208 protein-coding genes, 2 tRNA genes, 1 other RNA gene and 3 pseudogenes (2 of these 214 only partly in view) are annotated in these 230,686 nt (G+C 53.6%); 111 read left to right on the plus strand and 103 right to left on the minus strand.

Features of this window, described 5'->3' with window-relative positions:
* From AAIG39_RS03760 to bcsR, 8 genes are all read right to left on the minus strand, one after another.
* Window positions 1-1,229 carry the 5' portion of a dicarboxylate/amino acid:cation symporter gene (locus tag AAIG39_RS03760; protein ID WP_090083776.1) on the minus strand. Its footprint begins 58 nt before the window's first position, so 1,229 of the gene's 1,287 nt are visible here — the first part of the coding sequence; the start codon lies at window positions 1,227-1,229; its stop codon lies off the left edge, out of view.
* 157 nt (window positions 1,230-1,386) lie between these two features.
* On the minus strand, window positions 1,387-3,393 hold the full coding sequence (gene hmsP / locus AAIG39_RS03765) for a biofilm formation regulator HmsP (protein WP_343193221.1): 2,007 nt from the start codon (window positions 3,391-3,393) through the stop codon (window positions 1,387-1,389).
* 216 nt (window positions 3,394-3,609) lie between these two features.
* Window positions 3,610-7,101: a cellulose synthase complex outer membrane protein BcsC gene (gene bcsC, locus AAIG39_RS03770; RefSeq protein ID WP_343193222.1), complete on the minus strand. Its 3,492-nt coding sequence runs from the start codon at window positions 7,099-7,101 to the stop codon at window positions 3,610-3,612.
* Window positions 7,083-8,189 (minus strand): cellulose synthase complex periplasmic endoglucanase BcsZ, encoded by a 1,107-nt coding sequence (gene bcsZ / locus AAIG39_RS03775; protein ID WP_343193323.1) that lies wholly within the window; start codon window positions 8,187-8,189, stop codon window positions 7,083-7,085. Before bcsZ ends, bcsC begins: the two co-directional genes overlap by 19 nt.
* 6 nt (window positions 8,190-8,195) lie before the next feature.
* The gene (bcsB, locus tag AAIG39_RS03780) at window positions 8,196-10,607 is read right to left on the minus strand and encodes a cellulose biosynthesis cyclic di-GMP-binding regulatory protein BcsB (protein ID WP_343193223.1); all 2,412 of its coding nucleotides are present in this window, start codon (window positions 10,605-10,607) and stop codon (window positions 8,196-8,198) included.
* Window positions 10,608-10,632: 25 nt separating this feature from the next.
* Entirely contained in the window at window positions 10,633-13,230 is a 2,598-nt protein-coding gene (gene bcsA, locus AAIG39_RS03785; protein WP_343193224.1) for a UDP-forming cellulose synthase catalytic subunit, read from the minus strand.
* Complete coding sequence (gene bcsQ / locus AAIG39_RS03790) at window positions 13,227-13,991, minus strand: cellulose biosynthesis protein BcsQ (RefSeq protein WP_343193225.1); 765 nt, start codon at window positions 13,989-13,991, stop codon at window positions 13,227-13,229. The genes bcsA (AAIG39_RS03785) and bcsQ (AAIG39_RS03790) overlap by 4 nt, the downstream gene beginning before the upstream one ends.
* A gap of 11 nt (window positions 13,992-14,002) precedes the next feature.
* Entirely contained in the window at window positions 14,003-14,191 is a 189-nt protein-coding gene (bcsR, locus tag AAIG39_RS03795; protein WP_090083764.1) for a cellulose biosynthesis protein BcsR, read from the minus strand.
* Window positions 14,192-14,362: 171 nt separating this feature from the next.
* On the opposite strand from bcsR, the gene bcsE reads away from it, so the two are divergent.
* Genes bcsE through bcsG form a run of 3 tightly spaced genes read left to right on the plus strand, consistent with a single transcriptional unit; the run spans window position 14,363 to window position 17,788 of the window.
* The gene (gene bcsE, locus AAIG39_RS03800) at window positions 14,363-15,922 is read left to right on the plus strand and encodes a cellulose biosynthesis c-di-GMP-binding protein BcsE (RefSeq protein WP_343193226.1); all 1,560 of its coding nucleotides are present in this window, start codon (window positions 14,363-14,365) and stop codon (window positions 15,920-15,922) included.
* The gene (gene bcsF, locus AAIG39_RS03805; protein ID WP_090083761.1) at window positions 15,919-16,116 is read left to right on the plus strand and encodes a cellulose biosynthesis protein BcsF; all 198 of its coding nucleotides are present in this window, start codon (window positions 15,919-15,921) and stop codon (window positions 16,114-16,116) included. The genes bcsE and bcsF overlap by 4 nt, the downstream gene beginning before the upstream one ends.
* Window positions 16,109-17,788 carry a cellulose biosynthesis protein BcsG gene (bcsG, locus tag AAIG39_RS03810; protein WP_343193227.1) on the plus strand — a complete coding sequence of 560 codons (1,680 nt, stop codon included), beginning with the start codon at window positions 16,109-16,111 and terminating at the stop codon, window positions 17,786-17,788. Before bcsF ends, bcsG begins: the two co-directional genes overlap by 8 nt.
* A gap of 665 nt (window positions 17,789-18,453) precedes the next feature.
* On the opposite strand, the gene AAIG39_RS03815 is transcribed toward bcsG, so the two are convergent.
* The 7 genes from AAIG39_RS03815 to bcsO are packed head-to-tail and all read right to left on the minus strand — an operon-like array spanning window position 18,454 to window position 29,774.
* On the minus strand, window positions 18,454-19,452 hold the full coding sequence (locus AAIG39_RS03815; protein ID WP_090083758.1) for a family 8 glycosyl hydrolase: 999 nt from the start codon (window positions 19,450-19,452) through the stop codon (window positions 18,454-18,456).
* Between the two features lie 8 nt (window positions 19,453-19,460).
* Entirely contained in the window at window positions 19,461-19,940 is a 480-nt protein-coding gene (gene bcsD, locus AAIG39_RS03820; protein ID WP_090083757.1) for a cellulose biosynthesis protein BcsD, read from the minus strand.
* A complete protein-coding gene (locus AAIG39_RS03825; RefSeq protein ID WP_343193228.1) occupies window positions 19,940-23,923 on the minus strand; it encodes a cellulose biosynthesis protein BcsC in 3,984 nt (1,327 codons plus the stop codon). The genes bcsD and AAIG39_RS03825 overlap by 1 nt, the downstream gene beginning before the upstream one ends.
* Before the next feature lie 13 nt (window positions 23,924-23,936).
* Entirely contained in the window at window positions 23,937-26,237 is a 2,301-nt protein-coding gene (bcsB, locus tag AAIG39_RS03830; protein ID WP_343193229.1) for a cellulose biosynthesis cyclic di-GMP-binding regulatory protein BcsB, read from the minus strand.
* Window positions 26,234-28,348: a UDP-forming cellulose synthase catalytic subunit gene (gene bcsA, locus AAIG39_RS03835; RefSeq protein ID WP_343193230.1), complete on the minus strand. Its 2,115-nt coding sequence runs from the start codon at window positions 28,346-28,348 to the stop codon at window positions 26,234-26,236. Before bcsA (AAIG39_RS03835) ends, bcsB (AAIG39_RS03830) begins: the two co-directional genes overlap by 4 nt.
* Before the next feature lie 17 nt (window positions 28,349-28,365).
* Entirely contained in the window at window positions 28,366-29,169 is an 804-nt protein-coding gene (gene bcsQ / locus AAIG39_RS03840; protein ID WP_090083750.1) for a cellulose biosynthesis protein BcsQ, read from the minus strand.
* Window positions 29,160-29,774: a cellulose biosynthesis protein BcsO gene (bcsO, locus tag AAIG39_RS03845; protein WP_343193231.1), complete on the minus strand. Its 615-nt coding sequence runs from the start codon at window positions 29,772-29,774 to the stop codon at window positions 29,160-29,162. Before bcsO ends, bcsQ (AAIG39_RS03840) begins: the two co-directional genes overlap by 10 nt.
* A gap of 560 nt (window positions 29,775-30,334) precedes the next feature.
* On the opposite strand from bcsO, the gene AAIG39_RS03850 reads away from it, so the two are divergent.
* The gene (locus AAIG39_RS03850; protein WP_249569495.1) at window positions 30,335-31,246 is read left to right on the plus strand and encodes a LysR substrate-binding domain-containing protein; all 912 of its coding nucleotides are present in this window, start codon (window positions 30,335-30,337) and stop codon (window positions 31,244-31,246) included.
* Here the strand turns inward: AAIG39_RS03850 and AAIG39_RS03855 are convergent.
* The gene (locus AAIG39_RS03855; RefSeq protein WP_343193232.1) at window positions 31,238-32,056 is read right to left on the minus strand and encodes an oxamate carbamoyltransferase subunit AllH family protein; all 819 of its coding nucleotides are present in this window, start codon (window positions 32,054-32,056) and stop codon (window positions 31,238-31,240) included. The genes AAIG39_RS03850 and AAIG39_RS03855 overlap by 9 nt on opposite strands.
* Before the next feature lie 239 nt (window positions 32,057-32,295).
* Between AAIG39_RS03855 and AAIG39_RS03860 the strand changes: the two genes are divergently transcribed.
* The 6 genes from AAIG39_RS03860 (at window position 32,296) to AAIG39_RS03885 (ending at window position 38,966) form a co-directional block, all read left to right on the plus strand.
* Window positions 32,296-32,958: a cysteine hydrolase family protein gene (locus AAIG39_RS03860; RefSeq protein WP_090083744.1), complete on the plus strand. Its 663-nt coding sequence runs from the start codon at window positions 32,296-32,298 to the stop codon at window positions 32,956-32,958.
* Between the two features lie 67 nt (window positions 32,959-33,025).
* Entirely contained in the window at window positions 33,026-34,573 is a 1,548-nt protein-coding gene (gene fdrA, locus AAIG39_RS03865) for an acyl-CoA synthetase FdrA (RefSeq protein ID WP_343193233.1), read from the plus strand.
* A 3-nt stretch (window positions 34,574-34,576) separates the two neighbouring features.
* Entirely contained in the window at window positions 34,577-35,977 is a 1,401-nt protein-coding gene (locus AAIG39_RS03870) for a YlbE family protein (protein WP_343193234.1), read from the plus strand.
* Window positions 35,970-36,923: a carbamate kinase gene (locus AAIG39_RS03875; RefSeq protein ID WP_343193235.1), complete on the plus strand. Its 954-nt coding sequence runs from the start codon at window positions 35,970-35,972 to the stop codon at window positions 36,921-36,923. Before AAIG39_RS03870 ends, AAIG39_RS03875 begins: the two co-directional genes overlap by 8 nt.
* Before the next feature lie 29 nt (window positions 36,924-36,952).
* Window positions 36,953-37,348, plus strand: coding sequence for an allophanate hydrolase-related protein (locus AAIG39_RS03880; RefSeq protein ID WP_090083737.1), 396 nt, complete (start codon window positions 36,953-36,955; stop codon window positions 37,346-37,348).
* Window positions 37,349-37,367: 19 nt separating this feature from the next.
* Window positions 37,368-38,966 carry a regulator gene (locus AAIG39_RS03885; RefSeq protein WP_090083735.1) on the plus strand — a complete coding sequence of 533 codons (1,599 nt, stop codon included), beginning with the start codon at window positions 37,368-37,370 and terminating at the stop codon, window positions 38,964-38,966.
* 127 nt (window positions 38,967-39,093) lie between these two features.
* Here AAIG39_RS03885 and dppF read toward each other — a convergent pair whose 3' ends face one another.
* The 11 genes from dppF to AAIG39_RS03940 all read right to left on the minus strand — a co-directional run bounded on the left by dppF (window position 39,094) and on the right by AAIG39_RS03940 (window position 50,440).
* Window positions 39,094-40,104, minus strand: coding sequence for a dipeptide ABC transporter ATP-binding subunit DppF (dppF, locus tag AAIG39_RS03890; RefSeq protein ID WP_090083734.1), 1,011 nt, complete (start codon window positions 40,102-40,104; stop codon window positions 39,094-39,096).
* Window positions 40,101-41,084: a dipeptide ABC transporter ATP-binding protein gene (gene dppD / locus AAIG39_RS03895; protein WP_090083732.1), complete on the minus strand. Its 984-nt coding sequence runs from the start codon at window positions 41,082-41,084 to the stop codon at window positions 40,101-40,103. The genes dppF and dppD overlap by 4 nt, the downstream gene beginning before the upstream one ends.
* Window positions 41,085-41,094: 10 nt before the next feature.
* The gene (gene dppC, locus AAIG39_RS03900) at window positions 41,095-41,997 is read right to left on the minus strand and encodes a dipeptide ABC transporter permease DppC (protein WP_090083731.1); all 903 of its coding nucleotides are present in this window, start codon (window positions 41,995-41,997) and stop codon (window positions 41,095-41,097) included.
* A 9-nt stretch (window positions 41,998-42,006) separates the two neighbouring features.
* Window positions 42,007-43,026: a dipeptide ABC transporter permease DppB gene (gene dppB / locus AAIG39_RS03905; protein WP_343193236.1), complete on the minus strand. Its 1,020-nt coding sequence runs from the start codon at window positions 43,024-43,026 to the stop codon at window positions 42,007-42,009.
* A 168-nt stretch (window positions 43,027-43,194) separates the two neighbouring features.
* Window positions 43,195-44,802 carry a dipeptide ABC transporter periplasmic-binding protein DppA gene (gene dppA, locus AAIG39_RS03910; protein WP_090083728.1) on the minus strand — a complete coding sequence of 536 codons (1,608 nt, stop codon included), beginning with the start codon at window positions 44,800-44,802 and terminating at the stop codon, window positions 43,195-43,197.
* A 714-nt stretch (window positions 44,803-45,516) separates the two neighbouring features.
* Window positions 45,517-45,650: non-coding RNA, RtT sRNA (locus AAIG39_RS03915), on the minus strand.
* 32 nt (window positions 45,651-45,682) lie between these two features.
* Window positions 45,683-45,759: transfer RNA gene (locus AAIG39_RS03920), tRNA-Pro, on the minus strand.
* A 90-nt stretch (window positions 45,760-45,849) separates the two neighbouring features.
* The gene (gene eptB / locus AAIG39_RS03925; RefSeq protein ID WP_249569499.1) at window positions 45,850-47,532 is read right to left on the minus strand and encodes a kdo(2)-lipid A phosphoethanolamine 7''-transferase; all 1,683 of its coding nucleotides are present in this window, start codon (window positions 47,530-47,532) and stop codon (window positions 45,850-45,852) included.
* 214 nt (window positions 47,533-47,746) lie between these two features.
* Window positions 47,747-48,178 (minus strand): organic hydroperoxide resistance protein, encoded by a 432-nt coding sequence (locus tag AAIG39_RS03930; protein WP_090083725.1) that lies wholly within the window; start codon window positions 48,176-48,178, stop codon window positions 47,747-47,749.
* Between the two features lie 126 nt (window positions 48,179-48,304).
* The gene (locus AAIG39_RS03935) at window positions 48,305-49,507 is read right to left on the minus strand and encodes an L-lactate MFS transporter (RefSeq protein WP_090083724.1); all 1,203 of its coding nucleotides are present in this window, start codon (window positions 49,505-49,507) and stop codon (window positions 48,305-48,307) included.
* Window positions 49,508-49,750: 243 nt separating this feature from the next.
* The gene (locus AAIG39_RS03940; protein WP_343193237.1) at window positions 49,751-50,440 is read right to left on the minus strand and encodes an autotransporter domain-containing protein; all 690 of its coding nucleotides are present in this window, start codon (window positions 50,438-50,440) and stop codon (window positions 49,751-49,753) included.
* A gap of 158 nt (window positions 50,441-50,598) precedes the next feature.
* Here AAIG39_RS03940 and tag point away from each other — a divergent pair, with 158 nt between their 5' ends.
* Together tag and AAIG39_RS03950 are read left to right on the plus strand one after the other, a co-directional pair.
* Window positions 50,599-51,180 carry a DNA-3-methyladenine glycosylase I gene (gene tag / locus AAIG39_RS03945; protein ID WP_090083721.1) on the plus strand — a complete coding sequence of 194 codons (582 nt, stop codon included), beginning with the start codon at window positions 50,599-50,601 and terminating at the stop codon, window positions 51,178-51,180.
* Window positions 51,158-51,604 carry an N-acetyltransferase gene (locus tag AAIG39_RS03950; RefSeq protein ID WP_343193238.1) on the plus strand — a complete coding sequence of 149 codons (447 nt, stop codon included), beginning with the start codon at window positions 51,158-51,160 and terminating at the stop codon, window positions 51,602-51,604. The genes tag and AAIG39_RS03950 overlap by 23 nt, the downstream gene beginning before the upstream one ends.
* On the opposite strand, the gene AAIG39_RS03955 is transcribed toward AAIG39_RS03950, so the two are convergent.
* On the minus strand, window positions 51,567-53,897 hold the full coding sequence (locus AAIG39_RS03955; protein WP_249569503.1) for a molybdopterin guanine dinucleotide-containing S/N-oxide reductase: 2,331 nt from the start codon (window positions 53,895-53,897) through the stop codon (window positions 51,567-51,569). The two genes, AAIG39_RS03950 and AAIG39_RS03955, sit on opposite strands and share 38 nt — an antisense overlap.
* Window positions 53,898-54,111: 214 nt before the next feature.
* On the opposite strand from AAIG39_RS03955, the gene AAIG39_RS03960 reads away from it, so the two are divergent.
* From AAIG39_RS03960 to ghrB, 5 genes are all read left to right on the plus strand, one after another.
* Window positions 54,112-55,128: a LacI family DNA-binding transcriptional regulator gene (locus AAIG39_RS03960; protein ID WP_090083715.1), complete on the plus strand. Its 1,017-nt coding sequence runs from the start codon at window positions 54,112-54,114 to the stop codon at window positions 55,126-55,128.
* Window positions 55,129-55,240: 112 nt separating this feature from the next.
* Window positions 55,241-55,990: a sugar phosphate isomerase/epimerase family protein gene (locus tag AAIG39_RS03965; protein ID WP_343193239.1), complete on the plus strand. Its 750-nt coding sequence runs from the start codon at window positions 55,241-55,243 to the stop codon at window positions 55,988-55,990.
* A gap of 4 nt (window positions 55,991-55,994) precedes the next feature.
* Complete coding sequence (locus AAIG39_RS03970) at window positions 55,995-56,933, plus strand: sugar kinase (protein WP_343193240.1); 939 nt, start codon at window positions 55,995-55,997, stop codon at window positions 56,931-56,933.
* Window positions 56,934-57,095: 162 nt separating this feature from the next.
* Entirely contained in the window at window positions 57,096-58,376 is a 1,281-nt protein-coding gene (locus AAIG39_RS03975; RefSeq protein WP_090083711.1) for an MFS transporter, read from the plus strand.
* Between the two features lie 20 nt (window positions 58,377-58,396).
* Window positions 58,397-59,371, plus strand: a complete 975-nt coding sequence (gene ghrB, locus AAIG39_RS03980; protein WP_343193241.1) for a glyoxylate/hydroxypyruvate reductase GhrB — start codon at window positions 58,397-58,399, stop codon at window positions 59,369-59,371.
* A gap of 68 nt (window positions 59,372-59,439) precedes the next feature.
* Here the strand turns inward: ghrB and AAIG39_RS03985 are convergent, their stop codons facing one another.
* Window positions 59,440-60,150 (minus strand): DUF3053 domain-containing protein, encoded by a 711-nt coding sequence (locus AAIG39_RS03985; protein WP_249569507.1) that lies wholly within the window; start codon window positions 60,148-60,150, stop codon window positions 59,440-59,442.
* Window positions 60,151-60,516: 366 nt separating this feature from the next.
* Between AAIG39_RS03985 and AAIG39_RS03990 the strand changes: the two genes are divergently transcribed.
* Entirely contained in the window at window positions 60,517-60,810 is a 294-nt protein-coding gene (locus tag AAIG39_RS03990; RefSeq protein ID WP_090083706.1) for an HTH-type transcriptional regulator, read from the plus strand.
* Window positions 60,811-60,854: 44 nt separating this feature from the next.
* On the opposite strand, the gene AAIG39_RS03995 is transcribed toward AAIG39_RS03990, so the two are convergent.
* The 4 genes from AAIG39_RS03995 to AAIG39_RS04010 all read right to left on the minus strand — a co-directional run bounded on the left by AAIG39_RS03995 (window position 60,855) and on the right by AAIG39_RS04010 (window position 66,258).
* A complete protein-coding gene (locus AAIG39_RS03995; RefSeq protein WP_343193242.1) occupies window positions 60,855-62,474 on the minus strand; it encodes an ABC-F family ATP-binding cassette domain-containing protein in 1,620 nt (539 codons plus the stop codon).
* Between the two features lie 382 nt (window positions 62,475-62,856).
* Window positions 62,857-64,926 (minus strand): glycine--tRNA ligase subunit beta, encoded by a 2,070-nt coding sequence (glyS, locus tag AAIG39_RS04000; RefSeq protein WP_343193243.1) that lies wholly within the window; start codon window positions 64,924-64,926, stop codon window positions 62,857-62,859.
* 9 nt (window positions 64,927-64,935) lie between these two features.
* Entirely contained in the window at window positions 64,936-65,847 is a 912-nt protein-coding gene (gene glyQ, locus AAIG39_RS04005; protein ID WP_004126458.1) for a glycine--tRNA ligase subunit alpha, read from the minus strand.
* A gap of 105 nt (window positions 65,848-65,952) precedes the next feature.
* Window positions 65,953-66,258 (minus strand): YsaB family lipoprotein, encoded by a 306-nt coding sequence (locus AAIG39_RS04010; RefSeq protein WP_249569511.1) that lies wholly within the window; start codon window positions 66,256-66,258, stop codon window positions 65,953-65,955.
* A 175-nt stretch (window positions 66,259-66,433) separates the two neighbouring features.
* Between AAIG39_RS04010 and AAIG39_RS04015 the strand changes: the two genes are divergently transcribed.
* The gene (locus AAIG39_RS04015) at window positions 66,434-67,429 is read left to right on the plus strand and encodes an acyltransferase (protein WP_343193244.1); all 996 of its coding nucleotides are present in this window, start codon (window positions 66,434-66,436) and stop codon (window positions 67,427-67,429) included.
* A 35-nt stretch (window positions 67,430-67,464) separates the two neighbouring features.
* Here AAIG39_RS04015 and yiaA read toward each other — a convergent pair whose 3' ends face one another.
* From yiaA to xylA, 5 genes are all read right to left on the minus strand, one after another.
* Window positions 67,465-67,896: an inner membrane protein YiaA gene (gene yiaA / locus AAIG39_RS04020; RefSeq protein ID WP_090083698.1), complete on the minus strand. Its 432-nt coding sequence runs from the start codon at window positions 67,894-67,896 to the stop codon at window positions 67,465-67,467.
* Window positions 67,897-67,991: 95 nt separating this feature from the next.
* Window positions 67,992-68,912, minus strand: coding sequence for a GlxA family transcriptional regulator (locus AAIG39_RS04025; protein WP_343193245.1), 921 nt, complete (start codon window positions 68,910-68,912; stop codon window positions 67,992-67,994).
* Entirely contained in the window at window positions 68,909-69,448 is a 540-nt protein-coding gene (locus AAIG39_RS04030; protein ID WP_090083695.1) for a cysteine hydrolase family protein, read from the minus strand. The genes AAIG39_RS04025 and AAIG39_RS04030 overlap by 4 nt, the downstream gene beginning before the upstream one ends.
* 133 nt (window positions 69,449-69,581) lie before the next feature.
* Window positions 69,582-71,036, minus strand: coding sequence for a xylulokinase (gene xylB, locus AAIG39_RS04035; RefSeq protein ID WP_343193246.1), 1,455 nt, complete (start codon window positions 71,034-71,036; stop codon window positions 69,582-69,584).
* An 86-nt stretch (window positions 71,037-71,122) separates the two neighbouring features.
* On the minus strand, window positions 71,123-72,445 hold the full coding sequence (xylA, locus tag AAIG39_RS04040; protein WP_090084082.1) for a xylose isomerase: 1,323 nt from the start codon (window positions 72,443-72,445) through the stop codon (window positions 71,123-71,125).
* Between the two features lie 360 nt (window positions 72,446-72,805).
* On the opposite strand from xylA, the gene xylF reads away from it, so the two are divergent.
* From xylF to xylR, 4 genes are all read left to right on the plus strand, one after another.
* On the plus strand, window positions 72,806-73,798 hold the full coding sequence (xylF, locus tag AAIG39_RS04045; protein WP_090083691.1) for a D-xylose ABC transporter substrate-binding protein: 993 nt from the start codon (window positions 72,806-72,808) through the stop codon (window positions 73,796-73,798).
* 83 nt (window positions 73,799-73,881) lie between these two features.
* Window positions 73,882-75,423, plus strand: coding sequence for a xylose ABC transporter ATP-binding protein (locus AAIG39_RS04050; RefSeq protein WP_090083689.1), 1,542 nt, complete (start codon window positions 73,882-73,884; stop codon window positions 75,421-75,423).
* Entirely contained in the window at window positions 75,401-76,582 is a 1,182-nt protein-coding gene (gene xylH, locus AAIG39_RS04055; protein WP_090083687.1) for a xylose ABC transporter permease XylH, read from the plus strand. The genes AAIG39_RS04050 and xylH overlap by 23 nt, the downstream gene beginning before the upstream one ends.
* 93 nt (window positions 76,583-76,675) lie before the next feature.
* Window positions 76,676-77,854 (plus strand): D-xylose utilization transcriptional activator XylR, encoded by a 1,179-nt coding sequence (gene xylR, locus AAIG39_RS04060; RefSeq protein ID WP_343193247.1) that lies wholly within the window; start codon window positions 76,676-76,678, stop codon window positions 77,852-77,854.
* A gap of 51 nt (window positions 77,855-77,905) precedes the next feature.
* Here xylR and AAIG39_RS04065 read toward each other — a convergent pair whose 3' ends face one another.
* Window positions 77,906-78,733 (minus strand): protein bax, encoded by an 828-nt coding sequence (locus tag AAIG39_RS04065; protein ID WP_090083683.1) that lies wholly within the window; start codon window positions 78,731-78,733, stop codon window positions 77,906-77,908.
* Between the two features lie 317 nt (window positions 78,734-79,050).
* On the opposite strand from AAIG39_RS04065, the gene AAIG39_RS04070 reads away from it, so the two are divergent.
* Together AAIG39_RS04070 and avtA are read left to right on the plus strand one after the other, a co-directional pair.
* A complete protein-coding gene (locus tag AAIG39_RS04070) occupies window positions 79,051-81,081 on the plus strand; it encodes an alpha-amylase (protein ID WP_090083680.1) in 2,031 nt (676 codons plus the stop codon).
* A 230-nt stretch (window positions 81,082-81,311) separates the two neighbouring features.
* Window positions 81,312-82,565, plus strand: a complete 1,254-nt coding sequence (gene avtA, locus AAIG39_RS04075; protein ID WP_090083677.1) for a valine--pyruvate transaminase — start codon at window positions 81,312-81,314, stop codon at window positions 82,563-82,565.
* 67 nt (window positions 82,566-82,632) lie between these two features.
* Here avtA and AAIG39_RS04080 read toward each other — a convergent pair whose 3' ends face one another.
* On the minus strand, window positions 82,633-83,106 hold the full coding sequence (locus AAIG39_RS04080; RefSeq protein ID WP_090083674.1) for a 4Fe-4S dicluster domain-containing protein: 474 nt from the start codon (window positions 83,104-83,106) through the stop codon (window positions 82,633-82,635).
* Between the two features lie 123 nt (window positions 83,107-83,229).
* Window positions 83,230-84,045, minus strand: coding sequence for an IclR family transcriptional regulator YiaJ (gene yiaJ, locus AAIG39_RS04085; protein WP_090083672.1), 816 nt, complete (start codon window positions 84,043-84,045; stop codon window positions 83,230-83,232).
* Between the two features lie 222 nt (window positions 84,046-84,267).
* Between yiaJ and AAIG39_RS04090 the strand changes: the two genes are divergently transcribed.
* The 12 genes from AAIG39_RS04090 to araD all read left to right on the plus strand — a co-directional run bounded on the left by AAIG39_RS04090 (window position 84,268) and on the right by araD (window position 96,577).
* Window positions 84,268-85,788, plus strand: a complete 1,521-nt coding sequence (locus tag AAIG39_RS04090; protein WP_090083669.1) for a sugar ABC transporter ATP-binding protein — start codon at window positions 84,268-84,270, stop codon at window positions 85,786-85,788.
* Between the two features lie 17 nt (window positions 85,789-85,805).
* Complete coding sequence (locus AAIG39_RS04095) at window positions 85,806-86,876, plus strand: ABC transporter permease (RefSeq protein WP_090083666.1); 1,071 nt, start codon at window positions 85,806-85,808, stop codon at window positions 86,874-86,876.
* Between the two features lie 21 nt (window positions 86,877-86,897).
* Entirely contained in the window at window positions 86,898-88,007 is a 1,110-nt protein-coding gene (locus tag AAIG39_RS04100; RefSeq protein WP_090083664.1) for an ABC transporter substrate-binding protein, read from the plus strand.
* A gap of 1 nt (window position 88,008) precedes the next feature.
* Window positions 88,009-88,872 (plus strand): SMP-30/gluconolactonase/LRE family protein, encoded by an 864-nt coding sequence (locus AAIG39_RS04105; protein ID WP_090083661.1) that lies wholly within the window; start codon window positions 88,009-88,011, stop codon window positions 88,870-88,872.
* A 111-nt stretch (window positions 88,873-88,983) separates the two neighbouring features.
* The gene (gene yiaK / locus AAIG39_RS04110) at window positions 88,984-89,982 is read left to right on the plus strand and encodes a 3-dehydro-L-gulonate 2-dehydrogenase (RefSeq protein ID WP_090083658.1); all 999 of its coding nucleotides are present in this window, start codon (window positions 88,984-88,986) and stop codon (window positions 89,980-89,982) included.
* An 11-nt stretch (window positions 89,983-89,993) separates the two neighbouring features.
* Window positions 89,994-90,461, plus strand: a complete 468-nt coding sequence (locus AAIG39_RS04115; RefSeq protein ID WP_249569519.1) for a NanQ anomerase/TabA/YiaL family protein — start codon at window positions 89,994-89,996, stop codon at window positions 90,459-90,461.
* Between the two features lie 45 nt (window positions 90,462-90,506).
* Window positions 90,507-91,442, plus strand: a complete 936-nt coding sequence (locus AAIG39_RS04120; RefSeq protein ID WP_343193248.1) for a DUF4862 family protein — start codon at window positions 90,507-90,509, stop codon at window positions 91,440-91,442.
* A 53-nt stretch (window positions 91,443-91,495) separates the two neighbouring features.
* Window positions 91,496-92,815 (plus strand): MFS transporter, encoded by a 1,320-nt coding sequence (locus AAIG39_RS04125; protein ID WP_343193249.1) that lies wholly within the window; start codon window positions 91,496-91,498, stop codon window positions 92,813-92,815.
* Window positions 92,816-92,869: 54 nt separating this feature from the next.
* Window positions 92,870-94,375: an FGGY-family carbohydrate kinase gene (locus AAIG39_RS04130; protein WP_343193250.1), complete on the plus strand. Its 1,506-nt coding sequence runs from the start codon at window positions 92,870-92,872 to the stop codon at window positions 94,373-94,375.
* Window positions 94,372-95,025, plus strand: a complete 654-nt coding sequence (ulaD, locus tag AAIG39_RS04135; protein WP_090083649.1) for a 3-keto-L-gulonate-6-phosphate decarboxylase UlaD — start codon at window positions 94,372-94,374, stop codon at window positions 95,023-95,025. The genes AAIG39_RS04130 and ulaD overlap by 4 nt, the downstream gene beginning before the upstream one ends.
* A 2-nt stretch (window positions 95,026-95,027) precedes the next feature.
* A complete protein-coding gene (locus tag AAIG39_RS04140) occupies window positions 95,028-95,888 on the plus strand; it encodes an L-ribulose-5-phosphate 3-epimerase (RefSeq protein ID WP_249569523.1) in 861 nt (286 codons plus the stop codon).
* On the plus strand, window positions 95,882-96,577 hold the full coding sequence (gene araD, locus AAIG39_RS04145; protein WP_090083647.1) for an L-ribulose-5-phosphate 4-epimerase: 696 nt from the start codon (window positions 95,882-95,884) through the stop codon (window positions 96,575-96,577). Before AAIG39_RS04140 ends, araD begins: the two co-directional genes overlap by 7 nt.
* Before the next feature lie 91 nt (window positions 96,578-96,668).
* Here araD and AAIG39_RS04150 read toward each other — a convergent pair whose 3' ends face one another.
* Window positions 96,669-97,487, minus strand: coding sequence for an AraC family transcriptional regulator (locus AAIG39_RS04150; RefSeq protein ID WP_343193251.1), 819 nt, complete (start codon window positions 97,485-97,487; stop codon window positions 96,669-96,671).
* Between the two features lie 250 nt (window positions 97,488-97,737).
* Between AAIG39_RS04150 and AAIG39_RS04155 the strand changes: the two genes are divergently transcribed.
* Both AAIG39_RS04155 and AAIG39_RS04160 read left to right on the plus strand, forming a co-directional pair.
* The gene (locus AAIG39_RS04155) at window positions 97,738-99,138 is read left to right on the plus strand and encodes an MFS transporter (RefSeq protein ID WP_090083645.1); all 1,401 of its coding nucleotides are present in this window, start codon (window positions 97,738-97,740) and stop codon (window positions 99,136-99,138) included.
* Entirely contained in the window at window positions 99,125-101,098 is a 1,974-nt protein-coding gene (locus tag AAIG39_RS04160; protein ID WP_090083643.1) for a glycoside hydrolase family 127 protein, read from the plus strand. The genes AAIG39_RS04155 and AAIG39_RS04160 overlap by 14 nt, the downstream gene beginning before the upstream one ends.
* 360 nt (window positions 101,099-101,458) lie before the next feature.
* Here AAIG39_RS04160 and dbpA read toward each other — a convergent pair whose 3' ends face one another.
* The 5 genes from dbpA to AAIG39_RS04185 all read right to left on the minus strand — a co-directional run bounded on the left by dbpA (window position 101,459) and on the right by AAIG39_RS04185 (window position 107,131).
* The gene (gene dbpA / locus AAIG39_RS04165) at window positions 101,459-102,832 is read right to left on the minus strand and encodes an ATP-dependent RNA helicase DbpA (RefSeq protein WP_343193252.1); all 1,374 of its coding nucleotides are present in this window, start codon (window positions 102,830-102,832) and stop codon (window positions 101,459-101,461) included.
* An 80-nt stretch (window positions 102,833-102,912) separates the two neighbouring features.
* A complete protein-coding gene (locus tag AAIG39_RS04170) occupies window positions 102,913-103,044 on the minus strand; it encodes a hypothetical protein (RefSeq protein WP_249569527.1) in 132 nt (43 codons plus the stop codon).
* A gap of 152 nt (window positions 103,045-103,196) precedes the next feature.
* Entirely contained in the window at window positions 103,197-105,041 is a 1,845-nt protein-coding gene (selB, locus tag AAIG39_RS04175; RefSeq protein WP_343193253.1) for a selenocysteine-specific translation elongation factor, read from the minus strand.
* Complete coding sequence (selA, locus tag AAIG39_RS04180) at window positions 105,038-106,426, minus strand: L-seryl-tRNA(Sec) selenium transferase (protein ID WP_343193254.1); 1,389 nt, start codon at window positions 106,424-106,426, stop codon at window positions 105,038-105,040. The genes selB and selA overlap by 4 nt, the downstream gene beginning before the upstream one ends.
* Window positions 106,427-106,522: 96 nt before the next feature.
* Window positions 106,523-107,131 (minus strand): glutathione S-transferase, encoded by a 609-nt coding sequence (locus tag AAIG39_RS04185; protein WP_249569530.1) that lies wholly within the window; start codon window positions 107,129-107,131, stop codon window positions 106,523-106,525.
* A 538-nt stretch (window positions 107,132-107,669) separates the two neighbouring features.
* On the opposite strand from AAIG39_RS04185, the gene AAIG39_RS04190 reads away from it, so the two are divergent.
* The 3 genes from AAIG39_RS04190 (at window position 107,670) to mtlR (ending at window position 111,453) form a co-directional block, all read left to right on the plus strand.
* Window positions 107,670-109,580: a PTS mannitol transporter subunit IICBA gene (locus AAIG39_RS04190; RefSeq protein WP_090083636.1), complete on the plus strand. Its 1,911-nt coding sequence runs from the start codon at window positions 107,670-107,672 to the stop codon at window positions 109,578-109,580.
* A 137-nt stretch (window positions 109,581-109,717) separates the two neighbouring features.
* Entirely contained in the window at window positions 109,718-110,866 is a 1,149-nt protein-coding gene (mtlD, locus tag AAIG39_RS04195) for a mannitol-1-phosphate 5-dehydrogenase (RefSeq protein WP_249569531.1), read from the plus strand.
* Window positions 110,866-111,453 (plus strand): mannitol operon repressor MtlR, encoded by a 588-nt coding sequence (gene mtlR / locus AAIG39_RS04200; RefSeq protein ID WP_090083633.1) that lies wholly within the window; start codon window positions 110,866-110,868, stop codon window positions 111,451-111,453. Before mtlD ends, mtlR begins: the two co-directional genes overlap by 1 nt.
* Before the next feature lie 11 nt (window positions 111,454-111,464).
* Here the strand turns inward: mtlR and AAIG39_RS04205 are convergent, their stop codons facing one another.
* Window positions 111,465-111,692 (minus strand): hypothetical protein, encoded by a 228-nt coding sequence (locus AAIG39_RS04205; RefSeq protein ID WP_090083631.1) that lies wholly within the window; start codon window positions 111,690-111,692, stop codon window positions 111,465-111,467.
* Between the two features lie 137 nt (window positions 111,693-111,829).
* On the opposite strand from AAIG39_RS04205, the gene AAIG39_RS04210 reads away from it, so the two are divergent.
* From AAIG39_RS04210 to trmL, 4 genes are all read left to right on the plus strand, one after another.
* Window positions 111,830-112,192, plus strand: a complete 363-nt coding sequence (locus AAIG39_RS04210) for a YibL family ribosome-associated protein (protein WP_090083629.1) — start codon at window positions 111,830-111,832, stop codon at window positions 112,190-112,192.
* A gap of 217 nt (window positions 112,193-112,409) precedes the next feature.
* The gene (gene lldR / locus AAIG39_RS04215) at window positions 112,410-113,204 is read left to right on the plus strand and encodes a transcriptional regulator LldR (RefSeq protein ID WP_343193255.1); all 795 of its coding nucleotides are present in this window, start codon (window positions 112,410-112,412) and stop codon (window positions 113,202-113,204) included.
* Entirely contained in the window at window positions 113,182-114,369 is a 1,188-nt protein-coding gene (gene lldD, locus AAIG39_RS04220; RefSeq protein ID WP_249569533.1) for an FMN-dependent L-lactate dehydrogenase LldD, read from the plus strand. The genes lldR and lldD overlap by 23 nt, the downstream gene beginning before the upstream one ends.
* A gap of 97 nt (window positions 114,370-114,466) precedes the next feature.
* Window positions 114,467-114,940 carry a tRNA (uridine(34)/cytosine(34)/5-carboxymethylaminomethyluridine(34)-2'-O)-methyltransferase TrmL gene (trmL, locus tag AAIG39_RS04225; protein ID WP_090083625.1) on the plus strand — a complete coding sequence of 158 codons (474 nt, stop codon included), beginning with the start codon at window positions 114,467-114,469 and terminating at the stop codon, window positions 114,938-114,940.
* Window positions 114,941-115,072: 132 nt separating this feature from the next.
* Here trmL and cysE read toward each other — a convergent pair whose 3' ends face one another.
* From cysE to AAIG39_RS04250, 5 genes are all read right to left on the minus strand, one after another.
* Entirely contained in the window at window positions 115,073-115,894 is an 822-nt protein-coding gene (gene cysE / locus AAIG39_RS04230) for a serine O-acetyltransferase (protein WP_047372612.1), read from the minus strand.
* A gap of 180 nt (window positions 115,895-116,074) precedes the next feature.
* The gene (gpsA, locus tag AAIG39_RS04235; RefSeq protein WP_090083623.1) at window positions 116,075-117,094 is read right to left on the minus strand and encodes an NAD(P)H-dependent glycerol-3-phosphate dehydrogenase; all 1,020 of its coding nucleotides are present in this window, start codon (window positions 117,092-117,094) and stop codon (window positions 116,075-116,077) included.
* Window positions 117,094-117,561, minus strand: coding sequence for a protein-export chaperone SecB (gene secB / locus AAIG39_RS04240; RefSeq protein WP_090083622.1), 468 nt, complete (start codon window positions 117,559-117,561; stop codon window positions 117,094-117,096). Before secB ends, gpsA begins: the two co-directional genes overlap by 1 nt.
* Before the next feature lie 96 nt (window positions 117,562-117,657).
* Window positions 117,658-117,909: a glutaredoxin 3 gene (gene grxC / locus AAIG39_RS04245; protein ID WP_343193256.1), complete on the minus strand. Its 252-nt coding sequence runs from the start codon at window positions 117,907-117,909 to the stop codon at window positions 117,658-117,660.
* 17 nt (window positions 117,910-117,926) lie between these two features.
* On the minus strand, window positions 117,927-118,358 hold the full coding sequence (locus tag AAIG39_RS04250) for a rhodanese-like domain-containing protein (protein WP_090084078.1): 432 nt from the start codon (window positions 118,356-118,358) through the stop codon (window positions 117,927-117,929).
* Window positions 118,359-118,603: 245 nt separating this feature from the next.
* Here AAIG39_RS04250 and gpmM point away from each other — a divergent pair, with 245 nt between their 5' ends.
* Genes gpmM through AAIG39_RS04265 form a run of 3 tightly spaced genes read left to right on the plus strand, consistent with a single transcriptional unit; the run spans window position 118,604 to window position 122,359 of the window.
* The gene (gene gpmM / locus AAIG39_RS04255; protein ID WP_249569534.1) at window positions 118,604-120,148 is read left to right on the plus strand and encodes a 2,3-bisphosphoglycerate-independent phosphoglycerate mutase; all 1,545 of its coding nucleotides are present in this window, start codon (window positions 118,604-118,606) and stop codon (window positions 120,146-120,148) included.
* Between the two features lie 9 nt (window positions 120,149-120,157).
* Window positions 120,158-121,423 carry a murein hydrolase activator EnvC gene (envC, locus tag AAIG39_RS04260; protein ID WP_343193257.1) on the plus strand — a complete coding sequence of 422 codons (1,266 nt, stop codon included), beginning with the start codon at window positions 120,158-120,160 and terminating at the stop codon, window positions 121,421-121,423.
* Between the two features lie 3 nt (window positions 121,424-121,426).
* Window positions 121,427-122,359: a divergent polysaccharide deacetylase family protein gene (locus AAIG39_RS04265; RefSeq protein ID WP_090083619.1), complete on the plus strand. Its 933-nt coding sequence runs from the start codon at window positions 121,427-121,429 to the stop codon at window positions 122,357-122,359.
* On the opposite strand, the gene AAIG39_RS04270 is transcribed toward AAIG39_RS04265, so the two are convergent.
* The 3 genes from AAIG39_RS04270 to kbl form a co-directional block, all read right to left on the minus strand.
* On the minus strand, window positions 122,356-123,162 hold the full coding sequence (locus AAIG39_RS04270; RefSeq protein ID WP_090083617.1) for a glycosyltransferase family 2 protein: 807 nt from the start codon (window positions 123,160-123,162) through the stop codon (window positions 122,356-122,358). The genes AAIG39_RS04265 and AAIG39_RS04270 overlap by 4 nt on opposite strands.
* A 148-nt stretch (window positions 123,163-123,310) precedes the next feature.
* Window positions 123,311-124,336, minus strand: coding sequence for an L-threonine 3-dehydrogenase (tdh, locus tag AAIG39_RS04275; RefSeq protein ID WP_090083616.1), 1,026 nt, complete (start codon window positions 124,334-124,336; stop codon window positions 123,311-123,313).
* Window positions 124,337-124,345: 9 nt separating this feature from the next.
* Window positions 124,346-125,542, minus strand: a complete 1,197-nt coding sequence (kbl, locus tag AAIG39_RS04280) for a glycine C-acetyltransferase (RefSeq protein WP_090083614.1) — start codon at window positions 125,540-125,542, stop codon at window positions 124,346-124,348.
* Between the two features lie 216 nt (window positions 125,543-125,758).
* Here kbl and rfaD point away from each other — a divergent pair, with 216 nt between their 5' ends.
* The 5 genes from rfaD to AAIG39_RS04305 are packed head-to-tail and all read left to right on the plus strand — an operon-like array spanning window position 125,759 to window position 130,779.
* A complete protein-coding gene (gene rfaD, locus AAIG39_RS04285; RefSeq protein ID WP_090083613.1) occupies window positions 125,759-126,691 on the plus strand; it encodes an ADP-glyceromanno-heptose 6-epimerase in 933 nt (310 codons plus the stop codon).
* Between the two features lie 2 nt (window positions 126,692-126,693).
* Window positions 126,694-127,740: an ADP-heptose--LPS heptosyltransferase RfaF gene (rfaF, locus tag AAIG39_RS04290; RefSeq protein WP_343193258.1), complete on the plus strand. Its 1,047-nt coding sequence runs from the start codon at window positions 126,694-126,696 to the stop codon at window positions 127,738-127,740.
* Between the two features lie 3 nt (window positions 127,741-127,743).
* A complete protein-coding gene (gene rfaC, locus AAIG39_RS04295; RefSeq protein ID WP_249569539.1) occupies window positions 127,744-128,712 on the plus strand; it encodes a lipopolysaccharide heptosyltransferase RfaC in 969 nt (322 codons plus the stop codon).
* Window positions 128,712-129,620 (plus strand): sugar glycosyltransferase, encoded by a 909-nt coding sequence (locus AAIG39_RS04300; RefSeq protein ID WP_249569554.1) that lies wholly within the window; start codon window positions 128,712-128,714, stop codon window positions 129,618-129,620. Before rfaC ends, AAIG39_RS04300 begins: the two co-directional genes overlap by 1 nt.
* Window positions 129,598-130,779: an O-antigen ligase family protein gene (locus AAIG39_RS04305; RefSeq protein ID WP_090083606.1), complete on the plus strand. Its 1,182-nt coding sequence runs from the start codon at window positions 129,598-129,600 to the stop codon at window positions 130,777-130,779. Before AAIG39_RS04300 ends, AAIG39_RS04305 begins: the two co-directional genes overlap by 23 nt.
* A 36-nt stretch (window positions 130,780-130,815) precedes the next feature.
* On the opposite strand, the gene AAIG39_RS04310 is transcribed toward AAIG39_RS04305, so the two are convergent.
* Window positions 130,816-131,901, minus strand: coding sequence for a glycosyltransferase family 9 protein (locus AAIG39_RS04310; protein ID WP_343193259.1), 1,086 nt, complete (start codon window positions 131,899-131,901; stop codon window positions 130,816-130,818).
* A 23-nt stretch (window positions 131,902-131,924) separates the two neighbouring features.
* Window positions 131,925-132,887 carry a polysaccharide deacetylase family protein gene (locus AAIG39_RS04315; RefSeq protein ID WP_090083602.1) on the minus strand — a complete coding sequence of 321 codons (963 nt, stop codon included), beginning with the start codon at window positions 132,885-132,887 and terminating at the stop codon, window positions 131,925-131,927.
* 110 nt (window positions 132,888-132,997) lie between these two features.
* Between AAIG39_RS04315 and rfaQ the strand changes: the two genes are divergently transcribed.
* The 7 genes from rfaQ to coaD all read left to right on the plus strand — a co-directional run bounded on the left by rfaQ (window position 132,998) and on the right by coaD (window position 139,955).
* Window positions 132,998-134,074 (plus strand): putative lipopolysaccharide heptosyltransferase III, encoded by a 1,077-nt coding sequence (gene rfaQ, locus AAIG39_RS04320; RefSeq protein WP_343193260.1) that lies wholly within the window; start codon window positions 132,998-133,000, stop codon window positions 134,072-134,074.
* Window positions 134,071-135,198, plus strand: a complete 1,128-nt coding sequence (locus tag AAIG39_RS04325) for a glycosyltransferase family 4 protein (protein WP_343193261.1) — start codon at window positions 134,071-134,073, stop codon at window positions 135,196-135,198. The genes rfaQ and AAIG39_RS04325 overlap by 4 nt, the downstream gene beginning before the upstream one ends.
* A 2-nt stretch (window positions 135,199-135,200) precedes the next feature.
* Window positions 135,201-136,295 carry a glycosyltransferase gene (locus AAIG39_RS04330; RefSeq protein ID WP_343193324.1) on the plus strand — a complete coding sequence of 365 codons (1,095 nt, stop codon included), beginning with the start codon at window positions 135,201-135,203 and terminating at the stop codon, window positions 136,293-136,295.
* A 27-nt stretch (window positions 136,296-136,322) separates the two neighbouring features.
* Window positions 136,323-137,312 carry a glycosyltransferase gene (locus AAIG39_RS04335; protein WP_249569543.1) on the plus strand — a complete coding sequence of 330 codons (990 nt, stop codon included), beginning with the start codon at window positions 136,323-136,325 and terminating at the stop codon, window positions 137,310-137,312.
* Between the two features lie 115 nt (window positions 137,313-137,427).
* Window positions 137,428-138,702, plus strand: a complete 1,275-nt coding sequence (waaA, locus tag AAIG39_RS04340) for a lipid IV(A) 3-deoxy-D-manno-octulosonic acid transferase (protein WP_090083596.1) — start codon at window positions 137,428-137,430, stop codon at window positions 138,700-138,702.
* On the plus strand, window positions 138,702-139,472 hold the full coding sequence (locus AAIG39_RS04345; protein WP_343193262.1) for a glycosyltransferase family 2 protein: 771 nt from the start codon (window positions 138,702-138,704) through the stop codon (window positions 139,470-139,472). The genes waaA and AAIG39_RS04345 overlap by 1 nt, the downstream gene beginning before the upstream one ends.
* Before the next feature lie 3 nt (window positions 139,473-139,475).
* Window positions 139,476-139,955 carry a pantetheine-phosphate adenylyltransferase gene (coaD, locus tag AAIG39_RS04350; RefSeq protein WP_090083593.1) on the plus strand — a complete coding sequence of 160 codons (480 nt, stop codon included), beginning with the start codon at window positions 139,476-139,478 and terminating at the stop codon, window positions 139,953-139,955.
* Between the two features lie 57 nt (window positions 139,956-140,012).
* On the opposite strand, the gene mutM is transcribed toward coaD, so the two are convergent.
* From mutM to radC, 4 genes are all read right to left on the minus strand, one after another.
* Entirely contained in the window at window positions 140,013-140,822 is an 810-nt protein-coding gene (mutM, locus tag AAIG39_RS04355; RefSeq protein ID WP_343193263.1) for a bifunctional DNA-formamidopyrimidine glycosylase/DNA-(apurinic or apyrimidinic site) lyase, read from the minus strand.
* 195 nt (window positions 140,823-141,017) lie between these two features.
* The gene (gene rpmG / locus AAIG39_RS04360; protein WP_003024094.1) at window positions 141,018-141,185 is read right to left on the minus strand and encodes a 50S ribosomal protein L33; all 168 of its coding nucleotides are present in this window, start codon (window positions 141,183-141,185) and stop codon (window positions 141,018-141,020) included.
* Between the two features lie 20 nt (window positions 141,186-141,205).
* Window positions 141,206-141,442: a 50S ribosomal protein L28 gene (gene rpmB, locus AAIG39_RS04365; protein ID WP_002436699.1), complete on the minus strand. Its 237-nt coding sequence runs from the start codon at window positions 141,440-141,442 to the stop codon at window positions 141,206-141,208.
* Window positions 141,443-141,657: 215 nt separating this feature from the next.
* Window positions 141,658-142,320 carry a RadC family protein gene (gene radC, locus AAIG39_RS04370; RefSeq protein ID WP_249569556.1) on the minus strand — a complete coding sequence of 221 codons (663 nt, stop codon included), beginning with the start codon at window positions 142,318-142,320 and terminating at the stop codon, window positions 141,658-141,660.
* Window positions 142,321-142,498: 178 nt separating this feature from the next.
* Here radC and coaBC point away from each other — a divergent pair, with 178 nt between their 5' ends.
* The 3 genes from coaBC (at window position 142,499) to slmA (ending at window position 144,862) form a co-directional block, all read left to right on the plus strand.
* Window positions 142,499-143,710 (plus strand): bifunctional phosphopantothenoylcysteine decarboxylase/phosphopantothenate--cysteine ligase CoaBC, encoded by a 1,212-nt coding sequence (gene coaBC / locus AAIG39_RS04375; RefSeq protein ID WP_343193325.1) that lies wholly within the window; start codon window positions 142,499-142,501, stop codon window positions 143,708-143,710.
* The gene (dut, locus tag AAIG39_RS04380; protein ID WP_039080113.1) at window positions 143,688-144,146 is read left to right on the plus strand and encodes a dUTP diphosphatase; all 459 of its coding nucleotides are present in this window, start codon (window positions 143,688-143,690) and stop codon (window positions 144,144-144,146) included. Before coaBC ends, dut begins: the two co-directional genes overlap by 23 nt.
* A 119-nt stretch (window positions 144,147-144,265) precedes the next feature.
* On the plus strand, window positions 144,266-144,862 hold the full coding sequence (slmA, locus tag AAIG39_RS04385) for a nucleoid occlusion factor SlmA (RefSeq protein WP_090083587.1): 597 nt from the start codon (window positions 144,266-144,268) through the stop codon (window positions 144,860-144,862).
* Window positions 144,863-144,951: 89 nt separating this feature from the next.
* Here the strand turns inward: slmA and pyrE are convergent, their stop codons facing one another.
* A complete protein-coding gene (gene pyrE / locus AAIG39_RS04390) occupies window positions 144,952-145,593 on the minus strand; it encodes an orotate phosphoribosyltransferase (RefSeq protein ID WP_090083585.1) in 642 nt (213 codons plus the stop codon).
* A gap of 212 nt (window positions 145,594-145,805) precedes the next feature.
* Window positions 145,806-146,522 carry a ribonuclease PH gene (rph, locus tag AAIG39_RS04395; protein ID WP_090083584.1) on the minus strand — a complete coding sequence of 239 codons (717 nt, stop codon included), beginning with the start codon at window positions 146,520-146,522 and terminating at the stop codon, window positions 145,806-145,808.
* A gap of 124 nt (window positions 146,523-146,646) precedes the next feature.
* Here rph and AAIG39_RS04400 point away from each other — a divergent pair, with 124 nt between their 5' ends.
* The 3 genes from AAIG39_RS04400 to AAIG39_RS04410 all read left to right on the plus strand — a co-directional run bounded on the left by AAIG39_RS04400 (window position 146,647) and on the right by AAIG39_RS04410 (window position 149,219).
* Window positions 146,647-147,510 carry a YicC/YloC family endoribonuclease gene (locus AAIG39_RS04400; protein ID WP_249569547.1) on the plus strand — a complete coding sequence of 288 codons (864 nt, stop codon included), beginning with the start codon at window positions 146,647-146,649 and terminating at the stop codon, window positions 147,508-147,510.
* Between the two features lie 135 nt (window positions 147,511-147,645).
* The gene (locus AAIG39_RS04405) at window positions 147,646-148,902 is read left to right on the plus strand and encodes a glycoside hydrolase family 28 protein (RefSeq protein WP_425503247.1); all 1,257 of its coding nucleotides are present in this window, start codon (window positions 147,646-147,648) and stop codon (window positions 148,900-148,902) included.
* Window positions 148,903-148,934: 32 nt separating this feature from the next.
* Window positions 148,935-149,219, plus strand: a complete 285-nt coding sequence (locus AAIG39_RS04410; protein ID WP_090084071.1) for a hypothetical protein — start codon at window positions 148,935-148,937, stop codon at window positions 149,217-149,219.
* Window positions 149,220-149,377: 158 nt separating this feature from the next.
* Here the strand turns inward: AAIG39_RS04410 and ligB are convergent, their stop codons facing one another.
* A complete protein-coding gene (gene ligB / locus AAIG39_RS04415) occupies window positions 149,378-151,054 on the minus strand; it encodes an NAD-dependent DNA ligase LigB (protein WP_343193265.1) in 1,677 nt (558 codons plus the stop codon).
* A gap of 256 nt (window positions 151,055-151,310) precedes the next feature.
* On the opposite strand from ligB, the gene gmk reads away from it, so the two are divergent.
* The 5 genes from gmk (at window position 151,311) to recG (ending at window position 157,342) form a co-directional block, all read left to right on the plus strand.
* The gene (gene gmk / locus AAIG39_RS04420) at window positions 151,311-151,934 is read left to right on the plus strand and encodes a guanylate kinase (protein WP_090083578.1); all 624 of its coding nucleotides are present in this window, start codon (window positions 151,311-151,313) and stop codon (window positions 151,932-151,934) included.
* 53 nt (window positions 151,935-151,987) lie between these two features.
* On the plus strand, window positions 151,988-152,263 hold the full coding sequence (gene rpoZ, locus AAIG39_RS04425) for a DNA-directed RNA polymerase subunit omega (protein ID WP_000135058.1): 276 nt from the start codon (window positions 151,988-151,990) through the stop codon (window positions 152,261-152,263).
* A gap of 18 nt (window positions 152,264-152,281) precedes the next feature.
* On the plus strand, window positions 152,282-154,414 hold the full coding sequence (spoT, locus tag AAIG39_RS04430; RefSeq protein WP_090083577.1) for a bifunctional GTP diphosphokinase/guanosine-3',5'-bis pyrophosphate 3'-pyrophosphohydrolase: 2,133 nt from the start codon (window positions 152,282-152,284) through the stop codon (window positions 154,412-154,414).
* A 151-nt stretch (window positions 154,415-154,565) separates the two neighbouring features.
* A complete protein-coding gene (trmH, locus tag AAIG39_RS04435) occupies window positions 154,566-155,255 on the plus strand; it encodes a tRNA (guanosine(18)-2'-O)-methyltransferase TrmH (protein WP_090083575.1) in 690 nt (229 codons plus the stop codon).
* A gap of 5 nt (window positions 155,256-155,260) precedes the next feature.
* Entirely contained in the window at window positions 155,261-157,342 is a 2,082-nt protein-coding gene (recG, locus tag AAIG39_RS04440) for an ATP-dependent DNA helicase RecG (RefSeq protein ID WP_343193266.1), read from the plus strand.
* On the opposite strand, the gene AAIG39_RS04445 is transcribed toward recG, so the two are convergent.
* Entirely contained in the window at window positions 157,343-158,020 is a 678-nt protein-coding gene (locus AAIG39_RS04445; protein ID WP_249573111.1) for a hypothetical protein, read from the minus strand.
* Window positions 158,021-158,246: 226 nt separating this feature from the next.
* On the opposite strand from AAIG39_RS04445, the gene AAIG39_RS04450 reads away from it, so the two are divergent.
* Together AAIG39_RS04450 and AAIG39_RS04455 are read left to right on the plus strand one after the other, a co-directional pair.
* Complete coding sequence (locus AAIG39_RS04450; RefSeq protein WP_249573110.1) at window positions 158,247-159,632, plus strand: uracil-xanthine permease family protein; 1,386 nt, start codon at window positions 158,247-158,249, stop codon at window positions 159,630-159,632.
* Window positions 159,633-159,752: 120 nt separating this feature from the next.
* Window positions 159,753-161,489: an AsmA family protein gene (locus AAIG39_RS04455; RefSeq protein WP_090083568.1), complete on the plus strand. Its 1,737-nt coding sequence runs from the start codon at window positions 159,753-159,755 to the stop codon at window positions 161,487-161,489.
* 55 nt (window positions 161,490-161,544) lie between these two features.
* On the opposite strand, the gene AAIG39_RS04460 is transcribed toward AAIG39_RS04455, so the two are convergent.
* The 8 genes from AAIG39_RS04460 to AAIG39_RS04495 form a co-directional block, all read right to left on the minus strand.
* A complete protein-coding gene (locus AAIG39_RS04460; RefSeq protein WP_343193267.1) occupies window positions 161,545-162,231 on the minus strand; it encodes a D-lyxose/D-mannose family sugar isomerase in 687 nt (228 codons plus the stop codon).
* Window positions 162,228-163,145: an ROK family protein gene (locus AAIG39_RS04465; RefSeq protein ID WP_343193268.1), complete on the minus strand. Its 918-nt coding sequence runs from the start codon at window positions 163,143-163,145 to the stop codon at window positions 162,228-162,230. Before AAIG39_RS04465 ends, AAIG39_RS04460 begins: the two co-directional genes overlap by 4 nt.
* Window positions 163,146-163,193: 48 nt before the next feature.
* A complete protein-coding gene (locus AAIG39_RS04470; protein WP_249573106.1) occupies window positions 163,194-164,054 on the minus strand; it encodes a ketose-bisphosphate aldolase in 861 nt (286 codons plus the stop codon).
* Between the two features lie 79 nt (window positions 164,055-164,133).
* Complete coding sequence (locus AAIG39_RS04475; RefSeq protein WP_343193269.1) at window positions 164,134-164,985, minus strand: class II fructose-bisphosphate aldolase; 852 nt, start codon at window positions 164,983-164,985, stop codon at window positions 164,134-164,136.
* Window positions 164,986-164,996: 11 nt separating this feature from the next.
* A complete protein-coding gene (locus AAIG39_RS04480) occupies window positions 164,997-166,088 on the minus strand; it encodes a PTS fructose transporter subunit IIC (protein WP_090083562.1) in 1,092 nt (363 codons plus the stop codon).
* A gap of 18 nt (window positions 166,089-166,106) precedes the next feature.
* Window positions 166,107-166,421 (minus strand): PTS fructose transporter subunit IIB, encoded by a 315-nt coding sequence (locus tag AAIG39_RS04485; protein WP_090083561.1) that lies wholly within the window; start codon window positions 166,419-166,421, stop codon window positions 166,107-166,109.
* Window positions 166,422-166,440: 19 nt separating this feature from the next.
* Entirely contained in the window at window positions 166,441-166,911 is a 471-nt protein-coding gene (locus AAIG39_RS04490) for a PTS sugar transporter subunit IIA (RefSeq protein WP_090083560.1), read from the minus strand.
* Between the two features lie 25 nt (window positions 166,912-166,936).
* Entirely contained in the window at window positions 166,937-168,490 is a 1,554-nt protein-coding gene (locus AAIG39_RS04495; protein ID WP_343193270.1) for a BglG family transcription antiterminator, read from the minus strand.
* A gap of 775 nt (window positions 168,491-169,265) precedes the next feature.
* On the opposite strand from AAIG39_RS04495, the gene AAIG39_RS04500 reads away from it, so the two are divergent.
* A tRNA-Sec gene (locus tag AAIG39_RS04500) sits at window positions 169,266-169,360 on the plus strand.
* Between the two features lie 162 nt (window positions 169,361-169,522).
* Entirely contained in the window at window positions 169,523-170,719 is a 1,197-nt protein-coding gene (locus tag AAIG39_RS04505) for a tyrosine-type recombinase/integrase (RefSeq protein WP_343193271.1), read from the plus strand.
* Here AAIG39_RS04505 and AAIG39_RS04510 read toward each other — a convergent pair.
* From AAIG39_RS04510 to AAIG39_RS04530, 5 genes are all read right to left on the minus strand, one after another.
* On the minus strand, window positions 170,680-171,498 hold the full coding sequence (locus AAIG39_RS04510) for a hypothetical protein (protein ID WP_343193272.1): 819 nt from the start codon (window positions 171,496-171,498) through the stop codon (window positions 170,680-170,682). The two genes, AAIG39_RS04505 and AAIG39_RS04510, sit on opposite strands and share 40 nt — an antisense overlap.
* The gene (locus AAIG39_RS04515) at window positions 171,498-172,343 is read right to left on the minus strand and encodes a pentapeptide repeat-containing protein (protein WP_343193273.1); all 846 of its coding nucleotides are present in this window, start codon (window positions 172,341-172,343) and stop codon (window positions 171,498-171,500) included. The genes AAIG39_RS04510 and AAIG39_RS04515 overlap by 1 nt, the downstream gene beginning before the upstream one ends.
* 485 nt (window positions 172,344-172,828) lie before the next feature.
* Window positions 172,829-173,404 carry a phage polarity suppression protein gene (locus AAIG39_RS04520; protein ID WP_343193274.1) on the minus strand — a complete coding sequence of 192 codons (576 nt, stop codon included), beginning with the start codon at window positions 173,402-173,404 and terminating at the stop codon, window positions 172,829-172,831.
* 45 nt (window positions 173,405-173,449) lie between these two features.
* Window positions 173,450-173,650 (minus strand): ogr/Delta-like zinc finger family protein, encoded by a 201-nt coding sequence (locus AAIG39_RS04525; RefSeq protein WP_096980945.1) that lies wholly within the window; start codon window positions 173,648-173,650, stop codon window positions 173,450-173,452.
* 3 nt (window positions 173,651-173,653) lie between these two features.
* Window positions 173,654-174,403 carry a capsid protein gene (locus AAIG39_RS04530; RefSeq protein WP_343193326.1) on the minus strand — a complete coding sequence of 250 codons (750 nt, stop codon included), beginning with the start codon at window positions 174,401-174,403 and terminating at the stop codon, window positions 173,654-173,656.
* A 560-nt stretch (window positions 174,404-174,963) separates the two neighbouring features.
* Between AAIG39_RS04530 and AAIG39_RS04535 the strand changes: the two genes are divergently transcribed.
* From AAIG39_RS04535 to AAIG39_RS04620, 18 genes and pseudogenes are all read left to right on the plus strand, one after another.
* Window positions 174,964-175,230 carry a helix-turn-helix transcriptional regulator gene (locus AAIG39_RS04535; protein WP_343193275.1) on the plus strand — a complete coding sequence of 89 codons (267 nt, stop codon included), beginning with the start codon at window positions 174,964-174,966 and terminating at the stop codon, window positions 175,228-175,230.
* Entirely contained in the window at window positions 175,227-175,445 is a 219-nt protein-coding gene (locus AAIG39_RS04540; protein WP_343193276.1) for a hypothetical protein, read from the plus strand. The genes AAIG39_RS04535 and AAIG39_RS04540 overlap by 4 nt, the downstream gene beginning before the upstream one ends.
* Window positions 175,446-175,454: 9 nt before the next feature.
* A complete protein-coding gene (locus AAIG39_RS04545) occupies window positions 175,455-175,997 on the plus strand; it encodes a host cell division inhibitor Icd-like protein (protein WP_343193277.1) in 543 nt (180 codons plus the stop codon).
* Window positions 175,994-176,227: a hypothetical protein gene (locus AAIG39_RS04550; protein ID WP_334749487.1), complete on the plus strand. Its 234-nt coding sequence runs from the start codon at window positions 175,994-175,996 to the stop codon at window positions 176,225-176,227. The genes AAIG39_RS04545 and AAIG39_RS04550 overlap by 4 nt, the downstream gene beginning before the upstream one ends.
* Window positions 176,224-176,544 carry a DUF5375 domain-containing protein gene (locus AAIG39_RS04555; protein ID WP_343193278.1) on the plus strand — a complete coding sequence of 107 codons (321 nt, stop codon included), beginning with the start codon at window positions 176,224-176,226 and terminating at the stop codon, window positions 176,542-176,544. The genes AAIG39_RS04550 and AAIG39_RS04555 overlap by 4 nt, the downstream gene beginning before the upstream one ends.
* Window positions 176,545-176,555: 11 nt before the next feature.
* Window positions 176,556-178,058: pseudogene (locus tag AAIG39_RS04560) on the plus strand (primase-helicase zinc-binding domain-containing protein); the annotation flags it as partial.
* Window positions 178,059-178,521: 463 nt separating this feature from the next.
* Window positions 178,522-178,707: a hypothetical protein gene (locus AAIG39_RS04565; protein ID WP_343193279.1), complete on the plus strand. Its 186-nt coding sequence runs from the start codon at window positions 178,522-178,524 to the stop codon at window positions 178,705-178,707.
* A 10-nt stretch (window positions 178,708-178,717) separates the two neighbouring features.
* Window positions 178,718-180,310, plus strand: a complete 1,593-nt coding sequence (locus AAIG39_RS04570; protein ID WP_343193280.1) for an anti-phage dCTP deaminase — start codon at window positions 178,718-178,720, stop codon at window positions 180,308-180,310.
* Window positions 180,311-181,205: 895 nt separating this feature from the next.
* Window positions 181,206-181,415, plus strand: a complete 210-nt coding sequence (locus AAIG39_RS04575) for a YdgH/BhsA/McbA family protein (RefSeq protein ID WP_039080088.1) — start codon at window positions 181,206-181,208, stop codon at window positions 181,413-181,415.
* A 300-nt stretch (window positions 181,416-181,715) separates the two neighbouring features.
* A complete protein-coding gene (locus AAIG39_RS04580) occupies window positions 181,716-182,051 on the plus strand; it encodes a hypothetical protein (protein ID WP_343193281.1) in 336 nt (111 codons plus the stop codon).
* A gap of 237 nt (window positions 182,052-182,288) precedes the next feature.
* Window positions 182,289-182,498, plus strand: coding sequence for a YdgH/BhsA/McbA family protein (locus tag AAIG39_RS04585; RefSeq protein WP_343193282.1), 210 nt, complete (start codon window positions 182,289-182,291; stop codon window positions 182,496-182,498).
* A gap of 389 nt (window positions 182,499-182,887) precedes the next feature.
* Complete coding sequence (locus AAIG39_RS04590; protein WP_343193283.1) at window positions 182,888-184,795, plus strand: flagellin N-terminal helical domain-containing protein; 1,908 nt, start codon at window positions 182,888-182,890, stop codon at window positions 184,793-184,795.
* A 340-nt stretch (window positions 184,796-185,135) separates the two neighbouring features.
* A complete protein-coding gene (locus AAIG39_RS04595; RefSeq protein WP_343193284.1) occupies window positions 185,136-185,852 on the plus strand; it encodes a fimbrial biogenesis chaperone in 717 nt (238 codons plus the stop codon).
* Window positions 185,853-185,876: 24 nt separating this feature from the next.
* Complete coding sequence (locus tag AAIG39_RS04600) at window positions 185,877-186,863, plus strand: fimbrial protein (RefSeq protein WP_343193285.1); 987 nt, start codon at window positions 185,877-185,879, stop codon at window positions 186,861-186,863.
* Window positions 186,864-187,070: 207 nt separating this feature from the next.
* Window positions 187,071-187,859, plus strand: a complete 789-nt coding sequence (locus AAIG39_RS04605) for an IclR family transcriptional regulator (RefSeq protein ID WP_090088161.1) — start codon at window positions 187,071-187,073, stop codon at window positions 187,857-187,859.
* Between the two features lie 4 nt (window positions 187,860-187,863).
* A complete protein-coding gene (locus AAIG39_RS04610) occupies window positions 187,864-188,769 on the plus strand; it encodes a dihydrodipicolinate synthase family protein (RefSeq protein ID WP_090088159.1) in 906 nt (301 codons plus the stop codon).
* A gap of 10 nt (window positions 188,770-188,779) precedes the next feature.
* The gene (locus tag AAIG39_RS04615; RefSeq protein ID WP_343193286.1) at window positions 188,780-190,747 is read left to right on the plus strand and encodes a YjhG/YagF family D-xylonate dehydratase; all 1,968 of its coding nucleotides are present in this window, start codon (window positions 188,780-188,782) and stop codon (window positions 190,745-190,747) included.
* Between the two features lie 95 nt (window positions 190,748-190,842).
* Window positions 190,843-192,192 carry a GntP family permease gene (locus tag AAIG39_RS04620; protein ID WP_090088155.1) on the plus strand — a complete coding sequence of 450 codons (1,350 nt, stop codon included), beginning with the start codon at window positions 190,843-190,845 and terminating at the stop codon, window positions 192,190-192,192.
* A 309-nt stretch (window positions 192,193-192,501) separates the two neighbouring features.
* On the opposite strand, the gene AAIG39_RS04625 is transcribed toward AAIG39_RS04620, so the two are convergent.
* From AAIG39_RS04625 to AAIG39_RS04645, 4 genes and pseudogenes are all read right to left on the minus strand, one after another.
* Window positions 192,502-193,275, minus strand: a complete 774-nt coding sequence (locus AAIG39_RS04625; RefSeq protein ID WP_090088153.1) for an amino acid ABC transporter substrate-binding protein — start codon at window positions 193,273-193,275, stop codon at window positions 192,502-192,504.
* 34 nt (window positions 193,276-193,309) lie between these two features.
* Window positions 193,310-194,077 (minus strand): annotated as a pseudogene (locus AAIG39_RS04630) (amino acid ABC transporter ATP-binding protein).
* Complete coding sequence (locus AAIG39_RS04635; protein WP_343193287.1) at window positions 194,055-194,753, minus strand: amino acid ABC transporter permease; 699 nt, start codon at window positions 194,751-194,753, stop codon at window positions 194,055-194,057. The pseudogene AAIG39_RS04630 and the gene AAIG39_RS04635 overlap by 23 nt, the downstream one beginning before the upstream one ends.
* 439 nt (window positions 194,754-195,192) lie before the next feature.
* On the minus strand, window positions 195,193-195,942 hold the full coding sequence (locus tag AAIG39_RS04645; protein ID WP_090088147.1) for an SDR family NAD(P)-dependent oxidoreductase: 750 nt from the start codon (window positions 195,940-195,942) through the stop codon (window positions 195,193-195,195).
* Between the two features lie 117 nt (window positions 195,943-196,059).
* On the opposite strand from AAIG39_RS04645, the gene AAIG39_RS04650 reads away from it, so the two are divergent.
* Together AAIG39_RS04650 and AAIG39_RS04655 are read left to right on the plus strand one after the other, a co-directional pair.
* Window positions 196,060-196,959 carry a LysR family transcriptional regulator gene (locus AAIG39_RS04650; protein WP_090088145.1) on the plus strand — a complete coding sequence of 300 codons (900 nt, stop codon included), beginning with the start codon at window positions 196,060-196,062 and terminating at the stop codon, window positions 196,957-196,959.
* A 184-nt stretch (window positions 196,960-197,143) separates the two neighbouring features.
* Window positions 197,144-197,539 carry a (R)-mandelonitrile lyase gene (locus tag AAIG39_RS04655; RefSeq protein WP_090088144.1) on the plus strand — a complete coding sequence of 132 codons (396 nt, stop codon included), beginning with the start codon at window positions 197,144-197,146 and terminating at the stop codon, window positions 197,537-197,539.
* Here AAIG39_RS04655 and AAIG39_RS04660 read toward each other — a convergent pair.
* The 3 genes from AAIG39_RS04660 to AAIG39_RS04670 form a co-directional block, all read right to left on the minus strand.
* Window positions 197,496-198,416, minus strand: a complete 921-nt coding sequence (locus AAIG39_RS04660) for a helix-turn-helix transcriptional regulator (protein ID WP_343193288.1) — start codon at window positions 198,414-198,416, stop codon at window positions 197,496-197,498. The two genes, AAIG39_RS04655 and AAIG39_RS04660, sit on opposite strands and share 44 nt — an antisense overlap.
* A gap of 217 nt (window positions 198,417-198,633) precedes the next feature.
* Complete coding sequence (locus tag AAIG39_RS04665; protein ID WP_343193289.1) at window positions 198,634-199,587, minus strand: aldo/keto reductase; 954 nt, start codon at window positions 199,585-199,587, stop codon at window positions 198,634-198,636.
* A 256-nt stretch (window positions 199,588-199,843) separates the two neighbouring features.
* Window positions 199,844-200,779 (minus strand): LysR family transcriptional regulator, encoded by a 936-nt coding sequence (locus AAIG39_RS04670; RefSeq protein WP_090088138.1) that lies wholly within the window; start codon window positions 200,777-200,779, stop codon window positions 199,844-199,846.
* A 206-nt stretch (window positions 200,780-200,985) separates the two neighbouring features.
* On the opposite strand from AAIG39_RS04670, the gene nfsB reads away from it, so the two are divergent.
* Both nfsB and AAIG39_RS04680 read left to right on the plus strand, forming a co-directional pair.
* Window positions 200,986-201,639 carry an oxygen-insensitive NAD(P)H nitroreductase gene (gene nfsB / locus AAIG39_RS04675; RefSeq protein ID WP_090088136.1) on the plus strand — a complete coding sequence of 218 codons (654 nt, stop codon included), beginning with the start codon at window positions 200,986-200,988 and terminating at the stop codon, window positions 201,637-201,639.
* 269 nt (window positions 201,640-201,908) lie between these two features.
* Window positions 201,909-202,451, plus strand: coding sequence for an RNA 2'-phosphotransferase (locus AAIG39_RS04680; protein ID WP_343193290.1), 543 nt, complete (start codon window positions 201,909-201,911; stop codon window positions 202,449-202,451).
* A 43-nt stretch (window positions 202,452-202,494) separates the two neighbouring features.
* On the opposite strand, the gene AAIG39_RS04685 is transcribed toward AAIG39_RS04680, so the two are convergent.
* Window positions 202,495-203,448, minus strand: coding sequence for a LacI family DNA-binding transcriptional regulator (locus AAIG39_RS04685; RefSeq protein WP_090088126.1), 954 nt, complete (start codon window positions 203,446-203,448; stop codon window positions 202,495-202,497).
* A gap of 294 nt (window positions 203,449-203,742) precedes the next feature.
* On the opposite strand from AAIG39_RS04685, the gene AAIG39_RS04690 reads away from it, so the two are divergent.
* From AAIG39_RS04690 to AAIG39_RS04715, 6 genes are all read left to right on the plus strand, one after another.
* Window positions 203,743-204,057 carry a PTS sugar transporter subunit IIB gene (locus tag AAIG39_RS04690; protein WP_090088122.1) on the plus strand — a complete coding sequence of 105 codons (315 nt, stop codon included), beginning with the start codon at window positions 203,743-203,745 and terminating at the stop codon, window positions 204,055-204,057.
* A gap of 11 nt (window positions 204,058-204,068) precedes the next feature.
* A complete protein-coding gene (locus AAIG39_RS04695; RefSeq protein WP_090088120.1) occupies window positions 204,069-205,397 on the plus strand; it encodes a PTS sugar transporter subunit IIC in 1,329 nt (442 codons plus the stop codon).
* A gap of 14 nt (window positions 205,398-205,411) precedes the next feature.
* The gene (locus tag AAIG39_RS04700) at window positions 205,412-206,800 is read left to right on the plus strand and encodes a glycoside hydrolase family 1 protein (protein ID WP_090088118.1); all 1,389 of its coding nucleotides are present in this window, start codon (window positions 205,412-205,414) and stop codon (window positions 206,798-206,800) included.
* Between the two features lie 6 nt (window positions 206,801-206,806).
* A complete protein-coding gene (locus tag AAIG39_RS04705; RefSeq protein WP_090088116.1) occupies window positions 206,807-207,109 on the plus strand; it encodes a PTS lactose/cellobiose transporter subunit IIA in 303 nt (100 codons plus the stop codon).
* Window positions 207,110-207,374: 265 nt separating this feature from the next.
* A complete protein-coding gene (locus AAIG39_RS04710) occupies window positions 207,375-208,754 on the plus strand; it encodes a carbohydrate porin (RefSeq protein ID WP_039080059.1) in 1,380 nt (459 codons plus the stop codon).
* A 106-nt stretch (window positions 208,755-208,860) separates the two neighbouring features.
* Window positions 208,861-209,766 (plus strand): EamA family transporter, encoded by a 906-nt coding sequence (locus tag AAIG39_RS04715; protein WP_343193291.1) that lies wholly within the window; start codon window positions 208,861-208,863, stop codon window positions 209,764-209,766.
* 67 nt (window positions 209,767-209,833) lie between these two features.
* On the opposite strand, the gene nepI is transcribed toward AAIG39_RS04715, so the two are convergent.
* From nepI to rbsK, 5 genes are all read right to left on the minus strand, one after another.
* Entirely contained in the window at window positions 209,834-211,015 is a 1,182-nt protein-coding gene (gene nepI / locus AAIG39_RS04720) for a purine ribonucleoside efflux pump NepI (RefSeq protein ID WP_249572119.1), read from the minus strand.
* Window positions 211,016-211,122: 107 nt separating this feature from the next.
* The gene (locus tag AAIG39_RS04725; protein WP_343193292.1) at window positions 211,123-211,575 is read right to left on the minus strand and encodes a DUF1198 domain-containing protein; all 453 of its coding nucleotides are present in this window, start codon (window positions 211,573-211,575) and stop codon (window positions 211,123-211,125) included.
* 169 nt (window positions 211,576-211,744) lie between these two features.
* On the minus strand, window positions 211,745-212,758 hold the full coding sequence (locus AAIG39_RS04730; protein WP_090088111.1) for an aldose 1-epimerase family protein: 1,014 nt from the start codon (window positions 212,756-212,758) through the stop codon (window positions 211,745-211,747).
* An 11-nt stretch (window positions 212,759-212,769) separates the two neighbouring features.
* Window positions 212,770-214,086, minus strand: a complete 1,317-nt coding sequence (gene fucP / locus AAIG39_RS04735; RefSeq protein ID WP_090088109.1) for an L-fucose:H+ symporter permease — start codon at window positions 214,084-214,086, stop codon at window positions 212,770-212,772.
* Window positions 214,087-214,176: 90 nt separating this feature from the next.
* Window positions 214,177-215,097, minus strand: a complete 921-nt coding sequence (gene rbsK / locus AAIG39_RS04740) for a ribokinase (protein ID WP_090088107.1) — start codon at window positions 215,095-215,097, stop codon at window positions 214,177-214,179.
* A 253-nt stretch (window positions 215,098-215,350) separates the two neighbouring features.
* Between rbsK and AAIG39_RS04745 the strand changes: the two genes are divergently transcribed.
* The gene (locus tag AAIG39_RS04745) at window positions 215,351-216,145 is read left to right on the plus strand and encodes a DeoR family transcriptional regulator (RefSeq protein ID WP_249572120.1); all 795 of its coding nucleotides are present in this window, start codon (window positions 215,351-215,353) and stop codon (window positions 216,143-216,145) included.
* A gap of 17 nt (window positions 216,146-216,162) precedes the next feature.
* Here the strand turns inward: AAIG39_RS04745 and ilvN are convergent, their stop codons facing one another.
* The 3 genes from ilvN to ivbL form a co-directional block, all read right to left on the minus strand.
* Window positions 216,163-216,453, minus strand: a complete 291-nt coding sequence (gene ilvN / locus AAIG39_RS04750; protein ID WP_090088103.1) for an acetolactate synthase small subunit — start codon at window positions 216,451-216,453, stop codon at window positions 216,163-216,165.
* A gap of 3 nt (window positions 216,454-216,456) precedes the next feature.
* Entirely contained in the window at window positions 216,457-218,142 is a 1,686-nt protein-coding gene (ilvB, locus tag AAIG39_RS04755) for an acetolactate synthase large subunit (RefSeq protein ID WP_343193293.1), read from the minus strand.
* Window positions 218,143-218,245: 103 nt separating this feature from the next.
* The gene (gene ivbL, locus AAIG39_RS04760; RefSeq protein ID WP_103281084.1) at window positions 218,246-218,344 is read right to left on the minus strand and encodes an ilvB operon leader peptide IvbL; all 99 of its coding nucleotides are present in this window, start codon (window positions 218,342-218,344) and stop codon (window positions 218,246-218,248) included.
* Between the two features lie 524 nt (window positions 218,345-218,868).
* On the opposite strand from ivbL, the gene tisB reads away from it, so the two are divergent.
* The 3 genes from tisB (at window position 218,869) to emrD (ending at window position 221,352) form a co-directional block, all read left to right on the plus strand.
* Complete coding sequence (gene tisB, locus AAIG39_RS04765; protein WP_343193294.1) at window positions 218,869-218,958, plus strand: type I toxin-antitoxin system toxin TisB; 90 nt, start codon at window positions 218,869-218,871, stop codon at window positions 218,956-218,958.
* A gap of 143 nt (window positions 218,959-219,101) precedes the next feature.
* The gene (locus AAIG39_RS04770; protein ID WP_249572122.1) at window positions 219,102-219,935 is read left to right on the plus strand and encodes an EamA family transporter; all 834 of its coding nucleotides are present in this window, start codon (window positions 219,102-219,104) and stop codon (window positions 219,933-219,935) included.
* Window positions 219,936-220,110: 175 nt separating this feature from the next.
* Window positions 220,111-221,352: a multidrug efflux MFS transporter EmrD gene (emrD, locus tag AAIG39_RS04775; protein ID WP_090088096.1), complete on the plus strand. Its 1,242-nt coding sequence runs from the start codon at window positions 220,111-220,113 to the stop codon at window positions 221,350-221,352.
* Here emrD and AAIG39_RS04780 read toward each other — a convergent pair.
* A pseudogene (locus tag AAIG39_RS04780) lies at window positions 221,234-222,292 on the minus strand (cellulase family glycosylhydrolase); the annotation flags it as partial. The gene emrD and the pseudogene AAIG39_RS04780 sit on opposite strands and share 119 nt — an antisense overlap.
* Window positions 222,293-222,505: 213 nt before the next feature.
* Between AAIG39_RS04780 and dsdA the strand changes: the two are divergent.
* Window positions 222,506-223,840, plus strand: coding sequence for a D-serine ammonia-lyase (gene dsdA, locus AAIG39_RS04785; protein WP_343193295.1), 1,335 nt, complete (start codon window positions 222,506-222,508; stop codon window positions 223,838-223,840).
* 12 nt (window positions 223,841-223,852) lie between these two features.
* Here the strand turns inward: dsdA and AAIG39_RS04790 are convergent, their stop codons facing one another.
* Window positions 223,853-224,203 (minus strand): DUF202 domain-containing protein, encoded by a 351-nt coding sequence (locus AAIG39_RS04790; protein WP_090088092.1) that lies wholly within the window; start codon window positions 224,201-224,203, stop codon window positions 223,853-223,855.
* Window positions 224,193-224,540 (minus strand): YidH family protein, encoded by a 348-nt coding sequence (locus AAIG39_RS04795; protein WP_090088091.1) that lies wholly within the window; start codon window positions 224,538-224,540, stop codon window positions 224,193-224,195. The genes AAIG39_RS04790 and AAIG39_RS04795 overlap by 11 nt, the downstream gene beginning before the upstream one ends.
* 90 nt (window positions 224,541-224,630) lie before the next feature.
* Between AAIG39_RS04795 and AAIG39_RS04800 the strand changes: the two genes are divergently transcribed.
* Window positions 224,631-225,077: a hypothetical protein gene (locus tag AAIG39_RS04800; RefSeq protein ID WP_090088089.1), complete on the plus strand. Its 447-nt coding sequence runs from the start codon at window positions 224,631-224,633 to the stop codon at window positions 225,075-225,077.
* A 4-nt stretch (window positions 225,078-225,081) separates the two neighbouring features.
* On the opposite strand, the gene AAIG39_RS04805 is transcribed toward AAIG39_RS04800, so the two are convergent.
* The 3 genes from AAIG39_RS04805 to ibpA all read right to left on the minus strand — a co-directional run bounded on the left by AAIG39_RS04805 (window position 225,082) and on the right by ibpA (window position 227,894).
* The gene (locus AAIG39_RS04805) at window positions 225,082-226,743 is read right to left on the minus strand and encodes a putative transporter (protein WP_090088087.1); all 1,662 of its coding nucleotides are present in this window, start codon (window positions 226,741-226,743) and stop codon (window positions 225,082-225,084) included.
* Window positions 226,744-226,964: 221 nt separating this feature from the next.
* Window positions 226,965-227,393, minus strand: a complete 429-nt coding sequence (gene ibpB / locus AAIG39_RS04810) for a small heat shock chaperone IbpB (RefSeq protein ID WP_090088085.1) — start codon at window positions 227,391-227,393, stop codon at window positions 226,965-226,967.
* Window positions 227,394-227,480: 87 nt separating this feature from the next.
* Window positions 227,481-227,894: a small heat shock chaperone IbpA gene (gene ibpA / locus AAIG39_RS04815; protein ID WP_047372478.1), complete on the minus strand. Its 414-nt coding sequence runs from the start codon at window positions 227,892-227,894 to the stop codon at window positions 227,481-227,483.
* A gap of 307 nt (window positions 227,895-228,201) precedes the next feature.
* On the opposite strand from ibpA, the gene AAIG39_RS04820 reads away from it, so the two are divergent.
* The gene (locus AAIG39_RS04820; protein WP_090088083.1) at window positions 228,202-228,534 is read left to right on the plus strand and encodes a YceK/YidQ family lipoprotein; all 333 of its coding nucleotides are present in this window, start codon (window positions 228,202-228,204) and stop codon (window positions 228,532-228,534) included.
* 2 nt (window positions 228,535-228,536) lie between these two features.
* Here the strand turns inward: AAIG39_RS04820 and AAIG39_RS04825 are convergent, their stop codons facing one another.
* Both AAIG39_RS04825 and AAIG39_RS04830 read right to left on the minus strand, forming a co-directional pair.
* Window positions 228,537-229,763 (minus strand): YidR family protein, encoded by a 1,227-nt coding sequence (locus AAIG39_RS04825; protein WP_343193296.1) that lies wholly within the window; start codon window positions 229,761-229,763, stop codon window positions 228,537-228,539.
* 55 nt (window positions 229,764-229,818) lie between these two features.
* On the minus strand, window positions 229,819-230,686 hold the 3' portion of the coding sequence (locus AAIG39_RS04830) for an MFS transporter (protein ID WP_343193297.1). The gene runs 470 nt beyond the window's last position; 868 of the gene's 1,338 nt are visible here — the last part of the coding sequence; the start codon falls outside the window, past its right edge — the gene reads right to left on this strand; its stop codon occupies window positions 229,819-229,821.

Consider the following 230,686-nt stretch of genomic DNA (forward strand, 5'->3'; position numbering starts at 1 on the left):
AGCTTTTTCTGATCGAGTTCTTTTACCCATTTCGCCACGACTACGGTCGCCACGCCATTACCGACAAGGTTGGTGAGCGCACGCGCTTCTGACATAAAGCGGTCGATACCCAGGATCAGCGCCAGGCCTGCCACCGGTAAATGCCCCACCGCAGAAATGGTCGCCGCCAGAACGATAAAGCCGCTCCCGGTCACTCCCGCGGCACCTTTTGATGAGAGCAACAGGACCACCAGCAGCGTTATCTGATGGAAAATATCCATATGGCTGTTGGTGGCCTGGGCGATAAAGACGGCTGCCATCGTCAGGTAAATAGAGGTTCCGTCGAGGTTAAACGAGTAGCCGGTAGGGATAACCAGCCCTACAACGGATTTTCGGCAGCCGAGGCGCTCCATTTTCTCAAGCATACGTGGCAGCGCGGACTCTGAAGAGGAGGTTCCCAGTACAATCAGCAGCTCTTCGCGGATATAACGGATAAATTTGAAAATATTGAAACCCGTCGCGCGGGCAATCGAACCCAGCACCACCACCACGAACAGAATACAGGTGATATAAAAGCAGATAATAAGCTGCCCCAACTGGATCAGCGTGCCAACCCCATACTTACCGATGGTAAAGGCCATTGCGCCAAACGCACCAATTGGCGCAAGACGCATAATGAAGTTGATGATGCCGAAGATGACCTGCGAGAAACTTTCAATCACATTGAAAATCAGCTGGCCCTTGTTGCCCAGCCGGTGCAGCGCGAAACCAAACAGCACGGCAAACAGCAGCACCTGTAAAATATTGCCGCTGGCAAACGCGCCAATAACGCTGCCCGGGATAACGTCCATGAGGAAGGCGACGATACCCTGCTCTTTGGCCTGTTCCGCATACACCGCGACCGCTTTGGCATCCAGTGTTGACGGATCAACGTTCATCCCCGCGCCGGGCTGCACAACGTTGACGATAATCAGGCCGATAATCAGCGCCAGGGTACTGACCACTTCAAAATAGAGCAACGCCACCGCACCGGTGCGACCGACCGCCTTCATGCTTTCCATACCGGCGATACCTGTCACCACCGTACAGAAGATGACAGGGGCGATGATCATTTTAATCAGCTTAACGAAGGCATCACCAAGCGGTTTCATCTGCGCGCCCAGTTCAGGGTAGAAATGGCCGAGCAAAATACCGATAGCGATTGCCGTCAGTACCTGGAAATACAGACTTTTAAACAGAGAGGTTTTCATAGGGTGTCCTTGAGGTATAAACCACAGGCTTTTTAGGGGTTTCTCGCGCCTGCGGGTTAAAAATAACACCCAGAAAACATGACAGAAATATACTCACATCAAATTTGAAACAATGATGTTAAAAAATTAGAGCTGACTCGTACAAGCCAGCAACATTTCAACTATTTTCAGCATTGTCTGAGGTCGAAAAATAACGCGCTTCAAATGCTTCCGGCGTCATGGCGCGATCAAATAAAAACCCCTGTACGATTTCCACACCCGCCTTTTGCAGCCATTCGCGCTGGGCTTCGGTTTCTACCCCTTCTGCGATAATGCTTAAACCCAGGCTTCGCGCCATGTGGATAATCGACGCCACCATGCTGCTATCCTCGGGCAGCCCTTCAACGAAAATTTTGTCGATTTTAAGTACATCAACCGGCAATGACTTCATGTGGTGTAATTGACGTAACCCGGCGTACCCCATGCCGAAATCGTCCAGCGCGATGCGCACGCCCGCATTACGCAGCGGACGCAATATCGTCACCGCCGCCTGTGGGTCATCAATGCGGCGACTCTCAGTCACTTCAAGAATCAAGGTGTTGGGTTTAATTCGGTAGCGGTTGAGCAGTTCCAGCATGTCCGGCACCATATTGTGATGCATCAGCTGCAACGCCGAGAGATTCACCGACAGCGGCATCATCAGCCCGCGCTCTTGCCAGGCAGACAGCAGACGGCACGACTCTTCCAGCACCCAGTACCCCACGGTCACCATCAGCCCGCACGACTCTATACGTTCGATTAGCCCTTCCGGCAGTTCCCATCTGCCTTCCGGCTGCTCCATACGCAGCAATACTTCGGCGCTGACCACCGTATTCGTGGCGAGGTCTACCTGCGGCTGAAGCCAGATGGCGAATTTATGGTGGTCAAGCGCAGTCAGGATATTGCTCTCTTCCGTAAGCCGTTTTTGCGCTTCTTCCATCTGCTGCGGATCGAAGAACTGAATCTGATTTTTCCCTTTGCGTCGCGATGTGAACGCCGCCGAAACCGCACGTCGGTAAAGCTGTTCTGCCGTCTGATCGCTATGGAACATCGCCACACCGATGCTGGCGCTCGGGCGCAACTGAATACCGTGAATGGGCACGCGCTCATTGATAACAGTGAGTACTTGCTGACCTAATGTAATGGCGTGCCACGGCTCTTTCACCCCGTGAGCGATAATGGCGAAGTCATACGCGCTAACCTGGGCGAGCACCATCCGCGGCGAAATGACGGATTTCAGCTTCTCTACCAGGGTCAGCAGCAGCATCTCGCGCTGTGACTCTTTCAATACACCCGCCGTATCCTGCAATGTTTCACAGGCAATAAACATCAGCGCGGTGGTCTTCTGCCGTGCCACAACCTGATCCAGCAGCGCCATCAGGAAGGCTTTGTTTGGCAGCTCCGATACCGGGAAGAGAGTCGACTGGGTGTTCAGCTCATCATGCTGTCGCAACAGGTTTTGTTGATTACGGTTATAGCTGCGCACCAGGTTGCCGATTTCATCATCCTGGTGATGACGAGGCAACGCCAGCTGGTGCCCAATCTGGTCCTGCTGTGGCACATCGCTCAGCTCACGGGCGATTTTCCGCAACGGATGGACGATCAAGCGGTTGATACACCAGGTGATCGCCACGGTCATGATCAGCGTTAAAAGTAAGTAAGCAGTCACCAACGTTGAAAGCGTACTCATCACAAATTTATAGACGCGATAAGAATCCGCTTCGAGCACCAGATAGGCAATCGGCTGTGGGTTGGCCGGGCGCTGCAGGGAATAAATGGGCAAGGAAATCTGGATTGGCAGCTCGAATACCCGCGCGATCATCATCGGCACCGGGCGCTCGGGAATAAAACGCAGGCGCAACGCCTGAAACTGGTTTGGCAGCACCACATCCGCCCGGATAACCACCCCGGCAGGTTTAATTTGTTTAAGGACCGACTCTGCCTCAGGAAAATCAGCCTTTAGTATGGCTTCGGACAGCGGTTCACGTACCGAACGGGCAATACTCTCCAGTTGCGTAGCCGTGTTGTAGCGATTCTGCTGAACAAAATGAAACAGCAAAATGACGCAAAAAATGAAAATAAACACCATCGCCACGGAAAAAACCGCAGTCATCTGTTTAATCGTTAAAGAACGGCTGACACGCAAAATCACTCTCCAGAGATACACAAGCGCAGGGCAATAAAATATTACTCCGCCGCCAGAGTATACCCTATCGTAACAGTTTGAGATAAAGAGGCAGCAAGATTGCCTCAGCGACAACGCTGTGAGGGAAAAGCGTCAGCAATACGCAGAATAATAAGCATAATTTTCATGTGGCGGGCCTTATTACCCGCCACGCTTTCCCCAGGAATTATCCTCATTTTACCAGTCGGCGTAGGGTGTCAGAGTTTGCGGCGGCATATCCATATCGCCCTGCCATCCGGCGGCAGAATAACGGATAAAGAGCATTCCCTGGCTTGGCGTGTAATCTTTCGCCTGCTGAATATTCACCCCCAGGCCAACGGACCAGTTCGGGTTAATACGCCGTTCAATTAAAGCCTGTGCGGTATAACCCACGCCGCTGGATGAACTTCCCTCCTCCAGCGCGGTTCTGGCGTCGGTACGATAACCCGCCGGGATCAGATTCAGTAACGGATAGCTTCGCTCCGTTTTCTTACGCGAATGTGACCACGAGGCAGACCCGCCAAGCTCCCAGGACCAGTTTTCCGTACGCTGACGCCAGGTCACGGGCACAGAAAATGACAAATATTCTTGCGGGCTGTAATAGCCCCCTTGTCCCAGGGTGTAGTGGCTCAGGTCTTTGTCGTAGTGCCAAATCATATTATTCAGACCAATGGTCAAACGGCGGTTATTGTCGTTAATAAGCTTGTAGTAATACCCCGCCATCCAGCGCACTCGCCAGTTGTCAGCCACATTCTTCCCGGTCAACTGATCGGCGCCCAACGAGGCCCAGACACCGTGCGCCTCGCCACGGTCATAGCTCATGCTGGCGGTTGCGCCGTTCGCACGCACGCCGCCCCAGGTGGTACCGGGATGATCGCCATTGCCGTTATCTTTTTGTCCGCCAAACGCCAGTAAGGAACTGGATATTGGACGACGATGGACGTTCAGCGTGTAGCCAATCACACCGATATCATTGCTGTAGCTCAGGCCGCCGACGATATCCACCACGTTAAAGCCAATTGGCGTGGTGCCAATATCCATATCCCAGGTCTTGTTACGCCAGCCTACCGCAACGCTTACGCCATTAGCCGTCTGGCTACGATCCCCCCCCTCGCAGGCCACTTCATTACAGGTTCCCCAGTGCGGCGAATATGTTCCATCATCTTTAAGCGAGAATTTTCCGGCATCCATATTCACCATGTCGGTACGGAAGAACATCCTGCCGTCAGCCAGCGGCGCATCGGCCTGCAGCATAGTGGTATGGGCTTTCAAATCAGAGTAGCCGCCCGTACCGCTCGATCCCCAGTAGTTATGCTCCAGCGTGACATTAACATCCTGCTGGCGATACAGATCGGCGGCATCACTGCGCACGCCGCGTTTCAGCCAGTCATCATTCTCATTGTTCCGGGTTTTATAGGTGAATTCGTCATTGCTGGTGGGGCGGGTTGGCGTTATCCCGGATGCCACCATCGCGTCTTTATAGCTTTCCAGCGCGGCCTGCGGCTGCCCCTCCTGTACCTGGAAACGCGCCGCATCACGCAGCACCAGCGCGCTTTCCATGGAAGGCGGCAGCCCCTTCGCCTGCGGCACAATTTCGCTGAATGTTTCACGGGCAGCGTCATTATCCCCCACCGCCGCCTGGACCATCGCTACCCGGCGTTGGGTATTGATCGTCCGTGGCGCAGTCGGGGTTGCAGCAGGTAATTTCGCCAGCTGTTCGCGGGAGGCCATGCGGTTGCCCTCGGCAGCATAAATTTCTGCCAGCCCCAGTACCGCATCTTCATTGTTCGGCTCGCGATGCAACACGCGCTGATACGTCGATATCGCCGTGGGGTTATCGCCCCGCTGCTGCGCCCAGTCGGCCAGCGTCAAATCGATACGCGTCGACGCAGGCTGTTGTTGAAGAAAAGCCATCGCCTCTGGTTCATGCCCCGCATCGCGCAACTGGTTAGCCCGCGCCAGTACCTGATTGGCCTCCAGCCTGTCGGAGAGTTCCTGAATATTGCTGTTCCACTTGTCGCGCGGCAGCGTGTTGAGGTGCGCCAGCGCCGCGCTCTCCTGGTTATTACCGGAAAGATAGAGACCGTAAGCATAAACCTGCTCAGGATCAGCAGGTTTACTGCGCGCCAGTGCGCGCATCTGCGCGTCAGCTTCAATCTGTTGGCCGGCGGAGCGCAAATCGCTTGCCAGACGGTAAGTGACCCACACGCTCCCCGGGTCCAGTGCCAGTCGTCGTTTTTGCAGCACGGCGGCCTGCGCCCAGTTGCCCTGGTTCTCCAGACGCTCCGCCTCTTGCGCGAGCCGATCGTTGGCCAGGCTGCGTTCAATATCATTAATGCTGCGACGTTGGCTGGCGTTAAGTGACTCAATAAAGGCATCGGCTTTTTCCGCTGACTGCGCACGGTAGATATTCGCCAGGCCACGTACCGCGTTGCTGTTGCCGCTGTCCATACGCAGCGCCTGGTAATAGAAACGCTCTGCGGCGGCGGTATCTTTGCGAGCCATGGCCGCATCACCCAGCCCCAGTACCGCGTAGCTATCGGTATTATCAATTGCACGCGCTTGTTGGTAGAGGCGTTCCGCCTGGGCCGGATTTTTCGCCGCCAGTTGTGCATCGCCTTGTTGAATCAGCAGCCAGTAACGGTTCACCTTAAGCAGGCTGTCCCACTTGCTACGATTATCGCTGTTGGGATCGAGCGCAATGGCCCGCTCAAACTGCGCCACCGCCCGGGCGCGATCGCCCTTCTGGGAATAGGCCTGCCCCAGCGCCCCGATGGCTTCGCTGTCCTGATGATTTTTGCTTACTGCATCCTGCAACGCGCCAATCGCCGTACCGCCCTTTCCCGCTTCCACTGCAGCCAGCCCGCTGGCACGCTCCCGAAATGCCGGATCGGCCAACTGTTTCTGTTGTGCGTCAAGCTGCTGGCGCGCCGTGACAACCGTATCGCCTTCACTGAACACACTCAGGAAACGCTTGAGCGCCGCCACGCTTTTTTCGCTGACGGGCATACCTTGAATCTGCTGATACCAGAGGGTTGCTGCGGTATCGCGCCCGGTGTTGTTTTTCGCCATTTGCTCAAGAACGGTAAAGGCTTCTTCGTTGCGTCCGTCGGCGATCAACAACCGTGCCAGCGTACTTTGCAAATCTGCATTTCCCGGATTACTGGCATTAAGGGCTTTCAGTTGCGTGATGGCTTCGTTATGTCGCGCCGGTACTTTCGCCACCTGGACCCAGTATTCCGCCGCCAGATCGCCAACTGGCACACTGCCGTCAAATATCTTCTCATAGCCAGCAACGGCCTCCTGCGGATGCCCCGTGGCGGCCTGCAAGCGCGCTTCCTGTAAGGCCTGTCGTCCCTGGGGCGTTGAGAGCGCCATGGTGATACGCGACGCTTTGGTCGCGCTGGCGTTTGGTGCAAGAGAATTCAGCCGCTCCATCTGCTTTTGCGCACCGGCATTATCTCCCTGACGCAGCAGATAGCGCAGGCGTGCGGCAATCACATCCGGGTCATCAGGGGCCATTAATTCAAGGCGATATAACGACTGGCGTACCAAATCTTCGCGTTGGGTGGTTTCGCCCAGGCGTACCTGTTCCAGCAGTTGTTGTTGCACGCCCGGCGCCGCCTGCGCGAAAGGCATCACTGAGATGCCGAGCGTGAAAGACAATAAACTTAATATGAACTTGCGCATTGCTGGCCCCAGTCAGGTTGTAACTCACCACGAGGGGTGAAGCGAAAACGGTGCTCGTCCCAACCTTGTCCAAAAAGAGTCAGAACATAACTGTAATACGCGTCTTTGCCGGGAAAGTTATCCGCCACCCGCTGACGCTGCACCGCCTGGGCATCACGATCTTGTAAAAACGGCAACAGTACCGCCGAGAAACCCACAGGGCCATTACCCTGTCCCTTGCCGGTCGCCACGTTGATTTTTTCTGGCGGCACGCCCTGTTTCGCCGTCATTATTTCCATGGGTTTGAGGCGCGCCAGCATACGCGCCTTTTGCGGATCGCTGTCGTGCATCATGCCTGCCCATGCATAAACACGGATCGCATCATAACTGCCGGTAAGCGACTTATCGGATTTAAGCTGCCAGCCCTTATTTTTCTGATAACGTACCCAGTCAGGCGAGAACCCCTTCGGTGCGGTTTCCATAATTAAGCGCAGGTTGGTCTCCCGCAGCGTTGTCCAGGGCGCGCCATAACGGGTGAAATACTGGGCCAGTTGAGGCGGCAGATAGCCGGGATTGAAGCGCCAGACATCGTTATCCGCAAAACCTACTTTGCCCGGAAGCAGCATGGAGCCGAGGCCGGGGACGGTGATAACCTCTTCTTTGGCAATGCGTGAGAGCAGTGCTTTTCCGAGCGCGGTATAATCAGGCATGTCCCACAGCCGCCCGGCTTCCAGCAGAGACCAGGCAATCCAGATATCGCCATCCGATGCGGAATTGGTATCCAGTACCGTCCATTCTGTTTCGTTTTTCCGCCCCCACAGCCATGCAGGCAGCCGTGCGCCTAAATCCCCCTGCGCCAGATTATTCTGCGTCCAGTTCAGCAGCGTTTTAAATGCATCGCGATCGTTCGCCGCAAGGGCAAAGAACAGGGCATAGCTTTGCCCCTCAGAGGTGGTTATCTGGCGGGCATCGCTCGGGTCGATGACCCGCCCGCCATCGCTAATATAGCTCTGTTTAAAGCGCTCCCATGCAGGCCAGCTACAGGCGGCGCTCACCTGCGCCGCCGCCAGCATAAGCGCCGCCATGATCGTCCAGCGTAGCGCTTTCATCACCGCTTACTCGTGATCCGGGTCGAGACGACGACGGCTGATAATACGCAGCAGACGCCACAGCACCCACGCCAGCAATACCACGCTCACCGCGGCCAGAATCGCCAGCAGCACCGGATGGTTCGCCAGCGCGTACCAGATACGTTCATACCAGGGTAAATGCCCCACGTAGTAAATATCACCGACACGCAGACCGCTCACCCCCGACTCACGAATCACCGACACGGAGCCGAAAATCGCGGCACGTTTACCGCTGTCATTCATCGCGCCATTTAACAACTCATAGCCGCGCGGGCTGTCTGCCAGCAGCGCAACCACACTGCGCTGATCGTTATAAGGCGACTGGAAGCCAATAATGGCTGCCATCGGGCCGCTGGACGATACCGAGGTCTGCGAATCGGCCTGACGATCGACATCATCTGGCGTAACGCCAGGGAACGGTGTCTGACGCATTGGCGTTTTCACCCAGCTTTGCGCCGCGTGAACCAGCAGATCGATACGTTTGTCGTCTTTCAGTTTTTCCGGGAGAGCGCCAATGATCATGATGTCGGCATCTTTACCCTGAATCTGCGTACCGTCATTGGTCAATGTCACGTTGATAGCCGGGAAGCCCGTTTGCGCGCCCACGGTAGCCAGAGAGTCCAGCAGCGTGTTCATTTGCCCTTCTGTGGGGTCTGGCGGCACCACAACAATGGTTTCAGACAGATCGGCCATTCGGGTAAACGGGAAGCCAGCATTAGCAAAGGCGCGCAGATCCGGCATCGCGAGGAAATGGTAATACTTCGAGAAGTCGATGGTGGAATCGTCGCCAATAACCACACGGTTCTGCACCGGCTGGAACGTGACGCAGTTGTCGATAGTGCCACCCGGCACAGGATTCATATACTGGAAGTCAAAGCGCAGTTGGTTCACCGCCCCCAGTTTCAGCGCCGGAATAGAAACATCGGTTTTGCCATCCAGCAGCCCCTGTAATATCGGCAGGCGCAGCAGCAGTCGGTTGGTATCCTGATTGCTGATCAGACTGAAATATTGCAGAAACTGATTGTTCAGGCTGATATCCATGCGCGAACTGTCTTTGGTTGGCGGTGCGGTATAGCGATAGTTCAGGTGCATATCGATACCGTTGCTGCGCAACAGGTAGAGATCCGGCGGCAGGTTCAACGCGACGTTGATCGACGCTGGCTGCAATCCCGTGGACTGCAACTGCTCTTCATAGCTTTTCAGTTCACCAAATGTTACCGCGCGATCGGTGCGTATCCAGTTCGGCGCGTCATAGGGTTTGCGCGCCAGCAGTGGTTTCACTTCATCAACGGTGACACTGCTGCCACGGAACAGCACGTTACCCTGGGCGATACCTTTTGCCGCCTGTAACAGGTCTTTGTCATCGCGCCCGAATACCACCAGCAGTTTTACATAAGGGTTGTTCGGGTGACTCATCATGGTGATGGTCGGGGCGTTCACAGGCGGTGCATCACGCAGAAAATCCGGACGCTTATCATTGGTCGCGAAAATAATCGCGTTACGATCCGGCAGACCGTTGTACATGACCGGGAAGTTATGCCCCCGCCAGCCAGAACGTGAACCAAACCAGGAGGCAATGACCGCCGCCGCCTGCTGTTCAACCAGATCCGGCGCACCGGCGAAGACCATCGGCAGCGTTAACGGACGGGTGTCACGTGGATCGAAGAACGGGATCGGGAAGTGGGACAGATCGTTTTGTACGGCCAGCGTCTGGTAAGAAAGTTCCAGCGAACTACTGCGACCAATATCCATCCACAGCGTAGTGCTGGCCGGGTTTTCGCAGACATCGCGATAGTGGCCGACAAACTCCAGCCGCACGCGGTTGAAGTCGGTAATGTAAAGCGGGTCGATGGGCACCTGAGCAAACGTCTTTTTCCCCAGTTGTTCTTTAGTGACCGGCAGCACGCCCATCAGTTCGTCATTCAGGTAGACCTTCAGCTGCGACTGTACCGGCAGCAGTGAGGGGGACGGGGTATATTCGAGATTCAACAGCGCTTTCGACACCACTTCATCGCTGCGTGTACCGAACTCAATGCCATTGTTCGGGTTGATACCGCGCAGCACCATACTGCCCGGCGGCGGCGCAATCTCCGCAAATGTCAGCCTGACCTCACGCGACGGCGCATTTGCCAGCGTCACGCCCGGCGTTACCTGCCCCGTGGCCTGGCTTCCGGCCGGGTGGGCTGGTTGCGTTTGCCCCTCTGTTGGGGTAGTGGGTACCAGCGTTTCCGATTGTGCCGGCGCTGGCGTCACGACCGGCTGGGTTGCAGGCGCGACGGCAGGCACGGTGGGGGCCGCTTGCGCCGTCGGATTAGCGGGTGCCGCATACGTCATCAGGGAGGGAATAGCGCCCATCCCCACAGCCACTGCACAAATCCAGGAAAGTTTTCTTTTCATCGTGTTTTCATCATTGTTGAGCCAATCACGTCACGGGGTGCTGTATTACCGCTTCCCGTTCCGGGCGACGCGGTATAAACGACACAATCCAGGCAACCACTGCGGTTAGCGACCGGAAAATCATTTTCACAGACGGTGGAGCAAATTCCGCGAGATGGCGATAACCACGGAAGCCCAGTTTTAAAATGTCCATTAAGCTTTCCAGTGGCTTATCTTCCGGGAAGCTGTCCTGCCACAACGCCCATGTATCCGCACGGGCAAACGTACACTGCACAAAATCAATATGCTGTTTCGTGGACAACGGCATGAGTTGCAGCCCCACCTCACTTCCGGAAACGCGCACGACTACTGTCGGGAAGACATACTCTTGTTGGCCGCGTTTTAATAACAGGCTGACTTTTTGCCCTTCCAGTACCTGCGACTGGCCGTTGATTTTGATCCCCAGGCCACCGTCGGAGAAATCATGCACGGTACAGGAGAACAGGTGACCATCTTCGCGGGCGATAGCGGCAGGCATGGAGATTTCCACACGGTGCGCGCGACGAACCTGCTTGCTTTCCACCGATACCGCCACCGCGCCACCGAGGATAATCAGGTTGTAGAACACCCAGGCGATACTGACGAACACCGTCAGAATCTCGTTTTGCGGGCCATAGAAGTAACGCCAGATGCCCACCAGCACGCCGACAATGTTCAGCAAAACAAGGAAGATATAGGGTCTGGAGATAACCCAGTCGACATACTCTTCTTCGACCAGCCCCCCTTTTGCCGTGACGTTGAACTTGCCTTTATGCGGGTTAAATAACGCCACCAGCGTCGGCGGCGCGATGTACCACGCCAGCACGGTTTCGTAGATTTCGCTCCAGAACGAATGGCGGTATTTACCCTGAATTTTGGAGTTGGTCAGGCTGGCGTGAATCATGTGCGGCAGAACAAAGAGCGCAATCATGATAGCGGGCGCATAGATGATGTAGGCATGCAGCAACAGAAACGCCAGCGGCGCGGTGAGAAACACCAGCCGTGGGATACCAGAGAGGAAGTGCAGCATGGCATTGACGTAACACAGGCGTTGCGCCAGTTTCAGCCCTTTGCCGAATAGCGGATTATCGAGACGGAAAATCTGAATCATCCCACGCGCCCAGCGGATACGTTGACCGATGTGCGCCGACAGACTCTCCGTTGCCAGACCGGCTGCCTGGGGAATACGCATATAGGCAGAGGTATGCCCCCTGCGATGCAGGCGCAGCGAAGTATGGGCGTCCTCAGTGACCGTTTCCACCGCAATACCGCCAATCTCATCCAGTGGACCACGACGAATGACCGCACAAGAGCCGCAGAAGAAGGTGGCATCCCACATATCGTTGCCATCCTGAACCAGCCCGTAGAACAAAGTGCCTTCGTTTGGTGTTTTACGGAAACGGCCCAGGTTGCGCTCAAATGGGTCCGGCGAGAAGAAGTGGTGCGGCGTCTGCATCATCGCCAGATCTTTCTCTTTGATAAACCAGCCCATGGTCATTTGCAGGAAAGAGCGCGTTGGCACGTGGTCGCAGTCAAAAATCGAGACAAATTCGCCTCTGGCATATTTCAACGCGTTGTTGATGTTCCCGGCTTTCGCGTGCTCATGGGTGGTACGGGCAATGTATTCCACCCCCACGGTCTGGGCAAACTGACGAAACTCTTCTCTGCCACCGTCATCGAGGATCCAGATTTTGAGTTTGTCTTTCGGCCAGTCGATACCCAACGCCGCATAGATGGTATTTTTCACCACATTCAAATCTTCGTTATAAGTAGGCACAAAGATATCGACCGACGGCCACAGGGCCATGTCTTTGGGTAGCGGTACTGGCTGGCGATTAAGCGGCCAGATAACCTGGAAGTAGCCGAGGATCAGCACAATCCACGCATAGGTTTCAGCGAACAGCAAGACGATGCCGCAGACCAGGCTTACGGGGTCATCCCAGTTCAGGGTCGAGGTATAGCGCCACCAGATGTAGCGGCAGGAGACGGTGAGCGAAAGCACTATCAGCATCAACGCCGAGAAACGCCCCGGAATGCGCCGCACCAGCAGGGCCACGCCCCAAAGCAACACCAGGAAGATTAACTGCGACAACGGGTTAAACGGCTGGGTAATACAGACGAGGGCCAGAATCAACGAAAAGGTGATGATGATACCCAGAATGAAACGTCGCGCTCCCCGGCTGAGGTGTCCCAGCTCTTTATGGTTATCCAGATGGCTGGTCTGGTCAGAAACGCGGGTGGGCAGAGAATCCAGCCAGTTATGGTAACGTTCGCGCAGCTTATGCGCACGTCCTGGTTTCGCCGCCTTCGCAGCCACATGCCGGGGCAGTGTCGCCAGCAGCCAGAGAACCTGCAACAGGTAACGCGCCGGGTCAAGCGGACGCGGTTTGTCCGGATTAATATGTGGAAAAAACGCCTGATGTTGCTCACGCACCCGCTGCCAGTGCTCATTTTCCAGGGGCAGAAACAGCCATGCCAGTGCCGCCCAGAAACAGCCGCATGCCGCACTGAACCCCGACGCCTTATTCCGGCGATAAAAGCGGTAACGCTCGCTTAAGCGGGCATATACCGGGGGGATCAGAAACCAGGCGGCCAGACGACTCATTCAGACACCCTCGCGTGTTGTTCCTCTGGCGTGGGCGCGCCCGAGCAGTGCAGCAAACACCAGTTCGCCAGCGTCAGGATCTCTTCCGCCGCCAGTGAGTCACTCCGGTATTCCCCTAACGGTTGCTTTGCTGCCAGACATTCCACCATCGCTTCATCGCGGTGGATGAGAACAGGCATCAGGTTGCGCTGGCTCTGAAGCCACACCTGATAAAGGTCATCCTGCAACTGGCTGCCAATACGTAAATCATTAATCAGGATATGCGCGCCTGTCGGCAGTCGCTGCTGATGCAGGCGCACGTGGCAGTTGGTATCCGGTTTCACCACCGCCAGCGTATGGTCGCAATATTCAAGAAACTGGCGCGCCAGCGGCGAATAGCCGTGCGGTAAATCAAGCAGCACCCATTGGTAGCGCTGCTGTGTTTTCAGCGCCTGTAATACTGTCGTTAACTGGCCCGGCGGCTCATACAAGAGGTGCAGCTTTTCCCATTCGGCATCCTTGAGGCGGCCAAAGGGCAGAATATCGATACTGGAGGTATAACGCAGGCCCGCATCGCGCCAGTCTTTGCCGTCCAGAATCGCGCGCGCCCAGCCGTCGGCGTGGTCGAAATCAACATTAAATGACAGACGCAGGAGATTATCGGGGCAGGCATCAATAACAAGTACCGATTCCCCTAAAAGTTGTAACGCCCAGCCGAGCGCCGCAGTAATCGATGTGGTGCCCACACCACCGCGAACCCCTTGTAACCCCAATACAGCCATCCACGGCTTCCTTATTGTTGACGAGCAAGCTCTGCCAGCAGAGGCCAACGTTTAATAGCCGCTGCCAACTGTTCTCGTTGGGAAATATCGGCATAATCTATTTCGGGCAGTGAAAATACCTTACTGAGTGCTAAAAAATCATTTTGAAACGTATAACCCAGGGTCGAATCCGTCTGAGTTGTAGGCTCATTGTTATGCATTCAGACACGGTCCTTATAAACAGGAAATGATTGCGTACATGCTTAGCAAGGTATTTGCGACGAAATTCGTTTACATGCTAAATCTGATGTTCTTTAATTTCAATGTTAGGTTTATTTCTATACTTTCGCTAGTAAACTGAGATACAGATAAATTACCTGTAGAGGGACACCGTGGACCCCATATTTTCTCTCGGCATCCAGTCGTTATGGGACGAATTGCGTCACATGCCTGCCGGCGGCGTCTGGTGGATTAACGCCGATCGCGAAGAAGATGCAATAAGCCTTGTTAATCAAACAATTGCATCGCAATCCGAAAATGCAAAAGTCGCGGTTGCGGGTATGGGATATGATTTGCGAAACATCCTTCAGTTAGAACCCGATCACGGCCCCCAAAAAATATATCTTTTTTCCATGCCAAATCATGAAAAAGGTCTATACTTTTTCTCTCGCGATATACTTTGCACTATTGAACCCGAAAATTATTTACTCATTCTGCTGTGTGCAAATAACGCATGGAAAAATATCCCGGCGGCGAATTTGCACCGCTGGCTAATACAAAATCATGAGTGGACGAAATATCATAAGTGCACATTGCTGGTAATAAACCCTGCAAACAATAGCGACAGGCAATCATCAGTGCTGATAGGGAAATACCGTTCATTGTTTGGTTTAGCGAGTTTACGTTATGCCAGTGGAACACATCTTTATGATGTTGCCTGGTGGTGTAACGACAGAGGCGTGAGCGCCCAGCAACAACTTATTCTTGAGCAGCAAGATGGCCGCTGGCAGTTAGCGAAACAAGAAGAGGCCTCCGTCCAGCCGCGCAGTGATGAAAAACGGGTGCTCAGTAATGTCGATGTGCTGGAAGGGGCGCCTGCGCTTTCGGAACACTGGACACTTTTCGAAACCAACGAAGCAATGTTTAACGAGGCGCGAACCAGCCAGGCCGCGACCCTCATTTTCGCCCTGCGTCAGAATAACCAAATCGAAACCATTGCCCGACAGATTCATACCCTGCGCCGTCAGCGCGGTAGTGCTCTGAAAATCATCGTCCGTGAAACCAGAGCCAGCCTGCGCGCCACCGATGAACGTTTGCTGTTAAGGTGTGGCGCAAATATGGTCATCTCGTGGAACGCCCCGCTCTCCCGCTGCCTGACGCTTATCGAAAGCGTGCAGGGGCAACAGTTTAAACGCCTTGTGCCGGAAGATATCTCTACGCTGCTCTCCATGACCTTGCCGCTCAAACTGCGCGGATTCCAGACATGGAGCACGTTCTGCGAAGCCGTGGGCAACATGGTAAATAACACCCTGTTGCCCCCCGACGGCAAAGGCGTTCTGGTGGCGCTGCGCCCGGTGCCCGGTATTCGCGTAGAACAAGCGCTAACGCTCTGCCGTCCGAACCGTGTCGGGGATATTGTCACCATCGGCGATAACCGCCTGTTGATGTTTTTGTCGTTCTGTCGTGTGAACGATCTCGACACCGCCCTTAACCATATTTTCCCGTTACCCACAGCCGATATTTTCTCTAATCGCATGGTCTGGTTTGAAGACAACCAGATTGCGGCCGAGCTGGTGCTGTTGCGGGAAGTGGGGCCGGATAAGTGGGGCGCTCCGCTGACCGGTACGAGTGATGAGAAGAAAATCATTAACGCCGAGCATGACGGACAGACCTGGCGACGTATCCCGGAACCACTGCGGCTGTTAAGTGAAGACAGGGGGAGCGCATCATGATGTCCATCGCCGATATTATTGAACTCGTTATACTTTGTGCGCTGATTTTCTTCCCGCTGGGCTATCTGGCGCGCCACTGGCAGTACCGTATTCGTCTTGTTGCAAGAATAATGTTTATTAAACCTCGCTACGTTAAACCGGCCGGAGTATTGCGTCGGGAATCGTTCGTCAAGGCAGACCGAAAACATGACTAATCAAACGCTGACGCCTTCCAGACCCTCGACGCTGTGGCAACACTGGCGCGGTTTATCCGGGTGGAATTTCTATTTTTTGGTGAAATTTGGTTTGCTGTGGGCAGGCTACCTTAATTTTCATCCGTTGCTTAACCTGGTGTTTATGGCCTTTCTGCTGATGCCCTTACCAGGTCTGGGCCTGCACCGTCTGCGCCACTGGATTGCTATCCCGATTGGTTTCGGCCTGTTCTGGCATGATACCTGGCTACCGGGTATCGATAGCATCATTAGTCAGGGCTCGCAGGTAGCGGGCTTTAGCGCTGATTACCTGCTCGATCTGGTGACGCGTTTTATTAACTGGCAGATGATTGGCGCCCTGTTCGTATTGCTGGTCGCCTGGCTGTTCCTGGCGCAGTGGGTTCGCGTAACGGTATTTGTCGTCGCCATAATGATCTGGCTGAATGCTATGACGCTCGTCGGACCGGCGTTCACCCTGTGGCCGCAAAACACCCACCAAAATACCATTGCCACAACAGGCGGAACGGTAGCGCCGACGGTGGCAAATACCGCGACAACGCCCGTGGTGGGCGATATTCCGGCGCAAACCGCACCGCCAACCTCTGAGAACCTGAATGCCTGGCTTGCCAGTTTTTATGCTTCCGAAGAGAAACGTCAGACACCGTTCCCGACGCAACTGCCGGCAGATGCGCAGCCTTTTGATTTACTGGTGATCAACATCTGTTCACTCTCATGGTCCGATATTGACGCAGCGGGCCTGGCATCGCACCCACTGTGGTCGCATTTCGATATTGTTTTTAAACAGTTTAATTCGGCCACCGCATACAGCGGCCCGGCGGCCATTCGCCTGCTACGCGCAAGCTGCGGCCAGACCTCGCATAAAAATCTGTATCAGACAGCCGGAGCTCAGTGCTACCTGTTTGATAACCTGGCCAAACTGGGCTTCACCCAACAGTTGATGATGGATCACAACGGCGTGTTCGGTGATTTCCTCAAAGAGATCCGCGATAACGGCGGCGTACAGGTGCCATTAATGAATCAGGCAGGCCTGCCGCCGGTCCTGTTGTCATTTGATGGCTCCCCGGTCTATGACGATACCGCCGTGTTGAACCGCTGGATGGAGAACGAGGCGACCAATAATGGCCAGCGTACCGCGACCTTCTATAACCTGCTGCCGCTACACGACGGTAACCATTTCCCCGGCGTGCGCCAGACTGCGGATTATAAAATTCGCGCACAGAAACTGTTTGATGAGCTGGATACCTTCTTTACGCAACTGGAGAAATCCGGGCGTAAAGTGATGGTGGTGATGGTGCCGGAACATGGCGCCGCACTACAGGGCGATAAGATGCAGGTTTCCGGTCTGCGTGATATTCCAAGCCCATCGATTACCCACGTACCAACGGCAGTCAAGTTCTTTGGCATGAAGGCTCCGCATGAAGGGCCTGCAATTGAGATAAACCAGCCGAGTAGCTTCCTGGCAGTGTCAGAGCTGGTTACGCGCGTACTGGATGGCAAGATCTTCACCGAAGACCATGTGAACTGGGATCAGTTGACCAGTAGCCTGCCACAGACCGCGCCCGTTTCAGAAAATGCCAACGCCGTGGTGATCCAGTACCAGAACAAGCCGTATGTTCGTCTGAATGGCGGCGACTGGGTGCCTTATCCGAAGTAGGTGCTTTGCCCCCTCGCCGAAGCAAGGGGGCAAGTCGTAGCCCGAATAAGTCGCCTGCGCCGCCATCCGGGAGGGGTGGCAATCAGCGACCAGCCGAGAGGGCTTGCACCCTCACCTCAGCCCTCTCCCTGAGAGCTGAGGAATCCCTGGTAATCTTACGTTTTACAGCGATAACGCCGCTTAATAAGAATAAAACCGTGACAGCGATGACAGGGTCCGGCTGAAAATCGATGAGGCGTTGGCGGCTGACCGGGGCCGCCCGCAGGGAAGCGGGCGGAGGGGATAGCCTGCAAGGACGCAGGCTGGTCTCCGACCCGAAAGTCAGACGACATAAGACGAATGCACCGCGCCAGCGGCGATTTTCCTGGCCGGGAGCCCGGGTCGCCAGGGTGGTGGCGGTGAGCCACCCTGGCACGTTCACGGGCTCTGTCGCGACAGTAAAGCAAGGAACATAAGGTGAACGGAATGACCATCAGAGCCGCATTTTCCCCCTCACCCTGGCCCTCTCCCTCAGGGAGAGGGGACCGTTCGTGCTCGCATTTTTGTGGGGATTCCCCAGCCCTCAGGGAGAGGGAGTAAATCGTGCCCACCGACGCCAGGCGAGAGGGTTTTCACACTCACCCTCAAGGGAGAGGGTGAGGAGACATCACAGGAAAAGCGGAAAATTACTGTTGCTGCTGCGCCAGCCAGACCAACATTTTCAGACTGGCAGAATAGTAATCATCCTGCGCGCTGATTTGCGGCTCGCCGGAGGTTTGGCCCATCGTCAAATCACGCACCGCCAGCAAACCGCCATTCATATTGTACGGGGCGGTATCGTTGGTTGTGACGTTCACCCAGGCAGGGGTGCGGCTACGATCATAACCCTGCCACCAGTTGCGCCACGGCGTCAGCAGCGAACTTTGCGGGTTCCACCATGAGATATACAACGGAATACGGATGGCGTCGAAACTCATGCGCGGGGGCCACTCTTTGGCGGGGCTCAGTTTGCCATCCGCTGACAGTGATACCCAGTCGGTAGGCAAATGTGACTGACCCCAGCCCATTTTGCCAAGCAGCGTCGTGCCATCACGAATCAGATCATTCCAGACCACCAGATGACTGCGGTTGGCAAATGCTTTCCATGCCGGGAAGATAAAATAGGATGGATTCAGATTCACATAGCTGTTGAGATTGAACCCCTTCGCGCCCGGCAACATCACCCGATAACCCGCAAAGTTGATCACCGTATGTTTAATCATCGCCTGGGTAATGGCATCCGATGCGGTCGCATAGCTGTTATCATTCCAGCGCTGACTGGCTTTTAACAACGCCCATGCAATTAACGCATCGCCATCCGTTGCGTCGTTCTTATCAGCAATCGGATCCGGCTCAACCGGGTTAAAACGCCAGTAGAACAGGCCGTTGTCCTTGTTCCTTAGTGTCTTATCTGTCCATCCCCAGATGCGGTCAAACGCCGCCTTATCGTTACTGGCCACCGCCATCAGCATGGCGAACCCCTGGCCTTCCGTGTGAGAGACGTTTTTATTGCCGGTATCAACGATACGGCCATCCGTCATCAAAAAGCGCGCTTTGTACGTTTCCCAGGCTTGTCCCGCCTGTGAAAACGAGGAAAAGAGCACACTCATCATCATCACCATCATGGCGAAAACGCGTTTAAACATACTCAGACTCATTGTGGGTTAGCGTAGCGGAACACAACGTCCGATACGGAGTAAAGCCGTTCGCGGCTAAAAGCGAGATGCGATTTTCCGCCCTGTCCCTGCAACCAACGGGAATAAAGTCCTTCCAGTATGGCGCAAAATGCGTAACACCAACGCGTCTGGCTGTTCTCATCCCGGGAAATCGGTAGCCCCTGATGGCGGAACGACAATCCCTCTTCGCTGGCCTGAATATCAATATAGCCCCAATTAAACTCCGCAAGCAGCCTGTTGATGTTGGCTTCAAGCTCGCCGATGGTTTCCGAGGCTGGCAGGGGAAAACGTTCCGCCAGCGATTCTCCCATCTGGCGCAAGAAGGGCTGGCTTTCCGCCTCACCCACGTTTCTCACCATGCCATCAACCATTACCGACAGCAGGTCGAACCAACCGGCTGGCGTTTGCTGACGTTGAAAATAAGACAGCAGTAAAGGATTAGCCGTACTCGACGTCATTATTTATCTCCCAACATATAGCGGAACCAGATCCCGGCAGTACTTTCGTTGTAGTCGCCAAAGGTGTCGTAACCGACCCTGCCGCCGACGGTCATGCTCTTATTCAGGTTGTAATCAATCCCTGCCCGGAAGGTATAGCCAATCCCGTTTTGCGATTTGCTGCCGTACTGTGCTTCTTTGGTAAAGCCCAAATTAGCCAGTTGCTGCAGCATGCTCTGTGCTTCGGGATCGTTCGGAAAATAGTCGCTCTTATCCTGGGTGTAAGACTGGTAACCCACCGATCCGCCCAGGCTCAGCTTCCAGTTATCGATTTTTTGCGAGAAATCGACGGGTAACGATACGCTGACATAGTTCTGCGGGCTAAAGTAGCCCCCCTGCCCATAGGTAAAGTAGCTAAGGTTTTTCGAGAAATTCATCCAGCTAACGCTTAACCCCGTCTGCAACTGACGAAAATCATCATGCCACGGACGCAGATACACGCCGGCATCGGCGTTGGCGCTGGTGTTGCTCGCCACATTTTCGCCAATGTAGCTATAGCCACCGCCTCCCACGAAGAAGCCTGCGTCACCGTCGTCGTAGCTCAGTTGTACGCTACCGCCGTTTTTAGTCACCTGGCCCCAGGTTTTGCCTGAGTAGGCGTCTTTCAAACCAACATACGAGAGCAAACTATCAGTCACGGCGCGGCGCTCGCCGGTGAAGATCAATGAGAGGTAGTTAGATAACTTAGGTGACCATTTCACCCCACCGACCAGTGTATTCAGATCCTGGCCCAGCGGCGTGCTGCCAATATCCAGGCGATAGCTATCACCGCTAAGCGCCATATTAAGCTCAACGCCGTTCCCATTTTGCGAATCGGTGGAGCCCTGAATCGCATCATCCAGGTTGTGCATATATTGCGACTGGCTGAGTGCACGCAGTGTGCCGGAATTATACAAAGCCGCCAGTTGCGCTAATCCGCTGCTTTTAAAGGGCGTCAATGCAGCATTCAATTCACTAAGCGATACCGGGCTGATAGTTCCGGTTTCACCTTCATAGGCATCAATAACAGTACTGCTAATATTACTTACCGCATTCGCCAGCGGGTTCGTCCCATAACGGCGCCAGGCATCACCAGAAGCACTTCCGGCACTCAGGGTAATCGGCGTGGCGGTAAATTCGAAACGCGACTCACCAAACGGCGAACTTGACCAGGTCAGCGGCGTTTTGGCTTCAGTCAGTTTACTGGTGCCCGACTCGCCGTCGCGGCCACGGATATCGACCTCACCCTGCAACCACATCCCTTTCTTCTCATCGATCTCCTGCATCATGTTATCAACCTGACGCAGGGTGCGGCTTTGCGCGGTCTCGACGGGCAAATCGGTACGGGTTGTGCCCGGCAAACTGGTTCCTGGCTCATGGGCCACTTGCGCGACCTGCCATGGCAGGATAGTGCCGTACAACGCCTGCGGCGAACTTGATTGCGGTACCGTTTTACTGGTGGTGGTAAACGGATTATCAGCCAACAGTACGCCGCCAATCGTCGGTGTCGCAGCACTGTTAGAAGACTCCAGCCCCACCAGTTTGCCGCGCGCGCTACGTAAGTAGGTCATCGCCTGTTGATGGTTGCCTTTTGCCTCTTCCAGACGCGCCAGCAACAGCATACGTTCCGGTGAGCTATCGCTACGCAGACCGCTGGCAAGGGTGGTAGCCTTCTGCACGTTATTCTCAGCCAGCGCAACGTCGATAGCACCAACACGTGCCGCCTGATCCTCGGTATCACGGGTCATCAGGTAGTCGTACAGCACGCCCGCTTCTTTGTTCATTTTGCCTGTCTGGTACAGACGGCCCATGGCGAACATCAAATCGGTGTTCTGCGGGTCGCTTTGCAGCGCACGGATCAGCTTGTCATAAGCAGCGGCGTAATTGCCCTCTTCACGCAGTTTGTCCGCTTCGTTAATCACATAGCCATTGCGGATACCTGCAAGCTGAGCAGGCGTACTACGCGCCTGTAGCTCCGGGTTCGACATCAGGGTTTGCGCTTCCTGAGTGAGCCCTGCCTGATTAAGTACCGCTATCTGATCGGCATAATCCCCGGCGTTGCCTTCTACGCCATCTTTCAGACTGTTGCGCACCAGCGATACGGCGGTGGTGATATCACCCGAACGGGCGAGCATCCGCGCCAGTTTCCCCGCATCGACCGGGCTTTTCGGCGGCTGGCTGGCCAGCGCTTTCAGGGTATTGGACGCCGCGGTCATATTCCCTTGCGCGAGGTAACGTTCTGCCGTCGCCATTTGCAGGTTGTAATTCACACTCTCCGCCAGATCGCGCATCTGGCTATTACGGCTGGACGGAGGAATACGCGCCAGCAGAGAGCTGGCCTGCTGCCAGGCACCGCTTTCACTGGCATATAGCGCAGCGGCGTACAGTGAGTTGCTGTTGGCGCCGTCGCGCCCGGCCGGGATCATTACCGTTGCCGCTTCACCTTCCTGTCCGGATTTTTGCAGCAGACGGGCAAGGTCAAGACGCAGCCACGGATCATCCGGCACGCGTGCAACCCCCTGACGCAGCACCGAAATCGCCTGGTCAGTGTTACCTGCCTGGACCAACTGCTGTGCCTGACGACGAATCGGATCGCCAGGCGCGCCTGCCACCACGCGCGGCTGCAGTTTTTCCTGCAGGCTGGCGGGTAAAGTACGCAACATCGCCTGAGCTTCCTCAGTTTTATTCTGGTCGCGCAGAACGTAATATAGGTTTTCTCGCGCCGGGGCGTTCTGCGGCTGCTCGTTGAGGATACCTCGCAGGGCCTGTTCAGCCTGCGCAAAATCTTTGTTCTGACGCAGTACGGCGGCACGGAACAGTTTCCCTGCCGTGCCACGCTCCCCACTCTCTTGTGCCAGCGGAGATGAAAGCGCCAGCGCCTGGCTGATATTGCCCTCTTTCAGTGCCTGCTGTGCCTGGGCGAGCTGGCCGTAAAACGCCGCGTCCGCAGCCTGATTTTTACGCTCCTCAGAGGCATCGCCGCCCTGACTGGCTGCCCGGCTCAGGTACTGTGCCGCCGCTTTGTAATCACCGCTACGCTGGGCGATATAGCCCATCCCGGCGAGAGCGTCGGCATCATTGGGGTTGGTTTGCAGTACCTGCTCAAATTTACTTTTTGCCGCACTGTTATCGCCGCTGTTCAGCGCGGTATAGCCTTCACCTTTCGCCGCGCCGCCGACATTTTTACGGTAATAGTTCTGAACCTCCGTATCCTGCGGATGGCGCTGTAACCAGGTGTCGTAGAAGCGTTCATCGCCCGCCTGCGGGCCTAACCACAGCAACGCCTGACGCAACCCATCGTCGGCCTCTTTACTGCCGCTGGCCATCGGTTCGAGCAACAAAATGCCGTCGCGACGCGTCTCTTCACGCCAGGTCAGGATTTTGCCGAGGGCAATACGCGCAGCGGTATCCTGCGGGTTATGCATCACGAAATTTTTCAGTTGCGCTACGGCCTGCGGATAAAGAGCTTTGTCTCCCGCCATTGTCTGATAGTACTCAGGGGCAAGGCTGGGTGGCGGAGTATCGCCATTAAACATACTGCGCCAGGTCGCCAGCGCCGCCGGTACGTTGCCGCTGCGCGCCTGCTGGCGGGCAAGGCTTAATTGCCCTTGCGGAACCTGCGTCAGCTGTTTGGCATTATCCAGCGCCTGCAACCCCGGATCATCAGGGGAAACCTGCGCCAGACGCGTACGCCACTGGGACGAGGTTTGCAGATCGCCATTTTGCTGCGCCCATAACGCCATCAGATACATTGCCTGGGTGTTATTGGCATCCACCATCAACACTTTGCGCAGCGACTCCATCGCCAGGTCATCGTGGGACTTCTCATGCCAGTAATTCGCCTGATCAAACAAGGCTTTGAGCGCGGCATCATTCGCGGCAGCATGTGCCAGCCCTGGTATACCGAAAGTGAGAACGCTGGACAGGCACAGCGTCGTCAAACGGCGGGCGGTTTTTATCATCATTCTTGTCACCCTCTTATTTGCGGTTGTCCAGATCCAGACGTCGTTTCGCGCGATTTCTCAGCAGGACATAACTTGCTGAACCAACGATGCAGCCAAATAGCAGTCCCAAAATCGCCAGCAGCGCCGAGTGCTGATTCGCATACCAAATCACCCGCATCTGCACTGGCATCTCGCCACTCGGGAACTGCTCACCCACGCGGAAACTACGCACGCCGTTCTCATTAGTGATCACCGCTGCATCGCCGCGGATCCCGGCGTTAATCTTCGCCGAGGCGAGGTCGCCGTGCAGGCGTGAGAGCTGGTCGTCATTGCTGCCGATAGCCAGCACCACCAGACGGTCGTTATTCCACGGTGAAGGGAAGCTGACAAACCCTCGCCAGGCTTCGTTGGAGGAGAAGTAGCGGTCAGCTTCCAGTCCGTCTGATGCCCAGTCCCCCGTTATCCAGCGTTTGATACGCTCCCAGGTTGTCGGCTCGCGTACGCCCAACGTACTGTCATGCATCACGAACGGCGAGCTATTGAGGATCGCGCGGTTAAAGTCATGCTGATCCAGGCCCGTGACCGCCAGCACATCGCGGTCGTTCAGGAGTTCTGCCCCCGCCCCGCCAGTGGGTACGCCGAGCACCACCCGGTTGTGACCCAGCGCTGTTCCCGTCGCGTTACCGGAACGGGCCGCCATATCCAAAAGGGTGGCAATCTGCGTTTCAGTCGGGTTTTGCGGCAGCATCAGCACCGTTTCCGAATAATCGGCAAGCCGGGTGAACGGGAAGGAAGCGCCCACAAAATAGGAGAGGTTCGGCAACAGCGCGAAGTGTCGCGTGTGGCTGAGATCAATCCACGAGTCATCTTCAATACGGCTCTTGATGTTATTGTTCAGCAGCACGCTACATGGCGCGTTCGCCTTTGGCTGAATGTTGAAGTACAGAGAGAGCTGGTTGTCACCGTAAATCATGTACGGCTCCAGCGGCATATCAAACTTCTCCTGACGCGCATCGCCGCCAAGTTTATGCCACAACGTTTCCAGCGCCCCCTGCTTATTCACCGGCAGGTTATGCAGGAAGGTATCGTTCATGGTCATGCTGAGCCACGAACGGTCTTCATCAATCCAGCTTTCCGTCGGGAAACGGTAACCAATATGCAGAGGAATCGTTTCGCCATCCCACAGGAACAGATCGGGTGCTGCACGGAATGCCACGCGCAACGGATCGTGCCACAGACCCGTGGTGGTCAGGCTCTGATCCTTACGGATCAGTTCTGAAAGTTTTACCGGACGATCGGTGGAGATCCAGCGAGGCGCATCATAAGGCTTACTCATCGGGATCGTTTGGCTGGTGACATCCACCGACGGCGTCTGAAAGGCGAAATTTCCCCGGGTCAAACGCCATGCCGCCGCGCGCAGGCTGGCATCATCTTTACCCACCACCAACAGCAGCTTATAAACCGGGTTAGCCGGGTTATCGACCACTTTCAGCAACGACTGCTCGGTATCTGGTAGCGTCAGGCCACCAATTTGCTCACCCGGATGACCAATCAGGATGCCGTTCTTTTCCGGCAAACGGTCATGATAGGCGGCAAACGACACGCCACGGTAGTCCGCCTGGATACCCATCCATGATGAGATCAGCGCACTGGCGCTTAAGGCATCGGGGCTCAGTTTCGCCGGGAAGGCCATGGCGATCGCCGCCGGGGTCATTTGCATGCTGTCAAAGAACGGGCGCGGGAAGTGGCTTAAATCGGCGCCAATGTCCAGTTGCTGCCCTTCCAGCTCGAAATGGGAATCCGCCAGGATGGTGACGCGATATTTATCGCTCAGGTCGCGCTGGCACTGCATGGCATCGCCATCATTGATTTTAAAGCTCAGGTTGTTACTCGATACCATCAACGCCGACGGGATATCCAGCTGATAACGCGCAGTATCGCTGTCGGTCACCGTAAGCGGTACTGTCCCCAGCGGCTGACCATTGAGCATCAGTTGCATGGTGGCATTTTTCGCCACCATCGCGGGCGATATTTTAAGGTTCAGTTCAAGCCGCGCCGTCGTGATTACCTGGTCCACAGGGAGGGTAAAGGACGCGCCGCCCTGGAGCTGGCCCCCCGTCAGGGAAATCCCTTCCGGAAAACCCATCTGTGCGAGACTAATGCTGTTAACCACCGAGGGAATAAATACCGGTGCTCCGGGCGGTGGCACAGGCACGGGTGCCGTATCCGCCGGCTCGTTTAATTTCAGTAGCGACTCGATGGAGGTATCTTCGGCATGCAGCGGCATCATAAAGAGTGAGCCGACCAGCACAGCCAGTGTTGTCAGACGTTTCATGCGTTGCCCTCCTCCTGAGAAGCGGCCTGATCCTGTCCGGCGCGCAAACGGCGCTTTTCACGACGGTCTTTCCAGGTGAGCCAGAAGAGGTCGAACACACAACGCATAATGGTACCCAACGAACGGAACGGGTTGTCCTGAGGTTTCGGCGGGTGAATCCAGGCGTCCGCACGGGAGAGCACCACGCGCACCAGTTCGCGACGGCGGGCCAGCGGGATATCTTCAAACATCAGACGAATCGACTCTTCATCCGTGGCGATGGTTTTCACCGGAATGAGGATCGCGCCGGATTGCAGCAGCAATTCAGTCTCTTCAATCTCATCATCCAGATGACGATCATCCGGCGCCACAATGCGGCAGCCGCCCATCGACAGGTCAGCGGTATGGCTGCGAGTCACCACGCCGCTGGCATGGTGGAGCAGCACCGGGATTTCAGCATCGATGCGAATGGTTTTACGTGTCTGCCGGGTTTCTCGCGCAACGGCAATCGCGGCCAACAAAAAGATCAGACTATACAATCCCCAACCGACGTTAAGGGCGATAACGCGCGGATCCACGCCGAAGTAGTCATGGGCACAGGCGCGAACGATACCGGCAATCACCCCGGCCGCCAGCAGCAGGGCGATAATCAGATGCGGGCGCACCACGCTAAAATCAAAGTACCCCACGTCCAGCAGCGCGCCTTTGTCGGTCACGTTGAACTTGCCGCGTTTCGGGAAAATCATCGTCACCACGGTCGGCAGTGCAATGTGGAAGGCCAGTACCAGGTCGTAGATCTCCCCCCAGAAGCTATAGCGATACCGCCCGTTCATACGCGAGTTAACGTAAATCGCGAGGAACAGATGCGGGAGCGCATAGGCGAACACCAGACTCGCGGAGGAGTGAATGATGTTGAGGTTAAACAGCAGATAGGCCAGCGGCGCGGTCACAAACGCAATACGCGGCAACGCGAACTGGTAGTAAAGCATGGCGCTCAGGTAGCACAGGCGCTGTTGGATGGTCAGGCCCCGACCTAAAAGCGGGTTATCCAGACGGAAAATCTGCGTCATACCACGCGCCCAGCGGGTACGCTGGATAACGTGCAGCACCAGACGCTCAGTCGCCAGGCCAGCAGCCAGCGGGATATCCAGGAACGCAGATCCCCAGCCACGGCGCTGCAACTTGAGCGCGGTGTGGGCATCTTCGGTAACAGTCTCTACGGCAAAACCGCCAATCTCTTCCAGCGCGCTACGGCGAATCACCGCACAGGAGCCGCAAAAGAACGTGGCGTTCCAGTTGTCGTTACCCTGCTGAATTGGCCCGTAGAACAGCGTCCCTTCGTTAGGGATGTTACGGCCAACGGAGAGGTTACGTTCGAACGGGTCCGGCGAATAAAAATAGTGGGGTGTCTGCACCAGCGCCAGTTTCGGATCTTTCAGGAAGCCGCCAACCGTCGCCTGCAGAAAGATGCGTGTGGCAACGTGGTCGCAGTCGAACACAGTAATCAACTCACCCTGCGTCAGTTTCATGGCGTGGTTGAGGTTACCGGCTTTGGCGTGATTATTGTCGTTACGCGTGATGTACCCAACACCAACATCTGCGGCAAACACCGCAAACTCGCGGCGCTTGCCGTCATCCAGCAGATAGATGTTCATTTTATCACGAGGATAATCAATGCATTGTGCCGCCAGCACTGTATCGCGCACCACATCTAGTGGCTCGTTATAGGTAGGAATATAGACGTCTACCGTCGGCCACTTGCTCATATCATCCGGCAGTGGAACGATCTCACGTTTTAACGGCCAGACCGTCTGCAGGTAGCTCAGCAGCAGCATGATCCAGACGTAGACCTCTGCCAGAAACAGACCCATCCCAAGAATGGTTTCAATTTCGGAATTAAAATGCAGGGTTTGCGTCAGGCGGAAATACATATAACGCGTCGATAATAAAATCGACATAACCACCATAATGACCGACACGCTGCGTTTTTTGCTGAAACCCATCAAAAACAGCACACCGATACTGAGCAGACCAAAAATATACTGTTTCTGGCTGTCCATAGGCGTAATGATGACCAGCAGCGCAACAGGTAGCATTGCCAGTACCAGCAAAACATAAAGGAACTTTTTCATAGGTTGCCCTGCGCGAATTAGAAACCAGACATTTTCGGTTTACTGTGAACCGTGCCGTCTCCGATTTTTACGCCTAAGATTCCGGCGACTCTTTTTGCAATGAGTTCGATATCGAATGCAGCGGCGGATGCAGGACTAAAGTCGAAAACCGATTGCTGCGAGGCATTCGCTTCTATGACGCTCTCATCACGATGAATAACGCCCAGGAGCTGATTACCTAGTTTCTGTTCCATAAATGCGGTGACATCCCGGCTGACCTGACGGCGGTTGTCGCTCTGGTTGAGCACAAAATAATGGCCCGCTTTTCGATTGAGGACATCCCCGGTCAGACGGTGATTTTCAACATGAGGCAACAGTGAGAGAGAGGCCGTATCCGCCTGCATGATGACCAGATGCAGGTCTGCCAGACGCGACATAGCTTTTAATGCAGCAGACGGGCCGGGAGGAAAATCGGCCACAATGATCAGGCCCGGATAATTCAGCAACGTGTTCAGGCCACGAATCAGAAAATGTTCGTCGTTCGTCAGACGCTCTTCAAAAAACAGGCGTTGCTCTTCGCTGGCTTCACCATAAGGCAACACAAAGATATTCCCGCCTGCGGTCAAAACAAACTGGCTCCAGTCCGAGGATTCTGCCGCTTTGGCGACGAAACCGCGCTCGTCAGACAGAGGGACGCCAAAATGCAAGCGCAGCGCGTTCTGCACGTCAAAATCCAGCGCCAGGACCTTGCTGCCAGATCGCGCAAGGGCATAAGCCAGATTAGCCGTAAGCGTCGTTTTCCCAACACCACCCTTCGGTGAACAAACACAAATCAACGGCATGCAGCGATCCTTTCTAGCAAAGATTGTAAAGGTTGGTTTTTTTCTACGGTGGGTTTTGGTTCTGTCGCTTTCGTTGCAAACAGCCGGGAGTAATCAGTAGAGACTGTCGCAGACGAGGCTGGGGGGGTCGTTGCCGGGGGTAAAACCGGGTCAGGCGCCTGTCGGACCACAGGCGCAACGGGTGCCTCCGATTGTGATGCAAGCTGTCCGGCAATATCACGGAAAATAGACGGTGCGGTCACCGCCGGTACTTCTGCGTCAACAGGAGGAAGCACGCTTTCAATGCTGCTTTCGGTGCTGTCGGTACTTACGGCACTTTCGATATTTTCGGTGCTATCGATACTTTCAGTGCGTTCGACGATCTCATGGCGCTCAGCGCTCGCAAAGACGTCCGGCGCAATAGCCTGCGGCTGCGGTAGCGAGACATGGCCACCCATCGCCAGTTTAGACGCCTCAGACGCAGGAGCGAGCTGATTCATGATCGCCCAACTTCCATGGTCAGGAGAGAGGTTCTGCGCCGAAAGATCCTTAAATTCGTATTTTTGGTTGCGGGTCTTATCCTTAAACCTCTGCAAATCATCATAATGATTCATGGCTATACTCATGATTTACAAAAAACTATATACCCACCACCTGCATAACCTGAGCGATCAGTTATTGGCAGATTCGTTTTATAATTAGGCTGTTCGCCTGTCATGTGGGTACGTAGGTGCTTTGGCTATTAACGATGCGCCTTATTATCGCGTGGTTAAATTACACCAGTGCTAACACGCTGTTTATTTCAAGCAAATATATAAAGTTCAGCTGTACACATGCTATCTTTTTTTTCTCTAAAAATCATTAAAGTAGTTAATAGCGATTCGCCGCATTGAACAACAATACAAGAATCATCCTAATGTGAATGACTAACATAAAAACCTAAATAATAGATATTATACAGGATTTTACGCCAGTATGAATAGTGATCATTTTAATTATTAGTAACCTACAGAAATATTTAGAAATAAATATTTGATTTAGAACCAGGATAAAAAACGACAACTCACCAGTACTGTGAGAATTAGCGCAACAAGCCTGTTTTTAGCAGAGGCCGGATGAGCAAGCCGGTCTGGAGGCATGTAATGCGTTAAATAATAATAGCGCGCTATCCGGCAAGGGAGACGGCATGTTGATTAGTGCACAAGCATTGAATGTGATTATCACCATTGCACGCTGTGGTAGTTTCGCTGCAGCCGCAGAGGAACTGCATAAAGTACCGACAGCGCTCAGCTATACGGTTCATAAGCTGGAAAGCGAATTGGGACTTAAGTTATTCAAACGCCTCGGGAAACAGCTGGAATTAACAGAGGCTGGCCATTATTTCATTAGTAAGGGGCAGATTATCCTGTCTCAACTGGACGATCTGCAGTTTGCCACCCAGCGTATTGCCGCCGGGGTAGAGACACGCCTCAATATCACCCTTAATAATATCGTCAGCCTGCGGCCGATTTACACGCTGCTGTCAGAAAGTGAATTGCTTTTCCCGCAAACCGAGATTCATATCGCGATTGATGTGCATGATGGTGTCTGGGATGCCTTACTGGAAAAACGGGCTGATATTGCTATTGCCGCGCCGAACCAGGTCGCATTACCCGGAGAAATATGCTGCCTGGAGATAGGCACGGCCGAATGGCTATTTGCCATCGCGCCCGATCATCCTCTTACCGCCATTCATCGTCCACTGCGTGCCGACGACCTGCGTCGTTATCCCGCAGTTTGCATCCCGGATACCTCGGTAAAACTTGAACCCAAAGTCGCCTGGCAACTACGGGGACAAAAAGCGGTGGTCGTGCCTGATTACCACGCAAAAATCACTATGCATCTCAAAGGGCTGGGCATTGGTTTTCTGCCGCGCCATATCTGCCAGCACTATATTGATGATGGCCGACTCGTACACCTGCAGGTTGAAGAGAGTAAGCAACCGACGCCGCTGTTTCTGGCCTGGCAAAGCAGGCCGCCGCGCCCCTGTTTTAACTGGTGGTTGCAGCAGTTAAAACAACCGGACGTGCAGAAAGCGTTATTTACAGCATTAAGCTAACGCATGCGCTGCCGTGAGAATACCGGCCAGCATATCGTGACCAGAAGAGTGCCCATAAGTGGCGACACGGACAATCGCCTGAGGCCATGTTTCGCTGGCGCCTGTCGCCAGCGCCAGCAACAGGGCGCTGTAACGGCTATCACAGCCCTGCTCCAGCATGGCGCGACTGATATCGGTCGTACGGTCAAGTAAGGGGGGCAACGCCGCGTTTAATGCCGCTGCGTGCGCAAAGCGCCAGTGATTCAATACCAGTGACACGCCCAGCAGGAAATCATCCCCGGCGGGGGTGAGCCCCTCCCCCCGACCAATAAAGCGAATAAGCAGTGCATCCAGCTCCCCTTCGCCGGTGCGCAGCCAGTGAACCAGAGATGCCTGTGCGTCTATTAACGTATCGTCCGTTAGCAGCGCCAGGCGAATACCTTTTTTCGGCTGATAGCTAAAAAAGGCCGCGATCTCTGCCGCCAGACGCGCCAGCGTTTGTGCTTCGCCACAGGGGTCGAGCCGCGTGGAAACAGGCCTGGCTGAGCGCAGTTCGATACTCGCTTTTGTACCATACAGGCAGGTCTCATCGCGCCAGCGCAACCTTTCCCCCACGGTAAAAAGAGGGCGTAAATCAGCACAGTCAGTCACTATACCCGCCGGGGCTAAAGGCATGTCACGCGCCTGCACCACCCATAACCTCCCTTGCGGCGTTTGTATGTTACAGGCACGCTGAAAAACCGAATGCACCCGAAGCCAGGAAACCGCCGGGAACCATGGTAATAACACATCGCAAAGTTGTGTCGCCACAACGTCCCGTCCTGAGCTCATTATCACTCCAGTTAATAGGTGCGAGGTCACAAATCCGCTATCTTGTTTTGGGTCATTTTTTTATTCCAGTCCGACGCTTGTACGCCTAAAGCCTCGCCAGTACACGACTTACGCATTATGGCGTTTTCGCGTACAGATATGCCTCATATTTTTTGAGGTTCAGGCAGAAAACCTTTTTGCGCAAACGGCGTTATCACTCCGTACACTCCAGTTAAAGGCGAATCAACAAGGGGACGTTTATGCGCTCGATTAAAGCCCAACCTTTTGACTTTCAGTTCGATCCCGCCACCACCGCACTTGTGGTTATTGATATGCAGCGCGACTTTGTTGAACGCGGTGGTTTTGGCGAAGCCCTTGGCAATGACGTCTCCCTCGTTCGCCGTGCTATCGAACCCTGTGCCGCATTGTTGAAAAGCGCTCGCGAAGCGGGTCTGCTGATTATTCATACCCGGGAAGGGCACCGTGATGACCTCAGCGATTGCCTGCCCGCCAAACGCACCCGTGGTGGCAAAACCTTTATTGGCGAGCCAGGACCGATGGGCCGCATTCTGGTGCGGGGCCAGCCGGGCCACGACATTATTCCAGAACTCGCGCCACAGCCCGGCGAGCCGGTGATTGATAAACCGGGTAAAGGGGCGTTTTACGCCACTGACCTGCATCTGATTCTGCAATCTCAGCGCATCTCCTCTCTCATTATCTGCGGCGTCACCACCGAAGTGTGTGTGCAGAGTACCGCCCGTGAAGCCAACGATCGCGGCTATGAATTAGTGATACCAGAAGATTGCTGTGCCTCCTACTTTCCGGAATTTCATCAGGCGGCGCTGGCGATGATCAAAGCCCAGGGCGCCATTGTCGGCTGGGTGAGCCATTCAACGGAGGTCATTGCGGCACTGCGCCCATGATGCTCCGGTACACCGATACAACGTAGTAAGCAGCAAAGCGAGTACCGTTTTTGCCCGAGGATAAAAGATGACACTGCACTATCAATGTTTTCCGAACCTGTATAAGGACTCCGTTTCCCTTATGCAGATCTCCGCCAAACTCAACGCGCTGGATGGGGTAGAACAGGCATCTGTCGCCATGGCGACCCCGGCTAACATTGAACGCATGCGTGATGCAGGCCTGGACATTGTCATCGACGCACGTCCTAACGATCTGTTAATTGCGCTGAACGCCAGCGAAGCCGCTGCGCAAGCGGCGCTGGAACTTGCGGCTTCATTACTGCGCCCGGCCGCAGTAGAACCCGTCTCCGGTACGACACAACGTATACCTGTCAGCATCGCAATGGGTCTGCATGATGCGCTGGAGGCCAATTTTGCCCTGATTTCTGTGCCAGGCCGCTATGCTGCTGCCGAAGCGCTTAAGGCGTTGAGTAACGGTCTGCACGTGATGATATTCAGCGATAACGTCCCGGAAGAGCAAGAAGCCGCCATCAAGCGTTACGCCAGTCAAAACCAGCTGTTAGTCATGGGACCCGATTGCGGCACGGCCATTATCAACGGTCTACCGCTGGGCTTTGCCAACGTGGTACGCCGCGGCACCATTGGCCTGGTGGCGGCATCCGGGACAGGATTACAAGAGGTCAGCTGCCATATTCACCATCTTGGCGCTGGCGTGTCGCAGGCCATCGGCACGGGCGGACGGGATCTGCACGAGGCAATCGGCGGTCTGAGCATGATTCAGGGAATAACCCTGTTAGCAGAAGACCCTGAAACACAACTTATTGTTCTCATTTCTAAACCACCAGCACCAGGGATTATGCAAAAAGTACTGGCCTGCGCACGCCAGTGTGAAAAACCCGTCGTCGTCCATTTCCTTGGCGCCGACGAGCACAGTTTGCAATATGAAGGCGTCCTGCCCGCACTCAGTCTGCGTCACGCAGCGGAGATTGCGGTAGCCACGTTAGAGGGCAAAAAGGCGCCCAAAGAGACCAACACCAGGGAATCTCTCCTTACCAAAGCCCGGGACAGCATCGGGGCAATGGCGGCACAACAAAAAGACATTCGCGGCGTTTTCGCCGGTGGCACATTCTGTTACGAAGCACAACTGGCCCTGCTGGCGGCGGGGCTGTCATGTGAATCCAACGTCCCTGTCCGTGGGGCCACGGAATTACGCAGCCGCCAGCAGGGTACCGGACATAGTCTGGTTGATATGGGGGATGATGAATTCACCCAGGGCCGACCGCATCCCATGATTGACCCCGAACTGCGCAATGCACGCCTGTTATCGGAAGGTCGCGATCCTGCCACGGCCGTCCTGCTGTTTGACATTGTACTGGGCTACGGCGCCAGCGCAGATCCTTGCGCCACATTGCTGCCCGTGCTCGACACTTTGCAGCAAGAAGCCGCACAAGCACAGCGGCATCTTCTGCTGATTGCTCACGTTTGCGGGACCGAAGACGATCCTCAGAATCGTCAGCAGCAAATTGAACGTCTGGAACAGGCTGGCGTTCTGGTGGCAAACAGCAATATCGAGGCCGCGCGGCTGGCGGCTTTTGTAGCCCTTCAACGGAAATAGATTATGACGACGTTATTTCAACAACCGCTCAGCGTGCTCAACCTGGGCCTGGAGAGTTTCGCCAATAATCTGCGTGATGCAGGCGGGGACGTTTTGCATCTGCAATGGCAGCCCGCAGCATTCGGTGACGAAGAGGCTAACTGGATGCTGGCGAAATTAATGGCGGATACCCGCGTGGATGCGGCAAACGACATCGCGTTGCAGCGCTACCTGGATGCGCAACCGGTGCTGATCGGCATCAGTACAGCGCAGGAAGCGATTCCGGCGCTGGCAGCAGAACGCAAAATTCTGCATGCAGGCCCGCCCATCGCCTGGGCAGATATGTGTGGCCCCATGCAGGGGGCGATCGCCGGTGCGATTGTGCTCGAGAGCTGGGCCGACAACGTTGAGCAGGCCATGCTAATGGCGGCAAAGGGCGAGGTCGCGCTGGAACCCTGCCATCACCACCACGCCACCGGGCCAATGGCGGGGATTATCAGCCCCTCTATGCCTGTATGGATAGTAGAGAATAAAACGCATGGCAACCGGGCTTACTGTAATTTCAACGAAGGGCTGGGGAAAGTGCTGCGCTTTGGCGCCAACCACGAGGATGTCCTGACCCGTCTGCGCTGGATGGCCGATGTGCTGGCTCCTGTGCTCAAGCAGGCACTCGCCATGAGTGGCGATATAGAACTTAAGCCAATGATTGCCCAGGCGCTACATATGGGTGATGAATGCCATAACCGCAACGTCGCGGCCAGCGGGTTGTTCTTTCGCCGCCTTGCCTCCCATCTGGCGCGTCTTGAAAAGGGGCCGGAAGTGCTGGAGTTTATCGCGGCCAACGATCACTTTTTCCTGAATCTTTCCATGGCGGCCTGTAAATCGATGCTTGATGCCGCCAGTGATGTCCCGCACAGCTCAATGGTCACGGTGATGGCACGCAACGGCGTCAACTTCGGTATCCGTCTTTCCGGTACCGGCGATCGCTGGTTCCAGGCACCGGCAAACCCGGTTGATGGCCTGTTTTTTCCTGGTTTTGGCATTAACGATGCGGCAGCAGATCTGGGCGACTCCGCGATTACGGAAACCGCAGGCATTGGCGGCTTTGCCATGGCGGCGTCACCAGCCATCGTTAAATTTGTTGGCGGCAGCCCGGCTGATGCGGTGAGACACAGTCAGGCCATGCATGAAATTACCTTAACCACCCAGCCGGCGTTTACCCTGCCAGCCCTTAATTTTGTCGGTAGTGGCTGCGGCATTGACGCGCGGCGCGTTGTTGACAGCAATATTCTGCCCATTATCAATACCGGTATCGCCCATAAACTGGCGGGCGTCGGACAAATTGGCGCGGGTATCACTACCGCACCGCTGGCGTGCTTCATTGCCGGGCTGAACGCATTGTCGCAGGGGAACGATCGTGTGTAGCGGTAAGATAGCTGTCGTCGCTGTCGGCGGCAACGCACTGATCCGCTCGCCGGGCGAAAATGCGCTTGAGCAGCAATATGAAGCAGTAAAAGAGACCGCCAGCCATGTAGTGGCGTTGATTGCCGCTGGCTGGCGAGTGGTATTAACACACGGCAACGGCCCACAGGTGGGGTTTATCCTGCGCCGCAGTGAAGTCGCTAAAGATGCAGCGCCCACCGTACCGCTGGAGTATGCGGTTGGCGATACACAGGGCGCGATTGGCTTTATGTTCCAGAACGCGTTGTGCAATGCCCTGGCGGCTCAGGGTTTTTCCGCTATTCGCGTTGTGGCGCTGGTGACGCAAACCCGTATTGACCCAAACGATCCGGCATTCTCAACGCCGGATAAACCTATCGGTGCCTGGATGGACCACGAAACGGCAACCCGTCTCGCAGAAACGCAAGGCTGGCATATTGCCGAAGATTCAGGACGCGGCTGGCGACGTGTCGTCCCCTCCCCGGCGCCGCTGGAAATTATCGAGACCCCCATCATTCGCGACCTGTTGGCACAGAACGTAGTGGTGATAGCCTGCGGTGGCGGCGGCATTCCGGTCTGGCGCGATAGTAACGGCATGCTGGTTGCGGCGCAGGCAGTGATTGATAAAGACCGCGCCTCGGCGCTATTAGCCTGTGAACTAAATGCTGGCATGCTGCTCATCCCGACGGGCGTCGAGCAAGTGGCCGTCAATTTTGGTTCACCGCAGCAGCGCTGGCTTAGCCAGCTTTCACTCGCCGAAGCAGAAGCGCTGCTGCAAAGCAGCGAATTTGGCGCGGGCAGCATGGCCCCAAAAATTGAGGCCATGTTGACTTACTTGCGCGCTCAACCGCAGGGGCTGGGCCTGATTACCACGCCGCAGGGCATTTCCCGCGCGCTAAGTGGCAATGGCGGTACTCGTTTTACCTGCTAATACTGATAAGCTTTCCAGAGCAAAAATTCATGATAAATAATAAGATTTTACTCGCCGTTAATGGCACATTAATGCGTGGCCTTGCGCTCAATCCTAATATGATTGCCGCACAGGCTGAGTTTGTTCGTGAAGACACTACCGCCGCCTGCTACCGTTGCTGGAGCATTAATGATAACCACCCAGGCATGATTCGCACACCCGGAGAGGGCGGGCGGATTGCGCTGGAAATTTGGGCCGTGCCCCCTGCCGGACTGGGGGACATTCTGCAAAAAGAACCGGCCGGGTTATGCGTTGGCAAAGTGGAGTTAAGTGACGGTAGTGAAGTACTGGGTGTGCTGGCCGAACCCTGGCTGGTGGAAGGACAAAAAGAAATTACCTCTTTGGGAGGCTGGAGAGCTTATACCGGCCACTATATGACAGCTTGATAACGTCAGGAGTAGGATCATGGCGCAAGGAAATCTCGCTCATCGGCCACAGCTCTGGGTCGCGGGCGATTTAAATGCTTTTTTTGGTCTGTTCACGAATGTGTTATTGAATGTGCTGGTGCTCTCAGGTCTGGCACTGTACGTCGCGCAAATCCCGGCAACAACGGTTTATGGTCGTATCCTGCCCGCTCTGGGCATTGCACTTCCCCTCGGAAATCTTTTCTACGCCTGGCTCGCCTGGAAATTAGCCCAGCGCGAAGGCCGTAATGATGTCACCGCCCTGCCTTACGGCCCCAGCGTACCGCATATGTTTATCGTGGTCTTTGTGGTGATGCTGCCTACATTACTGATTCATAAAGACTGGATGCTGGCGTGGAAGCTGGGCCTTATCTGGGCGATGATCGTCGGGGTTATCGTTCTGCTCGGCGTCGTCGTTGGCCCAACTATCCGGAAATACACCCCGCGTGCCGCCATGCTGGGGACGCTGGCCGGGATCGCGATCGCCTTTATCGCAATGCGCCCGGCTTATCAGATGTTTGATACCGCATGGATAGGCGTTATCTGCTTCGCCATTATCCTGCTCAACTGGGTCGGTAATGTCCGCCTGCCATTCGGTTTGCCGGGTGGGCTGGCGGTGGTTATCGTTGGCTGCGTACTGGGCTGGGGTGCAACGCTGCTGGGCCTGAGTAATATTATGAACCCGGCTGCAGTAAAAGAAGCCGCGGGCAATTTTGCATTACACCTGCCTTCCATTACTGGCGATGTGTTCAGTGTGCCGTCGGAAATGGTCTGGCCGCTGCTGGTGACGGCGATCCCCCTGGGTATCTTCAACTTCACCGAGATTCTGAATAATGTGGAGTCGGCGGCAGTGGGCGGCGACAGCTATAACTTGCGTGCGGTGCTGGCGGCAGATGGTGTGGGCGCGATTGTCGGGGCACTGCTCGGCTCGCCGTTCCCGCCTGCAGTCTATATCGGTCACCCTGGCTGGAAAGCGATGGGCGGACGCATCGGTTATTCGCTGGCGACAGGTATTGCGATGGCAATTGTCTGTTTCCTTGGGCTTACTGCGCTGCTGCTGTCGATTATTCCGCTGGTTGCGATTGTGCCGATTCTGCTGTTTATCGGGCTGGTGATTGGCGCGCAGGCATTCCAGGTGTCGCCGAAACGCCATGCGCCAGCCATTATTCTGGCGCTGGTACCCAATATCGCGGAATGGGCGAAAACGCAGGTCGACGGCGCACTGAATGCGGCAGGCGCCAATACGGTGAATCTGCCTGCTGAGGTGATGGCTAATATGGCCAACAACGGCGTGCTTTATAACGGCATGGCAACCACCGGTGGAGGAGCCGTACTGGCGGGATTGATGATGGGGGCGATTGCCGCGTTTATCATTGATCGTCGTTTTAACTGGGCGGCTGTTTATGCTGCTGCCGCCACGGTGCTCTCTTTCTTTGGGTTTATTCACGGACACCAGATGGCGGTTAACGCCTCGCCGACGGTGACCTTCGCCTATGCGGTGGTGACGGTGATGCTAACCTTCCTCGCCTGGCGTCAGGTGCGTGAGCAGGGCAAGCTCGACTGGTCGCCGATTGATAACGACAGTGAGCCGATGAACTGAATCCGGAGCAGGCAATTCCCCGATGCGCTGCGTTTATCGAGCTCTGAAAATCGTAGCCGGATAAGCGTCAGCACATCCGGGAAGGTATAAAAAAACCGGAGCGCATAGCTCCGGTTTTTTTAGCGCGTTACGCCTGTGGCTTCTCGCCGTTTTCATCCTGATCGACCGCGAAGCAGGCAACCAGCTGGCCACCGTAGTCTTTCAACTGCGGCTGCAGCTGGGTACAGGGACCGAAGCGGCGACGGCAGCGTGCGTTGAACGCACAACCCGGTGGCGGACTCAGCGGGCTGGGCAGTTCGCCGGTGAGCTTAATGCGCTCGCGGCGATCGTCCGGGTTCAGGCGCGGCGTCGCAGAGAGTAGCGCCTGGGTGTACGGATGGCGCGGATTAGAGAAAATCTGGTCCTTGGTGCCTTTCTCCACGCAGCGACCCAGGTACATCACCATCACTTCATCGGCAATATGTTCCACTACTGACAGGTCGTGAGAGATAAAGACGTAGGACAGCCCCAAATCCTGCTGTAAATCCATCATCAGATTCAGTACCTGCGCACGGACAGAAACGTCCAGCGCGGAGACCGGTTCATCGGCGATCACCACGTCCGGGTCCAGCATCAGGCCACGGGCAATAGCGATACGCTGGCGCTGACCGCCGGAGAACATGTGCGGATAGCGGTCGTAATGCTCGGTTTTCAGGCCAACTTTCGCCATCATCGCCAGCGCTTTCTCACGACGCTCTTCCTTGCTCAGCGAGGAGTTAATCAGCAGTGGTTCTTCCAGAATCTGTCCCACTTTCTTGCGTGGGTTCAGCGAACCGTACGGGTTCTGGAACACGATCTGGATTTTCTGCCGGCGCAGTTTCTGCGCATGCGGATCGTGTTTCAGCAGATCCTGCCCCTGGTAGTACAGCTCACCACCGGTCGGGGTTTCAATCATCGTCAGCAGACGGCCCAGCGTGGATTTACCACACCCGGATTCGCCCACCACCGCCAGCGTTTTGCCTCGTTCCAGGGTGAACGATACCCCGTCCAGCGCTTTTACCAGGCGTTCCGGAGCAAACAGCCCTTTCTTCACCGGGTAATGTTTTTTCAGGTCGATAGCCTGCAACAGCGGTTGCGTGGCGGCCTCGTGCGTACTCATAGTGTGGGCCTCCCGGCATCATCGAGTGGGTAGTGACATTTCGACTGGCGTCCGTCATCGACGGTATTCAGCGCAGGCTCTTCGGCACGGCATCGGTCCGTTGCATAGGGGCAACGCGGGTTCAGCAGACAGCCATTCGGGCGGTCATACTTACCGGGAACGACGCCCGGTAGCGACGCCAGACGGGCTTTATCCTGCGCAAACTCCGGCAGCGCACGCAACAGTGCCTGGGTATATGGATGACGCGGCGCGCGAAAGATATCTTTCGCTGCGCCGGTTTCCACTACCTGTCCTGCATACATGACGATGATTTTATGTGCTGCTTCGGCCACCAGCGCCAGATCGTGGGTGATCAAAATCAGCGCCATATTCTCTTTCTGCTGCAGTTCAAGCAGCAGTTCGATGATTTGTGCCTGAATGGTCACATCCAGCGCGGTAGTTGGTTCATCGGCAATCAGCAGCTTCGGCTGACACGCGATGGCCATAGCAATCATGACACGCTGACTCATCCCACCGGAGAGCTGATGAGGATAAACGTCCAGCCTTGATGCCGGGTCAGGAATACCGACCTGGTTGAGCAGGTCAATCGCGCGCTGGCGGCGGGTATGTTTGTTGCCGCCCTGATGCACTTTGATCGCTTCCATAATCTGGAAACCAACGGTATAGCAGGGGTTCAGGCTGGTCATCGGGTCCTGGAATATCATCGCTACTTCGGAACCCACCAGACTGCGGCGCTCTTTTTCCGAAATGCGTTTCAGGTCCTGGCCGTTAAACTCCAGATGTTCCGCCATCACGCGGCCCGGGAAGTCAATCAACCCCATGATCGCCAGCGAGCTGACCGATTTACCAGAGCCAGACTCGCCCACGATGCCAACCACTTCACCCTGATTCACACTGTAGCTTACGCGATCTACTGCGCGAAACTCGCTGCCTTCGTCGCCGAAATGCACCGATAATTTATTAACATTTAATAACGCCATCTCGAACCTCTTACTGCTTCAGTTTGGGGTCGAGCGCATCACGCAGGCCGTCACCCATCAGGTTAAATGCCAGCACCGTCAGCAGGATCGCCAGACCGGGGAAGGTCACGACCCACCAGGCGCTTTGCGCGAACTGCAACACGTCAGAGAGCATAGTGCCCCACTCCGGTGTTGGCGGCTGCGCGCCCATGCCAAGGAAGCCGAGGGCGGCCATGTCGAGAATGGCGTTCGAGAAACCGAGCGACGCCTGAACAATCAGCGGCGCAAGGCAGTTAGGGAAAATATTGACGAACATCTGACGCATCGCGCCAGCACCCGCCACGCGGGAAGCCGTAACGTAATCGCGATTAACTTCCACCAGCACCGCAGCACGGGTAAGACGTACATAGTGCGGTAAGGCTACGAAGGTGAGCGCTAACGATGCGTTGACTATCGAGGGGCCGAATATCGCCACCAGCACCAGCGCCAGCAGCAGGCTCGGCAGCGCCAGCATGATGTCGACAATACGCATGATGATGTTATCCACGACACCGCCAAAGTAGCCAGCCACCAGACCGAGGATAATCCCCATGATCAGGGACAGCACCACCACCAGACAGCCGACCAGCAGTGACAGGCGCGCACCAAACATCAGACGCGACAGGGTATCGCGACCTACGTCATCGGTACCCAGAATATGCGACCACGTGCCGCCATCCTGCCATACCGGCGGCGCCAGCAGCGCATCGCGGAACTGATCCGCCGGGTTATGCGGCGCCAGCACGTTCGCGAAAACGGCGATAAGCAGCATCAGTATCACGTAAACCAGACCAACAACCGCGCCTTTATTACGCTTGAAATAGTGCCAGAACTCCTGCAGCGGGGTCATCGGCACCGGTGCAGAGATAACTTTATTTTCAGTAACTTGTGACATGATGGCCCCTTACTTCTTGTGACGAATACGCGGGTTCACCACGCCGTAGAGCAGGTCGACCAACAGGTTGACGAGAATGATCATCGTCGCGACCAGCAATACCCCACCCTGCACAACCGGATAATCACGGCGTTGCAGCGCGTCAATTAACCAGCGGCCAAGGCCCGGCCAGGAGAAGATGGTTTCCGTCAGGATAGCCCCCGCCAGCAATGTCCCGACCTGCAGACCGATAACGGTCACCACCGGCAGCATCGCATTACGCAGCGCGTGGACGATGATAACGCGCATACGGGTTAACCCTTTGGCACGCGCGGTACGGATATAGTCTTCGCCCAGTACCTCCAGCATCGAGGAGCGGGTCATACGGACGATAACCGCCAGAGGGATAGTCCCCAGCACGATAGCAGGCAGAATCATATGCCCCAGGGCATCGATAAAGTTACCCTCTTCACCCCAGATAGCTGTGTCGATCAGCATAAAACCGGTAAGTGGGTTACTGTCATCAAGGAACACCATGTCACTGACGCGCCCGGATACTGGCGTCAGGTTCCAGTGTACCGACACCAGCATGATCAACATCATGCCCCACCAGAAGATAGGCATGGAGTAACCGGTCAGCGCAAGGCTTACGGCGGTATGATCAAAAATGGAGCCACGCTTCACGGCAGCCATTACGCCCACCGGGATACCGACAGCCACAGCGAAAATCATGGCGCAGACGCCGAGTTCCAGCGTCGCTTTAAAACGCGGTACGAACTCGTCCCACACCGGAAGACGGCTCTTAAGAGAGATTCCTAAATCACCATGCAATACGCCCCACACATAGTTGACGTATTGCTGCCACAGCGGCTTGTTGAGACCAAGCTCTGCCAGCAGCTGGGCATGACGCTCAGGAGAGATACCACGCTCACCTGCCATGATCATCACCGGGTCACCGGGAATCATATGAACGAAGGCAAAGGTGAGAAGGGTGATACCGATAAACGTCGGGATAACTAGCCCCAGACGTCGGAGGATGAACTGCAACATAACCCGGATTCTCTGTAGTGACGCATGCACCTGGCGGTAGTGCGTCTGTATTGCTCACAAATATTTGGGTAAACGGGAAAATCCCCTCTACCCAGCCCTTTTCCCGGAGGAATAAGGAACAAAAACCCTCCTCCCGGAACGGGAGGAGGGACTCAGGCATCGTGCCTGTTATTCAATTGATACGTTTTCGAAGTGGTGTTTGCCCAGCGGATCAACCACGTAGCCTTTAACTTCTTTACGCACCGGCTCATACACGGTGGAGTGGGCGACGATCAGTGCCGGAGCCTGGTCATGCATCACTACCTGAGCCTGTTTGTACAGTTCAATACGCTTGTTGTGGTCGTCAGTTGCGCGAGCAGGCTGAATCAGATCTTCAAACGGCTTGTAGCACCAGCGAGAGTAGTTAGAACCGTCTTTCGCCGCAGCGCAGCTAAACAGGGTCGCGAAGAAGTTATCCGGATCCCCATTGTCGCCGGTCCAGCCCATCATTACAGCCTGGTGCTCACCTGCTTTGGCGCGTTTCAGGTACTCACCCCACTCGTAGGTGACGATCTTGGCCTGAACACCGATTTTCGCCCAGTCAGCCTGAATCATCTCAGCCATACGGCGAGCGTTCGGGTTGTACGGACGCTGTACCGGCATCGCCCACAGCTCAACGGTGAAGCCTTGCTCGTGGCCAGATTCTTTCAACAGCTGTTTCGCTTTCTCAACGTCGTAGGTGTAATCCTTAACGTCGTCGTTGTAGCCCCACATTGTTGGCGGAATCAGGTTCTTCGCGGCAACGCCTGCGCCCTGATAAACGGCTTTGATGATCGCTTCTTTATTTACCGCGTAAGTCAGCGCCTGACGCACTTTCACGTCATCAAACGGTTTCTTCTCGGTGTTGAAAGACATATAACCGACGTTCAGGCCAGCCTGTTCCATCAGGTTAATGTTTTTGTCTTGTTTCATACGAGCGATGTCAGCCGGGTTCGGGTACGGCATAACCTGGCACTCGTTTTTCTGCAATTTGGCATAACGTACGGAAGCGTCAGGCGTGATGGAGAAGACCAGGCGATCGATCTGCGGCTTGGTACCCCAGTAACCTTCAAACGCTTTGTACAGAATGCGGGAATCTTTCTGATACTGTTGCAGCTGGAACGGACCAGTACCGATTGGATCCAGGTCAACTTTGTCCGGCGTACCGGCTTTCAGCATATTATCGGCATATTCTTTGGACAGAATGGACGCGAAGTCCATTGCCAGGTCAGCCAGGAACGGCGATTCCGGACGGGTCAGCACGAATTGAACGGTGTTGTCGTCAACTTTCTTCACTTCGCTAATCAGGTCTGGCAAGCCCATACCTTCAAAGTATTCGTAGCTGCCGCCAGAAACTTTATGGTACGGGTTCTGGGCGTTTTTCTGACGATCAAAGGAGAACACGACGTCGTCCGCGTTGAATTCGCGCGTCGGTTTGAAATCTTTGTTGTCCTGCCACTTCACGCCTTTACGCAGGTGGAAAGTGTAGGTTTTGCCATCGGCGCTGATATCCCACTTCTCAGCAAGACCCGGAATGACCTCAGTAGTACCGGTTTTGAACTCAACCAGACGGTTATAAATCGGCACAGAGCTGGCGTCGTAAGTAGTACCAGAAGTGAAAAGCTGTGGGTTAAAGCCTTCAGGCGAGCCTTCTGAACAATAAACCAGGGTTTTTGCCTGCACGCTGGCCGCCACAGTCATAGCCACCAGGCTAAGACCAAGCTTCAGCATCCCTGACTTCTTCAAGGAAATACTCATTATTCTGCTCCAATGTGATATGTGTTGTTACCCTTGCGCTGGGTTATCCGACAGGCCGTTATTAGATTTTTGCCTGGACTTATCGGAAGTTATGAGAGACGGGAAATCCTTTCACAAGATTGACTGAGTTGCAGTGCAGATTCTCCATGAAATGCCCCTCATGCCCTACAATCTGTCAATAGAATGTCAAAACGTCAATACAGGTAACGGGGATTTACATCGTTGATGAGAATCAACAAACAAAGTTAAAAAAAAGTTCAAGCCGCTATTTTCAGCAGGTAAATTTGTGCTATGCCGTTATGAGCAGAATAATAAGCTTGAGAATCATCTCAGGTTGGTGTTTAACGTTTGAGCAGATTATGAAAAATTTCTTGCAGAATGCTGAATATCTGAGCGATTAATACCGTGAACGTTAAAACGCACAGCGTAAAATGCTAACCCTATCCATAAGCAACGCGAAAAAAGATCGAACTATATATAAAAAAATACAATGGATTATGTCACAAAACCGTGACATGGCAGGGTGAAATAAGGTGAGATGGAAAACTCGCAGGTCGGATAAGCGAAGCGCATTCGCCAGCCCGGATGCAGCGTAAAAAATGCTTTAGCCGGGCTACTCCTCCAGTTCGGGTCGAACCTCCCTGCCCCCGGAGGTTCTCATCCTCTGTAACGCAAATGCAAAAAAGCCTGCTCGCTGAGCAGGCTTTTCGAATTTGGTCGGTGATAGAGATTACTCGCCACTACGTGGCTCGCCCTGCGGGCCGTTGCTGACGCAACGTTCTCTCGCTTCGCTCGGGTCGAACCTCCCTGCCCCCGGAGGTTCTCATCCTCTTTAACGCAGATGCAAAAAAGCCTGCTCGCTGAGCAGGCTTTTCGAATTTGGTCGGTGATAGAGGATTCGAACCTCCGACCCCTTCGTCCCGAACGAAGTGCGCTACCAGGCTGCGCCAATCACCGAATGCGGGGCGCATCTTACTGCCACACACATCGACCGTCAATCCCTTAATGTAAAAAAGCAAACTGACTGGCGAGAAAGCCGCCAGCCCCTCAATTTACCTTGTTGGAAGGAAGATGGCACCAGTTGTTATTTTCATTAATCCCGCCGTTTGGCGAGGTATATCCCAGGCAGCCCATAATGGTGTCGTAGAGTTCAACATGGCGGCGCGGAACCTTGATATCCGCCTGCTGTTTCAGCTGCGCAAACATCTTCGCCTTATCCGGATTTTGCAGATATTTGTCCGACATCCACACCATCATCGGTACGCGGAACTGCTCCGGTGGCGCCATCTTACGCGGCGTACCGTGCAGATGTTCCTTCTCGTTAATCGACTCGCCATGGTCCGCCGCATAGAAGATAATGGCTTTTTTATCGCGCAGTTTGTCGATCACGTTGTCGATAAAGTAGTCCACATAAGTGACAGAGTTATCGTACGAATTAATCAACTCTTCTTTGCTGCATTTATCGTCCACCCCCACGCACTCCGGCGTCCACTGTGCAAAACTACGCGGATAGCGCTGGGTATAGTTGAAGTGTGAACCTTTGGTATGCAGGATAATGAGGTGCTTGCCCTGCTTGTTGTTATTGAGCGAGTGCTGTAACTCATCAATTAACAGCATATCGTCGACATTCTTACCCCGGTTGCGCGGCTCCGCACCAATCTGTTCGCGGTAGGCAATGTTGTCTGCCATCGTGTTGCTGTAAAACCACATTTCGCTTTGCATCGCATACAGGTCGGAAGAGAACCCCATCTGTTTGAGTACCGAGAAAACGTTCTGCTCTTTTATCGTACGCTGGGGATTATCCTCCGCCCCGCCTTCACGTACGAACATACAACGCAACGACAGTTTGGTGGCGGTATCACATGAGTACCCCCGGAAAGCGACCAGATTTTTCTCCTGGGCAAGCTTCGGTGTGGTGTTGCGGGAGTAACCAAGTAACCCCATATGATCCCAGCGCGTTGTTTCACCGATGATAAACACTACATAGGTGTCATTGATGTCATCCGGCGCGACATAACTGAATTTCGCCGCCGGGTTGAACAAGGAGTGATGATCCGAGGACTCGTCCACCTGCGCCCAGGCATACAAACCCAGCGCAGAAAGCCAGTTAGAAGGCAGATAGGAGTTCGCAACCACGCCGCCATAGCTCGGCATGTCCACGCCCGAAGTCCGTTCTTCTTCCTTTTGCTGTAAATCCAGCAGACGAATTGGCCCCCATACCAGCAGCGCGGCCATCACCACCAGCGCCACACTCTGCACGCGGTGACCACGAGTACGTAACTGACGCAACAGGGTATAGCGGCAGCGGTTATTCCAGATAGAGAGCAACGGTATAACACTGACAATCGCCACCCAGGCAAAGAGCTGCCAGCCCACGACCTCTTTGGAGAGATCAATATCGGTGGTCATCACCGAAGCGATAATGCCATAGCCAATAACCACATTCAGGAAGGTCATGTAATAGCTGGCCGCGGCTGAAAACAGTACCACCAACGATGCCAGCACACGCCAGGCACGGCGTCCGAACAATGAGAGTACACGTAATAAAAAGAAGGTCGCCAGGACTGTGGCAACCAGTTCGACACCCGCAGAGAGTCCTTTCCAGACGGTGAACGCTTGCGCATAACCGTCAAACCGACGGTAGAAAACTGCGCTATTCATAAACAAGCCAATATACAACGCCAGCAGAAAACTCAATTTCTGCTGAGTCATCATTTTTATATAACTCATGCAAGCAACCCTGGAAAAAGGGAAAACAACAACATTCAGCGCACGTATCAGCGCCGATCGGGCATTAAACGCAAGGGAAGTTAATCGAGGAACTTCTTGAGCGTGGATAAGTAGACCACAAGGGCAGAGAAAAGTGTCTGCCCGAGTTGTGATCCGGTCATACATTTACAAAAATATATAACCGGAAACACGTGAATTACCGCATCAAACGTATTCAGGCGGTGATCACGTTCAGTTTAACGTCGATATTGCCGCGAGTAGCGTTGGAATAAGGGCAAACTATATGGGCTTTTTTCACCAGCTCCTGCGCTACCTGATGATCCATGCCCGGCAGGTGGATATCCAGTTGTGCTTCAATACCAAATCCGGTCGGCAAAGGGCCAATGCCTACTGTACCTTCAATATAAGCCTCTTGCGGCAGGGGCTGTTTTTCTACCGACGCGACATGTTTTAGCGCCCCGAGAAAACAGGCGGAATACCCGGCGGCGAACAGTTGTTCCGGGTTCGTCACCTCCCCGCCGGCACCGCCCATCTCTTTTGGCACGCCCAGTTTCACATCCAGAACGCCATCTGACGAGATGGCTCTGCCATCACGGCCTCCGGTGGCTTTCGCTTTCGCCCGATAAACAACTTTTTCTAATGACATACGCGACTCCTCTGTTGGAAGACCTGCTATTAAGGATAGCCGTTGACAGAAAGTGTCCCGGAAAAGGAGCACATAAGGGTAATAAAAAAGCCGCCTGACGGCGGCTTTTTAGAATACAGGATGGAATCAGGCATGCGCCGGTTTATAAACACTGCGCTGCGGCTGGCGGATGGTCGTGGACAGCGCCAGTGAGACAATCAGCAACGCGAAGATGACGCAGAAGGTGACATAGAAGCCGCCAAACAGCGAAGCGATAATCGAACCACAAATACTGCCGATACCAAAGCCTAAGTAAATCACACCGTAGTTTTTCGCCAGGTTGTTCAGACCAAAGAATTCGCTGACCAGGGACGGGAATACGGTAATGGTACCGCCGAAGTTGAAGGCCACGCAGGCAATCGCCGCGAAAAAGGAAACCGCATTCAGTGGCGCAAACAGCAGGGCCGCCATCCCAACCAGTGAAATCACCTGGCCAATCGTAATAACACGGATGCGGGCGATTTTATCGGACAGAATGCCCAGCACCAGACGACCGCTCAGATTCGCAATAGAGATAACCGTTACCGCATTGGCAGCCGTTGCCACATCCAGATGCACCATGCCCTGCGCAATGTCTTTCGCCACCCCAATCACGTACAGGCCACTCATGCAGGCGGTCAGAAACATCACTGCCAGCATCCAGTATTGCGGTTTACGCATGGACTGCGCCAGCGTGAAGTCATTCTCCACCACGCCATTGACCGTAGCTGTTTTCTGCTGCGGGGCGTCAGTCATCAGCATCGCGCCACACACAATCATCACCAGCGCCATCGCTCCCCAGATCATGAAAGTCTGTTCCAGGCCAACGGTTGCCAGCAGGTGACTATCAATGAATTTAAAACCCAGACTGCCAAGGCCATAAGCACCGATGGCGAAGGCTGAAATCAGCCCCTTACGTTCCGGAAACCATTTCACACAGTTGGAAAGGGTGAGCAGGTATCCGGCGCCATCTGCCAGACCCACAAGTACGCCCGCACTCAGCCACAGCATGGTAAGACTGCTGGAGTGAGCGGTCAGGAAGAAGCCGATACCCAACAATACGCCAGAGGCTACGGTCACGCGTTTAACGCCAAAGCGTTCCTGCAGTTTCCCGGCCACAGAGGAGGATAACGCAAGCCCAAGGCTTAACAGGCCAAATGAAAAGGCAACCTGACTTACCGGCTCGCTCAGCTTATCTGCCAGCGCGCTATTAAACAGGCTCCAGGTATAAACAGATCCCAACGCAAATTGTGTGATGATAGTGCCAGCCAGCGTGAGCCAGCGAGTGCGATTCAAGGATGATGTATTCATGGCAGTTGTCCTGCAGCGGAAATTAAAGGAATTCACTGCTGACAACAATAACGAAGCGCATTTCATGCCAGGGCTAAAAAGGCATGAAATGCAGTAAGCGAGGAATGAAATGCATTCAGGCCGGAATGAATGACATAACGAAAAACGGATTCGCCACAATTTATGGAGTGAGTTAGTACATACTATCAATGCAGAGCGCGTGTTTATTGTTTCTCAATTGTGAACATCTTGTAGTAGATGTTTTTAAAAACGCGCGCTGACTCCCATGCTATAAAGGTAATTTGGCCCGGTTAGCCAGTTTTCTGACTGTGACATTGAAGCATAAGCAGCAAAATGTTGATTAAGCAGCATATCGGCGCCGACTGACACATCCAGCCAGTTGCCGTACTGATTCGCTGCTGTCAGACGGCTCAGCCCGGATTGTGATTTCCAGACATTTTCACCGAACTGTTGGTTATAACTAATTTGCGCCCATGGACGAAGGTCGCCAATATGGCTATCCACGCGCCACCCCAGCGAACTGACGGTGGCGTGCCAGAGCGGATCGCTATATTGCGGCGAGGTCGCACTGTCACCAAATTCATTGTAAATTGATGTCGTTGAACCATCGTAATGCCAGACTGCCACTGGCCCGGTCATCACATTCGCTGATAATGGAATATTAAGGCCAATACTCATTGTACTGACGGCATCCATCGGCGTTTTATCCGGCAGATTGAAGGCAACGCCGGGCCCACTCTGCGCTGAGCGAATGCGTTCTTCCAGGATATCGTTATAACGCGGCTGGTGATCGCTATCCCATGTATAGCGTTGCGGCATATTATTTTGCGAATCGATCGCGATATATTCTTGTTGCCAGGCAAATGCCGAATGGCTGAAAAGCAGACAAGCAGGCACTACCGCTATCAAACGGCCACTGTATTTAATTTTCATCAATGCGACTCCACAAAAGAGCCAAATCGGCGTAATTGTTATCGTTTTTGTTGGGCAAAGGAGGGGTAAATATCCCTTACCTAACTATTGTCTTTTTCGCAGGCACGTCAAGCCTGCAACTTACATAATTTTGATCAACATCAGCAACGGAGAAGGATATGCAGCGTTGTGGTTGGGTGACTCAAGACCCGCTTTATCTGGCTTATCACGATGAAGAGTGGGGCGTCCCGCAAATGGATGGTAAGAAGCTATTTGAAATGATCTGCCTTGAAGGACAACAGGCGGGTTTATCATGGATTACGGTGCTTAAAAAACGTGAAAACTACCGTAATGCCTTTCATCAGTTCGATCCTGAAAAGGTGGCCGCTATGGGGCCAGATGATGTCGAGCGCCTGCTGCTGGATGCCGGGATTATTCGCCATCGCGGTAAAATTGAGGCAATTATCGGCAATGCCCGCGCCTGGCTTGCAATGGAACAAAATGGCGAACCTTTTGCCTCGTTTGTCTGGTCCTTTGTCGATAACGAACCGCAGGTTACCCGGGCCGCCATGCCAGGCGATATACCTACCTCAACACCTGCGTCCGACGCACTTTCAAAGGCGCTTAAGAAACGCGGCTTCAAATTTGTCGGCACCACCATTTGCTACTCTTTCATGCAAGCCTGCGGTCTGGTTAATGACCATATTACGGGCTGTTTCTGTCATCCCGGAGGTCGGCATGATCCGCGAGTGGCACAGTAAAGATTTTACTCCTCTGTTGCGCCTGTGGCTTGAAAGCACCACCTATGCGCACCCGTTTATTACGCCAGCGTACTGGCAAGAGAGCGAGATGTTGGTGCGCGAAGTTTACCTCCCGTCGGCCCGTACCTGGGTCTGGGAGGAAGACGATAAGCTGTACGGTTTTGTCAGTGTGATGGATGCACAGTATATCGGGGCGTTATTCGTCTGCCCTGACGCACTACGCAAAGGGATTGGCTCCGCGCTGCTTGATCACGTCAAGCAGCGTTTTGATGCCTTGAGCCTGGAGGTGTATCAGAAAAACGAGCGGGCGGTGAAATTCTATCACGCACAGGGCTTTCGCATAGAGGACAGCGCCTGGCAGGAAGAGACACAGCACCCGACCTGGATCATGAACTGGCAGGCGGATCAAACGCCGTCAGCGTAAGCGCCGGACCGCTGTATTTCTCCATCCATACCAGTGCGGTATTCCCCGCACAGCCATTCCCCAGCTTTGAGCTGGGGAGATCTTTTGTCAGCACGTTAACCGCGCCGTTTTTACAGATCCCCCCTTCGGCACGCTCAAGGTCCGGCCACGCGCCCTGGTGGATACAAATCACACCGGGTTTGATCCCTTCGCTAACCACCGCGCCAGCGAGTACCTGTCCGCGCTGGTTCCAGACACGAACCAGATCGCCATCAGCAATTCCACGCGCTTTCGCGTCGTGCGGATGCAACGTCACCGGTTCACGCCCCGCCACCGCATACTGCTCGCGAAGTGACGAATAGTTAAGCTGGCTGTGCAGACGATGCGCCGGATGAGCAGAAAGAAGCTGCAACTGCTCCGGTCGGGCGTTGCCATGCCATTCATCCGGTTCAAGCCACATCGGATGCGGCGGGCAGTCGGCATAACCAAAGCTGGCAATGCGCGCCGAATAGATTTCGATTTTGCCACTGTCAGTTTTAAGCGGATGCGCCTGGGGGTCACGGCGGAAATCAGCGAAGCGAACAAAGCGGGCATTCTCTTCGCTTTCCGGCATTTCAATCAAAGCATTCGCTTCCCAGAACTCCGCAAATGGCGGCAGCGTGACCTGCTGACTCGCACCGCGCTGTCGGGCGATGTCGTAGAAGGTTTCAAGCCACGCCAGATCGCTCTTCCCTTCTGTAAAGCGCTCACGACCGCCCGGCTCCCAAAGCTCACTGAGATCGGCAAATACCTCAAAATCATCACGCGCCTCATCGCGCGGGGGAACCACACGCTTCATCGGCACCAGATGCTGGTTGCTGTAATCGCCCGTCATGGTCATATCGTTACGTTCAAACGATGTGGTGGCAGGCAGTACGATATCAGCGTGCTTTGCTGCTGCGGTCCAGAAACACTCGGAAATGACCACCAGCTCCGGCTTCTGCCAGGCGCGAATCAGCCGGTTAGTATCCTGATGGTGGGTAAAGTTGGCGCCACCCGCCCACCAGATAAATTTAATATCCGGGAAGTGTCGGTCCATACCATTGTGCTGATAGAACGCTCCCGGTTTTTCCAGCGCTTCAATAATGCGCGCCACGGGGATTTTTTCGACCGCCTCAATACCGTCTTTAACGCAACCCTGCATCGATGCCAGTACCGCTGCCCGGCGCGTGGGGTTACCGCCATTGGCAAAATGGTACGACAGGCCAAAGCCGCCGCCAGGGGTGCCAATCTGGCCGAGCATCGCCGCCAGCGTCACCAGCATCCAGTGTTTCTGCTCGCCGTACTGCTGACGCTGCATCCCCCAGCCGGACATCAACATTGTGGTGTTTTCGTGGAAAAGTTTTGCCAGTTCGCGAATTTTCTCCGCCGGAATACCGCAAATCTCCGCCGCCCACTCTGCCGTTTTTGCCACGCCGTCGCTTTTTCCGGTCAGGTATTCAGCAAAGATGCTATAGCCTTCCGTACAGCGGGCCAGAAAAGCTTCATCCTGCCAGCCATTTTCCACCAGCGTATGGGCGATACCGAGCATCATCGCCACATCGGTCCCCATATGCGGCGCTAACCACTCCACGCTGTCGCCAAAGAAATCAACGGTCTCCGATCGCATCGGATCGATGCAGATCAGCCGTTTGCCACTTTTGCGTAAGGCATCAAAATAGCCGATACCCTGTTCATCCGAGGCATTCCACGCAATTTTCAGTGTGTTCAGTGGGTTAGCGCTCCACAGCACCACCACATCAGTGTGTCTGAGGACTAACGGCCAACTGGTTTGCTGCTGATACACCTCGTTGCCGCCGACCACGTAGGGCATGATGGCCTGCGCCGCACCGGTAGAGTAGTCACCCAGATGGCCGGTATAGCCACCGGCAAGGCTCATATAACGCTGCAACAGCGTCGCCGCTTTATGCAGCACACCGTTCGAACGCCAGCCATACGATCCGGCGAAAATGGATGTCGGACCATACTCATCACGAATACGTTTGTGCTGCTGATGGATGAGGGCGAGCGCATCATCCCAGGAGACACGGACGAACTCATCTTCTCCGCGAACACCCTGCGGGCTGTCCGGCGACGCCAGGAAGCCTTTACGGACCATAGGAAAGCGGACGCGGGTTTTACTGTGAACCTGGTCGCGCACCACCGTTTGCAGCGAGTTAGGGTGGTTCGTGGGAAGCGCCCCGCGTGATGACAACACCGTTTCGCCGTCGGTTTCGACCAACATCGGCCCCCAGTGGGCTGCCGTAAGAACTGTTTTAACTGCAGAGTTTGCCAAAGCGCGCTCCTGATGCATGCAGGTGGCGACAGCGTAGTCTCGCTGCCTTGTGAAATAAGGAATGTCGCGTTCTATCATCCACACGCACGGCAAATTGGCAAAGAATTAAACGGCATGATGGCCATGCAGAAGGCGATAAGCGGGATGTTCCCCCTTGCCAGTGCGGATTTTCGCGCTATCGTGTGGTCTCAAAACTACCGCGAGGGAAGCACTTATGGCAAAAACGACGCGCCCGACGATAAGCGATGTCGCGAAAGCGGCAAAAACGGGCAAAACCAGCATTTCACGCTACCTGAACGGTGAAAAACATCTCCTGTCGGATGCCTTGCTGGCGCGAATTGAACATGCCATTGCCGAACTCGATTACCGCCCAAGCCTGATGGCACGCAACCTCAAGCATGGTCGCACCCGCCTGATTGGTCTTATTATCGCCGATATCACCAACCCTTATTCCGTGCATGTGCTGAGCGGTATCGAAGCGGCCTGCCGGGAAAAGGGCTTCACCCCGCTGGTCTGTAATACCAACAATGAAGTCGATCAGGAATTGCATTACCTGGACCTGCTGCGTAGCTACCAGGTGGAGGGCATCGTGGTAAACGCGGTGGGAATGCGCGAAGAGGGGTTAAACCGCCTGCAGCAATCTTCCCTGCCAATGGTGTTGATTGACCGTAAAATCCCCGATTTCGCCTGTGACGTCGTGGGGTTAGATAACACCCAGGCCGCCACTACCGCCACGGAACATCTGATTGAACAGGGATTTGAAGCTTTGCTGTTCCTCAGCGAACCACTGGGCACGGTGAATACGCGCCGGGAACGACTGGACGCCTTTCATACTACGCTCGCCCGCTACCCCGGCGTGGTGGCTGAAAACGCCGAAACACCGCTACACGAAGCCAGCCAGATCGATAACGCCCTGCGCCAGTTCCACTCCCGCCATCGCGGGATGCGCAAAGCGGTGATCTCTGCCAATGGCGCATTGACGCTACAGGTCGCCCGCTCAATGAAACGTATTGGTCTGCACTGGGGTAGCGATATCGGCCTGCTCGGCTTTGATGAACTGGAGTGGGCTGAACTGGCGGGTGTCGGCATCACCACGCTCAAGCAACCGACCTGGCAAATCGGTTATGCCGCTGTCGAACAAGTCGTGGAGCGTATCGAAGGCAATAGCGATACCGTCCGCGAGCGGGTCTTTTCCGGGGAGCTCATCGTGCGTGGTTCAACTGCGCGATAATTAACCTTCGTGATGACGATCATAAATTCGATGCACTGCGCTTTCCTTTGGAACCGGTTCCATCTAGCGTTACAGACAAGCAAATTGTCTTTAACTCCTGGGAAGCCGGAAGATGAAAAGAAAAATCATCGTTGTCACCGCCGCCTATGGCAGCGAACAAATTAACGCGATGGGCGGTCAGAAAGCCGTCCTTCCGCTGATTGCCAACGCAGGCGCAGACGGCGTGGAGATACGCCGCGAACTGTTAAGCGATCAGGAATTGAGCAGCCTCTCAACGCTTGCCGCCACCATTGAAGACCACCGGTTACTGGCCTGTTACTCCGCGCCCGAAGCGCTGTGCCTGCAAGATGGTTCTCTTAATCCCCATTTGCCTGCCCTGCTTGAAGAAGCACGCACGCTTAAGGCGCTGTGGCTTAAAGTCTCCCTCGGCCATTATCAACATAAAAACGTACTGGAAACCTTACGCGGCTGGCTCACAGAGAGCGGCATGGCGCTGGTAGTGGAAAACGATCAGACCGAATGCGGCCAACTGGCGCCGATGCAACGCTTCAAAGCCGCCTGCAATGCACTGGCGCTGCCGGTGACGCTCACTTTCGACACCGGCAACTGGGTATGGGTAGGCGAGTCGCCGGAAGCGGCGGCGCATCTTCTGGCCCCCGCAGTGAGCTATATTCATGTGAAGGCTGCCATTCCACACCATGAGAATTTTCGCGCCGTGGCGCCAGACAAAGCCGATGAACGCTGGCTTGCCCTGTTAAACCAGCTGCCGCCCGATGCCCCGCGTGGTATTGAGTTTCCACTTGAAGGCGACGACCTGACCGCCGTCACCCGTCACTACGTCGATTTATTACGTGAGGAGTAACGCCATGCATAACTCGCTTGATGTCATCACGATTGGCGAAGCCATGGCCATGTTTGTCGCCACAGAAACCGGCGAACTTGCCGATGCAGAACATTTTGTGAAGCGCGTTGCGGGCGCCGAACTGAATGTTGCTACAGGCCTGGCGCGGCTGGGTATGAATGTCTGCTGGATCAGTCGCGTAGGCAATGACAGTTTTGGACGTTTTGTCCTTAACTCACTGAAAAAAGAGAATATTGATACTCGCGGCGTCACCATCGATGGACGTTACGCAACGGGCTATCAGCTTAAGTCGAAAGCCGAAAATGGAACCGATCCCATTGTGGAGTATTTCCGCAAAGGATCGGCGGCCAGCCACCTTTCAACGGAGGATTTTCATGCCGCGGCATTCAACGAAGCGCGTCACTTGCATTTAAGCGGCGTGGCAGCCGCGCTCTCTTCAACATCGTATGAACTGCTGGAACACGCGGCTGCGGCAATGAAAGCACAGGGCAAGACCATTTCCTTCGACCCGAATCTGCGCCCGGTGCTGTGGAAAAGCGAAGCTGAGATGGTGGAGAAACTTAACCGCATCGCCTTCCAGGCCGACTGGGTGTTACCGGGGCTGAAAGAGGGCGTGATCCTGACCGGGCAGCAGTCGCCGGAGGGCATCGCGGATTTTTACCTGCAGCGCGGCGTAAAAGCGGTGGTGATTAAAACCGGCCCGGATGGCGCCTGGTATAAAACCGCCAGTGGCGAACAAGGCGCGGTCGCCCCGGTAAAAGTGGATAACGTGGTCGATACCGTCGGTGCAGGGGATGGCTTCGCCGTCGGTGTGATTAGCGCCCTGCTGGAAGGTAAGACAATGCAACAGGCCGTACGGCGTGGCAACAAGATTGGCTCGCTTGCCATCCAGGTGTTGGGTGACAGCGAGGGACTGCCAACCCGTGAACAGCTGGATGAATAACGAGTTTCCTCCCTCCCCCTGACTCTCTCGCTCCAGAGAGGAAATAGCCTCATTCTCGCCCCCTTTGGGGAGAAGACAGGGGGGAGGGTAATAGAGAACGTAACAAAGCCCTCCTGGACCCTACAAACAGGCGGCGCAAACCTCAACCATAGAGGCAACATTATGAAAAGCTCGACAAATGCAGCAAAACGCTGGCTTTACATCATGCCGATTGTTTTCATCACTTACAGTCTGGCCTACCTTGACCGGGCGAACTTTAGCTTCGCCTCCGCCGCCGGGATCAATGACGACTTAGGTATTACCAAAGGGGTCTCTTCCCTTCTCGGGGCGCTGTTCTTTCTGGGTTATTTCTTTTTCCAGATCCCCGGCGCGATTTATGCGGAGCGCCGCAGCGTTCGCAAACTGATTTTTGTCTGCCTGATTCTGTGGGGTGGCTGTGCGTCACTGACCGGGATGGTCACCAATATCCCCATGCTCGCCGCCATTCGCTTTATTCTCGGCGTGGTAGAAGCTGCGGTAATGCCCGCCATGCTGATCTATATCAGCAGTTGGTTTACCAAATCAGAACGTTCACGTGCCAACACTTTCCTGATCCTCGGTAACCCGGTCACCGTGTTGTGGATGTCTGTGGTCTCAGGTTATCTGATCCAGGCGCTCGGCTGGCGCGAGATGTTCATCATCGAAGGGGTTCCTGCCATTATCTGGGCCTTCGCCTGGTGGATGCTGGTCCGTGACAAACCTGCGCAGGTTGGCTGGCTGTCAGAGAGCGAAAAGTCTGCCCTGCAAACACAGCTTGACCAGGAACAGCAAGGTATCAAAGCGGTACGCAATTACGGCGAAGCCTTCCGCTCTCGTAACGTTATTCTGCTTTGCATGCAATATTTTGCCTGGAGTATTGGTGTTTACGGTTTTGTTCTGTGGCTGCCTTCCATCATCCGTAACGGCGGAGCCAACCTCGGAATGGTCGAAGTGGGCTGGCTCTCATCTGTTCCGTACCTCGCCGCGACCATTGCGATGATTCTGGCCTCCTGGGCGTCGGACAAGCTGCAAAATCGTAAGCTGTTTGTCTGGCCACTGTTGCTGATTGGCGGCTTTGCCTTTATCGGCTCATGGGCGGTCGGGGCAAACCACTTCTGGGCCTCTTACACCCTTCTGGTGATCGCAGGTGCAGCCATGTACGCCCCCTACGGCCCGTTCTTTGCCATCATTCCTGAGATGCTGCCGCGTAACGTTGCGGGCGGTGCCATGGCGCTTATCAATAGTATGGGTGCGCTCGGCTCTTTCTTTGGCTCCTGGTTCGTTGGTTACCTCAATGGCGCGACGGGCAGCCCGGCGGCATCGTACATTTTTATGGGGGTGGCACTTTTTGCATCTGTATGGCTTACTTTAATTGTTAAGCCTGCTAATGATAAAACAATTCCGACAGGCGCTCGTCACGCCTGAAATTCAACGAGGGAGAACTCATGAAGCCGTCCATCATCCTGTACAAAGCATTGCCTGATGATCTGAAACGTCGCCTGGAAGAGCATTTCACCGTCACGCAGGTGGCCAATCTGCGCCCTGAAACGGTGGAGCAACACGCCGACGCGTTCGCCAGTGCCGAAGGCCTGCTGGGTTCCAGTGAAAAGGTGGACGCCTCATTGCTGGCAAAGATGCCGAAACTGCGGGCCGCATCGACCATCTCCGTGGGTTACGACACCTTTGATGTGGACGCGCTGAATGCGAAAAATATTCTGCTGATGCACACCCCGACCGTGCTGACTGAAACCGTGGCCGATACCATCATGGCGCTGGTGCTGAGTTCCGCACGCCGGGTGGTGGAAGTGGCGGAACGCGTGAAGAAAGGCGAATGGACGAAGAGCATTGGCCCGGACTGGTTTGGCGTTGACGTACACCACAAAACGCTTGGCATCGTAGGGATGGGACGCATCGGCCTGGCGCTGGCGCAACGTGCCCATTTTGGTTTCGGTATGCCGATTCTCTATAACGCGCGCCGTCAACATCAGGAAGCAGAGAACCGTTTCCAGGCCCGCTATTGCGATCTGGATACACTGCTTAAAGAGTCTGACTATGTGGTTCTCGTCCTGCCTTATACCCAGGAAACGCACCATCTGATCAACGCAGAGAAGTTCGCCATCATGAAATCATCAGCGATTTTTGTGAACGCGGGTCGCGGTCCGGTTGTCGATGAAGAAGCCCTCATTGCGGCGCTGAAAAATGGCGAGATTCATGCAGCCGGTCTGGATGTGTTTGAGAAGGAACCTTTGCCGGTGGACTCCCCTCTGCTGACGTTACCCAACGTAGTCGCACTGCCGCACATCGGTTCTGCCACTCATGAAACACGCTACGGTATGGCCGCCTGCGCGGTGGATAACCTCATCGATGCGCTCAATGGCAACGTTGAGAAAAACTGTGTTAACCCGCAGGTGATGAAGTAAATTCTCCTCGGCAAAAACAAAAAAAGAGGCGATTACATCGCCTCTTTTTTTTATTCGAAATGCCACGCTTACTGCGTCGCATTCACCGTGGCAGTCCAGGCCTGTGTAAACGCCTGATGCTGAGAGGCCAGAGGCCCAATCAGCGCATTATACTGGCTGGCCTGCTGTGAGGTCGGGAACTGGATGCCATTAGCAACGAAGCTTACCTGCGTCCCCTGCTGAGCGATAAAGTCGCCCACCTGCACCAGCTGTTGCGTGAAGATCTGTGCCGCCGGGATCAACGGTTGCAATGCGTTAGCCGGAGCGGTAACCACTTTCGAGTATACCTGCTCGAAGACCGGTTTCAGGTCATCCGCCTGTTTCAGGCTGGCATGAGCTGTATCGGCCTGCACTTTCGCATTCTGCAATTGTTGACTCAGTACGCCAAGAGAACCATTTGCCTGACGCAGCGGCTCACGCTGGGTCATATAATCCTGCGGTACGCGAATCGCGTTCACGCTATCCACCACCGGACGCAGACCGGAATCCATCGCCTGATTCACCTGCTGGGAATACCCATACAGAATGGCGTAATCAGAGACGAACGGGCCAAATTGTTTTTTCTGGTCGGCCGTCAGCGCGGGAAGACGTTCACTGCTACGCATCGCCGTATTTTGCAGGAAATCGATAAATGCCTTGCGCTGATCGCCTTCTTTATCAAAACACCCACTCAGGCCAACTACCATTAACAACGCCGCAAGAGGCGCAAACCAGCGAGAGCAGGACTTACCTGTCGCCATTTTAATACTCCTTTCACCCAAAAATGCGCACAACGAAACACGCGTGCCTGACGGCTTACAAGGATAGTCCAGGTCGGCGTCTCAGGATACCCTTTTCCATGCTTTCTTATTAACGCCGGGGTGAACCTCACGCCGTTTCGTCATGCGATTTTTTGCTAACGATTTACAAAAAAATACGTATTTATTCCTGGGCTTGCGTAATCAAGCAATTAACGTTTAGCGAAACGTTTGAATATGCATTTCAAAGGTATGAAAAGCGCTTTTATCCACGATATATCCTTGTTGCGCCCCCACATCAGCGGTTTTACCGACTATTCTTAATAGTGCTGTATCACTATCCGCTGTGTGTTTTTAGAGGAGTTCTCAATGGAATATAAAGATCCGATGTTTGAGCTGCTGAGCAGTCTGGAACAGATTGTCTTTAAAAAAGATGTAGCGCAGGCGGTTACCCTGACCCAAAAGCCTAATTCTTTTAATGAGTTTGAACAATTACGCCGTGGCACTGGGTTAAAGATCGATGATTTTGCACGCGCAATGGGTGTTAGCGTAGCAATGGTTCATGAATGGGAATCAAAACGTGTTCGCCCTTCAGCGACCGAAATGAAACTGATGCGCCTGATCCATTCAAATCCGATGCTCAGTAAACAGTTAATGGAATAAACATAACTGTTAAAACCCCCGCAACGACGGGGGTCAATACCCTCTTACTTCCTTCCACAATGCCATTTTTCTCCTCGCGACTCTATCTGGTGGGTTAAATTTAACGCCCGCAGAAAAGCCTCATCATGTGAAACCACAACTATTGCGCCCGGAAAGGTCGACAGCGCCAGTTCAATCGCCTGCATCGAGGCCAAATCAAGGTGGTTCGTGGGTTCATCAAGTAAAAGCAATTGTGTCGCCTCACGGCGCCAGAGCACGCAGGCCAGCGCCGCTTTCAGGCGCTCTCCACCGCTTAATGCCGCCAGCGGCAATGTCACTTTATCTGCCCTCAGGTGCAGTTGTGCCAGACGAGTTCGCAGCACCCCCTCCTCCAGCGGCGTATCGCCGGCGTTAAGGTGTTCCAACACCGATAGGGAAAGATCCAACTGTGACAAATGCTGGTCGAGATACGCCGTAGCGACCGATACCTGACACGCGCCAGCCAGGGGTTTTTCTTCTCCGGACATTACGCGCAGCAGGGTCGATTTTCCACAACCGTTTGGCCCGCGCAGGGCTACACGCATCGGTCCGTCCATTCGCCAGTTGAGAGGAGACGGCACACCATAGGGTAAGATCAGGTTATCCATGACCAGCACCTGTTTCCCCTCGGCCACCTGGCTGCCCGGCAGGGTAAACATGACTGGCGCCTCTTCTTCAACTCGCTCCCGGGCCTGTGCCACTGCGGTATTCAGCGCCTCGTTCTGTTCGCGGTGCTGTCGACGCAACGTGCCTGTCCGCTCCTTCGCTGCCCCTTTGTATTTCACCCGCTCGAACGAGGCAATATTGAGCGTATCCACGGTACGCAAGGTCTGGGCTGAACGCCGCTGGCTGGCATCATGCTCCTTTTGCTGCCGACTACGCACCCGACGACGCTCGGTGGCCGCATGTTCCAGCGCCGCGTGGGCGGCCTGCTGCTCGGCTTCGCGTTGCCGCTGATAATCAGCATAATGACCGCCATAGCTGCGTAACCCGGCGGGGGATAATTCAACGATGCGCGGCATCAATGCCAGCAGTTCACGGTCGTGGCTTGCTACCAGCGTCCCACCCTGTCGAAGGGAAAGTCGCGCGTAAAGCCATTCACGCCCTTGCCTGTCAAGATGGTTGGTAGGTTCATCAAGCAGTAAGTAATTGGCGTCTGTCATCAACGCCGCGCACAGCAGTGCGCGTACACGCTCGCCGCCGCTCAGTTCTGCGGCGGGCCGCTCGGGGATAAATGGAAGCAGACCGGCATCCAGAAAAGCCGCTTTCAGGCGCTCTTCCAGATCCCAACAGCCCTCCATACGTTCAAGATCTTCTGGTAAGTAATCACCCGATTCGATACGTCGACGTGCAGCAAACACCGCGTCATAACCCAGTAATTCAGCCAGCGTTGTCGACGGGGAAATCACGTGTTGTTGGGCAACATAGGCCACAGAACCAAAACGTTCGATATGTCCGCAGGCAGGGTGATCCACCCCCGCCAGCAGGCGCAGTAAACGTGTTTTACCACAGCCGTTGCGCCCGACCAGACCGCACAACGCGGGTTCGAGCGAAAGAGAAATCGGGCCAAAAAGCGTCACGCCCGTCGCAAACTGACAGGTGACCTGATGCAAAATAAACAAGGGGGATTGGGCGCACTGAGCCATAAGCACTCCTGAGTGAAATCAAAACATCCCCTGCTCGCCATAAGCGCGATGCAAGGATTCGAAGTCAGCAGGTGTGTTTACCCATTTTCAGTGGGCCTCAGTGAGACGAGAAGTTCGTCGGAACAAAGGATAGCCGTACAGCAGGCAGGATTTCAAGATTAAATTTTCATCATCCTGTACGGGATGATGAGTCTCCGCAACCCGCCAGCGTTCAAATGCAAATAGCATTATCACCGACGCTAACCGATTCTTAAATTAATCCAGCGGACTAAATACCAGCATAAAAATATCCTTATCTGAATATGATTACTTGTTCTCTTATTATTAATTCAGGCATAAAAAAACCCGCCCGCAGGCAGGTTTTTATTTATCGACCACGCAATTACTGCAGCAGGGAAATATCCGCAACCTGCAGGAACAACTCGCGCAGTTTGGACAGCAGCGTCAGACGATTCAGACGAACGTCTTTATCTTCCGCATTCACCATCACGTTTTCGAAGAACTCATCTACCGGCTCACGCAGGGATGCCAGTTCAACCAGCGCTTCCTGGTAACGGCCTTCGGCAAAGTACGGCTGCAGCTTGTCGCGCAGAACGACCAGACTGCTCGTCAGTTTGATCTCTGCCGCTTCTTTCAGTACGGAAGCATGCACGATGTCGTTCAGCGTCTCGTCAGATTTCGCCAGAATATTAGACACACGCTTGTTGGCCGCAGCCAGCGCAGAGGCTTCTTCCAGCGTACGGAAGTGAGATACCGCTTTCATGCGCGCATCGAAATCCGCCGGACGAGTCGGACGACGTGCCAGCACGGCCTGGATGGTGTCAACGGTATAACCTTCGTCCTGATACCAGGCGCGGAAACGGCCCAGCATAAAGTCGATAACGTCATCCACTACTTTCGCGTTGGTCAGCTTGTCGCCATACAGACGCACCGCTTCCTCGGTCAGCGTTTGCAGATCGAGATTCAGGTTCTTCTCAACGATGATACGCAGCACGCCCAGCGCGGCACGACGCAACGCAAACGGGTCTTTATCGCCTTTTGGATGCTGACCGATACCGAAGATGCCCGCCAGGGTATCCATCTTGTCAGCAATCGCCAGCGCGCAGGCGACCGGGTTAGACGGCAGGTCATCGCCCGCAAAGCGCGGCTGATACTGCTCGTTCAGCGCCACGGCCACATCTTCCGCTTCGCCATCGTGACGCGCGTAGTGCATGCCCATCACGCCCTGAGTGTCGGTAAACTCGAAGACCATGTTGGTCATCAGGTCGCACTTGGACAGCAGGCCCGCGCGAGTGGCGTGATTCACATCAGCACCAATCTGCTCAGCAATCCAGCCCGCCAGCGCCTGAATACGATCGGTCTTGTCGCGCAGCGTACCCAGCTGTTGCTGGAACAGAACGGTTTGCAAACGCGGCAGGTTGTCTTCCAGACGTTTTTTACGGTCAGTGTTGAAGAAGAACTCGGCATCCGCCAGACGCGGACGCACTACCTTCTCGTTACCGGAGATAATCTGGGTCGGATCTTTCGATTCGATGTTGGCCACGAAGATAAAGTTTGGCAGCAGCTTGCCCGCATTGTCATAAACCGGGAAATATTTCTGGTCGCCCTTCATGGTGTACACCAGCGCTTCTGCCGGAACGGCCAGGAATTTCTCTTCGAACTTCGCGGTCAGCACAACCGGCCATTCCACCAGCGAGGTCACTTCTTCCAGCAGACTGTCGCTCAGATCAGCTTTGCCACCAATCTTACGCGCCGCTTCTTCGGCATCGGCTTTGATTTTGGCTTTACGGGCTTCGTAATCCGCCACCACTTTGCCGCGCTCCAGCAGGAGTTGTGGATACTGATCGGCATTGTCGATAGTGAACTCCGGCTCGCCCATAAAACGATGGCCGCGAATCACGCGATCGGACGGGATACCCAGGATGGTGGCCGGAATAACTTTGTCACCCAACAGCAAAGTCACGGTGTGCACCGGACGCACGAAATGCACGTCAGACGCCCCCCAACGCATCAGTTTAGGAATCGGCAGTTTCGCCAGCGAGGTGGCGATCATGTCTGGCAGCAGCGCCTCGACGCTCTCACCCTTCACATGCGCGCGATAAAGCAGCCATTCACCTTTGTCAGTGGTCAGACGTTCGGCCTGGTCAACGGTGATACCGCAGCCGCGCGCCCAGCCTTCAGCAGCCTTGCTTGGATTGCCTTGCGCGTCAAACGCCTGGGCAATTGCCGGGCCACGTTTTTCGACTTCACGGTCTGGCTGAGACGCCGCCAGATTCGCCACTTTCAGCGCCAGACGGCGCGGCGCGGCAAACCATTCGATTTTACCGTGCGCCAGGCCAGCGTTATCCAGCTCAGCGGTCACGTTCGCAGCAAAAGATTCAGCCAGGCTGCGCAGGGCTTTTGGTGGCAGCTCTTCGGTGCCAATTTCCACCAGGAAAGTTTTCTCAGACATGGCCGCCTCTTATTTATTCTTGTTGCACATCGGGAAGCCCAGGGCTTCACGGGAAGCGTAATAGGCCTCTGCTACCGCTTTGGTCAGCGTGCGAATGCGCAAAATGTAGCGCTGACGCTCGGTGACGGAGATAGCCTTACGCGCATCCAACAGGTTGAAGCTATGAGCGGCTTTCAGAATACGTTCATACGCAGGCAGCGGCAGCGGGTTTTCCAGCGCCAGCAACTGCTGGGCTTCTTTTTCGTACTGCTCGAAGCAGGAGAACAGGAAGTCGACGTCTGCGTACTCGAAATTGTACGTGGACTGTTCCACTTCGTTCTGATGGAACACGTCGCCGTAAGTGGTTTTACCCAGCGGGCCGTCGCTCCAGACCAGGTCGTAAACGCTGTCTACGCCCTGAATGTACATGGCCAGACGTTCTAAGCCGTAAGTAATCTCACCGGTAACCGGCTTACACTCCAGACCACCGACCTGCTGGAAGTAGGTGAACTGCGTCACTTCCATGCCATTTAGCCACACTTCCCAACCCAGACCCCAGGCACCCAGCGTCGGGTTTTCCCAGTTGTCTTCCACGAAACGGATATCGTGGATGGTCGGATCCATACCCAGCTCTTTCAGAGACCCGAGGTACAGCTCCTGGATGTTGTCCGGAGACGGTTTAATCACGACCTGGAACTGATAGTAGTGCTGTAAACGGTTCGGGTTTTCGCCATAGCGGCCATCGGTTGGACGACGGGAAGGCTGCACGTAGGCAGTCGCCATCGGTTCTGGCCCCAATGCACGCAGGCAGGTCATTGGGTGAGATGTGCCGGCGCCAACTTCCATGTCCAGAGGTTGAACAATGGTGCAGCCCTGACGAGCCCAGTAATCCTGTAAGGTCAGGATCAGGCCCTGGAAGGTCCTGGTATCAAACTTTTGCATATGATTTCGTGCTGGATACGTGTGGATTTAAAGGAAGGGGCCAGTATACCCGCTGACCGGAAGATATACAGTATGAAACGGGTCTGTTTATGGAAAATTGAAGAACTAGCGCATCGAGAGATGCAAAAACTGGCCATCCGGGTCAAAAGAGCAGACAAAACCCTCCTTCCGGGGGGTAACACCACGCATTTCATAGCTACTCTGGAACTGTTCGAAGCTGGTCACTGCGATCTCTTGCGACTGGGTATTGTAGCGGTGCGCCGCAGATTGCTTGCAGAGCTGTTCCATTTCCAGGGAGTGCGCCGGGCTCACTTTTGCTTTTTGCGCGCGTTGGGCGGGCATTTCTTGCGGCGCGCTGCATCCGGCCACCAGCAGAAACAACAAGGCTGACGCCATACTTTTGATCATCATTTTTTTACCGCCAGGCTAAGCTGCTGTTATTTTTAGAAGGTGGGCGTGATAAGCAACGAATTTTGCAAATCTGCCGTAACATCACAAGTATGAGCAGGCAAACTCGGATTTATCCAGAAAGAAAGTGCGTTAAATCGTAAGTCAGAGGGTATTTAACGGGAAAATTGAGGAACAGATGTCGTCGAAAATTTACTGGATTGATAATCTGCGAGGGATCGCCTGTTTGATGGTGGTGATGATCCATACCACCACCTGGTACGTGACTAACGCAGCCAGCGTGAGTACCGTCGACTGGGGTGTCGCCAACCTCCTCAATTCCGCTTCTCGCGTCAGCGTACCGCTCTTTTTTATGATTTCGGGCTATCTCTTTTTTGGCGAACGCAGCGCCCAACCGCGCCATTTCTTGCGCATCGGTTTATGCCTGCTGTTCTACAGTACGCTCGCTTTTCTCTATATTGTCTTTTTTACCTCGATTAATGGCGAGCTATCACTGCGAAACCTGCTACAAAAACCGGTGTTTTATCATCTGTGGTTTTTCTTTGCGATTATCGTTATTTATCTCGTCTCGCCACTTATCCAGGTAAAAGCGGTGAGCGGGAAGATGCTGCTGGCGCTGATGGTCGTCATTGGCATTCTTGCTAATCCCAATATGGTGACGCAAAAAATCGGTCATTTCGAATGGTTACCCGTCAATCTGTATATCAATGGCGACACGTTCTATTACGTGTTGTATGGCATGCTCGGCCGGGCATTAGGGATGATGGATACGCAGAAAAAATCGCTTACCGTGTTAAGCGCGATCGTTTTTGTCGTCGCCGCGTTTGCCATTTCTCGCGGTACCCTGCATGAGTTGAAATGGCGTGGAAATTTCGCCGACACCTGGTATGTATATTGCGGGCCGCTGGTGTTTATCTGCGCCATGTCGCTGTTCACTCTCGTCAAAAACACCCTTACCGCGCGGGCGCTGCCGGGGCTGGCGATCATCTCCCGCCACTCGCTGGGAATCTATGGTTTTCATGCCCTGATCATTCATGCGCTACGCACCCGCGGCGTCGAAATCCAGGCCTGGCCAGTGCTCGATATCCTGTGGGTTTTTACCGCAACGCTGATTATCAGTCTGGGATTGTCGATGCTGTTACAGCGTATTGATACGCGGCGCTATGTGAGTTAAAGCAAGCAGCCCGGCCAGTAGCGCCGGGCAATGAGTTATTCCGGGATCTCAGGAGGCAGGACTTCCGGCTCAGTTTTATCCCAGCCATCGCGGACATTTTTTTGCACGGCGACAATGCCAAACAGGCTAAGAAAAAAGGCGAGACCGTAAAACCCTTTTTCACTGAGCAGCAGTGTCGCATTCCACAGTCCGACTAGCAGCAAGCCGATGGAAATAATGAATGTCATCAGGCACATAAAATAATAAATCTGCGTAGTGGGAATGCCTTCATAGCGGTCTCTTACCGTTTTTTGATAAGAGGCGGCGGCAAAAAGGCCCAGAAGCAGCACCGCGAAGTAGTAACCCCGCTCGTTCAGTTGCATTTCGGCATTCCACAGGCCTACCAGATAGGAAGCCACGCCCGCCATCAGGGCAACCCACGACACGATATTGAACGCGGGAGAAACAGGTACTCTATTTTTTTCCATCAATTATACCCTCCGTTTTTTGGTAACCCATAGTAAAGGCACGGGGGCAAAGCGGGAGAGAGAGGACCGTCTTTCGGAAAACGCCAAGAGTGACCTTACGCGGCAGCGCGCTGACGCGCCCGGTGCAACTGGCGGGGTGAGGAAAATCCGGCTGCCATCGCGGCCTGCTCCATCCCCCGCCCCTGTAACAGCCACTGTTCGGCCACCGCCAGACGCAGTTGTTCCAGATAATCGCGCACACTAATGCCCAGATGTTGCTGAAACAGACGTGTTAAATGCCGTGGGCTCACGTGCGCCTGCTCAGCAATATCCACCAGTTGCCAGGGTTTTTGCGGCTCGGCGGTAAGAACATCTTGTGCGCGGTGCACTGCCGGGTGAAGGTGGTTGCGATAGCGCAGCCACGGTGAGAGCTGCGGATCATCGCCGGAACGACGGAACCAGACCACCATCTCGCGAGCCACCGCCAGCGCCGTTTCCGGCCCACAAAGCCGATGAATAATGTGCAGCGTAAGATCAATACCGGAGGTGATACCCGCACTGGTCCAGATCCCCCGGTCTTCAATGAAAATCCGGTTCTCTTTGACCAGTGCGGCAGGTGCCGCCGCTTTCAGACGAGCAATCACATCATGGTGCGTGGTGCACTGAATCCCCGTCATCAGCCCTGCTTTTGCCGCCAGTAGCGAACCGGAACAGACACACATCAGCAGCACCTTCTGGCTGTGGATCAACGGTTGCATACGCATCAGCCAGTGGCGGACAGTCTCAGCCTGGGGCGTGGCAAAATAGTGTGCGGACTGATGAACGCCGGGCAATACCAGCAGACTGCCTTCCGGCAGGCTGTCCGGCAACGGCGCAATATTGCCCATCGTCAGGCCGATAGAGGTCGACACCTCAGCGTCCGGTCCAATGTAATGCAGGCGAAAGGCCTCACCCGCCAGAGAAAAGGTTTCTGCCGGGCCGGTCATATCCAGCGCCAGCACGCCCGGTAACATTACGAACCAGACATCGGTGGTCATAGAGATTCCAGTGTTTCACTGACAGTTTTCACGGTGGCGAAACGGCCTTCGAGCACCATTTCCGTACGATGACGCAACGCGTCGCAGTCCAGCGTAATACCTTTATGCGTCATCGGGAAGGTTAACGTCGCCTCACTGACAAAGGTCACTCTGTAGCCAAGATCAGACGCTACGCGGGCGGTGGTTTCACAGCACTGTTCGGTGCGCATTCCGCAGATAATCACATGATTAATATCTCGTTCACGCAGCCAGTGGTCCAGCCCGGTATCGGTAAAGGCATTATGCACGTGCTTATGGAAGGCTACCGCAGGCTGATGTTGCAAAAAGCCCATTGGCGCGACATAACCACTTGCCAGCGCAAACGGGCCGCCATCAGCGACGTGAAAAATGTCCACTACCGGGACATCCCGAGCAACACAACCGGCAATCAGGTTCAACATGGCGTCGCGAAAAGCGGGGAAATCGTCCTCCTGCCAGCTGTCGCGATGCAGGAAAGAGTTCTGAGTATCAATATTGATAAGGGCGGTACGTGACATTTTGGGACTCCTTGCGCAGTGGGTGTATGGCTATTCTGGCAAGGAGCGAGCAAGGTGCTAAGACCAAAAAGGGACATCATCAGGGTGATTACAGACGAACGTCCTCCCCGCAAAGGCGAGGAGGACACGGACATTACGACATCAGCGGCAAAAGCTGCTGATAAATACGACGGAAGGTTTCACGACGCGGTTGATACAACGCATGGCGTGCGGCATCCGGCAGATGCTGCTGTTCAATCGGTAGCTGTGGCAACAGGCTGGTCGCCGGGACATTCGGGTTGGCAGCAATTTGCGCCAGACGAGCCGCACCTAAAGCCGGGCCGACATCTCCCCCCGTGCGGTAATCAAGCTGTTGTCCGCTGATGTCCGCCAGCATTTGTCGCCAGTAACTGCTGCGCGCTCCACCGCCAATAAGCGTGATGCTTTGCGGTTTCACGCCGCAGGCGTGCACCACATCCATCCCGTCGGCGAGCGCATAGCCCACCCCTTCAAGCACGGATTTTGCCAGTTCATTGGGGCCGTGCTGATGGGTCAGACCGAAGAATACCCCTTTAGCTTCCGGGTTGTTATGCGGCGTACGCTCACCGGAAAGATAGGGTAAGAACCAGAGATCGCCCGCGCTGTCATCCGCCTGTTCCGCCGCGGCAATCAGTGCCTGAACAGAACTCAAATTAGTCAACTTAGCGGCCCAGTCCAGACAAGAAGCGGCGCTCAGCATGACCGACATAAGATGCCAGCGTCCCGGTAATGCATGGCAGAAGCTGTGTACCGCGCTTTCGGGATTGCTAAGAAAACCTTCGCTGACCGCAAAATAGACGCCGGACGTTCCCAGGGAAAGCATTGCCTGCCCGGCATCCGCCATGCCAACGCCGACGGCACCCGCCGCGTTATCGCCACCGCCCGCGACGACGGCAACCTGCCCCATCCCCCAGCGCTCCGCCACCTCTGGCAGTAAGGTTCCTGTGATATCGCTGCCTTCGAACAAGGCAGGCATATGATCGCGGGTCAGAGCGCAGGCAGCGAGCATCTCATCGCTCCAGTTGCGTTTGGCCACATCCAGCCACATCGTACCTGCGGAGTCCGACATATCGCTGGCGTACTGTCCGGTCATGTGCCAGCGCAGATAGTCTTTCGGCAGCAGGACCTTCGCCACGCGCGCAAACACGTCAGGTTCGTGACGCTTCACCCATAATAATTTTGGCGCGGTGAACCCCGGCATCATCAGGTTGCCGGTTATCGCCCGCGAGTTTTTTACCTGCGCTTCCAGCAATGCGCACTCTTCGGCGCAGCGTCCGTCATTCCAGAGAATAGCCGGACGAAGCACCTGATTTTCGCTATCGAGCAGCGTGGCGCCGTGCATCTGCCCGGCCAGGCCAATGGCCTTCACCTGCTGCAATGAATGCTGTTCGCCGAGGGCGCGAATCGCCCGATCCGTGGCCTGCCACCAGTGCAGCGGGTCCTGCTCCGACCACAAAGGGCGCGGGCGCGACACCGTTAACTTTTCCGTTTGTGAGGCCAGTACGGTGCCCTGCTCACTGAGCAAAATTGCTTTTACCCCTGATGTGCCAAGATCAATCCCGATATACATAGATGGCTCCTTAAAAAACCCAGCCCGGTAACGCTATGCGTACCGGGCCTGGTCGGTGTGCAGGCCCGAATGCAGGCCAGCGCCGGTTACTTGTCGAACAGATAATGGTTAACCAGATTTTCCAGCAGTTCCTGATGCCCGCTCTGATGGCGTGGCGCCAGGTTTTGCTGTTCAGCGTACTTCGCCAGTTCAGCAAGCGTTAGCTGACCCTGCAGAATTTGCTGGCCAAGTTCACCATTCCAGCCGGCATAGCGTTTCGCGACGCGTTTATCCAGCTCACCGTCTTCACTCATCCGCGCGGCCACTTTCAGCGCCAGCGCCATGGTGTCCATTGCGCCAATATGACCATAGAACAGATCGTATTTGTCGGTGCTCTGACGACGCACTTTGGCGTCAAAGTTCAGACCGCCGGTAGTAAAGCCGCCCGCTTTGATGATTTCATACATCACCAGCGCGTTCTCTTCCACGCTGTTCGGGAACTGGTCAGTATCCCAGCCCAACTGCGCGTCGCCACGGTTTGCATCGACCGAACCGAAGATGCCCAGCGCGATAGCAGAGGCAATTTCATGGTGGAAAGAGTGGCCTGCCAGCGTGGCGTGGTTCGCCTCGATATTCACTTTAATCTCTTTTTCCAGGCCGAACTGTTTGAGGAAGCCGTACACCGTTGCCACATCGTAATCATATTGATGTTTAGTCGGTTCCTGCGGTTTTGGCTCAATCAGCAGCGTACCGCGGAAGCCGATCTTATGTTTATGTTCGACAACCATCTGCATGAAGCGGCCAATCTGCTCGCGCTCCTGGCGCAAATCGGTATTGAGCAGGGTTTCATAGCCTTCACGGCCACCCCACAACACGTAGTTTTCGCCGCCCAACTTGTGAGTTGCGTTCATAGCGGTCACCACCTGGGTGGCAGCCCAGCTAAACACCTCTGGATCCGGGTTAGTGGCAGCACCAGCGCCATAGCGCGGGTTAGTAAAGCAGTTGGCCGTACCCCACAGCAGTTTCACGCCGCTCTGCTGCTGTTTTTGCGCCAGCACATCTACCATGTGAGCAAAGTTATTCAGGTACTCTTTCAGCGAAGCACCTTCCGGCGAGACATCGACATCATGGAAGCAGTAATACGGCACATTCAATTTGTGGAAGAACTCAAACGCCACGTCCGCTTTGCGCTCAGCCAGCGCCAGTGCGTCGCCCGGCTGTTGCCACGGTCTGTCGAATGAGCCCACACCAAACATATCCGCACCGTTCCAGCAGAATGTATGCCAGTAACAGGCGGCAAAGCGCAGGTGATCTTCCATTCGCTTACCCAGCACTAACTCGTCCGGGTTGTAATGACGAAACGCTAAAGGGTTGGTTGTTTTCGGGCCTTCATAACGGACACGTTCGAGCTGGTCGAAATAAGCATGCATAATGAGCTCCATAATCAGGTGGCGGCAAAGATTCATTTTCCAGGTAATACTGGATTCTCTCCTCGCCTTGCTCAATTACGTTATTTCACACTGATATTAAGAGAATACGCAAATGTGCGCCATCTCGCAAAATAAGCCACAGGCAGGCATTTTTCTTAATTTTTGCTACCTGCAAAACCGTTTCCGCTTATTTTAAAATCAGATCGCGGTCAAACTTCCACAAATAAACCAAAAAACATAACGCCGGGATAAAAACCAGCAATTGCCAGCCATCGTTTACGCGTTAAAAATTTGCAACGATCATCGCAGTGCATGTTTCTTTTATCTCGCTTCGTCACCCTACAAAAAGGTATTACTATTATGAAGATAAAGAACCTTTGCCTTACTTTGTGTGCTTCTTTGCTGCTCGCCAGCATGGCCGGTCACGCAAAAGAAGTAAAAATCGGTATGGCGATTGATGACTTACGCCTCGAACGTTGGCAGAAAGACCGTGATATTTTTGTAAAAAAAGCCGAATCACTGGGTGCTACAGTTTTTGTCCAGTCAGCTAACGGTAATGAAGAAACCCAGATGTCGCAAATTGAAAATATGATCAACCGCGGCGTCGATGTTCTGGTTATTATTCCCTACAACGGTCAGGTATTAAGTAATGTTGTAAAAGAGGCCAAACAAGAAGGGATTAAAGTGTTGGCATATGATCGTATGATCAATAATGCCGACATTGATTTTTATATTTCCTTCGATAATGAAAAGGTTGGTGAATTACAGGCTCAAAGTCTGGTCAGCAAAGTGCCCCAGGGCAATTACTTTTTAATGGGCGGCTCGCCCGTTGATAATAATGCCAAGTTGTTCCGCGCAGGCCAAATGAAAGTATTAAAACCGTACATTGATAGCGGCAAAATTAAAATTGTCGGCGATCAGTGGGTCGACGGCTGGCTGCCTGAAAATGCGCTGAAAATCATGGAAAACGCGCTCACGGCGAACAACAACAAAATCGACGCTGTCGTGGCGTCTAACGATGCTACCGCAGGCGGCGCAATTCAGGCACTGAGCGCCCAGGGCCTGGCTGGCAAAGTCGTCATTTCAGGCCAGGACGCCGACCTCGCCGGGATTAAACGCCTGATCAACGGCAGCCAGACCATGACGGTCTATAAACCCATCACTCAACTGGCTAACACTGCCGCAGAAATCGCCGTTGAGCTTGGTAATGGCAAACAACCGAAAGCGGACTCCTCCCTCAACAACGGTCTGAAAGACGTACCCGCTCGTCTTCTGACGCCGATTGAAGTCACCAAAGACAACATCGACGCCACGGTCATCAAAGACGGGTTCCATCAGAAAGATCAGCTCTAAGCCTCGCGGCGTGCCTCCCGACAGGAGACACGCCGGAACATGTCTTCAGGCACTGTGAATACCTCGAATTACGTGGAGCAGTTATGCCTTATTTACTTGAAATGAAGAACATCACCAAGGCCTTTGGCGCGGTCAAGGCCGTCGATAATGTCAGTCTGCGGCTCAATGCAGGCGAAGTATTATCTCTTTGCGGTGAAAACGGCTCCGGCAAATCCACGCTGATGAAAGTACTGTGCGGCATTTATCCCTGGGGCACCTATGACGGCGAAATTATCTTTGCTGGCGAAACCCTGCAGGCCGGCCATATCCGTGATACCGAGCGTAAAGGTATTGCGATAATTCATCAGGAACTGGCGCTGGTTAAGCATCTGACCGTACTGGAAAACATCTTTCTCGGTACCGAAATAACCCATCATGGCGTGATGGATTACGACACCATGACGCTACGCTGTGAAAAGCTGCTTGCCCAGGTCAGTCTGACGATTTCTCCCAATACCCGGGTCGGCGATCTCGGGCTTGGTCAACAGCAACTGGTGGAAATCGCCAAGGCGCTGAATAAACAGGTCCGTCTGCTCATTCTTGATGAACCGACCGCCTCACTCACCGAGCAGGAAACGGCCGTCTTGCTCGATATTATTCGCGATCTGCAAAACCACGGTATCGCCTGTATTTATATCTCGCACAAACTCAACGAGGTGAAAGCCATCTCTGACATCATCTGCGTGATCCGCGATGGTCAGCATATTGGCACACGCGATGCCACAGGGATGAGCGAGGACGACATCATCACTATGATGGTGGGCCGCGAGCTCACCGCACTCTACCCCAACGAACCGCACACCACTGGCGATGAGATCTTACGTGTCGAGCATTTAACCGCCTGGCATCCGGTCAACAAACACATCAAGCGGGTCAATGACGTCTCCTTCTCCCTTAAACGTGGCGAAATTTTAGGTATTGCCGGGCTGGTGGGGGCCGGGCGAACCGAGGCGGTGCAGTGCCTGTTTGGCGTCTGGCCGGGGCGCTGGGAAGGCAACATCTTCCTTGATGGTAAACAGGTGCACATCCATAACTGCCAGCAGGCGATTGCCAGTGGTATCGCGATGGTGCCAGAAGACCGCAAAAAAGATGGCATCGTTCCTGTAATGGCCGTCGGCAAAAACATCACCCTCGCGGCGCTGGATCAGTTTTCCGGAACGCTGAGCAGTCTGGACGATGCAGCAGAGCAGCACTGCATTTTGCAGTCGCTGCAGCGTCTGAAAGTGAAAACCTCCTCCCCCGACCTGGCGATTGGCCGCCTGAGCGGTGGGAATCAGCAAAAAGCCATTCTTGCCCGCTGCCTGCTGCTCAACCCGCGCATTCTGATCCTCGACGAACCTACGCGTGGGATTGATATCGGCGCGAAGTACGAAATTTATAAATTAATCAATCAACTGGTACAGCAGGGGATTGCCGTTATTGTCATCTCTTCCGAATTGCCCGAAGTGCTGGGGCTCAGCGATCGGGTACTGGTGATGCATGAAGGCAAGCTAAAAGCCGACCTAATTAATCATCAACTGACCCAGGAGCAGGTCATGGAAGCGGCGCTGAGGAGCGAACATCATGTCGAAAAGCAACCCGTCTGAAATGAAACTATCCGCCCCGATACCGGGTGCCTTCGCAGGGTTGAAATCCCTGAATTTACAGGTCTTTGTTATGATTGCGGCCATCGCCGTGATTATGATGTTCTTTACGTGGATGACCGACGGCGCTTACCTGAGCGCGCGTAATGTCTCAAACCTGCTGCGCCAGACAGCCATCACCGGCATCCTGGCGGTGGGCATGGTGTTTGTCATTATTTCGGCGGAAATCGACCTCTCCGTAGGTTCGATGATGGGCCTGCTGGGCGGCGCGGCGGCTATTTTCGACGTCTGGCTGGGCTGGCCTTTACCGCTGACCATTGTGGTCACGCTGGTGCTGGGTTTACTGTTGGGCGCCTGGAATGGCTGGTGGGTCGCCTACCGTAAGGTGCCGTCGTTTATCGTCACCCTTGCGGGGATGCTGGCGTTTCGCGGCGTGTTGATTGGCATCACTAACGGCACGACCGTATCTCCCACCAGCGCTGCCATGTCGCAAATCGGGCAAAGCTATCTGCCTGATGGCGTAGGTTTCGGCGTAGGCGCGCTGGGGCTTGTTGCCTTCATTCTGTGGCAATGGCGTGGACGGCTGCGCCGCCAGGCGATGGGGCTGAACACCACCGCATCCACCTCCGTCGTAGGACGCCAGTCGCTCATCGCCGTGCTGGTGCTCGGTGCCATTTGGCTGCTCAATGATTATCGCGGTGTCCCGACGCCGGTATTGCTGCTCGTCTTCCTGCTTCTGGCGGGGATGTTTATGGCCACGCGCACCGCGTTTGGTCGTCGCATCTATGCTATCGGTGGTAACCTGGAGGCCGCACGCCTCTCCGGCATCAACGTGGAACGCACCAAGCTCGCGGTTTTCGCCATCAATGGCCTGATGGTAGCGATTGCCGGGCTGATTCTGAGCTCACGTCTGGGGGCAGGTTCACCCTCGGCGGGTAATATTGCCGAACTGGACGCCATCGCCGCCTGCGTTATTGGCGGCACCAGTCTCGCAGGCGGGATTGGTAGCGTGGCGGGCGCGGTGATGGGTGCATTTATCATGGCGTCACTGGATAACGGTATGAGCATGATGGATGTGCCCACGTTCTGGCAGTACATCGTTAAAGGGGCCATTTTGCTGTTGGCGGTGTGGATGGATTCCGCCACCAAACGTCGGGCTTGAAACCAGGAGCGATCACACTGCCGGAAGATTTTTCTCCGGCAGTGTGCCGAATATGATAATCAGAACTAATGATTAACCAACGACGGAACCGATATGTTCGAGAAACGCCACCGCATTACGTTGTTATTCAATGCCAACAAAGCCTATGACCGCCAGGTGGTTGAAGGAGTTGGCGAATATTTGCAGGCGTCACAATCTGAGTGGGATATTTTCATCGAAGAAGATTTCCGCACCCGCATCGAAAACATCAAAGAGTGGCTCGGCGATGGCGTCATCGCTGACTATGACGATCCTGAAATTGAGCGCCTGCTGGTCGATGTCGACGTGCCGATTGTCGGCGTCGGCGGCTCGTATCACGCGCCGGAAAATTACCCGCCGGTGCACTACATCGCTACCGATAACTTTGCCCTGGTCGAACAGGCCTTTCTGCATCTCAAAGAGAAAGGGGTGCACCGCTTTGCCTTTTATGGACTGCCCACCTCCAGCGGTAAACGTTGGGCCGTTGAGCGGGAGCATGCGTTTTGTCAGCTGGTCGCTCAGGAGAAATACCGCGGCGTGGTCTATCAGGGACTTACCACCGCGCCTGAGAACTGGCAGCACGCGCAAAACCGGCTGGCGGACTGGCTACAAACGCTGCCACCGCAGACGGGCATAATTGCCGTTACCGACGCCCGCGCCCGCCATGTGCTCCAGGTGTGTGACCATCTGCATATTCCGGTACCAGAGAAACTCTGCGTGATTGGTATCGACAACGAAGAGCTGACCCGCTACCTGTCACGCGTGGCGCTCTCGTCGGTTGCCCAGGGAACCCGACAGATGGGCTATCAGGCGGCGAAACTGCTGCATCGCCTGTTAGACAACGAGCCGATGCCGCTACAGCGCCTGCTGGTTCCGCCGGTACGCGTGGTGGCTAGACGCTCAACGGATTACCGCTCTCTGAATGACCCGGCGGTTATTCAGGCGATGCACTACATACGCAATCACGCCTGTAAGGGGATCAAGGTCGAGCAAGTGCTGGATGCCGTCGGGATTTCACGTTCGAATCTCGAAAAACGCTTTAAAGAGGAAGTGGGCGAAACCATCCATGCGGTGATCCACGCGGAAAAGCTGGAAAAAGCACGCAGTCTGCTGGTTTCCACCTCCCTTTCCATCAACGAAATTTCGCAGATGTGTGGCTATCCATCCCTGCAATACTTCTATTCAGTGTTTCGCAAAGAGTACGACAGCACGCCGAAGGATTACCGTAAACGCTACGGTGAGGCACTGATTTAACGGGGTATGCAGGAAAGAAAAACGCCTTCCGACGGGAAGGCGTTTATGCAATTACATATGCGAGGCGATGAGCTGCTGGTTGTCCTGATACATGGCAAACAGATAGTTGTTGTAACTTTTGCCTTTGGTGGAGTAACCCTTCAGCTTGTGGATCATGTTGCTGGCTGTCACTTCCTGGTCCGCTTTACGCAACTGCGCACGGGACTTACGGAAAGATGCATAAGCCGGGTGAGTGTTCAGATTCACCACATAGGCATCCACAGACTCTTTCACCGATTCAAAGTGCGAATAACCTTTCACTTTACCTGGGCCGTTTTTACAACTGCCTTTCCCGCACTTCATACCGAAGAGGTTGTTGTTGGTACGCGCCAGTTTTGAAGTACCCCAGCCGCTTTCTGCCGCTGCCATGGTTGCGACCATGCTGTCCGGGATAATATCCACGCGCTCCATCAACGCATTCCACGGAATACGGCGGGTATTGCCAGACCAGCTCACTTTGTAGCGTTTGGCAATATCCTTTAAACGTGCACGATCGGCCGTCGACCATTGTTGGCTATATTGACGTGCCATCAGCCAGTTACGGTCAGCGGTAATCGCTGCATTTTGACTGGTAATGTAAGGCATGACCGTCCGGAGAAACGCTTTCTTTCTTGGTGCTCCGGAAGGGTATTTTCGCAAGTCAGGAAGTGAACTGCTATTTACACTATTGCGAGAATACTCTTGTTTACTGATTGCCTGTTTTTTACCGGTCGTCTTTAAGACTGGGGCTTTGTGACTCGCTGTTTTGCTGTGCGTCTGCGCAAGCACCTCACCTGAAAATGCGACGGTGAGTAACATGAGTATCGTAGCCCCTATTCGTCGTAAGGGAGTCGATATCATTAAGTCTCCTGGTCGGATATAAACATTCCAACACCTTATTTTTTACACAATTTTGAGAGCTGAATCTCAAATCATATCAAAAATAGCGCTTCAGGGCACGTACAGAAATAATCCAATTCCGAAAGCCTGTCATCTCAAACCTGCTACGTAACGAAAGCAACAGCATAGATTTGTGGCGGTTATCGCAAATTCTGCGCAAAATTTGCGCACGATCACTCACCCGGCGATCTCCGCCCTGGCAATTACGCTCACGGGATGAGTTGCCCGCGCTGTGCTAATGACACAATGGTAAAAACGGATGCGACGGGAAGGATCAGATGAATTACAGTGCCCTTTTTCTCCTGCTTATACCGGCCTTCGCCAGCGCCAACTGGTCGGCTCCCGGTCTTTCTGCCTTTTCCGATGATGGCACCGGAGTCTGGCGCAGCGACAGCACATTACAGAAAGGTTCATACCCGCTGACGCTGCACCTTGATCAGCAATGCTGGCAGCCTGCCGCCGATATCAAACTCAACCAGATGCTCTCCCTCAAACCCTGTACAGGTGATGCCCCCCAGTGGCGCGTTTTCCGTGAAGGGAATTATCAGATTCAACTCGATACCCGCTCCGGCACGCCAACACTGATGCTGTCAGTGAAAAGCGAAGCCGCCGCCCAGGCCGTCAATGTCGTGCGTCAGTGCCCCACCTGGGACGGTAAGCCCCTGACGCTGGATGTCAGCAAGACGTTCCCGGAAGGGAGCATGGTGCGCGATTTCTACAGCCAGAAAACAGCGATGGTGCAAAACGGCAAGATAACGCTTCAACCGGCTGAAGGCAGCGGCGGCCTGTTGTTACTCGAACGGGCTGAAACCACCACTCCAGCCCCTTTTAGCTGGCAAAACGCGACGGTCTATTTCGTGCTTACTGACCGCTTCGTCAATGGCGATCCGTCGAATGACAACAGCTACGGACGCCATAAAGATGGAATGCAGGAGATTGGCACGTTTCACGGCGGCGATCTGAAAGGGCTCACCAGCAAACTGGACTACCTGCACCAGCTTGGCGTCAACGCACTGTGGATTAGCTCACCGCTCGAACAGATCCACGGCTGGGTGGGAGGTGGAACAAAAGGCGATTTTCCGCATTACGCCTACCATGGTTACTACACGCAGGACTGGACCCGCCTTGACGCTAATATGGGCAGCGAGGCAGATTTGCGTACTCTGGTAGATGAAGCCCATAAACGCGGTATCCGCATCCTCTTTGATGTGGTCATGAACCATACGGGCTATGCGACGCTGGCAGATATGCAGGAATATCAATTCGGCGCGTTGTACGTTCAGGGCGAAGAGCGCAAAAAAGTACTCGGCGAGCACTGGACAGACTGGCGGCCAGGACCAGGGCAAAGCTGGCACAGCTTTAACGACTTTATTAATTTCAGCGACAAAGCCGCCTGGGAGAACTGGTGGGGCAAAAAGTGGATCCGTACCGACATTGGCGACTACGACAACCCCGGCTTCGATGACCTGACCATGTCGCTGGCCTTCCTGCCGGATTTAAAAACCGAATCCACCACGCCGTCAGGATTACCTAACTTCTATCGCCATAAACCTGATACCGCCGCACGTGAAATCCCCGGTTACACGCCGCGGGATTACCTGACCCACTGGCTAAGTCAGTGGGTGCGTGATTACGGCATCGATGGTTTCAGGGTCGATACCGCTAAACATGTCGAACTTGCCGCCTGGCAGCAGCTGAAAACCCAGGCCACCGACGCGCTGGCTGAATGGAAAAAAGCGAACCCGCAGAAAAAACTCGACGATGCGCCGTTCTGGATGACCGGAGAATCCTGGGGGCACGGCGTCATGCGCAGCGATTATTACAACCATGGCTTTGATGCGATGATCAATTTTGATTATCAGGAACAGGCCGCAGGCGCGGTGAAATGTCTGGCGAATATGGATCTCGTCTGGCAGCAGATGGCGGAGAAGCTACAGGGGTTCAACGCGCTGAGCTACCTCTCATCTCATGACACCCGCCTGTTTCGCGAGGGTGGCCAGGAAGCGGCAGAGTTGCTGATGCTGGCGCCAGGGGCGGTACAGATTTTTTATGGCGATGAAACCAGCCGACCTTTTGGGCCGACCGGCTCTGACCCGCTACAGGGAACGCGTTCGGACATGAACTGGCAGGATATCAACGGCAAGGCGGCGCCAACCCTGCAACACTGGCAAACGCTGGGGCAATTCCGTGCCCGTCACCCGGCCCTGGGTGCGGGTAAGCAAACAACGCTTAGCCTGCCGCAAGGATACGGCTTCGTTCGCGAGCATAACGGCGACAAGGTGATGGTGGTGTGGGCGGGGAATCGCTGAGCATACCCTATAACGTAACCCGGATAAGGCGTTACGCCGCATCCGGGTCATTCCCCGATGGCGCTGCGCTTACCGGGCGACAAACTTATATATCCTGCAATATAAAAACCCACCAAATCATAAATTCACAAAATAAAACTTTACCGCACCCCATCTCATCCGATTTGCACAGCAGGGTATGTAGCGCTATGGTTAGCCATTTTTAAAATCGGCCCGACAGAACATCAGCTATGACATTTTCACTTTTCGGCGATAAATTTACCCGTCACGCAGGTATCACCCGCCTGATGGAAGACCTTAACGACGGCCTGCGCACACCCGGCGCCATCATGCTCGGCGGCGGTAATCCGGCGCAAATTCCGGCGATGACCGACTACTTCCATAACCTGCTGGCAGAAATGGTCGAAAACGGCAAAGCGACTGATGCGCTGTGTAACTACGATGGCCCGCAAGGGAAGACTGAGCTGCTGACGGCGCTGGCAAACATGCTGCGCGATGAGCTGGGCTGGGACATTGAGCCACAAAATATTGCACTGACAAACGGTAGCCAAAGCGCGTTTTTCTACTTATTCAATCTGTTTGCTGGCCGCCGTGCCGACGGAACGACCAGTAAGGTACTGTTTCCATTGGCTCCTGAGTATATCGGCTATGCCGATTCCGGGCTGGAAGAAGATCTGTTTGTCTCCGCGCGCCCGAACATTGAACTGCTGCCGGACGGCCAGTTCAAATACCATGTCGATTTCGAACACCTGCATATCGGTGAAGAGACCGGAATGATCTGCGTATCGCGTCCCACCAACCCAACCGGGAACGTCATTACCGATGAAGAACTGATCAAACTGGATGCTCTGGCCAATCAGCACGGCATTCCGCTGGTTATCGATAATGCCTATGGCGTCCCCTTCCCGGGCATCATTTTTAGCGAAGCGCGGCCTTTATGGAATCCGAATATTATCCTCTGCATGAGCCTCTCGAAGCTCGGTCTGCCGGGAAGCCGCTGCGGTATTATCATCGCCAACGACAAAGTGATATCCGCCATCCGTAATATGAACGGCATCATCAGTCTCGCGCCTGGCGGTATTGGCCCGGCGATGATGTGTGAAATGATTAAGCGCAACGATCTGCTGCGCCTGTCGGAAACCGTAATAAAGCCGTTTTACTACCAGCGCGTGCAGGAAACGATCGCGATTATTCGCCGCTACCTGCCGGAAGAGCGCTGCCTGATTCATAAGCCCGAAGGGGCGATATTCCTCTGGCTGTGGTTTAAAGACCTGCCGATCACCACCGAACTGCTGTATCAACGGCTGAAAAAGCGCGGCGTGTTAATGGTTCCCGGCGACTATTTCTTCCCGGGACTTGATAAGCCATGGCCGCATACGCATCAGTGTATGCGCATGAACTATGTGCCGGACCCGGAAAAAATCGAAGCCGGGGTGAAAATCCTTGCTGAGGAAATCGAAAACGCCTGGCGTGACCACGCGTAACAGGCAATGCGGCCCTCCTGATGAGGGCCTCATCATGGCTAATCTCTTAACCAGAAACGTCAATGCGTTACGCTAAATAACTGTTGAGGCGGTTTTGTCGCAACCTGATGGGATCAATGCAGGCTAATGCGCTGGTCGGGCAGGCTTCCACGCAGGCAGGACCGGCTTCGCGGTGCAGACACAAATCGCATTTTTGTGCCTCTACCCGCTCATTTTCCATTGTTACCTGCATGGCGCCGAACGGGCAGGCCAGCATGCAACTCTTACAGCCGATACATAAAGCCTGTTCCACATACACAGCACCATTGACCCGGCTGATGGCCCCGGACGGGCAAACATTAGCGCAAGGCGCGTCTTCGCAGTGACGACAGGTGACCGCCGTGGAAAAAGAGCCCGTTTTTATCACGCGAATACGTGCGCTGAAGGTTTTCGGGGAGATAGCTGCGCAGTCCTGATCCTGCTGGTGTGAGACCACACAGGCGACCTCGCAGGTACGACAGCCGATACATTTGGTCGAATCCGCAAGGATAAAACGGTTCATTCTCCACACCCCTGATACAGAAAAATTCCGTTCAGAGTGCCAGAGAACGAACCGTCTTCGCTTTGATCCCGATGGGGAAAGCGGATAAATCGTTCATTTGCCAGAGCACATCTGGCCTTCTGCCTACACGCGCAGCGTAAATCCCAGCTCGTTAGAGATAGCCTGCGCCGTCTCGCGTAGCGGTTTGAGCAGATTTTTCTCGCCAATCTGTTTGAGGCGTGATGTAGAAAGCGAAATAGAGATGGCATACGGCACGCGGTGGTGAATATCAAACACCGGTACGGCAATACAGGAGACGCCCAGCTCATTCTCTTCCCGGTCCATCGCCATACTGGTTTCTCGGATCTGCGCCAGTTCATCATACATCGCGGGCAGGCCGGTAATGGTGTTACGCGTCAGCGGTTGGATCTGATCCTGATGCGTCTCCCAGTACTCTTTCACATAGTCGGGTTGCCCGAAGGCCATATAGATTTTCCCCATCGCCGAGCAGTACAGCGGCATATGCTGACCAATATAGGCCCGCGTACGCAACATGCCCGTCGTCGGTTCCAGTTTGTAAATCAGAATGGCGTGATCGTCTTCGCGGCTGGAGAAATTGATAGTTTCCCCGGTCGCCAGGTTCAGCGCTTCCAGATGCGGCGCGGCAACATGGATAATATTCAGCGACGTGAGCGCCTTTTGACCGACAGCGATAAATTTTGTGGTTAAGCGGTAGCTTCCGGCGGCGGGCGCGGGGGTAACGTAGCCGCAAGATTGCAGCCCCTGCAGTAGCCGGTGCACGGTACTTTTATTCAGCCCCGCCAGTTCGGACAAATGCGCCAGCGGACAACCGTTCGGGTAGTTGCTCAGTATCTCTATCAACATCAAGCCGCGAAACAAGCTCTGGCTTCCTGCCGGCCTCTCTTTCTCCTGCGTGTTTTCACTCTCTTTCAGGTTCATCGCTTCCGCCTCCTTTTTGTGGCGACCTGATGGTAGCGCAAAGTGTGTTTCACTTCACGATCTGAACAGAAATTTTGTAATTTATTGTTTTTATTACATTTCAAAAATATATCCGGCAATTGATTTGTCAAATCATGATCGCTATATTTGAAATCAGATTTCGCATAGTGAAATTTACAGGTTGCACAACGTTCTCTTTCCCTCACCGGGAGGTCATCTTAAATGGCAGAAGCAGCAGTGTTATCTCCTTTGTTATCCATGCGCCATATCGTTAAGCGCTTTGGGGGAAATGTGGCGGTCAACAACGTCAGCCTGGATATCTATCCGGGCAAGGTTGTGGCGCTGCTGGGAGAAAACGGTGCGGGCAAATCCACGCTGATCAAGGTGCTGGCTGGTGTCTATTCACGCGATGGTGGCGAAATCCTGTTTCGCGGTGAACCGGTGGATTCTGCCGCCGCACTGCGCCAGGGCAACGAACAACCTATCGCCTTTATCCATCAGGATTTAGGTCTGGTGGAGTGGATGACCGTTGCGGAAAACATGGCGCTGGTGATGGGTTTCCCCCGTCGCTTTGGGCTGATCGACTGGGCGGCAACACGCCGTCAGGCACAAAAAGCGCTGCAAGACATCGGTATTCAGCTTGATCCGGATGACCGCGTGTTCGACCTCTCCCGTACTGAAAAGTCCCTGCTGGCAATAGCCCGTGCGGTGGCAGTCGATGCCTCGGTACTGGTGCTCGATGAGCCGACGGCTTCCCTTCCTGCGGACGATGTTCGCCATCTGTTCCGGGTGATGAACATCCTGCGGGAAAAACAGGTCGGCATGATTTATATCACCCATCGTCTGGATGAGGTGATGGAGATGGCCGACTCCGTTTGTGCCATGCGCGACGGTTGCTATGCAGGCGGTGGTGATATCGACCACTACACCCTGCGTGGCCTGGTCGAGCTGATTGTTGGCGAAAGTCTGCGTGACGACCAGCGTCAGGCCTTACCCGGTAAGGACGCGCCGGTACTGTTAAAGATGGACAACGTCAAAGTGGGTGATACCGGCCCCGTCTCTTTCGAGCTGCGTGCCGGTGAGATGGTGGCGCTCGCCGGTCTGCGTGGTGCCGGGCAAGAAGAAATTGGACGTTTGCTGTTTGCCTGCCGTGCGCAGGAAAGCGGGCAAATCACATTAAATGGCGTGCCGTTTACGGCGACAACACCAGGGGAGGCGATGTCTGCAGGCGTCTCTTTTGTCGCAGGCGATCGCCTTCATGAAAGTCTGATTCCGGGCATGATGGTGCGTGAAAACTTGTTTATGAACCCGTGTAAACACGGTCACGCCCCGCTGTCCCGCTATAACGAAAAAAGCGAAGCGCCGATGAGCTGGGAGAAAATCCGCCAGTTCGATGTCCGGCCAGCGCAAATCAACATTGAAATCAGCGCGTTGTCAGGCGGTAACCAACAAAAGGTGGTGATGGCGCGTTGGCTTTCCCTGAATGCTCCACTGCTCATTCTGGAAGACCCGTCTGCGGGCGTCGATGTGGGCGCGCGTGCGGAAATCTATGACCTGCTCAATCAGGCGCTGCAAAACGGCGTTGCCATTCTGGTCATCTCCAATGACCTGGAAGAGGTGGCGCATATCTGCAACCGGGCGCTGGTGTTTAACCGTGGGCAGATTGTCGGCGAGCTTCTTAACCAGGATGTCACGTTCGCCAGATTGCTCGAACTGGCGTCCGGCAGCGGCACACTACATTAAGTCGGAGTGCGTTAGTTATGGCTAAAACATCAATGAAATCGACGGCCCTTGAATCACGCGTATCGCTTCATGAACACGGTGCCGCCGCATGGCTTGGGCAATTAACCACCCGTTACGGTCTGCCCGTGATCTGTGTGGTGCTGGTTATCGTTTTTTCGCTGACGACGCCTTCATTCGCTTCGCTGCTGACCTTACAGGCCATTCTCGACAGTAAATCGAAAATCGCCCTGCTGGCGCTGGCGGCTACCATCCCGATGATCGTCGGGAAAATTGACCTTAACGTCGGCTTTGGCATCGTGCTCTGGCACATCCTTGCCATCACGTTGCAGGTGGAATATGGCTTTTCCTGGCCGGTGGCCGTGACAATCGTGCTGGCCCTCTCCGCGCTGTATGGCTTGCTGAACGGCATTCTGGTGGCGCTGGCGGATATCGACAGCTTCGTGGCTACGCTCGGTTCCGGCACTGTGCTTTATGCCATCGCGCTCTGGCACTCCGGCGGACGTCAGATCGTCGGTGACTTACCTGACGCCTTTATTGCCCTGCACCACTCAGACCTCTTTGGTATTCCGATCGTAGCCTTTTATGTCCTGTTCGCCGCCGTGGTGCTGTGGATCATCACCGAACATACCCCGATTGGCCGCTGCATGTATGCGGTGGGGGGTAATCCGGTCGCGGCTGCGCTCAACGGTATTGCCGTTAACCGTTACACCATCGGCGCGTTCATCGCCTCCAGCACCTTAACCGGGTTCACCGGAGTGATCATTGCCGCCGAGCAGGGGGTGGGCCAGGCCAGCGTCGGCATGGACTATCTGCTGCCTGCCCTTGTGGGGGCGTTCCTTGGCAGTACCACTATTCGTCCGGGCAGGGTGAACGTCTGGGGCACGGTGGTGGGTATTGCGGTACTGGCAATTGGTATCGCCGGTATTCAGCAGTTTGGCGGCGCATTCTGGGTCGAACCGCTGTTTAACGGTGCGACGTTGCTGTTGTCGATTACCCTGGCTGGTTATGCACAGCGCCGCCGGGCATTAAATAAAAAACTGGTGCAGCGTGCACAAACGACCGCACCGGGCTCCTCTGTTACCCAATGACTCTCGCGTAAGGAACTGAAAATGTATAACAAAATAGTTCAATGCTGTCTGGCTGCCGGGTTAGTAATGGCAAGCGGTTTCGCCCTGGCCGATGACGCCTGGGTTCAGCAGGCGCAGGCGGCAATCGCCAAAGCGACCGCGCCTGTCACCGTGTGGGATGGCCCAACACAGGGCCCGGCGTTGCAGCCGAACAAAAAGATTATCTTCATCGCGTCAGACATGAAAAACGGCGGCGTGCTGGGGGTTAAAGAGGGTCTCGAAGAAGCGGCAAAAATCGCGGGCTGGCAACTCGATGTGCTGGACGGCGCGGGTTCGGTGAAAGACCAACTGGCGGCGCTGAATCAGGCAATTGCCCGCAAACCGGACGGGATTGTGATTGGTGGCTGGAACCCGAACGTCGCCAAAATCCCGCTGAAAAAAGCGGTAAAAGAGGGCATCGTGCTGACCGCATGGCACGCAGTTCCAGCACCGGGCCCGGTTCCGGCCTACAACATTTTCTACAACGTGACTTCGGATTCTAACGAAGTGTCACGCATGGCGGCGCTCTACGCCGTTGCGAAATCCAACGGCACGGCAAAGGTGCTGATTTTCACCGACTCGCTCTACCAAATCGCCCTGGATAAAGCCAACGCGATGAAGAAAGTGATAGAGCAATGCAGCGGCTGCCAGGTGGTGGAATTTATCGATACCCCGCTTGCCGACACCTCTAACCGCATGCCGGGCATGACCTACAGTCTGATGCAAAAATATGGCGATAAGTTCGAATACTCCCTGGCCATTAACGACCTGTACTTTGACTTTATGGCTCCGGCCCTGCAAACCGCAGGTAAAGGCATAGACGGCAAGCCGCCATACAACATCTCGGCAGGCGACGGTTCCGTCACCGCCTACCAGCGCGTACGCGACGGTAAAGCACAGGTCGCGACCGTACCTGAGCCGCTGAAACTGCATGGCTGGCAGTTACTGGATGAATTCAACCGCGCCTTCGCCGGAAAACAACCTTCTGGCTACGTCACCCCGGCGCACCTGGTAACCAAAGAGAACATCAGTGCCGATGGTGGTCAGAACAATGAATTCGACCCGGGCAACCAGTATCGCGATCACTACAAAGCTATCTGGGGAGTGAAGTGAGATGTTAGCCGTCGCGGGCAGTTTTGAACGCCTGTGTTCTCCGGCCATCTGGGCGGAAGGCCCGGTGTGGGTTGCAGACCAGCAGAGCGTGATTTTCAGCGATGTGAAGGGCAACAAGATGTACCGCTGGAATGCGCAAAGCGGCGTCAGCGTATTTCGCGCCGAGTCCCACTTTGCCAACGGCAACGCGCTGGATAACGAAGGACGCTTGTTGACCTGCGAACATGGTCGGCGTGGCATCAGCCGTACGGATAGACAGGGCAATCACACCCTGCTGGTGGACAAAATCGACGGGCTTCGCTTCAACTCGCCTAACGATATCGCAGTGCGCCAGGACGGGTCGATTTGGTTTACCGACCCACCTTACGGCATCGTTGGTGACGAAGAGGGTTATCGTGCGGCAAGCCAGGTGATCGGCTGCTATGTCTATCGTTTTGATGAAGCGGGCAAACGGACGACGATTGCCATCAGCGATACCCAGCGTCCTAACGGACTGGCCTTCTCGCCGGATGATAAATGGCTCTACGTGGCGGATATGTCGATTATCGATTTCCCAACGCAGGGCCGCCGGGAAATTCGCGCTTACCGTCTCGACGGCGATAACGCGCTATTTTCCCACGTGATCACCCAGGTTGCGCCGGGTATTCCGGACGGCTTTTGCGTCGATCCGGCGGGGAATATTTTTTGCAGTTGTGAGACCGGGGTTTTGATTTTCTCGCCGCAGGGTACGTTGCTGGACACTATTCCCGTCCCGGAGCGCGTCTCTAATTGCACGTTTGGCGGGCCCGACGGGAATACGCTGTTTATTACCGCGACCACATCGCTTTACCGGGTGACCATCGCCCCCTCCCGTATTCAGGGATAAACAGGATTAATACCGAAACGCACCGGTCCTGCCGGCGCGTTTTCACAACCCAACATAGCTTAGTGGAATGGCATTCCACTATGCAAAACGAAGATGTGATGGAGAAAGCGTATGTTATTGAGTTTTTCTGATCTTAAAAATGAGTTTAACCGTGTCCTGCTGGCACGCGGTGTGGCGGCAGAAACCGCCGATGCCTGTGCGGAGATGTTTGCCCGCACCACCGAATCAGGGGTCTATTCACACGGCGTAAACCGTTTCCCGCGCTTTATCCAGCAACTGGAAAACGGCGACATCATCCCGGATGCACTGCCAAAACGCATTACGTCACTGGGAGCGATTGAACAGTGGGACGCCCAGCGTTCCATCGGCAACCTGACCGCGAAAAAGATGATGGACCGCGCGATTGAGCTGGCCTCCGACCACGGTATCGGCCTGGTGGCGGTGCGTAACGCTAACCACTGGATGCGTGGCGGCAGCTACGGCTGGCAGGCCGCAGAGAAAGGGTATATCGGTATTTGCTGGACTAACTCCATCGCCGTTATGCCGCCGTGGGGTGCGAAAGAGTGCCGTATCGGGACCAACCCGCTGATTGTTGCCATTCCGTCGACACCTATCACCATGGTGGACATGTCCATGTCGATGTTCTCCTACGGCATGCTGGAAGTGAACCGTCTGGCGGGCCGCCAGTTGCCGGTTGAAGGCGGCTTTGACGACGAAGGCAACCTGACTAAAGACCCGGCGCCGATTGAGAAAAACCGCCGCATTCTGCCGATGGGCTACTGGAAAGGTTCGGGCCTCTCTATCGTGCTGGATATGATCGCCACCCTGCTGTCCGATGGCTCCTCTGTGGCCGCCGTCACCGAAGACAACAGCGACGAGTTCAACATTTCGCAGGTCTTTATCGCCATCGAAGTGGACAAACTGATCGATGGCGCCACCCGCGATGCCAAGCTGCAACGCATCATGGATTACATCACGACCGCCGAACGCGCCGATGAAAATGTTCCTGTACGTCTGCCGGGCCATGAATTTACGCGTCTGCTGGAAGAAAACCGCCGCAACGGTATCACCGTTGACGACAGCGTGTGGGCGAAAATCAAGGCGCTGTAAGGAGTTTCATCATGATTTATGGACATATTTCTCAACCCAACGCCTGCCGGTATCCGGCAGCGATTGAAAAGGCACTGGAGTTCCTGCGTACAACGGATTTCAGCAAGCTGGAGCCGGGTGTGGTGGAAATCGAAGGGCGCACTATATACGCGCAGATCCTCGACCTGACGACCCGCCCTCACGATAAGCTGCGCCCGGAAGTGCATCGCCGATATCTGGATATTCAATATTTATATTCCGGCGAAGAACAAATTGGTGTCGCCATTGATACCGGCAATAACGTCGTGAGCGAAGAATTACTTGAGCAACGCGATATTATTTTCTATCAAGACAGTGAAAACGAATCATTGATTGAAATGGTGCCAGGTAATTACGCCATATTTTTTCCGCAGGATGTACATCGTCCTGCCTGTAATAAACACAGAGAAACAGCGATCAGAAAAATAGTCGTTAAAGTTGCGGTTTCCGCACTGAATTAATCCGTTGTTTATTTATCGATACCAGATAAATAAGAGGAGCGAAACATGAAAACGAATGACGCCGGTTATATTATCGGCGCATACCCCTGTGCGCCTTCGTTTCACCAAAAAAGCGAACAGGAAGAGAAGGAGTTCTGGCGTTTACTCGCGGATACACCACACATTCGTGGCCTGGAACAGCCATGCCATGAGAATCTGCATGCTTACGGCGATGAGTGGCTCTTGCGGCACACACCGGGCGAATGGCAGATGGTGATCACCGCCATCCCGGAGACCATGCGTCGTCGCAGCGGCGGTAATCTGGCATTTGGTCTGGCCTCCAGCGATGAAGATCAACGTCGGGCATGCGTCGAGTTCCATCGTCATTTGCTCAATAAAATCAATGCAGTAAACAAGAGTTTCGCCAGTAAAGTGATTTCACTTGAACTACAGGCTGCACCGCTGGGCGGTAACGCTGATGTGGCTCAGGCAACCGATGCGTTTGCCCGCTCCATCAAAGAAATCGCCCGTTGGGACTGGTCATGCTCACTCGTACTGGAACACTGCGATGCCATGAACAGACCCGCCCCGCGCAAAGGTTTCCTGCCGCTGGAAAACGTGCTGGAAACCCTTGCCGGTTACGACATTGATGTATGCATTAACTGGGCGCGTTCAGCAATTGAAGGGCGTAATACCACCCTGCCGCTGGAACATACTCAGGTGGTGAAAGCCGCCGGAAAACTGGGGGCGCTGATGTTCTCTGGCACCGCCACCGAAGGGCCGTATGGTGAATGGACTGACCTGCATACGCCTTTCGCCCCTTTCTGCCCGGAAAGCCTGCTCACGGTAGAAAGCGCTAAAGAATTATTTAATGTGGCTGACACAGCAAAATTACAGTTTGCCGGTATTAAGTTACTGGAAATTGATGCTAATGCTGATGCGAATCATCGCATAGCCATATTACGCGATGGCATTAACGCGCTAAACCAATCCAGACAATAAATATAAAGCGTCAATTTAATCGCAAGGCCAGTTACTTTTAACGAGAGATTAATATGAACACTTCCTCTTACGCTACATCTGCGGATATTCCGCGCCAACGTTGGTTAAGAATTATTCCCCCCATTCTTATCGCGTGTATTATTTCGTATATGGACCGCGTGAATATTGCCTTTGCAATGCCTGGCGGTATGGATAAGGAATTAGGTATTTCCGCTACGATGGCCGGTCTGGCTGGCGGTATTTTCTTCCTTGGTTATCTTTTCTTGCAGGTACCGGGCGGAAAAATCGCTGTGCACGGCAGCGGTAAAAAATTCATCGGCTGGTCACTGGTCGCCTGGGCGGTCATCTCTGTGCTTACCGGTATCGTCACCAACCAATATCAGTTGCTGGTGCTGCGTTTCCTGCTCGGTGTGGCGGAAGGCGGCATGCTGCCGGTGGTGCTCACCATGATCAGCAACTGGTTCCCGGATGCCGAACGTGGTCGCGCAAACGCCATCGTCATTATGTTCGTACCGATTGCCGGGATCATCACCGCCCCGCTCTCCGGCTGGATCATTACCGCGCTCGACTGGCGCTGGCTGTTCATCATCGAAGGTCTGCTGTCACTGGTTGTTCTGGTGCTGTGGGCGCTGACCGTTTATGACCGTCCGCAGGAAGCACGCTGGATTAGCGAAGCCGAGAAGAAATATCTGGTGGAAACCCTGGCCGCTGAACAGCGTGCCATTGCGGGTAAAACCGTCGTTAATGCCTCGCTGGGCGCAGTGTTGTCTGACCGTACCATGTGGCAGTTAATTGCCCTGAACTTCTTCTATCAGACCGGGATTTACGGTTACACCCTGTGGCTGCCCACCATCCTCAAAGAGTTGACCCACACCAGCATGGGCCAGGTCGGGATGCTTGCCATTCTGCCTTACGTCGGTGCTATCGCCGGGATGTTCCTGTTCTCTTCTCTGTCCGACCGTACCGGTAAACGCAAGATGTTCGTCTCCCTGCCGCTGATTGGCTTCGCTACCTGCATGTTCCTCTCCGTCACCCTGAAAGAGAGCATCTGGCTGTCGTATGCCGCACTGGTCGGCTGTGGCTTCTTCCTGCAATCCGCTGCCGGGGTGTTCTGGACCATTCCGGCACGTCTGTTCAGCGCGGAAATGGCCGGCGGCGCACGCGGCGTGATTAACGCCCTGGGCAACCTGGGTGGCTTCTGCGGTCCGTATGCCGTGGGTGTGTTGATCACCATGTACAGCAAGGATGCGGGCGTCTACTGCCTGGCGGTGTCTCTGGCCATTGCCGCGCTGATGGCCCTGCTGCTGCCTGCGAAGTGTGATGCCAACAGCCCGAGCGTGGGCGCACCGAATACGGCCAAACGTGCGGTCTGATGCCCTTACCCCTGCCCTCTCCCACAGGGAGAGGGTGAAAACCAGGAAAAAAAGATGAGTGAAAAAGAGACCTTCTGGCTGGGTATCGATTGTGGCGGTACTTATCTGAAAGCGGGACTGTACAACAGCCAGGGTAAAGAATTTGCTATTGAACGCCAGTCCGTACGCACCCTTAGCCCGCATCCAGGCTGGGCGGAGCGCGACATGGCGGAGCTGTGGCAGCACTGTGCGGCAACCATCTCCCGCCTGTTGCAACGTACCGGCATTAGCGGAAAAAGCATTCAGGGAGTGGGTATTTCCGCTCAGGGCAAGGGGTTGTTTTTACTAGATAAAAATGACCAGCCGCTGGGCACGGCGATCCTCTCTTCCGACCGCCGCGCCATGGAAATCGTTAAGCGCTGGCAGCAGGACGGCATTCCACAAAAGCTCTACCCCTTAACGCGCCAGACCCTGTGGACCGGGCATCCGGCCTCACTACTGCGCTGGGTAAAAGAAAACGAGCCGCAACGCTACGCACAGATTGGCTGCGTGATGATGGGCCACGACTACCTGCGCTGGTGTCTGACCGGCGTGAAAGGGTGTGAAGAGAGCAATATTTCCGAATCGAATCTCTACCATATGACCACCGGGCAGTATGACCCCTGCCTGACACAATGGCTGGGCATTAGCGAGGTAGACCCTGCGTTGCCGCCGATTGTGGGTTCAGCAGAAGTCAGCGGGGAAATCACCGCTCAGGCAGCCGCCATTACCGGTCTCGCAGCGGGAACACCCGTTGTGGGCGGTCTGTTTGATGTGGTTTCCACCGCGATCTGCGCCGGACTGGAAGACGAATACACGCTCAATGCCGTGATGGGCACCTGGGCTGTTACCAGCGGTATTGCCAAAGGACTGCGCGATAACGAAGCGCATCCTTATGTGTATGGCCGCTACGTCAATGACGGGCAATTCATCGTGCACGAAGCCAGCCCCACCTCTTCCGGCAACCTGGAATGGCTGACCGCGCAATGGGGCGATATCAGTTTTGCCGATATTAACCAGCTCGTTGACGGCCTGCCGAAAGCGGGCAGCGAGGTCTTCTTCTTACCTTTCCTTTATGGCAGTAACGCCGGACTCGACATGACCAGCGGCTTTTATGGCATGCAGGCGCTGCATACCCGCGCGCATTTGTTACAGGCGGTCTACGAAGGGGTGGTATTCAGCCATATGACCCACCTCAACCGCATGCGTGAGCGTTTTACCGAAGTGCGTGCCCTGCGTGTCACCGGTGGCCCGGCCCATTCCAGGGTGTGGATGCAGATGCTGGCGGATGTCAGCGGCCTGCCCGTTGAACTCCCGCAGGTAGAAGAGACCGGCTGCTTTGGCGCGGCCATCGCCGCACTGGTCGGCACTGGCGTCTATCAGAATTTTAGCGATGCCCGACAAACGCTCAACTACGAGATGCACGCCCTGACGCCGGACATGAACGCCCATGCCGCCTACCAGCGTAAATATCACCGTTACCAGATTTTAATAGAAGCACTTGAGGGCTTTCACGCCCGTATTAAGGAGCACTCTTTATGAGCCGACCATTACTGCAGCTGGCGCTCGACCACACCGACCTTGCCGCCGCCCAGCGCGACGTTGCGTTGCTAAAAGATCATGTAGACATCGTGGAAGCGGGCACCATCCTGTGCCTCAGTGAAGGGCTAAATGCCGTGCGCGCCCTACGCGCCCAGTGCCCGGAAAAACTGATCGTAGCCGACTGGAAAGTGGCCGATGCCGGTGAAACCCTGGCCCGGCAGGCGCTGGAAGCGGGCGCAGACTGGATGACCATCATCTGTGCCGCACCGCTGGCCACCATCGAAAAAGGCCATGCCGTTGCCGCCGCACGCGGGGGAGAAATTCAGATTGAATTGTTTGGCAACTGGACCTTCGATGATGCCCGCGACTGGTACAACACCGGCGTGCGTCAGGCGATTTATCACCGTGGTCGTGACGCGCAGGCGAGCGGCCAGCAGTGGGGTGAAGCGGACCTGGCGCGCATGAAAGCGCTATCCGATATTGGCCTCGAACTCTCCGTCACCGGCGGCATTACCCCTGCCGATTTGCCGTTGTTCAAAACGATCAATGTGAAGGCGTTCATTGCCGGACGCGCGCTCTCTGGCGCGGCGAATCCGCAGCAGGTCGCCGAAGAATTCCACGCCCGCATTCGCGACATCTGGGGAGCGTAAACATGCGCAACCATCCGTTAGGTATTTATGAAAAAGCGTTACCGAAAGACTTATCCTGGCCGGAGCGTCTGGTTCTGGCTAAAAGCTGCGGATTCGACTTCGTGGAAATGTCCGTCGACGAAACCGACGAACGCCTCTCGCGACTCGAATGGACCACTGCCCAGCGCGCCTCGTTAGTGGAGGCGATGCTCGAAACCAACGTGTCGATTCCGTCGATGTGCCTTTCCGCCCATCGCCGCTTCCCGTTCGGCAGCCGCGATGAAGCCGTGCGTGAGCGCGCCCGCGACATCATGACCAAAGCCATCAAACTGGCGCGCGATTTAGGTATCCGCACTATCCAGCTTGCGGGCTATGACGTCTATTACGAAGAGCATGATGCGGGCACCCGACAGCGCTTTGCCGAAGGGCTGGCGTGGGCCGTTGAGCAGGCCGCAGGGGCGCAGGTGATGCTGGCGGTGGAGATCATGGACACCGCGTTTATGAACTCCATTACCAAATGGAAAAAATGGGACGAGATGCTCGCCTCGCCGTGGTTCACCGTCTACCCGGATGTGGGCAACCTCAGCGCGTGGGGTAACGACGTACCGGCAGAGCTGGCGCTTGGCATCGACCGTATCGCCGCCATTCACCTGAAAGATACACAGCCCGTCACCGAAACCAGTCCCGGCCAGTTCCGCGACGTACCGTTTGGCGAAGGCTGTGTGGATTTCGTCAATGTATTCAGCACGTTGCACAATCTGAATTATCGCGGCGCATTTCTGATTGAGATGTGGACCGAAAAAGCTAAAGAACCGGTGCTTGAGATCATCCAGGCCCGTCGCTGGATTGAAGCCCGTATGCAGGAAGGAGGATTCATATGTTAGACCAACTGAAAGCCGAGGTGCTGGCGGCAAACCTGGCTCTGCCCGCCCACGGGCTTGTTACCTTTACCTGGGGTAATGTCAGCGCAGTCGATGAAACCCGCAAACTGATGGTGATTAAACCCTCAGGCGTGGAGTACGACGTGATGAAAGCCGAGGATATGGTGGTGGTGGATATCGCCAGCGGCAAAGTGGTCGATGGCAGCAAAAAGCCCTCTTCTGATACGCCCACGCACCTGGCGCTGTATCGTCGCTTCCCGGAAATCGGCGGCATCGTGCATACTCATTCCCGCCACGCGACTATCTGGTCGCAGGCTGGTCTGGATCTGCCCGCCTGGGGCACCACGCACGCGGACTACTTCTACGGCACTATTCCATGCACACGACTGATGACGCCTGAGGAAATCAACGGCGAGTATGAGTACGAAACCGGCGAAGTGATCATCAAGACTTTTGAAGAACGCGACCTGAACCCGATGCAGGTTCCGGCAGTGCTGGTGCACTCCCACGGCCCGTTTGCATGGGGCAAAAATGCGGCAGATGCGGTGCACAACGCGGTGGTGCTTGAAGAGTGCGCCTATATGGGGCTGTTCTCCCGTCAACTGGCACCGCAGTTACCGGATATGCAGAATGAGTTGCTCGATAAACACTATCTGCGTAAGCACGGCGCAAACGCCTATTACGGACAGTGAGTACTCTGCGCTTTTCCCCCGTCACGGTTCGATCAGTGCCCTCGTCCCTTTAAGGAAAAGGGCAGGATGAGGGGAAAAACCGCACCGACATTTACCCCGAATTAATATGCTCCTTACAATACCGCCGCTTCCATGCGGCGGGCGTCAGCCCGGTATGCTTGCGGAAAATCTGGCGAAAATAGCCCACGTCGTGAAATCCGCATTGCCCCGCCACCTCTTTTAACGACAACGAATCGCTGATCAGTAATTTTTCGGCCGCCCGCACCCGCTGGCGATGAATCGCTTCGGTCAGCGTCAGGCGAAAGGCGCGTCGGTACACTCGTCCCAGGTAGTCGGCGTTACAGTGCAGCTCTTTCGCCAGCGTCGAGGCCGAAATCGGCAGATGAAACTGCGTGCCTATCATCTGCCGGGCTTTCCAGGCAAGGGCCATTCCCGGATTATCCACGGCACGCTCACTGAGTGCAGAGGCCGATATTTGTTGCAGAATCAGCAGTAAAATACATTCCATGGCCACGCTGCGATGGACATTTTCCTGCTCATGTAAAAACTGGCGAAATAACGCTGTCATATATTGAGGATCATTTAATGCGGTATGTTGTGGCAACATAAGCACGCTGTTTTGTCCTGTTTTATGTGCCGCAGCCGTTAATTCAAAATGCAGCCAGTAGAATTTCAGATCCGTCGGAAATTCCCCTACGCCAACATGTCGTCGCTGCGGCCAGAGTAAAAGCGTTTCACCGGCATTAACCGTAAAGAGTTTCTCTTCTTCGCGGATCGTTAATGTCCCCTTTTCGACAAAAATCACCTCCCAGGAATGCAAAGTCCGTGATGGATGGCTCCCCACACCGCGAGAGATAAATAAGCCGCCATTTTGCACACGAAGCGGAAGCGCTATGGATAATTCAAGCATAAATATGTCAATTCTCGCTAACAGAGAGCAATAAAACTGCATTTTGTTTTTGATTATTAACGAAATATAAACCCTGTGCTGGATCAAAATCACACTTTACACATCAGGTCGGAATCGTCACCTTTTTGTACTTTTCCCTTCCCTTGTTGTGTGGTGAATTCAATGCACAATAAATAACGTACTTTGCAAACTACAAAACAAAATCTGCAAATAAGCGGGTTACTTTTGGAATATCCGTGAGGCGTTTTCCATGACTTCAACATTAATTTCCAATACCGATTCAGCGCAAAAGGCGCTGGACGATAAATTATCCGTACGTGAAAAAATAGGCTATGGTTTGGGCGATGCAGGCGGAACGGTAATAACCTGCTTAATCATGAATTTCCTGACCTTTTTTTATACCGATATTTTTGGCTTAACCCCGGCGTTGGTGGGCACACTATTTATGGCCTTACGTGTTTTTGACGCCATATCTGACCCGGTAATGGGGATCATCGCTGACCGCACCCAAAGTCGCTGGGGCCGTTTTCGCCCCTGGCAACTGTGGATTGCCCTGCCTATCGGCATTATCGGCGTACTGACCTTCACCGTCCCCGAAGCCAGTATGAACGTGAAAATTGCCTGGGCGTTTGGCACTTATCTTCTGCTTTCTGTGGGCTATACCGCCATTAATGTGCCCTACTGCGCCCTGATCAATACGATGACCACGCGTCACAGCGAAGTGATCTCCTGCCAGTCCTGGCGCTTTGTATTATGCGGCGTGGCGGGCTTTCTGGTCTCGGTCGGCCTGCCATGGCTGGTCTCCACGCTGGGTAAAGGGAATGCCGCGCAGGGTTACCAGCTTGGTGTCGGCGTGCTGTGCGCTATCGCCGTGGTGATGTTCCTGTGCTGTTTCTTCTGGGTGCGCGAACGGGTGCCGCTGTCGACGATGGGCAAATTTACGCTGCGTGAACATATGGCGGGACTGCGCAAAAACGACCAGCTGTTGCTGATGCTGCTGATGTCATTCCTGCTGATCAATGTGTTCAACATTCGCGGCGGCGGCTACATGTACTTCATCACCTATGTCCTGCAAGGCAGCACCGGTTATACCTCGCTGTTTTTCACCATGGTGACCTTCGCCTCGATTCTTGGTTCGGTGCTGGTTAATCCGCTATCGAAGCGCTTCGACACGGTAAAATTCTATTACTACACCAACCTGGCGCTGGCCGCGCTGTCGGTGATGATGTGGTTCCTGCCCACCGGCCCGGCCTGGCAAACCCTGTGGCTGGCGGTAATTCTGGGCAATGGGGTCATCCTCGGCTTTACTCTGCCGCTGCACTTCTCATTGATGGCTTTCGCCGATGATTACGGCGAATGGAAAACCGGAGTACGTTCGTCCGGCATGAACTTCGCCTTCAACCTCTTCTGCATCAAGCTCGCGTGGGCGTCCAGCGCCGTCATCATCAGCCTGGTGTTTATTTTCGTCGCCTATCAACCCGGCGCAGGAAATCAGACACCCGCCTCGTTACAAGGCATCACCGCAATGGAGACACTGCTGCCCGCCCTGTTCCATCTGCTGCTGGCGTTCTCCATCCGCGTCTGCAAGCTCAATAATCCCATGATGGCGCGCATTGCCACCGATCTGCGCCAGCGTCATGTTCAGTCTTAAGGAGTCTGTAATGGAAGTCGATCTGCACAAACTGAAAGTCAGCGATGCGTTTCTCGGTCAGTATCAACAACTGGTACGCGAGGTTGTCATTCCCTACCAGTGGGACGCGCTCAATGACCGTATCGCCGAAGCCGACCCCAGCCATGCGATTGAAAACTTTCGTATCGCCGCCGGGCTGCAGGAGGGCGAGTTTTACGGCATGGTCTTTCAGGATAGCGACGTCGCCAAATGGCTGGAAGCGGTGGCATGGTCGCTGTGCCAGAAGCCGGATGAGGAGCTGGAGAAGACCGCCGACGAGGTGATCGAACTGGTCGCCGCGGCTCAGTGTGACGACGGCTATCTCAATACTTATTTCACGGTAAAAGCGCCGCAGGAGCGCTGGACCAACCTGGCCGAATGCCATGAGCTTTATTGCGCCGGGCATATGATTGAAGCGGGGGTGGCCTATTTTCAGGGCACCGGGAAACGCCGTCTGCTGGAGGTGGTCTGCCGCCTGGCAGATCATATCGATTCTGTCTTTGGCCCCGGAGAACAACAGCTGCACGGCTACCCGGGACACCCGGAAATCGAACTGGCGTTGATGCGTTTGTATGAAGTCACCCGGCAGCCTCGTTATCTGGCGCTGGTGAATTACTTCGTTGAGCAGCGCGGCACGCAGCCCCATTTTTATGATGTCGAATATGAAAAACGTGGACGCACCTCTTACTGGCACACCTACGGCCCGGCCTGGATGGTGAAAGACAAAGCCTACAGTCAGGCACACCAGCCGCTGGCCGAACAGCAAACGGCTATCGGCCACGCGGTACGCTTCGTCTACCTCATGACCGGCGTGGCGCATCTGGCGCGCTTAAGCCAGGATGAAGGGAAGCGTCAGGATTGTCTTCGTCTGTGGAACAACATGGCGCAGCGCCAGTTATATATTACCGGCGGCATCGGCTCGCAGAGCAGCGGCGAGGCCTTCAGCAGCGACTACGATCTGCCCAACGATACGGTGTATGCCGAAAGCTGCGCCTCCATCGGTCTGATGATGTTCGCCCGACGAATGCTCGAGATGGAGGCCGACAGTCAGTACGCCGACGTTATGGAGCGTGCACTCTACAACACGGTGCTCGGCGGCATGGCGCTGGACGGTAAGCATTTCTTTTACGTTAACCCACTGGAAGTGCACCCAAAATCGCTGAAATTCAATCACATCTATGACCATGTGAAGCCCGTGCGTCAGCGCTGGTTTGGCTGTGCCTGCTGCCCGCCCAATATTGCCCGCGTGCTCACCTCGCTTGGCCATTATCTCTACACGCCGCGCGAAGAGGCGCTGTATATCAACCTCTACGTTGGCAACAGTGTGGAGATCCCGGTGGGTGACCAGGCGCTACGGCTGCGCATCAGCGGCAACTATCCGTGGCAGGAACAGGTCACTATTACCATCGAGTCCCCGCAGGCAATTGACCACACGCTGGCGCTGCGTCTGCCGGACTGGTGCGCCGATCCGCACGTAGCGCTCAACGGCACGGAGGTTGTCAGGGATATCCGCAAAGGCTATTTGCATATTCAGCGTCGCTGGCAGGAGGGCGATACCCTGACGCTCACCCTGCCGATGCCGGTGCGCCGGGTGTATGGCAACCCGCTGCTGCGCCATGTGGCAGGCAAAGTGGCGATTCAGCGCGGGCCGCTGGTCTACTGCCTGGAGCAGGCAGATAACGGGGAAGAGCTGCATAACCTGTGGCTCTCACCGCAGGCGGCATTCACTGTTTTTGAGGGCAAGGGGATTTTTGCTCACAAAATGCTGATTCAGGCACCGGGCTATAAACAAACGGCGGCGGACGCGGGGCAGCAGGCGCTGTGGCGTTACGACAAAACACCGGGGGAACGCCAGGCGCAGACGCTGACCTTTATTCCGTGGTTCTCCTGGGCAAATCGCGGCGAAGGGGAGATGCGGATTTGGGTTAATGAGGAAAGGTAACCGGATGCCATAATCGCCGGCATGTCCCGGATGTGGCGTAACGCCTTGTCCGGGCCTCTCCCGGGGGAGGGTTGGGGTGAGGGGAATATGCGGCTCAGGAGGAGGGTTCCGTTCACGATATGTTCATGGCGAAATGGACCTCCTGAACCGGTGAACGGGTAAAGCGGAACACCGCGTTCCCCTTTACAATCCCCGCGGCCCCGCAAAGAAATCGGTGCTTCGCACTGCGTTCGCCTCCCGCCCTGCTGCCTGCTCTGCGCCAGGGAGGCACAAAGATGTCGCTGTGGTTGTCATGCGGGAAAATGAGTCAGCCGTGACTAACAAGGTTGAAGACATTCACAGTATCTACCGTTCACCGTCTTACTTGAGCAGACGCACCCGGCAGGCTTTACCTTTGATTTTGCCCTGCTGGAGTTGCTTCCAGGCCTGTTTTGCCACGGACTGGCGCACGGCAACATAGGCATGCATCGGATGCATATCAATCTTGCCGATATCCGCGCCGTCCAGACCAATGTCGCCGGTCAACGCCCCCAGAATATCGCCAGGGCGCATTTTGGCTTTCTTACCGCCGTCAATGCACAGGGTTGCCATATCGGCTTCCAGCGGCTTGATGTTGTTGCTGATAACAGGGGATTGCCAGTCGAGAGAAATCGCCAGCATCTCACCGAGAATAGCCGCACGCTGAGCTTCTTCTGGTGCGCACAGACTCAGCGCCATGCCGCTCTGCCCGGCACGCGCGGTACGGCCAATACGGTGCACGTGGACTTCCGGGTCCCAGGACAACTCGTAGTTGATCACCATTTCCAGCGCTTTAATATCCAGCCCGCGCGCGGCGACGTCAGTAGCCACCAGCACACGGCTACTGCCGTTGGCAAAGCGCACCAGCGTCTGATCGCGATCACGCTGTTCCATGTCACCATGCAGCGCCAGCGCACTCTGGTTACGCTCATTCAGCGCATCGCACACTTCCTGGCAATCTTTTTTGGTGTTGCAAAACACCACGCAGGAGGCCGGCTGATGCTTGCTTAACAAACTCAGCAACAACGGAATTTTTTCCCGGCGCGAGACTTCGTAGAAATGCTGTTCCACCGCAGGTAAAGCTTCGACCGAATCGATTTCGATGGTTTGCGGATCGCGCTGGAAGCGGGTGCTGATCGCCGCAATGGCCGCAGGCCAGGTGGCGGAAAACAGCAGCGTCTGACGACGTTCTGGTGCGTGGCGCAGAATGGCATCAATGGCGTCGCTAAAGCCCATATCGAGCATGCGATCGGCTTCGTCCAGCACCAGCGTTTTCAGGGCGTCCAGGGTGACGGTGGCTTTTTCCAGATGATCCAGCAGACGACCAGGCGTAGCGACGATGATATGCGGCGCATGCTGGAGCGAATCACGCTGTGCGCCGAACGGCACGCCACCGCATAAAGTCAGAATTTTAATATTGGGCAGATAACGCGCCAGACGACGAAGCTCTTTGGCGACCTGATCGGCCAGCTCGCGCGTTGGACATAGCACCAGAGACTGGGTCACAAACTGGCTGGCATCGATACGTTGCAGCAAGCCTAAGCCAAAGGCAGCGGTTTTGCCGCTGCCGGTTTGCGCCTGTACGCGTACGTCTTTGCCTTCAAGGATCGCCGGCAATGCCGCCGCCTGTACCGGGGTCATGGAGTGATAACCCAGCTCATCAAGGTTGGCGAGGAGTTCAGCGGGCAAAGCATTTAAGGTTGAAAAGGCGGTCACGTTGTTATCTCTGAGTAGTTGCAGGCCGCTATGCTAGCAGACTCTGTGAGTCCGGTCATTGCGGCTACAAATGTTTGCCTTTAGCTCGCTTTGAAGGGATCTTTCTGGTCGTCCTTGCTGTCATCGCGCTTACGGGGTATTTCACCCTGTTTGTTTGGCGCGTCTTTAACATCTTTGGTGCGTTGGTCATCGGACTGGTGATGTGTGGTCATACTTTCCTCCCGTGTTGTTTTATCGAGTATAGACAATCGGGATCGCGAGCCGGAGAAATGGCGAGTCTTCTTCATTCTTACCCTCTCCCTCAAGAGAGAGGGGATCTGTCAGGCACACTCTCTACCCCGGTAAGCGCAGCGCCACCGGGAGCTTACTGTTTCGTAAACAACGCCTTATCACGTAGCACGTGGTCGTTGCCGCGACGGCGGGTAAAACCGATACGGTCAAAATACTCCAGGATCTGAATCGCCAGTTTGCGCCCGACGTTAAGGGTGTCGCGGAAATCCGCCGCGCTGGTAGAACCGTGAATCGGATCGCGGTCACGGATCATACTGGCGAAAGCGACAATCCGATCGTTGCGGTAATAGCGATCTTTGATGATCGCCGTTATCAACCCTTGTTGTGCCGCCTGGCGCAACACACTGCGCATCACCTGCTCATCTGCGCCTGTCTCACGCGCTAAATCACGCACCCACCAGGGTTCGTCGCCAAACAGCGGCTCGGCACGTTGCCAGATGGCAGCCTGCTCGTCGGTAAAGCCCGCTTTATGATCCGGCAGATGCAGCCAGCCATGGTGACTGTGGATCTCGCCGCTGTCGCGCATCTGTTCAATCAGCGTCAGTACCAGCGCTTCATCTTCCATCGGTAACGCCATACGGCGTAAACGCTCACGGCCAGGCCCGGGTTCATCCGCATGCTGATCGTGATATTGCGCAAGTGTGGCGAGCAATTTACGCTGCCAGCCTGCGGCCACTGGCGCACTGAGCAGATTGTCTCCCGCACGGATAAAACCCGGCTCTTCCAGCAACGCCTCAAGCCCGGACTCGTTCAACTGCCGCGCCCAGGCAAATGCCGGAAGGTTCACCGCCCCGCGTTGCAGATGCACGGCCAGCGCCTGCGCATCGCTTTCTGTGGCCGCCAGTGCGCCAATCCACTGTTGATACTCCGGTTTGCGCTTGCCGCGACGCGGTGGGTGCAATGCCACCACGCGGGCGCCCGCCAGCGTCTCACGTGCGGAGATATCCCGCAGCACCAGCCTGTCGTTATCTGCCAGCCATAACGGCGTATCAAGTACCAGCTCCGCCAGATTGTTATCCAGCAACGACACGCGCCCGGTGATATGGCTCGCAGCATGGTGAATATGCAACGGTTGCCACTGTGTCAACGCCGCATGGCTTTGCAGCGCAACAATGACACGCTCCGAAGGTTCGGGAGGCATGACGGAAAGCAGCCAGTCCCCACGAGTCAAATCGTCTTTTTCCGCATCGCCGGCGATATTCAGGGCGATGCGTTGCCCCGCATGCGCCCGCGCGGTCGGCTGATTTTGTGCATGCAGACCCCGCACACGCATCGGCTTATTTACCCCGGTCAACCATAGCGTATCGCCTACCTGCACTTCACCCGACAGCGCGGTTCCGGTGACCACCAGCCCCGCCCCTTTCACCGTAAACGCCCGGTCTAGCGCCAGACGAAAACGTTGATGCTGCGGATGTGCGCGCGCAGGCAGTTGCAGCAAATGTGCGCGCAATTCCTCAATGCCACGCGCTTCGGTTGCCGCGGTCACAAAGAGCGCCGCCTCTTCCCAGCCATAGTCGTTTAACGTCGCCAGGACTTCCTGCCGCACCGCATCAATACGCGCCGCATCCACGCGATCGGCTTTGGTCAGCGCGACGGTCAGCGCCGGGTTGCCGGTCAGTTGCAAAATAGCCAGATGCTCACGGGTTTGTGCCATCACCCCATCGTCACAGGCCACCACCAGTAGCGCATGGTCGATACCGCCAACACCTGCGAGCATATTGGACAGAAATTTCTCGTGTCCCGGCACATCTATAAAGCCCGGCACGCTGCCATCCGGCTGCGGCCAGTAGGCATAGCCAAGATCAATGGTCATACCGCGCGCTTTCTCTTCCGGCAAACGGTCAGCGTTCACGCCGGTAATCGCCTGCAATAATGTCGTTTTGCCGTGGTCGACATGCCCGGCTGTGGCAATAATCATTTCAACAACATCTCCAGAAAACGGGGTTCATTCTCAAGACAACGTAAATCCAGCCATAAGCGGCCATCAGAGATCCGCCCCAGCACCGGCTCTGGCAGGTTACGCCATGTTGCAGCGAGAGCCTCCAGACGACACCCGCTGCCGTCACGCGGGGTGAAGGTCAGCGCGGCGCTGGGCAGCCTGTCCACCGGCAGGGAACCGCTGCCGATTTGTGATAAACAATCCTCTACACGCAGGTCAAACGCATCGTAATGTTCGGCCAGCACCCCGGCAAGCCGCAACGCTTGCTGGCGAATCTCGCCCGGATTGCGCGTGAGTAAACGCAGGGTCGGTAAATTGTCCCGTAGCTTCTCCGGGTGCAGATACAGACGCAGCGTCGCTTCCAGTGCCGCCAGGGTCATTTTATCTGCCCGTAACGCCCGCTTGAGCGGGTGGCGCTGCAACTGCGCGATCAGATCTTTTTTCCCCAGAATAATGCCGGCCTGCGGGCCGCCAAGCAGTTTATCGCCGGAAAAACTCACCAGACTCACCCCGGCGGCAATCAGTTCCTGCGGCATTGGCTCTTTTGGCAAACCATAGAGGCGTAAATCCACCAGCGAGCCGCTACCCAAATCCGCAATTACCGGAACATTCAACTCATCGCCCAGCGCCACCAGCTCAGTTTCGTCTACCGTTTTGGTAAAACCTTCAATGTGATAGTTGCTGGTGTGAACCTTCATCAGTAACGCGGTATTGTCGTTGACCGCCTCGCGATAATCTTTAGCGTGAGTGCGATTGGTGGTGCCGACCTCATGCAGATAACAGCCCGCCTGACGCATCACATCCGGAATACGAAACGCGCCGCCGATTTCCACCAGTTCGCCACGGGAAACCACCACTTCTTTGCCGCTGGCCGTTGCCGCCAGCATCAGCAGAACCGCCGCTGCATTGTTATTGACGATGCAGGCATCCTCCGCGCCTGTCAGGCGACACAGAATATCTGCCAGCGCCTGGTCGCGATGCCCGCGTCCAGCATCATCCAGCGAATACTCCAGCGTCACGGGAGAACGCATCGCCTGTGCGACCGCCTCTATCGCCGCTTCCGCCTGCAACGCACGCCCCAGGTTGGTGTGCAACACGGTGCCCGTCAGGTTGATAACCGAACGCAGCGCGCTGGCATTTTCCTCCAACAAGCGCTGATACGCTGCCTGCGCCCAGTCATTACACCAGGCGGGCACTGCCTGGTGCTGGCGGATGCTATCACGGGCTTCGTCCTGCAACTGGCGCAGCGTCTGCGCCACACGGTTGTGCCCAAATTCGGTCAGTAACAGAGTGAACGCCTCATCACGTAACAGGCGATCGGTTGAGGGGATCTGGCTGTAAAGCGAGTGATTTTCCGTTGTCATGAAATGGCCCGGCTGAGAGTGGCCCCCTCCCGATGGGAGAGGGATTCGACATGGAGGGATTGTACAGCGACTTGATTCAGCCTGACATAACGGGCGTCAATCCTTTGGCGGTTCTGTGCGCGCAAAGCTTTCACGCTGAAAGAGATTTTCCACCATTTTGACCAATTGCGGCCGCTCAACACACCAGCCGGGAGAGACACGGCGGAAATTGAGATAGCTGATGGCGCAGGCAATGGCGATAGTGGCGAGGTTCATCTCATCAATGCGCAATGCCCCTTCGTTGATATAGCTCTCCAGGGTATCGAGGCCCCGATTGATTTTTTCGCGCTGGCGTAAGAGTTCCGTTTCCGATTGCTGGGCCACCGGGCGTGCCTGCTCGCGTACGGAAACCAGCGCCGCATCCATAATCCCGTCCGCCAGTGCTTCAATCTGACGAATTTTCAGCGCAGCTTTACGATCGGCAGGCAGCATCGCCGGAGCGATGCCCAACAGATCGATATATTCGGCAATGATCGGCGAGTCGTACCACACTTCACCTTCATCGGTTACCAGGGCCGGTACTTTTCCCAACGGATTGTAATGCGCCACGCCGTTAATCGCGTTGTAAGGCTGTTCATTTACAAACTCGAAGGTGATGCCCTTCTCCAGGAGGATGACCGATATTTTTCGTACAAAAGGGCTGGTATAGCTGCCGATAAGTTTCATTGCCTTCTCCGCTTCGCCAACAAAACATTAAGTATGTACTACCAGACCAAAGCGCGCGCTGACCATTTCATAAATGTGAAAACTGCTCTGACTATATTGCATTGCGCCTTGCCTTCGAAACAGCGCGGAAAGTGAAAGGGAATTACACAGGCGCGGGCCAGCAAAAACCACAGTTTGCGAGGGATCACACTCGGAAAACTCCTGGCAAAAATATCTTGTGATTTAGATCACAAACAAGAAACAAATCCGCCACTAATAATTGTGATTAACATCACATTAACAGGTGCACAGCGGTGAATTTTTAGCCTTTGTTCTTTTTTTACACATGATTTTTGTGATCATGATCACTTAATTGGATGGTATACCCCCTGCACTAACGTGATCTTAATCACACAAATTGGCACCGTCTGGACAGTTCATCGATTCGGTGCGAGATTTCGCAGCACAGATCATGGGTCCGGCTACCTCTGCCGCCACGTTAACAACAAAACCTCGGGCTTCCGGCCTGTGAGATAGCAAACATAAGAAGGGGTGTTTTATGTCATCCGATATCAAGATCAGAGTGCAAAGCTTTGGTCGCTTCCTCAGCAACATGGTAATGCCAAATATCGGCGCGTTTATCGCGTGGGGTATTATTACCGCATTGTTTATTCCTACAGGATGGTTACCAAACGAAACGCTGGCGAAGCTCGTCGGCCCAATGATTACTTTCCTGCTGCCGCTGCTGATCGGTTTTACCGGTGGTCGTCTGGTGGGTGGCGATCGTGGTGGTGTGGTAGGTGCTATCACCACAATGGGTGTTATCGTCGGTGCTGATATGCCGATGTTCCTTGGTGCAATGGTTGCCGGTCCTCTGGGCGGCCTGTGCATTAAGAAATTCGACGCAGCTGTAGATGGTAAGATCAAATCCGGTTTCGAAATGCTGGTGAATAACTTCTCCGCTGGCATCATCGGTATGATCCTGGCACTGCTGGCGTTTAAAGGTATCGGCCCTGCGGTTGAAGTCCTGTCCAAAGGCCTGGCTGCTGGCGTTAACTTCATGGTGGCGCACGACATGCTGCCGCTGGCGTCCATCTTTGTTGAACCGGCGAAAATCCTGTTCCTCAATAACGCTATCAACCACGGTATCTTCTCGCCGCTGGGTATTCAGCAGTCTCATGACCTCGGCAAGTCTATCTTCTTCCTGATCGAAGCAAACCCGGGTCCGGGGATGGGCGTTCTGATGGCGTACATGTTCTTCGGTCGTGGCAGTGCTCGTCAGTCTGCTGGCGGCGCAGCAATTATCCACTTCCTGGGCGGTATCCATGAAATTTACTTCCCGTATGTGCTGATGAACCCGCGTCTGCTGCTGGCTGTAATCCTCGGCGGTATGACTGGCGTGTTCACGCTGAGCGTGCTGAACGGTGGTCTGGTCTCTCCGGCTTCTCCAGGTTCTATCCTGGCCGTACTGGCAATGACGCCGAAAGGTACTTACTTCGCGAACCTCGCAGCTATTTTCGCCGCGCTGATCGTCTCCTTCGTTATCGCATCTATCCTGCTGAAAACCAGCAAAGTTAAAGAAGAAGATGAAGATATCGAAGCGGCTACCCGTCGTGTACAGGACATGAAAGCACAGTCTAAAGGCGCTACCCCGCTGGCCGCTGGCGACGTGACTAACGACCTGAGCCACGTTCGTAAAATCATCGTTGCGTGTGATGCCGGCATGGGTTCCAGCGCAATGGGCGCAGGTGTGCTGCGTAAAAAAGTTCAGGATGCCGGTCTGACCAACATCTCTGTAACCAACAGCGCTATCAACAGCCTGCCGTCTGATGTTGACCTGGTCATTACGCACCGTGACCTGACCGAGCGCGCTATGCGTCAGGCTCCACAGGCACAGCACATTTCGCTGACCAACTTCCTGGACAGCGGCCTGTATACCAATCTGACTGAACGCCTGGTTGCCGCACAGCGCCACGTGGACAACAGCGTAAAGGTTCAGGCCAGCTTGCAGGATAGCTTTGACGCTGGCGACAGCAACCTGTTCAAGCTGGGTGCAGAAAACGTATTTCTGGGCCGTACTGCAAGCAACAAAGAAGAAGCTATCCGTTTTGCCGGTGAGCAACTGGTCAAAGGCGGTTATGTTCAGCCGGAATACGTTGAGGCAATGCTGGAACGCGAAAAACTGACCCCGACTTACCTGGGCGAGTCCATCGCAGTACCGCACGGCACCGTTGAAGCGAAAGATCGCGTGCTGAAAACCGGCGTAGTATTCTGCCAGTATCCGCAAGGCGTCCGTTTCGGCGAAGAAGAGGACGATATTGCCCGTCTGGTTATCGGTATCGCCGCTCGTAACAATGAGCACGTTCAGGTGATTACCAGCCTGACCAACGCACTGGATGATGAATCCGTTATCGAACGTCTGGCAACGACCAGCAGCGTTGAAGAAGTACTGGCGCTGCTGAAAGCATAACCCTGGCCCCGGATGCGGCTCCGCCCTATCCGGGCAACCTTCCCTCTCCCTTTGGGGAGAGGGTTAGGGTGAGGAGAATTTTACGTGGTTCCTCACCCCAGCCCTCTCGGGTAAAAACATTGATTAAGGTTAATTCTATGAAAGCATTACATTTTGGCGCAGGTAATATCGGACGTGGCTTCATCGGCAAATTGCTGGCTGACGCGGGGATTACGCTGACATTCGCCGATGTTAATCAGGTGGTTCTCGACGCCCTTAATGCCCGTCATAGCTATCAGGTCCATGTCGTTGGTGAAAACGAGCAGGTTGATACCGTTTCCGGCGTCAACGCGGTGAGCAGCATTGGCGACGATGTGGTTGAGCTGATTGCCTCTGTTGATCTGGTGACAACTGCCGTTGGTCCGGTTGTTCTGGAGCGTATCGCTCCGGCCATCGCCAAAGGCCTGGCAAAACGTAAAGCGCAGGGCACAGAAGCACCGCTTAATATCATCGCCTGTGAGAACATGGTGCGCGGCACCTCTCAGTTAAAAGGCCATGTGTTCAACGCGCTGGCAGCAGAAGATAAAGCGTGGGTTGAAGCCCATGTCGGCTTCGTGGATTCCGCCGTAGACCGCATTGTTCCACCTTCTGCATCTGCCACAAACGATCCGCTGGAAGTGACCGTAGAAACCTTTAGCGAATGGATTGTCGACAAAACCCAGTTTGTTGGCGATCTGCCAACTATCCCGGGCATGGAATTAACCGACAATCTGATGGCGTTTGTTGAACGCAAGCTCTTCACGTTAAACACCGGGCATGCTATAACCGCGTACCTTGGACAACAGACCGGTCACCAGACCATTCGCGACGCCATTCTGGATGATAGCATCCGTGCAGTGGTGAAAGGCGCAATGGAAGAGAGTGGCGCGGTGCTGATCAAGCGCTACGGCTTCGATGCTGCCAAACACGCCGCGTATATCGAAAAAATCCTTGGTCGTTTTGAGAACCCATACCTGAAAGATGATGTTGAGCGCGTAGGCCGTCAGCCGCTGCGTAAATTGAGCGCCGGCGATCGCCTGATCAAGCCGCTGCTCGGCACGCTGGAGTATGGTTTGCCGCACGCGAACCTGGTAAAAGGTATCGCCGCTGCCATGCATTACCGCAGTGAACAAGATCCGCAGGCGCAGGAATTAGCGACCTTAATCGAAGAAAAAGGCCCACAGGCCGCGCTGGTACAGATCTCCGGTCTGGACGCAGCAAGCGACGTGGTAGCCGAAGCTGTTAACGCATACAACGCAAAGGCATGATGCCGAGTTTGGCGCGGGACATCCCGCGCCTGTTAACAAGATTGTCAGATATGCAGGCAATGATGGAACTAACACAGGCTTTCGAAAACCGTGTGCTCGAGCGTCTGAATGCTGGCAAAACCGTACGAAGCTTTTTGATTGCCGCCGTCGAGTTGTTGACTGAGGCGGTAAATATCCTGGTGCTTCAGGTCTTCCGCAAAGACGACTATGCAGTGAAATACGCTGTAGAGCCGTTGCTTGACGGAGATGGGCCGCTGGGCAATTTGTCCGTGCGCTTAAAGCTGATTTATGGCCTTGGCGTAATCAGTCGGCATGAGTATGAAGATGCGGAATTGTTGATGGCGTTACGTGAAGAACTGAATCACGACGGCACAGAATACGCTTTTACGGATGATGAAATCCTGGGGCCATTTGGCGAACTGCATTGCGTGGTGGCGCTGCCTGCAACGCCACCTTTTGATACCAGTGACCCCGACCTGTTCGCTATGCAAAAACAGCGTTACCAACAGGTCGTTCGTTCAACCATGGTGCTTTCCCTGACTGAGCTGATTTCCCGCATCAGCCTGAAAAAAGCATTTCAGAAATAAGCTCGCCGGGTTTAGCTGCCGGTTGATGTCTCTTCTTCATGAACACACGCAGGCCGGTAAAGCTGGCGATAATGTTCCAGCCGTTCACGGTACATATCGACTTTATCTGTGGGAATATCGTCAGGAACACGGTCTTGCTTACGCTGATGCGCCAGGTACTCACGGAACGCCTGGCTTGAAGCCATAAAATCGATCGCTTTATCGATGATCTGTGGGGTGTTGTCACCTAATTTAGCCATTTTCTCCTCTCCTTTTCGCCCAACCGTAAAACTAAGATGGACCTGCATGCGGGATACTTTTAGTGTTTCCGTGCTTTTCTGGGGTTGTTCGCCGCAATGCGGTATCCTTATATTTTAATCAGCAGAAACACATTCCTATGAAAGAAGTTGAAAAGAACGAAATTAAACGCCTTAGCGATCGTCTGGACGCTATCCGTCACCAGCAGGCCGGTTTGTCACTGGTAGAGTCCGCCGAGAAATACGCGGAGCTGGAGAAAGAAAAAGAGACTATCGAAACTGAAATCGAACGTCTGCGTGGCCAGTACAGCCAGAAACTCAGCAAAGAAGCCCAAAAACTGGTGAGCATGCCGTTCAAGCGCGCCATCACCAAAAAAGAGCAGGCCGATCTGGGTAAGCTGAAAAAAAGCGTGCGGGGCATTGTTGTCGTGCATCCCATGACCGCTCTGGGCCGCGAAATGGGCCTCAAAGAGATGACTGGCTTCGCGAAAAGCGAGTTTTGATCCCCTCCCCTCTGCCAACAGAGGGGCAATTATTTTGTTTTACGCCAAAGTGGCCCTACCACCTTACGCATTAATGCGTGCCATTTCACACCCTTCAAAATCACATAAAATTAACATTGCCATTACAAAGCAGCCAATTAACCTAGTCTGTAGGATCAAGCGCTGCCGCTGACTGGCAGTACCACTTTTACACAACATACAGGTGGCGAGGCACATCATGACCGCGATAGCTGAACGTCTTTCTGAAGATGTTGCACGGCGAATCCGAACACTTATCCGCGACAGAGGGCTGGAAGCCGGTATGCGATTACCGTCTGAGCGTCAGCTCGCGATACAGCTTGGTGTGTCACGTAATTGCCTGCGCGAAGCCATCGCCAGACTCATCAGTGAAGGCGTTTTGCTAAGCCGTCACGGCGGCGGCACGTTCGTGCGCTGGCAGCATGAGGCATGGTCGGAGCAGAACATCGTGCAGCCGTTAAAAGTGCTGCTCGAAGATGACCCGGATTACAGTTTCGATATCCTCGAAGCGCGTCACGCCATTGAGGGGAGTACCGCCTGGCACGCTGCGCTGCGCGCCACCCATGCCGATAAAGAAAAGATTCGTCTGTGTTTTGAGGCCACCCTGGCCGAGGATCCGGATCTGGCCTCTCAGGCGGACGTCCGTTTTCACCTGGCGATAGCCGAGGCGTCGCACAATATCGTACTGCTACAGACCATGCGCGGCTTTTTCGATTTGCTGCAAAGCTCGGTAAAACAGAGCCGTCAGCGAATGTACCAGGTTCCGCCAGTCTTTACGCAACTCACCGGACAGCACCGCGAAATTATGGACGCCATTTTCGCCGCAGACGCCGGGGGCGCCCGCAAAGCGATGATGGCGCACCTTGGTTTTGTTCACACCACGATTCGTCAATTTGATGAAGACCTGGCCCGCCGCGCACGCATCACCCGTTTGCCTGGCGAGCAACTGACTTTTGCCCAGGGAGATAAAGATGATCATTTCCGCAGCCAGTGACTACCGCGCGGCCGCACAACGCATTCTGCCCCCCTTTCTATTCCACTACATCGACGGCGGCGCCTATGCGGAATATACGCTGCGCCGCAATGTGGAAGACCTGGGGCAGGTAGCTCTACGCCAGCGCGTACTGAAAAATATGTCAGCGCTGAGCACGGAGACCACCCTCTTTGGCGAGAAACTGACTATGCCGGTTGCGCTCGCCCCGGTGGGGTTATGTGGCATGTACGCGCGCCGGGGAGAAGTCCAGGCGGCAGGAGCGGCGGATGCGAAAGGCATCCCGTTTACCTTATCGACCGTATCCGTTTGTCCGATTGAAGAGGTAGCGCCGACCATCCAACGCCCAATGTGGTTCCAGTTGTATGTCCTGCGCGATCGCGGATTTATGCGCAACGCACTGGAGCGCGCCAAAGCGGCGGGTTGTTCCACGCTGGTCTTTACTGTCGATATGCCAACGCCAGGGGCGCGATACCGCGACGCGCATTCCGGCATGAGTGGTCAAAACGCCGCATTGCGCCGGTACTGGCAGGCCGTGACGCATCCACAATGGGCCTGGGATGTGGGGCTCAACGGTCGTCCTCACGATCTGGGGAATATCTCCACTTATCTGGGCAAACCGACAGGACTGGAAGATTACATTGGCTGGCTGGCGAATAATTTTGATCCCTCCATCTCCTGGAAAGACCTTGAGTGGATCCGTGAGTTTTGGGATGGTCCGATGGTGATCAAGGGGATCCTCGATCCCGAAGATGCGCGGGACGCGGTGCGCTTTGGCGCAGACGGGATTGTGGTCTCTAACCACGGCGGACGTCAGCTTGATGGCGTGCTCTCTTCCGCCCGTGCCTTACCCGCCATTGCCGATGCGGTGAAAGGCGATATCGCGATTCTGGCTGACAGTGGCATTCGCAACGGGCTGGACGTCGTGCGAATGATTGCGCTGGGCGCAGACACGGTACTGCTGGGGCGTGCGTATCTCTACGCCCTGGCGACGCATGGCCGCGCCGGTGTCGCTAATCTTCTGAACTTAATCGAAAAAGAGATGCGGGTAGCGATGACCCTGACCGGGGCGAAATCCATCAGTGAGATCAGTAAAGACTCGCTGGTGCAGGAGCTGACTAAAACTCCTGCGGCGCTGGCTCCATTGTCGCAGGGGGATGCAGCGTAAGTAAGTGCGACCTGGTCCCCTCCCCCCTTTCAGCGAGACGGCCGGGTGAGGGCCAGGAAAAATTCTGCTATCCTGCCCCCGCTATCAAGGGGGCAGCATGTTAAATATCGTTTTATTCGAACCAGAAATCCCGCCGAATACCGGGAACATCATCCGCTTATGCGCTAACACCGGCTTTCGCCTGCATATCATCGAACCCATGGGGTTTACCTGGGATGATAAACGCCTGCGTCGTGCCGGGCTGGATTACCATGAGTTTGCCGCCGTACAGCGCCATCATGATTACGCAGCCTTTATGGAGTCTGAACAGCCGGAACGTCTGTTTGCTCTTACCACCAAAGGGACACCAGCGCACAGCGCGGTGAACTATCAGGACGGGGATTTTCTGATGTTTGGCCCGGAAACGCGTGGATTACCGGCGTCAATCCTGGATGTATTACCGCCGCAGCAAAAAATCCGTATTCCGATGATGCCGGACAGCCGCAGCATGAACTTGTCCAATGCGGTGTCGGTGGTGGTGTATGAAGCCTGGCGCCAGCTGGGATATCCTGGCGCGGTACTCAGAAGTTAACCGTTACTCTGGGGCGTTCCCGGCGCAGCCATATTGAACACGGACTGCGCGCAAACATTCGAGCGTACACGTAGTACATGAAGATGGTGAGCACAGCCCAGGTTCAAGGTGGCAATTGAAACAGCCCGAGAATCAGATCCCGTCGCCGTACTCAAACCCGTGATTAATCCCGTTGAAATGCTGATCCATATCCATCGCGGGTTTGTCTGATTCCGGCTTGCCGACAATGCGCGCCGGAACGCCTGCGGCAGTGGTGTGCGGCGGAACAGGTTGCAACACCACGGAGCCTGCGCCGATTTTCGCGCCGCGACCCACTTCGATATTGCCGAGGATTTTCGCTCCGGCGCCAATCATTACCCCTTCACGGATTTTCGGGTGGCGGTCGCCGCTGGTTTTGCCAGTACCGCCCAGCGTCACCGACTGCAGAATCGACACATCGTCTTCAATCACTGCGGTTTCACCCACCACAATGCCTGTGGCATGGTCGAGCATGATGCCGCGTCCGATTTTGGCCGCCGGGTGGATATCCACCTGGAACGATACTGAAACCTGGTTTTGCAGGAAAATGGCCAGCGCGCGGCGCCCCTGGTTCCACAGCCAGTGGCCGATGCGGTACGCCTGTAGCGCGTGAAAGCCTTTCAGATACAAAAGCGGCGTGGAGTATTTATCCACCGCTGGATCGCGAGTACGCACCGCCTGAATATCGCAGGCCGCGGAGGCGATCATCTCCGGGTCAGCGGCGTAGGCTTCTTCTACCACTTCACGAATGGCGATGGCAGGCATAATGGGAGACGCCAGCTTGTTTGCCAGCATATAGCTCAGCGCGCTGCCCAGGTTTTCATGCTTGAGTAACGTTGCGTGGTAAAAACTGGCCAGCATCGGCTCACAGTCCGCCAGCGCCCGGGCTTCGGCTTTAATATTATTCCAGACGATATCCAGTTCTTCACACGGCATTGCTTACTCCAGACGTAATAAGTTCAGCCAGTCACTGCTTAACTGGCTGAGGACATAAACACAAAATCATTCTTGCTGCGTCGCGACGGCGAAGCTGTAACCCCCCGGAGATTACATAAGTAAGTGACCGGGGACGCAGCGGAAGCCAACAAACAGGCAACATGAAGGATGAAGTGCGTGCTAAATACTGCTGCGCTCGTCCTTGCGCGCACGACCTAATAAAGTCAATGCTGCCTCGCGCGCATTTTTTCCGCAATACAATACCTGATAAATTTCCTCGGTTATTGGCATTTCAACACCAAACCGATGCGCCAGAGCGCGAACTTCTTTGGTATTGCGGTAACCTTCAACGACCTGACCAATCTGGTCCTGTGCCGTTTGCACGTCCATCCCCTGCCCCAGCGCCATACCAAAACGACGGTTGCGCGACTGGTTATCGGTACAGGTCAGCACCAGGTCCCCTAAACCCGCCATGCCCATGAAAGTGGCAGGATCGGCGCCCAGCGCCGCGCCAAGACGCGACATTTCGGTCAAACCGCGGGTGATAAGCGCCGTTCGGGCGTTTGCGCCAAAACCGATGCCGTCCGACATCCCTGCACCAATGGCAATGACGTTTTTCACCGCGCCGCCAAGCTGCACGCCAACGAAATCCGGATTGCTATAGACGCGGAAGCTTTTACCACAATGCAGCAGTTGCTGGAGGTCATCGGCAAACACCGGGTCAGTCGACGCCAGAGAAATCGCCGTTGGCAGACCTGCCGCCAGCTCCTTCGCGAAGGTCGGTCCGGAGATAACCGCCAGAGGAATCGCATCGCCCAATACTTCACGCGCGACGTCCTGCAACAGGCGTCCCGTCTCGGCTTCAAGACCTTTAGTGGCCCAGACAATGCGCGCATCGCTGCGCATCAGCGGTTTAATCTGCTGTAAAACATTGCCAAAGACATGGCTTGGTACGACCACGAGAATGTTACGACTGGCCGCAAGAGCGGAAGCGAGATCGCTTTCCAGCGCGAGCGTATCAGGAAAAGGCACATCAGGAAGGAAAGCGGCGTTACAACGGTCATGCTGTAAGGTCGCAATATGTTTCGGGTCATGGCCCCAGAGAACAACCTGGTGGCCGTTTCTTGCCAGTGTGATGGCAAGAGCGGTGCCGTAAGAGCCGGCACCGATCACAGTCATTTCAGCATTGCGTGCGTTCATCAGGCATCCTGATGTTGTTCAGCACCTTCGCCAGCCTGCTGCTGCAGATAGTTCATGAACAGCGCATCAAAGTTCACCGGCGCAAGGTTCAGTTGCGGGAAAGTACCGCGGGAAACCAGGCTGGTGATGCACTCACGCGCGTAAGGGAACAGGATGTTCGGGCAATACGCACCGAGGCAATGCGCCAGCTGATTACCTTCGATACCGTCAATGGAGAAGATACCGCCTTGCTGTACTTCGCACAGGAAGCCCGTTTCTTCACCCAGGGAAGCGGTAACGGTAACACGCAGTACCACTTCATAAACGCCTTCAGCCAGCTGAGTGGATGCAGTATCCAGATCCAGTTTCACTTCCGGCTGCCAGTCCTTCTGAAACACATGCGGAGCATTCGGTGCTTCGAAAGAGATATCTTTAGTGTAGATGCGTTGAATCTGGAAAGTCATTTCCGTGTTGTTTTGTTCAGACATGTCTAAAACCCTTAAGTGTTGTCCTTAATACGCTTTATTCTTCAGGCTGCCTCTGTTTGTCGGCCTTGACGCAACGTGAATCACTTCGTCTATGCATTAACGCAACAGCGGATCGAGTCCACCGCGCGCGTCGAGCGCATATAAATCATCACAGCCGCCAATGTGCTGCACATCAATAAAAATCTGCGGTACCGTCGTACGACCACTACGTTTAATCATCTCTTCGCGTTTAACCGCGTCGCCATCTATCGGCAGCTCTTCAAAAGAAACGCCTTTGCTGCTCAGCAGCGCTTTTGCGCGATGGCAAAACGGGCAGGTTGCTTTGGTGTAGATCTCAATATTGGCCATGACTGTTCCTCTGAATATTACTTACCGCGTACCAGCGGAAGATTCTCGCCGCTCCAGCCTGCGATGCCTTCTTTGAGCACGAAAACTTGCTCGAAACCGGCCTTGATCAGTGCGTTTGCAGGTTCCTGAGCCTGCATCCCGGAGCCGTCCACGACGATAACCGGTTTGCTTTTGTGTTTCTCAAGCTCACCTACATTATTGGCCTTGATTTCGGTTGGCAGCAAATTCACGGAGCCTGCGATATGACCTTTTCGGAAATCATCGCGCTGGCGCAAGTCTACGACAACAGCATCTTCTTTGTTGATCAGACGCGTTGCCTCACCACGGGTGATCACTTTCACTTTCGATGCGAGGCTTTTAAACGTCATGAACAGCACCGCCCCCAGTAATACAATCCAGGCGAGGCAAAGTACGGGGTGGCGACTAACAAATTGCATAATTTCTTGCATGGGGGGTAACAGCTCCCGAATCAATGAGTAAAAACCAGGAAAGGAGTATACCTGTGCGGTGTAGCAAATACAGCCAGCGAGCGTAATGGAATGCATTTTCTGCGGACTGTTACGAAAAAAAATCATCAACGCCGTAAAATCCTCACCTCCTGCGGCGGTATTCTTTGATCTTCTGCGGCTATTTTATCGATTCAGCTGTAGTAAAATTACGCAAATTTTTCGTCTTTGAGCATGAGGTTGTCGCAATGTCGGTTTCTAAAAAACCTATGGTACTGGTGATCCTGGATGGCTATGGCTACCGCGAAGAGCAGCAGGATAACGCAATTTACAGCGCAAAAACTCCCGTTATGGACGCCTTGTGGGCCAAACGTCCGCATACTCTGATTGACGCTTCTGGTCTGGAAGTCGGTCTGCCAGATCGCCAGATGGGTAACTCCGAAGTTGGGCACGTCAACCTGGGTGCAGGCCGCATCGTATATCAGGATTTGACCCGTCTGGATGTTGAAATTAAAGAGCGCACTTTTTTCAGCAATCCGGTGCTGGCGGGCGCGGTTGATAAAGCCGTTGCTGCGGGCAAAGCCGTTCACATCATGGGCCTGCTGTCTGCCGGCGGCGTTCACAGCCATGAAGACCATATCCTGGCAATGGTCGAGCTGGCCGCTGAGCGCGGTGCAGAAAAAATCTACCTGCACGCATTCCTGGATGGCCGCGATACACCACCGCGTAGCGCTGAATCGTCACTGAAACGTTTTGAAGACAAATTTGCCGCACTGGGTAAAGGCCGTGTGGCATCCATCATTGGTCGTTACTACGCAATGGACCGCGACAACCGCTGGGATCGCGTAGAACAAGCCTATGATTTGATGACGCTGGCAAAAGGTGAATTCCAGTTTGCGAGCGCCGTTGAAGGTCTGGCTGCGGCCTATGCCCGCGACGAAAACGACGAATTCGTGAAAGCCACCGTGATCCGCGCTGAAGGTCAGGCCGATGCCGCAATGGAAAACGGCGACGCGCTGATTTTCATGAACTTCCGTGCAGACCGCGCGCGCGAAATCACCCGCGCATTCGTGAACAGCGATTTCGATGGTTTCGCCCGTAAAAAAGTGGTCGACCTCGATTTTGTTATGTTGACCGAATATGCCGCAGACATCAAAACCGCCGTTGCATACCCGCCAGCCTCTCTGGCGAATACCTTCGGCGAATGGATGGCGAAGAAAGACAAAACGCAGTTGCGTATCTCTGAAACGGAAAAATATGCACACGTAACGTTCTTCTTCAACGGCGGCGTTGAAGAGCCGTTCCCGGGCGAAGATCGCATTTTGATTAACTCTCCGAAAGTGGCAACGTACGATCTGCAGCCGGAAATGAGCTCCGCAGAGCTGACAGAAAAACTGGTGAGCGCTATCACCAGCGGTAAGTACGACACCATCATTTGTAACTACCCGAACGGCGATATGGTCGGTCACACCGGTGTGATGGAAGCGGCAATCAAAGCAGTTGAAGCGCTGGATCACTGTATTGAGCAGGTAACCAAAGCGGTGGAATCCGTTGGGGGTCAGTTGCTGATCACCGCCGACCACGGTAACGCTGAGCAGATGCGCGACCCGGCAACCGGCCAGGCGCACACTGCCCATACCAACCTGCCAGTCCCGTTGATTTACGTTGGTGATAAAGCGCTGAAAGCTGTCGAAGGTGGCAAACTTTCCGATATCGCACCGACTATGTTGACTCTGATGGGCATGGAAATCCCGAAAGAGATGACTGGTAAGCCGCTGTTCATCGTGGAATAATCGCTCCCCATGAGGGGAAAGGCGATTTTTTCTGTCACATTGGCCGCAGTCAGGCCTTTGCTTTGCGCCAGCGCTTTTAGCGCTGGCGCATTGTTGTGCGCCTTTTCTGCCCACGCGGATGACCGCGACCAGCTAAAATCCATTCAGGCGGATATCGCCGCAAAAGAACGCGACGTACGCCAGCAGCAACAGCAACGTTCCGGCCTGCTTGCGCAACTCAAAGCGCAGGAAGTCGCCATCTCCGCAGCCACACGTCAACTGCGCGAAACACAGAACACCCTCGCCCAGCTCAATAAACAAATCGATGCCATGAACGCATCCATCGCCAAACTGGAAAAACAGAAGGCGACGCAAGAGCATAATCTGGCCGCCCAGCTGGATGCCGCGTTTCGCCAGGGCCAACATACGGGCGTTCAGTTGATTCTCAGTGGCGAAGAGACCCAACGCGGGCAACGCCTGCAGGCCTACTTTGGTTATCTCAACCAGGCCCGGCAGGAGACCATTGCGCAACTCAAGCAAACGCGCGAAGAGGTTGCTACGCAGAAGGCGGAGCTGGAAGAGAAGCAGAGCCAGCAGCAAACGCTGATGTACGAACAAAAAGCTCAGCAGGCGAAGCTGGAACAAGCGCTCAACGAGCGTAAGAAAACGCTCGCCGGGCTGGAGTCATCTATTCAGGAAGGACAGCAGCAGTTAGGCGAACTGCGGGCTAACGAATCACGTTTGCGCGATCGTCTGGCCCGCGCCGAAGCCGCAGCCAAAGCGCGTGCCGAGCGTGAAGCTCGCGAAGCGCAGGCCGTGCGTGAAAAACAGCAGGATGCATCCCGTAAAGGCACCACCTACAAACCGACCGAAGGCGAACGTTCACTGATGTCCCGTACTGGTGGACTGGGCGCGCCATCCGGCCAGGCTTTCTGGCCTGTTCGCGGTCCGTTGCTACATCGCTATGGCGAACCGCTGCAGGGTGAGCTACGTTGGAAAGGGATTGTTATCGGTGCGTCTGAGGGTAGCGAAGTCAAAGCCGTGGCCGACGGGCGGGTGATCCTCGCCGACTGGCTGCAGGGATATGGCCTGGTGGTCGTGGTTGAACACGGCAAAGGCGATATGAGTTTGTACGGCTACAACCAGAGCGCGCTGGTGAGCGTAGGCGCGCAAGTCCGCGCCGGTCAGCCGATAGCCCTTGTCGGGAGCAGTGGCGGTCAGGGTAGACCTTCACTTTATTTCGAAATTCGCCGCCAGGGTCAGGCGGTCAATCCACAGCCGTGGTTGGGAAGATAAGTTTTGCTTCAATTTCGTCGCTTTGTTGTCGCTGCCAGCATGCTGGTCTTTTCCGTGCCAGCGTTTGCCGGCAAACTCTCCATTGTTATTGATGATTTCGGCTACCGCCCACAGACCGAAAATCAGGTTATTAGCATGCCTGCGGCAGTCACCGTTGCCGTGTTGCCAAACGCGCCCCACGCGAGGGAGATGGCCACCAAAGCCCATAACGCCGGGCATGAGGTGCTGATTCACCTGCCCATGGCCCCGCTCAGCAAACAGCCGCTGGAAAAAGATACCCTGCGCCCGGATATGAGCAGCGCGGAGATTGAGCGCATCATCAGCGACGCGGTCAGCAAAGTGCCGTATGCCACCGGGTTAAACAACCATATGGGCAGTGCCATGACCTCCAGCCTGTTTGGCATGCAGAAAGTGATGCAGGTTCTTGGGCACTACGATCTCTACTTTCTGGACAGCATGACCATCGGCAATAGCCAGGCGATGCGCGCCGCAAGCGGTACGGGCGTGAAAGTCATCAAACGCAAAGTATTTCTTGATGACACGCAAAACGAGAACGATATCCGCTATCAGTTTAACCGTGCTGTTGATCTGGCGCGCCGTAGCGGTTCAGCCATCGCTATCGGTCACCCGCATCCAACCACCGTGCGCGTGCTGCAGCAGATGCTTTACAACCTGCCTGCGGATATCACTCTTGTTCGCGCAGGAAGCCTGCTGAATGAACCGCAGACAGATAATTCAACGCCGGGCAAGGCGTCGCCACCTGCTCAGCCACCGCGTAACCCGTTCCGGGGCGTGAAGTTGTGCAAAGCGCCACATAAACCAGAGCCCGTCTATACCAGCCGTTTCTTTACGGTCGTGAAGGACAGCATCAGTGAGAGTACGCTGGTGAAATATTTCACGAATGAATGGCAAGGCTGGGGGAAAAAACACCCCTAAACCGTGCGGGTGTTTTTCTTTTCTTCTGCCACAACGTTTTTTTCATCGTTGTGGCCATTGTAGGCATACCATGCTTTGAAATATTTAAGAAAACTGTACAAGGTGGCATATAAACCCGTCACCGCGCCCACTTTGCCGTTACGCCACGCGCCGCTAAATAAATACCATTTAAAAAACGCACCGATGGCGCTGATAATTCCACGAGCAATCGATGGACGGATTTTCTGATATTTCACCAGTCGCGTGGTGTAGCTATTAAGTTTATTGAATACTTCATGCAGTGAATAAAACGTATCGTGGCGTACATGTCCCGGTATTTTTGTCGATGTCGAATAACCTTCAACCTGATCGTCAACGGCGCGATTGTTAAAACGCGCCGCCCGGCGATTATATAAACGCACCGGGAAATCAGGTGAGGATATAGGATATATTGTGCGCGTTTGTTCGCCCAGCACGTACCAGTAACGTGGCAAACGCCACGCCTGATCGGCACTCGGTTCCTCGCCTGCTTTTAGCTGCAGGATAAAATTTACCGTCTGCTCGTCAAGGATTTCATCACTATCCATACAGAGCACCCAGTCATACGCAGCCAGACTGGTTGCGTGGTTCATCTGCGCGCCATGCATGGCATATGGATGATAATGAACATGAAGATCATATTCCCGGCAAATATCCAGCGTCGCGTCTGTACTGCCGGAATCCAGAACCACAAAATCATCCGCAATTTTAAGCAGTGGCGGGAGCACATCCCGTAATAAGCGAGCTGAATTGCAGGTCAACAGACACACCGAAAGTTTGAACATAATTAGCCGCACTGAAAAGGTTAAACGGATCGTCAACGAACTTTACTTTCTAATGTAGAACACTGTTACGGAAATTGTGCCTTTTGTGCGATTTAAAGATGCAAACAGGAAAAAGAGAGGGAAAAGACGCCCGCAGGCGTCTTTATTTTTAATTCCAGCTAAGGATTACCTTACCTGACTGTCCAGAACGCATCGCATCAAATCCTTTCTGGAAGTCATCAATACCGAAACGGTGAGTGATAATAGGGGTCAAATCCAGTCCGGACTGAATTAATGCCGCCATTTTGTACCAGGTTTCAAACATTTCACGACCATAGATACCTTTAATAAAGAGACCCTTGAAGATCACTTTATTCCAGTCAATAGCCATATCAGACGGCGGAATACCCAACATCGCAATACGACCACCGTGGTTCATGGTATCGAGCATAGTACGGAAGGCTGGCGGCGCGCCGGACATTTCCAGCCCGACATCAAAACCTTCGGTCATTCCCAGCTCTGCCATCACATCGGACAGGTTCTCTTTCGCCACGTTGACCGCGCGAGTAACGCCCATTTTACGCGCCAGATCCAGACGGTATTCATTTACGTCAGTGATAACGACATGCCGCGCGCCAACATGTTTTGCCACCGCTGCCGCCATAATGCCAATTGGGCCAGCGCCGGAAACCAGCACATCTTCCCCAACCAGATCGAAGGAGAGCGCGGTGTGAACCGCATTGCCGAACGGATCGAAAATAGAGGCCAGATCGTCGGAAATGTTGTCCGGGATTTTGAAAGCGTTAAACGCCGGAATAACCAGAAATTCAGCAAAACAGCCCGGACGGTTGACGCCCACACCCACGGTGTTGCGGCACAGGTGCGTACGACCAGCGCGGCAGTTACGGCAATGACCGCAGGTAATGTGGCCTTCACCGGAAACACGGTCGCCAATTTTAAAACCTTTCACTTCCTGGCCGATGCCAACCACTTCACCAACGTACTCGTGCCCGACCACCATCGGTACCGGGATCGTTTTTTGCGACCATTCATCCCAGTTATAGATATGCACATCGGTACCGCAAATAGCAGTTTTGCGGATTTTAATCAGCAGGTCGTTATGTCCGACTTCCGGGGCCGGAACATCGTTCATCCAGATGCCTTCTTCCGCTTTCAACTTAGATAGCGCTTTCATCTTACGTCCTCAGGCGATGACGCCCAGTTGTTTACCGATGCGGGTAAAGGCAGCCACCGCACGTTCAATTTGCTCAGGAGTATGAGCGGCTGACATTTGGGTACGAATACGTGCCTGGCCTTTTGGCACTACCGGGAAGAAAAAGCCGGTCACGTAAATCCCCTCTTTTTGCAGCTCGCGGGCAAAGTTCTGTGCCACAACCGCATCGCCCAGCATCACCGGGATGATGGCGTGATCGGCACCCGCCAGGGTAAAGCCTGCCGCACTCATTTTTTCACGGAACAGACGTGCGTTAGACCACAGACGGTCGCGCAGCTCGCTCCCCGCTTCCACCATCTCCAGCACTTTAATGGAAGCCGCGACAATCGCTGGCGCCAGCGAGTTGGAGAACAGATACGGACGTGAGCGCTGACGCAGCCACTCAACAACCTCTTTACGCGCTGCGGTATAACCACCAGATGCGCCGCCGAGCGCTTTACCCAGCGTACCGGTGATAATGTCCACACGCCCCATAACGTCGCAATACTCGTGCGAGCCACGGCCGTTATCGCCAACAAATCCCACCGCGTGGGAATCATCGACCATGACCAGCGCATCGTATTTGTCTGCCAGGTCGCAGACACCCTTCAGGTTGGCAATCACGCCGTCCATTGAGAAGACGCCATCGGTGGCGATCAGCACATGGCGAGCGCCAGCTTCGCGGGCCTCTTTCAGACGCGCTTCCAGCTCCTGCATGTCGTTATTGGCATAGCGAAAACGCTTTGCTTTACATAGACGTACGCCGTCAATGATCGACGCGTGGTTCAGCGCATCGGAAATAATGGCATCTTCCGCACCCAGCAGGGTTTCGAACAGACCGCCGTTGGCATCGAAGCAGGAGGAATAAAGGATCGCATCCTCCATACCGAGGAACTCAGCGAGTTTCTTTTCAAGCTGCTTGTGGCTGTCCTGCGTACCGCAGATAAAACGTACAGAAGCCATGCCGAACCCGTGGCTGTCCATTCCCGCTTTCGCGGCGGCAATCAATTCAGGATGGTTGGCCAGACCCAGGTAGTTATTGGCACAGAAGTTAATGACATGGCTTCCATTCGCCACGGTAATATCAGCTTGCTGGGCCGACGTGATAATGCGTTCTTCTTTAAACAACCCTTCCGCACGTGCGGTCTCCAGGTCGCTCGTTAACTGCTTGTAAAAATCCCCACGCATCGCAATTCTCCAGACTGGGCAAATTTCGGCACATATTACCCAAAGCTATACGTTGATACGAGATGACGCATCACCTGTTGCACATTTTGTAGCATAAATCACGTGTAAGATTATGGCCTGTCCGTGAATGGCTGTCGGGCTGGCAATGAGATGGTATGATAAGAATCATTAGTGTCTGAGATAGTCTCGGAGCTCCACAATTCAAAGGTTATAGTTATGATTATCGTTACCGGCGGCGCGGGTTTTATCGGCAGCAATATCGTTAAGGCCCTGAATGATAAAGGCATCACCGATATTCTGGTGGTGGACAATCTGAAAGACGGCACCAAGTTTGTGAACCTGGTGGATCTTGATATTGCCGACTACATGGACAAAGAAGACTTCCTTATCCAGATTATGGCGGGTGAAGAATTCGGCGATATCGAGGCTATTTTCCACGAAGGCGCATGCTCATCCACCACCGAGTGGGATGGCAAGTACATGATGGATAACAACTATCAGTACTCCAAAGAGTTGCTGCATTACTGCCTGGAGCGTGAAATTCCGTTCCTGTACGCCTCTTCTGCGGCCACCTATGGCGGACGCACCAGCGACTTCATCGAGTCACGTGAATATGAAAAACCGCTGAACGTCTACGGTTACTCTAAATTCTTGTTCGATGAATATGTTCGTCAGATCCTGCCGGAAGCCAACTCTCCGGTTGTCGGTTTCCGCTATTTCAATGTTTACGGGCCGCGCGAAGGTCACAAAGGCAGCATGGCGAGCGTGGCTTTCCACCTCAACACCCAGCTGAATAACGGCGAAAGCCCGAAACTGTTTGAAGGCAGCGACAGCTTCAAACGTGACTTCGTCTATGTAGGCGACGTGGCAGCAGTCAATCTGTGGTTCTGGGAAAACGGCGTATCCGGTATTTTCAACCTCGGCACTGGTCGTGCAGAGTCTTTCCAGGCCGTGGCCGATGCCACGCTGGCGTTCCACAAAAAAGGCAGCATCGAATACATTCCGTTCCCGGATAAACTGAAAGGTCGCTATCAGGCATTTACCCAGGCTGATTTAACCAACCTGCGCGCTGCGGGGTACGATAAGCCGTTCAAGACCGTCGCCGAAGGCGTAACGGAATATATGGCCTGGCTGAACCGCGACGCGTAAGTATGAGAATTCTGGTGATCGGCCCGTCATGGGTGGGCGACATGATGATGTCGCAAAGTCTCTATCGCACGCTCAAAGCGCGCTATCCCCAGGCTTCAATAGATGTGATGGCACCCGCGTGGTGCCGTCCGCTGTTGTCGCGGATGCCGGAAGTCAACGAAGCGATACCGATGCCGCTCGGCCACGGTGCGCTGGAGCTTGGCGAGCGCCGTAAGCTGGGCCACAGTCTGCGGGAAAAACGCTATGACAGAGCATACGTCCTGCCCAATTCTTTTAAATCGGCGCTGGTGCCCTTCTTTGCCAACGTGCCTCGCCGTACCGGCTGGCGCGGCGAAATGCGCTATGGCTTACTGAACGATGTTCGCGTTTTAGACAAGCAGGCCTGGCCGCTGATGGTCGAACGCTATGTGGCGTTGGCCTACGATAAAGGCGTGATGGCGTCGGCGAAAGATTTGCCGCAGCCACTGCTGTGGCCGCAGTTACAGGTGACTGAGGGCGAAAAAGCCCAGACTTGCGCTGCCTTTAACCTCTCAGCTGAACGCCCACTGATCGGTTTTTGCCCCGGCGCTGAGTTTGGCCCGGCCAAACGCTGGCCACACTATCACTATGCAGAACTGGCAAAACAGCTAATCGACGAAGGCTTTCAGATTGTGCTGTTTGGTTCGGCGAAAGATCACGACGCAGGCAACCAAATTCTCGCGACGTTAAGCATTGAACAGCAGGCCTGGTGTCGCAATCTGGCCGGGGAAACCCAACTGGAACAGGCGGTTATTCTGCTCGCCTCCTGTAAAGCAGTCGTCAGCAATGACTCAGGACTGATGCATGTTGCCGCGGCACTTAATCGCCCGCTGGTCGCGCTTTATGGGCCCAGCAGCCCGGATTTCACTCCGCCGCTGTCGCACAAAGCGCGGGTGATTCGCCTGATTACCGGCTATCACAAAGTCCGTAAAGGCGATGCCGCCGAAGGCTATCACCAGAGTCTGATCGACATTACCCCGCAGCAGGTACTGAGCGAGCTAAATGCGCTGTTGCTGAACGAAGAAGGATAACGAATGCGGGTTCTTATCGTTAAAACCTCTTCGATGGGTGATGTGCTGCATACCCTGCCTGCGTTAACCGACGCGGTACAGGCCATTCCCGGTATTCACTTTGACTGGGTGGTGGAAGAAAACTTTGCGCAAATCCCGTCGTGGCATGATGCGGTTGACAGGGTTATTCCCGTAGCGATTCGCCGCTGGCGTAAAGCGTGGTTTTCTGCGCCGGTGAAAGCAGAACGTCACGCATTTCGCCACGCCGTGCAGGCTGAGTACTACGACGCTATTATCGATGCTCAGGGGCTGGTAAAAAGCGCCGCGCTGGTAACACGTCTTGCTCATGGCATTAAACATGGTATGGACTGGCAAACCGCGCGTGAGCCGCTGGCGAGCTTGTTCTATAACCAGCGCCATCACGTTGCAAAGCAGCAGCATGCGGTGGAACGCACCCGTGAACTGTTCGCTAAAAGTCTGGGCTACAACAAACCACCAATTCAGGGCGATTACGCCATCGCCCGCCATTTTCCCAGCAGTAGCGGCCTAAAAACACCTTATGCTGTCTTTTTACATGCCACCACACGTGATGATAAGCACTGGCCTGAGAGCCACTGGCGTGAGCTGCTTGGCCTGCTGGCTGACAGCGGCTTGCGTATTAAGTTACCCTGGGGCGCGCCACATGAAGAGGCACGGGCAAAACGCCTTGCCGAGGGTTATGATTTCGTTGACGTCCTGCCACGCATGAGCCTGGAAAATGTCGCTCAGGTACTGGCCGGAGCGAGGTTTGTGGTTTCCGTCGATACCGGCCTGAGCCATTTGACGGCGGCGCTGGATCGCCCGAATGTGACGCTCTACGGGCCAACGGATCCAGGGTTGATCGGGGGGTATGGTAAAAATCAGCATAGCCTGCGTCCGGAAACGGGAAACCGCACGGACGATATTTCAGCCGCACGCGTTTATGCATATCTTAAAAGCCAGGCGGGGGTGTGATGGGTTCATTCTTTAAGCAAGTTTACCGTTATACGCGCCCGCGAAGCTTCCGCCATAACGAAAATCTCTGGCCGTGGACCAAAATCCAGCGGGCGCAGAGCGGCGAGATTAGCGCACTGAATTATAAAGGCTCCCCGGTTCCTCTGGTGTCACTCAGCGAGCTGAAAGGGAGTGAGCAGGGAGAGGTCTTACTGACAGCCACCGGCCCGTCAACCCGAAGCATTGATTTCAAAAAACTACCAAAAGATATCCCGGTGATGGGCGTTAACGGCGCCTATTCTCTGTCGCTGGAAGTGAGTTTTTCACTTTATGTCATTGTGGATATGGAGTTTTTTGACAAAAGAAGCGATATCATCCGCGCCATTATTGCCGATAGCCGTATCTTGCTGTTTACCACCATGCACGGTATCGCCAAAATTCTCGATCGCTACGCAGCAGAGCTTAAGTGCCGTTTAGCCCTGATTGAAGACGCCTGCTATAAAATTTATCAGCCAAAAGTTCCGCAGGACCAAAAATGGGAAGCCTATAACGGCAACTCGCCGATGCGGTTTTGCGAGAAGCGCAACGATATCTGTTTTAGTACCGATATCCGACTGGGTATTTTTGATGCAGGGACCGTCGTCTACTGGGCATTGCAGATTTTAACCTTTATGGGATTTAACACGATTCTTATTAGTGGCCTGGATATGAATAACTTCCACCAGCCACGTTTTTATGAGACCGCAGAAAACAAGCTGCCATCCTATCTGGAAACAAAAGTCGACAACCTTGTTATGCCGTCTTTCGCTCATGCTGCACGCATAATGAAAGAGAATAAAAGCACAGTCGTGAACTTTTCTTTAGACAGCGCAGTACCTGATGCAGTTTTTACTAAGGTATCTTTTGATGATTACTTCAACAATCGCTAAGCATTCCAAAAACGCTTATCCGGTTTTCTTTTATTTATTTCTTTTTTTTAGTGCCATCTTTTGTATGTCAACACGCGCTAATAACCTTTTCCATATCACTTTAGCCTTGTTTGTATTGTCGTTATTAAGCCGTCAAAATCTGAGCATGCTGGTACAAAACTGTCGTGGTAAAGGGGTAATACTCTTTGCGATGATAGTTTTTATGATTTATTTTTCGCTGAGTAATTTCTGGGGAAGCGAACCGCCGCGCTTTAGTTCCACACTGACCCATGGCACCTATCTTTTTTTCTACGTGCTTATTCTGACCAGCCTGCTGGAAAATCCAAAAAGCCGACACATTGCGCTGTTAAGCGTGGTTGCAGGTATTACCGTTCTGTCAGTGTATACACTGATAACCGACTACTCGCTGGTACTCACGCTCCGCCAGGTCTCCCTGAGCAACCCCGGACCGACGAATGTTATTGATTTAGCAGGCTATTGCGGCGTAGGTATATTGCTCTCAGGTATCCTCATGCGGGAGCAGAAACAGCCGCTGTACTGGATTCCCATCGTCATTTTGCTATTTATGATGCTGCTGACACAAAGCCGTGGGCCAATTATTTCACTCTTCATCGCCTTTCTGTTCACATTGCATCTTCATTTACTGACGAAGCGCAATCTGGCTATCGGCGCAGCTCTTATTATCGTCTTTGCTGCCTTATTCTTCTTTACTCCGGCGGGCGATTTGCTGGTGGGGCGTTTCGAGGCACTCAGCACGCAGAGTGGGCTGCGCCTAAGTATATGGCACCATACGCTACAGGAAGTGGCCTCTAACTGGTGGCTTGGTCGTGGTTTTACTTTCGACCTGGATTTTATAAATTACAGCGGCGAGCACATTACCACGACGCATAGTGTCTACCTTGGCACCTTGCTGAAAGGCGGAATTTTGGGTTTCTTCACTTTGCTGATGATCATCTTCTGTGGGCTGGCTTTTGCGATTGGCAAATATGTCAAAGACAAACGTTATGAGACCGCGTTGTTCATCTTTGCGCTGATATTTATGTCCTCACAGGGGATGTTTATTATCAGTAACCCAAGAGAATCCTGGATATTATTCTGGCTGCCGTTGGCGGTTGTCATTAGCCACAGCAAACCAAAAAATCTGTTTTATACCTTCTAAAAAATAAAGGCCCGCAATGCGGGCCTTTATTGTTGATTACATCGCCGTTGCTACTGGACGGCAAATCTCATCCAGGCGGATATCAATAGTTCGCAATAACTCTGCCATCGGCATAGCCGAAATATTGTCTGTCGAACAAATGAGCTGCGTCGCCTTTTCATAGCCTGGAGCCCAGATTTTATACCCCGGCAATCCCGTATCTTTCAGCTTACGTTGGTTATAAACGGCAATGAGCGGTTTATCGAGCGCACGCGCAATATGCACAATTGAGGTATCCGGGGTGATCACCAGATCAACCCGACGCACGATTTCTACCGCAGAATTGATCGTACTGTCCCGAAGGAAAAGGGCATTATCTATATTGAGTTGACTGACTTTCGCGCTCTGGCCAATTATTACCGCCCGGGTGAGATAAGGCAGCGCCTTAAGATGCTCAACAATGCTTGCGACCTGCTCGCGAGAAAAATCTTTATCCCCGGAACCCGTAAAAGGATTTATCGCCACAAAACAGGTTTGCGGTGGTTCGTTTGCCAGCAGTTGCGCCACCTTCTCACGCTCTTGTGCGTCTCCCGCAACATGGTAGGTGTAGTGGTCAACCGCAATACCGAATAAATTCAATAGCTGCTGATAACGGGCGGAAATATGCTTTGTGGCATCCAAGAAAGCAATGGAGTGATCAAAAAGCTTGTACTGCTCTTTGTTGTAGCCAATGACGCAACCTACATTCAGTTCAGACAACAATTTAAAACGCTCGTAGGTATTTACATCATCAAAATCAATAACGGCATCAAACCGCTCGGCCTGTAATGCCGCAAGCGACATGCGCGGCTTATAGAGGTGAACCTTTTCCAGATAGTCCGCCCCGGCCAGAATTTGCTTGCAGACGGGGCCCGTCAGCACCGAAACACGATATCCCTTTGCTGCCAGTGCCTGCGCGCATCCCGTTGTTACCACCATATCGCCAATCTTGTCATCGAGGCGAAGTAATAACAGATGTTTCACCGATTGCGGATTAAAGGGCGCACGCACGGCTTTATGACGGTAGCGGCGATTGATCAACGCAAATTTAATGCTACGGAAAAACGCGTTCTTTTTGCGTGTGAATTGCTTAAGGGGACCCATCGTTACCAACTCAATTTATCTGTTTAGCGCTGTACAATTTTTTGCTGATAATAGTCCGCCAGGGTCATTCCCTGAACGCGCGGCTGCAGCCATGTAAAGAAGGACTCCAGGTCATCGTACAGGCGTTCGATATCCTGTTCATTCTTAAATGTCGGGCTCCCGCCCGGCATATATTCAGACGAGTGCAGCATGTACTCAACGTAATCGTTGCCCTGCGCCAGCGTCTGCTCGACAACACGCTGCATGGTATCAACGTTGCCGCCCATCGGGCGTAGCCAATGGACAGAAGGCGAACGCAATTTGCCGCGCAGTTTGTCATAGCCTTGTTTAATGCTGTTCATCAGCGCCGAATGCTTGAACTGAATGCTCATTGGCACCTCAAGCAACGGCGAGTTGCCGGGCTTACTGATGTCGTTCTCATCGAGAAAATAAGCCTGCAGCGGGAAATGACGATAATCCGTTCCCCCGCTCCCCTGCGGTGCCCCTTTGGCAGTTTTCCAGTTCACTTTAGGCGTGACGGAGCAGTCCACCTCGTAGCCATATTCGACCAGCAGACGCGCATAACGTTCATCAAAGGCCCAGCGACCGGCGCGATGGCTGCGCATTTTGGTCTGGAAGGTGTCCTGCAGGAGTTTGGTCATAAAATCGACCTTTTCCCGCATCAGCGCATCTGAATATTCAATAAGGTAGGGTTTATAGCGCCAGTCGTTATCAGTCAGCGGCGTCTCCGGTGGGCTATTCCAGGCATGTAAATGCATACCGATTTCTGCCGTGCCCCGGGCAATCACGTCCTGACCGAACTCAATAAAAAATGGATCGACGGCCATTTCGTAATTAGTAAGGTAGACCGGTTTGAAACCATATTTTTCACACACAGCCTGAAAACGCGGCAAATATTTCGCATTTTCCGTGGTGATACTGTCATTTTTTTGCCAGAGGTTGTCACCCTCTGTATCGATCGTGATAAGAAATGCCGGTTTCTGCACGTCTTTGTCCTCAGGCTTAGTTATCCGGCCATGGTAGAGCAATACAACTCTTCTCTCAATGCATCTGATAACCTAGAATCAGAGGCTTGTAATCGGATTAAGAAGACCGTATGACGCCAGAAACCCGCCCTTTCAACAGCAAAATGCCTGCGCGCATTTTAGTGATAAAGCTACGCCACCATGGCGATATGCTGCTGATTACGCCCGTTATTCAGACACTTCGCCAGCGCTATCCTGACGCTAAAATCGACGTTTTGCTGTATGAAGAGACGCGGGATATGCTCGCTGCCAACACCGATATCCATCGCATTTACGGCATTGACCGGAAATGGAAAAAACAGGGACAGCGACATCTGATCGCTATGGAGTGGAGGCTGCTACGGACCTTACGCAAGCAACACTACGATCTGGTACTTAATCTGGCCGATCAGTGGCGCAGCGCCATCGTCACTCGCTTTACCGGCGCACCTCGCCGTATCGGTTTTGATTTCCCGAAACGCCGCCACCCCTTTTGGCGTTTTTGCCATACGGACCTGGCCTCCACTCAGGCCCATAATAGCCTGCATACGGTCCAGCAAAATCTCTCTATTCTGGCGCCGCTGGGTATAGAGGTACAAACTGCCCCGGCAAAAATGGGCTATAGCGAAGCGGACTGGCAAACCTGCAAAGCGTTATTGCCAGAAGAGCTAACCGGTGGCTACATCGTGGTACAACCCACCTCACGCTGGTTCTTTAAATGCTGGCGAGAGGATCGCATGAGCGCGGTGATTAACGCACTCTCGGCTGACGGGTACACCGTCGTCCTCACCTCTGGCCCGGACGCCAAAGAGAAGCAGATGGTCGATACTATTATCGCAGGCTGCCAGGATGCGCGTCTGGTCTCGCTGGCAGGAAAGCTAACGTTACGCCAGCTCGGTGCGCTGATTGACCATGCCCGCCTGTTTATTGGTGTCGATTCCGTACCGATGCATATGGCCGCCGCGCTGAATACGCCGCTGGTTGCCTTGTTTGGCCCCTCTAAACTGACTTTCTGGCGTCCCTGGCAGGCTCAGGGCGAAGTCATTTGGGCAGGAGACTATGGCCCGCTTCCCGATCCTGATGCGATTGATACCCGCACAGATGAACGCTACCTGGATTTAATTCCTGAGGAAGACGTTATCGCCGCGGCAAGAAGGGTTTTAGCATGAGTAAATTTCGCCTGGCGCTGGTAAGACAGAAATACCGCCCCGATGGCGGCGCGGAACGTTTTGTCTCCCGCGCGCTGGAAGCGCTTGATAGCAGCAATCTCGAACTGAATGTCATCACCCGTGAGTGGCAGGGACCGGTAAAGCCGGACTGGCACATTCATATCTGTAATCCCAGTAAATGGGGGCGCATCAGCCGCGAACGCGGATTCGCCAATGCCGCAAGAGCACTCTGGGAAAGCAAACAGTTTGACCTTGTGCAAAGCCATGAGCGCATCCCTGGCTGCGATTTGTATCGCGCTGGCGATGGCGTGCACCGCCGCTGGCTCGAGCAACGCGCGCGTATTCTTCCGGGCTGGAAACAAGCCTTGCTGTTCGCTGATCGCTATCACCGCTATGTCATGAATGCTGAACGCGAGATGTATCAGCATGACCATTTGCGCGGCGTCATTTGCAACGCTGAGATGATAAGACAGGAGATCATTGCGGATTTCGGCCTGCCGGCAGATAAAATCCACGTGATTTACAACGCCATCGATAATCAGCGTTTCATGCCGCCGGATGAAGAAACCTTAACGACTCTGCGCCAACAGCACGGGATTCCTCTACAGGCAACCTGCCTTGTTTATGTCGGTTCGGGCTTTGAGCGTAAGGGACTCGATGCCGCCATTCGCGCTATCGCCCCCACGGATCGCCACCTTTTCGTTGTGGGTAAGGATAAAGATCAGCGTCGCTACGAATCTCTGGCGGTATCGCTGAATTGTGCCAGCCGGGTGCATTTCTTCGGCATGCAAACAGAAACGCTACCGTTCTACCAAATGGCGGATGGCCTGCTACTGCCAACCCTTTACGATCCGTTCCCCAATGTCATTCTGGAAGCAATGGCCTGCGGTTTACCGGTTATCACCACGACCGGTTGCGGCGGCCAGGAGTTCATTGTGCAGGGGCAGAATGGCTACGTATGCGATGCGCTGGATATTCCCGCATTGCAGGATGCCGTTATGGCGCTCCCCGCACGCGCGTCAGGTTCCAGTGAAGGGCAGCATGCCCGGGAACGCATTTTGTCCTGCACCGCCGAGCGTCTGTCGACGCAATTACTTGCCCTTTACCAGAAGCTGGTGAAATGACCATGCGCATACTGTTTATCATTGATGGATTACCGGGCGGCGGCGCCGAGAAAGTCGTTTTGACGCTTGCAGAGACTTTTTTGCGTCAGGGCGATGAGGTATCACTCTTCTCACTGCGCGACGTCTGCGAATATCCTCTGCCTGAAGGGCTGGATTACCGGCTTATCGCCGATAAATGTCGTAAGCCCTGGCGTAAGCTGGTGGAGATTTCTCGTCGTGCGCGCCAGCTTGACGATGCGGTCGTTGATGCCGAGCGGTCTGGCCGTTTCGATCTGGTGTTATCTAACCTGCATAAGACCGATCGCATTGTGTCGCGCAGTAAAACGCTGCGCTCGCACAACCTGTGGTTCTGTCTGCATGGTGTGTTTTCAACTTCTTATCTCGGCCACCGGACAGGCTTTGACCGCTGGCTGAAACAGCAGAAAATTAAACGCGTTTACCAGGGACGCAATATCGTCAGCGTCTCCAGCGCCGTCGGGCAGGACCTGGTCGAACAATTCGCCATCCAGCCTGCACAGTTGAAAACCATCTATAACCCATTTGATATTGCCGCGATCCGCGCAAGCGCCGAAGTCCCCTTCGAAATGGCCGGGCAGGATTACATTATTCACGTCGGGCGTCTGCATCCTGGAAAACGCCAGGACCGCCTGATTGAAGCCTATGCGCTCAGTAACATCACCGCACCGTTAGTGTTGCTCGGCCAGGGCAAACCAGAGCAGGAACAACGTTTACGCGCGCTGGCTGAAAAACTGGGCGTTGCCGACCGCGTACTGTTTAAAGGCTTTCAGAGCAACCCACATTCATGGATGAAACAGGCACGGATGCTGGTACTCAGCTCCGATAGCGAAGGCCTGGGCAATGTGGTCATTGAAGCGCTGATTCTGGGTACTCCCGTAGCCAGCACCCGCTGTCCTGGCGGCATCCCGGAGATCCTGACGGGCCCGCTGGCGCAAGGGCTTGCAGACCTCAATAGCCCTGCGCTGGCTCAGGCGATGCAAAGCATTTACACTAATCCACCGATTATTGAGCAGGCTGCGCTGGAAAAATTCAGCGTGGAGACAATCTGTCAGCAATATCGCCAGTTAGGCAAAGAATAACTGGCGCTTACCGATACCGGATCTTTTATGAGTCAAAACCCTTTACTGAGCATCGTGGTCGCGGTGTATAACGGCGGGAAATTTCTCGCGCAGTTTTTTGAATGCATTGAACAACAACAACTTGATAGCTATGAACTGATCCTGGTAAATGACGGTTCGACCGATGACAGCCTGGCCGTAATCGATGCCTGGCGCGACAGAATGCAAAACGTCACGCTGATTCAACAGGAAAACCAGGGCGTTTCCGTCGCGCGAAATTCCGGCCTTGCCATTGCGAAAGGCAAATACCTGACCTTCCCCGACATTGACGATAAGCTCTATCCTGGAATGTTCCGCACACTGCTGGAGATGGCGGAAAAGGGCAATCTTGATGTTGCCACCTGTAATGGCCGCTATGTTTACGAAAAGAAACGTGAAAGCCACCCTATTTTCCCGCCTGAGCGCTTATCTTCCACACCTGTATTACCAGGCCATGTCTGGCTGAAAACCGCGCTCGACTCGCGCAAATTTCTCCATGTCACCTGGCTGAATATCTATCGTCGGGAATTTATTACCGAACATAATTTTCATTTCGAACCGGGGTTACGCCATCAGGATATTCCCTGGACCACGGAGGTTCTGCTGGCAGCGGAGCGGGTGCAGTACACCAGTGAATCCTTTTATGACTACTACATTCACTCCGAATCGGTGTCGCACAAGCCGGACAATGACGATACGCTGATGCGCTCAGCGCGCCATTACATGAAAATTCTGGAGATGCTGGACGCCATCAATAAGCGTTACCCGGACAAGGCGCGTAACATCTCCGCCTGCCGCTGGCAAATAGCCAAAGAGGGGCTTGGCATTATTCATACGTTTGATGAAATGAAAGATGAAGCGAAAAAACGTATTATCATCAGTGAGTTTTTCGATCGCGGAATCTGGCGGCTGATTTGGACCAATGCGAGTTCATTGCGTTTACGCTGGCGTCTGGGACGCCGTTATTTCCGGATTAAAAAATACCGCGATGTTGCATAGCGTATGCTGCATTCCCGCTATGACGCTGGTTCAGTATCAATGCGCCAAAGAGATAGCTTTAAGCGGGCTAAATGCTTAGAATTTGCCCGCCGAAACTCAAAAAACGGATAATCGCTTGGAATTGTTGTATACCATCCTGCTCTACTTAATTCAGCCTCTGGTGTGGCTGCGGCTTTTACTTCGCAGCCGCAAGGCCCCGGCTTACCGTAAACGCTGGGCTGAACGCTATGGTTTTTGCCGTAATAAAGTGAAGCCGGACGGTATTTTGCTGCATTCCGTCTCCGTTGGCGAAACGCTGGCGGCCATTCCGCTGGTACGCGCCTTGCGCCACCGCTATCCCACACTCCCCATTACTGTCACCACCATGACGCCTACGGGCTCAGAGCGTGTAATGTCTGCCTTTGGCAAAGATGTCCATCACGTCTATCTGCCTTACGATCTGCCCTGCGCGATGGGTCGTTTTCTCGATACGGTCCGCCCGAAGCTGGTGATCGTTATGGAAACCGAACTGTGGCCAAATATGATTGCCGCGCTGAACCGTCGCAAAATTCCGCTGGTGATCGCCAATGCGCGCCTGTCGGAGCGTTCGGCCAAAGGCTACGGCAAACTGGGCCGATTTATGCGCCGTCTGCTCAGTAAAATCACCCTGATTGCTGCGCAAACTCAGGAAGATGGCGATCGTTTTTTGCAGTTAGGTCTGAAACGAGGCCAGCTTGCCGTCACCGGCAGCCTGAAATTTGATATTTCCGTCACCCCGGAATTAGCCGCCAGGGCCGTGACACTGCGACGCCAGTGGGCGCCTCGCCGTAAAGTGTGGATTGCTACCAGCACCCACGACGGCGAAGAGACAATAATTCTGCAGGCGCATCGTAAGTTGCTGGAGACCTTTCCTGATTTACTGCTGATCCTGGTACCACGTCATCCTGAACGCTTCCCGGATGCGCGCGAGATGGTGCGCAAAGGCGGCTTTAGTTTCATCATGAGAAGCTCCGGTGAAATTCCTTCTGGCAGTACTCAGGTCGTCATTGGCGATACCATGGGCGAGTTAATGCTGCTTTACGGTATTGCTGATATGGCCTTTGTCGGCGGTAGTCTGGTTGAGCGCGGCGGTCACAACCCGCTGGAACCGGCGGCACATGCCATTCCTGTGCTTATGGGGCCACACACATTCAACTTCAAAGATATCTGCGCACGTCTGCAGGCGGCTGACGGCCTGATTACCGTTACCGATGCCGACTCGCTGGTTAAAGAGGTCTCGACCTTGCTGACCGATGAAGATTACCGTCTGTGGTGTGGTCGCCACGCCGTTGAAGTGCTGCATCAGAACCAGGGCGCGCTGACACGTCTGCTGCAACTCCTGCAACCGTATTTGCCTCAGCGGAGCCATTAATGCCTCAACGCCTGTCGGTGGTCATGATCGCCAAAAACGCGGCAGATCTGCTGCCAGATTGCTTAGCATCAGTCGCATGGGCCGATGAAATTATCCTGCTGGATTCCGGTAGCCAGGATGCAACATCAGATGTAGCGCGTGCGGCAGGCGCAAAAGTCTTCACCGATACCGACTGGCAGGGCTATGGTATTCAGCGCCAGAAGGCACAGGGCTTTGCCAGCGGTGACTATATCTTGATGATTGACACCGATGAACGGGTCACACCGGAGCTGGCGCAATCTATTCGCGCGGTGCTTAATGCTCCGCAGCCGAATGCGGTTTACAGCATCGCCCGCCGTAACTTTTTCCTTGGGCGTTTTATGCGTCACAGTGGCTGGTACCCTGACCGGGTGACGCGGCTCTATCCCCGGGAGCACTACCAGTACAACGCCAGCCTCGTACATGAATCACTGGACAGCCATGGCGCAGCCGTTATCGAGCTAAAAGGCGACCTGCTACATTTGACCTGCCGTGATTTCGCCAGCTTTCAGCGCAAGCAACTGAATTACGCCACGGCCTGGGCGCAGGAACGTCATCAGAAGGGCAAAAAGGCTTCGCTGACGGGAATTTTCACCCATACTCTGGGGGCGTTTCTGAAAACGCTGCTGTTGCGCGGTGGCGTACTGGATGGCAAACAAGGCTGGCTGCTCGCGGTGGTCAATGCGCAGTATACTTTCAATAAATACACCGAACTGTGGGCGCTGAACCACGGTTACAGCGAGAAAGCGTAAGCGATGAGCACAAAAGCCATTTATCCCGGTACGTTTGATCCCATCACTAACGGGCATATTGATATCGTGACCCGTGCCGCCACCATGTTCGATCAGGTGGTACTGGCGATTGCCGCCAGCCCAAGTAAAAAACCGATGTTTACGCTCGATGAGCGCGTGGCACTGGCTCAGGAAGCAACCAGAGATATTCCTAACGTCACGGTGACAGGCTTTAGCGATCTGATGGCTAATTTTGCGCGTGCTCAACAGGCAAATATTTTGATTCGTGGCCTGCGTGCAGTGGCGGATTTTGAATATGAGATGCAACTGGCGCACATGAATCGCCATTTGATGCCTGACCTGGAAAGCGTGTTTCTGATGCCCTCAAAAGAGTGGTCGTTTATTTCGTCCACACTGGTAAAAGAGGTGGCGCGCCATGCCGGTGACGTCACTCATTTTCTGCCAGCCAATGTCCACCAGGCGCTGATGGACAAACTGAAATAGTCCTCTGGTAGCCCCGGATGACAGCATAAGTCTCATCCGGGCAACAAAAGAAAGCGGCTATTTCTGGCACTGACGACAATAAAAGGTCGCGCGCTGCGCATGCTTCGACGCAATAATCGGCGTACCACATACCCGACATGGTTCACCTTTACGTCCATAGACCTGCAACTCCTGCGCAAAATACCCGGGCTTGCCGTCGCTTTGCAGAAAGTCTTTCAGCGTGGTGCCGCCCTGCTCAATCGAACGCAGCAGTACCGCTTTTATCACCCGCACCAGTAGCTCACACTCCTCGCGTGACAGCGACGAGGCCAGCCTGTCAGGATGGATCCCGGCGGCAAACAACGACTCGCTGGCATAGATGTTTCCCACCCCTACCACCAGCTTGTTATCCATCAGCCATGGTTTGATGGCGGTTTTCTTTTTCGCGCATTTCTGTTGCAGGTAATCGGCGTTAAACGCCTCGCTTAGCGGTTCCGGCCCCAGATGCGCCAGAACATTGTGCCCTTCCAGCTCTTTCGTCCACAGCCAGGCCCCAAATCGTCGTGGATCGGTATAGCGCAGCACTTTACCGTTACTCATCACCAGGTCTACATGGTCGTGCTTTTCCGCCGGGAGCTCTTCGGTGAGGATACGCAGGCTGCCGGACATCCCCAGATGGATGATTATCCAGCCGTCCGGCAACTCCAGCAGCAGGTATTTGGCACGGCGCTGCACGCTGAGAACCGGTTTGTCACTCAGGCGATGAATTTCATCCGAGACAGGCCACCGAAGGCGTCCGTTACGGACAATGGCATGAACAATTTTGGCGCCGACCAGATGCGGTTCAATGCCGCGGCGGCTGGTTTCTACCTCGGGTAATTCTGGCATGGCTATTTCTCCTTATTTCCCCAATGTAATTTGAGTCACAGGAAGGCGGCAAGAGATGAATCCCGGTTGCTTACCTGAGTAAGTGGCCAGGTTGAGCGCACGCAGCTGACGCGCCTGCGGCTAAACGACGAAGGGCAAAGGGCAAAATGCAAAAAACCCCGCCGGAGCGAGGTTTTCGTACAAATAAAGCGCAAATTATTTAATTTTTGCTTCTTTGTAAAGAACGTGCTGACGGACAACTGGATCGAATTTTTTCAGTTCCAGTTTTTCCGGCTTAGTACGTTTGTTCTTCGTGGTGGTATAGAAGTGACCAGTACCAGCAGAAGAAACCAGCTTGATTTTCTCACGAATACCTTTAGCCATGATTTATTTCCTCTAAGTACTTAGTACTTTTCGCCACGGGCACGCAGTTCAGACAGAACTGTATCGATGCCTTTCTTATCGATTACACGCATACCTTTAGCAGATACGCGCAGGGTGACAAAACGCTTCTCGCTCTCAACCCAGAAACGGTGAGAGTGCAGGTTCGGCAGGAAACGGCGTTTAGTCGCGTTCAGTGCGTGGGAACGGTTGTTACCGGTCACCGGACGCTTGCCAGTAACTTGGCAGACTCGGGACATGTCTATTCTCCAAAAATCAAATTAGCTCGAGCTTCGTATGGGGTATTGGCGCCTCGTCAGGCTTTCACAGCCTGGTCTGACGGTTCTAAGCGAACTCGTGTAGCCAGGCCCAATTGCCAAACCCGAGATTCTCAAAGGTGGCGTAGTATACGCTGAGTCGGCGATGTGCTCAAGTCCCGAACAGACAAAGATCCCGATGGATCGCCCAAAGAGGTCTAAATCCAGCCCCGTTCAGCGAACGAAACGTACTCTCCACGGCCTATCACCAGATGATCGAGCACACGAATATCCATAAACTGACAGCACTTCACCACCTTTTCGGTGATGATTCTATCCGCTTTGCTGGGTTCAGCGCTACCCGAAGGATGATTATGCGCAAGGATCACAGCGGCGGCATTCACTTTAATCGCCTCTCGTACAATCTCGCGCGGATGCACTTCCACCTGATTAATAGTGCCTGAAAAAAGACGGCAATGCTTTAACACCCGATTTTGATTGTCGAGAAAGATCGCCATAAAGATCTCGCGCTCTTCGCCTGTCAGCTGGCTTTGCAGAAATTCCCGGGTTAGTTCCGGGCTTAGCAACGATGTTTCTTCCAGTAACCGTACGCTGTAATAACGCCGCGCAAGTTCAGCAATGCCTTTTAATTGCGCATATTTCGCCAACCCAATACCGTTAACGGTGGCAAAATCTTTGTAATCTGCCGAGAGCAGCCCGTAGAGTGAACCGAAGTGCTCAAGCAAGTCGCGGGAAAGCGTCATCACTGATTTCCCCTGCGTGCCGGTGCGTAAAAATAGCGCCAGTAGCTCGACATCAGTCAGCGACTCAATGCCCGAACTCATCATTTTTTCTCTGGGCAATGAGGGTAAAAAAACCATTTCCATATCAAATCCTCCCTTTTACGCACCATGCTGCCACAAGCGAAAAAGACCATCGACACGGGAACACCGCGCTTGCGTAATACCTCGCAAAGAGCACGACGGGCAAAAGCACGACAGCACCAGGATTGTGATAAAATGCCCGCCTTCTGGTGAAATCCAACAGGAAAGAGTCATGATGAGTCTGGCGGGTAAAAAAATCGTTCTCGGCATAAGCGGCGGCATCGCGGCTTATAAAGCGCCTGAATTGGTGCGTCGTCTGCGCGATCGCGGCGCCGATGTGCGCGTAGCGATGACCGAAGCGGCGAAAGCCTTTATTACGCCGCTGAGCCTGCAGGCGGTTTCCGGCTACCCGGTTTCCGATAGTCTGCTCGACCCGGCCGCTGAAGCCGCAATGGGCCATATTGAACTCGGAAAATGGGCGGACCTGGTGATTCTCGCCCCCGCCACCGCCGATTTAATCGCGCGCGTTGCCGCGGGTATGGCCAATGACCTGGTATCGACAATTTGCCTGGCCACACCTTCCCCGGTTGCGGTCGTGCCTGCCATGAACCAGCAGATGTATCGCGCCGCCGCCACGCAGTATAATTTAGAGGTGCTGGCCTCGCGCGGGCTGTTATTGTGGGGGCCCGATAGCGGCAGCCAGGCTTGCGGCGACATTGGGCCAGGCCGGATGCTGGATCCGCTGACCATCGTTGATCTCGCCGCCGCGCATTTCTCACCTGTCAACGATCTGCAACATCTGAACATCATGATTACCGCCGGCCCAACCCGCGAGCCGCTGGACCCGGTGCGCTATATTACAAACCACAGCTCCGGTAAGATGGGCTTTGCCATCGCTGCCGCAGCCGCCCTTCGTGGCGCTAACGTGACACTGGTATCAGGCCCGGTGTCGCTGGCAACACCAGCATGGGTAAAACGGATTGACGTGACCACCGCTCTGGAAATGGAGGCCGCCGTTCAGGGTCTCGCTCAGCAGCAGCATATTTTTATTGGCTGTGCCGCCGTCGCGGATTATCGCGCCGCCGCCATTGCCGGGGAAAAAATCAAAAAGCAAGGCGATGAATTAACAATAAAAATGGTCAAAAACCCGGATATCGTCGCTGGTGTCGCCGCATTGACCGGGCATCGCCCCTATGTCGTTGGGTTTGCCGCCGAAACGAATAATGTGGAAGAATATGCCCGGCAAAAACGTGCCCGCAAAAACCTCGACATGATCTGCGCCAACGATGTTTCGCAATCAAATCAAGGATTTAATAGCGACAATAACGCTTTGCATCTTTTCTGGCAGGATGGCGATAAACTTTTACCGCTAAAGAGCAAGGAACAGTTAGGTCACTTATTACTGGACGAGATCGTTACCCGTTATGATGAAAAAAATCGACGTTAAGATTCTGGACCCGCGTGTAGGTAAGCAGTTTCCCCTGCCCACTTACGCCACCGCCGGTTCTGCCGGCCTTGATCTGCGAGCCTGTCTCGATGACGCCGTAGAACTGGCGCCGGGCGCTACCACTCTGCTTCCGACCGGTCTGGCGATTCATATTGCCGATCCGTCACTTGCCGCAGTGATTCTGCCGCGTTCTGGCCTCGGCCATAAGCATGGTATTGTGCTGGGTAACCTGGTGGGACTTATTGACTCTGACTATCAGGGGCAATTAATGGTGTCCGTCTGGAATCGTGGTCAGGACAGCTTTACCATTGAACCCGGTGAGCGCATCGCGCAGATGGTGTTTGTTCCGGTCGTTCAGGCTGAATTTAATCTGGTTGAAGAGTTTGACGCCACAGATCGTGGTGAAGGTGGCTTCGGTCACTCCGGGCGTAAATAAGCAGCCCATTTAACGCATCCTGCGGCGAAATAACGCCATAACATTTCCGCAAACATCGGTTTGCGGCCGCCGCGTGGATGTTCGCCTGATAAGCGCTTATTTCAGGGGTATTTTGCAACATGGCAGAAAAACAAACTGCGAAAAGGAATCGTCGCGAAGAAATACTTCAGTCTCTGGCACTGATGCTTGAATCCAGCGATGGAAGTCAACGCATCACTACGGCGAAACTGGCGGCGTCTGTTGGCGTCTCCGAGGCCGCTTTGTACCGTCATTTCCCTAGCAAGACACGCATGTTCGATAGCCTCATTGAGTTTATCGAAGATAGCCTGATGACACGCATCAACCTGATCATGAAAGACGAAAAGGACACCACTGCGCGCCTGCGTCTGATAGTGCAACTGATTCTGGGGTTTGGTGAGCGTAATCCTGGGCTAACCCGCATTCTTACCGGTCATGCGCTGATGTTTGAACAGGATCGCTTACAGGGGCGTATCAATCAGCTTTTTGAGCGTATCGAATCCCAGATTCGTCAGGTACTGCGCGAAAAGAAGATGCGTGAAGGCGAAGGCTATGTCACTGACGAAACGCTGCTGGCAAGTCAGTTGCTGTCGTTTTGTGAAGGAATGTTGTCACGCTATGTGCGTAGCGAGTTTAAATACAGTCCGACCGATGAGTTTGAAGCACGCTGGCCATTGCTGGCGGCGCAGTTACAGTAAACGATAAGTTATCCCGGATGACGGTTAACCGCCATCCGGGCAACGCAATCGATGTACCCCCGGCAAGCACAGCGCCACAGGGGATAATATTAAACGCCGAACTCTTCCCGATATGCCCGTACCGCAGCCAGATGGTCAGCCATCTCCGGCTTCTCTTCCAGATAAGCGATCAGCTCTTTCAGGGTGACGATTGAAATCACTTTGCAACCATAGTCGCGCTCAACTTCCTGGATCGCGGAAATATCCGCCCGTCCACGCTCCTGACGATCAAGAGAGATCAGCACGCCAGCCAGCGTCGCACCGTTCGCTTTGATGATCTCCATGGACTCGCGAATTGCCGTACCGGCAGTGATCACGTCGTCCACCAGCATGACGCGGCCCTGCAATGCGCTGCCCACCAGCGTACCGCCTTCCCCATGGTCTTTGGCCTCTTTGCGGTTAAAGCAATACGGCACGTCACGCTCATGGTGCTCAGCCAGTGCGACCGCCGTAGTGGTCGCGATAGGGATACCTTTGTAAGCCGGACCAAACAGCAGGTCGAAATCAATTTTCGAATCCACCAGCGCTTCGGCGTAAAAACGGCCCAGCAACGCCAGGTCACGCCCGGTATTAAACAGGCCGGCGTTAAAGAAATAGGGGCTTTTACGCCCGGATTTCAGGGTGAACTCGCCAAACTTGAGTACCTGTTTGTTAAGCGCAAACTCAATAAACTCACGCTGATACTGTTTCATGGATTCGCTCCTCATCTTAGAACCAGCCTCATCAGGCTTATCTTGCTTGTCAGTTTAAACCCGGGCAGTACTCAAAATCCTCACGTACAACATTTACGCTGCGGTTTTTCTGTGCTGCCCGCGTGCAGACTGTCTGCTTCGATTACGCCTGATGAACAGGCTCTTTCTTTTTAATGGACAAAAAAAAGGCGACTTCTCAGTCGCCTTAAAAACTAGTTTTCCAACGCTGCTTTCTGCGTCGCGATAATCGATTCGATTCCCCCTCGGGCCAGGGCCAGCAAGGTAAGGAGTTCTTCATGGGTGAACGGCTCGCCCTCGGCAGTACCCTGAACTTCAATGATGCGGCCATCTTCGGTCATCACCACGTTCATGTCGGTTTCCGCAGCGGAGTCTTCAACATATTCCAGATCGCAAACCGCTTCGCCATTAACGATACCGACAGAAACCGCCGCCACCAGTCCTTTCATCGGGTTCGTTTTCAGCTTGCCTGCGCTTACCAGTGCGTTTAGCGCATCGGCCAGCGCAACGCATGCACCGGTGATTGAGGCAGTACGGGTACCGCCATCGGCCTGAATTACATCGCAGTCCAGGGTGATGGTATATTCGCCCAGCGCGGTTAAGTCGACAGCCGCACGCAGCGCACGAGCGATAAGGCGTTGAATTTCCATGGTGCGCCCGCCCTGTTTGCCTTTTGCCGCTTCGCGCGCGTTACGGGTATGGGTGGAGCGTGGCAGCATGCCATATTCAGCGGTAATCCAGCCCTGGCCCTGACCTTTCAGAAACCGCGGTACACCTTCTTCAAGGGTGGCGGTGCACAGCACTTTGGTATCACCGAATTCAACCAGCACGGAGCCTTCTGCGTGTTTTGTATAGTGGCGAGTCAGGGTGACGGGACGCACCTCGGTGGTGCTACGGCCTGCTGGACGCATGATGATTTCTCCGGCTGTTACGAATGTGGCTGCGCATTATACTGGCTTACCGAGGTTATTCCTATCCTGATAAGCCCGTGAAAGCTATAATCCCCGCATCTCTCCTTAAAAAACGGGAACGTCTATGATCCGCAGTATGACCGCCTACGCCCGGCGTGAAATCAAGGGTAGCTGGGGCTCTGCCTCCTGGGAGCTGCGCTCGGTAAACCAGCGTTATCTTGAAACTTACTTCCGTCTGCCGGAACAATTTCGTAGCCTGGAACCCGTGGTTCGCGAGCGCATCCGTACGCGTCTGACTCGCGGGAAAATCGAATGTAATTTACGTTTTGAACCTGACGCCAGCGCGCAAGGCGAATTGATTCTCAACGAAAAACTGGCAAAACAGCTGGTGAATGCCGCCAACTGGGTCAAAATGCAGAGCGATGAAGGCGAAATCAACCCGGTGGATATTCTGCGCTGGCCGGGCGTTATGGCTGCTCAGGAGCAGGATCTGGACGCGATTGCCGCAGAGATTCTGTCTGCCCTCGATGGCGCGCTGGACGATTTCATCCTCGCCCGCGAAACCGAAGGCCAGGCGCTGAAAGCATTAATTGAGCAGCGTCTGGAAGGCGTCAGCACCGAAGTGAAAAACGTGCGTGCGCAGATGCCGGAAATTCTGCAATGGCAGCGCGACCGCCTGGTAGCAAAACTGGAAGAAGCACAGGTACAGCTGGAAAATAACCGTCTCGAACAAGAGCTGGTGCTGATGGCTCAGCGTATTGACGTTGCCGAAGAGCTGGACCGCCTGGAGGCGCACGTTAAAGAAACCTACAACATCCTCAAGAAGAAAGAGGCTGTGGGTCGCCGCCTCGACTTTATGATGCAGGAGTTCAACCGTGAGTCGAACACCCTCGCGTCTAAGTCCATTAATGCCGATGTCACCAATTCCGCCATCGAGCTGAAAGTGTTGATTGAGCAAATGCGCGAGCAGATTCAGAATATCGAGTAACCCTGCGCCAGCGTAGTGAAAGCCCGCCCGTTGCGGGCTTTTCTGTTTTTGACATCGGCCTCCCGGCACAGCTTTACAGTACGACATCGCCCCCGGTATGGTGATTGCCAGGTTTCCACCTGTCCGGGCTTTTTTATGTCTTTATCCTCGCGACCGCTTCATACCCGTACGTGCTATCTGACCGCTATCTTATTGATACTAAGTGCCTTTGAGGTACAAGCCGGGGACATGCGTACCGTCACAGAGCCGGTCTCACCGCCGCCTTGTCAGACGCTCTATGCCAGTGGAACAGGTGACGCAACGCAGGCCATTCAGACGGCACTCAATACCTGCGCTCGCGGGAAAGTCTTACATCTGGCCGCATCAGAAAAAACAGACATCTTCTACAGCGGCCCTCTCAGCCTGCCATCGGGCGTAAGCCTGGCTATCGATAAAGGGGTTACGTTGATGGCTGTTGCCAATCCGGCCCGGTTCGACGCAGGGAAACAGACTTGCGGCACGCTGGATGATTCAGGGAAGGGTTGTAAGCCTTTTATCTGGATTAAAAATGCGGTCGGCAGCGGGATTTATGGCCAGGGAATGATTGATGGCCAGGGTGGCGCCGTCATGGTCGGGCGAAATCAGACCTGGTGGCAACTGGCAAAAGAGGCGCAAAAAAGCGACAGCAAACAGAATGCGCCTCGATTAATTCAAATTGATAATTCCAGCGATATTACGCTGTACCAGATAACACTTAAAAACGCGCCAAATTTTCATATAGTGGGCAACCGCAGCAACGGGCTGACGCTGTGGGGGATCACTATCGACACCCCCGCTTTTGCGCGCAATACGGATGGTTTTGACCCTATGGGTTCGACGAATGTGACGCTAACCCACAGCGTGATCGGCACCGGGGATGATAACGTGGCCATTAAGGCCGGGAATGCCAGTACGTCTCATATCTCCATTGTGGAGAACAAGTTTGGTTCCGGACATGGCATGTCCATTGGTAGCGAGATCAATAAAGGCGTGAGTGACGTTGACGTCAACCTTCTCACGCTGAATGGCACAACCAACGGGCTGCGTATTAAAAGTGACCGCTCACGTGGTGGCCTGGTCACCGGAGTCACCTATCGCAATATCTGCATGGAAAACGTGAAAAATCCAATTGTTCTGGACACGCGCTATGAGTCAAAAGCACAGGGAGACAGCCTCCCCGTCTTTCGTGACATTACATTTGATCAGGTGAAAGTGCTTACGCCAGGTACGCTGATATTTCAGGGAGACAGCAACAGCAACCCGATGGTGACCACCCTGAAAAATGTGACGCTTGCCAGGAATTCGGAAATACACAACAAATACGACATTATTCATGGCACCATCGCGCAAGGTGCCACGGGATCATGCCCTTAAGGTAAATGCGCGGGAACTTTACGAGGCAAACGATGACTATCATTAACGCCACAAATATCCGCAACCATAACCTGTCCGAATGCCATGAGTTCATCATCAGGATAGTGGGTAAGTCCTGGCGACGGGGCACCTCTAACCTTACCAACTGCTCCGGCTACAACATCAACCAGCATATTTATGATGGGATGACCGTTAAGGCGTATCAGGATATGGTCACCCTTAAATTTGATAAGAATGATCCACAATTTTCATTAACCAAACATCTCAGGTACGACATTGAGAAGGGATTTATTGAGCTACACGGCCCGTCGGTGTAGGCCAGGCAACTCTTTCATTTCTGCTGTGCTTCCATACGATTACGCATGTCGCTCCTGAGGATGTAGAGCCTGGTCAGCTTTTGTAAGCGGGTTGATAGTCAAACATGTCGATTCATATGCTGACTGTTACCCAGAAGGATTCCTCCAAAGACACGGCGCTAAAAGCCGACAATCCCATGTTCACCCAGCCAGGCGACCAGTGTCTGAATCACCGGGTCCTGAATAAAAACCATGACCTGACGAGCTTTCTCTGTACCTATGCCTGGCAGGCTTTGCCACGCCTGGCTGCTTCGGCCCTGCATCTGCTGCCAGTGGGTATCTCCGGCGGCCTGAATTGCTGACTTTGTTAACGGCAGGCCAAGGGCATAAACCCAGCGCACAAATGGCCGATCCCGGGCAAGCTCGAAGCGATGCCAAAGTTGCAGCCCGCGGGCAGGCGTTATTCCAGCCGTCTCCTGTAGCTGCGTTTTGGTCAGCGCCAGCCAGGAAAAGAGATGTTCAAACCGGTGCGCCTGATGCAACACACGCCAGCCCGCCTCACCCAGTCCGTCAATATTCAGCACCTGCTTTGAACTCAGCCATGTCAGCCGGGCCAGAAATTGCTCCTGACACTCCGGTGAGGCATAAAAACAGGTGAGCGGCGTGAAAACCGGGGCTGGCGGCTGCGGTTTATCGCGAACCTGCCCGCGCCAGACCACATCATCAATGCGCGGGATCCCTTGTCCTGCCAGACTTATCCGTACCCGATCGCCAGGCGCTATATCCAGCTCCTGCCAACGTCGCAGGGAACCAACATTGACCCGCTGCACACGTTTATCATCCAGCTGTATTGGTTCAAGCTGGGCCACCACGGCAATTTTGCCGGTACGTCCAACGGTAAAGCGGATGTTTTTCACTTCTGCGACATGTTCGACCGGCGGATATTTCCATGCCGCAACCCAGGCACCTTGCCCCGGAAGCCACTGTTTCCCTTCCGGTTCCTTAGCACTACGCACCACCACACCATCCGTCACAAAAGGCAGTGCGGTGGTAAACCAGCGCTCGCGGAGAGTCTCCACCTCACTGATATTGCGAACAGGCACACTGTAGCGTTCCACCCAGTCAAACCCGGCCTGGGTTAATATTTGCAGGCGCCGGGCTAAGGTCTGAGGCCCGTCCGGCCAGCTCCAGACAAAGACGTCAATCTCGTTTAACACATCCGATCCGCCTCGCCTCATCATGGCGCCCGCCACTTTAGCCCTGGCGTTCATACCGCCCATCTCTTTTTGGATGTGGCCCTCGCGCTTTAAAAACAGCTCGCCCTGTAAGACGCTGTTTGCCAGTGCGCCCGTAACGTTTTGCGGTAGTGCGGGAATACGGCGGGCATTCTCCGTCCAGTCTTCCCCCACCAGCCCATTTCCCCGGCTGATAACCTGCTCAAGTATGCCGTGGCGATAGACCAGTGTGACCGCCACGCCATCCACTTTCGGTTGTGCCCAAAGCGCTGTTTTACCCGTCATCCACTTCTGTAGCGCTTCTTTGTTACGCAGTTTATCGACCCCCGTATGCGCGACCGGGTGTCTCACTGTACCGTCGGACAGCGCTGGCGCATCATAAGGAACCTCTTGCCCAAAACAGCGCCGCCAGTTCGCAAGCTGAGCATTGAGATTATCGTAAACATCATCGCTCACGGCACTCGCGCCCTGTAACCAGTAATCCTCATTCCATTGCGCAATCTGTTTTTCCAGTTGAACTATCTCTTGCTCTGCCCGTGCTGATGTCCATACCGGGCAAGCGGCGTAACTCCATGCGCTCCATGTCATCGCACTGATAACCATGAATGTCCTTATCCACATTTCGCTATCTCCTTAACTGAATGCCGTGGGTATATCGCGACAGATGCGCATTTTCGAGACAGTAATAAAGGGTTTGCGAGGCAGGTTCCGGGGTTTTTCACCGTTTGCAGAAAAAGGGTGGTAAATCAGGGAAAAGAAGCGCAAAACGTCATTATCAACAGTAAAAAGTGTGACGAGGGCTACGTCACGTTGCGCCGTTGTGTATAATAGGCACGTATGTAAGTTTCCTTTCGCAATTCACATACAAAAGACTCTCATGGCTCAAGGCACGCTTTATATTGTTTCCGCCCCCAGTGGCGCGGGTAAATCAAGCCTCATCCAGGCTTTATTAAAAACCCAACCGTTGTATGACACCCAGGTTTCTGTTTCACACACCACGCGCGCGCCGCGTCCGGGTGAAGTGCACGGAGAACACTATTTCTTCGTTAATCATGCCGAATTTAAAGCGATGATTGACGATGACGCTTTCCTTGAACACGCCGAGGTATTTGGCAATTATTACGGCACATCGCGCGCTACGATTGAGCAAGTTCTTAAAACGGGCGTAGATGTATTCCTGGATATTGACTGGCAGGGCGCGCAGCAAATCCGCATGAAAATGCCGCAGGCGCGCAGCATTTTTATTTTGCCGCCGTCAAAAATCGAGCTGGACAGACGTCTGCGCGGTCGCGGTCAGGACAGCGAAGACGTTATCGCAAAGCGCATGGCGCAAGCAGTTGCGGAAATGAGCCATTACGCAGAGTATGATTACCTTATTGTGAATGATGATTTCGATACCGCCCTGGGCGATCTCAAAACCATTATTCGCGCCGAACGTCTGCGTATGGGCCGCCAGATGCAGCGACATGACGCTTTAATCAGCAAACTGTTGGCAGACTGAACCCACATTCAGTATCATGCCCAGTCCATCACCATCTGTGGAGCATTTTAAATATGGCACGCGTAACTGTTCAGGACGCTGTAGAGAAAATTGGTAACCGTTTTGACCTGGTACTGGTCGCCGCGCGTCGCGCTCGTCAGATGCAGGTAGGCGGAAAGGATCCGCTGGTACCGGAAGAAAACGATAAAACCACCGTTATCGCGCTGCGCGAAATCGAAGAAGGTCTGATTAACAACCAGATCCTTGACGTACGTGAGCGCCAGGAACAGCAAGAGCAGGAAGCCGCTGAATTACAAGCCGTTACCGCTATTGCTGAAGGTCGTCGTTAATCAATAAGCGGGTCGCCCTTGTATCTGTTTGAAAGTCTGAATCAACTGATTCAAAACTACCTGCCGGAAGACCAGATTAAGCGTCTTCGGCAGGCGTATCTCGTTGCACGTGACGCTCACGAGGGCCAGACACGTTCAAGTGGTGAACCCTATATCACGCACCCGGTCGCCGTAGCCTGTATCCTGGCCGAGATGAAACTCGACCACGAAACGCTGATGGCCGCGCTGCTGCATGACGTGATTGAAGATACCCCCGCTACCTACCAGGACATGGAACAGCTGTTTGGCAAAAGCGTTGCCGAACTGGTGGAAGGGGTATCAAAGCTTGATAAACTCAAGTTTCGCGATAAGAAAGAGGCGCAGGCCGAAAACTTCCGCAAAATGATTATGGCGATGGTGCAGGATATCCGCGTCATTCTCATTAAACTCGCCGACCGTACCCACAACATGCGCACGCTGGGCTCTCTTCGCCCGGATAAACGCCGCCGCATCGCCCGTGAAACCCTCGAAATTTACAGCCCCCTGGCGCACCGTTTAGGTATTCATCACATCAAAACCGAGCTTGAAGAGCTGGGCTTTGAAGCGTTGTACCCAAACCGTTATCGCGTCATTAAAGAAGTGGTGAAAGCCGCGCGCGGGAACCGTAAAGAGATGATTCAGAAGATCCTTTCTGAAATCGAAGGGCGGCTGCAGGAAGCGGGCATTCCGTGTCGCGTTAGCGGTCGCGAAAAGCACCTGTACTCCATCTACTGCAAGATGGTGCTCAAAGAGCAGCGTTTTCACTCAATTATGGATATCTACGCCTTCCGCGTCATCGTCCATGATTCTGACACCTGCTATCGCGTGCTGGGCCAGATGCACAGCCTCTACAAACCGCGTCCGGGTCGTGTTAAAGACTATATCGCCATTCCAAAAGCGAACGGCTATCAGTCTCTGCACACCTCAATGATCGGTCCTCATGGCGTTCCGGTTGAAGTGCAAATTCGCACCGAGGACATGGACCAGATGGCGGAAATGGGGGTTGCGGCGCACTGGGCCTATAAAGAGCATGGCGAAACCAGTACCACCGCGCAAATCCGCGCCCAACGCTGGATGCAAAGCCTGCTCGAACTGCAACAGAGCGCAGGCAGCTCTTTTGAATTTATTGAGAGCGTTAAATCTGATCTCTTTCCGGATGAGATTTATGTTTTCACCCCGGAAGGCCGTATCGTGGAATTGCCGGCAGGTGCGACCCCGGTCGACTTCGCCTATGCGGTACACACCGACATCGGCCACGCCTGTGTGGGCGCACGCGTTGACAGGCAGCCGTATCCTCTGTCGCAGTCGCTTTCCAGCGGACAAACCGTAGAAATCATTACCGCACCGGGCGCACGTCCGAATGCGGCATGGCTTAACTTTGTCGTGAGCTCGAAAGCTCGCGCCAAAATTCGTCAGTTGCTGAAAAACCTCAAGCGTGATGATTCGGTGAGTCTGGGCCGCCGTCTGCTCAATCACGCGCTGGGTGGAAGCCGTAAGCTGGCGGAAATTCCGCAAGAACATATTCAGCGCGAACTGGACCGCATGAAACTCGCCACGCTTGACGATCTGCTGGCGGAAATTGGTCTCGGTAACGCCATGAGCGTAGTGGTAGCGAAGAATCTGCAGCAGGGCGAAGCAGCGGCGACAACGCAAAGCACCAGTACTACCACGAGTGCCAGCGCCAGCGGCAGCCATTTGCCAATCAAAGGTGCGGACGGTGTGCTGATTACCTTCGCGAAGTGCTGTCGTCCGATTCCCGGCGACCCTATTGTGGCGCACGTCAGCCCCGGCAAAGGGCTGGTTATCCACCATGAATCTTGCCGTAACATCCGTGGCTACCAGAAAGAGCCAGAGAAGTTTATGGCCGTTGAGTGGGATAAGGACACCGCGCAGGAATTTATTACCGAAATCAAGGTGGATATGTTCAACCACCAGGGTGCACTGGCCAATCTGACAGCGGCAATCAACACCGCGTCTTCCAACATTCAGAGCCTGAACACGGAAGAAAAAGATGGCCGCGTTTATAGCGCCTTTATCCGCCTGACATCACGCGATCGCGTCCACCTGGCGAACATCATGCGCAAAATCCGCGTCATGCCGGATGTGATTAAAGTCACCCGTAACCGAAACTAGTATGTCCTACACAAAAGCATTCGAATTGCGTCGTGGCAGCAAGCGAATGACAAATCTGCCGGGAGCAAATTTGAACGCTGTTTGCAGCGGCCCAGGGATGAGCCGGGTAATCCGCAGCGACTAAAGGGGCAATTTGAAGGATGAAGTGTATATGAACGCACAACGTTATGCGCGAATCCGCGAAATGCTCGCCAGGCGTCAACCGGACCTGACCGTATGCATGGAACAGGTCCACAAACCGCATAACGTCTCCGCTATTATCCGCACTGCGGACGCCGTCGGCGTACATGAAGTTCACGCCGTCTGGCCCAGTCGTCGCATGCATACCATGCTGTCATCCGCTGCGGGTAGCAACAGCTGGGTGGAAGTGAAAACGCACCCGACCATCGGCGAAGCTGTTTCCCGGCTGAAAGCGGTGGGAATGCAGATTCTGGCAACACACCTCTCAGACAAAGCCGTTGATTTTCGCGAGATCGATTACACCCGTCCCACCTGTATTTTAATGGGCCAGGAGAAAACCGGGATCAGCCAGGAAGCATTAGATCTGGCGGATCAGGATATTATCATCCCGATGATCGGCATGGTGCAGTCACTGAACGTTTCCGTCGCCTCTGCGCTGATCCTCTACGAAGCCCAGCGCCAACGGCAAAACGCAGGCATGTACCTGCGCGAAAACAGCATGCTGCCCGATGAAGAACAGCAGCGTCGGCTGTTTGAAGGCGGTTACCCGGTACTGGCGCGCGTTGCGAAACGCAAAGGTCTGCCTTATCCCCGCGTCAATGAACGCGGCGAAGTGGATGCCGACGAAGCCTGGTGGGCCACCATGCAGGCCGCGAGATAACGCCTATGCAAGGTCGCCTGTTGGATGCCGTCCCTCTCAATACCCTTACCGGCGTTGGCGCGGCGCAGGCCAGCAAACTTGCAAAAATCGGCCTGCATACGGTTCAGGATTTACTGCTGCATCTGCCTTTACGCTACGAAGATCGCACCCAACTCTACCCTATTGCCGACCTTCTGCCGGGCATTTACGCCACGGTGGAAGGCGAAGTGCTGAACTGCAATATCACCTTTGGCGGACGTCGTATGATGACATGCCAGATAAGCGACGGTTCCGGCATTCTGACCATGCGTTTTTTCAACTTCAACGCGGCGATGAAAAACAGTCTCGCGACCGGGCGTCGCGTGCTGGCCTATGGCGAAGCGAAGCGTGGGAAATACGGCGCAGAGATGATCCATCCGGAATATCGCGTACAGGGTGATCTCAGCACCCCAGAATTACAGGAAACCTTAACGCCGGTTTATCCGACGACCGAGGGGGTAAAACAGGCGACATTGCGTAAGCTTACCGATCAGGCGCTGGATCTGCTTGCCACCTGCGCGATTGCTGAACTGCTGCCTCCAGAATTGGCACAGGGGCTGATGACACTGCCGGAAGCCTTGCGTACCTTGCATCGTCCGCCGCCGACGTTGCAGCTCGCCGATCTGGAAACCGGGCAGCACCCGGCGCAAAGACGTTTAATTCTGGAAGAGTTACTGGCGCACAACCTCAGCATGCTGGCGTTACGTGCCGGGGCGCAGCGTTATCACGCAAAACCGCTGAATCCTCAGGATACGCTGAAAAATACTCTGCTGACCTCGCTGCCATTCAAACCTACCGGCGCACAGGCGCGCGTGGTGGCAGAAATTGAACGTGACATGGCGCTCGATGTGCCAATGATGCGCCTTGTGCAGGGCGATGTAGGCTCGGGGAAAACGCTGGTAGCAGCGCTGGCAGCATTGCGGGCGATTGCGAACGGCAACCAGGTGGCATTGATGGCGCCGACCGAACTACTGGCTGAACAGCACGCCAACAATTTCCGCAACTGGTTCGAACCACTCGGCGTGGAAGTGGGCTGGCTGGCGGGTAAGCAGAAAGGCAAAGCACGCCAGGCACAGCAAGAGGCCATTGCCAGCGGTCAGGTACAAATGATTGTCGGTACACACGCCATCTTCCAGGAGCAGGTCCAGTTTAACGGCCTCGCGCTGGTGATTATCGACGAACAGCACAGGTTCGGCGTGCATCAGCGCCTGGCTCTGTGGGAAAAAGGCCAGCAACAGGGCTTCCATCCCCATCAGTTGATCATGACCGCAACGCCGATCCCGCGCACGCTGGCGATGACCGCCTATGCCGATCTCGACACCTCGGTTATTGACGAACTCCCGCCAGGCCGAACACCTGTGACCACCGTTGCCATTCCGGATACCCGGCGCAGCGAAATTATCGACCGCGTACGCAACGCCTGTATAGGGGAAGGTCGCCAGGCCTACTGGGTCTGTACGTTGATTGAAGAGTCCGATCTGCTGGAAGCCCAGGCAGCGGAAGCCACGTGGGAAGAGTTAAAGCTGGCGCTACCGGAGTTGAATGTCGGCCTGGTTCACGGACGAATGAAACCTGCGGAAAAACAGGCGGTGATGCAGGCCTTCAAGCAAGGCGAAATGCATCTTCTGGTGGCCACCACCGTAATTGAAGTGGGCGTGGATGTGCCCAACGCCAGTCTGATGATTATCGAAAACCCGGAGCGTCTGGGTCTTGCGCAACTCCACCAGTTACGCGGTCGCGTCGGACGTGGCGCGGTGGCCTCGCACTGCGTACTGCTCTACAAATCACCGTTGTCGAAAACCGCGCAAAAACGTCTGCAGGTGCTGCGCGACAGTAACGACGGATTTGTGATTGCGCAAAAAGATCTGGAAATTCGCGGCCCCGGCGAGCTGCTCGGCACACGCCAGACCGGGAATGCCGAGTTCAAAGTGGCCGATTTGTTGCGCGACCAGGCGATGATCCCGGAAGTACAGCGCATCGCCCGTCATATTCATGAACGCTATCCCCGGCAGGCCGAAGCCCTTATTGAGCGCTGGATGCCGGAGACAGAGCGTTATTCAAACGCCTGATCACTGTTTGTGATAGACGTTGTCAAAACTGACGTTCATACCGCCGCAGTAGCCGCTATCATGGACGATTAATTTGCCATTAACCAGCTGCGCCGTCCCGCTGCAAGAGTACTCCTCTTTCGGGTTTCCCCAGTGCAGTGCATTCCCTTGTGGCGTTATGGTTTCATCGAGATCGCCGGTATGGACAACTTCATACCCTGCCGCATTTTTTCCGCCATACCAGGTCGCCTGGCCGTTGACGTTAAGCTGCCCTTTTCCCGCAGACGTAATATGAATTTCATTATCACCTATTTCGGCACGCCATTTACCCGTCCACTCGGCAAGCGTCGCGTTGTTAACCGGCTGCTTTTCTAAGGTCTTAGTTGGCATCCAGCCGACAAACTCATGTTTTTTCCCCGAGTACCAGACGCAGCTCCAGCCCGGCACTTCCTGAGCCACCAGTACCGTGTCACCCGCCACCAGATACGGTTTTGTTGCGCAGGTTTCACCCTGACCCGGGCAGCCGTCATCATCGCGATAAAAATGCACTTTTGCATCGCCATCCGCTTTTACTTTCGCCTGGTTAAATACGCCTGGCCAGGTGGGGAAATAGCCGTTACGGCAGCTGTGCAGATCGTATTCGTCAGCAAGACACCCGGCAGAGAAAAAGGCCAGAGCGAGCACTATTTTTCCTTTCATATCAATCCCTAATTTTTAATTATCATGCGCGATTGCCGATGATTTTAGCATTGCGCAAATTCGCTGGAGCGATAAATACGCGGACCACCCAAATTCAGTGGGGCTTAGAACCCAATTTGTCGCTCTCAACATTCTTTATAAAAGTACGTTTTATTGTTTAGCAACCGTTTGCTTTTACCAAACAGTCCGATAGAATCTCCGCTTTTCCATCAGGGGATTGTTTGCGATGTCTGTCAACACCATCGAGTCCGAAAATGCGCAAACGGTTGCGCACACCCAGCCCAGCGAGCTGATCTACCGCCTTGAAGACCGCCCACCGCTGGCGCAAACTATTTTTGCCGCGCTACAGCACCTGCTGGCGATGTTTGTTGGCGTCATCACCCCAGGCCTGCTGATTTGCCAGGCGCTGGGTTTACCGGCTCAGGATACGCAGCACATCATCAGTATGTCGTTGTTCGCATCCGGCGTCGCATCCATCATCCAGATTAAAGCCTGGGGTCCGGTTGGTTCCGGCCTGCTGTCTATTCAGGGCACCAGCTTTAACTTTGTCGCGCCGCTGATTATGGGGGGAACCGCACTGAAAACCGGCGGGGCCGATGTGCCAACAATGATGGCCGCCCTGTTCGGCTCCCTGATGCTGGCAAGCTGCACCGAGATGGTTATCTCCCGCATTCTGCCTTTTGCCCGCCGCATCATCACCCCGCTGGTCTCCGGTGTGGTAGTTATGATTATCGGCCTGTCGCTGATTCAGGTCGGCCTGACGTCCGTGGGTGGTGGCTTTGGCGCAATGGCGAACCATACCTTCGGCGCGCCGAAAAACCTGCTGCTGGCGGGCATCGTCCTTGCCATCATCATCCTGCTGAACCGTCAGCGTAACCCGTACCTGCGTATTGCTTCCCTGGTGATTGCAATGGCAGTCGGCTATCTCGTCGCCATGATGATGGGTATGCTTCCGGCGTATAACGCGCCATCCAGCGCCATTATGATCCCCACACCGCTGTATTACGGCCTGAGCATCGACTGGAGCCTGCTGCTGCCGCTGATGCTGGTATTTATGATCACCTCGCTGGAAACCATCGGTGATATCACCGCGACGTCAGACGTCTCTGAGCAGCCGGTTTCCGGCCCGGTCTATATGAATCGCCTGAAAGGCGGCGTACTGGCAAACGGTCTGAACTCCTTTGTTTCTGCAGTGTTTAATACCTTCCCGAACTCCTGTTTCGGCCAGAACAACGGCGTGATTCAGCTAACGGGCGTTGCCAGCCGGTATGTTGGTTTCTTCGTTGCCGTCATGCTGATGGTGATGGGTCTGTTCCCGGCCGTTGCCGCTTTCGTTCAGCAACTGCCTGAGCCGGTGCTCGGCGGTGCAACGCTGGTGATGTTCGGTACTATTGCCGCCTCTGGCGTACGTATCGTTTCCCGCGAGCCGCTGAACCGCCGCGCGATCATGATCATCGCCCTGTCACTGGCCGTTGGCCTGGGCGTCTCCCAGCAGCCGATGATTCTGCAATTCGCCCCTGACTGGCTGAAAAACCTGCTCTCTTCCGGCATCGCTGCAGGTGGCATCACCGCTATCGTGCTGAACCTGGTTTTCCCTGCCGATAAGCAGTAATCCCAACAGAGGCAGCGGCTGTTTTCCGTTGCCTCTGTAACGCTCTTTCACCATTCGTGCCTTGAGGAATGCGCATAAATCGTGCATAACTCCTGTACAGGCTTACGAGGGTGGAAGATCATGAAATTTATTGGAAAGCTGCTAATTTTCGTTATTGTCGTCCTGCTGCTGGCGATAGTAGCCTGTTATTTCCTGCTACAGACCCGCTGGGGCGCAACGCAGGTCAGTAACTGGGTAAACGAAAAGAGTCAATATCACCTCACCGTTGATGCTATTGACCACCAGCTCTCCTCCCCTTCCCATGTGCTGTTACGCAACGTCAATTTTGGCCGCAAAGGGCAGCCCGCCACGCTGGTCGCTAAAGCCGTTGATATTGGTCTGAGTAGTCGCCAGTTCACCGATCCACTGCACACCGACACCATTTTGCTGCAGGACGGCACGCTGAATCTCTCCCCGGCTACCGCGCCGCTTCCCTTCCAGGCGGACCGTCTGCAACTGAGCGATATGGCCTTTAACAGCCCGGCGACTGGCTGGGATCTGAGTGCGCAACGCGTCACTGGCGCCGTGATCCCCTGGCAACCGGTCGAGGGCAATGTACTCGGTACGCAGGCGCAAATACAGATGAGCGCTGGCTCGATGACCCTTAACGGCGTTCCTGCCAACAATGTGTTAATTCAGGGCAGCATTGACAAAGGTACGGTCACGCTGACTACCATCGGCGCAGATATGGCGCGTGGTTCGCTGACCGGTGATGCGCGACGCAACGCCGATGGTGGCTGGGTAGTGGATAACCTGCGGCTGACCGATATTCGCCTGCAGAGCGACAAATCGCTGAAAGATTTTTTTGCGCCGCTCACGACCCTGCCGTCATTACAAATCGGGCGACTGGATGTGACCGATGCGCGTCTGCAAGGGCCAGAATGGGCAATTGCCGATCTGGATCTTACGCTGCGCAACCTGACGCTGACCAAAGGCGACTGGCATACGGATGACGGCCAGTTATCAATGAATGCCAATGAATTTATCTACGGTTCACTGCATTTCTATGATCCGATTGTGAACGCCGAATTTACCCCGGCAGGCATCGCGATGCAGCAGTTCACCACCCGCTGGGAAAACGGAATGGTGCGCACATCCGGCTACTGGACACGCAACGGTAAAGCGCTGGTGCTGAACGATGCAGCCATCGTCGGGCTGGAATATACCCTGCCTGCCAACTGGAAACAGTTATGGATGGACACCCTGCCCGACTGGCTCAATAGCGTCACGCTGACCAGGTTCAGCGCCAGTCGCAACCTGGTGATTGATATCGACCCGGCCTTCCCGTGGCAGTTGACCTCGCTGGATGGCTACGGCACCAATGTGCAACTGGCACGCGACCACAAATGGGGCGTGTGGAACGGCGATGTGAAGCTCAATGCCGCTGCCGCAACCTTTAACCGGGTGGATATGCGCAGGCCATCGCTGGGGTTGAGCGCTAACGGCAGTTCGGTGAACGTTACCGAGCTGAGCGCCTTTGTTGAGAAAGGGATGCTGGAAGCCACCGCCGTGGTCGGGCAGACGCCGGACCGCACCGTGCGGGTCAGCCTGAACGGGCGTGGCGTGCCGATGAATGTCTTGCAACAGTGGGGATGGCCCGCGTTACCGATAGGTGGCGATGGCAATCTGCAATTGAGCGCCACGGGCCGCGTTCAGGCAGATGCGCCGTTAAAACCAACGGTTGATGGTGAGCTCTCTGCCGTGAATGCCCAGCAACAGCAGGTGAAACAGACAATGCGCGGTGGTGTGGTATCCGGTGGTGAGACGGCTGCGCCCACGTCGGCTCCGGCTCCGGCCACGACACAGCCCGCCCCGTAATCCATTTCCCCGCTGGCGTACCCCGGATAAGGCGTTTACGCCGCATCCGGGAAAATTACGTCACATTCAAACGTCCATACTCATGGCTTAACAGCCATTTCACGGGAACATCCTCGTCGATGACCGGGAAACGCCCGCCGGGCTCGAGAAAATGGTTGTCCCGCTTATCGTCATTCACCATCGAAATCTCCCAGCCGAGCACTAATGCTTTCTCGGCCCAAAAACGATGATACAGACGCGGCGGCAGGCACACCCCCTGCCCCGGTTTTAACACCAGCGTCTCACCGGGCTTAAGCGTACGCCACCGCCCGTCCACACGTACCTCCACCCTGCGCTGCTCATCAAACAGCGCATCATCCGTCGCCCAGCCGAGTTGCATACACAAATCGCCGCCGCCCCGGTTCAGAATGTCTTCCATTTTATGGGCATGGAAATGCCATGGCGTCTGCTGTTCCTGCTGGATTTGCAGCATCTTTTCGGCATACGGCTTCGGGTATGCCGTCGAATGCAGCGCGCCGTTACGCAACGTCAGCAGCGTCAGGCCGGTTTTGCTGAAATCGCCGCGACCAAAATCGGTAATATCCCAGCCCAGTTGCAGATCCAACACTTCACTCCACTCCTCCAGCGGCTGCTCTCGCCAGGCCTCGGCAGTAAACAAGGCAAACTCCGGCAGGCACACCCGGAACGTCGCGGCGATGGCATGGGCCTTATCAATGGCATAGTTAATCTGTGAGCGTTTCATTCTGTTCTCCCGGTTCGAATGGCAAGCCAGGCAGCGCCGCGCATGCCGCTGCTGTCGCCGTGATGGGCTTTCACGATGGGGGTGGAGAAATGATCGGTAAAAACGAAAGGGGCGACATCGGCGCTAAGCTGTGCAATAAGCAACTCCGCATTCGACACCCCGCCGCCAATCACAATCACGCCGGGGTCGAGAAGATTGACCACCGTCGCCAGTGTGCGGGCAAGCTGCTGGCGAAACCGCGCCACCTGCCGCACGGCATCGGGTTCCCCCTGCTGCGCCAGCGCCACAATCGCATCACTCGTCAGAAACTGCCCGTTAAGCAACTGATAGCGCTCGCTCAACCCCGTCCCGGAGACAAACGACTCCACGCAGTTATCTTTACCGCAATAACAACGCGCTGGCGGGCCATCATGCTGCTCGCTGTAGCCCGGTAGGGTAATGTGACCGCACTCGGCAGCATTGCCCCACGCCCCGACAAATGGCTGGCGGTGGATAGCTATCCCACCGCCGCAGCCGGTACCGAGCGTGATGCCAAACACCACGTCATACTGCTGCCCCGCGCCGTCACAAGCTTCGGACAGGGCGAAGCAGTTGCCGTCGTTCGCCATCACCACGGTCTGTCCCAGTAACTGCTGAAGATCCGCCTGCAACGCGCGGCCATTAATGACCTGAATATTCGAATTTTTAATCAGCCCGCTTAGCGGCGAAACGCTGCCCGGCAAGGCAATCCCCGTTATCATCGGCTGTTGTATGTCATGGCGAATCTGGTCGATAAAGGCGACCACCGATTCCACAAACTGCGCATAGCTCGCCTTTTGCGTCGGGCAGCGGTAGCGGGCTATTTCCTGGCCCTGCGCGTCCATCACCACTGCCGCGATTTTGCTGCCGCCGATATCCAGCCCCAGGTAGTACATACCCCTTTCCTTATTGCGAAAGAGGCGGGCGAACCCGCCTCCATGGCCTTAGTAGAGTGACGCTTTCCCGGTTGATCCAAACAGCTTCATTTTGTAGCGGATCACCTCCCGAGCGGCGTTGATCGCATCCGGGTAGATCACGTTCGGATCCCACCAGGTTTCACGGGCGAGGATCTCACGCACTTTCTGGAAGTAGGCGTATTTCATGTCACTGGAGATGTTGATTTTGCCCACCCCCAGGGTCACGGATTCAGCAATTTCCGCATCCGGGTTCGCCGAACCGCCGTGCAGCACCAGCGGAATATCCACCCGCCCGGCAATGTCGCGCAGAATGTTCATTTGCAGCTTCGGCTGCATCCCTTTCGGGTAGATTCCGTGCGCCGTACCAATCGCCACCGCCAGGGTGTCTGCTCCGGTGCGGGCAATAAAATCCTCTGCCTGTGCCGGGTCAGTGTAGGTCACCTCCGACACGCCGCCTTCCACAGATGTGCCCGTCTGCCCGATAGTGCCCAGCTCCCCTTCCACCGAAACACCCACCGCGTGCGCCAGACGTACCACTTCTTTAGTCAGCGCCACGTTCTCTTCATAGGGCAGCAGCGAGCCGTCAATCATCACCGAGGTAAACCCGCACTGGATCGCCCGCAACACATGCTCGACCGATGCGCCGTGATCCAGATGCAGGGTGAAAGGCACCGGGCTGCGCATGGTGATATCGCGGACATAACTGAAAAAAGTATCCCCGACAAAATCGTGCTCGCTGGGGTGGATGGAGATAATCGCAGGCGTGTTGGTGGCTTCCGCTTCTTCCACCACCGCGCGGATAAAGCAGCTATCCGCCACGTTGAACGCACCAATGGCGAAACCGTGTTGGCGGGTGGGTTTCAGTAACTCTTTCATCGAAATTAACATGTTAATTCTCCAGTTTCAGGGTGTAGCAAGCCCTGCCGGTGCGTCGTTGCAGAGGCATAGAAGGCGTAACAGATAAGGATCAGGCTTTGCCGATAGCGCCGCTGGCCTGTAGATACGGGATAATGGCTTCCTCGCTGGCCTGCTCCATGGCAATCAGCACATCCACCAGTTCGCGAGAGCTGTCATGACACAGGGTGTGCAGCAGCGCGGCTTTACCGGCTTCGAATACCGCCGCGCCGACGTTAATTTTGGCGACGCCAAAGGACGGGCAACGTTGCATCTGGTCAAACGGCGTGCCGCTGCCGCCGTGCAATGCCAGGGGTACCGTCGATTTGCGGGCAACCTCTTCCAGGCGCTGGAAATCGATGGCTGGCGTGATACCGGGGGCATACATGCCGTGCGCGGTGCCGACGGAAACCGCCAGCAGATCAATCCCGGTCTGCTCAATAAACGGTTCGACATCGGCGGCCTGTGTCATCAGATCCGCATTGGTGGCGTGGTCATAGCGCGGCGCATCGGCCAGATGGCCCAGCTCTCCTTCCACACACAGCCCGGCGCTGGCGGCCAGTTCAACCACCGCGCGGGTCTGGCGGACGTTCTCTTCCAGTGGGAAGGCGGAGGCATCAATCATCAGCCCGCTGAACCCCGCGCGAAACGCCTGGCGAATGCGCACCGGATCTTTTCCGTGGTCGAGGGCCAGCGTGACCGGCACCGTTGCCTCGTCGGCCAGCGCTTTCACCACCGCCACGGCAACCGGTGGCGGGAAGTGCGCCAGATGTCCCTGATACAGGTTCAGGATAATCGGCGCGCGGTGTTTCTCGGCAACCCGCACCACCGCGCGGGCGCTTTCGAGGTTCATGCAGTTGATGGCCAGAAGCGCATAGTGTTCACGCCAGGCTTTGGTCACCATACTTTTCATATCGGCAAACATACGGTCTCCGTTTATTCCAGGGTGAAAGTGATCTCTTCGTCTTTCAGTTTTTTATCGCTGAGCTCGTCAAACTCTTCGTCACGTTCGGTCACCGGTTTCTTCCACAGCGACAACATCACGCCGCAGATAACCGTGCCGATCCCCAACGCCAGGCAGAACAGCAGCGGATGGGTAAACAGTGGAACCACGAACATGCCACCATGCGGGACCGGGCTTTCCACGCCCCACACCATGATCAGGCCACCCGCAATCGCCGAGGCCACCACACAGGAGCCCACCACACGCAGCAGGTCACGCGCCGCAATCGGGATAACCCCTTCGGTAATCATGCAGATCCCCATCGGGAAGGCGGCTTTCAGCGCTTCGCGTTCAGCGCGGGTATATTTATGACGCGTCAGCAGGAAAGAGAGGGTGATGCCGAACGGCGGGATTATGGAACCGACAAATTTCACCGCTTCCGGCCCGTATACACCGCTAACCAGCAGGCCATCGGCAAACAGCGACATGGTTTTGTTCACCGGACCGCCGAAGTCGAACGTGGCCATCGCGCCAAGAATCGCCCCCATCAGAAAACGTGAACCGCCCTGCATCGACTCAAGCATATGGATCAGCGCTTCCTGCAACCAGGCGATAGGTTTGCCAATCAGGGTCATCATCAACAGGCCGCCGATAATGGTGCTCAGGACAGGCAGCACCATGATTGGCATCAGTCCCTGCATGGATTTCGGCAGACGAATGTAGTGTTTAAGCAGCAAGACGGTGTAGCCCACCAGGAACCCACCCAGCATCCCGCCGATGAATCCGGTATGAATTTGCCCACAGACAAAGCCGACAATCAGGCCCGGTGCGAATCCGGGACGATCAGCAATGGAGTAAGCAATGGCGGCGCTGATCAGGGGGACAATCAACCCCATTCCCCAGCCGCCAATCTGATTGAGCATCCATGGGATGGTGCCCGTTTTTTCTCCAACGTTTGTGCCGCCGAGTACCTGGCCGAGGGCAATACAGATACCCGCTGCCACAATTAACGGAATCATCCACGAGATGCCCGTCAAAAGATGTTTTTTTATTTCCTGCGAAACAGGAATTTTATTTTCACTCATGTGACCTCCAGATAAGGATCACGCATTAGCTAATGATTTCTCGACCTTTTCAAGAAACTGAACGGGTGATTTAATGACAATTTCGGTTTTAACTCGCACGATGCGTTTATTAACGAAGCGTTCTTCTCCTTTTATTTTGACATCGACTGCAAGAATAACGACGTCGGCTGCGGAAATATCTTCCGCGAGTAACTCATTTTCAGTACCGATAGTGCCCTGAGTTTCGACTTTTATATTATGCCCAAGCGCTTTCGCGCCTTTAATTAGCTTCTCGCGGGCAATATACGTATGTGCAATTCCCGCCGTACAGGCAGCGACACAAACAATATTCATAACATGCTCCACTTTTTATTTAGCAAACATCGGATTCGGCATATTGACTGAACAAGTCAATAATCTTTTGTGGACTACGTTCGACCAGTAATTGCTCGATGATCTCTTCATCCGCCAGTGCACCCGCCACCTGAGAAAGTAGACGGATATGCGTCGTGTTTTGATCTTCAAGCCGTACAGCAAATAAAATAATGCAGCGCACGTTACTGCCATCCAGAGTTTCCCAGGGAATATCGTGGCGTGTGCGTCCAATTGCCAGGGTAGTATTAACGACAGCCGAGGATTTACCATGGGGTATCGCGATATGATTTTCGAAGCCGGTCGACCCTTCTGATTCTCGTTGCCAGACATCTTTAATAAATGTTTCCCGGCAATTAATAGCGCCATCTTTTTGCAAAAGGTCGGTTAATTCCTCAATCGCCTCCGTTTTATTTGTAGCTTTCATATCTAAAATAACGCGATTTGTATTCAGGATTTTTGTTATGTCCATTAAACATACCTCATGGATTCAGATATTAATGTTCGACGACCAGAGACGTCGCACGATGCAATTTTTCCGTAATAACCGTTTCCGTCACGTGCTTAATATCAGCATCATTAAAAAAGGCGGTGACATATACCACTGGCAGAGCAATGGCCGGCAGATTGATCGTCGAAACAACCAGTTCAATATCATCCGTCAGTACCGACGGAAGGCTCCCCGCAGAGACCACGCCAACGATGGTCCAGTCCGGGAAGGCGCGCAGAATGCGGCTTTTTAACAAATGTGATGTACCGATACCCGTCGAACAGACCAGCAGTACGCGCTTGCGGGCAATCTGTCGCTCCATTGCCGCCTGGAAATGAACGGTCAGATAGCCGATTTCATCCTCCGACACCGCCTGTTCGCCCCAGCCGCTGAACACCCGGTTCACCGCGCATTGGGTCAGCCGCCAGACGTCCTGCAATTCATCTTTGATATCATCAAGCAACGGGTTACGAATGCGAATCTGGTAATTGAGACGGTTAATCAATGGCTTAATATGAATCAGCAGCCCGTCATAAAGTGCGATATCCTGGCTAAAGTCGCTGTCGACCATATCGGCGAAGGTCGCAATAAGCCGGTGGGTAATGAGCCGGGCTTCATCGCTTGAGTGCATATGGCCAATTACGCTAACGTCGTTATGCTCTTCAATCACCACGCCAGAAGAGATAATGTACTGATAAATAAACCAGACTTCGTCTTCCGGCAGCGGGTGGGCGATGCGTTGTTCAATCCGCTGGATCATACGGCTGGCAACGGTAAAGATGTTTTCATCAAAGGTACTGGCGTTGTCGTCTTTTTTGGGCAGCGCATTGCCACGGGTAATGCGGTACATCATGATTAAAATATGGGTGAAAATATTAACGTAATAGGGTTCGCCCAGCGACCAGCAGAGATCGTTCTCCATCTCTTGTAATAATGACTGAACGAATAAAACGTCTTCTTCGCCAAAATAATGGACCAGCGCGTTATAACTGCCTGGATCGAGGCGAGAATAGATTACGCTACCCGGTTCGTTATGGTTAATAACGCCATTGATCAGCGAAGCCATTGCCTGACGCACGCTGCTTTCGCTGCCTTCGATATGCGTTCCGCTCTGGCTGCGTATTAACGTTAATCCCAGCGGAGCAATCCAGGACTCAATCACCTTAAGGTCATTCACAATAGAGGCGCTACTGATAAAATAGCGTTCGGATAATTTGCTGATAGACGTTTCATGTGGCGTTTCGCTTAATAGTTGCGAAGCTATTTTCACGCGCCGGGAATTGTTCATCATGCCATCGGCATCATCACCTTCGGTGCCAAGCAACTGGTCGAGATGCAACAAGTCTGTGATATTGTCCGCGCTGAGCATCACCCCGGCACCGGCACGTTTATGAATGCCGATATTCCATTCTGCCAACCACGGTTCGAGGATGCGTAAATCCCGCTGAATGGTTTTTTCCGATACATTTAAGTATTCAGCAATTTTTAACAATGTAATAAATTCCCTTCGCGGGAGAAGGAATTTCAATAATCTGTTTTGTCGCGAGGTAATCATTTGCATCATTTACCCTTACACAGATTAAAAATAATGATGAAGCTCTAAAACAGATAAGCTCCGTTTGCAATCCGTGATGATAAATATAAAAGGGCATTGGAATAACGACAATACTAAATCGTGTCCTGCCTTCCGGACAAAAAATAAGACAACAAGCGGGATCTCAGAGATATTTACAGCGCAGATCACACTTTTTGAGCTAATTAACGTGATAGCGCTCGCAAATATGGCGAGGACAAAAATTTTAAATAAGGTAATTTTTTTCGCAATGTCTGGAAAGACGTAGTGGGGCACGGGGGAGAAATGCCAGTGATCGTGCTCTTCCCGCCCCGGATGCGGTGCACACATGGTTGTCATGTCCCGACAAACCTCAGTCCGCCATCCCTGGCGGCCTGCCCTTGTCATCGGGTCTTCGTCTCACCGATTTCAGCGGGAACTCAACCCCCCTCGCTACACGCTCTGCGCCAGAGGGGGGCAAAGATGTCGCTATGGTTGCTATGTGGGAAAATGGTTAGCCGTGGCTAAAAGAGGCTGAAAACGTTCACAGTCTCTACGGCTTATGCGTGGTGTGCACGAATTTAGCTACCGAATGGCGCTTGTTGTTTACTATGACGGCGATTGTGCCGTAAGAGAAATTTTAGTAACCACATGAATAAGTTAGTATTTAACTTAAACGTATGGAAAAGCGGACAGCAGACCGAGAAAAAAGTGTGATGGGGGATGTGGTAAATGGTTGAAAGTGGCTATAATGCGCCCCGCCTCCATGTAGCAATCGAGGCGCGGAAGATCGTCGTCTCCGGTGAGGCGGCTGGACTTCAAATCCAGATGGGGCCGCCAGCGGTCCCGGGCAGGTTCGACTCCTGTGATCTTCCGCCAAAGTTGCTCCGTACCCATCCGTGAATGTCTAAAAAATCCTTTAATTTCAAAACATATAGTAAATCACTCATCCGTAACCGTCCGACAAGTTCTCCCTGAATCCATGAAAAATATGTATAGTGATGTGTATAGATTCTTTATACACATTTTTGACTTATACATATGGCACTTACAGACATACAAATCAAACGAGCAAAGCCCCAAGATAAGCCATACACATTGAACGACGGGCAAGGCCTGTCATTGCTTATCAATCCCGACGGCTCGAAGGGTTGGCGTTTCCGTTTTCGCTTTGCCGGTAAAGCACGGTTGATGTCATTTGGTAGCTATGACTTAGTGAGCCTTGCAGAAGCACGTGAGAAACGTGACACCGCCCGTAAGCAAGTCTCTAATGGCATTGACCCAGTAGAAGAACGCAAGGCCCAGAAACTTGCGCAGCAACTCTCTACTGAGAACTCATTCGAAGCCATATCTCGTGAATGGCACGCAAATAAAGCTGACCGCTGGACAGTAGGCTACCGCGAAGAAATCATTAAGACATTTGAGCAAGATGTTTTTCCGTTTATTGGGAAACGTCCTATTAATGAAATCAAACCTTTAGAGCTGCTTGAGGTATTGCGGCGAATAGAGAAGCGCGGAGCACTGGAGAAAACCAGAAAAGTGCGGCAAAGATGCGGCGAGGTCTATCGCTATGCGATCATAACTGGCCGCGCTGAATACAATCCAGCACCTGATTTATCAATTGCTCTCGCTGTCCCGAAGCAAAAACACCATCCATTTTTATCCGCCGAAGAGATGCCTCATTTCGTTAGAGATCTTGAAGCATATACTGGCAGCATCATCACGAAAAATGCGACAAAAATAGTTATGCTTACCGGTGTTCGTACTCAAGAGATGCGCTTTGCAACTTGGGATGAAATTGATTTGGACAAAGGGATTTGGGAAATCCCCGCAGAACGAATGAAAATGCGCAGGCCTCACATTGTCCCTTTATCTACTCAGGTAGTTGATCTATTCAAGCAGCTCAAACCTATTACAGGCCATTACCCTTATATCTTTATTGGCAGGAACAACCGCAGCAAACCGATATCGAAAGAAAGTGTTTCACAAGTGATTGAGTTACTTGGTTACAAAGGCCGCGCTACAGGTCATGGTTTTCGCCATACCATGTCAACAATATTGCATGAACAGGGATTTGATAGTGCGTGGATTGAAATGCAGTTGGCGCATGTGGATAAGAACAGTATTCGTGGAACTTATAATCATGCGCTGTATCTTGAAAAGCGTAGAGGAATGATGAACTGGTATGGTGATTATATTTATCCGAAATCGTTGCCTACATCACTATTAGAAAAATAGCTAGGATTCGCAACCATGTTAGCAATATTCCTAACATCAGAACCAAACTGGTAAAACGAGCATACCACTTCATAAGCCCTCAATTGTTTATAAGATCTCTCTTGGAATTTTTCAGGAAGACCTAAAATAATTGATTTGTGGTTACAGAATTTCAAATTGCCATGAAATTTTATTATTTTTTTTGCAATATTCATCAAAGTACTGATAAATGAAAATTCGATATCATAATACATTTTCAATCTATAAGCATTTTTCAACTTACGTGCACAAAGAAGAACCTTCACTTCCCCTTTGTTTATCCATCCGTGATGATATAACTGTTTAAATATCTCCTCCCAAGCGAAAATATAAATACCTTGAGAAGCAAATTTTCTTATAGATATATTTCTAATGCTTGTAATCAATAAATCATTAACGAAAAGTAATGAAAATTTATTTTCTGGAAGTGTCTCTAATAGCTCTAAAACATCAATATTACTATCTATTTCATATTGATAATCATTTTTAGCTTTCCATAAAAAATTAACTTTTTCATATATATCAAAATCACCACTAATAACCTTTCCTTCATCAATGACATGCTTTAAGAAGAGGCTGCCAGCACTTGCTAAATACATAGCTTTTTGTTCATTCATTACTGTTACATCATATCCTAAAAATTGAAATTTCCTTTTTTCCTCTTTGGCATATTTCCAACCATTATGTATCAGTAGCAGATCCCGATCTGAATAGCGGGATGCGACACCGTTATGTCTGCTGCCATATTCAATAGCAATCATTACTTTATAATCCTATTAAACAAGGCACTTACAGTGAAACTCAATAGAGAGATCCCTAAAAGCACATTTGCAATTATTAACCATCTACCAATACATGTAGGATTACCAAAACCAGATGCACCTAGTGTTAGCATAGTTGTAACTGTAAAATATATTGATTGGCTGAAACTATTTATCCCACCTGAGTCGAAAATGAAGTCACCAAGCAATCTATTTATTACAACCAACAATACAAATATTATAGAAGTTGTTAGCACTAAATTCCTCAATCTATAGCCATACCCAAACAACTTACCATAAAATTTTAAAGCTATTTTCTTAGAGTAAAATACAAATATATTTTCATTACTTTTTCTCTTTTTGTAATTTTGAACATACAACCAATCATTGAAATAATATTCAGCCTCTGCCTTATAAGCTTTTTGCGATTCTTCTTTATAAAGCAATCTTAATTGATCAAAAAGCCAGACGGCTACATTAGCATATTTATCATCACAGACAGCATTTTTAAACTGCCCCGGTTTAGCATAACAAGATGTGTTAAATTTAGCTCGAAAAAAATTACAACAGTTAAAACTGCAACTATGAAAACGAACACCATCAAATATTGAATATATAAACAAGCAGTTCTTAAAAACACAACGTTCAAATGTTACATCTTTCAGCTCTGTTTTTGAGAAAGATACATTCTCAAATGTTACTGAAACTATTTTTTTAGAGGTCAAGTTATTAGGCATATACATTATATTATTAATATGCCGGGCTTGACTTAATAGTTTGAAAAATTCATCTTCTGTTTCCATTTTTGTAAATGGCGCTGAAATTTGAAAAAAATCATCTTTCATTTTACGTATCCTTAAGAATTTATCCCTACATTTAAAACAAAAAATACTATGAAGAAGCAATACTCCGAGGAAGAAACGTAATCTTTATGTCAGCATTTTGTCAATTAGTCTTAGACCATACAACTTCACCTACATGCGCCGCAAAACAAGATTCCCACAGCGGCACAATACCGTAAACCAGAACCATGGTGCTATAAAGTCAAACCTAATGAAATCCTTGCTGTCTTACGCTGCATATTAATCATGATAAAGCCGTACAATCACCCTGATCATAGAAACTATATTTTAAATCTCAGCGCGCAGTGCTTTCCCCGCCTCGCCTGCCCGCTTAACGGGGCGGTTTTAATGCAGGCGCATGAACCGGCTCAGGCCGCGCCGGGACTGGTGCGGGAAGGGGTAAAAAAGGTGAATAAACACATGCAAAACCATGCACCCTGTGGATGCATGGCGTAATTCAGGAAAAATAGCGGGATTTTCGGTGATTTTCAGGCGGGGTGCTGCGCGGCCATGTCTGCACACCGGCGCGCATAAATCTGGTTCTGTGCAGGCGTATATTTTTCCTGATTATCTGCCCGCGAAGCCGCGTCAGGCCTGTGTCCGGCGGCGGTTAAAATGTCATTATCCTGCGCACAATAATTTATTTCCTGACCGGTGCTCAGCCATGCGGCCAGCGCATCACGCAGATACGTGGTTGCGCGGTCGAGGGCGCGACGTTTAATAAAGTCCGGCTGGCCGTTGAGCGCTTTTAATTCCGGGGCCAGTACGGCGGCCAGTGTGGCCCCGTGCTCCTGCATAAATCCCTCGAGGCCGTTTTGTATGCTGACGTGCTGTAAGGTTTCATGCGAGCGGATATAGCGACCGGCGGCCCGGTTAATCTGCCATTTATTCACCTCAATGCGCCCGCGCAGAGCCGCCACCCTGACCGGGCAGTTTTCACTGTCACCGGAAAGATGGTCGTCCAGTGCCTGCTCTGCCTTTTCCCGTTCCGTTTTCAGGTTAAGCCAGGCGGTTTTGTCGGCCTGACAGATGTCAAAGGCCTGCTGTGGTGTGAGTGTGGTCAACGGTGTTCTCTCCCGTGGTCTTTAACAGTGTATGAGAGGGTGTATTTACGGTGCCGGTGGACTGTCCGGCTCCGGGGACGGTACAAGCACCCCGGCACGTATCACCCCGTCAACCGATTCGGTGGTACGGAACGTGGCCGAGCATTCAATATTCCGGCACTGGTGATAGCGGCGTTTGACGTTTTCCGACAGGTAGCTGCTTGTGCGCGAATGGGCGGCGTGTTTGCAGAACGGGCAGTGAAACATGATTTATACCCCCGTCCCGTTAGCGGCTTTTTTTGCGGCCAGTGCCTGAGCGAGTTGCGTACGTCTGGCCGGGCTGTTATAGAGCTTCATATCCACCCCCGTCAGTGCCGGGCGGTACAGACCGGTGACGGACAATACCGGCTCCTGTGCCATATCAAACTCGTGAACAGCCTTCATTGTCCCCAGGCCGTCCGCAAGCTCACGGGCCGCAGTGGCATATGCTGATTCGCTGCCGCTTAACTCCAGCGAACGGATACGCAGCACAAAAGCGCGTATCAGTGCCGGGTCAATGGCTGTCAGGGCACAGGCCCATTCACCGTCGGCATACGTGGTGAATGCCGTTCTGTGTGCATCTGTGTACTGACGTGCTGACCTGCATGCGCCGAGCATCGCACTGTCTTTGTCGTCTTCCAGTTCGGCAATCAGGGCGGTGAACTCTTCCGCCAGTTCGCGGTTCGCAATGCGCTGTGAGTGTTCGGCTTTCATTTCCGGGGTGAGGTTACCGCGGAGGTTGCGGAACCGGCTGCGCCAGCTCTGTTCCGCTTCCGCGCTTTCATCCAGCGCGGCCTGCCGTTCCTGTTCACTGCGACGAATGGCCGCTTCGGTGTCATACAGTTTTTTCATGCTGGCCGTGTGGGCATCACGGGCCTGCGTGAACGCCTCCAGGGCAACGGCCACGCGCTGTTCATTCTCCTTCCTCTGCTTCTCTGCTGTCGCTTTCATGGCGGCGGCAATAATGTCTGCGGGCTTCATCATTTAAGGCTCTCCGTGTGTGTTGGCTGAGGTCATTCTGCCGTGCACCACACAACGGGGCGATTCATTAGGGTTGTGGCAGGGTTGGCACATAAGGGACATAACCCCGGCTCGCCAGAAAGAGGTCGCAGGAAACCCCACTCACCGTTTATTTTTTTACTGATAACTGTTCACTACTGTTCACCGGAAATAAAAAGATAAGTAATACAGTAAGTTAAAGGGTGAACAGTTGAGGGGGTAACTGTTCACCGACTGTTCACTACTGTTCACCGAAGCAATATTTAAATATTGGTCCGTTAATAAAAAAATGAATGTTTATTCCTGTTAATAAAGCGAAATCAAACACCATAATATATTGTACTTTCCTGTTTTCCTGACTCCTCACCACTATCCGACATTATTCAGTAATATCCGGCATCCGGTTGTTTTTTGAGCCTATGTTGTGTCAGTGGCAGACGCATTTGGCCTTGTTGCCATGACTGAAAATATGTACAAAATAGGGAGCTACCCGAAGCCGGACAGACATACCCGGCGCTGTATAAACCCAATGAGGTAGCCCGATGCACACCGCTTTTCCTTCTCCATCTCCCGCGCCACTTCCCCCGGTGATGCCCGTCCCTGACAGGACTCAGGAGCGCTTTTTACGCCTGCCCGAAGTGATGCATCTTTGTGGCCTGTCCCGTTCGACCATTTATGACCTCATCAGCCGCAGCGAATTTCCGCAACAGGTCTCTCTCGGGGGAAAAAATGTCGCCTGGGTACATTCCGAGGTCAGCGCCTGGATGGCGGACTGTATCGCCCGTCGTAACGGAGGGATGTGCGCATGATTATCCTGACCATTGGCGAACAGAAGCACACCCTTACCTCCGAAGATGCCCATCTGCTGAGTCTTGCCCTGACCTCTGTCACGGAAGGGAAAAGCGCCAGCCGGGGATACAGAGTGCGTTCACCGGCGTTCAGTGTGGAGCGTGCCGCCCCACAGGGTGAGCAGAAGCATCACCGTTCCCGCCCCGCCGGGGAAGACACGCTCACTGACTGCTGAGGTGCCGTTGTGTTAATTATTCGTTTCCCTGGCTTGCCTGCCGGGGTTTTTTACGGGTATAGTTTCCGCGCTGTCGCAAAATCGGCAGCCGGGCGTAGGAACCCGAGTTACTTATTGGCGACAACAGACGCGCCATGCGTCTTTTTTTACGTCGTTGCTCTGGCACACCCATTTTCCGGGCTGTGGTGTTTCTGCATACATCATGGTCTCGTAAGCATAATGGTGGTCCGGGCGGGGCAGCCTTCGGGCTGGCCGGTTTCCAATAAGGCCGGTATTCCTACCCCCGTCCGGGCCACCACCCATGAGTGTAGGAACTCCGGTGGTGGCAATAACCGCTACTTATTGGAGGCTGCCATCATGGCTACTATCCTCACCCCGTCACACCCGCAGTTTGTCTTTGTGTTTGCCGCCGTTCGTCGTGCAGACCGCAAGCCCCGTATCTGTATGCTCCGCACCGTCGCCAATGATGAACAGGCCGCCCGCCTTGCCCTTGTCCGTGATTACATCCTGTCGTTTGCCGGCCGCCTGCCGGTTGCGGAGGTGTGCGCATGAAAGACCTGACCCTGACCATTACCCGTGCTGACCTCCAGCATCTTGAACACCTGCGTAATGTCGGCCAGCTTGTCGGCGAACTCATGCAGGTACAGGACTGCACCACCTCCCGTCGTGACCCGGCACAACAGTTACAGCTCGCCTCCGTCATTCACCTGATGACCGCCCGGCTTGATGATGTGGTTGAGCGCTGTAATGCGCGCTGGCTCACTGAGGAGGTACGCGCATGAAACAGCTATTACCGCCTGTATTACGTGCTGCACTGTACCGCCGCGCCGTCGCCTGTGCCTGGCTGACCCTGTGCGAACGGCAGCACCGCTATCCGCATCTCACCCTCGATGCGCTGGAAAGCGCGATTGCCGCCGAACTGGAGGGCTTCTATCTGCGCCAGCACGGCGAGGAAAAAGGCCGGCAGATTGCCTGTGCGCTTCTTGAGGATTTGATGGAAGCCGGGCCGCTCAAGGCCGCCCCGTCACTGTCCTTTCTGGGGCTCGCCGTCATGGATGAGCTTTGCGCCCGTCATATCACAACGCCTGTGCTGCACTGAGGGAAAAAACAATGAACATGAACGTAACGGAAACCGTCAACCAGGCATGCGGCCACTGGCCGCGCATTCTCCCGGCGCTGGGGGTGAAGGTGATTAAAAACCGGCATCAGGCCTGCCCGGTCTGTGGCGGCTCTGACCGCTTTCGCTTTGATGATAAAGAGGGGCGCGGCACCTGGTTCTGTAACCAGTGCGGCGCGGGTGACGGCCTGAAACTGGTCGAAAAGGTATTCGGTGTGAAACCGGCTGAGGCCGCCCGGAAGGTGAACGCCGTCACCGGCAGTCTGCCGCCGGTGGCCCCGGCGGTGATTGCAGACACAGAGGCCGCAACGGAGGCCGACCGTAAAGCGGCGACTGCGCTGGCCGTAAAGCTGATGGAGAAAACCCGCACGGCCACCGGCAACACCTACCTGACCCGCAAGGGCTTCCCCGGTCATGAGTGTGTCATGCTGACGACCACGCACAACACCGGCGGCGTGACGTTCAGCGCCGGTGATGTGGTCGTGCCACTGCATGACGGGACCGGCGCGCTGGTTAACCTCCAGCTTATCAATGCTGACGGTCTCAAACGCACCCTGAAAGGCGGTGCAGTCAAAGGATGCTGCCATATCCTTGAAGGGAAAAAACAGGCCGGGAAACGCCTGTGGATAGCGGAGGGGTATGCGACCGCGCTTACCGTGCATCACCTGACCGGCGAAACCGTTATGGTGGCGCTGTCGTCCGTCAACCTCCTTTCTCTGGCGAGCCTGGCCCGTCAGAAGCACCCGGCCTGCCAGATTGTCCTCGCCGCCGACCGTGACCTTAACGGAGAAGGACAGACAAAAGCCGCAGCGGCCGCAGACGCCTGTAACGGCACGGTTGCCCTCCCGCCGGTGTTCGGTGACTGGAATGATGCGTTTGTGCGGCACGGCGAAGAGGCAACACGTAACGCGATTTATGACGCCATCCGGCCACCGGCACAAAGCCCGTTTGACACCATGAGTGAAGCGGAGTTTACCGCCATGAGCGCCAGTGAAAAGGCCATGCGGGTGCATGAACATTACGGCGAAGCGCTGGCGGTGGATGCGAACGGCCAGCACCTGTCCCGCTATGAAAACGGCATCTGGAAAATCATTCCGCCGTCCGATTTTGCCCGTGATGTGGCCGGTCTGTTCCGGCGTCTGCGCGCGCCGTTCTCGTCGGGGAAAATTGCCTCCGTCGTGGAGACGCTGAAACTGATTATTCCGCAGCAGGACACCCCAGCGCGGCGTCTGATTGGTTTTCGTAACGGCGTGCTCGACACGAAAAGCGGGATATTCAGCCCGCACCACAAATCCCACTGGCTGCGCACGCTGTGCGATGTGGATTTCACCCCGCCGGTGACAGGTGAAACGCTGGAGACCCATGCCCCGCATTTCTGGCGCTGGCTCGACCGGGCTGCCGGTGGCCGCGCCGACAAGCGCGATGTGATTCTGGCTGCGCTGTTTATGGTGCTGGCGAACCGCTACGACTGGCAGCTCTTTCTTGAGGTGACCGGCAACAGCCGGTCTTTTTTTACCTGCAAAACGGCAAAAGTGAACAGTGAAGTGTTCACTGTTCACCATGTATTCACCTGCTAACATTATGAAAATAATGAATAAAAATACCGAGCGAACAGTTTTTCCAAAAAATTTTTTTACCCTTAAACGTTATCAGGCCACCCAGTGCCAAATACGGACGTTGTTAAGTCCACACTGTATTAATTATTAGGGAACAGGTCAGACGCCATCGTTATGATGCATTGATGCATAGACATTTACGCAACAGTAGAAAAATCCTTAAAAAATCATTAAATTCATTGCGTTAATTAGCATGAGAAGCTCTTCATCATAGGTAAACATTCTCATGCATGGGGATAAACATGATGTGGACCACACTTACCCCCCTAAAAAGAGGGGAAAGTGCGCGGTTTTGTTGTACACTAAAAACCATATGGTTTTTATTATTTTTTGGATGAGATAAATGAATGTAATAACATTTAATGAAATAGAATCTACCGTAGTTGCCAATGATCAGGTTGACTCTGTTTGCATTGAATTAACAACATTTAATTATGAAAATGTCATTTCATTTGAAAACAGGAAGAAAAATAAAGAAGTTCTGGATGCATTTATTGAAATCATGAATACTGATATAAATTTTGATTAGGTAATTAGCAATGGCAGAAGCAGCGAAAAAAACACCGCAAAAACGGGATGAAAAAAAAGACTCCACGTCAGCATCGTCAATGGAATTTCTAAGTTCAAGACAATCAAAAGATATATATCTTGGATTGTGTGGATATGTTGGATGCGGCATGAGAACGTTAAACGAAATAGCCGAAGAAATATCCAAAGAATGGGGTTACAATGTTGTACATATCCGAATAAGTGCACTTCTGGAAAATCCACTTTATTTTGAGCAGGCAGCACTAACGGCATCCAAAAGCACTCAAGTTAATAGACATCTAAAACTTCAAGATACTGCCAATAAACTTCGGAAATATTACAACAGAAATGAATTACTGGCAGAAGCGGCGATTGCTGCAATCGCCCTAGAGAAGAAAAACATTGATTATATTAATGAGGACTATAAAGGCACAGTCTTCATCATTGATCAGTTCAAAAGACCAGAAGAAGTGGAGTTGTTCAGGGTCATATACCAGCACAACTTCTACTTATTAGGAATTTTGCGTGATTTAGATTACCGAATAACGAATCTCATTGCTGACGAATCGACAAAGGACGATCTCCATTTAATTATCAATATTGATAATAAATCTTCTGATCCACATGGACAAAGAACCGGAGAAACTATTCTTGATTCAGATTTTTTCATTAAAAATAACTTCAGTCAAAAAAGTGAACTAAAGAAGAAGGTTGAACGTTTTTTTGGCCTTATTCACGGTAAAAACGGTTTGACACCGACATTTAATGAAAAAGGCATGTATGCTGCTTTTTCAACATCATTACAATCAGCTTGTCTGTCGCGTCAGGTAGGGGCTGCACTGTTTGACGATGAAGGTAATCTGCTCGCAGTAGGCAAGAACGACGTACCTAAAGCTAGTGGCGGATTGTATAGTAGTGATGACTTTGATAACGATCATCGGTGCGTTCACAAAAGTGGTAAGTGTTATAATGATACGAACAAGCTTAAAATCAAAGAACGCATAAAAAACGTACTATCCAATGAAGTAAGTGCTGTGTTAGGCATTTCCGCTGGACAAGCGGTTGCAGATATTAATCTGAACCGACTTTTAAACAGCTTAGATAAAATTGCAGAAAGTATTTACAAAGACAGTAAAATTTCAAGCGTGATGGAGTACTCCAGATCAATTCATGCTGAAATGGACGTAATTACTTCAATGGCCAGAAAACAAAATGGCGATACTAAAGATAAAATTCTTTATACGACTACCTATCCCTGCCATAACTGTGCAAGACATATTGTCGCTGCTGGAATAAAAAAAGTAGTATATATAGAGCCATTTGATAAAAGCCTTGCCCTTGACCTGCATAATGATGCAATAACAAAGAATGAAGAATCATCTAAAGTGATATTTTGTGACTTTGAAGGTGTATCACCACGTCGCTACAATAAATTTTTCAGACCAACAGATGAACGCAAAGATGATAAAACAGGGACTGCGAATAAATTTAATGTCCGCTACAAAAACCATATAGATGTTCAATATCTTGATGATTACAGAAAATATGAGTCAGCGGTTGCCAAGAAATTCATAACGGAAGTTGCCAAACCGGAACCACAATAATAAGCCCCCCTATCCTTATTACTGTAAGGATAGGGAGAGGGATTTTTATAACTATCATGGCTTGCTCTTCATCGATTGGCAAACCAAGATGTTAGTAGTAACCGATAATCATCGTCATTTTCTGACTCGGTTGGTCTGCTTCTCGCTCGCAGCAGATTATAACGCTTGTATCTATAGCAGCGGAGATGAACAGTAAAGTGTTCACTGTTCACCAACCATTCACCTTATAACCTCATGAATATTATAAATAAAAGTGCGTAGTGAACAGTGTGAACAGTTTTTCTAAAAAAAAGTTTTTTTGATAAGAACGGTCGCTGGTGCTTTATCTATAGATAGCTTGTCAGTCAAGCAAATGTGTATAAGAATATGTATAATAAATAATTATATCCCTATAAAGATTAATAAAAACAATAAGATAAAACCACAACCCCACTCCTGTGATCTTCCGCCAAAGTTCCTCATAAATTTCCTGCCCTTATCTTACTTATCAAATAAAAAGACGGTATCTCATTTTATTTAAACTTACCGAATGATTTATCACCAGAATTAAAATCAAAATGTATTGATAAAGCATTTGAGTTGATATCCCCCGGAACTCATCCTGACTTTTAAAATGCCCTCATCAGATCATTGCGACACCAGCACGCCAGGTTGACGCTTTCCAGCAAGGGACTCGTGAAGCGGGGTGCGACACCGGATGTCTGGTGAGTTCGTTGCCCCGGTAAGCACAGCGCCACCGGGGTTACAGTGTCTGCAAATGCGCTCAAAACATGTTCTATTTTTTTGAACGTTATCGGCAAATGGTTTAGATTTTCATCACCCAATGGTCGGTCTATTATTCATCACATCAGGGCAACACGCCCTATCCCGAACAAATAACTTAAGGAACACGACCATGAAATCCATCAAAACTTTCGTTGCAGTTGCCGCTCTTTCCGTAATGTCTTTCGGTGCTTTCGCTCAGAGCGTGACCGCAAGCTCCTCCACCATCGACGGTGCAGAAGCGAAAATCGCCGCCCAGGCACACCAGGCCGGCGCCTCTTACAAAATTACCGAAGCAACCGTGAACAACGTTGTTCATATGACGGCTGAACTGAGCAAATAAGGCGAATGGTCGCAGAGGGAGCTGCCGGACAGGTCGCCGCGAGGCGGCCGGTTTCGCCCTCTGACAGAAAACCCTTCTGGCCCCTTCGGGGGCTTTTTTGCGTTTACGGTTTGTGAATATTGCGCGGCGGGTTCCAGGATGCGGCATAAACGCCTTATCCGGGCTACAGCTGCTTTTTACGTCTGCAATCCGGTAGTGCTCAATATACGGACATCTTACGACGTAAATAGAGTAACCTTATTAACCCTGGTTGGGTGACGACAGGCACCCATCATTTACATGTTAAAAGGTTGCCTCAAGATGAAAACTATTGTCGCCTTCATGACATCTTTACTATTTACGATATCTTTCCCTTTATTCGCCGCTGAAAAAAAATCTGCCGAAACCTGTAAGCCGCAGGCAATTTCGGAAGCAAAAAAACTTCTGGCTTTTTATCGTAATAATGATGACAGGGTGGAAATCGATGACCATGTCACCCCGCTGGCAAAAATCCAAAATCCGCAAAATAAATCACAATATTTCGATGTATTGCAGGTGTGGGGAAATATCTATAAAGGGAAATATCGGATGAGATTTATCTTCCTTAATGACTGCACCCTGATGGGTGAAGAAATCCTCGAATACGCTAATCCATAACACTGCTGTCTCGCTTCCCGGATGCGGCGTAAATCGTCTTCTCCGGGTTAGAGTTGCCCCGGTCATACAGCAGAGCAACCGGGGTTACAGTGTCTGCAAATGCGCTCAAAACATGTTCTATTTTTTTGAACGTTATCGGCAAATAGTTTAGATTTTCATTACCCAATGGTCGGTCTATTATTCATCACATCAGGGCAAAACGCCCTATCCCGAACAAATAACTTAAGGAACACGACCATGAAGTCCATCAAAAATTTCGTTGCAGTTGCCGCTCTTTCCGTAATGTCTTTCGGCGCTTTCGCACAGAGCGTGACCGCAAGCTCCTCCACCATCGACGGTGCAGAAGCGAAAATCGCCGCCCAGGCACACCAGGCCGGCGCCTCTTACAAAATTACCGAAGCGACCGTGAACAACGTTGTTCATATGACGGCTGAACTGAGCAAATAAGACCGAATGGTCGCAGAGGGAGCTGCCGGACAGGTCGCCGCGAGGCGGCCGGTTTCGCCCTCTGGCAAAAAACCCTTCTGGCCCCTTCGGGGGCTTTTTTGCGTTTGCGGTCTGGTGAATATTGCGCCGTCTTGTCAGACTACATTGCTCACTGTTATCTGTTTATTAATCAATACCTTCCCCACCCTACCTTATTTTGTAGGCTTCGCAATTTCACAGATTGAAATTTCACGATTGAGACGTAAAACAGCACTATTATCCGAAAATAAACGCCAGTTACGCCTGCATCCAGTCAAAAAAACTCGTCTTTAATAACCAGCTGACTTAGCGGAAATTTTCTCCCTAAAGAAAATATGGAGATGCCGATAACGGATACCAGGGAAGATTTTGTGAGCCAGGTAATGATTAGCCTTAAAACTAATGTCTCAGCGCTAAATGTCCAAAAGCAATCCGTCAAAAGTGCATCCTCGCTGGAAACCGCGATCCGTCGCCTTTCTTCCGGGATGCGTATTAACAGCGCCAGCGACAACGCCGCGGGACAGGCCATCTCCAACCGCTTAACCAGCCAGCAAAACGGGCTTAAGCAGGCGCAGCGTAATGCGGGTGATGGCTTATCGATGATTGATACGGCGGAAAGCGCGCTCAATGAGGTGAACAACCGGTTACAGCGTATCCGCGAATTAACGGTGCAGGGACTGAACGGCACTTACTCACAAACCGATTCCGATGCAATTCAGGCAGAAATTAACCTCAACCTCAAAGCTATCGACCAGATTAATAGTTCCTCGCAGTTTAACGGCATTTCACTTTTAAATGGCAGCGCAGGAAAAGTCGGTTTTCAGGTGGGCGCGAACGACAACCAAAAGATCGATCTCGATTTATCCGCACCCGGCTTTAGCGTCAATGAAATTGGCTTAAAAGATCTGGTGATCAGAGGCATCAGTAACAACATCGTCGATACCAACGGTTACAACAGCACGGCTTACAATATTTCTCTGAACAGCAGTGCGGTCACAGTCAATTATGCAGCGTCAGGGTTATCCTCGCCACAGCTGGTCAGAAGCACGGCCAACGGTCAGTATTATATTCAGGGTACAGATACCAACGGCAACGCGGCTTTTCTGCCAGCCATCTACCACGCGGACTGGGATACTCAGGCCGGGAGCGGTACAGTCTCGATTTCGGCCACCAGCGCGACCAAACTTTATAGTGATGTCAGCCAGATATCCTCCCGCACCATTACCACACTTAATGCGGTCGATACCAACGGTGCGACTTTAAGCGGCGCAACGCTGACCAAGTCAAACGGCCAGTATTACATTGAGCAGGATGATTTTTACTATCCCGCCACGCTGAGTTTTGGTACATCCGGTGCTGTGACCGCCACCATGACCAGCAACAGCGGATTGCTGGATACCCAATTGCCTGTCCTGCCGACCACTGTCACGACCACACCGGCCATCGATACCAGTACCACGGCCACCACCTTTACGGATGCCAATGGTAATTCGGTGGCGGGCAGGCTGGTGAAATCCGGTAGCCAGTACATGATGGAAGTCAGCGACGGTAGCGGAAGTTACAGGTATTACCCGGCAACGGTGAATGCGACGACAGACGGTACGACAACGTCATTAAGCGTAACGGCCACCAGCAACACCAGCCAGAATGGATTTACCGCCGTGACCAGTGTTAGCGGGACGTCGCATGTGACGCTGGACCCCGCACATGTGGAAGTGAACTACACTGACGCTGATGGTAATGTTTTCAACGATGTACTGCGTCTGGATAGCGACGGCAACTATTATATGAACCTGCCCGCCAGCACCACGTATGGCGCGAAGACATCCACGCTGGCCGTGCAAAACGACCTGACCAACACCTTCTATCTGAAAACACTTAACGGTATTGGCGCAGTGCAGATCTATTACACAGCCGCAATGGGTTCCAGTACGGATGCATCAAGTAATTACACCACCCTGAATATCCGGGAAGTGGGTTCGGAAATTCGCTTACGTAACCCGGAAAACCCGCTTGCTGCTATTGATAACGCCATCAGTAAGGTGGATACGCGTCGCACCGAGCTGGGTGCCGTCGCCAATCGATTGACATCCGTACAAAATGCGCAGAGTAATGCCGCAGCTAACATAGCGGCGACACGTTCCAGAATTGAAGATGCGGATTACGCCAGCGAGGTTTCCGCGATGACCAGAGCACAGATTTTGCAGCAATCCAGCATGCAGGTACTGGTCAAGGCGAATATGACGCCAGAGGTCGTTTTGTCGCTGCTTAAGCAATGATCTTATTTACCTTCACCGAGGGAGAAATAAGTTTTTTTAAGAGGAATGTTTTTTCTCATTCCTCAATTTTCTCTCTTTGCGTCACAAATCCCATAAATAGAAACTAAATATATTCCTAAAGCGGCTTTTAAATATTAAAAAACAAACATTTCCTCTTATTATTAGATTAACCCTTAACTTTAACGAGGAATAATAACGGAAATACATTCACATCATAAGTGGATATAAGCATATTCATAGGTTATATCAATAGCTCTCGCCAGACATTTATATTTAGTCATACCTTCGCCCTGTAAAAATACAGGGCAGATTAATCAAAACCCATTCAGGGAGGTTGGGTATGAAGATTCTCTTTTCCCCGGCGCTTTCATTTGCGTTATTTCTCTCCTCGGCTCAGGCTGGCATTGTGATTGACAGTACACGGGTTATCTATCCTGCAGACAAAAGAGAAGTGACTCTCGGTATGACCAATCTTGCGGATACTCCCCGTCTGATCCAGGCCTGGATAGATAGCGGAGATCCTGAGGCCTCCATCGTTAAAGCGACCGTGCCTTTTATTGTTACCCCACCCATTTTCCGCCTGGATGCCGGTAAAGGTCAGACTCTGCGTATTCTCTTTACCGGCGGCAACGTACCGCAGGACAGAGAATCCGTCTTCTGGCTTAACGTGCAAGAAGTACAGCCAAAGCCTGCCGGAAAGGCTAACAGAACAAAGGATTATGTACATTTTTCCGTGCGATCATGCTTGAAAATTTTCTACCGCCCGCAGGGGCTTCCCGGCTCGCCAGAGCAGGCTATCTCCGCCCTGCGCTGGCACGCGGTGGACGGTGGGCTTGAATGTGAGAATCCATCGGCCTTTAACGTATCCATTAATAATATCCGGATCGCAAGTGACGCAGATAATAGCGGCGACAGGCGCAACGGTATGTGTCCGGCGAAGGGCACAAAAATGTTTTCATTTAAAAAAACAGAAACAGAGGATAATAAAAAATTATCACTCAGCATAATTAATGATTACGGTTATTTTGTTAAACACGATACCACATACACTAAATAATAATATAATTTAAAAGGAATTAAAATGATAACTAAAATTCTATTAAAAGTATCCGCACTATTCGGAATCATGTCTGTTAGCCCATTCACCTGGGCTGGCTGTAATGTCTCAGGTGGTACTTATAGTTATTCGGCAACGCTACCAACACAAACATTTAATATTCCGAAAAATAAAGCAACTGGCCCCATTGGTAGTGTGATGTCAATCGGCGCGGGTGTCAGTAGGACGATTTCCTGCTCTGGCGGCGCTACCTATACACATTTAAAGTTTGGCACTGCCTTAACACCCTCATCTTTTTCTGGTATCTACAAGACAAATGTTGAAGGGATCGGAATTAAAGTCTGGGATGACTTCCTCGGTACGGTCATTGTGGATAATGATATTAAACGATGGTACCTGGTCTCGGGCGGATACAGTTATAGTGGTGGTGCATGGCTTACCAATATCAAAGCGCAGTACTACATTATTGGTCCCGTATCAGCAGGAACAGTTACCCCGAATATTACTGTGGAAGCATGGGCGAATACTGCGACCACCACGAGTGGTGGTGCCCGATATAACATGCTTACTATGACAGGCTCAGCAGTGATCAAAGCCGCAGCCTGCGAAACCCCCGATATCAGCGTTGATATGAAAAAACACGCCAGCGCTGATTTTCCCTCCGTCGGCTCCACCAGCGCGGCCACGCCGTTTAACTTTACTATCAACAACTGTGATGCGGGCATGACATCGGTCAGTTACACCTTTAAACCCGCAGCAGGCGTAACCCTCAATGGCACGGGAGCCGGGCAGTATATCAGCCTGAAAAGTGGTTCGACGGCCAGCGGGGTGGGTGTCCAGGTTCAGTATGAAAATGGCACCAACGTCCCCTTTAACACTAAAACCAAATTTACCGGCTATAGCGGTGCAGGCAACTACACCATTCCCATGCGGGCCCGCTATATCCGTACCGGGATAGTCAAAGGCGGCACGGCCAATTCAGCCGTAGAGTTTGAAATGGCCTATGAATAGGCTTAGTTGTTAAATTTCCCCTCTCGCTCAGGGAGGGGAAGAAAGGCGGCTCTTCGCCGCCTCATCTCGCTCGGGCAACAAGCCATTATTCAAAACCTCGCCACAGATCACGTTTCCCTGCCCTAACTCGGTTCAGCCTGTTGAACCACATGTATTCTCCCCTGAACAGGATAGATAAACTTTTATTCAATCAATAGAGGAGCCGTTATGGGCGGTAAAGGATGTAATTCACTTATTCGGGCTGAGAAAATACTGACCTACATTGCCTATGTTGGCGCAGCGAGCTTTATGGAGCTTCTACGGGAATTTCAGTACCCAAAGAGCAGCCTGCTGAATTTATTAAATGTCATGGTTGATTGCGGATTTCTGACGAAAAGCGATCGTAACCAGTATTCACTCGGCATTAAAAATTATGAACTTGGTTGTCAGGCATTACACCGCAAAAATATTTTTGAGGTGACCAAGCGCCCGATGCAGGAGCTTTCGCAAAAAAGCGGACTGGTCTGTCATTTAGGGGCCATAGAAGATTGCTACGCCATTTATCTCGATAAAGTGGAAAGTCCCGGTTCCGTACCAACGAAAAAAAGCTGGATTGGTAAGAAATTAGAATTACATATCACGGCGCTCGGCAAAGCGTTACTCGCCTGGAAGCCCCGTGAAGAGATGGATTATTTTCTGGATGCGTTAGCGCTCACCAAACACACTGAAAATACCTTTACCGATAAAAGGTTATTTCGGGAAGAGTTGCAAAAAACGCGTCTACGTGGATGGGCCATAGACAATGAAGAATCAACCTATGGCGCAGTATGTCTGAGTATGCCGGTATTCAATATGTATAACCGGGTTAATTATGCGATCTCACTGTCGGGTGATCCGGTGGTGTATTCAGGAAATAAGATCGATGGTTATCTCGAATTGCTTCGCCAGTGCGCCGGGCAAATATCATATGGGCTGGGATACCGGAGTGAAAGTGAAAACCTAAGAAAAGGAAACTGATGTAATGAAAAAGTTCAGGGGAATTATTCCGCCGGTCTCCAGCACCTTTGATAACGACGGAAATATCGATAAAACAGCCATGAAAGCGGTCGCTGATTTTCTGATTGAGAAAGGGGTCGACGGACTGTTTTATCTGGGGACCGGCGGGGAATTCAGCCAGATGAACACCAGCCAGCGGATGGCGCTTGCCGAAGCGGCGGTCGCCACGGCGGATAAGCGCGTTCCGGTATTGATTGGCGTGGGTTCTCCCTCCACCGACGAAGCGGTAAAACTGGCGCAGCATGCTGAGGTCTGCGGTGCGGATGCCATTGTTGCCATTAACCCCTATTACTGGAAAGTCGCCCCACGCAACCTGGACGATTATTATCAGCGCATCGCGCGCAGCGTAAAGCTGCCAGTGATCATCTATAACTTCCCCGACCTTACCGGTCAGGACTTAACCCCTGAGACCGTCAAACGTCTGGTCCTGCAAAACGACAACATCGTTGGCATTAAAGACACCATCGACAGCGTCGGCCACCTGCGCACGATGATTAACACCGTCAAAGCGGTGCGCCCGGATTTCTCCGTGTTCTGCGGCTATGACGACCATCTACTCAACACGTTGCTGCTGGGTGGTGACGGGTCGATTACCGCCAGCGCCAACTTCGCGCCGGAATTATCCATCGGCATCTATCGCGCCTGGCAGGAAGACGATCTCGCCACGGCCGCCACGCTCAATAAAAAATTGCTCCAGCTACCGTCGATTTATGCGCTGGAAACGCCGTTTGTCTCGCTCATCAAATATGCCATGCAGTGCGTGGGGCTCCCGGTGAATACGTATTGCCTGCCGCCGATCCTGGAAGCATCGACGGAAGCAAAAGAAAAAGTCAGGGCGCTCCTGTCCTCTCAGGGAATTTTAAAACAATAAGGGGAACACCATGTCTGTTCGCGAAATATTTGATAACGACAACCGGGAGATTTATCACGTCAGGACGCATGCCGCAGGCCCGCAAGGCGAGCTGCCTCTGACGCCGGATATGCTGATCAACCGACCCAGTGGCGATATTTTTGGTATGACGATGAATGCCGGGATGGGCTGGTCGCCAGACGAGCTTAACCGTGATGGCATTCTGCTACTGAGCACGCTGGGCGGGCTTCGCGGGCCAGACGGGAAACCTGTCGCGCTGGCGCTTCACCAGGGTCACTATGAGCTGGATATCCAGATGAAAGCGGCAGCGGACGTTATCAAACACCATAACGCCCTGCCTTATGCGGTCTATGTCTCCGACCCATGCGATGGTCGTACCCAGGGCACGACCGGGATGTTCGATTCGCTGCCCTACCGCAACGACGCCTCGATGGTAATGCGTCGCCTGATTCGCTCCCTGCCGGATGCCAAAGCGGTGATTGGCGTGGCGACCTGCGACAAAGGGCTGCCCGCCACTATGATGGCGCTCGCCTCTCAGCATGACAAAGCCACGGTGCTGATCCCAGGCGGCGCGACGCTGCCTGCGCTACACGGCGAAGATAACGGCAAAGTGCAGACCATCGGCGCGCGTTTTGCCAATGGCGAATTGTCGTTGCAGGGCGCTCGCCGGGCAGGATGCCAGGCTTGCGCATCATCCGGCGGCGGCTGTCAGTTCCTGGGCACCGCGGGCACCTCGCAGGTGGTGGCCGAAGGGTTAGGGCTGGCTATTCCTCACTCCGCCCTGGCGCCATCAGGCGAGCCGGTGTGGCAGGAAATTGCCCGCGCTTCCGCCCGCGCGGCGCTGCAACTGACCCACAAAGGCATCACCACGAAGGATATCCTTACCGATAAAGCCTTTGAGAATGCCATGATGGTCCACGCGGCATTCGGTGGCTCCACCAACCTGCTGCTGCATATCCCGGCGATCGCCCATCAGGCGGGCTGCCACATCCCGACCGTGGAAGACTGGATCCGCATTAACAAGCAGGTGCCGCGCTTAGTGAGCGTGCTGCCGAACGGCCCGGTCTATCACCCGACGGTCAATGCCTTTATGGCGGGCGGCGTGCCGGAGGTGATGTTGCATCTGCGAAGCCTGGGGTTACTGCATGAAGATGTCATGACCGTCACCGGTAATACCCTCAAGGAAAATCTCGACTGGTGGGAGCAGTCCGAACGTCGGCAGATTTTCAAAGAGCTGCTATTCAAGCAAGAACAGGTCGCACCGGAAGATGTCATTATGTCGCCGCAACAGGCCGCGAAACGCGGACTGACGTCCACCATTACCTTCCCGGTAGGCAATATCGCGCCGGAAGGTTCGGTAATTAAGTCCACGGCCATTGATGCCTCTGTAATTAATGAAGAGGGCGTTTATTACCATAAAGGCGCGGCGAAGGTATATCTCTCGGAAAAAGCGGCCATTTACGATATCAAGCACGACAAAATTAAAGCGGGCGATATTCTGGTGATTATCGGTGTTGGTCCCTCCGGCACGGGAATGGAGGAGACATATCAGGTTACCAGCGCGCTAAAACATCTGTCATACGGTAAACATGTCTCGTTAATTACCGATGCCCGCTTCTCCGGTGTCTCAACCGGTGCCTGTATTGGCCACGTGGGGCCAGAAGCCCTGGCGGGAGGACCGATTGGTAAATTACGTACCGGAGATATTATTGAAATTAAAATCGACTGCAAACAATTGCATGGGGAGGTGAATTTCTTAGGAACCGATATAGATAATATTCTGCCATCTCGTGAGGAGGCGGCTGCATTATTAAATGCCCGCAATAGTCATCCGGATTTAATGCCAGACCCGGAATTACCGGACGATACCCGTCTCTGGGCAATGCTCCAGGCAGTAAGCGGCGGTACGTGGCGCGGCTGTATTTATGACATTAATAAAATTAGTGAAGCACTACAGGACTATATTAATAAGCCCTGAGTTAAGTCATACCCATTATTAAGTTTTTTATTATTCGACTGCCTGGTTCAGGCAGTCTGGTAGCTCACATCTGTATCCTGGAAAGAGAGGACGTTATGCCACTATTTATCGTCGTGGCAGGTATTGCTGTACTCCTGCTTTTAACTATAAGAATAAAATTAAATACTTTTGTTTCGTTAATTATCGTCTCAATCGGGGTCGCCATCGCCAGTGGAATGAACCTGAATAAAGTTGTTGCTTCGGTCGAATCAGGGCTTGGCGGTACGTTAGGTCATATAGGTTTGATATTTGGCTTCGGCGTGATGCTCGGGCGTCTGTTATCTGACGCTGGCGGCGCGCAGCGCATCGCGCTGACCATGCTGAAATATTTCGGCGCAAAGAAACTCGACTGGGCGGTGGTCTGTTCGGCGTTTATCGTCGGTATTGCGCTCTTTTTCGAAGTTGGCCTGATTCTGCTGGTACCTATTATTTTTGCTATCGCCCGCGAAGCAAAAATATCGCCGATGTATATGTGCGTGCCGATGCTTTCCGGTTTGCTGGTCGCGCACGGTTTCCTGCCGCCGCATCCGGGACCGACCGTGATCGCCCGTGAATATGGCGCAGATGTCGGTATGGTCTTGATTTACGGTATTATCGTGGGCATTCCGACCTTTATTCTCTGCGGCCCGCTGTTGAATAAAGTGTGCCAGCGATTGATTCCGGATGCCTTTAAAAAAGAGGGCAATATTGCCTCTCTCGGTGCCACCAGGAGCTTTACCGAGAGCGAAATGCCAGGGTTTGGCATTAGCTTTTTGACCGCCATGCTGCCGGTTATTTTGATGGCGCTGGTGACCATTATGCAGATGGCGCGCCCGAAAGACGCAGGCGATCCTGGCATGCTGTATAACATCTTCCTGTTTCTGGGGAACTCCACCATCGCCATGCTGATTTCGCTGTTGTTCGCGATTTACACCATGGGTGTAGGGCGCGGGAAAACCATTTCGGAACTGATGGACTCCTGCAGTAAAGCGATTGCCGGAATTGCCGGTCTGCTGTTGATTATCGGCGGCGGCGGTGCGTTTAAACAGGTATTGATTGATTCCGGAGTAGGTCAGTACATTTCCACGCTGGTATCAGGGATGGATATCAACCCCATTCTGATGGCCTGGGGTGTGGCGGCATTTCTGAGGATCTGCCTGGGTTCAGCCACAGTGGCGGCGATCTCCACCGCCGGGCTGGTTATTCCATTGCTGGCGGCGCATCCCCACACCAATCTGGCGCTGATTACGCTGGCAACGGGGGCAGGTTCCTGCATCTGTTCACATGTGAACGATGCCAGTTTCTGGATGATTAAGGATTTCTTCGGCCTGACCACCAAAGAGACGTTGTTGTCCTGGACGCTCATGTCAACGCTGCTCTCCATCTGCGGCCTGCTGTTTATCCTGTTAGCGAGTATGGTGATGTAAGTTATGTCCCCATCCGGGGGATCTGCTCCACCGTCAGGCTGCCTGCCGCGTGGGCATCTCCCCCACCCTCCCTCTTCCTCAGGAAGAGGGAGCAAATCGCGCAGACTCCCTCAGAGAGACTGAATAACAGGCTTTCATTTCATCATCACCTTCATCGCCCCGTTCTTTATCCTTGCCAAATTAAAGAGAAAAGCGCAGCAACGGTTGTACTTTTGGCAGCAAATTACCCCGGTTCTCCCGTGCATCTGCTGCCTTTTTACATGCTGTGCGCTCTCCTTCCTCAAAATCTACAGCGGCGCCATACGTCTGTTATTTCGACACATCGGTCCCGAAGTAGGTAGTGGATATCTTCTGGTATGTTCCGTCGGATTTAATGCCGTCGAGGGCTTTATTGATCGCTTGTTGCAGTTCCGCATCATTCTTACGAATCAGCACGCCCACCTGTTCAGCATCATTTTGCGCCGCCACAATTTTCACCGGTGCATCCGGCTTGTGTTTTTTGAAGTCCAGGAACGACAGGTTATCGTTGATAGTGGCGTCCGCGCGTCCCTGCGCAACCAGCGACACCGACTGATCAAAGCCATCTGTACCTACCACTTCCGCGCCGTATTTACGCGCCAGTTGAGCATAGTTACTGGTCAGCGTGTGGGCGGATTTCTTGCCTTTGAGGTCATCGAAGCTCTTGATCGTCGTATTATTGCTATTCACGATCAGCACCGCTTTAGAGGAGATATAAGGCTCGGAGAAAGCAAATTTCGCCTGACGCTCCGGAGTAATCGATACCTGGTTAATGACCGCGTCGTAACGTTTAGCGTCCAGCCCGGCAATCAGGCCATCCCATTTGCCTTCGACAAATTCAGCTTTCACCCCAATACGCCTGGCGATTTCACGGCCGATTTCCACATCAAACCCCACCAGTTTTCCGGAGGCGTCATGGTAAGTGAACGGCGGATAGGTGCCTTCGGTGCCGATTTTCAACACCCCGGCAGATTTGATACCGGACAGATCGTTTGCTGCAAAAGCAGCATGAGAAACGCTCAGTTGGATGGCGGTGGCCAGCAGTGCAGTAACGAATATCTTCATCATTAGCTCCTTAAAAGGTTGCCGTGTTGTTGTTTTAAATTTCCCACGAATCGGGAAGGGTGTCGGTCAGGGTGGAAATAAACAGCTGTGTTCGCGTCTTCTTCGCCTAGGTGAAGATAGCCTTTGAGGTGCCGCTCTCGACAATGTGTCCGGACTCGAGGAACACCACCTGGTTGGCAATATTGGCCGCCAGCCTTAAGTCATGTGTCGCCATGAGCATGGTGGTGCCCTCCTGGGCAAGCTGTCGCAGTACGGCCACAACCTCCAGGGATAATTCCGGGTCAAGTGCCGACGTCGGTTCGTCGCAAAGCAAAACTTTTGGCGACGGAGCCAGTGCACGGGCGATAGCCACGCGCTGCTGCTGGCCACCGGAGAGCATGGCTGGCCAGGCGTCGCGCTTATGCAGCATGCCAACTTTGGCGAGTAGCTCTTCCGCCCTCGCTTTGGCTCTGGTGAGCGGCCATTTCTGTACTACCACCAGCCCACGCATAATGTTGTCCAGCACCGTTAAGTGCGGAAAGAGCTGGAAGTTCTGAAAGACCATGCCGGTCTGCTGGCAGATACGCCGGATATCTTTTTTCTTCGGTCTGACATGTCCGTTAAATGAAATATTTTCACTGCCAATTTGCAGCGTTCCAGCCTGTGGAATTTCCAGCAAATTGACACAACGTAGCAATGTACTTTTTCCACTGCCGGAGGGGCCAATTAATGCCGTGACGCTTCCTTCCGGTAGAGTAAGAGAAATATTGTGCAGAACTTTTTGCAAACCAAAACTTTTCTCAATTCCGGATAGCGTTATCATTATTATTTTCCTTAGCCACGGTATTTCTTTCTAATCGGGTTTCCAGCTGTGACTGTAAATACGATAAGACGGAGCTGATCAGCAGATAGAGCAGTGCAGCTTCGCTATAAAGAATAAGGGGTTGATAGGTGACGGCGGCAATACGCTGCGCGGCGAGGAACATCTCCGGAACCGTAATGACCGATGCCAGCGAAGTGTCTTTGACCAGCGAAATAAAGGTGTTTGATAACGGCGGCACCGCCACGCGCGCCGCCTGCGGCAAAATAATATGGCGCAGCGACTGGCTCCAGCTCATGCTGATGGAGTGCGCCGCTTCCCACTGGCCTTTCGGCACCGAGAGCAGCGTCGCGCGGATCACTTCCGATGTATAGGCACCAATATTCAGCGTAAAGCCAATTACCGCCGACGGAAACGCATCCAGCGTGATGCCCGCATTCGGCAGGGCGTAGAAAATAAGGAACAGTTGTACCAGCAGCGGCGTGCCGCGAATAATCCAGACATAAAAGCGCACCGCACTTTTCAGCGGTGCCGGACCATATAAGCGAATTAACGCCACGACGAATCCCAGAATTAATCCAAGGACGAAAGTAATTAACGTTAACGGAATAGTAAATGTCAGCCCGGCATACAGCATTGGCCAAAATGAATCTATTGCTAAAGATAACCAATCAGGCACACTTCACCTTCCCTGAAAATTATTATTTTCAGTTGTTATAAATTAAATGGCATAGATATATTTTATCAGGCAAGTCTACCACGAGGAATTTGCGGATGTATCGAGATATACCAGGAATGGATAGTTACTTTTAACAATTGCTATTTATGGGAATGCTTTTGCATTTTATGCATAAATAATACAAAGGGAGTCTATTCTGAGGCTCACAGCAGGCATCATTGAATCGTCCAGTAAGACAAACGTATTCCAGGAATACGTTCAAATTCGTGCGTATTGTTAGTGACCTGGATTAATCCCTGCGAACGAGCGTAAGCAGGGCCAGGGGGTATACCGGGTTTTGCCAGCTCTGGCTGAATTTGCCCGGAATCTGTTGCGGCTTCATGCATGGGATGTACGGCATTGCCCCGCACCTTTCTTAATGCGGGGCAATGCTTGTACGTCAAATCTGCGCCAGGCCGCCATCGACGAACAGCTCGATGCCATTGATATAGCTCGCGTCATCCGAGGCGAGGAACGCGATGGCACTGGCAACCTCAGAAGGCTGACCAATACGGCCTGACGGTACCTGTTCAGAAAGCCAGGATTTGGTGCCTTCTGCCTGTTCGCCGCCACCAAACAGTTCGTTAAGACCTGCGGTGTCCGTCAGGCCAGGGCTGACGGCATTGACGCGAATACGACGCGGTTTAAGATCCAGAATCCAGCTACGGGCGAAGTTACGTACCGCTGCTTTGGTGGCCGAATAAACGCTAAATGCCGGGGTACCTTTCACGCTGGTTGTCGAGGCCGTCAATACAATGGAGGCGCCATCTTTGAGCAGCGGCAGCGCTTTTTGCACTGTAAAGAGCACACCTTTGACGTTGGTGTTAAAAGTCTGTTCATAATGCTGTTCAGTGATTTCACCAAGAGGCGCAAAGTCGCCGCCGCCTGCATTTGCCACCAGCACATCAATCTGACCATGCTGTTGCTGAATGACATCATAGAGATGGTCGATATCGGCCAGTTGCCCCATATCGCCACGCACGCCGACCACGTTGCCGCTGATTGCCTGTACCGCGTTGTCCAGTGCTTCCTGGCGACGTCCGGTGATATAAACATGCGCCCCTTCTGCTGCGAAGGCTTTTGCTGTAGCCAGACCAATACCGCTTGTACCACCAGTGACTACCACGACTTTGTTGCTGTATCTGTTCATCTTAAGCTCCGGTTTATTCCGTTGGGTTAGTGATGATGAAGATACCAGTGGAACGATGGTGCAAAAAGATAGCAATTATGCTACCTATCGTTCTATTAAAAGAACGATGAGGTGACAATGCGTACCGATCTGAATGACTATCGCTATTTTGCCGAGGTGGTACGCCACGGCGGGTTTGCCGCCGCAGGCAGGGCACTGCACGAACCGAAATCAAAACTCAGCCGCCGAATTAGCGAGCTGGAATCTCGACTCGGTGTACGGTTGATTGAGCGAACCAGCCGCCGTTTTCGCGTCACGGAAGTGGGCGAGGCGTTTTATCAACGCTGCCGGGCTATGCTGCAAGAGGCTGAACAAGCAGAAGCGTTAATTGTGAATGCCCATTCCGAGCCGCATGGCCTGGTACGCTTTAGCTGTCCGACCGGGATGGTGGAAGTGGTTTCCGACACGCTGATGGCCTATATGCACCGCTATCCGAAGGTCCGGCTGCAAATTCTTGCTCTCGACAGGCCCGTGGATTTGATTAATGAGCGTATTGATGTGGCCCTGCGGGTGCGCACGCAGCTTAATAGCGATGCGGAACTCATCATGCGCACGCTGGGTATTTCGCACCGTATCCTGGTGGCAAGCCCGGCGCTGGCGAGGCGTGCAGGAGAGGATATCGCCACGCTCAATACCCTCCCCACTCTCAGTACCAATGATGGCGACACCGAAGCGGAGTGGCCGCTGGAAAACCGCGACAAGCAGAGCATGCTATTTCGTCATGAACCGATGATGAGTTGTAGTGATTTTGCGGCGGTGCGCACGGCGGCAAGCCAGGGACTCGGCGTGGCATTTCTGCCGGAGCACTTTTGCCATCGCGCATTAGAGAAGGGAGAGCTGGTACAGGTATTCCCGCAGTGGCGCAGCGTACCGGGGATTGTCCATCTGGTATTCACCACGCGCAAAGGGTTGCCGCCTGCGGTCAGGGCGCTGATTGATAGTCTGGCCACTTATTTTGCGACGTTGACGAGGCTGTAATCCCGGGCGGTGATGATGCTGGCACTTTTCACCCCCGTCAGCGTTAAGGCACGACAGGGGGAAAACCTCTGTCTGAGACACTCATGAATGTATCTCAGAGCTCCTTTTGATTTCCCCGACTAATCAAATCCCGGCAATGCCGCATAAACTTAACCCTGCGGTTTTTACCTTTGAGGAGAGGAAAATGAAAATTATCCGTAGTGGTTCTGTCCCTTCCGCACCCGGCCCGGAGGCTTATTTTACTGGCCGCGTACGCCTCGATTCCCCGTTCCAGACCGATGCCCCGGCACGCGTCGGTGGCGCGATTGTCACCTTTGAACCTGGCGCACGCACGGCATGGCACACCCACCCACTCGGCCAGACGCTGATCATCACCCAGGGTAAAGGCTGGATCCAGTGTGAAGGAGAACCCATCCAGGAGATGAACCAGGGCGATATCGTCTGGATCCCCCAGGATGTGAAGCACTGGCACGGCGCAACGCCAGAGAATGCAATGACCCATATCGCTATCGCCGAATCACAAAACGGCAGCCCGGTTACCTGGCTTGAGCAGGTATCGGATGAACAATATCGTCGCTAGCCTCGGCGTAGCGCCGTTGTAAATCTTGCTTAAACGCGTCACGCAGGGAAGCGGGCGAATGGATGCTGACATCCGGAAGCCAGTAGCGTAGCCAGCGAAACAGCGTGTGCGGGTCATGGATGTCGCACGAAATCGTCATGCCGCCATCGTCGTGCCGTTCCAGCAGACGCTGGGCAGGAAAAAGTGGGCGTCGGCTGACATATTTCGCTGCGTGTGGCGATATCCGTAATTGCACCTCTGTCTTTTTGCCAAAGCGAATACCCGAGCTTGCTTCAAGCTCCTCCAGCACCTGCGGATCGGCTCTGAATCGGCTTGTGCCTGGCGCAAAGCGGGAAATAAGCGCCAGCTCGAAAGCCTTTAACGTGCCCTCATCCACTGCCGCCAGATACCACAAACCATAATGATTTATTAAGCGATACGGCTGGACGCAGCGGTTTTTTTCACGGTAGTGGTACGTGACTTCCTGCCGGGCGGCAATAGCCTGATTGAGCTCGCCGATCAGAGCATCAATGGTGTAATTCTCCCGGCTGCTGACGCCATGAAAAGCGATGTTATCCCGGTTTTTCATGCTGTTACGCAGCGATTGCCCGTCCCGGCGTGGGAAAAGATGCGCAACACCCGCGAAATCAGCAAATTCCGCCAGATGCCCCGTATGCAGGGTCGGAAGCAGATGCGTACTCAGACGATAGCGACCAGGCGAAACCTGATCCAGTAAGTGGGCAAGCCGCGCCAGATCGCGATACGCGGTGCGCGCCGTAATGCCAAATTTTGTACATAACCATGCTTTATCGATGGTATTTCCCTGATAAAGGACCGAGAAAATTTCGCACAGTCGCTCAATCAGCACGTCGTGTTTCTTTGCGTGACTTTCCTTCATTGTTCCCTGTCCCCAAAGACAAGTCAGAAGGCGCTTACGCGGCGGCAATCACCTGCCGGACTTGTGCGGTAATACGTGGCGTTCATCAAAATGGTTAACGGCAGAGGCGACAAAAACTCCAACAGAACGACGGGAAAAATTGTTTCAGGTCATGCAAAACTACAATTTTTAGGTGGGAAAAGAGCACCGGATGGCACATAACCATCCGGTTTGCGCCTTACTTACCGGCGTTATTCAGTGTTGCGATATCCTCGCTCGACAGAATCAGCGATACCGCCGTCACGAAGCTCTCCACATGGGCAATTTTGGTGGCGCTGGCGATAGGCGCTGTCACACCGGGCTGGGCGATAAGCCAGGCAAGGGCTACCTCAGCGGGTTTCACGTTATGTTTCTCCGCCACCTTATCCACGGCATCCAGAATGGCAAAGCCACGTGCATTCAAATATTTGCTGATTCCCTGCCCGCGCTGGCTCTGGCTGAGATCGCTTTCGCTGCGGTATTTGCCCGACAGGAAACCCGATGCCAGGCTGTAATAGGTCACCACACCGATATTTTCCCGAATCGTTAAGTCCTGTAGTTTTCCTTCAAAACTGTCACGGTCATACAGGTTATATTCCGGTTGCAGCACCTGGTAGCGGGGCAAATCGTTGTCATCCGCCACCTTCAGGGAAGCCTGTAACTGTTCTGCATTGAGGTTTGACGCACCGACAGAACGGATCTTGCCGGCTTTAAGCAGCTTCTGGTATGCCCCCAGGGTTTCGTCATACGGCGTTTCGCTGTCCGGCCAGTGGGAGAAATACAGGTCGATATAGTCGGTTTGCAGGCGACGTAATGAGTCGTTGACTGCCTGTTCAATCCAGCGCGCGGAAAGGCCTTTTTTGCCAGGTTCCCCCAGATCAGCGCCGACTTTCGTAAAAAGGGTGACTTTTTCACGCACCCCAGGATGTGCGGCAAACCACTTGCCAATAATGGTTTCCGATTCACCGCCTTTGTTGCCTGGTGCCCACGCAGAATAAACGTCTGCGGTGTCGATAGCGGTAAAGCCCCGTTCCAGCAACGCGTCCAGTAAACTGAAACTCTGCTTCTCATCCACGGTCCAGCCAAATACGTTACCGCCAAAAACCAGCCGGGGGATTTGTAAACCCGTGGTACCTAATGAACGTAAAGCCATTCGCAAATACCTTTTCGATGACAGACTGAAACCGGCACTCCTTGCGTCGCCAGCCCGGACAACATGGGGCGCTGATTTGCGCCTTTAGCCGCATTCATCACTGAACGCGATCCCTGATTTTTTGTATGGCTTCAACAATAGTCGCCTATCGTCACATCAGGGGTTAGCAAAACGTGGCTTTTTGAACGCTGAATTTTGTCTGATGATAGACATCCAGGAACAATGTACAGTGCCGCTTATATATCAGACATGATAATCAGGACTGTGGGTGAAACGCCGGGTGGGTATGCAATAACGCAGTGATCGCGCGAAGAGGCTCGCGTAACGCGCTGTGCAACTGGCGTATCGCCGGGGAGAATTGCTTGCGGTGTGGGCAAATCAGGTTGAGGGGTGCCGCTTCGCCAGGGTGCTGCGGTAAGAGTACTTCCAGCCTGCCCGCCTGAACGTCTGCGCTGATATCAATCCACGATTTATAGACGATACCCATCCCTTCCAGCGCCCAGCGTCGGGCAACATCCGCGTCGTCGCACAGCATTCGGCTTTTAACGATCAACTGGCGACGCATGCCATCTTCCGGGAAGCTCCATTTGTCATAGACGTGGCTGTTCATGGTAAACAGCAGGCAGTGGTGATTAACGATATCGTCCAGAATTTGCGGCCTGCCATGTTGTTGCAGATAAGCCGGGGAGGCGGCCAGGACGCGGCGGTTATCTTCTGCCAGCGGCAATGCGACATAGCTACTGTTATCCAGCACGCCATAGCGAATCGCAATGTCCACCGGGTCACGGAAGACATCGCTGATTTCATCGGAGAGTGACAGGCGCAGCGAGATTTTAGGGTACTGCTGGCAAAACCGGGTGATAAGCGGCAACAGCACGTTGCGGCCAAGATCAGACGGCACGGCCACACGCAGTTCACCCTGAATGTCGTTGTCACTGCTGTGCAGGCTTTCCGCACCCGCTTGCACTACGGCCAGCATCTCCTGAGCGAAGGGCAGATATTTTTCTCCCTCTGTGGTCAAACGCAGACTGCGTGTCGATCGCACAAACAGGCGCTTATCAAGGTCGCGCTCCAGGCGATGTACGGCGGCGCTGACCTGCCCCGGCAATAGCCCGGCCTCCCGCGCCGCACTGGAGAAACTGCCCAGCGCAGCCGAGCGAACAAATAAGGTGACATCTTCAAGGCGAATCATGATTACTCCAGCCAGGCCTACGGTCTGCCCTCTTTTTGCCAGAAAAACCCACAGGCGCAAAGCACCAGGACATTATTTTCACTTTCGGAGGGAAAGTGCTGCACAGCGGAGGTGATTTATCTCGTCAGCATTTGTGTTTATTCTCGACTTACCAGACGGGGCGACAAGTCCCGAATTTATTTCATTTTCCTGCCCGGAGAGAGACGATGACTTTAGATGATGCTGTGCTTGCCCGCCATACCGTTAAAGCCTTTGAAGGTGGTAAAACGCTGCCGCAGGAGCAGATTGAGACGCTGCTGAATGTACTACAAAACAGCCCCTCTTCGGTGAACTCCCAGCCGTGGCATTTTGTGGTGGCATCGACTGCCGAAGGCCGCGCAGCGATTGCAAAATCCACCACCGGCGCTTTCATTTATAACGAACCTAAAGTGCTGAATGCTTCGCACGTTATTGCGCTTTGCATGCGTACAGATCTGGATGATCAGCACCTGCAAAAAGTGCTGGCGCAGGAGAGCGCAGATGGCCGTTTCGTCGCCGAAGGCGCGCAGGCAGGCCAGGATAAGGGCCGTCGCTCTTATGTCGATATGCACCGCTATGAATCCCGTGATATTCCGCAGTGGATGGAGAAACAGGTGTATCTGGCGCTGGGCGGCCTGCTGCTGGGCGCGGCGATGTTAGGTATCGATGCAACACCGATGGAAGGTTTTGATCAACGTGCGCTGGACCTCTCTCTGGGCCTGCGTGAAAAAGGGTTCACCAGCGTTGTACTGGTGTCGCTCGGTTACCGCAGCGAAGGTGATTTCAACGCCGCTCTGCCGAAATCCCGTCTGCCGCGTGAAGAGATCTTTACCTTTATTTGATGGTGAGTGCTGTACGCGTGCGGGTGAGACCTTCTCCCCTCACCCTTTTCCTGCCGTAATGCACGCGCTGCTCCCGTAGCCCGAATAAGGCATTACGCCGCATTCGGGTATTCCCCTCTTCTCTAAAGGAGAGGGATTGTCCTGTTTTTATGAGCTGCTTTTTCACCCCTCTTTCACCCTTCATTTGAGAGTGTCAAACTGGGCGATTTATAACCGTCAACAGTTTGCTGAGTTGTGCTTCGTGCAAACGACTGGCAAGGCAGGTAAAAATGAAAAAAGCACATAATGAAGTCAGTAAATTTCTGAGCTACGTTCTGCGCCACCAACCTCAAGCCATTGGACTGGAACTGGATAGTGAAGGGTGGGCGAACATTGATGCACTGATCGCAGGCGCAGCCGGTCATGGGCAATCACTGGACAAACAACTCATCGAAGCCGTCGTGCAGGGCAGTGATAAAAAACGCTTCGCCCTCTCCGAAGACGGGCTGCGTATTCGTGCCGTTCAGGGACACTCGACGACGCAGGTCGATATTGCCTTTACAGAAAAAAAGCCACCGGACATTTTATATCACGGCACCGCCAGCCGTTTTCTTTCCGCCATTCTTGCAGAAGGATTAACCGCACAGTCGCGACAGTATGTTCATCTCTCTTCCGATCGGGAGGTGGCCATTCAGGTCGGGCAGCGTTACGGCACTCCGGTGGTGCTGGAAATTAACGCTTTAGCCATGTTCGAGCAGGGTTATCCATTCTATCAGGCGGAGAATGGCGTCTGGTTGACCCGGCAGGTCGCGGAAGAATTTATCGGCCAGTGATCCCGGCGTAAAAAAGCCTCCGGGCGGAGGCTCTCTTTAAACGTTAGCGTTTGATCATTTCAGGAATAATTAAATCCCCGCGCACCACGCAAGAGCCCAGTACGCTCTGGGTTTTTTCGTTAAGCCACGCGACAATCCGCGCTGCCATCGCGTCCATGGAGTACTCAATCGCCGGGATTTTTGGCACACCCGGGAGGTGCAACGAGCCCGCCAGGCTAAAGACCATGATGTCGCCCGGTACGGATTTATTGAACGCCTGCAACTGCGGGATCACACGCTGTGCTTCCTGCTCATCGGCAACCAGAAGGGCATTGAAATTCAGGGTAGTGGCATTGTTGAGCAATACCTGCAACGCCACGGATGACGAGGTGTCATCCATAAAAACCAGGTTACGATTAAACGGCAGGAAATTGTTTTCCAGCGCATGTTTATAGCCGAGTAATACCTGATCGGTTGAACCGCGGGCATCCGGATGGATCAGCGCAATCTGGCGTCTTCCCTGGCTTATCAGGAAATTACAGGCCGTTTCCGCGGCGAACGCATGATCAAACTGGATGCTGTTTGGCGTATCCGACTCCGCGCAATCCACCAGAATGACATTCTCGTCGTTGATATTCAGCGGGAAGCGGGCACCAATAATTAATACATCATCGCACAAGCCGCAGGTGAGCTCTTCCAGCGCGCTCATTACCCCCGCTTTGGTATTCGCAAAGCGCAGCAGCAGATGTTTCTGGCTCTGGCTGAGGTGTTTTTCCAGCGCATAAAGATACGCGGTGGTCTGGTTGATATTGTCCTGGGCGCAGATCACGCCGATGCAGCCTGTCGACTGGCTGAGTAAGGACTGTGCGATAACATTGGGCCGATAATTCAGCTCATCGACCGCTTTCAGTACTGCGAGGCGACTTGCTTCCTTAACGCCGCGCGAACCACTCAACACCCGTGAGACTGTGGCTTTGGACACCCCAGCTAAACGTGATACATCGTTGATTGTAGACATCTTTTTCCCCTGACAGACGACTAAGTTGCGCCTGAAAATACCAAGTCCAGCAATGGTTCATAATATAACCACTTGCAGTATATCCTTTTCTTTTTTTCATGGAAACCGATTTTCCATTTGGACTCACTTGCTATCAGAATCCATCCAAATTCCGTGACCTGAATCCAGAAAAAAGCGCTTACCCCGTCGAGACTTTGATACTCATCACACTTCTTTTGCGATGAGATGGAAACCGGTTTCCTTATGATATCCAATCGTCCTCGCAATAACTTTTTACATTCGAGGATGGTCAAGATGTTCAGGATTATGTTGTGTTGCTCCGCCGGTATGTCCACCAGCCTGTTAGTCAGGAAAATGGTTGAAGAGGCGCAGCAACGGAATTTGCCGGTCGAAATCGATGCGTACGGTGTGGCTGAATTTGATGTGCAGTTCCCACGATACCAGGTCGTGCTTCTCGGACCGCAAGTGAAATATATGTTAAATACGCTGTCAGAAAAGGCCGCCGCCGTCGGCATCCCCGTACAGCCCATCAATCCGATGGACTACGGGATGCAGCGTGGCGATAAAGTACTGGACTATGCATTGTCGCTGATTGAAGCGGCGCACTAAAAGGTGAACCCATGAGTTCGTTATATCAGTCTATGATTGGCGTCATTGAGCAGTCCATTACCCCGCTGGCGGGCAAACTCGGACAGCAGAAATATGTTATCGCGATCCGCGATGGCTTTACCGCCGCGCTGCCGTTCATGATCATCGGCTCGTTTATGCTGGTGTTTATTTTCCCGCCGTTCTCACCAGAAACGACCAACGGCTTTGCCCGCGCCTGGCTGGATTTTTCTACCGAATACCGCGCGCAGCTGATGTTGCCTTTCAACCTGAGCATGGGGGTCATGACCTTCTTCATCTCTGTCGGTATCGGCGCGAGCCTGGGTCGCCAGTTCAATCTTGACCCGGTGATGACCGGCCTGCTGGCGTTTATGGCATTCCTGCTGGTCGCTGCCCCCTATCATGAAGGACAGATTTCCACTCAGTACCTCTCCGGCCAGGGGATCTTCACCGCGCTGCTGACATCAATATACTCCGCGCGCGTTTATGCCTGGCTTAAGCAGCACAACATCACCATTCGCCTGCCGAAAGAGGTGCCGACCGGTGTTGCCCGTTCGTTTGAAATCCTGATCCCGGTACTGGTAATTATCGGTACGCTGCACCCGCTGAACCTTTTTATTGAAGCGCAAACCGGCATGATCCTGCCTCAGGCGATTATGCACCTGCTGGAACCGCTGGTCTCCGCATCGGACTCCCTGCCTGCAATTCTGCTTTCTGTACTCCTGTGCCAGATCTTCTGGTTTGCCGGTATCCACGGTTCGCTTATCGTCACCGGCATCATGAACCCGTTCTGGATGGCGAACCTCTCCGCCAACCAGGCTGCTCTGGCTGCCGGCGCTGCATTACCGCACGTTTATCTGCAAGGTTTCTGGGACCACTACCTGCTGATCGGCGGCGTGGGTTCAACCTTACCGCTGGCCTTTTTGCTGCTGCGTAGCCGCGTTACGCACCTGAGGACTATCGGCAAAATGGGTGTCGTGCCAAGTTTCTTCAATATCAATGAACCGATTCTGTTCGGTGCACCGATCATCATGAACCCGATGCTGTTTATCCCGTTCGTCTGTGTCCCTCTGGTAAACGCTATTCTGGCGTATACAGCAACCCGTATGGGCTTACTGGCACAAGTTGTCTCTCTGACACCGTGGACTACACCGGCTCCGATTGGCGCATCCTGGGCAGCAAACTGGGCATTAAGTCCGGTGGTGATGTGCCTGATTTGTATGGTGATGTCCGCACTGATGTATCTGCCGTTCCTGCGTGCTTACGAACGTTCATTGATGAAAACCGAAGAGCAAAAAGCGCAGAACAGCGCACCGATGGCGGAAACCGTCGGCAGTAACTGAACAAGGAGAGAAAAATGAAATATGCATTTCCCGAAAACTTCTGGTGGGGTAGCGCCAGTTCCGCGCAACAAACCGAAGGGGAAAGCTTAAAGGGCGGAAAGAGCGCCACAACATGGGATGCCTGGTACGCCAGCCAACCCTGGCGCTTTCACCAGCAGGTAGGCCCTCAGGATACGTCCACCTTTTACCAGCACTGGCGCGAAGACATTGCCCTGTTAAAAGAGCTGAACCACAACAGTTTTCGCACCTCAATAAGCTGGAGCCGTTTGATTCCTGATGGCACCGGCGAGGTGAACAGAGAGGCCGTTGCGTTTTACAGCAACATGCTCAACGAGCTGGCAGAACAGGGCATTGAACCGTTTATCACCCTGTTTCACTTCGACATGCCGATGGTCATGCAGGAGAAAGGCGGCTGGGAAAATCGCGAAGTCGTAGAGGCATTCACCCGCTACGCGCAAATCTGCTTCGACCTGTTTGGTCATCAGGTGAAGCACTGGTTTACGTTCAACGAACCGATTGTGCCGGTAGAAGGGGGATATCTGTATGACTTCCATTACCCGAATGTGGTGGATTTCAGACGGGCAGCCACAGTGGCATACAACACGGTACTGGCCCATGCCAGCGCAGTGCGGGCGTTTCGCGCCGGGCATCACCCCGGTGAGATCGGCATAGTGCTCAACCTGACACCGTCGTATCCACGTTCGCAACATCCGGCGGATCTGAAAGCCGCGCACCATGCAGACCTGCTGTTTAACCGCAGCTTCCTCGATCCGGTACTGTTGGGCGAGTATCCGGCGGACCTGGTGGCCTTGCTGAAAGAGTATGATCAGCTTCCCGCCTGTCATCTGGGCGATAAGGAGCTGATTGCCGCCGGGAAAATAGACCTACTGGGCATTAACTATTATCAGCCGCGGCGGGTGAAATGCCGGGACAGCGCCGTTAATCCTGAGTCGCCGTTTATGCCGGAATGGCTGTTTGATTACTACGAGATGCCGGGGCGAAAAATGAACCCCTGGCGCGGCTGGGAAATTTATGAGCCGGGTATTTACGATATTTTGGTTAATCTTCGTGATAATTATGGCAACCCACGCTGCTTTATTTCTGAAAATGGTATGGGTGTCGAAAATGAACAGCGCTTTATTGAAAACGGGCAAATAAACGATCAGTACCGTATTGCCTTTATTACCGATCACCTTAAATGGCTACATAAAGGAATTAGCGAAGGCTGTAATTGCCTTGGTTATCATATGTGGACCTTTATTGATAATTGGTCATGGTGTAACGCCTATAAAAACCGCTACGGTTTTGTTCAGTTAGATTTAGAAACCCAGAAACGCACCGTTAAGAAAAGCGGAGAATGGTTTGCCGCCACCGCGAAGAATAATGGTTTTGATGAAGAGTAAATAAATATGGTCGCATTAGAAGAAGCGGTAATGGAGATTATCGTTAACGCGGGTCAGTCGCGCAGCCTGTGCTTTGAAGCACTGCGTGCCGCCAGAGTGGGCAATTTTGAGGAAGCCCAAAAACTGCTGCGTGAAGCCGATGGTTATTCGCGCCAGGCCCATCAAATGCAAACTAAATTAATTGAACAGGATGCTGGCGAAGCCCGGCAACCCATGACATTAATTATGGTGCATGCCCAGGATCATTTAATGACGTCGTTACTGGCGCGTGAATTATCAGAGGAGATTATTCAGCTTTATCAGCGTTAAAAGCTCATTGATTACGGAAATATTACTCTGTACCTGAATTATAAAATATAACTCAGCTTGTTTTGATACTGGCATGTTGTTCTGTCAAATCAGGACGGGATGGTTATTGTTTAAAAACAACCAACTAAGCCCTAAATATTTCGAGCTTCCGGAAGGCGACAAGTGAATGAATCCCGATGAGCTTATTTATATAAGTGATTCGGGTAAACGAGTGCAGCCAACGAACAGGCGGCCTGAAGTATAAAGGGTATAAATTGAGATAATTATGAAATTAAACAATAAACTTCCAGTGGCACTGGCGGTTGCGGCTGCTCTTTGCTCTGGTTCGGTGATAGCTCAAGAATTTACCCAAGAACAAATCGATGCCATCGTGGCAAAAGCGGTGGATAAAGCATTAGCTGAGCGGCAGGCAAAAATGGATGCCGCCATTGATAAAAAAGCGGATGTCATTACCGAGCCGCAAAGTACCGCGCAAACGCCTGATTTAGCCATTCCTTATGGCGTGAAATTTAGCGGTTATGCCCGTTATGGCGCCCATTACCAGAGTGGCGATCAGAAATACGTGGGCGTAGACGGTTCGTATAACGGCTCGTCTGCGATTGGCCGTCTGGGTAACGAAGGCAACGGTGGCGAGTTCCAGCTTTCCAAAGCGTTTAAGAGCTCCCACGGGGCCATCTGGGACGTCAACGTGATGTTCGATCACTGGGGCGACGAAGTTAACCTGAAAAAAGCCTATGCGGGTGTGACCAACCTGCTGGAATCCAACCCGAACGCCTATTTCTGGGCGGGTCGTGACTTCCACCAGCGTCCGCAACAGGGTATCAACGACTACTTCTGGATGAACCACGATGGCCAGGGCGCCGGGGTGAAAAACTTCGACATCGGTGGCGTACAGTTTGACGTGGCCACTGTGGCTGCCGTGCAGTCCTGTAACCCGGAAGTGGAAGACAACGGTGATAACCCGTCGCGCATTACCTGTACCGGTGGTTCAGGCACCGGCGACAAAGGCAACTATGCGGTCACCTCAAAAATCCACGGCATGAAAGTCGGCCCGCTGGATCTGGAAGTTTATGCAAACTACGGTTTTGACTCGAAGGCCGTTGAAAGCGACGCCCGTCTGAAAGCCTGGCAGGGTGGTGTGGTGTTAAGCCATACCAACGACAGTGGCGTGAACAAGGTTATCGCCCGTTACTCAGACAACGCAGATAACAGCGTTTATAACAAAACGGATGATCTGAAAACTATCTATGCCAGCTTTGAAGGGCTGCACAAGTTTAGTCGCCAGATGCAGGTGGAATATCTGCTCGCCTTCCACGATTACGACAACAGCGCAGACAAGTCTGACAATCGTAAGAACTACAACGCCATTGTGCGTCCGATGTACTGGTGGAACGATGTTCATTCAACCTGGCTGGAACTGGGCTGGCAGAAAGTGGCCTATGACAAAGGTGGTGATAACAACGGCTGGAAAGCGACCCTGTCGCAGAACATCTCCATTGATATGGGGCCTGAGTTCCGTCCGATGCTGCGCTTCTACGTAACCGGTGGCGAAGTTGACAACAAGCGTACCGCACGTGTTAACGGTACGGATGACACCACGCTGGACTCCTTCAACGTCGGTGCGATGTGGGAAGCCTGGTTCTGATGTAAATCCGCGGGCGGCAGGGATGCTGCCTCCGGTTATCTATCACGCCTGTGCTATGATGCAAAACTCATCAATAAGAAAGCAGCATGTCAGGTCTGAATAGAAAATGGGTTCCACAAAAAAAGGGATGTTTTATGTACTGATTGCCGCCATTTTATGGGGCAGTTCCGGGGTTTGCGCTCAGTACATCATGGAGAAAAGTCACATCGCAGCCCCCTGGTTGACGATGGTTCGCCTGCTGTCCGGTGGCGCTGTGTTATTAATTCTGTCGTTTTTCCATGGCGATAAAATTTTCGCGATCGTCAAAAACCGCCAGGACACGCTGAGTCTGCTGTTCTTTTCGCTGTTTGGCGCGCTTATCGTTCAACTCACCTTCCTGGTGACCATCGAGAAATCGAATGCCGCCACTGCAACCGTACTGCAATTTCTCTCGCCAACGATCATCGTGACGTGGTTTGCCCTGGCGCGAAAAGCAAAACCGACGCTCGCTGTCACGGCGGCGATTGCAACCTCTCTGATTGGCACCCTGTTGCTGGTGACCCACGGAAATATGACATCTCTGTCGATTTCCACCGAAGCTCTGGTATGGGGCATCGCATCGGCGTTTTCCGCCGCGCTCTACTCCACTTATCCGTCAAAGCTTATCGCCCGCTACGGCACACTGCCGATTGTTGGCTGGAGTATGTTTCTCGCCGGATTAATGCTGACGCCGTTCTATGGCAATAAAGGGGGAGATTTCGTTATCGACGGCAATCTGGTGATGGCGTTTATGTATCTGGTGATGGTGGGCACCGCACTGACCTTTAGCCTGTATCTGAAAGGGGCGCAGATGATTGGCGGCTCGCGCGCCAGTATTCTGAGCTGTGCAGAACCGCTAAGCAGCGCCCTGCTCTCGGTTGTTCTGTTGGGTATCGCCTTTACGCTGCCGGACTGGCTGGGCACGCTGATGATAGTGTCATCGGTACTGCTGATATCGCTGGACTCGCGCAAACGCGTACAGGCTGCGGCCTGATATTCCCGCGGTGGCGCTGCGCTTACCGGGGCTACAAGTGGTAGCCCCGATTAGGGTGAGAGGAAAGTCACTTCACCTTCACTTTTCCTGCCACCAACAGCGCGGTAAGCAGCATCAGCGCGCCTGACAACATCAATGGTGAAAGCAGGCCCAGGTTATCCAGCGCATAGCCGCCAACCGCCGCCCCGCAGGTATTTGCCAGTTGGATAACCGCCACCTGAATCGACCCCGCCTTTTCCGCCTGATCGGCCAGCGAGCGGGTGATCCACGTCGACCAGCCCACCGGCACCAGGGCGAACGATAATCCCCAGACGATGGCAATCCCCGCAGCAACCACTTTGTTGCTGCCCCACAAAATCAGTACCAGCGCGCTCAGCGCCAGGATAAGCGGCGCACAGGCCAGCGCCAGTTTGACTGAGCGTTTTAAGATATGTGACGAAAGCGAAGTGCCAACAAAGCTGGCAATACCAAAACTCAACAACACCAGCGTCAGGCCATCAACATCAAAGCCAGCGAGGGTCATAAAGATCGGACGAATGTAGGTGAAAAAGGAGAACTGACCGGCAAAGGCCATAAAAATCGCGAGCATCCCGGCCAGCACGCCCGGACGCTTCAACAGACCAAACATATTCTGATGATGTTCCGTCTGCCCCGGCATCGACGGCAGCGCCATCCACACCCAGCCAATACAGACGAACCCCATCAGCGCTGCGCCGTTAAAGACATGCCGCCAGCCAATGATCCCTCCGAGAAAACTGCCCAACGGTGCAGCAATCACCAGCGCAATTGAGACCGCACCGAAGATAACCGACAGTGCCTTTGGAATGGTGCGGGCCGGTACCAGTCGCATAGTCAGGGAGGCAGACATCGCCCAAAAACCCCCTAACGCTAACCCCAGACAGGCACGCCCGAGCAACAGCAGGGTGAAATTATTGGCAAACGAAACCAGCAGACACGAAAGCGTCAGCAACACGGAAAAGGCAATAACCACCAGACGGCGATCCGTTTTGCCGATGATGTGAGTAATAAACAGGCTGGCGAACATGGCGACAAATGCCGTTACCGTCACCGATTGACCGGCAACGCCTTCCGACACGCCCAAATCCTGCGCCATTGGCGTCAACAGACTCACCGGCAGAAACTCCACGGTGATCAGGCACGCCACACAGAACGCGACGGCAAATACCGCCGACCAGTTGGGGCGATTCACGCCACCCGTTGAAGGCTGCGTCCGCTGCACTTCCATCATTTTTACACCCGGCTTCATGTTTTATTGTGAAAGCCGTGTAGTGTAACAAACAACAGTGTGATTCATTTAACATTTACGCAACTATTTACACCGTCGGATATTGAGGATCAGTGTAACCAGTGCACCCCTTCCTCAGGGACAAATAAGGTGTTGTAGCGCATCTGGAAGGCATTAAGCTCAGCAACGTCTGGCTCCAGTTCGCGTAAAAAGCCCAGCGCGAGACGGACTTGCGCATCGGTGATGGGAGCGGCCAGCCGGGCCTTTTGCAGAATGCGATGCCAGGATTGCAGATGCTGTTCACTGCCATCGACAATAAAAACCTGCCAGATAAAGAGCATCTGGGCGGCATTTTGCAGGTGTGCTTCATCCGGGCGGGCCAGATACTGGATAAACTCCGCCCCTGCGCTTTTCCCCATCTGGTCAATCATGGTTTCAACCGGCACCGGCGTTATTGCCAGCCGCTCACTCAAACGGCGTATCGCGCGACGTGAGTCAGACGTTAAGACCCTGAAACCAATAATAAAGACCACAACCAGCGTCGCCAGTGTTAACCAAATCATGAAAGCTCCCGCCACATCTCAGGAGGCACATCATAAAGTCAAAATGCACAAAATGGACAGTCGAAGAGTGAGCTTACTGATTTTCCGTGGCACAGAGGATCACGCAGATGGCTGATTTTATTGATGTGAACGGATGGAAAGCCCGGCGAACCGGGCTCGGATAAGGCGATCAGACAATGCCTGTGGTCACACTAAACTGACGGGTTTGCTTCGGCGCAAGGCTTAACAAGCTACCGCTACGCTTCGCAGCCAGAAATCCCTCGGGGCGAGAGGTTGCCGGAAGGGCAAACGCCGCGACCTGCTGATCGCCGTTGTAGAGTATCCAGCGCGTTACATAATTAAACTGCTCACTGGAAAAGCGCGTCACAAAAGTGGTGCCGTCCGGTGCATGCATACAAAACTCAGGCTTATCAGTGTGCCGATCAAGTCTGTCGGCAAAGAAGACGATTTCCGGATCGTAGAATTCCGGCTCCGTCAGCGCATTCACCGTCGCTTCGCCCTGCTGTACGCGGCGGTTAAATGCCAGCCACTGTTCCGTCGGTTTCACATGGGCCGGAATGGATTCACGCAACGTTAACGCTTCATCCGGGATGTTCTGGCTAAATGTCGCCTGCGGCACGTAAGCGTAATTCATATGACACATGTACTGGAGCGGCATCGGCACCGATGCCAGATTAGTCACTGACATCGCGATATCAAACAGCGCACTGGCCTTGTGTAGCGTAACCGATGGTTGCGCCAGGTAGTGATCGCCAAAGCCCATCACATACTCATAGCGTCCGGCAAGACGCAGCGAGTCGCCGTCGAGTTCCAGCCACGCCTCATCCATAGCGGCGCAGGCCATTTCGCCGTGCAGCGCGTGGGTATCTTCCGCCGACGGACAGCCGTTCGCCAGCAGCCCGGAATGGAAAGCAAAACAGCCGTATGTTTCAACAATCACATTCGCCGGTTTAGGCTGGCTGAACATGTTGCGCATTGTCAGGTCGTGACCATCGAAAGTCGCATCCCAGATCATCTGTCCAAGCCAGGGCAGAACGACCAGATGTCCACGGGCATTCTCCAGCCGCACGGCCTCCACGCCGCTCGGGTAGCGAAACGCCGTGACGGTAAAATCGTTATTTTCCAGTAAGGTGCGCGGCTGTTGGCTAAACAGCTCACGCCACAGGGTCAATCGTGTTGCCATTGTCCTTCTCCTCAGGAAGCGGTCGCTTCGGTCAGTTCGCGACGTACTCGATTTTCGCGCCAGAAATAGACGCCGACGTAGACAAAGCACAGCATGGAAACCAGGAACGACAGCTGCAGCGAGTGGAACATATCCGCCACATAGCCCTGAATAGCCGGAACCACCGCCGCGCCAACTATCGCCATCACAATTACCGCGCCTGCCATTTCCGTGTGTTCGTTATCCACCGTGTCCAGTGTGCCGGCGTAGATGGTCGCCCAGCATGGTCCAAACAAAATACTGACCGCTACCGCCACGTATACCGCGCTAAAGCTGGGGGCCAGCGCCACATACGCCAGGAAGAGTGCGCCAATCACGGAGTAGAGAATCAACACTTTGGCCGGGTTAAACCGAGTCATCAAAATGTTGGCGACGAACTTACCAATAAAGAAGCAGGCGAAACTGTAAACCATAAAGTTTGACGCATCACGTTCATTGATATCGCCCAGTTCCAGCGCCAGACGAATGGTGAACGACCACACCGCCACCTGCATGCCGACATACAAGAATTGCGCGACGATACCACGGCGAAAACGGGCATTCTGTGCCAGATAACGCAGTGTCTCCATGGCGGTTGGACGTTTATGCGTCTGCGTTTGCGCTACTTTGCATTTCGGGAAGCGGGTGAACATAAACAGCGCCATGACAACCACCAGCACCATAATCATGTACTTATACGGCTCAAGGGTGTTTTCGAGCATCAGCACTTTAAAATTATGGATCTGCTCAGGCGTCATTCCCGTCATCTGCTTTTGCAGACTCTCGCCTTCGGAGAAAACCAGATACTTACCGAGCAAAATACCTGCCGCCGCACCAATAGGGTAGAAGGTCTGGCTGATGTTCAGGCGCAGAGTCGCGTGTGATTTTGGTCCCAACATTGAACTGTAAGTATTGGCTGCGGTTTCAAGAAAGCTCAGCCCAATCGCAATCGCAAAGATTGCCGCCAGGAACATGGTATAGGTCGCCATGTGCGAGGCCGGGAAGAACAGGGAACAACCGACAATATAAAGGGTCAGCCCAATTAAAATCGCAATTTTATAGCTACTCTTTTTAATTACCAGAGAAGCCGGGATCGCAATTAAGAAATAGCCGCCATAAAATGCGCTCTGCACTAATGCAGAGGCAAAGTTACTCAATGAGAATACGCTTTTAAATTGCGTAATGAGAATATCATTTAACGCAGCGGCGCATCCCCATAACGGGAATAAACAGGATAACAAAATAAACTGGAACAAAGGGGTTTTATTCAGATACCCGTCGGGCATCTGAACGATATTTTTTTCGTTCATAGTGCTACCTTTCAATATGCAGGGTTTATCACTGTTTTATTCCGGTTGGCAGGCGGCAAAGCGCCTGCCGCAGAATAAACTCAGCGGTTATTATTCATGTAAGGCCAGGTACTCATTAAATTGTTCAATACTGGGGTAAGACGATTGTGTGCCTTTGCCGGTCACACTAAAGGCAGCGAACAGCGCGGCTTTTTTCATCGCCGCTTCAACATCGCCACCCTGGACATAATAGTGTGCAAAACAGCCGATGAAGGCATCGCCAGCGCCACTGGTATCAATGGCGTTGACCTTGTGGGCCGGAACATGAACTTCACGCTCGCGGGTCATCCATAATGCCCCCTTTTCACCCATGGTCACGATAATATTATTCAGGCCATTATCAATCAGGCTCCGTGCCGCCGTACGAATATTATCGTAAGTATCAACCGGCAGGCCGGTCAGAATTTCAAGTTCAGTTTCATTAGGAATAAAGAAATCACATTTACACGCGTAAGACATATCCAGCTCACGGAGGGCAGGAGCAGGATTTAATAACACCTTAATGCCATGCTTCTTACCAAATTCAATGGCGTGATAAACAGTTTCTAATTGAACTTCCAGTTGCAGGACAATTAACTGGCATTTTTTCAAATCTTCGGCAGCACGATCAATATCTTCCGGAGAGAGAAATTTGTTCGCGCCTTTAATAATTAAAATACTGTTGCTGGAGTTGGGATTAACAAAAATTGGCGCAACGCCGCTACTGGTACAAGGAACTTTCTCAACATAAGTGGTATTAATTCCCCAGGACTCCAGGTTACGAATAGTGTTGTCCGCAAAGATATCGTCGCCCACTTTGGTCAACATCATCACCTTTGAATTCATTTTAGCGGCGGCCACCGCCTGATTCGCCCCTTTGCCACCGCAGCCGATTTTGAAAGCAGGGGCTTCAAGGGTTTCTCCCTCTTTCGGCATCTGGTTGGTATAAGTGATGAGATCCACCATGTTGGAGCCGATGACTGCGATATCCATTTTTACTACCTCTTAGAAACAATCACATAACAATGATATTTTAGTAACATTATCATGTTATTTTAGTATCATTTGTGACAATGATCGCGATTAGAGAATCACATTTGTTACCCGCCAGCCCCCGGAGATCGCGCGCACACCACTTTTATTTCGCGACTGAGAGGATTATAGTGTTGATATCATTACGTGTTCCTGACTGATGGAAAATGTTACTTTAGAAACAAAGCAGACCAAAGCAGAGCGGAGAAAGAGAGTGGAAACGAAGCAAAAAGAGCGTATCCGGCGTCTGGTGGAGTTACTGAAAAAGACCGACCGGATCCACTTAAAAGACGCCGCGCGTATGCTGGAAGTGTCTGTCATGACCATTCGCAGGGACTTTAGCCAGGACGACGAACCGCTACCGTTAGCGCTGCTGGGCGGCTATATCGTAATGGTGAACAAACCCTCCACTCCCACCGCTACGGCACAGCCCACCGTACGTACCCATCATCCTGATGATTTACCTGTCGCTATACTCGCGGCCGGACTGGTGAGCGAGAACGATCTGGTCTTTTTCGATAATGGGCCGGAAATGCCGCTCGTTATCAGTATGATCCCGGATGATATTACGTTTACAGGCATCTGCTATTCCCATCAGGTTTTTGTCGCGCTCACCGCAAAGCCCAACGCAACGGCCATGTTATGTGGCGGTACCTGGCGCGCCAAAAGTGACGCTTTTTACGATCCGAATAACCCCTCGCTGTTAGATTCTTTAAATCCGCGAAAAGTGTTTATTTCCGCCAGCGGCGTACATGAGCATCACGGCGTGACCTGGTTTAACCTCGATGATTTACCGATGAAGCGAAAGGCGATGGAGCACGGCATGCGCAAGATTCTGCTGGCGCGCTATGCCCTGTTTGATGAAGTCGCCCCGGCGAGCATTGCGCCGCTGTCCGGGTTTGACGTGTTAATCAGCGATCGTCCCTTACCGGCGGATTACCCGGCGCATTGCCGTAATGGGTTTGTGAAAGTGATAACACCCGACTCAGAAAACGATCAGGCCCGCTAAGCGGGCCCGTTGTCACATTACTCGAAGAACACGGCCAGTTTATTGAACATCCCTGGCGAAGACTGGTTACGCACGACCTGCACCACGTCTTCCAGCTTCTCAATCTGGCTAATCATCTGTTCCAGACGCTGATCGTCATTCACCAGTAGCCAGATGCGACTTTGCTCGCTGTCTTTAATGGGCAAACAGAGAATGCCCTCCACGTTAAACGCACGGCGGGCAAACAGGCCGCAGACGTGGGTCATAACACCCGGATGGTTACGCACGGTGAGTTCGAGGATTACGTTGTCAGAAATTGTCTGTTGCATGGCTTATTCCCCCACCATTTCAGTATTTGCCGCACCTGGCGGCACCATCGGATACACTTTTTCTTCGGCGTCAATGCGCACATGAATGAGCGCCGGCCCTGGACGTGAGATGATCTCCTGCAGCGCGGCATGCGGGTCAGCTTCACTGTTAAGATCACAGGTTTGCAGGCCAAAACCTGCGGCAATCTGCATAAAATTAATCGTCCCCGGATAGGTCGCCGCGAATACGCCCTGCTTGTAAAACAGGCTCTGCTGCTGATGTACCAGGCCTAACGCTTCGTTGTTCATCAGGATGATTTTTACATCCATATTATTTTCTGCGGCGGTCGCCATCTCCTGAATATTCATCATCAGGCTACCGTCGCCGGAAAAGCAGATAACTTTGCGTTGCGGGTTCGCCAGCGCAGCGCCGATTGCCGCTGGCAGGCCGAAGCCCATGGTTCCCAGCCCGCCGGAAGTCAGCCACTGACGTGGTCGATTGAGCGGGTAAGCCTGGGCGGTCCACATCTGATGCTGACCCACGTCGGTGGAGATAATAGCCTCGTCATCAACACAGGCAGCAACGGCATTGATCAGGCCGTAATGGGTCAGCGGGTCACCGCCCTGCGGAATGGCAGACGGAAACTCTTGCTGCAATTGCGCCACCAGACCGCGCCACTCCTCACGAGGTTGTGCGTCAATGTGCGGCAGCAGTTGCGCCAGTACTTCGCCCACATCCCCCTGAATGGCAACGTGCGGCTGTTTGATTTTACCCAGTTCGGCGCGGTCGATATCCACATGAATGATTTTCGCGTTCGGGCAGAACTGCTCGGTTTTACCAATCGCCCGGTCATCAAAACGTGCACCAAGAACAACCAGTAAATCAGCCTCTTGCAGAATAAAGTTGGTACTGCGTGCGCCATGCATGCCCAACATCCCCAGTGACAACGGATGCGCTTTTGGCAACATTCCCAGCGCCATTAAGGTCATGGTGGTCGGCAAATTCGCTTTTTCCGCCAGTGCGCGCACCTGTTCCGGCGCGTTAATCACCCCGCCGCCCAGATACAGCACCGGACGCTGCGCGGCATTAATCATTGCCGCCGCTTCTTGCACACTTTTCGCATCAAACATCGGAGCAGGTGCTCTGCCGCCGGGCTCAGGCAGCTCACTCAGTTCGATGGTTGCGGTCTGAACATCTTTAGGAATATCTATCCACACCGGGCCTGGACGGCCGGATTGCGCAATGCGAAACGCGTCGCTTATCACCTGTGGAAGTTCGGCGATATTACGCACCAGGTAATTGTGCTTAGTGATGGGGATAGAGATGCCGTAAGTGTCGACTTCCTGGAACGCATCGGTGCCGATCATGGAGGCAGGCACCTGTCCGGTGATACACACCAGCGGGATGGAATCGAGACGCGCATCGGCGATGGCGGTCACCAGATTGGTGGCACCCGGCCCGCTACAGGCCATACAAACGGCCGGTTTGCCTTCGGTACGGGCCATGCCCTGGGCGATGAACCCGGCGCCTTGCTCGTGGCGCGCCAGTACGTGGCGAATTTGCGTGCTCTGACTTAATGCGTCATACAGCGGGAGAACGGTCCCGCCAGGAATACCGGCTACCGTAGTAATGCCCTGACGTTCCAGTAAATGAACGATCAACTGCGCGCCGGTAAAGCGTGTCGTTTGTGTTGTGCCCGAACTTGCCATGCTCCAGTCCTTTTCTTCTGGGCCGACTTACCGGGAGGGTCAAAACGAAAAACCCCGCCGGTTTGCGCCGGCGGGGTTTTGGAATCGTGTGTTGTTCCAGTCCCTACGGCGCATTGCCGACGACCACCACCACACGCACGACGACCACCGCGGCGTTATGCGCGGTTTTTAGTAGGTTCATCGTCATAGTGGAAGCGTTCATTGGGGGACTCGTATTTTGAATGACTAACAAGATTTATACAAACACAGGAATGGCGTTTGAACAACCGGTTTTTACGCCACAACGGCAATATGCGTCGCCGATCACATTTTAATAGTCAGGCGATAAAAACAAAAAACCTCGCCGGAGCGAGGTTTTGAGCAGGTTTTTGCGGTTGGTAGCCGCAAGCACACTGTGTTACGTCAACAGTGCAACTATACGATCAATTAACCCTGCGCGCAAATTATGCACACACTACGAGCAGTTTGAGTATGAAACAGGATGCAAATTTCGTCCAGAAATTACTGTATATATTTACAGTATCAATTTATAATGGTCTTGCCGACCACGGTGTGTATGAGGGGCCGCAATGATACGGGCGCAGATAAAGTCCTGGCTGAAACGGGTGGTGCCGTCAGTGCCTTAACCCCTTGAGAGCACACTGTGTTACGCCAACAAAACGGCTGGTTACAGGCAGCGGAAAGGTACGCCAGCCGGTCGTGCTCCTTGCCAAAGGAGAGAGACGTATGGGCGAAATCGATATGGTTATCCTTATCCTGAAACTCATAGTTGCCTTGCTGCAACTGCTTGAAGCTGTCCTGAAGTTACTGCGGTAATTCAGGTTCAAGTCGTACCTAAGAGGGGCGGGCAACCGCCCCTCTTTAATAAACACCGGCAAACTTCCTAATCGCACAGAATAGTCGCTCCGATCACTGCTTTCATGGTACGTTTTTACGCCGCCCACTGACACTGCATACTCATGACTGTTACTGTTTTTTGTATTCTGCTGTTTGCCGCACTTTTACATGCGAGCTGGAACGCGATTGTTAAAGCGGGCAGCGACAAACTCTATTCCGCCATCTGCGTCAGCGGCTCTGCGGCATTAATCGCCCTGGTAATGCTGCCCTTCTCACCACAGCCTTCGCTCGCCAGCGTCCCTTATCTCGCCGTTTCCTGCCTGTTACAGGTTGTCTATACGGTGCTGGTTGCTAAAACGTATCAGGTTTCGGATATGAGTCAGACCTATCCGTTAATGCGCGGCACCGCGCCGCTACTGGTAGCGTTGATAAGCGTTCTGCTGTTGGGTGATACATTATCGACCTTTGCCTGGCTCGGTATCGCAGTCATTTGCCTTTCCATTCTTGCCATGGCCTGTAACGGGCGACACAGCTCAACGCGCGGGATTTGGCTTGCGCTGCTGAACTCCTGTTTTATCGCCGGATACACCCTGGTGGACGGCACAGGCGTTCGCCTTGCAGGCAGCGCATTCGGTTACACTCTCTGGACTTTTTTCATGAACGGTTTTTGCCTGTTGGCCTGGGCGATGTTCGCTCGCCGTCGCGAAGTCTCTCACTATCTGGTGAACAACTGGAAAAAAGGGCTGCCGGGCGGTATTGGCACCATGGGCTCGTATGGGCTGGCATTATGGGCGATGACCCAGGCACCGCTGGCGGTGGTCGCCGCGCTACGCGAAACCTCCATTCTCTTTGGCGCGCTGCTCGCCTTTTTAATGCTTAAAGAAAAGGTCGCCGGATTACGTATTGTTGCCGCCTGCGGCATCGCTGCGGGTGCTATTTTACTGCGTCTGTCCTGATCATACTGGCAACAAATGTTGCCGAATATTGTTTACAAATCCTGCCTGGCGGCGGTCGTTCTTTCTGACCCCGCATCTTGTCGTGTCACATTACTGTGGTAGATTCCTCTCGCATTTTACGGTTATGGCAGCACCATATTCTTTATATATCTATTTTTAAAACGTATTCAGCGAAATGAAAAGACAGCGTAATGTCAGTTTACTTTTGATGCTGGTCCTGTTGGTGGCGGTAGGACAGATGGCGCAAACCATTTATATCCCCGCCATTGCAGGTATGGCGCAGGATCTTAATGCCCGTGAAGGGGCGGTACAAAATGTCATGGCCGCCTACCTACTGACCTATGGCATATCACAACTCTTTTACGGCCCGTTAGCTGACCGTTTTGGCCGTCGTCCGGCGATTCTCTGCGGTTTAACAGTGTTTATGCTGGCCACCCTGGTCGCTGTCACGACCCACAGCCTGACCGTATTGATAGCCGCCAGCGCCTTTCAGGGCATGGGAACCGGCGTCGGCGGCGTAATGGCGCGCACCCTGCCGCGCGATCTCTATTCCGGCACCGAATTACGCCACGCTAACAGTTTGCTGAATATGGGCATTCTGGTAAGTCCGCTGCTTGCGCCGTTGATTGGAGGTCTTCTGACCACCCTCTGGGGCTGGCGCGCCTGTTTTGCTTTCCTGCTGGTACTCTGCGCTGGCGTCACATTCAGTATGGCGCGCTGGATGCCGGAAACGCGCCCGACAGGTACCGTAAAAATGGGGCTGATCGCCCGTTATCAAACCCTGCTGGGTAACGGTATGTTTAACTGCTATTTGCTGATGCTGATTGGCGGGCTGGCTGGTATTGCTGTGTTTGAGGCCTGCTCAGGCGTGTTGATGGGCGCAACGCTCGGGCTTTCCAGTATGGTGGTCAGTATTTTGTTTATTCTGCCCATTCCGGCAGCTTTCTTCGGGGCCTGGTTTGCCGGGCGGCAAAATGCGCGCTTCTCCACACTCATGTGGCAGGCAGTCGCCAGTTGTCTGCTGGCAGGCGTCATGATGTGGATCCCCGGCTGGTTTGGCGTGATGACAGTCTGGACGCTGCTGGTTCCCGCCGCGCTCTTCTTCTTTGGTGCGGGCATGCTCTTTCCACTGGCGACAAGTGGTGCCATGGAGCCGTTCCCTTTTCTGGCAGGAACGGCGGGGGCGCTGGTTGGCGGCATGCAAAATATGGGGTCAGGCGCGCTGGCCTGGTTTTCGGCCGGACTCCCTCAGAACAGCCAGTTTAGCCTTGGGATGCTGATGACGCTGGCAGGACTTTTGATTCTGCTGAGCTGGCTGCCGCTGGTGCTGCGCCAGAAGCGCCATGAACATGAACAATCGGCTTCCCTTCCCGGCGATCCGGCTTCGCATCCGCCTTCTCACAGTCCGGTGAAATAATCGTTTTCAGCAACGGTTCGGTTGTTGGACGCCACGCCCCCTCTTCGCCATCATAAAACTGCGTATCCGCATTGAGGGCGAAGGGGATTTGCGCTTTTTTCAGTTCACAGGACATAAATGCGGCAAATGCCAGCTGCGATTCACCAGGCGGGCTTTTAATCGTTTCACCCACTGACCAGCCGCCGACCCAGGTAGCGTGACCGGTTTTTTGCTGCCAGTGCACCGCGGTGTTAATGCGCGCTCTGATTGCCGCTTTCTCTGCCGCCGTACCTGAAGTCCACGGGTATTTTCCATTATTCTTCAACGGGCCCCACGGGAAGATATGCCACTCCGCCAGCAGGTAATTCTGACTACGCCCTGGCAATTTCAACGACATTAAATCCTCGGGCGCGGCCCGCAGGCGCGGCGCAATAAAGATCATGCGTTGCGGGTTGATGTCGTGGATGGTCCTGATGATATTTTCATACGCGCGATTAAGCGCTGGCATATCGTGATTGAGCTTATCCGCAGGCTCATAAATCAGGTCAAACCCGAGCGTCGGATGTTCGCTGCCAAAGTAATTAGCCACCGTTGACCACCACGCCACCAGTTGCGCTTCATTTTTCGCACCCGGCTCCGCCTTAAATGTATCCGCCTGGTAGGAAATAATCGGGATCACGCCATATTTTTCGCAGGCCTCCACCAGCTTTCGCAGATGAATCAGACGGGCTTCGGTTAAGGGATCAGCCACCCGGATACGCACATGACGAATCCCTTCTGCATAAAAATCACGGACGATAAGCGGATCGAACTCACGGATACCGCGCTCAGTTCGCGCCCAGTCGACATCCATGCCCACGCCCAGTTCCTGAGCGTAGCGTGTCGCCGTAAGCGGCGTCTCAGCAGCAAATGCAGGCATGCCCGCCAGAAGTAGAGCAATCGCTAATAGTGGTTTTAACACAATTGACCTTGCCAAAATCGGTGGTGATTACATGTATTTAGCATGATTTATCGCCGAATACGTAGCGTATAAACGTAATAAATTCGCAGTTATGCGACAGAATGTGAAGATTATGCCCTGCTATACCGTCATAAACGTTGTCGATGCTGGCGCTTATAAAAGAAATCGACCACTGTAGAGCATACTCCTTTCACTTATTGTGCAGAAATTAACATGAATCCTGACCAAACAGAGACACTCATCGCGCAGTTCCCGCAGCTAAAATCTTTGATAAATTTGCAGGAAACGACCTGGTTTAACCCTGGCACAACCTCTCTGATGGAGGGACTGCCTTATGTCGGCCTCACGCAGGAGGATGTTGAGGACGCCCATGCTCGCCTCAGTCGTTTCGCGCCCTATCTGGCTAAAGCTTTCCCCGAAACGGCAGCCTCTGGCGGCATCATTGAATCTGAACTGGTCGCCATTGCGTCTATGCAAAAACGGCTGGAAAAAGTGTACGGGCAACGTATTAGTGGCGAAATGCTGCTGAAAAAGGACAGCCATTTGCCTGTCTCTGGCTCCATCAAAGCCCGTGGCGGTATTTATGAAGTGCTGGCTCACGCGGAAAAACTGGCGCTTGAGGCCGGTTTACTGCGCACCGACGATGACTACAGCGTGCTGCTCTCCCCTGAATGCAAACAGTTCTTTAGCCAGTACAGCATTGCCGTCGGCTCGACCGGCAATCTGGGATTATCAATTGGCATAATGAGCGCCTGTCTCGGCTTTAAGGTCACGGTGCATATGTCTGCCGACGCCCGCGCCTGGAAAAAAAACAAACTACGCAGCCATGGCGTGATTGTCGTCGAATATGAAGAAGATTACGGCGTGGCGGTGGAGCAGGGGCGCAAGGCATCGGAGTCCGACCCAAACTGTTTTTTTATTGACGATGAAAACTCCCGCACGCTGTTTCTGGGCTATGCGGTTGCCGGACAGCGCCTTAAAACGCAATTCGAACAACAAGGACGCGTGGTGGATGCCGAAAACCCGCTGTTCGTCTATCTGCCGTGCGGCGTGGGCGGCGGTCCTGGGGGGGTGGCCTTTGGCCTGAAACTGGCGTTCGGTGATAACGTCCACTGCTTTTTTGCCGAGCCGACCCATTCACCCTGCATGCTGCTGGGGGTTTATACCGGGTTGCATGATGCAATTTCTGTTCAGGATTTAGGTATCGATAATGTTACCGCGGCAGACGGGCTGGCCGTCGGCAGAGCATCCGGGTTTGTGGGTCGCGCCATGCAACGCCTGCTGGATGGCTTCTATACGCTGGACGATCAAACGATGTACGACCTGCTCGGTATGCTGGCGCAGGAAGAAAATATTCGCCTTGAGCCCTCCGCACTGGCAGGAATGGCTGGGCCACAGCGCGTTTGCGCGAGCGCGGAATATCTGGGTTCACATGGGTTTACTGCGCAACAATTAGACAAAGCCACGCACATCGTCTGGGCGACCGGGGGTGGCATGGTGCCAGAAGAAGAGATGGCGAACTATCTGGCAAAAGCCCGACAGGTTTAAGGCTTCTGCCTGTCACAGAGAATTGAGAATATGGCGGATATGCGTTAACCCAAACAGTAGCGCCAGGGAGAGCACGGCCAGCGCGATAAGCAGCTTATCGCGGATCGCGCCGGGCTTTGCGAAATCGCTGCTTTCAACATCCATCAGGGTGCGATTGCGCGTATAACGCCATAGCAAACCACCGACCAACAGCAGCACCACCAGCGAGATCCAGAAGGTGACTCCTGAGTGCTGCCAGTTGTGCTTCACCGCAAAGGCAAGCAGGGCGATGTAGCCAAAAAATGTCCGTAGCCAGGCAAGCGAAGTGCGCTCCGGCTGCAGCCCCGGATCTGCCGCACGGCGCGCCTTACGATCATCCGCCATACAACACCAGCCCTATTACCACGACAGCCACCGTCAACAGAACGGCGCTTATCACCAGCAGACTGCGCGTATAGGGCAGGTCTTCTTTCAGGCGCATCGCTTTTTCATTGCGCAGCCAGCGCATATAGCCATAAACCGCCAGCGCACCAGCAAAAAGACAGAGCAGCAGCGCCAGCACCTGGCGAATCAGCGGGGTAGCAAATTCCGGCGCCAGTTGATCAAGCCCGACGCCCGCCGCCAGGAAGCCCAGCGCGGTGCGTATCCACGCTAAAAAAGTGCGCTCATTGGCCAGCGAGAAGCGATAATCCGGCGCTTCTCCCAGGTGGGAAATCTTCATGAAGGCTCCTTAGTCTCTCTTAAGCGCATTTTTTCTCCTCAATGATATTATTGAGCATAACAACTTCGCATCGTAAAGGAGCTATGGGCAATGGTTTCACAGAACAAATTCAGTTCACTGGGCATGATATTAGGCGTTATTGCGTTAATAATCGGCCTGGTACATTTCTCAATGGGTCCATTTTTCTCACCACCACCTACGCTGGAAAATGTCATTGCAGAGAAAGTCTCGGCGGTGAAAAAAGGCATTCAGGCGGGCCTGAAAGGGGAAACGGTGCCCATAAGCGAAGTGCATAAAAAGTCGATTGATATTGACCAGGCGGTGGATACAGCGGGTATCGCGATGGCCATCGCGGCGCTGCTTTGCGCATTTATCGGCGGAATGCGCAAAGAGAGCCGCTGGGGAATTTGTGGTGCCCTCTGCTTCGGCGGCGGCACCCTTGCATTTCATGCGTTGCTATTTGGTATCGGTATTGTCCTTGGAATCCTTTTGCTCTTAGCCATTATTGCTTTTCTCACTGGCACTTCGCCTTTCTGACCAGCTAACTGACGCCCCAGAACAGCACGGCCAGCAGCTGTGGCGTGATAATACGTAAGAACATTACCAGCGGGTAAACCGTGGCATAAGAGAGCGCGGCGGCTCCGCTGGTGGCGTGCAGGCCGTTAGCAAAAGCCAGCGCCGGGGGATCGGTCATCGAACCAGCCAGCATGCCGCAAAGAGTCAGGTAGTTCATCTTTGCAAACAACCGCGCCAGAATCCCGACAGTCAGCAATGGAATAGCGGTAATAAAAATCCCGTAGCACATCCAGTTAAACCCATCGCCGTGGGTCAGCGTTGCGATAAAATCACCGCCAGATTTCAGCCCGACCACCGCGAGAAACAGCACAATACCCAACTCACGCAGAGCAAGGTTGGCGCTGGGCGGCATGAACCAGTAGAGCTTACCCACGCTGCCGATACGCCCGAGTATCAGCGCCATGATCAGCGGACCGCCCGCGAGCCCCAGTTTTAATGCCACCGGAAAGCCGGGAACAAAAACAGGAATCGACCCCAGCAACACCCCCAGCCCAATGCCGATAAAGACGGGCAGCATCTGGACTTGCTGGAGTTTGTGCTGCGCGTTCCCCACCTCAGAAGCCACCGCATCAATCGCCGCCTGACGCCCGACCAGGTTCAGAATATCGCCGAATTGCAGGCTGGAATCACTGCTGGCTACCAGCTCCACCCCGGCGCGGTTAAGACGGGAAATCACCACGTCATAGCGCTCTTTGAAGTGCAGATCGCGAATGCGTTTACCCAGGACTTTTTCATTGGTGACCACCACACGCTCAACGCGCAGATCGGTTCCCCGCGTTGAGAGCGAGGTATCAACCTCCTGGCCCATCACCAGTTGCGCGCTATGCAGGTCTTTCGGCAGGCCAACAAGGTGCAGCAGGTCACCCACCTGAATGATCGTGCCCGGCGAAGGTACCATCAGCAATTCATCTCGTTTCAGGCGCGAACAGATGATTTTATCGCTGTTCAGCATCGGCACATCCTGAATCGCCATATTGTTCAGGTTCGGATTTTCCACGCGAATATTGATGGTCTTGATCAGCGAGTTACCCGAGCTGATGCCCGCATCATGCAGTTGCGCTTCCTGCTCAACATTGATGCGAAAACCGACGCGAATCAGCCACATGGTCAGTAAAATGCCGCAGATGCCGAACGGGTAGGCCATCGCATAGCTCATCCCCATTTGATCGAGAACATTAGACGGCGTTCCCAGGTCATGCAGGATCTGCTGCCCGGCCCCGAGTGCCGGGGTATTGGTGACCGCACCGGAGAAGATACCCAGAATGACTGGCAGTGGAATATTGAAGAGTTTATGCAAAATAGCGGTGACCAGGCCGCCAAGTATCACAATCAGAATGGCAAACAGGTTCAGGCGTAACCCGGAAACGCGCAACGAGGCAAAAAAGCCCGGTCCGACCTGAATACCGATGGTATAGACGAAGAGGATAAGGCCGAACTCCTGCACGAAATGCAGCATTGGACTGCTCAGGGTAATCCCGGCTTGATCAATAAAATGACCGACGATAATACCGCCGAAAAGCACGCCACCAATCCCAAAACCCACGCCGCGTATTTTTACATTGCCGATCCACAAACCGACGACCGCGACCAGCGCCAGCATGCTTACGGTTAACGCTATATCACTCATGATGGCTCCCTGTGAATAACATTGTAAACACAATGGATTCTCTCAGAGCGGCAGCGGGATGTATGGGCTTTGGCGCACAAAAAAGCCCCGCCGAAACGGGGCAAGCTAAACGCAAAACGGTCACCCTGAGGTGACCGTTTTTGGCGTTTACGTATTCTTCCGTATGAGGGAGCAGAAGCGCGGGCATCAAGCCGCTAAATCCCTCCGAAAAAATACGATAATCAACTATTTAATACCGGGCGCTCGCTAATGGCGATCCGCTGAGGCGCAATGACTTCCGGCACGTTACGGGTCAGGTCAATATGGAGTAAGCCATTAGCGAAGGTCGCGCCAGATACCTCCATATTTTCCGCCAGCGTAAAGCTCAGGGTGAAAGGTTGGATCACCAGCCCCTGGTGCAACCATTTAGGCTCGTTGGCCGGTTTTTCCGGCGAACCTTTGATGACCAACCGTGTGCCTTCCAGCTGAATATCCAGCTCTTGCTGGTTGAATCCGGCTAAAGCCAGCGTAATGCGGTAGTGGTTGTCATCGCCCTTTTCAATGTTATAGGGCGGGAATGTCTGATGCTCAGTGGTGCTTTGCAGCGCGTTAGCCAGTTTGTCAAAACCGATCCACTGACGCAGCAGCGGGGATAAATCGTAGTTACGCATGATATTTCTCCTTCTGAGAAGCGAGTAAGTTACTGCAAGCCTGTGGCTCGCATATGCTCCCTGACGGCAAGCATTCAGTTCAGCTAATTAGTTAATCTCAATGCGACGCGGTTTCTTTGCTTCCGGAACAACGCGTTCAAGATCAACATACAGCAGGCCATTCACCAGATTTGCGCCTTTAACATGGATGTTTTCAGCAAGCTGGAATTTGCGCTCGAAGTTACGTTCGGCGATGCCCTGGTAGAGGTAGGTGCGTTCTTTCTGTTCAGTCGCGTGTGCGCCTTTCACGATGAGCAGGTTGTCCTGCGCGGTGATGTCCAGTTCGCTTTCCGCGAACCCCGCTACCGCAATCGCGATGCGATAATGGTTTTCGTCAACTAATTCAACGTTATACGGAGGATAGCCGCCGTTGCTTTGGTTTTGATTGTTTTCCAGCAGGTTGAACAGACGGTCGAAACCAATGGCTGAACGATAAAGCGGAGAAAGATCGAAGTTTCGCATACATAAAGCTCCTGAAATCAGCGAGATTGTCATTGGCCTTCCACAATGGACAGGCCGCGGTAGCTCAACACCCTTCCGGCGTGTCTTCCGGCTACACACATAAAATAGGGGTGACGCTTATGTTTTCAAGGGTCTTTTTCTGACTTTTTTTTGCAGTTTCTCGCGCTTTGCATAGACTGGGATCACAGCACAAAAGGTGAAAGTGCGAATGTCGCCACAGAGCGCAGCATGGAGGCTGTCTTTTTTGGTGCAGGACAGATATAACGCCAGCAGCAGTCTTCATACTGCCCATAACAATGATTAACTGATGATGAAAAATACTCTGATTGTTTCGACGCTGCTTAGTGGAATGGTGTTACTCAGTGGTTGCTCCAGCGTGATGTCGCATACCGGGGGCAAGGAAGGCGTGTATCCGGGTACGAAAGCAAGTTCCACTATGTTGTCGGACGATAACACCAATATCGGCATGAAATCACTGGTGGTTCTGGATATGCCTTTTACAGCCGTCATGGACACGATACTGCTGCCGTGGGATATGTTCCGCACCGACAGCTCCGTAAAATCTCGCGTTGAGAAAAGCGAAAAGGCCACCATGGCGACGGATAGTATTATCCCACCCGCCCCCATGCCCGGGCAGTAAAATCAGATCCCGGTTTCCGTTATCCAGATCTGGCGAAAACCTGCAATCTCCTCCATCCAGGCGATATAACGACCATCCGGCGAGAACACGACCGCATCAGCGGACGGTGGATTGCCATGATCGGTTGTCAAAAAGGTGATATCGCCGCAAGCGGCATCGCACAGTGCGATACGATTATCCAGCACAAAGCCCAACGCTGTGTCCGAAGGATGCCAGTTAAAGGCAGACTGGATGCCCTTATCCGTCTGGGTTAGCTGCTGCGGTTCGCCCCCCTCCGGTGAGAGCAGCCACAGCTGGACAACCCCCGTATCATCACGCATTAAAAACGCAATCGCACTGCCCTGCGGGTTACTGCGCACCCAGTGGCGCGGTACGTTAACTAACCCTGGAAAGGAACGGTGATGGGTAAAAGTCAGACGTCGTTGTGAAACCCCGGCTGGTGGTGCAGGCAGGCTTGTCGGCGTGCCCTGCAGCGGCGTATCGCCAGGCTGCTTCCATCCCTGTGCTCCTTTTGGCAGATCAACGATAAATAACTCCGGCACTTTCTCGCCTTTTAACGACAGCGTATCGCCAATAAAAGCCAGCTTATCGTTACCCACCCAACCCTCTTCATACGCACGGTTGATCTCATCGCTGCCGGGAACAGGCACGGGCGTAGTACGGCTTATCAGCACACTCCAGTGGCTACCTGTATACTCGCGTGGATGTGCGAGCGGAGGTTGCACCGGGCCAAAGGGTACGGCGACGCCGACGTTACGTAAATCCTGCGCCGGGTCCAGCTCATGCATAACATGGTCGTTATAAGTAAAACTGACGTTCTCGCCGTTGGGGCTGAAAACATGCACATGGCTACCGCCGCGCAAGGCGCCCGGCGTAAAGGGTGCAGTGATGTCCAGCGCGTCCAGGTTAGCGGTTTTTCCGTGCGCGTGAATAACGCCGCGACGATGGTGAAAATCGTAATGCCATTCAGCATCGGGGTTTTCCGGACCGTGGATAAAGACATATTTCTCTTCATCGGGATGAACGGTCACGACGCCTACATGTGCCCCCTCTTTCGCCTGATAGATCACCTCAACGGCACCAGTATGAATATTGACCCGCTCGATAGTTTCGCCGGTAAATGATGCACCGGAAGGCCGTACATCAAACACCAGCCACTGACTGTCCGGTGTCCAGGTGTGAATATTGGTGAGCTGGTGATGACGGGGGGCGGTAGTAATTTGTCTCATGTGATGGATGACCCTGATGCCATATTTCGCATCAGGGTATCGCAAGGCGGGGGCATTAACCTACCCGTTTTACATCGCCGACCAGCAGGATGTAAGAAAGTGCGCCAATCAATGCCACCACGGAGATATAGACCAGCGCAGGGGCAAAACCGTAGCTCTGTGCCAGGTAACCGATAACCAGCGGCACAGTAATACCGCCCAGACCGCCAACAAAGTTAAAAACACCACCCGTCAACCCAATCAGACGCATCGGCGCAAGAGAAGAGACCAGTGACCAGGTGATTGAGGCGAAACCGTTGCCGAAAAACGCTATCGCCATCAGCGTCATGATCCACACCGGGTCATTAGTGTAGTTCGCGCCCATAATGCAGGTGGAGATCAGCAGGCCACAGATGATGGGTGTTTTACGTGCCGCGCCAAGGGAGACCCCCTTACGCACCAGTCTGTCCGCCAGCCAGCCGGAAAGCAGCACACCAAAGAACGCGGCGAGGAATGGCACCGTAGTCATAAACCCGGCTTTGAGCGCAGTGATACCTTTTTCCTGGGTCAGATAGTTCGGAAACCATGTCAGGAAGAACCACAGCGTGGAGGTGACGGCGAATTGCCCCAGATAAACACCGACCAGTTTACGATGGAACACCAGTTTCCAGTCTGCTTTAGTGAGCGGCTGGCGCGCCTCTTTGGTCACAGGTGCATCGCCGTCTACCAGACCGCCGCCTTCACGAATGTATTCCAGCTCTTCATGTGTGACGCTTTTGGTCAGACGCGGCGGTTGATAGACCTTGAACCAGATTAAGGACCAGATGATGCCAATCCCGCCGGTAACGATAAATACCCAGTGCCAGCTCAGCAGCTCCTGAATCCAGATAAGCAGCGGCGTAAGAAATGCCAGGCCGACAAACTGACCGGAGGTGTAGAAGCCA

The sequence above is a fragment of the Phytobacter palmae genome, from assembly GCF_039409775.1.
GTDB lineage: Bacteria > Pseudomonadota > Gammaproteobacteria > Enterobacterales > Enterobacteriaceae > Phytobacter > Phytobacter palmae.

Excerpts from the sequence above, each read along its gene's own strand:
- ligB (WP_343193265.1), bottom strand. The coding sequence starts at position 151,054 with ATGTGGATAAGGACATTCATGGTTATCAGTGCGATGACATGGAGCGCA.
- AAIG39_RS04690 (WP_090088122.1), top strand. The coding sequence starts at position 203,743 with ATGTTCAGGATTATGTTGTGTTGCTCCGCCGGTATGTCCACCAGCCTG.
- AAIG39_RS03860 (WP_090083744.1), top strand. The coding sequence starts at position 32,296 with ATGCGCTCGATTAAAGCCCAACCTTTTGACTTTCAGTTCGATCCCGCC.
- AAIG39_RS04580 (WP_343193281.1), top strand. The coding sequence starts at position 181,716 with ATGAAAACTATTGTCGCCTTCATGACATCTTTACTATTTACGATATCT.
- AAIG39_RS04080 (WP_090083674.1), bottom strand. The coding sequence starts at position 83,106 with ATGAACCGTTTTATCCTTGCGGATTCGACCAAATGTATCGGCTGTCGT.
- AAIG39_RS04400 (WP_249569547.1), top strand. The coding sequence starts at position 146,647 with ATGATCCGCAGTATGACCGCCTACGCCCGGCGTGAAATCAAGGGTAGC.
- AAIG39_RS04115 (WP_249569519.1), top strand. The coding sequence starts at position 89,994 with ATGATTTATGGACATATTTCTCAACCCAACGCCTGCCGGTATCCGGCA.
- AAIG39_RS04030 (WP_090083695.1), bottom strand. The coding sequence starts at position 69,448 with ATGTCACGTACCGCCCTTATCAATATTGATACTCAGAACTCTTTCCTG.
- rph (WP_090083584.1), bottom strand. The coding sequence starts at position 146,522 with ATGCGTCCAGCAGGCCGTAGCACCACCGAGGTGCGTCCCGTCACCCTG.
- slmA (WP_090083587.1), top strand. The coding sequence starts at position 144,266 with ATGGCAGAAAAACAAACTGCGAAAAGGAATCGTCGCGAAGAAATACTT.
- AAIG39_RS04595 (WP_343193284.1), top strand. The coding sequence starts at position 185,136 with ATGAAGATTCTCTTTTCCCCGGCGCTTTCATTTGCGTTATTTCTCTCC.
- AAIG39_RS04310 (WP_343193259.1), bottom strand. The coding sequence starts at position 131,901 with ATGGGTCCCCTTAAGCAATTCACACGCAAAAAGAACGCGTTTTTCCGT.
- AAIG39_RS03950 (WP_343193238.1), top strand. The coding sequence starts at position 51,158 with ATGATCCGCGAGTGGCACAGTAAAGATTTTACTCCTCTGTTGCGCCTG.
- xylF (WP_090083691.1), top strand. The coding sequence starts at position 72,806 with ATGAAGATAAAGAACCTTTGCCTTACTTTGTGTGCTTCTTTGCTGCTC.
- bcsB (WP_343193223.1), bottom strand. The coding sequence starts at position 10,607 with ATGAAAAGAAAACTTTCCTGGATTTGTGCAGTGGCTGTGGGGATGGGC.
- AAIG39_RS04480 (WP_090083562.1), bottom strand. The coding sequence starts at position 166,088 with ATGAGTGAAAATAAAATTCCTGTTTCGCAGGAAATAAAAAAACATCTT.
- gpsA (WP_090083623.1), bottom strand. The coding sequence starts at position 117,094 with ATGAACGCACGCAATGCTGAAATGACTGTGATCGGTGCCGGCTCTTAC.
- coaBC (WP_343193325.1), top strand. The coding sequence starts at position 142,499 with ATGAGTCTGGCGGGTAAAAAAATCGTTCTCGGCATAAGCGGCGGCATC.
- tisB (WP_343193294.1), top strand. The coding sequence starts at position 218,869 with ATGGGCGAAATCGATATGGTTATCCTTATCCTGAAACTCATAGTTGCC.
- AAIG39_RS04550 (WP_334749487.1), top strand. The coding sequence starts at position 175,994 with ATGAAAGACCTGACCCTGACCATTACCCGTGCTGACCTCCAGCATCTT.
- AAIG39_RS04700 (WP_090088118.1), top strand. The coding sequence starts at position 205,412 with ATGAAATATGCATTTCCCGAAAACTTCTGGTGGGGTAGCGCCAGTTCC.
- AAIG39_RS04120 (WP_343193248.1), top strand. The coding sequence starts at position 90,507 with ATGAAAACGAATGACGCCGGTTATATTATCGGCGCATACCCCTGTGCG.
- grxC (WP_343193256.1), bottom strand. The coding sequence starts at position 117,909 with ATGGCCAATATTGAGATCTACACCAAAGCAACCTGCCCGTTTTGCCAT.
- AAIG39_RS04820 (WP_090088083.1), top strand. The coding sequence starts at position 228,202 with ATGATGAAAAATACTCTGATTGTTTCGACGCTGCTTAGTGGAATGGTG.
- AAIG39_RS03940 (WP_343193237.1), bottom strand. The coding sequence starts at position 50,440 with ATGAAAATTAAATACAGTGGCCGTTTGATAGCGGTAGTGCCTGCTTGT.
- ilvB (WP_343193293.1), bottom strand. The coding sequence starts at position 218,142 with ATGGCAAGTTCGGGCACAACACAAACGACACGCTTTACCGGCGCGCAG.
- AAIG39_RS04570 (WP_343193280.1), top strand. The coding sequence starts at position 178,718 with ATGGCAGAAGCAGCGAAAAAAACACCGCAAAAACGGGATGAAAAAAAA.
- AAIG39_RS03930 (WP_090083725.1), bottom strand. The coding sequence starts at position 48,178 with ATGTCATTAGAAAAAGTTGTTTATCGGGCGAAAGCGAAAGCCACCGGA.
- AAIG39_RS04530 (WP_343193326.1), bottom strand. The coding sequence starts at position 174,403 with ATGAAGCCCGCAGACATTATTGCCGCCGCCATGAAAGCGACAGCAGAG.
- bcsC (WP_343193222.1), bottom strand. The coding sequence starts at position 7,101 with ATGCGCAAGTTCATATTAAGTTTATTGTCTTTCACGCTCGGCATCTCA.
- AAIG39_RS03825 (WP_343193228.1), bottom strand. The coding sequence starts at position 23,923 with ATGATGATAAAAACCGCCCGCCGTTTGACGACGCTGTGCCTGTCCAGC.
- AAIG39_RS04455 (WP_090083568.1), top strand. The coding sequence starts at position 159,753 with ATGAAATTTATTGGAAAGCTGCTAATTTTCGTTATTGTCGTCCTGCTG.
- AAIG39_RS03990 (WP_090083706.1), top strand. The coding sequence starts at position 60,517 with ATGGAATATAAAGATCCGATGTTTGAGCTGCTGAGCAGTCTGGAACAG.
- AAIG39_RS04010 (WP_249569511.1), bottom strand. The coding sequence starts at position 66,258 with ATGATGATCAAAAGTATGGCGTCAGCCTTGTTGTTTCTGCTGGTGGCC.
- AAIG39_RS03855 (WP_343193232.1), bottom strand. The coding sequence starts at position 32,056 with ATGAGCTCAGGACGGGACGTTGTGGCGACACAACTTTGCGATGTGTTA.
- AAIG39_RS04610 (WP_090088159.1), top strand. The coding sequence starts at position 187,864 with ATGAAAAAGTTCAGGGGAATTATTCCGCCGGTCTCCAGCACCTTTGAT.
- AAIG39_RS04670 (WP_090088138.1), bottom strand. The coding sequence starts at position 200,779 with ATGATTCGCCTTGAAGATGTCACCTTATTTGTTCGCTCGGCTGCGCTG.
- AAIG39_RS04710 (WP_039080059.1), top strand. The coding sequence starts at position 207,375 with ATGAAATTAAACAATAAACTTCCAGTGGCACTGGCGGTTGCGGCTGCT.
- AAIG39_RS04800 (WP_090088089.1), top strand. The coding sequence starts at position 224,631 with ATGGTTTCACAGAACAAATTCAGTTCACTGGGCATGATATTAGGCGTT.
- AAIG39_RS04770 (WP_249572122.1), top strand. The coding sequence starts at position 219,102 with ATGACTGTTACTGTTTTTTGTATTCTGCTGTTTGCCGCACTTTTACAT.
- gmk (WP_090083578.1), top strand. The coding sequence starts at position 151,311 with ATGGCTCAAGGCACGCTTTATATTGTTTCCGCCCCCAGTGGCGCGGGT.
- AAIG39_RS04495 (WP_343193270.1), bottom strand. The coding sequence starts at position 168,490 with ATGCAAATGATTACCTCGCGACAAAACAGATTATTGAAATTCCTTCTC.
- AAIG39_RS04725 (WP_343193292.1), bottom strand. The coding sequence starts at position 211,575 with ATGATTTGGTTAACACTGGCGACGCTGGTTGTGGTCTTTATTATTGGT.
- bcsG (WP_343193227.1), top strand. The coding sequence starts at position 16,109 with ATGACTAATCAAACGCTGACGCCTTCCAGACCCTCGACGCTGTGGCAA.
- AAIG39_RS04650 (WP_090088145.1), top strand. The coding sequence starts at position 196,060 with ATGCGTACCGATCTGAATGACTATCGCTATTTTGCCGAGGTGGTACGC.
- AAIG39_RS03935 (WP_090083724.1), bottom strand. The coding sequence starts at position 49,507 with ATGAATACATCATCCTTGAATCGCACTCGCTGGCTCACGCTGGCTGGC.
- AAIG39_RS03965 (WP_343193239.1), top strand. The coding sequence starts at position 55,241 with ATGAAAAGAAAAATCATCGTTGTCACCGCCGCCTATGGCAGCGAACAA.
- fdrA (WP_343193233.1), top strand. The coding sequence starts at position 33,026 with ATGACACTGCACTATCAATGTTTTCCGAACCTGTATAAGGACTCCGTT.
- AAIG39_RS04655 (WP_090088144.1), top strand. The coding sequence starts at position 197,144 with ATGAAAATTATCCGTAGTGGTTCTGTCCCTTCCGCACCCGGCCCGGAG.
- cysE (WP_047372612.1), bottom strand. The coding sequence starts at position 115,894 with ATGCCGTGTGAAGAACTGGATATCGTCTGGAATAATATTAAAGCCGAA.
- fucP (WP_090088109.1), bottom strand. The coding sequence starts at position 214,086 with ATGAACGAAAAAAATATCGTTCAGATGCCCGACGGGTATCTGAATAAA.
- yiaK (WP_090083658.1), top strand. The coding sequence starts at position 88,984 with ATGTTATTGAGTTTTTCTGATCTTAAAAATGAGTTTAACCGTGTCCTG.
- AAIG39_RS04305 (WP_090083606.1), top strand. The coding sequence starts at position 129,598 with ATGATTACTTCAACAATCGCTAAGCATTCCAAAAACGCTTATCCGGTT.
- AAIG39_RS04625 (WP_090088153.1), bottom strand. The coding sequence starts at position 193,275 with ATGAAGATATTCGTTACTGCACTGCTGGCCACCGCCATCCAACTGAGC.
- AAIG39_RS04410 (WP_090084071.1), top strand. The coding sequence starts at position 148,935 with ATGACTATCATTAACGCCACAAATATCCGCAACCATAACCTGTCCGAA.
- tag (WP_090083721.1), top strand. The coding sequence starts at position 50,599 with ATGCAGCGTTGTGGTTGGGTGACTCAAGACCCGCTTTATCTGGCTTAT.
- kbl (WP_090083614.1), bottom strand. The coding sequence starts at position 125,542 with ATGCGTGGGGATTTTTACAAGCAGTTAACGAGCGACCTGGAGACCGCA.
- AAIG39_RS04065 (WP_090083683.1), bottom strand. The coding sequence starts at position 78,733 with ATGATATCGACTCCCTTACGACGAATAGGGGCTACGATACTCATGTTA.
- AAIG39_RS03995 (WP_343193242.1), bottom strand. The coding sequence starts at position 62,474 with ATGGCTCAGTGCGCCCAATCCCCCTTGTTTATTTTGCATCAGGTCACC.
- AAIG39_RS04535 (WP_343193275.1), top strand. The coding sequence starts at position 174,964 with ATGCACACCGCTTTTCCTTCTCCATCTCCCGCGCCACTTCCCCCGGTG.
- AAIG39_RS04070 (WP_090083680.1), top strand. The coding sequence starts at position 79,051 with ATGAATTACAGTGCCCTTTTTCTCCTGCTTATACCGGCCTTCGCCAGC.
- AAIG39_RS04250 (WP_090084078.1), bottom strand. The coding sequence starts at position 118,358 with ATGCAAGAAATTATGCAATTTGTTAGTCGCCACCCCGTACTTTGCCTC.
- rfaQ (WP_343193260.1), top strand. The coding sequence starts at position 132,998 with ATGACGCCAGAAACCCGCCCTTTCAACAGCAAAATGCCTGCGCGCATT.
- AAIG39_RS04170 (WP_249569527.1), bottom strand. The coding sequence starts at position 103,044 with ATGACCACACATCACCAGTCCGATGACCAACGCACCAAAGATGTTAAA.
- AAIG39_RS04645 (WP_090088147.1), bottom strand. The coding sequence starts at position 195,942 with ATGAACAGATACAGCAACAAAGTCGTGGTAGTCACTGGTGGTACAAGC.
- dppC (WP_090083731.1), bottom strand. The coding sequence starts at position 41,997 with ATGTCACAAGTTACTGAAAATAAAGTTATCTCTGCACCGGTGCCGATG.
- AAIG39_RS04660 (WP_343193288.1), bottom strand. The coding sequence starts at position 198,416 with ATGAAGGAAAGTCACGCAAAGAAACACGACGTGCTGATTGAGCGACTG.
- AAIG39_RS04335 (WP_249569543.1), top strand. The coding sequence starts at position 136,323 with ATGAGTCAAAACCCTTTACTGAGCATCGTGGTCGCGGTGTATAACGGC.
- AAIG39_RS04325 (WP_343193261.1), top strand. The coding sequence starts at position 134,071 with ATGAGTAAATTTCGCCTGGCGCTGGTAAGACAGAAATACCGCCCCGAT.
- dut (WP_039080113.1), top strand. The coding sequence starts at position 143,688 with ATGATGAAAAAAATCGACGTTAAGATTCTGGACCCGCGTGTAGGTAAG.
- lldR (WP_343193255.1), top strand. The coding sequence starts at position 112,410 with ATGACCGCGATAGCTGAACGTCTTTCTGAAGATGTTGCACGGCGAATC.
- AAIG39_RS04130 (WP_343193250.1), top strand. The coding sequence starts at position 92,870 with ATGAGTGAAAAAGAGACCTTCTGGCTGGGTATCGATTGTGGCGGTACT.
- gpmM (WP_249569534.1), top strand. The coding sequence starts at position 118,604 with ATGTCGGTTTCTAAAAAACCTATGGTACTGGTGATCCTGGATGGCTAT.
- bcsQ (WP_343193225.1), bottom strand. The coding sequence starts at position 13,991 with ATGGCTGTATTGGGGTTACAAGGGGTTCGCGGTGGTGTGGGCACCACA.
- AAIG39_RS04555 (WP_343193278.1), top strand. The coding sequence starts at position 176,224 with ATGAAACAGCTATTACCGCCTGTATTACGTGCTGCACTGTACCGCCGC.
- AAIG39_RS04460 (WP_343193267.1), bottom strand. The coding sequence starts at position 162,231 with ATGAAACGCTCACAGATTAACTATGCCATTGATAAGGCCCATGCCATC.
- tdh (WP_090083616.1), bottom strand. The coding sequence starts at position 124,336 with ATGAAAGCGCTATCTAAGTTGAAAGCGGAAGAAGGCATCTGGATGAAC.
- AAIG39_RS04790 (WP_090088092.1), bottom strand. The coding sequence starts at position 224,203 with ATGGCGGATGATCGTAAGGCGCGCCGTGCGGCAGATCCGGGGCTGCAG.
- AAIG39_RS04695 (WP_090088120.1), top strand. The coding sequence starts at position 204,069 with ATGAGTTCGTTATATCAGTCTATGATTGGCGTCATTGAGCAGTCCATT.
- AAIG39_RS04825 (WP_343193296.1), bottom strand. The coding sequence starts at position 229,763 with ATGAGACAAATTACTACCGCCCCCCGTCATCACCAGCTCACCAATATT.
- bcsB (WP_343193229.1), bottom strand. The coding sequence starts at position 26,237 with ATGAAACGTCTGACAACACTGGCTGTGCTGGTCGGCTCACTCTTTATG.
- mutM (WP_343193263.1), bottom strand. The coding sequence starts at position 140,822 with ATGCCAGAATTACCCGAGGTAGAAACCAGCCGCCGCGGCATTGAACCG.
- AAIG39_RS04345 (WP_343193262.1), top strand. The coding sequence starts at position 138,702 with ATGCCTCAACGCCTGTCGGTGGTCATGATCGCCAAAAACGCGGCAGAT.
- trmH (WP_090083575.1), top strand. The coding sequence starts at position 154,566 with ATGAACGCACAACGTTATGCGCGAATCCGCGAAATGCTCGCCAGGCGT.
- AAIG39_RS04730 (WP_090088111.1), bottom strand. The coding sequence starts at position 212,758 with ATGGCAACACGATTGACCCTGTGGCGTGAGCTGTTTAGCCAACAGCCG.
- rpoZ (WP_000135058.1), top strand. The coding sequence starts at position 151,988 with ATGGCACGCGTAACTGTTCAGGACGCTGTAGAGAAAATTGGTAACCGT.
- pyrE (WP_090083585.1), bottom strand. The coding sequence starts at position 145,593 with ATGAAACAGTATCAGCGTGAGTTTATTGAGTTTGCGCTTAACAAACAG.
- AAIG39_RS04185 (WP_249569530.1), bottom strand. The coding sequence starts at position 107,131 with ATGAAACTTATCGGCAGCTATACCAGCCCTTTTGTACGAAAAATATCG.
- mtlR (WP_090083633.1), top strand. The coding sequence starts at position 110,866 with ATGCCGAGTTTGGCGCGGGACATCCCGCGCCTGTTAACAAGATTGTCA.
- AAIG39_RS03985 (WP_249569507.1), bottom strand. The coding sequence starts at position 60,150 with ATGGCGACAGGTAAGTCCTGCTCTCGCTGGTTTGCGCCTCTTGCGGCG.
- AAIG39_RS04475 (WP_343193269.1), bottom strand. The coding sequence starts at position 164,985 with ATGTTTGCCGATATGAAAAGTATGGTGACCAAAGCCTGGCGTGAACAC.
- AAIG39_RS04470 (WP_249573106.1), bottom strand. The coding sequence starts at position 164,054 with ATGTTAATTTCGATGAAAGAGTTACTGAAACCCACCCGCCAACACGGT.
- xylR (WP_343193247.1), top strand. The coding sequence starts at position 76,676 with ATGTTCGAGAAACGCCACCGCATTACGTTGTTATTCAATGCCAACAAA.
- avtA (WP_090083677.1), top strand. The coding sequence starts at position 81,312 with ATGACATTTTCACTTTTCGGCGATAAATTTACCCGTCACGCAGGTATC.
- AAIG39_RS03885 (WP_090083735.1), top strand. The coding sequence starts at position 37,368 with ATGGCGCAAGGAAATCTCGCTCATCGGCCACAGCTCTGGGTCGCGGGC.
- AAIG39_RS04600 (WP_343193285.1), top strand. The coding sequence starts at position 185,877 with ATGATAACTAAAATTCTATTAAAAGTATCCGCACTATTCGGAATCATG.
- eptB (WP_249569499.1), bottom strand. The coding sequence starts at position 47,532 with ATGAGTTATATAAAAATGATGACTCAGCAGAAATTGAGTTTTCTGCTG.
- AAIG39_RS04665 (WP_343193289.1), bottom strand. The coding sequence starts at position 199,587 with ATGGCTTTACGTTCATTAGGTACCACGGGTTTACAAATCCCCCGGCTG.
- dppF (WP_090083734.1), bottom strand. The coding sequence starts at position 40,104 with ATGAGTACGCACGAGGCCGCCACGCAACCGCTGTTGCAGGCTATCGAC.
- AAIG39_RS04015 (WP_343193244.1), top strand. The coding sequence starts at position 66,434 with ATGTCGTCGAAAATTTACTGGATTGATAATCTGCGAGGGATCGCCTGT.
- yiaJ (WP_090083672.1), bottom strand. The coding sequence starts at position 84,045 with ATGAACCTGAAAGAGAGTGAAAACACGCAGGAGAAAGAGAGGCCGGCA.
- AAIG39_RS04095 (WP_090083666.1), top strand. The coding sequence starts at position 85,806 with ATGGCTAAAACATCAATGAAATCGACGGCCCTTGAATCACGCGTATCG.
- AAIG39_RS04510 (WP_343193272.1), bottom strand. The coding sequence starts at position 171,498 with ATGATTGCTATTGAATATGGCAGCAGACATAACGGTGTCGCATCCCGC.
- AAIG39_RS04100 (WP_090083664.1), top strand. The coding sequence starts at position 86,898 with ATGTATAACAAAATAGTTCAATGCTGTCTGGCTGCCGGGTTAGTAATG.
- rpmB (WP_002436699.1), bottom strand. The coding sequence starts at position 141,442 with ATGTCCCGAGTCTGCCAAGTTACTGGCAAGCGTCCGGTGACCGGTAAC.
- AAIG39_RS03975 (WP_090083711.1), top strand. The coding sequence starts at position 57,096 with ATGAAAAGCTCGACAAATGCAGCAAAACGCTGGCTTTACATCATGCCG.
- AAIG39_RS04270 (WP_090083617.1), bottom strand. The coding sequence starts at position 123,162 with ATGTTCAAACTTTCGGTGTGTCTGTTGACCTGCAATTCAGCTCGCTTA.
- yiaA (WP_090083698.1), bottom strand. The coding sequence starts at position 67,896 with ATGGAAAAAAATAGAGTACCTGTTTCTCCCGCGTTCAATATCGTGTCG.
- AAIG39_RS04150 (WP_343193251.1), bottom strand. The coding sequence starts at position 97,487 with ATGCTTGAATTATCCATAGCGCTTCCGCTTCGTGTGCAAAATGGCGGC.
- dppD (WP_090083732.1), bottom strand. The coding sequence starts at position 41,084 with ATGGCGTTATTAAATGTTAATAAATTATCGGTGCATTTCGGCGACGAA.
- emrD (WP_090088096.1), top strand. The coding sequence starts at position 220,111 with ATGAAAAGACAGCGTAATGTCAGTTTACTTTTGATGCTGGTCCTGTTG.
- bcsD (WP_090083757.1), bottom strand. The coding sequence starts at position 19,940 with ATGACGTCGAGTACGGCTAATCCTTTACTGCTGTCTTATTTTCAACGT.
- rfaD (WP_090083613.1), top strand. The coding sequence starts at position 125,759 with ATGATTATCGTTACCGGCGGCGCGGGTTTTATCGGCAGCAATATCGTT.
- AAIG39_RS04715 (WP_343193291.1), top strand. The coding sequence starts at position 208,861 with ATGGGTTCCACAAAAAAAGGGATGTTTTATGTACTGATTGCCGCCATT.
- dppB (WP_343193236.1), bottom strand. The coding sequence starts at position 43,026 with ATGTTGCAGTTCATCCTCCGACGTCTGGGGCTAGTTATCCCGACGTTT.
- AAIG39_RS04300 (WP_249569554.1), top strand. The coding sequence starts at position 128,712 with ATGGGTTCATTCTTTAAGCAAGTTTACCGTTATACGCGCCCGCGAAGC.
- AAIG39_RS04705 (WP_090088116.1), top strand. The coding sequence starts at position 206,807 with ATGGTCGCATTAGAAGAAGCGGTAATGGAGATTATCGTTAACGCGGGT.
- nfsB (WP_090088136.1), top strand. The coding sequence starts at position 200,986 with ATGACTTTAGATGATGCTGTGCTTGCCCGCCATACCGTTAAAGCCTTT.
- AAIG39_RS04505 (WP_343193271.1), top strand. The coding sequence starts at position 169,523 with ATGGCACTTACAGACATACAAATCAAACGAGCAAAGCCCCAAGATAAG.
- AAIG39_RS04210 (WP_090083629.1), top strand. The coding sequence starts at position 111,830 with ATGAAAGAAGTTGAAAAGAACGAAATTAAACGCCTTAGCGATCGTCTG.
- xylA (WP_090084082.1), bottom strand. The coding sequence starts at position 72,445 with ATGCATGCTTATTTCGACCAGCTCGAACGTGTCCGTTATGAAGGCCCG.
- dsdA (WP_343193295.1), top strand. The coding sequence starts at position 222,506 with ATGAATCCTGACCAAACAGAGACACTCATCGCGCAGTTCCCGCAGCTA.
- AAIG39_RS04450 (WP_249573110.1), top strand. The coding sequence starts at position 158,247 with ATGTCTGTCAACACCATCGAGTCCGAAAATGCGCAAACGGTTGCGCAC.
- AAIG39_RS03850 (WP_249569495.1), top strand. The coding sequence starts at position 30,335 with ATGTTGATTAGTGCACAAGCATTGAATGTGATTATCACCATTGCACGC.
- AAIG39_RS04205 (WP_090083631.1), bottom strand. The coding sequence starts at position 111,692 with ATGGCTAAATTAGGTGACAACACCCCACAGATCATCGATAAAGCGATC.
- bcsR (WP_090083764.1), bottom strand. The coding sequence starts at position 14,191 with ATGCATAACAATGAGCCTACAACTCAGACGGATTCGACCCTGGGTTAT.
- AAIG39_RS04140 (WP_249569523.1), top strand. The coding sequence starts at position 95,028 with ATGCGCAACCATCCGTTAGGTATTTATGAAAAAGCGTTACCGAAAGAC.
- trmL (WP_090083625.1), top strand. The coding sequence starts at position 114,467 with ATGTTAAATATCGTTTTATTCGAACCAGAAATCCCGCCGAATACCGGG.
- bcsA (WP_343193224.1), bottom strand. The coding sequence starts at position 13,230 with ATGAGTCGTCTGGCCGCCTGGTTTCTGATCCCCCCGGTATATGCCCGC.
- ghrB (WP_343193241.1), top strand. The coding sequence starts at position 58,397 with ATGAAGCCGTCCATCATCCTGTACAAAGCATTGCCTGATGATCTGAAA.
- bcsQ (WP_090083750.1), bottom strand. The coding sequence starts at position 29,169 with ATGCCGTTGATTTGTGTTTGTTCACCGAAGGGTGGTGTTGGGAAAACG.
- selB (WP_343193253.1), bottom strand. The coding sequence starts at position 105,041 with ATGATTATTGCCACAGCCGGGCATGTCGACCACGGCAAAACGACATTA.
- AAIG39_RS04680 (WP_343193290.1), top strand. The coding sequence starts at position 201,909 with ATGAAAAAAGCACATAATGAAGTCAGTAAATTTCTGAGCTACGTTCTG.
- AAIG39_RS04805 (WP_090088087.1), bottom strand. The coding sequence starts at position 226,743 with ATGAGTGATATAGCGTTAACCGTAAGCATGCTGGCGCTGGTCGCGGTC.
- AAIG39_RS03815 (WP_090083758.1), bottom strand. The coding sequence starts at position 19,452 with ATGTTTAAACGCGTTTTCGCCATGATGGTGATGATGATGAGTGTGCTC.
- AAIG39_RS04090 (WP_090083669.1), top strand. The coding sequence starts at position 84,268 with ATGGCAGAAGCAGCAGTGTTATCTCCTTTGTTATCCATGCGCCATATC.
- AAIG39_RS04160 (WP_090083643.1), top strand. The coding sequence starts at position 99,125 with ATGTTCAGTCTTAAGGAGTCTGTAATGGAAGTCGATCTGCACAAACTG.
- rpmG (WP_003024094.1), bottom strand. The coding sequence starts at position 141,185 with ATGGCTAAAGGTATTCGTGAGAAAATCAAGCTGGTTTCTTCTGCTGGT.
- coaD (WP_090083593.1), top strand. The coding sequence starts at position 139,476 with ATGAGCACAAAAGCCATTTATCCCGGTACGTTTGATCCCATCACTAAC.
- AAIG39_RS04125 (WP_343193249.1), top strand. The coding sequence starts at position 91,496 with ATGAACACTTCCTCTTACGCTACATCTGCGGATATTCCGCGCCAACGT.
- AAIG39_RS03960 (WP_090083715.1), top strand. The coding sequence starts at position 54,112 with ATGGCAAAAACGACGCGCCCGACGATAAGCGATGTCGCGAAAGCGGCA.
- radC (WP_249569556.1), bottom strand. The coding sequence starts at position 142,320 with ATGGTTTTTTTACCCTCATTGCCCAGAGAAAAAATGATGAGTTCGGGC.
- AAIG39_RS04330 (WP_343193324.1), top strand. The coding sequence starts at position 135,201 with ATGCGCATACTGTTTATCATTGATGGATTACCGGGCGGCGGCGCCGAG.
- bcsZ (WP_343193323.1), bottom strand. The coding sequence starts at position 8,189 with ATGAAAGCGCTACGCTGGACGATCATGGCGGCGCTTATGCTGGCGGCG.
- AAIG39_RS04515 (WP_343193273.1), bottom strand. The coding sequence starts at position 172,343 with ATGAAAGATGATTTTTTTCAAATTTCAGCGCCATTTACAAAAATGGAA.
- ulaD (WP_090083649.1), top strand. The coding sequence starts at position 94,372 with ATGAGCCGACCATTACTGCAGCTGGCGCTCGACCACACCGACCTTGCC.
- AAIG39_RS04565 (WP_343193279.1), top strand. The coding sequence starts at position 178,522 with ATGAATGTAATAACATTTAATGAAATAGAATCTACCGTAGTTGCCAAT.
- AAIG39_RS04405 (WP_425503247.1), top strand. The coding sequence starts at position 147,646 with ATGTCTTTATCCTCGCGACCGCTTCATACCCGTACGTGCTATCTGACC.
- AAIG39_RS04105 (WP_090083661.1), top strand. The coding sequence starts at position 88,009 with ATGTTAGCCGTCGCGGGCAGTTTTGAACGCCTGTGTTCTCCGGCCATC.
- nepI (WP_249572119.1), bottom strand. The coding sequence starts at position 211,015 with ATGATGGAAGTGCAGCGGACGCAGCCTTCAACGGGTGGCGTGAATCGC.
- glyQ (WP_004126458.1), bottom strand. The coding sequence starts at position 65,847 with ATGCAAAAGTTTGATACCAGGACCTTCCAGGGCCTGATCCTGACCTTA.
- AAIG39_RS03870 (WP_343193234.1), top strand. The coding sequence starts at position 34,577 with ATGACGACGTTATTTCAACAACCGCTCAGCGTGCTCAACCTGGGCCTG.
- AAIG39_RS04050 (WP_090083689.1), top strand. The coding sequence starts at position 73,882 with ATGCCTTATTTACTTGAAATGAAGAACATCACCAAGGCCTTTGGCGCG.
- AAIG39_RS04615 (WP_343193286.1), top strand. The coding sequence starts at position 188,780 with ATGTCTGTTCGCGAAATATTTGATAACGACAACCGGGAGATTTATCAC.
- AAIG39_RS04575 (WP_039080088.1), top strand. The coding sequence starts at position 181,206 with ATGAAATCCATCAAAACTTTCGTTGCAGTTGCCGCTCTTTCCGTAATG.
- araD (WP_090083647.1), top strand. The coding sequence starts at position 95,882 with ATGTTAGACCAACTGAAAGCCGAGGTGCTGGCGGCAAACCTGGCTCTG.
- AAIG39_RS03970 (WP_343193240.1), top strand. The coding sequence starts at position 55,995 with ATGCATAACTCGCTTGATGTCATCACGATTGGCGAAGCCATGGCCATG.
- AAIG39_RS04485 (WP_090083561.1), bottom strand. The coding sequence starts at position 166,421 with ATGAATATTGTTTGTGTCGCTGCCTGTACGGCGGGAATTGCACATACG.
- AAIG39_RS04190 (WP_090083636.1), top strand. The coding sequence starts at position 107,670 with ATGTCATCCGATATCAAGATCAGAGTGCAAAGCTTTGGTCGCTTCCTC.
- ivbL (WP_103281084.1), bottom strand. The coding sequence starts at position 218,344 with ATGAACGCTTCCACTATGACGATGAACCTACTAAAAACCGCGCATAAC.
- ibpA (WP_047372478.1), bottom strand. The coding sequence starts at position 227,894 with ATGCGAAACTTCGATCTTTCTCCGCTTTATCGTTCAGCCATTGGTTTC.
- AAIG39_RS04525 (WP_096980945.1), bottom strand. The coding sequence starts at position 173,650 with ATGTTTCACTGCCCGTTCTGCAAACACGCCGCCCATTCGCGCACAAGC.
- AAIG39_RS04585 (WP_343193282.1), top strand. The coding sequence starts at position 182,289 with ATGAAGTCCATCAAAAATTTCGTTGCAGTTGCCGCTCTTTCCGTAATG.
- bcsA (WP_343193230.1), bottom strand. The coding sequence starts at position 28,348 with ATGAAAAAGTTCCTTTATGTTTTGCTGGTACTGGCAATGCTACCTGTT.
- rfaC (WP_249569539.1), top strand. The coding sequence starts at position 127,744 with ATGCGGGTTCTTATCGTTAAAACCTCTTCGATGGGTGATGTGCTGCAT.
- AAIG39_RS03880 (WP_090083737.1), top strand. The coding sequence starts at position 36,953 with ATGATAAATAATAAGATTTTACTCGCCGTTAATGGCACATTAATGCGT.
- ilvN (WP_090088103.1), bottom strand. The coding sequence starts at position 216,453 with ATGCAACAGACAATTTCTGACAACGTAATCCTCGAACTCACCGTGCGT.
- envC (WP_343193257.1), top strand. The coding sequence starts at position 120,158 with ATGAGGGGAAAGGCGATTTTTTCTGTCACATTGGCCGCAGTCAGGCCT.
- rbsK (WP_090088107.1), bottom strand. The coding sequence starts at position 215,097 with ATGGATATCGCAGTCATCGGCTCCAACATGGTGGATCTCATCACTTAT.
- AAIG39_RS04620 (WP_090088155.1), top strand. The coding sequence starts at position 190,843 with ATGCCACTATTTATCGTCGTGGCAGGTATTGCTGTACTCCTGCTTTTA.
- bcsF (WP_090083761.1), top strand. The coding sequence starts at position 15,919 with ATGATGTCCATCGCCGATATTATTGAACTCGTTATACTTTGTGCGCTG.
- AAIG39_RS04540 (WP_343193276.1), top strand. The coding sequence starts at position 175,227 with ATGATTATCCTGACCATTGGCGAACAGAAGCACACCCTTACCTCCGAA.
- AAIG39_RS04025 (WP_343193245.1), bottom strand. The coding sequence starts at position 68,912 with ATGACCACCGATGTCTGGTTCGTAATGTTACCGGGCGTGCTGGCGCTG.
- AAIG39_RS04605 (WP_090088161.1), top strand. The coding sequence starts at position 187,071 with ATGGGCGGTAAAGGATGTAATTCACTTATTCGGGCTGAGAAAATACTG.
- xylB (WP_343193246.1), bottom strand. The coding sequence starts at position 71,036 with ATGTATATCGGGATTGATCTTGGCACATCAGGGGTAAAAGCAATTTTG.
- AAIG39_RS04685 (WP_090088126.1), bottom strand. The coding sequence starts at position 203,448 with ATGTCTACAATCAACGATGTATCACGTTTAGCTGGGGTGTCCAAAGCC.
- AAIG39_RS04155 (WP_090083645.1), top strand. The coding sequence starts at position 97,738 with ATGACTTCAACATTAATTTCCAATACCGATTCAGCGCAAAAGGCGCTG.
- rfaF (WP_343193258.1), top strand. The coding sequence starts at position 126,694 with ATGAGAATTCTGGTGATCGGCCCGTCATGGGTGGGCGACATGATGATG.
- xylH (WP_090083687.1), top strand. The coding sequence starts at position 75,401 with ATGTCGAAAAGCAACCCGTCTGAAATGAAACTATCCGCCCCGATACCG.
- ibpB (WP_090088085.1), bottom strand. The coding sequence starts at position 227,393 with ATGCGTAACTACGATTTATCCCCGCTGCTGCGTCAGTGGATCGGTTTT.
- AAIG39_RS04445 (WP_249573111.1), bottom strand. The coding sequence starts at position 158,020 with ATGAAAGGAAAAATAGTGCTCGCTCTGGCCTTTTTCTCTGCCGGGTGT.
- glyS (WP_343193243.1), bottom strand. The coding sequence starts at position 64,926 with ATGTCTGAGAAAACTTTCCTGGTGGAAATTGGCACCGAAGAGCTGCCA.
- selA (WP_343193254.1), bottom strand. The coding sequence starts at position 106,426 with ATGACAACGGAAAATCACTCGCTTTACAGCCAGATCCCCTCAACCGAT.
- dppA (WP_090083728.1), bottom strand. The coding sequence starts at position 44,802 with ATGAGTATTTCCTTGAAGAAGTCAGGGATGCTGAAGCTTGGTCTTAGC.
- bcsO (WP_343193231.1), bottom strand. The coding sequence starts at position 29,774 with ATGAGTATAGCCATGAATCATTATGATGATTTGCAGAGGTTTAAGGAT.
- lldD (WP_249569533.1), top strand. The coding sequence starts at position 113,182 with ATGATCATTTCCGCAGCCAGTGACTACCGCGCGGCCGCACAACGCATT.
- AAIG39_RS04795 (WP_090088091.1), bottom strand. The coding sequence starts at position 224,540 with ATGAAGATTTCCCACCTGGGAGAAGCGCCGGATTATCGCTTCTCGCTG.
- secB (WP_090083622.1), bottom strand. The coding sequence starts at position 117,561 with ATGTCTGAACAAAACAACACGGAAATGACTTTCCAGATTCAACGCATC.
- AAIG39_RS04465 (WP_343193268.1), bottom strand. The coding sequence starts at position 163,145 with ATGTACTACCTGGGGCTGGATATCGGCGGCAGCAAAATCGCGGCAGTG.
- recG (WP_343193266.1), top strand. The coding sequence starts at position 155,261 with ATGCAAGGTCGCCTGTTGGATGCCGTCCCTCTCAATACCCTTACCGGC.
- AAIG39_RS04490 (WP_090083560.1), bottom strand. The coding sequence starts at position 166,911 with ATGGACATAACAAAAATCCTGAATACAAATCGCGTTATTTTAGATATG.
- mtlD (WP_249569531.1), top strand. The coding sequence starts at position 109,718 with ATGAAAGCATTACATTTTGGCGCAGGTAATATCGGACGTGGCTTCATC.